The sequence below is a fragment of the Ruegeria sp. BG7 genome (genome assembly GCF_056535685.1).
On sequence record NZ_JBQFIU010000001.1, the window covers coordinates 1,530,172 to 1,753,143 of the forward strand.

A 222,972-nucleotide genomic window follows, 5' to 3' on the forward strand; every position below is an offset into this window, starting at 1 on the left:
TCAGCCTGCGCGCCCAATCGATGGGCAGGCCCAATCTGGCTGCCTTCACCGCCTCCGATCATGCCCCATCTCAACTTAGCCATGGTCATCGTCTCTCTTTAGAATTTCATAGATTGAGCGATCAGAAATCGCTGATGTCTTTCCATTGTCGCTGGTCTGACGACGCCAAGGCGGCGGCCAGCACGCGGTTGACCTCGTGCCCGACACGGAAGGTCGGCCAGATCGCTTCTCCGGTGTGTATGGCCTGCAGAAAGTCCTTGGCCTCGATGATGATCTGGTCCTGATAGCCGGTGCCGTGACCCGGGCCCTGACAGAAGGGTTCATAATCCGGGTGCGCGGGACCTGTCAGAATCTTGGTGAACCCACGCGCGGCTTCGGGCCCTTCCCGCTTATACAGCCACAGCGCGTTCTGATCCTCCTGATCGAACCGGATTGCGCCCTTTGTGCCTGATATTTCATACGCATAGCCCATTTTACGACCCGTCGCGACGCGGCTGAAATACAGGTTGCCCATAACGCCGTTTTCGAACCGGCACATCATCTGGGCATGGTCGTCATTCGTGACTTCACCTCCGGGCCGAGTTTTATGCACGGTTTCCACATCGGCCATCACCTGAGCAATCGGTCCAACCAGGGCCATCGCTCCGTTCACCATATGCGGGGCCAAGTCGCCGATTGTGCCATTGGCCATGCCCGTTGTGCGCCACGTGGCGGGGGCCTGCGGATCAGCGTAAAAGTCCTCGGTGTGCTCACCCCGGAACCACGTGATGTCGCCGATCTCTCCATCGGCGATCAGTTGGCGGGCAAACTGGCTGGCGGGCGTGCGAATATAGTTGAACCCAACCATGTTCACAGCGCCTGCGGCTTCGGCCGCCGCAACCATTGCCTGACTGTCTTCCAGCGATGCACCCAAGGGCTTTTCACACAACACGGGCTTGCCCAGACCAAAAGCTGCTTCGGCAATCTGACGATGCGTGGATTGCGGTGAGGCGATCACAATGGCTTCGACCATGGGGTCTTTAACCAGCACACGCCAATCGTCAGTCGCGCGTTCAAAACCATAGGCCAGGCGGTAACGTTCAGCGCTTTCGGGGCTGGACGCACAAATGACTTCAAGCCGGGGCCTTAATGCGGTGTTGAAAACCGCGCCAACGGCCGACATGGCAACGGAATGAGCCTTGCCCATATAGCCGCCACCCACAATTCCAATTCCGATTTCAGGCATCTGCAACGGCTCCGAACATATCATTTGCAACCGGTTGCAAAATCAGTATCGTGTGAATCGATTCAGCGCAAGGTCCAAACTTTGCACACCCCACTTTGCCGGAGGACATGACTTGAGCGCTTTGATAGACGGTATCAAAGGAAACCGCTTCGCCGTTTTCGGGCGTGCTGGCATGGATATGTATGCGGACCCGATCGGTGTCAAAAGCGAGGACGCCGACACCTTCCATGCTGATCTGGGTGGTTCTTCAGCAAATATTTGCGCCGGGTTGGTCAAATTGGGCAGTCAGGCCTCTCTGATCACGTCAGTCTCAGACGATGCGGTCGGTCGCTTCTGCCTGAACCGCTTGCGCCACTATGGCGTAGACACCACCTATATCCGCGTTTTGGGCGGTGAATACCGTATGTCGCTGGCCGTCTACGAAAGCCGGACCGAAAACTTTCAGAATGTCATCTACCGCAACGGTGCCGTCGATTTTCAGGTCACCGAAGAGGACATGGACAAGGTCGATTATTCGTCCTTTTCGGCAGTCATTTCGGCGGGCACGGTCTTTGCATCCGAACCATCACGCAGCGCCACATTCCGTGCGTTCGAAAACGCGCGAGCTGTTGGCCTGCCAATCATATTCGATATCGACTACCGCCCCTACAGCTGGCCTTCGCCCGAGGTAGCCGCCGAAGTCTTGTCGCGGGCCGGTGAAGCCAGCGACCTGATCGTCGGCAATGACGAAGAGTTCGGGTTCATGGCTGGCGGTATCGACAAGGGCTTTGCCAAGGCCAAGCAGCTGGCAGAAAAACCCGGTCGGATCGTCATCTACAAAATGGGCGAAAAAGGTGCCGTCACGCTGCTGGACGGGCAAGAGATCGAAACCGGCATCTATCCGGTCACGGCCGTCAAACCCAATGGGGCAGGAGACAGTTTCATGGCGGGTCTATTGGCCTCAATTGCTGCGGGCCATGACTTGAGGGATGCTGTCATGCGCGGCTCGGCCTGCGCATCGATCGTTGTATCCCAGCCAGGATGCGCGCCAGCCATGCCCACGACCTCGGAATTAGACGCGTTCCTCGCCTCACACTCCGGCCCGACCACATAGGAGACACCCATGCACATCGCGCCCTATGACAATCAGAACAAGCCCATCGTCGATGCCGATGACCCAACGGTTCCGCTGAATTATTTCAACATCGTTAAGCTGAAAAAGGGTGAGGCGTTCGAATACCAGGTTCCCGGCTATGAAACCTGCATCGTACCAGCCACCGGCAGTGTCGATGTGGACGTTGAAGGCGTTGCCTTCCCGAAACTGGGTAACCGGGGCGAAGATGTCTGGGATGGCGAACCCGAAGGCGTCTATGTGCCTGTCGGCGCGAAAGTGCAAATGGTTTGCGTGTCAGATGAAACCGAAGTGTTCATTGCCGGCGCCAAATACGACAAGGTGCTGGACCCGTTTGATGTGCGCCAGCACGACCTTGTTCAATACGGCAGCGACGACACCAAAACCCATCGAAAGATCAAGCATATCCTCGGGCAAAAACAGCACGACAAAGTCGGCCGCCTGTTGGTGAGCGAGCTGTTTACAGTTGGTCAGGGCGGCTGGTCGGGCTTTCCCAGCCACAAGCACGACACCAACCGCCTGCCGGACGAAACGCGCCACGACGAGACCTATAATTTCCGCTTCAAACCCAACTGGGGCTCGGGGCTACAGATGTTGCAACGCGATGATAACGAACCCGGTGACGCCTATCACATCGTCGATGGCTCAACGATCTGCATCGACAAGGGCTATCATCCATGCTGCGTTCTGCCGGGCTATGAGATGTATTATTTCACCATCCTCGGCGGGCTGAGCCAACGCTCGCTGGTGCAGTATTTCCAACCCACACATGCCTATCAGATCGAAACGATCCCGGGCATCAAAGACATGATCGCGAAGTTCAAATGACCCTCGTCACACTGAAAGACGTCCTGCAACCAGCCTATGAACAGGGTTACGCCGTTGGCGGGCTGGTTACCCTCGGTTGGGAAGACATGCGCGCTTATGTGGCCGCTGCAGAAGCCGAGAATGCGCCTGTGATTTTGCAGGCCGGACCCAGCTGTCGCGAACACACACCACTTCCCATTTTAGGCAAGATGTTCCGTTATCTGGCCGAAAATGCCTCAGTCCCGGTCGTGGCTCATCTGGATCACGGGTACACGTTCGAAGACTGCAAGATCGCGCTGGACAGCGGGTTTACCTCTTTGATGTTCGACGGGTCCCGCAAGCCATTGCAACAGAATATTGACGAGACCGCCGCAATTGCCGAAATGGCCCACGCAGCAGGGATTTCCTGCGAAGGCGAAATCGGCTTTGTCGGATATTCGGGCGGCGAAGGATCGAACGGAACGGACCCAGAGGAAGCCGCTAAATTCGCACGTGAAAGCGGGGTGGACGCGATGGCGATTTCGGTTGGCAATGTTCACTTGCAGCAGAACAAAGAAGGTGGCCTGGACGAGGCGCGCATCGCCGAGATTGATGCCTTGACCGAGGTGCCTTTGGTCATTCACGGCGGGTCAGGCGTGCCGGTAGAACAGCGCAGCAAACTGGCACGAGAGACCTCGATCTGCAAGTTCAACATCGGGACGGAACTGCGTATGGCGTTTGGTCACGCCATGCGAGACGCCGTCAATCGTGATCCTGAAAGGTTTGATCGGGTCACCATACTGAAGGAAACCCACGACCCGGTCGAGGCCGCTGCCCGCACCGTAATCCGTGCCTTTGGCGCGCCACCCCAACGATAACGTCCGCGAGCGCCTTTAAATCGTAAAAGCAACCCGGAAGGCCTCAAGCGCCGTTTCCGGGTTGTCTGCTGCGAAAGCCTCCAGACCGACAGGTCCATGATACCCCATGTCATCCAGCGCCCTTGCAACGGCGGCATAATTGATCTCACCGGTTCCGGGTTCACACCGGCCGGGATTGTCAGCAACCTGAACTTCTCCGATCCATGGCAGGCATTTCTTGCACCAACGGACCAGATCCCCTTCACCGATTTGCGTGTGATATAGATCCAGATTGATGCGCAGACGTGGATGATTGACAGACGAAACCAGAGCCAGAACGTCTTCGGTCGACCCAAAGGGACAGCCGGGATGGTCCAGCAGGTTTAGGTTTTCCAACGTGAAAACAACATCTTCCTGTTCCGCCAGATCACAGATACGTTGCAGCGTGTCGCGCGCTGTCAGCCACATGTCACCGGTCACGACGTCATGTTGCCAGATGGGAATTCCACCATCGCCCAAACCAGTACCGTGTAGGTTCAGACGATCCACACCCAAGCGCTTGCCAACCTGCGCTGTCTCGCGCGCAGATCGCAGCAACATTTCAGCCCCTTCATCATCCGCAAGACGCCCCTGAAGATACCCGTTCATGATCGTGTAGTTCGCGCCAACGCTTTCGAGCTTGCCCAGATCCCACGAAGGCCAGTTCCAAAGGCCCACACCAAACCCCATTTCGGTCAGCCGCGCGGCACGCCAGTCTATGGGTTTGTCTAGCCAAAGCATTTCAGCGCACGCCGCAAGCTGAAAGGGTCTAGGCATGTCAGCTCTCCAGATGTTTCGACGTTCTCAGATCGAACCACCTTCGACCATGAAGTTCCCGGCGCTGCACATAGCGGCGTCGTCCGAGGCTAAAAACAGCACCATTCGGGCGACATAAACCGGTTCAATCGGGTCCGGCAGGCATTGCCGGTCCACCTGCTTGGCCAGCGCTTCGGGCGTGACCCACAAGTCTTTCTGACGGTCGGTCATGATCCAGCCGGGCACGACCGCATTCACACGGATTCGATAATCGCCCAACTCGCGCGCCATCGTGCGGGTCAGGCCGTGGACTGCTGACTTGGCCGTAGCATAAGCCGGGAAACCCGCCCCAGCCTCCCACCATGAGTTTGACCCGATATTGACGATCGAGCCTGCACCCTTCGCGATCATGCCGGGAGCCACCGACTGAATGGCAAAAAACATGTGGCGAATATTGGTCGCCATACGCTCATCCCAATACTCAGGCGTCACATCGCGCCAGTCGTGGCGGTCATCATGGGCGGCATTGTTGACCAACACATCCGCTTCACCCAACTCTTCAACCAACTGCCCCATTGCGGCGTTCATCGCCTCAATGTCGCGCAAATCGCATTGGGCAAACGCGTGCTCGCCTTCCAAGTCCGACAGCAGCGCAAGCCCAGCCTCAGCATTGAGGTCTAGGAACCCGACCTTGGCCCCCTGATTGGCAAAGGCCCTTACAGTTTCCGCACCAATTCCTCCGGCCCCGCCTGTAATGAGAACCGTCTTGCCTGCAAGGCATGGGTAATTGGCGAAATCTTTGCTCATCCGTCTCGCTCCATGATCCATTCGACCTCAGGGGCCGGTACAAAACGCCATTTTCGCAAAGGTCCGGCCATGACGTTCAAGTAGTACATCTCAAACCCATAGGGTGCGCCGCAAGGGTGATGACCGCGCGGGACAGTCACAACATCGCCATCGGATACGGCCATCGTTTCATCCAGTTGACCGTCATCGGTATAGACACGCTGAATTCCAAACCCATTGGCAGGGTTGAGTCGATGGTAATATGTCTCTTCCAGGTAGGTGATCCGGGGGAAGTCATCCTCGTCATGGCGATGACTGGGGTATGAAGACCAATGCCCGTTTGGTGTGAAGACCTCTGTCACCATAAGGCTATCGGCATAGTCCTCGTTCTCCATCGCGATGTTATTGATGTATCGCGTGTTCACACCCTTGCCGCGTTCGGTGAGTGTGATGCCATCAGGCCCGATCCGGCGCGCTTCATGACCGCCTTTGCCCGGCGCCGAACACACGGCCATTACGCAATCGGTCTCGGCGACAGCTTCCCATTCGGTGCCGTTGGGCAGGTACAAGCAATGCGGCGGCGTCTTTTCGAACACGTTCATCCTGTCGCCCAACACGCCCCAATCCTGCCCGGCACCAGTGATTTTCGCCTTGCCTTCGACCATCACTAGAATGACTTCCCGGTCTCCTGTGACTTCAGCCGCCCGATCCCCGGCCTTTAGGTGATAAAGCCCAAACCCTACATAACGCCATCCGGCGCTGGCCGGGGTTATGTCATGCACCTTGCCACGGGTGCCAAAGGGTTTTTTGAGCAGGTGTGCCATAGTTCTTCTCCGATTGGGGCGGGCTCAACGACCCGCCCGATTGGGCCTTATGCGGCCTGTCTGTTACGCAAGGCTGACAAAGCATCGGCCAATTCCGACTCGCTCCATCCCTCTGACACAGCGCGGCGCAGGATATCGGCCTGGCTGTCCGGCGCATTGCCACCAACCGGCGGGTCGGTGTCGAGGTTGGTTGGAAAGGGATAGCCCTCGGCGGTTGCTCCGATCGTAGCTTCGATTTCCAAGGCACTCAGATCACCACGTTGTTTCAAGGCCGCAAGTGCAGGAAACACGGCTTGAGACATGGCGGCACGGTCGACGGCTTCCATCGCGCGCCCGAACGCTGACGACACCTGAAGCAGATTGGCCATCCTGTGAATGTCGCTGCTGCTGTTTTCCCCCGCTGCGTGGAAAAGCGCGGGGTTGAAGAACACCGCATCGCCCTTGTTCAGTGGCAACTGGATGTAGGCCTGCTCGAAATGGTCCCTGTGCGCGGGGTCGTGGAAGGCGAGGTATCCGGGCGCGTAAAGCTGCGAAAAAGGTAGCAGCTTGGTTGGCCCGCTTTCGACCGGCATATCGCAATGCGCCACTGCCCCTTGCAAGGTTAGCGCAGCCGTCAGGTGATGGGCATGCGCCGGATACCGCGCTGCGCTGTCCGCAGTCTGGAACCCAAGATGGTAATCCCGATGCGCTTGCTGTGCTTTGCCGCCCGGACGCACCTGATTGACCTGCGCGGTCATCTGGTAATTCGGCCCCAGCCACGCCTCACACGCCGCTGCAACTGCAGCATTGCCGAAATAGAGTGCGAACCCTTCCGGATCACGCAGGCACTGTTTTTGCAGCGCATTCCAGATCCGGTCATTGGCACCTGACGCAACAAAGTGATCGCCCTCGCCGCCAGCGCCCTCGCGCTCTTCTTCGATGATCTCGCGGAAGACGTCGCTTGCCCGGTCGATCACCGAAGTATCTGCATAGGCACCTTTCAGAACGATCACGCCAGCAGATTTGCCCAGAACCCTTGCCCATTCTGCCAGAAGGGACTTTCGCTGATCGGCATCTGTCAACGCAGTGCGCAACACGTCCATGTCATATACTGGCACGTTCTTTTCCACCGCTACGGCATAAGGAACCGCATCGGCTGTCAGGTTTTGCGAGGTCAACACCTTGAATTCATCCAGATCACAGGATTCCCGGTCGAAATACCCGACATACCCAAGTTCCTGTTGGACCATGACATACTCCTCTCTCATGGCTTCGGTGTTGCCCCGTGGGGCGGTGATTTAAGTGCTGATCTCCAAACCTGCCTTGCCGCAAACTTCGACGATGTGGTCGTAGCCCATTTTGGAGTACTCGTAGGGCGGCGCCTTGGCGGGGTCCTGTTCTGCCTCGACCACGATCCAACCGTTGTAATCCATCGCTTTCAATGCATTTGCGACGGCCTGAAAATCGATGCAGCCATCGCCAGGCACGGTGAAGGCTCCTGCGATCACTGCATCCAGGAAGCTGCGGTTGTTCTCACGCGTGTCTTGCACAACATCAGGGCGGATGTCCTTGAAGTGAACGTGATGTACGCGATCACCCCAGCGGTTCAGCGTGGCCATCACATCGCCACCACCGAACAGCAAATGGCCGGTATCGAAACACAGCTTCAGTTCGGGGCCTGACCCCTCCATCAGCCAGTTCACCTCATCCTCGCTTTCGATGATTGTGCCCATGTGATGGTGATACGCCATCGGCATACCTTGATCAGCCTTCCACTTGGCCAACTCGCTCAGCTTGGCGGCATAGGCCAGAACCTCGTCTTTGGACAATTTGGGGCGGGCATTGACCGGCGTGCCGATCTGCCCCTGAACGGTATTGGAGCATTCGGCATAAACGATGCACGGGCTGTTCAGCGCAACAAACTGCTCTACTTGCTCACGAACAGCAGCCACCTCGGCGTCAAAGTCGTTGACCAAGGTTGCTCCCGAACACCAACCGCCACAAAGCGCGATATCGTTGGCGTCCAGATAGGCACGCAAGCCTTCGGTGTCGCCGGGCATCCGCTGGCCACGCTCGACGCCGGTATAGCCAATCTCGCGCGCTTCTTTCAGCGCCTGTTCCATCGTATAGGCCGCAGTCAAATCCGGCAGGTCGTCATTCTGCCACGCAATCGGAGAGATACCGATCTTCACGCTCATTTCGTGTTTCTTTCCTTGATGGCGACTTCATAAGCCGCGCGTTTTTCATTCACTTCCGGACGGATGCTGACCTCGGGCACAGCCACTTCCCACCACGTTCCGCCATACTCGGTCGAGGGGTACGGGTCGGTGTCGATCACCACAACGTATGGGCCTTTGATGTCACCGCGTTTGGCCAGCGCGTCCTCAAGCTCGGCAATTGAGCTGACCTTGACAGAGGTGGCCCCCATCGCTGCCGCATGGGCCGCAAAGTCGATGGCAGAAGCCGTTTCGTGGACTGTGTGATCGAGAAGGTTGTTAAACTCGGCCCCGCCCGTGCCCATCTGCAAGCGGTTGATGCAGCCGAAACCGCGGTTGTCGGTGACAACAACGGTGAAGGATATCCCCATCATCGCTGCCGTCGCCATTTCGGAATTCGCCATCATGTAAGTGCCGTCACCGGTAAAGCAGATCACATCCCGGTCCGGCTGGGCCATTTTGATCCCCATCGCGCCCGCGATCTCATAGCCCATACAGCTGAAACCGTATTCCATGTGATAGGCCCCTGGGCGCGGTGCTTTCCACAGCTTGTGCAGCTCGCCCGGCATCGTGCCTGCGGCACACATCGCCACGGTGTTTTCATTGGCGGCCCGCTGCACCGCACCGATCACTTGCATATCCGTCGGCAGCGCATTGCTGTCTTTTGGCGCATCGGTCAGCGCATCAACCTTGCCAAACCAGTCGGACTTCAACGTCGCAGGCAGGTCCGGCGCACGATGGTTACCCAACGCTTCAGTGAGTTCTCCCAAACCAACGCGCGCGTCGGATTGCAACGGCATTGCGCCATGCTTTTCGGCATCATAAGCGGCGGTATTCAGGCTGATCAGTTTACGTTCGGGGTTGGCAAACAGACCCCAGGACCCGGTGGTGAAATCCTGAAATCGAGTGCCAACGCCCAGCACAAGATCAGCCTCGGCGCAGATGTCGTTGGCGGGTTCGCCACCAGTCACACCAATGGGCCCCAGGTTCAGCGGATGATCCCATGCCAATGCGGATTTCCCCGCCTGTGTTTCGGCCACCGGGATGTTGTGCGCCTCGGCAAAGCTTTGCAGCGCGGGGGTTGCGTCCGAATAATGCACGCCGCCACCCGCGACGATCACAGGGCGTTTGGCCGCCTTGATTGCCGCCACAGCCCGCGCCAGCTCACCCTCATCCGGGCGAATGCGACGCTGATACCAGACGCGAGGCTCAAAGAAGCTTTCGGGATAATCATATGCCTCGGCCTGTACATCCTGGCAAAAGGCCAAGGTGGCCGGACCGCAGTCCGCCGGGTCCGTCATGGTACGGAAGGCGCGCGGCAAAGCCGTCAGCAGGTGTTCCGGGCGCGTGATGCGGTCGAAATAGCGGCTGACCGGTCTGAAACAGTCATTTGCACTGATGGTTCCATCCGAGAACACTTCGGGTTGCTGCAAAACCGGATCAGGACCACGCGTTGCGAACACATCTCCGGGCAGTAGCAAAACAGGCAGGCGGTTCACATGGGCCAGAGCGGCAGCGGTAACCATATTGGTGGCCCCCGGCCCGATCGACGAGGTCACAGCCATCGCTCGCTTGCGGCCCAGTTGCTTGGCATAGGCAATCGCACAATGCGCCATGGTCTGTTCGTTATGGCCACGATAGGTGGGCAGGCTGTCTTTCACACCATGCAGCGCCTCACCCAAACCGGCAACGTTGCCATGGCCGAAAATGGCCCAGACACCTGCGATAAAGGGCTCTCCGGCCTCGTTCATCTGCGCCCCAAGATAACGCACCAGAGCCTGCGCCGCTGTCAGTCGGACTGTCTTGCTCATCATGATCCCTTTCAACTTGAAACCGCTGCCAGCGGCCCACAGGTTGCTTTTTTACGAAGATGTCAGGCCAATGCCTCAAGCCTGAATTGAGTGTGAGCTCAGGTGTCACCGCCCGTTCGGATGCCCTCGAAAGGGCATCCGGGTGTTCAAAGTTTAGACTGTACCGCCCAAAGACCCTTCCAGCTCGGCCATTTCCTGACCACCGGCCATCAGGTCCTGCAACTGTTCAGGGGTAATCTCACCACGGGTCGCCGTACCCAGCGTTTTGCCTCGATTAAGCACCGTAAACCGGTCACCCACTGCCAAAGCGTGGCGCACGTTATGGCTGATGAAGACCACGCCAACCCCCTGACTGCGTACCTTGTCGATAGTCGCCAGAACGTTCGAGGTTTGACGTACGCCAAGGGCCGAGGTCGGTTCGTCCAAGATCAGAATCTTGGCACCAAAATACACGGCACGAGCAATGGCGACGGTCTGCCGCTCGCCACCTGACAAGGTGCCCACGGCCTGATCCGGCCCGCGCAGGTTGATGCCCATTTTGCGCATCTCTTCCATGCAGACATCATTCGCCTGTTCGACATCGAAGCGCTTCATCAGGCCCTTACCTTTGGTCGGTTCGCGCCCCATGAAGAAATTGCGCGTGACGCTCATCAGCGGGATCATCGCCAGATCCTGGAACACGGTCGCAATGCCCGCCTCCATCGCATCCCGAGGCGTGTCGAAATGCAGCGGTTTGCCTTCGAAGAAGATCTCGCCCTTGGTGGGTTTGTGCACGCCCGACATGGTCTTGATAAAGGTCGATTTCCCTGCACCGTTGTCGCCCAGCAGGCAATGACATTCACCCGGTTTGACGTCAAAGCTGACGCCCGCCAAAGCGATGATGTTGCCAAAGTGCTTTTCGATGTTCTTCATTTCCACGATGGGCGCCACATCAGTCGCCGCATCGCCGTGGTGGAACTTGGTATCTTCGGTCATATCAACGCTCCCCGGTTACGCGTTTACGGATCGCGTTGTTGAACAGAACCGCAATCAACAGCATCGCGCCAAGGAAAACCTGGAACCAGTCCTGATCGAAGTCCGTATACGTCAGTCCGATGACAACCATACCGAAGATGATCGCACCAAAGAACGCGCCAATGGCCGAGCCATAACCACCGGTCAGCAGACAGCCGCCGATTACGGCTGCGATGATCGCCTCAAACTCTTTCTGGAACCCACGACGTGCGTCGGTCGAACCAGCGTCGATTACGGTAATGATGGCGACCAGTGCGGCACAGCAGGCGGTCAGCATGAACAGCGAAACTTTGACCCGGTTCACCGGCACACCAGAGTTTGACGCCGCCGTGCTGTCACCGCCCGACGCGAAAATCCAGTTCCCTGCCGGGGTACGCAACAGCACGTAAGTGGCTGCAAGCGCCAGCACGATGAACCACAGGATTTCGACCGGAATTCCGGGCACTTTAGGCGCACCGCTTTTGAAGGTTTCGATCATGCCTTTCTCGGCCAACCAGGTAAACAGGCCGCCGAAAGCCTCGCCTGAAAAGAACGGAGCCAGCCAGTCGTTCTCAACCACGTCACGAACGCCACGCAACTGCGTCGATCCTCCGGTGGCGGCCTTCAGGCCAACCAACGACAGACCGCGTAGAATGAACAGGAAAGCCAGGGTCACGATGAAGGATGGCAGACCTGACCGGATCACGATGTTTCCGTTTATCGCCCCGACAAATGCTGCGAAAACAAAAGTCATTGGGATCGCGACGATCAGAGGCAACTGCCAGGTGACCACACAGACGCCAAAGAACAGGCCCGCAAACGCCACCATCGAGCCGATGGACAGGTCAAACTCCCCCCCGATCATCAACAGCGCGGCACCGATGGCCAGAATTCCCAACTGTGCGGCAGGTGTCATGAAATTCATGATCCCGGCCAGGGTAAACATCGAGTCGTCTGCTGTGATGGCAAAAAAGATTACCACCAGCACGACACCGGCCATCGCACCGAGTTCGGGCCGCTTCATGAGTTTGGTCATGAAAGGCTCTTTTTTGACCCTTTCGTCCCCGGCGACTTGAGCTGAGTCACTCATCGTTTCCTCCCATTTGGGTTGGAACGGCGCTGCTGCGCCGTCCCAGTTTATTCAGGTTCCGGAATGGATCAGCGAATGCCCTGCGAGGACAGTTCGATCACCTGAGCGGCCTTCTCCTGAGTCACCAGGTTGGGACCTGAAGGAACATTACCACCGGGCATCAGGCCGTATTTGGCGTGCAGGCCCATAAAGTTCACCGACAAGTACCCTTGCAGATACTGTTGCTGATCAATGGCAAAGGCGGCGTCACCGTCCGCGATCGACTGCAGGAAGTTGGCCGACAGGTCAAAGGACGCAACATTCACATCCCGGCCCGAGCCCTTGACGGCAGCAACAGTCGGCTCACCGGCCGAGCTTGCACCCAATGCCATCACAGTATCGACCGCTTCGTTTGCAGCCAGAGCAGCGGCAACTTTCGACTCGATTTCCGACGGGTCATTCGAGGTCGGAAGAACTTCGACATCACCACCGAAACCTTCCGCAAAACCTGCACACCGCAGGTCCAGCGCAACGTTGCCCACTTCGTGGTTCACACAGATCGCCGTTTTGCCACCCATTGCTGCCAGTTCTTCACCAGCGGCCTTGCCGGCGTCAAATTCGTCCTGACCCACATGCAGCAGCGCACCCAGTTCTTTCGAGACGTCCGAACCCGAGTTGATCGAGATCACCGGGATTCCGGCAGCTACGGCACGTTCAATTGACGGGCCAAGCGCATCCGCATCCGGGATCGAGACGATCAGGCCGTCGGGCTCCTGGTTCACGGCAGCATCAATCAACTGCGACATCGCCACCATGTCAAAAGTTTCTGGTGCACGGTATTCGACGTTCACGCCGACATCCTTACCAGCCTGCTCGACGCCGTTTTTCACAACGTTCCAGAATGCGTCGTTGGCCTGGCCGTGCGATACGACCACGATTTCCTGTGCAAACGCAGGTGTCGCCAGGGCCAAAGCCCCTGCAGCTAGCGCGCCTTTCACAAATTTCTTCATTTCAGTTTCCTCCCATGATTTCAGTCTGATCTTAAGTCGAGGGACCAACCCCGATCATCCGGCTGTGCCGAATCTGATTGGCTGCGGCACAAAAACCGAGCTGACGTAAGTTTGAAGAATTTCGATCATTTTGCAACCGGTTTCAAAATTTCTTCCATCCGAACCGGTTGTCCGGATTGCATCGACAGTGTCGCGGCCTCGGCCATGGCAAGCGCGGCAACACCGTCTTTCAACGAAACAGGAACCTTTGAACCGTTCACAACAGCGTCGACAAACGCGGCCCATTCCACCTTGTAAGCGGGCATGTAACGTTCGAGAAAGAAATAGGTTGGCTTTGCCCCGACAACGCCCTCTGCCGTCGATTTGACCACCGTATTTTCCAGCATGTTCTGCGCTTGCAGCAATCCGCCTGAACCCAGCAACTCGACCCGCTGGTCATAACCATAGGCCGCACGGCGCGAGTTCTTGATAACAGCAATACGACCATCTGCATAAGTCATTGTCACCGCAGCGGTATCCACATCACCAGCCGCGCCAATCTCGGCATCTACAAGAGACGACCCGACGGCAGTAATGACAACCGGAACCTCGCCCATAAGATAGTTTGCCATGTCGAAATCGTGGATCATCATGTCCCGAAACAGCCCGCCCGACACTTTGACATAGCTGACTGGAGGCGGTGCCGGGTCAAACGAGGTGATCGACAGCAGCTCTGCTTTGCCGATTTCACCCGCCTCTAAACCTGCTTTCAATGCCGAAAAATTGGGGTCGAACCGGCGGTTAAACCCAATCATCACAGGCTTACTCCGCCCAGACACAGCATGAAGACATTGCGCAGCACGTTCCAAGCTCAGATCAACCGGCTTTTCACACAACACGGCTTTGCCTGCGGCTGTGGCAGCTTCAATCAAGTCAGAATGCGTATCGGTTGGCGTTGCGATCAGAACAGCATCAATTTGGGTGTCTGCAATGATCTCGTCCGACCCACGCGCCTGCGCCCCGTATTCGCCGGCAAGGCTTTCTGCCGCTTCTGGCACGGCGTCTGAAACAGCACAGAGCTTGCTGCTTGGGTGGGCCGAAATGGCCTGCGCATGTACCCGTCCGATGCGTCCGGCGCCCAGCAAACCAACCTTCAACATGCAGCTCTCCCGAATCTAGTTGTTGGACGTAACAATGATTCTGTTTGCAACCGGTTGCAATATCTTTTTTCAACGGATCAGTAATCTTTGCGACGCCCCCTGCGAAGGGGTCTCCAAACAAGGTCTACCGTGGTCTTCCGATGATACACCACGCGCCGAATTCCGCGCATTTGCGCGTCTACGGGAATCCCCCAATTTCCGAACGCGGTGAAACAGGGTAGGTTTCAATTAAGGAACACACACACTACCACTCTGTGACCCCTTAAAAGGGGCTGGCATGACCCCCTCGTCCAGCCCCTTAAACTTTCCGATACCTGTACTGATCAACCCGCCGCATGGTGGCTTCAGAAACATGTCCGCACCCAACGAAACAACGAGTCGTTTTGGCGACAGAGCAAAACGAGACTGCGCGCTTCATTGGTTTCAAGTGTTTCGTATGAAGATGGCGATCCCTGAAGGACTCGAACCCTCAACCTGCTGATTAGAAGTCAGCTGCTCTATCCAGTTGAGCTAAGGGACCGCTGCGCCCTTCTTGCGGTTTTTATTGTCCGGGTTCAAGGGCCAAGCGCATGAAGGCGCTGTTTGGGTCGTCCTGATAGCCAAAGATCGGGCCGCAATAGGAATATCCCAATGTCTCATAAAGCTTGCGGGCGGCTTCATATTCGGAAAGATGGGCTGCTCCGGTCTCCAGAACCAGGGCCTCAATCCCCTCGGCACGTGCCAAGTCTGCCAAGTGCTGCATCATCAGCCGCGCCAAACCACGGCCCCGCGCCTGCGCTAGAATATGCACTGACTTCACCTCGGCGGTTCCGTCGGGCAGCATCTTCATCGCGCCACACCCTAAAGGTTGCTGACCCTCATAAATCGCCCAGAACTGAATCCCCGGCCCGGCCAGCGACTCGGCGTCCATTGTATGGTTGCTTTCGGCAGGACCTGCCGTTTCGCTATGAGCAAAATGCGCGTCCACCACGGCGCGAAGTGCGTCCGAGGTTGGATCGGCCCTGCGAATCTCAATCATTCAGTGGGTCCAGGGGCCGCGCCGGTCGGTGGCGAAATTCTCGCCATAGCCACGGGCGCGCAGATTTGGTTTGCGCTTGTGCGGTTCGCTGACCTGCACTTCGATACCGTTGTCCTTGGCGTAGTCCAACGCCTCTTCCTTGGTGTCGAATTTCAGGCGCACCTGTGTCTGCGTGTCATTGGACGACGTCCAGCCCATCAGCGGATCGACCTCACGCGCCGAGGCCGGGGCGTATTCAAGAACCCATTTGCGGGTTTTGGCCATCCCCGAAGTCATCGCGTTTCGCGAAGGCTGGTAAATCCGTGCGCGCATGTCGCCTCTCCGTACTCACTTGGCTCAGCCGTTTATGCGTCAGAGAGCGTCCGGGGGCAAGATTGCAATTGTCGCGGCTGTTGCCCGCAAACTAATGTCAGAAATTGTCATTGGCCCGGGATAAATCAGAGACACATCAAACGTCGGGACATCACAATGATTCACCAACCGCATGGCATCCGACTGTGTTGAGCGCAATGAATCCGGATCAGCCCTTGCAGACGGACAAAATAAGAACAAATGTAGGGGCCTGACTGCGGAGCCTGCCGATGCCTTACGCCCATTCCGACAAGACCCAACTGACCGCCGACGACGTGCGCGCCCGCCTGAAACTGGAAGGCGGCAAGCAGTTTGTGATGCACACCGAGTTCAACCCGGCAGGTGACCAACCGACGGCCATCAGGGAACTGGCTGGCGGCGTATTGGACGGCGAGCGCGATCAGGTTCTGCTAGGTGCGACGGGGACGGGTAAAACATTCACCATGGCCAAGGTGATCGAGGAAACCCAGCGCCCAGCCATCATCCTTGCACCGAACAAAACACTGGCCGCGCAGCTTTACGGAGAGTTCAAAGGCTTCTTCCCCGAAAACTCAGTGGAATACTTCGTCTCGTATTACGACTACTACCAACCCGAAGCTTATGTGCCGCGCTCGGACACGTACATTGAGAAAGAATCCCAGATCAACGAACAGATCGACCGGATGCGCCACTCGGCCACGCGGGCGCTGCTGGAACGTGACGATGTGATCATCGTGGCGTCAGTATCTTGCATCTATGGTATCGGTTCGGTCGAGACCTATGGGGCGATGACGCAGGATCTGAAGGTCGGCAACGAATACGACCAGCGGCAAGTAATGGCCGATCTGGTCGCCCAGCAATACCGCCGAAACGATCAGGCATTTCAGCGTGGATCGTTCCGGGTGCGGGGCGATTCACTGGAAATCTGGCCCGCCCACCTTGAGGACCGCGCCTGGAAGCTGTCCTTCTTCGGCGAGGAACTGGAACAGATCACCGAGTTCGACCCTCTGACCGGGGAACGCGCCGCGACGATGGAGCAGGTGCGCGTTTATGCGAACTCGCACTACGTGACGCCTAAACCCACGATGCAGCAGGCGATCATCGGGATCAAAAAGGAACTACGCATCCGGCTGGACCAACTGGTGGGCGAAGGCAAATTGCTGGAGGCTCAACGGCTGGAACAGCGCACCAATTTCGATTTGGAAATGCTCGAGGCTACTGGCGTCTGCAACGGGATCGAGAACTATTCGCGCTACCTCACGGGCCGCGCTCCGGGTGAACCGCCCCCGACCCTGTTCGAATTCATTCCCGACAACGCCATTGTCTTTGCCGACGAATCCCACGTCAGCGTTCCGCAGATCGGCGGCATGTACCGGGGAGACTATCGGCGCAAATTCACGCTGGCCGAACACGGGTTCCGCCTGCCGTCCTGCATGGATAACCGACCCCTGAAGTTCGAAGAATGGGACGCCATGCGCCCGCAATCCGTCTTCGTCTCGGCCACGCCGGCCAAGTGGGAGATCGAACAGACCGGCGGCGTCTTCACCGAACAGGTGATCCGCCCCACCGGCCTGCTGGACCCCGAGGTCGAGATCCGCCCTGTCTCCATGCAGGTCGACGACCTGCTGGACGAGGTGCGCAAGGTCGCCGCCAACGGCTTCCGCACGCTGGTCACCACCCTGACCAAGCGCATGGCCGAGGATCTGACCGAATACCTGCACGAACAGGGCATCAAAGTCCGCTACATGCATTCCGACATCGACACGCTGGAACGCATCGAAATCCTGCGCGACCTGCGGTTGGGGGCATTCGATGTGCTGGTCGGCATCAACCTGCTGCGCGAGGGGCTCGACATCCCCGAATGCGGCCTGGTCGCCATTCTGGATGCGGATAAAGAGGGCTTTTTGCGGTCCGAGACCTCTCTGGTGCAAACCATCGGCCGCGCTGCGCGTAACGCTGATGGTCGGGTGATCATGTATGCCGACAAGATCACCGGTTCGATGGAGCGCGCGCTGAACGAGACCAACCGCCGCCGTGCCAAACAGCTCGCCTATAACGAGGAACACGGCATCACCCCCGAGACGGTGAAAAAGAATGTCGAGGACGTTCTGGCAGGTCTCTACGAAGGCGACGTCGACATGAACCGCGTCACCGCCACCATCGACAAACCGATGCACGGCGCGAATTTGGAAGCGCATCTGGACGGGTTGCGCGAGAAGATGCGCAAGGCCGCCGAGAACCTGGAATTCGAAGAGGCCGCCAATATCCGGGACGAGATCAAACGTCTGGAAGCGGTCGATCTGGCCGTCGCCGACGACCCCATGGCGCGGCAATGGGCGGTCGAGAAAGCCTCGGAAGACGCAGTGAAGTCGCGCGGACGGTCAACGGCTGGCAGGCCGGGGCAGCGGGGTGGGAATGTGAAGCGGCGGAAAAGGTAATCTTTTCAACTATTCTTTGGGTTGAATTACCGCAGCGATCATAACATCGTGCGGCAAGGTAAGTCTCGGAAAAATAATGAAGTACCTTTGGTTTCATCTTTTTATTGCTACAACCTTAGCGCTAACGGCGTGTGGTGAAATCCAGGATCACTCAAAAATTAGAACTACTTCTAAATCAATTAACGGCGAGTACATTGCTGGTGTCGGAGATACCGTACTCACCATAGAAAACACTGAAAGCCTACCGAATGCATTTGGGGCAGCCGATATTTTGGGACGAACGCGACCAACAGGGACTACCACTGTGTACTTCAATGGATACTCAAATGGGAAAGCTCAGTTTGTGCGCAGGGACGTTTTGATTCACAGCTCAAAAACTACGGTAAATAGCACGCCGCTAATTGTTAACCCAAGTAGTCAGAGTACTTTCTCAGGAAACATCGGCGGTATTCCTTATTATGGATCCATCAGTACGAGTACCTATCCTATTATTGTTCCTCCGAATACACCTCAGGACCAAGTTGCAGGTATTCGCGACATCAACATTGCGGCCCAAGTTGGTGATCAAATTTTCGTAGCTGGCAGGGATATAATAATCACGGCCGCATCTCCCAACCAGGTTAAGTACACAATTCAGTAATCCAAGAGCGCGTAATCCACCCCAACACCCTGCCCAGCAAGCATATGATCCAATGCACTATTCACCGTGCGCACAGCCCGCTATTCACCTGAACCCGATGGGCCTTTCACCCCACAACTTTGATCCCAATCAATACCGAAGAAAAAAATGTCGGCATGCTGGAGTGCATGAAAGTGCAAAACCCAACCGGCGTGGACGCCTATAAACCGGCCCAAATCGCCGAGCTGGTCGAAACCGCAGGCGTTGCCAAGGCGCATCTGTCAGTCGGCCAGACATTGACGCTGGCCATTCTTGCGGGCGTTTTCATCGGCTTTGGCGGCGCGGCCTATACCATGGTCATGACCGGTGTCGATCCGGGCTTCGGACCGGCCCGGTTTCTGGGTGGCGTCGTGTTCTCGCTGGGCCTGATCCTGGTGGTAGTCGGCGGGGCCGAGCTGTTCACTGGCAACGCTCTGATGACCATTGCGGCGGTGGACCGGAAAATTTCACTGCGTGACCTGCTGCGGAACTGGGGGCTCGTGTATCTCGGGAATTTGGTCGGAGCTATTGCACTGGCCCTGGCATTTGCTGCAACCGGATTGCTCGAAGGTCCCACGGGCGCCACAGCATCTGCGATCGCAAATGGCAAAATCGACCTCACTCAGACACAGGCCTTTGCGCGTGGCATTTTGTGCAACGCGTTGGTCTGCCTTGCCGTTTGGCTGAGCTTCGCCGCCAGATCGGTCGTGGGAAAGGTGATGGCAATACTCTGGCCGATTGCGGCGTTTGTTCTGATGGGGTTGGAACACTCGGTCGCCAATATGTACCTGTTGCCGCAAGGCGCACTTGCAGGTGCCGACCTTGGTTGGGGCGCCGTCTTTGGAAACCTGTTTTGGGTTACGATTGGCAATGTTGTCGGCGGTGCGGGTGGCGTTGCGCTTGCTTATCGCCTTGCCTATCTGCACAATACGTCCGGCTGAAAGCGCTGTTCTCGCAGATCAAAAGAAAGGGCGGGTCTGACCCCGCCCTAAGCTTTACCCCTTATCCCAATGTGCAATCACATCATATCCGACCGGTGAGGGCGGGCCTTCCATGAATTCGGCGAAATGGCCCCACAGCTCGGCCACTTTGGGCGCGTTTGCGTTCGAGGTCTCTTCGCTTTCCACCACCGAGATCACATAACCCGATCCGTCCTCGTTCATCACGTTGGTAAAGCAATGCATGCCGGGCATGCCCATGATCTCGGATTTCAATTCGTTCATTTTTGCCGTGGCGGCCTCTCGCGTGCCGGGCTTCATTTTGAATTGGGTAATACGTGCAAACATTACTTTCCTCCCTCACGTGACGGAACTGTCATGTGGCGCAGCCAGGACAGCCGCGCCGCGCGCATCTTAGCACAGGGGCTTGAAATCTCAGATTGATACGTGGGATTTTCGGCCATTTTCAACCACGCACCTCACTGCGCGCAAGCCTCTGACACTTCAGGGTTGCAACCCAGCGTTCCGGGGCCTTGTCTTGCCCTGTTCGGCGGCTACATCCCCTCTCATGCGTGCAATCCTGACTTCTCTGATCCTGGCCACCCCGGCTTTCGCGTGGGAGGCGACGGTGGGCGATATCTGCACGCTTTCGCATGACACAGGTGCCGCGACGATTTTCCTGACCTATGACCCGTCCGCGCCGCTCTATACGCTGACGGTTACTCGGAAAGATCAGGTCTGGGCTCAATCGCCGTGGTTTGCAATGCGGTTCGAAGGACGAAACCCCATCGAAATCGCCACCCCACGCCATGTCTTGTCCGACGGAGGATCTGCGTTGACGGTGACAGATACCGGCTTTGGGAACGTGCTGGATGGGTTGGAGTACAACCAGGCCGCCTATGCGTTCACGCAAGACGGGATTGCAGAGTTTCCCCTGATCGATGCAGCGCCGCAGGTGCGTATCTTTCGCACCTGTGCTGGCGCGCATTTGTCCTGAACGGGTTCCCTTTGCCCGCTATGGGCGCACGAATTTGGCGTTACCGACCGAACGTTGTTGGGGCTCTGCGCGGCTTTCTGATTGCGCGGCCCGCGGTACAGGCGTCTCGACAAACCCGCAGGCAACGCCGTCTCCATCAGGGTCATTGCGCGTGTGGTAACCCGGCTGACCTTCGCGGAACGGCCCGATTCCCATGGCTTGCGTCGCGTCACACCCTGCCAGCGCGATCAGGTGGATCACGGCCTCATCCCTATTATACTCGGACACCCGAATGAAAACGCCCACCGCGATCAGCACAGTCGTGAGGGGCAGTAACAGCACCATGACAAGAATACGCACCGGGGACAGTGCCTGTCGGCGCGTGGCCTCGGCCCGCTGGTGCCGACGGGTTGATCTTGGGTTCAGGTCAGGCGCGTCCTGCGTGGGTTTCTTGAACAGCATGACTGGGTCTTACGATGGATATGTGGCAAAGCCGAGGCAATCGGATCGAAAGGTTGGCGGGCCGCCTACTTACGCTCTAGTGTCACTGCGAAACCCTGATTGTGAGGTCTAGCCAAACCGTGACAAGTCCCTACCAAACCCCAGACGAAACGGTCCGCGCGCAAGCCGGAGAGCTTTTGGAGCAGGCCCGTTTCGCTGCGTTGGCTGTTTTGCACCCTCAAACGGGTTTGCCAACACTGTCCCGTATCGCATTGGCCACGGACACGGATGGCTGCACTGTCACGCTGATCTCGTCACTGGCCGAACACACCCAAGCCCTGAACGCCAACCCGAATTGCGCCCTTCTGGTCGGAGAGCCCGAAGACAAAGGCGACCCGCTGACCCATCCCCGTCTGACACTTCACGCTGTGGCGCATTGGGTATACCGGGACATGCCAGAGTATGCCCCGCTGCGCGAGCGGTATCTGAGCCTTAGGCCCAAGGCAAAACTGTATGTCGATTTCACCGATTTCAGTTTTGTCAGGTTTACGATCCGGGATGGGTTGCTGAACAGCGGATTTGGCAAAGCCTACCGCATGACAGCAGAAGATTTTTGACGGTCAGCGCACTACGTGCACAGCGCATCCAGCATGTCGCACGACGTGGGAAGCCGTCGAGCCCAGCAGCAGATCCTGCATTCCCGGTCGGTGCGACGCCATGATGATCAGGTCGGGCTTGTTGGCTTCGGCCCAATCCAGAATCGTGCGACCAGAGTGTCCTTCGATCACCAATCCACGCGCATTTGGCAACTGCGATGCCAATTCATCCAATTCCGTCTGAATCGCCTTGCGTGCTTCGGTCAGGTATTCGGGCGGCATATACGAAATCGCATAGTTCGGAATATGCTCGACCACATGCAGCAATGTCACCTGCGCGTCTGGTGTAGCCAACAGCTGAGCCAGCTTCAAAGGCCCGGAGGTGTCTCTTTCAGCATCGAATGAGATAGGAACAAGAATGTTGTGATACATAGCGTGAGCCTCCGTTTTGCAGGCTCACTTTGAAACATATTAATATTGCAGACTTTGATTCAGGTCAGGAATTTCAGAATGTCTCGGCCACGTCATACATGACCGGCTCAAAGCTTTTGCATAGTTCGTTGATCTTGCGGTTGCGGTCGCGCATCTCAGGCGTCCGCAACATGGCCAGAAAATCTTCGCGCCGTTCCCATTGCGAGTAGTTGGCGATTCGGGTTTGCGCGTCGTTCACATGCAGCCCTGCGGAAACAAAACCCGGCTGCTTGGAAATGAATTCGGCATAAGCGTCGGTCAAGGCTTCCAAAAGGTCCTGACAAGTGCCCGGCGTCATTTCGAAGGTTGTGATAACAGTTTGAACACTGGCGTCTTTGGCGATTTTCGGCATCGGGATTCTCCATTTGCTTTCCTCAGCCTAGCACACCCAACAAAAACGTCGCCTATTTCCTGTCAGCACCGCAAAGCAACTCGAGGTGTTCCTGGCATAACCCGAAGAATTGGCCGCCCTATTTAGAGCGGCCAGTGCTGCTATTATTTTTCCATCCGAATCAACGCAGATACTTCGCCCTTAACCTGCTCAGGCCATCTCAGGGTCAGGCTAGCACCCGGCGACCCCTGCTCGGGCAAAACGTGAGGTGCCGCAAAAACCTGGTTATTGAAGACCCCCGTAAGCCCTCCGAGCACGGTAACGCTATCGCAACTGCGCGCTTTACCATTGAACGGCAGTTCTCCATTCGACGAAATTGGCCAAAACTTGCGACTGAGTTCTGCTGACGCCGGACTCTCAGCGGATGCGCGGTCTTTATTGTGACGCCGTGGTAGGTGTTGTTCTGGAACGTCACATTCGTGTGCCTGTTGTTGTTGAGATCTGCAAAAGATGTGTTCACCCTTTCCACCCGATTTATCGAACCACTGGTGGCCCGAAACTTGTTTCCAGTCACAGCCAAACCATTCAGGAAATGCCCGGCCCCATAAGGACGAATAATGATAAAGCTGAACCAGGACGGCGCCTGACTTGAATAGAAGATATTGTCCGTGATGCTCATTACGCTGAACGAGAATCCGCTGGTGAAAGCGGGTGAGGCATCCCGTTCATTGGTCCATTCGATGAAACAATTGTCGACGTAGTTTTCGGCAATAGTGGAACTGTTATACGTGCCGATCATGATCAACCCAGCGGTGCGTACGCCTTGCGGAATGCCATCACCTTGGAAAAAATGATTGCCGAGAACCATGTTGTTGTCACCGCCCAGAACGGCAAAGTGTTTAAAGCGCACGGCCTGGTTGTGGCGCAGTTTCACGTCGTTCGAATTGGTGTTCAGCCCGATTGACGATCGATCCGCAACAGGCAAGGACTCTTCCGCCGACAGGAACTGACAATTGTCAATCAGCATCCCCTTGCACCCTGTCGCAATCGAGGTGATCCCCCGGTCTTTTGGGCGGCTGACAAAACAATCCTTCAACTGGAATGTGCCGCCCGACGTGGCCAGCCGAATGGCGCGGCACCTGCTGTTGCACTGAAATTCTATCTGCTCCATGCCGAACTTACGCAGTGTGTTGAAGCCGCTGAAGTCCAGAAGGTATTTGAACGCATGGAACGTGAAGGTTTGCGTACCCGACGCGTCATAGATTGGCGCGTTCAGGATGATCTCACCAGCACCAACGTTTTTTGACCGCACATAGATTTCGCGGCCCACACCACTGCCCTGCACCAACGAACCTACAGGAATATTCGCCACATTGGCCACATTGGTCAGTCGCGTTCTGTCCGAAGGATCATAGGTTGCCACCGATGTGAAGGTCTCGGTATCCCAGGCCGTGCTGCTCTTGACATCGAACTGACCGTTGCGGATCACGCGGCGGGTGGAAAAGCCTTGTTTGTTCGGAACCGCTGCGGCCATATCAATTCGGAGCCGTTACCGAGATTTTGCGACCGCCCAGGTCAAGCGATTCATGATCCGCGTTATTCAGCAACGCCTGAAACGCCTTTTTGAAAGCAAGCTCTTCATCACCGAAGGCCGCAATGTAACTTGGCAGATGGAAATCTTTGGTCAGCAACAGCATCTTGTCATCCGGCATCGTAACGGTGCCTTCAAACTCCATCTCCGAGGTCATGCTGGTGTTTTCCCCAAGATAGTAGTTTCCCTGCGGAACATAGACGCGACGCCCGCCAGCGGCCTGATCTGCGGCCTCAAACGCGGTGGAGTCGTCCGTAACACCATCACCGACCGCGCCATAATCCCGAACATCCACCAGACTGATCATTTCACGAAGGAAGACATTGGTGACGTCGGATATCTCAAGATCATCCACGCGCACCAGGGCACCGTTGGCCCCTTCGATGTCCAAGCCGAAATGGCCATACAACGCGGCAAGACCCCAAGGCATATCCACCCCCGGACGTTGGCCGGTGCCAACTATCGCCGTAATTTCATGCACTGAACCATAACCCGATAGCTGAGTTGCCGGACCCTGCTCCACAACGCCTGCAACATGTGCATCCACTGCACCCCCGGCCCAAGCGGCAATCCGCACCGAAGGCAATGGCCCGCTAATCGCTTTGACACGCGCTTTGATCTGCAGGTAACAACCGGGCAATATCGGCGTCTGCCCCATATAGCGCAGCTGCTGTGTTGTGTTCACTTTCAGAATCTCAAGACAGCCACCAAAATCCGCATCCGAAGGCGCAAAAACCCCTGTGCCGGACCCGCCATAGGTCGGCGAGCCCGGAGTCCCGTCCCCGGCAGACCAGACGGTCAGGCCATTCGCGAATTGAGGTGGCATGAACACGATGCCGTCAGTGATTGCCTTGTTCATTGAAATCCCTTTCTCAATCGCGTCGCGCAGGTCATGCGACGCGTCCAAACCCCGTGTTCAGGTCCACCCCGAACGCGAAAGTCTGGATACCGAAAGGGAATTAACTACGGCTCATCTCACCGTGACGGTGGTGTTGCCTCAAGCCGCAGGGTCAGCGTTACCCAACAATTGAACGCCATTTATTTTCCAACCACCTTCCAAAGGGATCATTTGGTAGTCCAAAATGTGAACGCGCCCATCGCCGTCGGTGATCATGACTTTCTGCCACAATGACCCGGCAATCTCGCGCAGTTCTAGAAAGCGTACATCAGCAGGTCGCCAAACCATGGGATACCCATTGCGGACCATTGCTCCAAAGTTGTCCGGATTTTGGAAGAGCCGCTGAATGTTTGGGCTGGCGAAAGTAAAGGCCGTCGCGAAATCATCGGCCTTGAAGGCTTGTATCTGCGCCGCGATGTTCGCTTCGATTTCAGAACTTTGGGCATACGCCCCCGACACCAGTCCGGCACTCAAGGAAAGAGCAAGCAATAATCGACGCATGGGGCCACCTCCTGCAGATAGGGTAGCCCCAGACCTGTTCAGGTCAAATCAGACCAGCTCTCCGGCCAGTGCTTTGTCGATCAGAGCAATTGTTTCCGGCACACCATACAGCGCGATGAACCCCCCGAAACGCGGGCCTTGCGACGCGCCAAGAAGCACTTCGTAAAGGGCTGTGAACCAGCCGCGCATCGGGTCAAACCGCTCGCGCCCGATCGAATAGACCACCGACTGCAGCGCCTCATCCTCGGTGGGGCCATCATAGGCTTCAAGCGCAGCCTTCAGTGCCTCCAGTGCCTCGCGTTCCTGATCCGTCGGTGCGCGGTGCTTGCGCGTCGGTTTGACGAAGTCGTTAAAATAACGCACAGCGAACCCAGCCGCCTGATCCAGGTCAGGGTGGCTCTCGGCCGTTGCGTTGGGCGCATAGCGGCGAATAAAGCCCCATAGCGTTTCTTTGTCCTCCGCCCCCGATACGGATGCGAGGTTCAGCAACATCGCAAAGGGCACGATCAGCGTCGATTCAGGAACGTCACCACCATGGATATGCCAGACCGGGTTGTTCAACTGCGCCTTCAGATCCTGCCCCGGATAGGCACGCAACTGCTGATGATACTCATCGTAAGCTTTCGGGATCACATCAAAATGCATCCGCTTGGCCGTTTTGGGCTTCTGATACATGAAGTACGCCAAGCTCTCGGTCGGCGCATAGGTCAGCCATTCGTCAATTGACACGCCGTTTCCGGACGACTTCGAGATTTTTTGACCGTTTTCATCCAGGAACAGCTCATAGCTGAAATGCTCGGGCGCACGGCCGCCAAGCGCACGGCAGATCGAGTCATAGATCTTTTCGTTCGTCGCGTGCTCTTTGCCGTACATCTCGAAATCGACACCCAGAGCGGCCCAGCGCGCGCCAAAGTCCGGCTTCCATTGCAGCTTCACATGGCCCCCGGTGACGGGAACGGTCCATTCCTTGCCTGTCTCATCGTCAAAGGTCACGGTGTATGTTTCAGCGCAGACCTTTTTCATCGGCACATACATGACCCGCCCGCTTTCAGGGTGCAGCGGCAGGAAAATCGAATAGGTCTGCTGGCGCTCTTCCCGCAAACTCTTGAGCATGATCGCCATGATTTCATCATAGCGTTCAACCGCACGTTTGAGGATTTCGTCAAACTGCCCGGACTCATAGAATTCTTTGGCCGAGTAGAATTCGTACTCAAACCCAAATGTGTCTAGGAAACGCCGCAGCATCGCGTTGTTATGCGCGCCAAAGCTGTCATATTCACCAAACGGATCCGGCACCGAGGTCAAAGGGCGCTGTAAATGCTGCTCCAGAATCTCCGGGTTCGGCACATTGCTGGGCACCTTCCGCATCCCGTCCAAATCATCCGAGAAACAGATCAGCTTGGTCGGAATGTCAGAAAGCGCTTCGAACGCACGCTTTACCATTGTGGTCCGCGCAACCTCACCGAAGGTACCGATGTGCGGCAGACCCGAAGGGCCATAGCCGGTTTCAAACAACACATACCCCTTTTCCGGAGCACCTTTCTGATAGCGTTTGAGCAACCGGCGCGCCTCTTCAAAAGGCCAGGCCTTGGACGACATCGCGGTTTCACGCAGTTCAGACATTTCAATGTGCTCCATCGGGAAAGGTGCCTTGGTTGCCCCATGCAACCGGACCGGCCCCTCCTATTGTGCCAGTGCAGCATGAGTCAATAAAGCACTGGCCCGTTTCCTGCCATAACTGACCAGAAACCGGTGTTTTCCCATGCTCAAAGGGCTAAAGTCTCCTGCACTACTCCGAATACCCGAACGCTGTCTTCAATAGGCCCGAGACACAGGTTTCACAGCTCAGCCTTACTGAAGCCACAATGCTGGGGCGATTGTACTCTCCGAAACAAAAAAGACACGGGCGGTACGCTCTGACTTGGCCCGCATATTTCACGGGCTTCTCGGGCCATGTATGACTGGGGCAAGATCAGGAACCTTACCGGACCACAGGACAAAAGATGCGACGCGAAACGACCAATCTGATCCGCTTTGTGCTTGAAGACATCGTACCGCCAATCTTACGCGACAGCGCCGCCTTTCACTGGCTTGCTCGTCGGGTCTGGGGTGAACATATCACCCGGCTGGCGGCGTTCCGCGAACGTGCACCGTTTCTGACAGATGAAGAATACGAAACCCTGTATCGCGACCATCCGCGCGTTCATGACGGAACCGACAATTCCGAAGCCTGCATAGATCGGATTGCCAAAGACATCGTGGGCGACAGCATCTGCGATGTCGGTTGCGGCACTGGTGTTCTTTTACAGCGTATCCGTGCCCAGCGCCCAGACATAGCCGCCATGACCGGCGTGGATTTTGTGGTCGACGACGCGGAAGCTCTGGACAACATTACCTATGTCGCCGCGCGGATCGAAGATCTGCCCTTTGACGACAACAGCTTCGACACCGTTATCTGCACTCATGTGATCGAGCACCTGCTGGATTATCGCCAAGCGATTGCGGAACTGCGGCGGGTCGCGCGCAAGCGCGTCATCATTGTGGTCCCGCGTGAGAGGGAATACCGCTACAGCTTCAATCCGCACTTTAACTTCTTCCCCTACACCCACAGCTTTTTGCGCGCTGTACATCCCAGCCCAAGCGTACATGTCTGCGAAGATATCGGGCGCGACATCTATTACTGCGAAGACCGCCCTGTGGATCAAAGCAACGAAAAGCCCGTAAAGGATCAGGCAGCATGAGCGCCACCGCGCCAACGGTATTGATCTGGACGGGCTTGCTGTTGACGCCTGTCATGATTTCCGCCGGTCAGGTGTTGTTCAAGCTCGCAGGTGGGCGGATCGACGGACGCGACGCCACAGGCTTAGTGGGCGTAGTACACACCCTTTTTGATCCTTTTTTGCTTGTCGCACTTGCGATCTACGGATCCGCAACGATCCTTTGGATTTATGTGCTTAGGCATGTGCCTCTGTCGCAAGCTTATCCGTTCATGGCGCTTAGTTTTGTGCTGGTTCCCCTCGCCTCTTGGCTGTTCTTCGGCGAAACACTGGGGCTGCGCTATTGGATCGGGGCCGGGCTTTTGCTGAGCGGAATGGCGGTGATGAATACCTGACCGGTTCAACCTGCCGCACAAACTCGGCAAAACAAGATGTTGAACCTGCCCTGCCCCCCTTCTATCCTGCGCTTTTGAAGAACCCCAAGCAGGATGCACCGAATGACCGAGCAAGTTCCCCACCCGATGTCCCCACAGGATTGCCTTGTGGCGATCATGGTTGCGATTTCGGCATCTGACGAAACGATCCGAACTGCTGAACTGGTCAAGATCGAAGTGGCGGTGAACATGCTGCCGGTCTTCGCCGGATATGACATAGATCGTATGCGCCACGTTTCACAGATCGTGTTTGATCTGTTCGAACAGGAAGACGGGCTGGATGCTCTGTTTGGCCTAATCCGCGACAACCTTCCCGAACGGCTGAACGAAACAGCTTATGCGCTGGCCTGTGATGTTGCCGCCGCAGATCGATCGCTGGCCGAGACCGAGCTGCGTTTGCTGGAAGAAATCCGGTACGAATTGAGTATCGACCGCCTGCACGCGGCCGCAATTGAACGCGGTGCCCGCGCGCGTCACGCCGTCTGACAACAGGCTTCGTCGGGTTTCACGGCTTAACTGCCATATAGCGAGCCCCAGCGTTCAAGCAGTGCGCGTTGCAGCTTTCGCGACCTTCGGTTCCAGCTGCGCGCACCATCCGGACGTTCACGCTGAGCACGTGGTATTTTCGCGCGTTTCGCCACGTCTGCCGTGAAGATAGCAAAGGCCAGGTCGACCCCGTCTGCTGTTGTCAGGAAACCGCCCAGCCCGGAAACAAAGTTCAGTGTCCCTGTCTTGGCGTCAACCTTAACTGGGTGGTTCTTGACGACCCGACCATTCCGATCGGTCAAAGCAAAAGGTTTCATCAACGGGCGCAGTTTCCCTGCCTTCTGTGCGACCACCAAGGCCGAAACCAGATCTGCGGGTACAATGCGCGAAGCATCACCAAGACCGGAATGATCGACCATGGCGATACCGTTCACACCAAAACTCTCCGAGGCCCACCGGTTCATCTCGGCCGCCGACTCTTCCAAATTCCCAGGAGAGACACCCCGTGCCTTTGTCGCCGCCATTCCGACCATCTCAGCCGTCAGATTGGTCGAATATTTCAACATCCCGCGTAGAATGCTCTCCAAGGGATTACTGCGATGCACCACAAGATCCACGCCCTGCGGGCTTTGTCGTGTTACTTGCACCCGCCCCAGCACAATCCCGTTTGATCGCGCCAATGTTCGAAACACATCGCCAGCGTAAAGCGCGGGTTTGCGCACCGGTAACCAGCGAGCTCCACCATTGCCCAGCGCACCCTTCGCCACGGTCCAGCGATCCTGCCGCGCGCTTGGTTGATAAGTATAAATCGGCAGGCTTCGGCTCTCGACGCGCATCGAGGCTACATCCACCGCAGGGACATAACGCGCACTGCGTGCGTCCATGCTGACGTCATATCCTTTGCCCGCGCGCTTCCACTCAAAGTGCACCCGGTTGAAATTCAACGAAATCCCGCTGATGGCAGGACTGTACCCCACATGATCCGGCTGTCCAGGGTCGATGCTGTACACAAATGGCAGCGCGCCGTCATAGACCTTGAACGCACCGCGCACCTCGGTAATGCCAGCCTCGCGCAGGTTGGCCGCCATCGTGGCCAGCGCATCTGTGTCCAGCAAGGGATCTCCACCGCCTACAAGGATTAAATCGCCCTGCAGAATGCCGTTTTCGATCCGACCATCTGCCACCAAACGGGTTTCAAACCGGTGATCCGCGCCCAGAACATCCAACGCGTAAAGTGCGGTCAACGCTTTGCCGACACTGGCGGGGGGCAAGGCGGCCCCATCACCAAACTCCTCCAGCTGCGCACCGGTCGCTACATCCGCAACCGCAAATACAACCTCGCCTTTTAACCCGGCCGCAGCCACCAGACGCTCGGCCCCGCTTAACGGCACCCCACGGATCTGCGGCCTGAGAGAAACCAGAGGTGCCTGCGCAAGACCTGCTGCCGGGATCAGAGATGCCCCCAATCCCCCCAGAAACACACGACGTGAAAATCGATCAGCCATAGCTGAATTAAAATCCCACAGAATAAAACCACACAACCTCTCGCTGAGATTATGCGCCCAAAGGGGCTATTCCGGCAACACTTGCGCGCGCCACTCGCCGCGCGTCCGGATTTCGGTCGAGCTGACATCGACCATAGGTACATTGACGAAACACCAGGCCGGGGCTTGCGCGCGACCCAGCAGATGCCGCGCCTGCCCGTCGATCCGGTACTTCGCATAAAGCCGCGCCGCCGGTGACATCCGGGCCGAGATCCGATCCCTCGGCCGCGCCGCCACACCAACAGGCACGGTATCCATGATCAGCCGCCAGTCTTTCCATTTGTGGAACTGCGCCAGATTGTCGGCCCCCATGAGCCAGACAAACCGAACCTGCGGATACAGCCGCCGAAGCGCTGCCAGAGTATCCGCCGTCGCCCGCGTACCCGTCAGCGCCTCGATATCCGTCACGTCAACCTTCGGGTGCTGCATCACAGCTTTCGCAGCTTGCAACCGCCGCGCCATCGGGGCTGGCCCATGCTCCTTCAACGGATTACCCGGCGATACCAGCCACCACACCCGATCCAGCCCAAACGCCTTCATCGCCTCACGAGTGACATGTACATGGCCTTTATGCGGAGGATCAAAAGACCCTCCGAACAGCCCGATCACCTGCCCGGGTCGCGCATATGGAATATGATAACGCTCCATCCCCTGCTGATGTTCAGAACTCAGGGGGGTTGTCAATCAACAGGTTGCACCGCATCACCCAGCTTGACACGCCCCGGGCGGAGGACTTCGGCACACCAGCCCCCATGCCCACGCACGGCAGAATACCCGCCTTTGCCCAGCGCTTCCTCCATCCGACTGCACGGCGCGCAGATCACGGTAAACCGCAAAATGGCTTCTCCTACCTGAACATCGCGCCCTTTGAGCGCAGCCAGATTGATCCCCGACACCACCAGATTCCGCCGTAGGATTTCAGGCGCAATCGGCCCCTGCCCCAGATACGACCCAATCGCCGTCAAATGTTCCTGCTGGATCAGAGTCACCGCCCGCTTGCCAGCGTGGCCACGGTCGCCGTCGAGCCCGTCAGTGGCGATCAATACGTCGTCCGCAATATTCATCACTGACCGCCTCTCAGACCGAAGGCCGATCCATTCGACACGCCCCGGCTGCGCCCAACCTTCAATCAACTTTGCCAATTCAGACAATCTATACCCCTTGTATGATCAAGCCTGTTTAGGTGAAACCGGCACTAATCGAAATTCACAAAACCACCAGCTTGCCCAGCACGCCCACCTCGGATATCCAACGTTTCAACTCAATTTCCCCGACCCAGAGGACGCGACATGGCCGCCTATCAATATGTCTACCACATGCAGGGTGTCTCCAAGACCTATCCCGGTGGCAAGAAGTGCTTTGAAAACATCCACCTGAGCTTTCTGCCCGGCGTGAAAATCGGTGTCGTCGGCGTCAACGGCGCGGGTAAATCGACGCTGATGAAGATCATGGCCGGCCTCGATACCGATTTCACTGGTGAGGCTTGGGCGGCTGAGGGTGCCAAGGTCGGCTATCTGCCGCAGGAACCGCAGTTGGATGAATCGCTGACCGTCCGCGAAAACGTCATGCTGGGCGTCGCCGCGAAAAAGGCCAAGGTCGACCGCTTCAACGAAATCGCCATGGAGATCGCCGAGAATTATTCGGACGAGCTGATGGAGGAGATGACCACCCTGCAGGACGCGATCGACGCGGAAAACCTGTGGGACCTCGACAGCCAGATCGACGTCTCGATGGAGGCACTGCGCTGCCCGCCGGACGATGCCAATATCGCCAACCTCTCGGGTGGTGAGAAACGCCGCGTGGCGCTCTGCAAACTGCTGCTCGAAGCGCCCGACATGCTGCTCTTGGACGAACCGACCAACCACCTGGACGCCGAGACTATCGCGTGGTTGCAACAGCACCTGATCGACTACAAGGGCACCATCCTGATCGTCACCCACGACAGGTATTTCCTGGATGACATCACCGGCTGGATTCTGGAACTCGACCGTGGCCGGGGTATTCCTTACGAGGGCAACTATTCCGCATGGCTGGAACAAAAAGCCAAACGGCTGGAGCAGGAAGCCCGCGAGGACAAGTCCAAGCAGAAGACCCTGCAGCGCGAACTGGAGTGGATGCGTCAGGGTCAAAAGGCCCGTCAGGCCAAATCCAAGGCCCGGATTAACGCCTATAACGAACTCGCCGAGCAGTCCGAACGCGAAAAGCTGACCCGCGCCCAGATCGTCATCCCCAACGGCCAGCGCCTTGGTGGCAAGGTGATCGAGGTCGAGGGTCTCTCGAAACACATGGGCGACAAGCAACTGATCGAAGGGCTGGATTTCGCCCTGCCCCCCGGCGGCATTGTCGGCGTCATCGGCCCCAACGGCGCGGGGAAATCGACGCTCTTCAAGATGCTCACCGGTCAGGAACAGCCCGACAGCGGCACCATCACACTGGGCGACACGGTCGAGCTGTCTTATGTCGACCAATCGCGCGACGACCTGAAAGACAACGACACTGTGTGGGAGGCGATCACCGGTGGCGCCGAGATCATTCAGCTGGGTGACGCGCAGGTCAACTCCCGCGCCTATTGCTCGTCCTTCAACTTCAAAGGCGGCGATCAGCAGAAAAAGGTCTCTCTGCTGTCAGGCGGTGAACGCAACCGCGTCCACATGGCCCGCCTGCTGAAAGAGGGCGGCAACGTCCTGCTGCTCGACGAACCGACCAACGATCTGGACGTCGAAACCCTGCGCGCGCTGGAAGACGCGCTGGTCGATTTCGCCGGCTGCGCCGTTGTGATTTCGCACGACCGCTTCTTCCTCGACCGGATTTGTACGCATATTCTGGCGTTTGAGGGTGACGCACATGTGGAATGGTTCGAGGGCAACTTCGAGGACTATGAAGAGGACAAAAAGCGCCGGTTGGGACCGGACGCGCTGGAGCCCAAGCGGTTGAAGCATAAGAAGTTTGCGCGGTAGGATGGCAAATGCCTGCCAAACTTGAGCATGATTGCTTTAGGCAACCTCCAAACCCACGTAGTCGGGTTTGGAGGTACATGGACCTGGCCAAGTTTGTGTCGCTTCTTACAACAAGAGCGATGTTCTTTACTCGCGCGGACAAACTTGGGGACAATTTTGAAGGATCTTTGACCAGCGCCACTATCGCTGCAATCGCGACTGTTTCGGAACAGATCATTTCTGAGGCAGAAGACAAGAGCTTTCCAAACGGAACACCCGAACAGCAAATTCGAAATGCATTCAAACAATTTCCAAAAGAGAATTTCGTTAGTTGCTGGCATTTGAATGACCATGAATCAGCCGCAATGTGGAGGCTGTACTCACTCTTAAATCAAGGCCTCGCCATCCAAACTACGTACGAAAAATTGGCTGCCGCTCTGCCTGAAGAGATTTTTTTGGGAGGTGTGATATATGCTGACTACGAAAATGTCGTCATCCCGTTTAACAACACACTATGGCCTGTGATGCACAAAAGGATGAGCTTTCGACACGAGAATGAGGTGAGGGTAGTTTTCCCGAGTTTTGGGAAAACCCCGAACAGCGACAGAATTAATGAGGTCGACTATGGTGTGCAAGTTACGGTTGATCTGAACGAGCTTGTAGAAAGCGTCTTGGTACATCCTGAAAGCCCTAAATGGTTCTTGGAAGTCGTTGCTTCACTCGTGAACCGAAACGGCATGAAAGCCGATGTTCAAAGGTCGAGACTGTCCGAAGCACCTATTTGGTAGCAAGCGTAGGATGGGTGCTTGCACCCATCGCGCCTCAATCCCAATCTACCTCATCAAATGATGGGTGAAATCACCCATCCTACGGTTCCCCGAACGCCCCTTCCGTCCCACAATCGCGCCACTCCGGATCAACTCTACTCGCGCGAATATCGCGATGTATCGACGAACAAGGCCAATCGGTTGGATGCCATCCAGCCAAATTTAAATGCATTAAGACCCCTCCGAGCAACCAAACTCCGGCGCCCCAGTCAAAACTCTAATGGATGATCGCAGTTGCAGCCCTTAAGCTGACCGGTTTCCGCGAAGTTTGCCCAGACCAAACAGCCCGGCCAAAGCGCCGACCAGCAGCAACCAACTGGCTGGTATCGGAACAGCCGAAAGGTTCGCCTGCGCCAAAGTGCCTTCCGTCATGCCACCCTCTTGATCTGTACGTTCCCCCAACAATTCCAGCTCTTCAAAATACCGATTTTCGTCATAGGGTTCAGAGATCAGGGGCAAACCGGGGTTTTCCCATTCCAACTCTTCTTGATGTCTTTCGCTGTCAAAGCCCGAGAGAAGCTCAGACCTAACTTCATCATCCACATTCACGCTTTCCGCCCCATCCAAGGTGGTCAATGCTTCTGATGCTCCGGCCCAGAACAGAACCGCCAATGTGCAAATAACTCTCATAAACGCCCCCACGGCCCTGTAATTATTATAGCATTTCAGCGTCATTTTTCAAATATCTCAATAATTGAATTGAAATGGAGACTTATAAGATAAAAGGATACCGTCCTAACAAGACGACTCTGATCCTGTGCCTCAAAGGGCCGCAAGCAAAGCTGCGATTCTCAATAGACTCGTTATGCGTTTATTCGGAAACGGGGATAACCACCGGTCGTATGAGCCGGGCACGGCAAGTCCAACCCTTTGATCAAAAACCCCTTGAAACACCGCAATAGGCTCTGGGGCCAAGGTTCAATCCAGGCGATCATCCCTTGCCACATGGCCACCTCAATGCCATATGAAAGGAGCTTACGTTTTTCTATTTCGACCCACTGTCTCCTTTTACGGCGCTCAGTCTATCGATCCAGACAACGACGCCAGGCTGCCGCATCCACGTGGGCAGCACCAAACAGGAGACAACGGATATGCCCGCAGGCACCGTAAAATGGTTCAACACCACCAAAGGCTACGGCTTTATCGCACCCGAAGATGGCGGCAAAGACATCTTCGTTCACATCTCGGCTGTCGAACGTTCGGGCCTGACCGGTCTGGCCGACAACCAGAAGGTCACGTATGAACTGCGCGCTGGTCGTGACGGTCGTGAAAGCGCCGACAACATCCAGCTGGCCTAAGCCAGTCTAAGGGTAAGGCATGGCCTTACCCTTTCCCTCCTGCTCGCCTGCGTGGCGGCCGGAACACATCACGACCACGTGATGTTTGCCCCAGAATTGACCAAGTATCATATCATACTGAAACTGTTCTTAAGTTTCATTGGTCATTCGATGAGGGTTTTCGATGTTTACACGCCGTGTTTTTCTGGCCGGAACAGCTGCCAGCCTGCTGCCGGGAATCGCCAGCGCCAAGAAAGCGGTCGAGTATGATCCGACGCCGCAATTCGTGCGCATCAAAAAGCAATTTGTGCCCGGGCAGCTTCTGGTCGCCCCCCGCTCGTTCTATCTTTACTACGTGACTGAGCCTCGCAAAGCGATCCGCTATGGCTGTGGGGTCGGCAAGGCGGGATTGGAGTTCACCGGGACAGCGACGATCGCCGTGAAGAAGGAATGGCCGACCTGGCGCCCGACCGACGAGATGATCGAACGCGACCCGGTGGCCTATGCAAAGTTCAAGGACAATGACTATGTCCAACCCGGTGGCGGAGATAACCCTTTGGGCGCGCGAGCGCTGTATCTATTCCAGAACGGCGTCGACACATATTTCCGCATCCATGGCACAACGCAGCCGCAAACCATTGGTCATGCAGTGTCAAACGGCTGCGTCCGTATGCTGAACGAACATGTCATTGACCTATACAATCGTGTCCCAATCGGAACAGTGGTCACGGTCGTCTGATCAAAGTCAGGGGGCCGCTGCCTGCCCTACAAGCTCCAGAACGGACGGGCCCAGCGCATCCACGATCCGGGCGACCCCGTCGGCATTTGGATGAATGCCGTCAGCCTGCATGAACTGCGACACTGCGCCGGGATCGCCGTCGGCTGTCAGCCCTTCAAAGAAACTGCTGACGAACAATGCTCCAAAGTCCTGGGCCAATTCGGGATACATGGCGTCAAAGTCCTGCTTGTACTCGGCCCCGTAGTTGCCGGGGGCCTGCATGCCGATAAGCAGAACGGCGACATCACCTGCCCGTGCAACCTCGAGGATTTTGCTCAAATTGGCCCTCGATACGGCAGGATCGATCCCGCGAAGCAGGTCATTTCCCCCCAAGGCAACGATCATTCCATCCACGTCCGGTGTCAGAGTCCATTCCACCCGCGCGGCCCCACCCGCCGTTGTGTCGCCCGAGACACCGGCGTTGATCACCTGCACATCCGCTCCTTGGCCCTCAAGCCAACGGTCAAGCTGAGGTACAAACCCGTCTTCTTCCACCAGCCCATAGCCTTGCGTCAACGAATCCCCCAAGGCGGCAATCACCACTTGCTCGGCTGTGGCCGTGAAACCGCAGAAGATAAACAGACCTGTCATCAAAGCCTTGCGCAATGTGGTGATCGCTCCATATCCCAAAAGACCGCTCCTTAATCGGGTAAACCTATGACATCTGCCGTTCTCACTCTCCAAAATGCTGCTTTGTCTCTGGATGGCAATGCCGGACGGGTCGATATTCTGCATGACATCACGTTGTCTGTGACCAAGGGTGAGACACTGGGCCTGATTGGGCCGTCCGGCTCGGGCAAATCTTCACTGCTGATGTTGATGGGTGGGTTGGAACAAGCGACCAGTGGGCAGATTACCGCGTTGGATCAGGACCTAACCAGCAAGGACGAAGATGCTCTGGCCCGCTTTCGCCGCAACAACATGGGCGTGGTGTTTCAGAATTTCCACCTGATCCCGACCATGACTGCGCTTGAGAACGTGGCTACACCGCTGGAGTTGGCGGGCCAAAAGGACGCGTTCGACCGTGCCGAGGCTGAGCTGGAAGCTGTTGGCCTGTCGCATCGGCGCAATCATTACCCGGCGCAATTGTCGGGTGGCGAACAGCAAAGGGTGGCACTTGCCCGTGCCTCAGCGCCGCGCCCCAAGATTTTGTTGGCGGACGAACCGACCGGGAATTTGGACGAAACAAACGGCTCCGCGATTGTTGATCTGCTGTTCGGACTGCGCCAAAAATACGAGGCCACGCTCGTTCTTGTCACCCACAGCCGTTCTCTGGCGGAACGCTGTGATCGTGTCGTCCGTTTACGCGATGGACGGATTGCAGAAGAAACCCTGCAGGAGGCCGCCGAATGAGCCTGCGACTGGCGGGGCGGCTCGCCCGTCGCGAGCTACGCGGCGGCTTGCAGGGATTTCGGATCTTTCTGGCCTGTCTGGCTCTCGGCGTCGCTGCCATCGCAGCCGTCGGGTCGGTACGGCAAGCCATTCAAACCGGATTGGCGCAGGAAGGTGCTTCGCTTTTGGGCGGCGACGCCCAGCTTGAATTCACCTATCGCTTTGCCGACGAGGCAGAGCGTGCCTGGATGCAGCAAGCATCCGAACAGGTGTCCGAAATCGTCGATTTCCGCTCGATGGTTGTTGTACCCCGTGACGACGGACCGGAGCGCGCACTTACCCAGGTCAAGTCCGTCGACACTGCGTACCCCTTGATTGGTTCGGTCAAACTGGATCCTGACATCACGCTGGATGATGCCCTAAACGGGACATCCGGCTTGCCCGGAGCAATTATGGAGCAAGTGCTGATCGACCGGCTTGGGCTGACTGTCGGTGATCGCTTCAAGCTTGGGACACAGGAATTTATCCTGACAGCCGCATTGGTGAACGAACCCGACAGCGCGGCAGATGGGTTTGGCCTTGGACCGCGCACATTGGTTCGAACCGAGGCGCTACAGACCTCCGGGTTGTTGGAACCCGGTACTTTGTTTTCGACCAAATACCGATTGAACCTGCCAGACACGATTGCTCTTCCCGAAATCGCCGCCGAAGCTGACAAAGCCTTCGACGGCACGGGAATGCGATGGAGCGATGCGCGTAACGGTGCCCCCGGTATTTCCGAGTTTGTCGGTCGCCTCAGCGCGTTTCTGGTTCTTGTTGGACTGTCGGGCCTTGCCGTAGGTGGTATCGGAGTTTCTGCCGCCGTGCGCGCGTACCTGAGCCAAAAAACGGAAACCGTCGCGACCCTGCGCACTTTGGGGGCTGATCGCGCGACGATTTTTCAAACCTACATGCTTCAGATCGGCGTGCTGTCTGTGATCGGAATTGCGCTCGGCCTGGCGCTGGGTGGGCTGGCTCCGCTGCTTCTGGCGCCTCTGTTGGAAAGCCAGTTACCGGTTCCGGCAGTATTCTCGCTCTATCCGCAACCACTGATTGAGGCCGCAATCTATGGGCTGCTCACCGCATTTCTGTTCACGCTTTGGCCATTGGCCAGAACCGAGGACGTGCGGGCCGCAACCCTGTTTCGCGATGCGCTGAGCACAGCCCGAGCGATCCCACGCCCGATCTTTGTCATCGCCACAGGAATTGGACTTGTGTTGCTTGTCACCGTTGCCGCCTGGTTCAGCGGATCCACCCGATTGACCCTTTGGACAAGCGGCGGGCTTGTGGGCGCGTTGGTTTTGCTGACCCTCTCAGCCTACGCCATTCGCAAACTGGCACGGGCCGGAGCGCCTCTGGCACGCGGCCGCCCCGCCCTGCGATGGGCCTTGTCCGCCATTTCAGACCCGCGTGAAGGCGCAGGCTCGGTTGTTCTGTCGCTCGGCCTGGGCTTGTCCGTTCTAGCCGCCGTTGGACAGATCGACGGCACGCTGCGCAACGCGATCTCTGGCAATTTACCGGACGTTGCGCCCTCATATTTCTTCGTCGACATCCAGAAGGACCAGATGCCCGGCTTTACCGATCGCCTGACTTCGGACCCTGCCGTCAGCCGCATCGAAAGCGCGCCAATGCTGCGCGGGATCATCACGCAGATCAACGGCCGCCCTGCCCGTGACGTGGCTGGTGATCATTGGGTGCTGGAAGGCGACCGTGGTGTTACCTACTCCGCCCAGCCCCCGGCAAACGCGAATGTAACCGACGGGGAGTGGTGGGCCGAGGATTATTCGGGCACGCCGCAGGTCAGCTTTGCCGCTGAAGAGGCCGCCGAAATGGGCCTGCAACTTGGCGATCAACTGACCGTCAATATCCTTGGTCGCGACATTACGGCAGAACTGACATCCCTGCGCGAAGTGGATTTTTCAACCGCAGGCATGGGATTCATCATGTCGATGAACCCCTCTGCACTGTCCGGTGCACCGCACAGTTTCATCGCCACTGTCTATGCAGAAGAGCAGGCCGAGGCTGCCATCCTCAAGGATCTCGCCGGCCAGTTCCCCAACATCACGGCCATTCGCGTACGCGATGCCATCGACCGTGTCTCGGGCCTGCTGGCCGGCATCGCCGCCGCTACTTCTTACGGCGCAGGTGTGTCCTTGCTAACCGGGTTTCTGGTCTTGATCGGAGCGGCAGCGGCAGGCGAACCTGCCCGCAGATACGAAGCGGCAATCCTGAAAACCCTCGGGGCCAATCGGGGCCGCATTCTGCGCAGTTTTGGCCTGCGCTCTGTCTTACTGGGGGCCGCCGCGGGCTGTGTTGCCTTGCTGGTCGGCATTCTGGGCGGCTGGGCCGTTGCCACCTACATATTCGAGACGGATTTTGCGGTCATCTGGTCTTCGGCCCTCGGCATTGTTCTGGCCGGGATCGGCGTCACACTTTGCGCAGGTCTTGCCTTTGCGCTGCGCCCGCTTTCGGCCCGACCGGCCCGCATTTTACGCGCCAGCGACTGAGTTCAGCGTACACAGGCCACGGGCTGCAGAAGCTTCAGCAACGGATCGTTGTCACAGACCAAAGCATCCAGCGATACATCATCAAGTGAAGCGTAAAATACCTCGGCCGCGTCTTGCAGCGCCAGCCGCAACCGGCAGGCATCCGTCAAGGGGCAGGTATTGTCCGCATCCGCAAAACACTCGGCAATGGGCAAGGCCCCTTCGACATGCCGAAAAACGGCACCGATCCGAATTTCTTCCGCCGGGCGCGCCAGGGACATGCCGCCATTGCGACCCCGTTGCGTGCTCAGATAGTTCAACTGGCTCAGTTGATTGATCACTTGTGCCAGATGGTTTTCCGAGATGTTGCACACTTCGGCGATCTCCGCCTTCGTGACCAACCTGTCCGGGTGCGCTGCGCAATACATCAACAGGCGCACAGCGATATTCGTCCGTTTGGTAATCCGCATGAGGGCCTCCCTGAATTCTAGATGCAGCCTTATTGCATGTCCGGGAAAAAAGCGGTTTGACATACATCAATCGATCAAAAGGACGCCTTATCCATGCCTGACCCCTATTTCTTTGGCTATGGCAGCCTTGTGAACCTCGCGACCCATGATTTTCCCGACCCGCGCCCCGCGAAGCTGAAAGGCTGGAAACGGGCGTGGCGCCATACCGATCTGCGTCCGGTCGCGTTCCTGACCGCAATTCCCGACCCCGAGTCCGAGATCGAAGGCATGATCGCCCATGTGCCTAAAAACGACTGGGCCGCACTGGATCAGCGGGAATGGGCCTATGACCGGGTTCCGGCAACGAATTCGATTTCACACCCCCTGACGCATGATGTCGAAATCGCGGTTTATGCGGTGCCCCATGACCGGCACACCGCGCCCAGCAATCACCATCCCTTGCTGCTAAGTTATATTGATGTCGTTGTGCAGGGATACCTGAGGGCGTTTGGACAAGATGGTGCGGACCGGTTCTTTGCCACAACCGACGGCTGGGACGCGCCTGTTGTGAATGACCGGGCCGAGCCGAAATATCCCCGCCATCAACAGCTCAAACCTGACGAAACAGCGTTTGTAGATAACCGCCTGGAACGCGCATCCGTGAAGATTATCCAACCACACCAACAAAAAGAGGCAGACGATTTGCCTGCCTCTTTCAAATTCTAAGCTCACATAGTTTCGGTACGGGGCGATCAGCCCCGTGCGCGGATCACTTGCAGCAAGGGCAGCAGAGCCGCCATTTCCGGCCCCCGCTCCATCCCAGTCAGGGCTTTGCGCAGCGGCATGAACAGGCCTTTGCCCTTGCGGCCTGTCGCCTCTTTCACCGCTTTGGTCCAAGTACCCCAGGTCTCGCCATCAAACGGGCCGTCGGGCAACAAAGCGATCGCCTCGGCAATAAATTCGCGATCTTCATCGGCAATCAAAGGCTCGGCCCCATCGCGGCACAGTTCCCACCAGCCTTTCAGATCGGCCAGAGTTGTGATGTTTTCGCGCGCCATGGCCCAAAAGGGTTCCGCCAATTCAGCCGGAACACCAGCATCCGTCACCGCATCAGCTACATCTGCCAGCGGCAGCGATTGCAGGTGCTTGGCGGTCAGCGGGAACAGGTCCTGTACGTCAAACTTGGTCGGTGCCGCACCAAACCGGTTCACATCAAACCCTTCGATCAATTCCGCCATGTCCGAGCGCAACTCAACCGGGTCAGATGACCCCAAACGCGCCATCAGGCTCAGCAATGCCATCGGCTGCACGCCCTGTTCGCGCAGGTCGCGCAGAGCCAAAGTTCCCAGACGTTTCGACAATGCCTCCCCCTGAGGGCCAGTCAGAAGCGAATGGTGTGCGAAACGCGGGCAGTTGCCACCAAGCGCTTCGATTATCTGGATCTGCGTTGCAGTGTTGGTCACATGGTCCGATCCCCGCACCACATCGGTTACACCCATTTCGGTATCGTCCACAACGGACGCAATTGTATAAAGCACCTGACCGTCACCGCGGATCAATACGGGGTCAGACACCGAAGCAGCATCAATCGAGATGTCGCCCAAAATGCCGTCATTCCAATCGATGCGCTCATGATCCAGCTTGAAGCGCCATACACCGTTGCCGCGTTCGGCGCGCAGGGCGTCTTTTTCGGCATCTGACAGGTTCAGCGCGGCCCGATCATAGACCGGTGGCTTGCCCATGTTCAGTTGCTTCTTGCGTTTCAAGTCCAGCTCGGTCGGCGTCTCAAACGCCTCATAGAACCGACCCATCTCACGCAGCTTGTCCGCAGCTTCGGCATAGCGATCCAAGCGGTCAGACTGGCGTTCAACCTTGTCCCAATGCAGACCCAGCCACTCCAGATCCTGCTTGATGGCATCGACATATTCTTCTTTCGAACGCTCGGGATCGGTATCGTCAATACGCAGGATGAATGTACCGCCAGCCTTGCGGGCGATTAGATAGTTCATCAGGGCGGTGCGCAGGTTGCCCACATGGATGTAACCGGTGGGCGACGGGGCGAAACGGGTGGTTGTCATGGATGTCTCCTGTTGGCGCGGCTCTTGTCACAGGATCGGCTATTTGTCCAGTCGGCAGACCTGTTCACAGCAACGTCAGGTGGCAAGTTCGCGCATAGGACCTATCTAAAGCATTGCTGGCACAGACAGGGAGACCCCAAAATGACTATCAAACTGACCCGCCGGGCTGCACTTGGTGCGGCAGCGGCTTTACCTTTTGCCTCTGCCGCTACGCCAATTCTGGCTGCGGGAACTGAAACCAAAGCGAAATCAACCATCGCCAGATCGTTTGCTCTGGGTGATTTCACTGTCACCACATTGCTGGACGGCAGCGTCCCTCGCGATGACGCCAAAGCGCTGTTTGGCCAGGACGTGTCAGATGAAGATTTCGCAAAGGTATCCGCCGAAAACTTCATCTCACCCGACGTGGCGCAGTTCTTCTTCACCCCGACGCTGGTCAATACAGGATCCGAACTTGTTCTGTTTGACACTGGTTTGGGACAAGGCGGTATTCAGACAGCTTTGGCCGATGCGGGCGTCACGCCCGATCAGATCGACGTGGTTGTTATCACTCATATGCACCCCGACCACATTGGCGGCATGACCACAAATGACGCGCCGACCTTCCCGAATGCACGCTATGTCACGGCATCGTCCGAATACGATTTCTGGTCCGGGATGGAAGCCGGAAACCGTGTCGGCGACATGGTCGCGGCCAAGGTCACGCCATTGGCCGAAAAGATGACCTTTGTCGAGGATGGCGGAGAAGTGTCATCTGGCATCACAGCCATCGCTGCTTATGGACATACGCCGGGTCACACGGTTTTCCATCTCGAAAGCAACGGTCAGCGGCTGGTTCTGACGGCCGATCTGGCCAACCACTATGTCTGGTCTTTTGCGCACCCGGAATGGGGCTTTAGCTTTGACGCCGACAAAGAGGCTGCGACCGCATCGCGGCGCAACGTTCTGGGCATGCTTGCCGCAGATAAGGTGCCGATGATCGGCTATCACATGCCGTTTCCAGCTGCTGGCTTTGTAGAGACACGTGGCGAAGGCTTCCGCTTTGTTCCGGTCAGCTATCAGATGATGGGCTAAGCCACTAATACCCCGGATCCGGTCGCACTTTCGAACCGTCGGTGAACCGCGACAGGCGAAACGTGGCCGGATCCACACAAGGCGTCGTTTCAGCGACAAGATCGGCGATCAATCGCCCGGCACCTGGACCAATGCCAAATCCATGGCCTGAGAATCCTGTGCCAATGAAAAGACCCGGCAACTCATCCACACCTGAGATCACCGGAATGGCGTCAGGCGTAACGTCGATCATTCCGGCCCAACTTTGCACAACTTCGCTGTTAACCAGCGCCGGGAACCCCTTACAGGCGCGGCCCCAAGCGTGCCGCAACGTTTTCTGCGATGGCTCAGGGTTCAAAATTCGGCACTGCTCGAACGGGGTCACATCGGTGGGCAGCCAGCGCCGATCGTGTCGCGCTTCGATCGTCCAGCGTTTGGACAAGCGAAAACGCAGAGATTTCCACTCTTGCGCAAAGGCAGGAAGGAACTGTTTCGCAAGCCGGAAACTGTCGGGCACGATGTCCACTGTGTTTTCGTGGCCAGACGCAATGGTATAGCCGCCGTCAGCGCGTTTGCGGATCGCAAAATCGTCGAACCACAACGCGGGTCCAGGACCATCGTGCACGGGGGATGTGCGAAGGACCGTGTTCAAAACCTTGAGTTGCGGCAGTGCGACACCTGCGTTGCCTGCAAACAACCGCGACCAGGCCCCACCAGCCAGGACAACCCGGTCACAGGCCACTTTTCCACGTTCTGTAAAGACACCCGCGACACGCCCCTCACGAGTGTCCAAACTTCGTACGGCGCATTGCGTCATGATCACTGCACCCCGGTTTCGTGCAGCCTCTGCAATGGCCGGAGCAGCCCATTGCGGCTCGGCCCGACCGTCCTGCGGCATGTAAAGCGCTGTTGTCAAACCCGTTTTATGCCCTTGCAGCAAATCGGAAAGCTCACCGCCGGACACTATCCTGGCCCCGGTTTGCAATCCATCAACATGGCGCATCCACTTTTGCAGGTTGGCTGCGTCTCTTGCGCCAGAGGCCCCAAACAGGATGCCGGATTGGGTATAGCCTGTTTCGCGCCCCAAACGCTCGTCCAGCGTTTGCCAGACGCGCAACGCCTCTTGCATCAGGGGAATTTCCCTTGGGTCTCGCATACCCAGACGCACCCAACCCCAATTGCGCGAACTCTGCTCTGCTGCAATCTGACCCTTTTCACACAAAAGAACAGAAGCGCCGCGTTCAGCCAGCTCTAATGCTGTTGAAACGCCAATGATACCTCCGCCAATGACGACAACATCCACACGTTTGGGCAGGGCCAGATCAGATTCGACGGGGGTTGGTTTGGGTGCGGTCATTAACAGGTCTTACATCAGTCGCTTGGACCAGTATGGAGACCTGCCTACCGTGGATAAGCAATGTGAATTCCGAGCGCTCTTGCAGTATTTTCGACACCTGTGGCCCAGGTGCCGAAATCAGTGTCAGCAAAGAGCGTATTAAGCCGCGCCGGACAACTCTGCCCATTTCTGGCGCAGGATCGCAGACAGCCCGCTTTGCTTACGCGCGGCCTGTGCAGTCACATCTTTCTGAGGCAGCAATCTTGGAAACTCTGTGCGGAAATGGGCGGCGGCTTGCTCGTCCAATTCCCGCTGCTCGTCCAGCATATCGGCTATTGCTGCATCCAACTTTTCTTCATTCAGCTCCTGAGGCGGAGATTCCATCGTCCGCATTCGCATAGGAGCATGAAGCGAATTGTCATATTCCTTGTACATTTTACCACCACACCGTTCACTCAGACATCCAACCCGGGATGCGTCGCTCGTACCGCGAACCAATTTTACGCGTTCCGAATAAATTGCGTCGCACCCGCCCCGCATCGGGCAACTTCTAAGCAAAAATGTGGCAGAAAAATGTCACCGAAACAAGTCTGAGGCAGCTGTAAGTGCCTTAAATCGCACCCGATTTCTCGCGATTTCGGAACAATTGACATCATTTGCGCACGACTGTTTCCGCGCAATCTGACCTTGCCGTGAAACTCAGGTCCGATCGCGCCAACGATTCACAATTGGATAGCGCCGATCCAGCCAGAAGGCCCGCTTGCTCAGGCGCGTACCAGGAGCAGACTGGAACCGTTTGTATTCACTGATGTAAATCAGATGTTCGACCCGCCGGGCCTCTGCTTCGTCATACCCGGCAGTGACGCAGTCGGCGATTGAGCCATCTTGATCGACCAAAATCTCAAGGATACCGTCCAGAACCGGGTAGTCGGGCAAACTGTCGCTGTCCTTCTGGTCTGCGCGCAACTCGGCACTTGGCGGTTTGTCGATAATGGACGGGCGGATCACCTCGCCCTCGGGACCCATCATCCAGTCACGATGATTGGCGTTGCGCCAACGGCAGGTTTCAAACACGCGGGTTTTGTAAAGGTCTTTGATCGGATTATAGCCGCCATTCATGTCGCCATAGATCGTGGCATAGCCCACCGCGACCTCGGACTTGTTGCCGGTGGTCAACAGCATTTCACCAAACTTGTTCGAGATCGCCATCAGCAGCAGCCCCCGCAGGCGGGACTGAATGTTTTCCTCGGTCAATCCTTCGTCCAGCCCCGCAAACAACGGCGCCAGAGTATTCGTTACCGCGGCCCGGCCCTCGGAAATCGGCACAAAATCATAGTGCACGCCCAATGCCTTGGCGACGGCCTCGGCATCATCCAGCGAAGCCTGGCTGGTATATTCCGACGGCAACATCACACAGCGCACGTTTTCGGCCCCGATGGCATCGACCGCGATGGCCGCCACCAACGCAGAATCGACGCCCCCGGACAAACCAAGAAGCGCCTTCTTGAAACCCGTCTTGCCCATATAGTCGCGCAACGACTGCACCATCGCGCGATAATCCTGCTCCCACACATCAGGCTGAGGAACGATTTCGGCAGGCGCGATCAGCCAGCCATCGTCACCACGCTCAAGATCCACGTGTGAGACAGTTTCGTCAAAAACAGGCATCCGAAAGGCCAGCTCTCCACCCGGATTCAAGCCAAAGCTGGCTCCGTCAAAGACCTGATCGTCCTGCCCACCCACCATATTCAGGTAAATCAGTGGCAAACCCGTTTCGACAACACGCGCCACCATATGGTTCAGGCGCACGTCATACTTGTCGCGGAAATAGGGCGATCCGTTGGGGATCAGCAAAAACTCGGCCCCGGTTTCTTCAAGGGTTTCTGCCACGTCCGGGTGCCACCCATCTTCGCAGATCGGGCTGCCAATTCGGAAGTTCCCAACCGAATACGGCCCACCCAGCGGACCGGCATCGTACAGGCGCACTTCGTCAAAAACGGTTTCGTTCGGCAAATGATGTTTCAAGACCTTGCTGGTGATCCGCCCGTTTTTGAGGATCAGGTAGGCGTTGAACAACTTGTCCTCTTCCGCCCAAGGCGCGCCAATGGCAATCGCTGGTCCGTCTGCGCATGTTTTGGCCAACGCCTCGACCGCCGCCATGGCCGCACGGTGGAACACTGGCTTCTGGATCAGATCCTGCGTGTTGTACCCGGTGATGAACATCTCGGGGAAGGCCACCAGATCGGCACCGGCTGCTTTGCCTTGCTCCCAAGCGGTAACCGCCTTGGCTGCATTGCCCTCAATGTCACCCACAGTGGGGTTCAGTTGCGCCAGAGTGATACGGAAACGGTCGGCCATGCTGCCCTCTTGCCTCGTCAGTCCTATTGCCATTTAGCAGATCACCGCGCGAGTAAAAGGCCAATGCGGCAAAAGCCGTTGCCCTGCCCTCGACGGTATCCTAGTTTTGCCTCCAAAGATGCAACCAGCGATGACCCGGCAGGCAGGACCGAAAATGAACGTGATCCGATATTCGATTTTGGCAGCGGGGCTCAGTCTGTCCGCAGTGACGGCGTTTGCACAGGACGGAACAGTCATCATCAAAGATGACGAAGTTGGCGGCGTCTATGAAGGCACCTATGAAAACGGGCTGCGCCACGGGACGGGAACCTACCGGCTGCCCAACGGGTTTGAATACACGGGCGAGTGGGTTGAAGGCGAGATTCAGGGCCAGGGCGTGACCCGCTATCCCGACGGGTCAATCTATGAAGGCAGTTTTTCTAAGGGCCAACCCGAAGGGCGCGGCAAGATCGTTTATGCCAATGGCAGCAGCTATGACGGTGAATGGTCCAACGGATCAATCAACGGCACAGGTGTTGCCGAATTCGCCAATGGCACCCGCTATGAAGGCGAGTTCAGGAATGCCCAGCGGCACGGCAAAGGCGTTCTGACTTTTCCCGACGGATACATCTATGATGGCGACTGGGTTGATGGACAGCGGCAAGGCAAGGCCAAGATCACTTATGCCGATGGCAGCGTGTATGAAGGCGACGTCAGCGCAGGATTGCGCGATGGCACGGGCAAGCAAACCATGCCCGACGGTATGATCTATTCCGGTGAATGGGCGCAGGACCAGATCACCGGCACCGGTCGTCTGACCTATGCCAATGGCGATGTCTATGAGGGCGAACTGGTAGAAGGGCGCCGTCAGGGCAAAGGCAAAGTGACCCACGCGCAAGGCGACGTGTACGAGGGCGATTTTGTCGATGATCGCCGCCAGGGCAAGGGCACGTTCACCGGCACGGACGGCTTTGTGTATACCGGCGACTGGAACCAGGGACAGATCGAAGGTCTGGGAGAGCTGACTTATCCCGATGGTTCGGTTTATGTCGGCGATTTTGTTGCCGATTTGGCTGAGGGGACGGGCCGCATCACCTATCCCGATGGGTCAACCTATGAAGGTGATTGGATCGCTGGCGTGATCGAGGGTCAGGGCACGGCCACTTATGCCAACGGTATGATATACAAGGGCCAGTTCAAGAACGCGCAAAGCCATGGCAAGGGCGTCGTGACGCGCGCGGACGGCTCGGTCTATGACGGCGACTGGGTTGATGGCGTTCGCCAAGGCAAGGGCAAAGCGACCTATTCCGACGGCACCGTCTATACTGGCGATTTTCTGAACGGAAAACGGCATGGCGCTGGGGAAATCGTGACCCCCGCTGGGTTCAAATACGTCGGCGACTGGTCCGAAGGCAAGATCGAAGGCGTGGGCGTTGCTACTTATTCGAACGGCGATGTGTACGAAGGTAATTTTGTCGATAACAAGCGCCAGGGCAGCGGAACGATGCGCTATGCCAACGGGCAGGAAGAAACCGGTATTTGGGAAAACGGAGTTTTGCCGGGCCGGGCCTCTGACCAGCAAAGCGAGTCAGACACCCAGGATCCACAGCCTGCACCGGATGATCAGGCCGAAACGCCCGAGGCCTCCGACGGGTAAACCCTCACCACGGAACGGGTTGCCCGGCCCAATCAAAAAAACCGCCGGTGTCCGCTGGTGTAAGTCCATTGATCACGGATACCAAGTTTTGGGCGGCATCCTCAGGCTCGACGGCTGGATGACGGTTCAAGTATTTCTGCGTGAACGCAGTTTTCACGGTTCCCGGATGCAAGGCGACACAAATCGCCTGTTTATGCGTCCGCGACAGTTCGATGGCCGAGGTATGGACAACTTGATTGACCGCAGCCTTGGCGGCCCGGTAGCTGATCCAGCCCCCCATCCGATTGTCCCCGATGGATCCCACACGCGCTGAAAGAACCGCAAAAACCGACCGCCTCTTGCGGGGCAAAAGCCTATGCGCCCGGCTCAGCACCAAAGCCGGACCTACCGCGTTGAGCGCAAACTGATCCATCATCGCCTTGGCTGAAACCGCGCGAATTGTCTTTTCCGGTGCAGCCCCCTCGATCTCCAACGCCCCGGACGCGACGAGAATCAAGTCAAACGGATCAGGCAACCCGTCCAGCAACAGCAATGCCCGGTCGGGATCAGTCAGATCAAACTCGTCCAATGACCGCGACAAGCCCGTTACCGAGACGCCCTGCGCCTCTAAGGCTCTACAAACCGCTGCGCCAATTCCGCCCGAGGCTCCGATGATCAATGCTGTTTTCATCTGCATCCAGCTAGCTGCGCAGAGGGCACAATCAAGTTGGTCTGGAATAAGAAAGCCAGCGCAGGACCTGTTGGACACAAATTGGTCTTTTCATTCCTGGCGGGCTCTGTATAACCTCAATCCCATGATCAACCGTGCAGATATCCTTTGTGCCGACACCGCCCTGCGCGGTGCGTCTCTGCGTGGCCTACTGATCCTAATCCGCCTCTGAGCGTGCCATCCGGCGCGCCCGCTCAGAGGAGGACGCCAGCGCGCCAAGAAGGCTTTAGGACAGACAAGAAAGAGATTCCCATGACCAACGTGACCGACCAAGACCGCGTCTTGATCTTCGATACCACTTTGCGCGACGGCGAGCAGAGCCCCGGCGCGACCATGACCCATGACGAAAAGCTGGAGATTGCCGAGCTGCTGGACGAGATGGGCGTCGACATCATCGAAGCCGGTTTCCCCATCGCATCCGAGGGCGACTTCAAGGCCGTTTCCGAGATCGCGCAACGTTCTAAAAACAGCCGCATCTGCGGTCTGGCCCGGGCAAACTTCGCCGACATTGACCGCTGCTGGGAGGCCGTGAAACACGCTGAACAGAACCGGATCCACACGTTTATCGGCACCTCTCCGCTGCATCGCGCCATTCCGAACCTGACCATGGATGAGATGGCCGACAAGATCCACGAAACGGTTAGCCATGCGCGTAATCTGTGCGAGAACGTTCAGTGGTCGCCTATGGATGCGACGCGGACCGAGTGGGACTACCTGTGCCGCGTAATCGAGATTGCGATCAAAGCCGGGGCCACAACGATCAATATCCCGGACACCGTGGGATACACCGCACCGGTCGAAAGCGCTGACCTGATCAAACGCCTGATCGAAACGGTTCCGGGCGCGGATGAGGTGATCTTTGCCACCCACTGCCACAACGACCTTGGCATGGCGACCGCGAACTCGCTGGCGGCCGTTGCGGGTGGTGCGCGCCAGATTGAATGCACAATCAACGGGTTGGGCGAACGTGCTGGCAACACAGCGCTGGAAGAAGTTGTCATGGCGCTGCGCACCCGCAATGACATCATGCCTTGGCGCACCGGCATCGACACCACCAAGATCATGCACATCTCACGCAGGGTGGCGACAGTGTCGGGGTTCAACGTGCAGTTCAACAAGGCCATTGTTGGCAAGAACGCCTTTGCCCATGAAAGCGGCATCCATCAGGACGGGATGCTCAAGAACCGCGAAAACTTCGAAATCATGCGCCCAGAGGACATTGGCCTGTCCGGTACTTCTCTGCCGTTGGGCAAACACTCGGGCCGAGCGGCTTTGCGCGACAAGCTTGAGACTTTGGGTTTTGAGGTCGGTGACAACCAGTTGCGCGACATTTTCGTGCGGTTCAAGGATCTGGCCGACCGCAAGAAAGAGGTTTTCGACGACGACCTCATCGCCTTGATGACCATGGATGAGCACGATGACTACCTGCAGCTTGTCTCGATGAAAGTGACCTGCGGCACAGGTGGTCAGGCAGAATCCACGGTCGAGTTGGAAATGGACGGCAAAGACGTTATCGCCACTGAACATGGTGACGGACCGGTGGACGCGACCTTTAAAGCGATCCGGGCAATCTATCCCAACACAGCCCGCCTTCAGTTGTATCAAGTTCACGCGGTCACCGAAGGCACCGATGCGCAGGCTACAGTGTCTGTTCGCCTGAGCGAGGACGGTATGATTGCAACCGGTCAGTCTGCGAACACGGATACGGTTGTGGCCTCTGCCAAAGCCTATATCCACGCGCTGAACCGCCTGATCGTACGGCGCGAAAAAGCAGGTCCCGGTGCTGATATGCGTGAGATCAGCTATAAAGACCTGACCTGAACGGCCCAAGGGCTCCTGCACCCGCGGCGCGCCGTCCCTTCTTGGGTTTTGGGCCCGGCAGCGCGCTTAGGGCGCTGCCGGGCCCAACTTGTTTGACGGCATCTTTAATGCGGGCAAACGAGGCGGGAGCATAGGCAGGTTTCACCCAACTCTGCTCAAAGCTGGTCAAACAAAGCGGACAGACGCTTCATTTCGTCTTCGATGCCAAACGGGGCATTGATGATGAACATACCGGAACCGACCATTCGATGCCCTTTACGAACCGGGGGGAACGTTACCTCGTGACAGACAGCTTTGGGCAAGTTCTGCGACTTCAAAGCACGTATCATGGCCTGGTGGCGCTTGTCCGACAGGATGGGATACCACAACGCTATGACCCCGACATTCCATTTTCGGTGCAGCTTGGCGATGATCCCGGGTAGACGATCATAATCGGTTTTCACCTCATAGCTCGGGTCGATCAGCAGCATCCCCCTGCGTGGTGTGGGCGGAAGCAAGGATTGCGCCAGCGCAAAACCGTCTTGCTGGTAAACCTTGGCCCCATAGGGCGACATGGCCAAGGCCAGAGCGGCATGTTCTTGTGGGTGAAGTTCCGCAAAATGCAAGCTGTCCTGATCCCGCAGCAGATTGGCCGCAACAAGGGGTGAGCCCGGATAGGCAGCATTGCCGTGACGATTTTGAACGCTTTCCAAAACTTGCGCCATCGGATGATCAGGTCCGAACCACCCTTCTTGCTGCGCCCGCTTAATCCCTGCTGCGGCCTCTCCGGTGCGCACGGCCTCCTCCGCATCCAGCTTGTACAACCCTCGACCGGAATGCGTTTCGACATAGCTGAGCGGCTTGTCCTTGCGTGTCAGATAATTCAGCACCCAGGCCAACAATGCGTGCTTTTGGACATCAGCCAGATTACCGGCGTGGTAAATGTGTTGATAAGAGAGCATTTTGCCTTCTAAAGTCCCAATCAATAAGGCGGAAAGGTGCTGATTGTCGCGGAATCAGCCCTTTTACCGGGCGTGATGGCACCCTATAAGTCATCCGTCCCGGAACCGTCGAGTCGCGGGCAGTAGAAAAACCGACATACAGGATCAGGGGAAACATGGGGATCTTTGGCAATCTGGGCGGCCTGTTCACAGCGGACATGGCTATCGACCTTGGAACAGCAAACACGCTGGTTTACGTCAAGGGGCGCGGTGTCATCCTGTCTGAACCCTCGGTGGTTGCCTATCACGTCAAGGACGGTGTGAAAAAGGTTCTCGCTGTCGGCGAAGACGCCAAGCTGATGCTGGGCCGAACCCCCGGTTCAATCGAAGCCATCCGCCCGATGCGCGAAGGTGTGATCGCGGATTTCGACACGGCGGAAGAGATGATCAAGCACTTCATCCGCAAGGTGCACAAGCGTTCGACCTTCTCGAAACCCAAGATCATCGTCTGTGTGCCCCATGGTGCGACCCCGGTCGAAAAACGCGCAATCCGTCAGTCGGTTCTATCCGCAGGCGCGCGCCGTGCGGGCCTGATCGCCGAACCAATTGCAGCCGCGATTGGCGCCGGGATGCCGATCACCGACCCGACCGGGAACATGGTCGTCGATATCGGCGGCGGCACAACCGAGGTCGCGGTTCTGTCGCTGGGTGACATTGTTTACGCCCGCTCGGTCCGCGTGGGTGGCGACCGTATGGACGAAGCCATCATCTCTTACTTGCGTCGCCAACAGAACCTGTTGGTCGGTGAATCCACGGCTGAGCGGATCAAGACCACCATCGGCACCGCCCGTATGCCCGATGATGGCCGTGGTCAGTCGATGCACATCCGGGGGCGCGACCTGCTGAATGGCGTTCCCAAGGAAATCGAGATCAGCCAGGCCCAGGTGGCCGAAGCGCTCTCGGAACCCGTACAGCAGATTTGTGAGGCGGTTATGACCGCTCTGGAAACCACTCCGCCCGATCTGGCGGCGGATATTGTGGACCGAGGCGTGATGCTGACCGGGGGCGGCGCGCTTCTGGGTGATCTGGATCTGGCCCTGCGCGAACAGACCGGTCTGGCCGTGTCGATTGCCGACGAAAGCCTGAATTGTGTGGCTTTGGGCACCGGCAAGGCGCTAGAATATGAAAAACAGCTGCGCCACGCGATTGACTACGAGAGCTGAGGCGCGCACCTTTTAGGGGCAGTCTGAATTCGGCACGAGCAGCACGGGAAGGTAACCTGTGGCAAAAGACCGATCACAGCGCGATGACTACACAACCCCCTTGCGTCGTTTGTTGCTGGGGATCGTGATCCTTTGTCTGTTGGGAACCTTCCTGATCTGGCGCATCGACAGCCCGCGCGTTGAACGGTTTCGCGCGCAAGTGGTGGATGCAGTTGTACCCTCGATGGAATGGGCCATGGTGCCTGTGACTGCGACAGTCAATCTTGTTCGTGACTTCCAAAGCTATCAGCGCCTGAGCGAGCAAAACCGCGAACTGCGCAGCGAACTGCGCCTGATGCGTGCCTGGAAAGAAGCGGCACTGCAACTGGAGCAGGAAAACGCGCGTTTGTTGGATCTCAACAATGTACGTCTTGATCCGCGCCTGACCTATATCACCGGTGTGGTTATGGCCGACAGCGGCTCACCTTTCCGGCAGTCAGTTCTGCTGAACGTAGGCGAGCGCGACGGCATCGTCGATGGGTGGGCCACGATGGACGGCATCGGCCTTGTCGGCCGGATCTCGGGCGTCGGTTCAGATACAGCCCGCGTCATTCTGGTGACAGATGCCACCAGCGCCATACCCGCTACCATCCAGCCTTCGGGACAGACCGCGTTGATCAAAGGGGACAACACGTCGGCACCGGTTGTCGAATTCCTCGAAAGCCGTGAACTGGTCCGCCCCGGCGACCGGGTTATTACATCAGGTGACGGTGGCGTTTTCCCAGCTGGTTTGCTGATTGGCCAGATCGCAACGGATCCGGGCGGCCGGTTGCGGGTGCGTCTGTCCGCTGATTTCGAACGGCTGGAGTTTCTGCGCGTTCTACGCTTCAACTCGGCCCCGATCATTCGGGACCCCGGCGGCATAGTCGGCCCAACCCGGCCTGAAGCCGCCCTGTCGCCTGAAGAACTTAGTGATGGATAAGTCTGCCTCGCATAACTGGGCGATGCGCGGTCTCTACGCAGCGCTGGCTTTTTGTGTGCTGTTCCTGCATTTGTTGCCGCTGGATGCGCAACCAGATCGCTGGCCTTTTCCCGACGTTCTGATTGCCCTAACTTTCGCCTGGGTGCTGCGCCGCCCCGACTATGTTCCAACCTTGCTTGTGGCTGTCGTGATGCTGATGGCCGACCTTCTTCTGCAACGCCCACCGGGCCTTTTGGCGGCACTGGTTGTCTTTGGATCAGCCTATCTGCGTTCGGCGGCACCGGGTATGAAAGATGCCGGTTTCGTCGGAGAATGGATGTCGGTTAGCGTGGTCATCGCGGGTGTGTTTTTCGCGAACAGGATCGTTCTTTCAATCTTGTCCGTGCAACAGGCCGCTTTGTTGCCTGTCATGATCCAGCTCGTGCTGACAATTGCCTGTTATCCGGTCATCGTTGCACTGAGCCAAAGCGTGTTCGGTGTCCGTCGCATGACCGTTTCTGATACCGGCGCGGAAGGAGGTCGGGCATGAAGCCGCGCAAGCCCAAATCACAGGGCCTGGCCTATAAACGCTTGCCACGGCGTGCGCTGTTGTTGGCCGGCCTGCAGGCAGCCTTCATTGGCGGGCTGGCGGCACGTATGCGGTTCATGCAGGTGGATCAGGCCGATGAGTATCGCCTGCTGGCCGAAGAAAACCGCATCAACATCCGTCTAATCCCCCCAAATCGCGGACGGATCTACGACCGCAACGGGCAGATCATTGGCCAGAACTCACCATCCTACCGAATCGTCATTGTGCGCGAAGACGCCGGCGATGTGGATCAGGTGATCGGAAAATTGTCAGAACTGATCCCGCTGAACGATGATGAGATCGAACGCGCCCGGACCGAGATGCGCCGCTCGGCCCCGTTCCTGCCGGTCACGCTGGCCGATCAGGTCACGTGGGAGGACATATCGAAAGTTGCCGTCAATGCCCCAGCCTTGCCGGGTGTCACACCCGAAGTTGGTCTGACGCGGCAATATCCACGCTATGAGGACTTTGCTCATATCGTCGGCTATGTCGGGCCGGTCAGTGACTACGACCTCAGCCAGATCGAAGACCCTGAACCCGTGCTGCGAATCCCGCGGTTTCAAATCGGCAAAGTGGGTCTTGAGGCGAAACAGGAAATCTCATTGCGCGGCAAGGCCGGTGCCAAGCGCGTCGAAGTCAACGCAACCGGTCGCGTCATGCGCGAGCTGGACCGACAGGAAGGCCAGCCCGGAGCCGACTTGCAACTGTCTGTTGATGCGGACCTGCAACAATACGCACAGGCCCGGTTGGCTGGCGAAAGCGCCGCTGCCGTAGTCATCGATTGTGAAACCGGTGATCTGCGCGCGATGGCCTCGGCCCCCAGTTTCGATCCCAACCTGTTTGTGCGTGGTATCTCGGTCGCAGATTACCGGATGCTGACGCAAGATAAGTACCGCCCGCTGGCAAATAAGACAGTTCAGGGTACTTACCCTCCGGGTTCGACCTTTAAAATGGTTACGGCGTTGGCAGCGCTTGAGGCCGGAGTCGTCGGCCCCGGAAACACCGTTTACTGCCCCGGCCATCTGAAAGTCGGCAGCCGTCGCTTCCACTGCTGGAAGCGTGGCGGCCATGGCATGGTGGACCTCAACACTTCGCTGAAACGCAGTTGCGACGTGTACTATTACGATGTGGCGATAAAGGTCGGCATCGACAGAATCTCTGAGATGGCCAACAAGCTTGGACTGGGCATCAAGCATGACATCCCCATGTCCGCTGTGCGCGCGGGGTTGGCACCCAACCAGGAATGGAAACAAAGGATCCACGGCGAAGAATGGCTTATCGGCGACACGGCCAACGCGTCCATCGGACAAGGCTTTATGTTGGCCTCGCCAATGCAATTGGCCGTTATGACCGCGCGGATCGCCACTGGTCGTGCGGTTTCGCCTCGTCTGGTGCGGTCGATCAACGGGGTTGAACAACCCAGCGGTGCGGGGGAACCGCTTGAGATCAGTCCCACCAATCTCAAACACATCCGCGAAGCAATGTGGGCCGTTTCCAACGATCGACGTGGCACGGCTTATCGCAGCCGTATTATCGCGGAGGATTTCCGCATGGCGGGTAAAACAGGCACCAGTCAGGTGCGAAACATTACTAAGGCCGAACGCGCAGCAGGCGTAATCCGAAACGAAGACTTACCTTGGGAACGTCGCGACCACGCGTTGTTTGTCAGTTTTGCCCCCTACGACAAACCCAAATACGCGATTGCCGTCGTGGTCGAGCATGGTGGCGGAGGGTCCAAGGCCGCAGCCCCAGTGGCGCGGGACATCATGCTACAGGCCCTTTATAACGGCACGCCACCGCTCGACGCATACCCTGCTGGCGACCGTGACCGTATTAAGGAGCAGCAAAAACAGCTCGAGGGCGACCGTCGCCCCAAAGCACGTCCTGACGAAAAGGACCGCGCATGAGCTATCTTGAGTACGCGGTCAAATCCACACCGTCTGGATTTCGAAAATTCCTGTACATGAACTGGCCGCTGACCTTGCTGCTGATCAGCACGGCCAGCGCTGGATTCCTGATGTTGTATTCGGTTGCGGGTGGTTCGTGGACGCCCTGGGCCGAGCCGCAGATGGAACGGTTCGGTCTTGGCCTGACTGCAATGTTCATCATTGCACTGGTGCCAATCTGGTTCTGGCGCAACATGTCCGTTCTGGCCTATCTGGGCTCGGTCGCGTTGCTGGTGTTTGTTGAACTGTTCGGCACCATCGGCATGGGCGCGCAGCGCTGGATAGACCTTGGCTTCATGCGCCTGCAACCCTCAGAGGTCATGAAGGTCGCGCTAGTCATGGTCCTGGCAGCCTACTACGACTGGCTGCCATCCCACAAGACGTCCCGACCGCTATGGGTCTTTATTCCGGTGGCCCTGATCGTATTGCCTACCCTACTGGTTCTGAAACAACCCGATCTGGGCACGTCGATCCTTCTTCTGGCCGCTGGTGGCGGGCTGATGTTTCTGGCGGGCGTCCATTGGGCGTATTTTGCAGCTGTTATCGCAGCAGTAGTGGGTTTGATCGCCGCTGTGTTCAACAGCCGCGGGACCGACTGGCAATTGCTCAAGGACTATCAGTTCCGCCGGATTGACACCTTTCTGGACCCTTCGACCGACCCACTTGGCGCCGGGTATCACATCACCCAGTCCAAGATCGCCTTGGGGTCGGGGGGCTGGAATGGGCGTGGGTTCATGCAAGGGACACAGTCCCGGTTGAACTTCCTGCCTGAAAAGCATACCGACTTTGTTTTTACGACCCTGGCGGAAGAGTTCGGCTTTGTCGGCGGCATCACCCTGTTGATCCTGTACGCGCTGATCCTTGTGTTCTGCATGGTTACAGCGCTTGCGACCAAGGATCGGTTTTCTTCGCTGGTCACTCTGGGCATTGCGCTGAACTTTTTCCTGTTCTTCGCCGTCAATATGTCGATGGTGATGGGCATGGCGCCGGTCGTTGGTGTGCCGCTGCCAATGGTCAGCTATGGCGGCTCGGCCATGTTGGTGCTGATGGCCGCGTTTGGCATCGTCCAAAGCGCACATATCCACCGTCCCCGCTGATCTGAAAGGCCCCCGATGCCCGCAAACGTTCTGTTTTCCGCGCGCCCTGCGCTTTGGCCCTTGTATGAACCGCTGCTGACCAATTTCCTGGCAGAGGCAAACGTCGACGCACGGCTGAGGACCGAGTTTGAGCCGGATCAAGTGGACTATGTCGTCTATGCTCCGAATGGCGGCTTGCAAGACTTCACCCCCTATACGCGATTGAAAGCGGTGTTGAGCCTTTGGGCAGGTGTCGAGAAGATCGCGGATAATGAAACGCTGACCGTCCCATTGGCACGGATGGTGGATCACGGGCTGACGCAGGGCATGACCGAATGGGTTGTGGGACACGTCCTGCGCTATCATCTGGGGATGGACCAGCACATTGCCGTGCAGGATGGCGTCTGGGCCCCCGTTGCACCGCCTTTGGCCCAAGAGCGTAACGTCTGTATTTTGGGATTGGGCACGTTGGGTGAGGCCGCAGCCCGAGCCCTGACAGCGCTAAACTTTCAAGTTACCGGTTGGAGCCGCACCGCCAAAGACATTCCCGGCATTGTTTGTCTGCATGGTCCAGAAGGATTGCGGCAAGCGCTTTCTCAGGCAGAGATCGTGGTGCTGTTGCTTCCTGATACACCTGCCACAGAAAACGCGCTGAACGCCGAAACGCTGGCCTTGCTGCCTAAGGGCGCGCGGATCATCAACCCGGGTCGTGGCCCGCTGATCGATGACGATGCGCTATTGGATGCCCTGAACACAGGTCACGTCGGCCACGCAACACTGGACGTGTTTCGTATCGAGCCCTTGCCTGCCGATCACCCCTATTGGGCGCACCCGAACGTCACTGTCACTCCGCATATCGCGTCTGAAACCCGCCCGATCACAGCCGCGCAGGTCATTTGCGAGAATATCCGGCGCGGTGAGGCCGGAGAGCCCTTTGTGCACCTCGTAGATCGCACTCTGGGCTACTGAACTCAGGCCGCGATCAAACCGCGGCCTTTCAACAGGGCGTTCACACCCGGCAATCGACCCCGGAACGCCAGATACAGGTCTTCTGCCTCTCGCGACCCGCCGGTGGACAGGATGTTGTCTTCCAGCGCCTTGGCGCGTTCGGGATCAAAGGCACTGCCTGCCTCTTCAAAGGCGGCGAAGGCGTCGGCATCCATCACCTCGGACCACATGTAACTGTAATAGCCCGAGCTATAGCCATCACCGGCAAAGACATGGGCAAAATGGGGCGTGGCGTGGCGCATTCCGATAGCATGTGGCATTCCCAGATCCGCCAGAACTTCGGCCTGTTTTGCCATCGGATCTGCCGGGGCGTCGCCGTCATGGAAGGCCAGATCAACGAGCGCCGAGGCAACATATTCCACCGTCTGGAACCCTTGATCGAAATTGGCGGCGTTTAACACCTTCTGCAGCATCTCTTGCGGCATTGGCTCGCCCGTTTCGGCATGGGTAGCAAATTCGGCCAGAACTTCGGGCACTTCCAACCAGTGTTCGTAAAGCTGGCTGGGCAGTTCTACGAAATCACGCGCAACCGAGGTGCCAGAAATGCTTTCATAGGTCACATTCGACAGCATCTGGTGCAGGGCATGGCCGAATTCGTGGAACAATGTCCGCGCGTCGTCATAAGACAGTAGCGCCGGATCACCTTTGGCAAAATTGCAGACATTGATCACAATAGGTGCCTGAACCTGCGGGAATTTCGCCTGCGCCCGCATCGCGCTGCACCACGCACCAGACCGCTTCGATCCCCGCGCAAAGTAGTCACCGATGAAAACGGCAATGTGTTGCCCGTCACGTGTGACTTCCCAAGCCCGGCAATCCGGGTGATAGAGCGGAACGTCCAGCGGCGCGAATTCCAGCCCGAACAGACGGTTTGCGCAGGCAAAAGACGCCTCGATCATACGATCCAGTTGCAGATAGGGTTTCAGGGCCGCCTCATCCAGATCGTGTTCCGCCTTGCGCCGCTTTTCGGCGTAGTAGCGCCAATCCCAGGCTTCCAGCGGGCCGTTGATGCCGTCTTCCTGCATCATCTGTGTCAGGATCTCGGCGTCAGCATCGGCACGGGATTTTGCCGGTTCCCACACCTGCATCAACAGTTCACGCACACGGTCCGGTGTGCGGGCCATTTCGGTTTCCAGCTTGTAGTCGGCGAAACTGTCATAGCCCAGCAGCTTGGCGCGTTCCTCACGCAGCGCCAAAATCTCGGCAGCGATGTCGCGGTTGTCGGTGTCGCCGCCATTGGCACCACGCGCGGCCCAGGCGCGATATGCCTTTTCGCGCAGGTCCCGACGAGGTGAGAATTGCAGGAACGGTACAATCAGCGACCGCGACAGGGTTACAACTGGCCCTTGTGCCTCTTTCTCTTGCCCCGCAGCGCGGGCCGCGTCCACGACGAAATCCGGCAGGCCCTGCAGATCCTCTTCGGTCAGGTCCATGAACCAGTCCCGCTCATCTGCCAACAGGTTTTGAGTAAAGGACGTCCCCAAAGAGGCGAGGCGCGACTTGATCTCTTGCATCCGGGTATCGTCTTCCCCTGCCAGTGCTGCGCCAGCACGCACGAAACCGCGATGGGTCAACATCAGCACACGCGCCTGTTCTTCTGTCAAGTTCAGATCATCGCGCCGCGCCCATAGATCGGCCACGCGTTTGAACAGCGCCTTGTTCGAGGAAATGCCGGAAAAATGTGCCGACAGCTTGGGGGAGAACTCTCGCTGCAACTCTTCCCGTCTGGGATTGCTGTCTGCCCCTGCAACCGTGAAAAAGACCGACAGAACCTTGTCCAACTGCTCGCCCGCAGCCTCCAAAGCCTCAATCGTATTGGCAAAGGTCGGAGCGTCAGAATTCTCGGCAATCGCCGCGATCTGATCGTTATGCGCCGTCATTGCCTGATCCAGCGCCGGGGCGAAATCATCGTCCGAGATTTCGGCAAAGGGGGCAATTTCAAACGGGGTGGTCCAGCTGGACAGGATCGGGTTGGTCATTCGGATCTCCTTTGACCCTATAGCTAAGTCGCCAAGGCCGGGTGTTCCAGAACCCAAAGCCTGCGTAAAGAAAGGTTAATCGTTCGCGGTGCCGCAGACTGGGCAATCGGCGCGACGGGTCAGCGTTATCTTGCGGCTTTCGCCGTACAGAGCGTCATAGATCAGCATCTCGCCACGCAAAGCCATGCCTGCGCCCGTGATCACCTTGATCGCCTCAACCGCCATCATCGACCCAACAACGCCGGGCAAGGGGCCGATCACCCCGGCTTCGGAACAGGACGGGGCCAGACCGGGGGCTGGCGCCTCGGGGAAAATGCACTGATAGCACGGGGTGCCATAGGCCGGGTCGAACACACTCAGCTGCCCTTCCCACTGCGACAAAGCCCCCGAGATCAGAGGTTTGCCCAGCGCGACGGCCGTGCGGTTGGCCAGATAGCGCGTGTCAAAATTATCGGTCCCGTCAAGGATCAGGTCGAAATCGGCAAACAGATCGGCCGCAATCTCATCGCCCAACCGGCGATGATAGGGCAGAACCACCACGTTCGGGTTCTGCGCCTCCATCGCCTGCTGTGCCGAGAAAACCTTGGGCATGCCGATATCTGTGTCCCGGTGAATGACCTGCCGCTGCAGGTTGGCGTTCTCGACAACGTCATCATCTATGACACCGATTGTGCCCACACCCGCTGCAGCCAGATATTGCAAAGCCGGGGCACCCAAACCACCCGCGCCAATCACAAGAACCCGTGCTTTTTTCAGCTTTTTCTGCCCCGGACCGCCCAATTCGCGCAAAACAATATGGCGGGCATAGCGGTCCAACTCGGTCTCGGTAAATCGGTCGATGGGCATGGCAGGTTCCTGATCTGAAACGGGCTTTGCGCGATTGCGCAAAGCCTTCAGCCCCCTGCCATACACCAAAACAATCGCGCCGAAACCCACAAGGATCAGCCACATTGCCGCCGAGCCGCCTGTCGCCTGACGCAGCGGATGCCCGTCTGGCAAGATCAGATGAGACAGGATCACTCCGGCTAACAGCACACTGACCGAAACCACACGCGCTGTTTTTGACGTGCCGGCGATATAGCCAACACCCCAAAGTCCCGCGGCCAGAACAAAAACCAGCAGCATCAACCGCGCCCGGTTGAGCCAAAGCCGCCGGACCCGCGACCGGTTTCACCCAATTCATCAGCCAGTTCGAATGTGGCTTGCACGACCGGAGCGACTACCAGTTGCGCGATGCGCTCGCCATGAACAATCTCGAACCGGTCCTGGCCCGCGTTCATCACGATCACCCCCAAGGGTCCGCGATAGTCACTGTCGATGGTGCCTGGCGTGTTGGGCAGTGTAATCCCGTGTTTCAGTGCAAGGCCCGAGCGAGGACGGACCTGAACCTCGTACCCCTGAGGTATTTCGATGCGCAGGCCGGTTGGCACGAGAGCGCGTTGGCCGGGTTCCAACACGACAGGGGTGCCACCTGGCAAGTTGGCGCGCACATCCGCACCGGCGGCACCAGCCGTTTCGTAAGACGGAAGCGCGATAGCCGGGTCTGCGCCGTCTTCGCGGATCACTCGAATTGCAACCATGCCCTTGCCTTTCCTTCAGTCTGCCAATGCGTCCGCGATCTTTGCCGCCAGACGCCGGGCAACTTCGTCCTTGCCCAAGCGCGGCCATTCTTCGGCGCCACTGCCCGAGATCAGAATGACCGCATTCTCGGACCCACCCATGATGCCGGTTGCCGGGCTGACATCGTTCGCAACGATCCAATCGCAGCCTTTGCGAAGGCGCTTGGCGGTGGCGTGTTCAACCACATCGTCCGTTTCCGCCGCAAAGCCCACCACCAGCGGCGGGCGGCCCACATCCATCTGGGATACACGTTTCAGAATGTCCGGGTTTTCGGCAAATTCCAGAACCGGCAGGCCATCCCGGCTTTTCTTCAGTTTCTTGTCCGATGCGCTTGCCACACGCCAATCGGCGACCGCCGCCGCGAACACGCCCGCATCGACGGGCAGAGCGGCATCGACCGCGTCAGACATCTGTTGCGCCGTCTCGACCGGTACGACCTGTACACCTGCCGGAGGGGGCACATCTGCGGGACCGGTAACAAAGATCACCTCGGCCCCCAAATCCGCCAGCGCTTGTGCCACAGCGGAGCCTTGCGCACCGGACGACCGGTTCGCGATATAGCGCACAGGATCAATCGGTTCGTGCGTGGGGCCGGAGGTCACGAGCACACGTTTTCCAGCCAAAGGTCCCGCTGTCAGTTGAGCCTCAATCGCCGCAACGATTTCCAACGGCTCGGACATGCGGCCCGGACCGTATTCGCCGCAGGCCATGTCGCCTTCATTTGGCCCAACAAAACGCACCCCATCCGCCTGCAGCTGCTTTAGGTTGCGTTGCGTTGCCGGGTGATCCCACATCCGTACATTCATCGCGGGCGCGCAAAGAACAGGCGTGTCAGTCGCCATCAGAACGGTCGATGCCAGATCGTTGGCCAGCCCAGAGGCCATCTTGCCCATCAGATCCGCCGTTGCAGGGGCCACGACGATCAAATCGGCCGAGCGTGAGAGCTGAATATGCCCCATCTCAGCCTCATCGGTCAGATCGAACAGATCGCGATAGACTTTTTCGCCTGCAAGTGCGGACACGGACAAGGGGGTTACAAACTCTTCCGCTGCGCGGGTCAGAACGGGTGTCACAGCCGCTCCACGCTCGCGCAGCCTGCGGATCAGATCCAGCGACTTATAGGCCGCAATCCCCCCGCCAATGATCAGCAAAATGCGTTTGGATGACAGCATGTTCAGCCCTTCCCGTCCCGGTCGGCCCCGACATTAGGCAAGGCCAGCAGGTAGTTCCAGAGATTAATTTTGCACCTGGAACGCAGCGCAGGGGTCTTCGCGCTCTATCGATGGGCTGTCGATTACCACGTCAAAATCACCATCGATAATCCCGTCCTCGGATTGTCCTATTGCAACAACCTTCCAACCCGGCTGAAGACGCGCAAGATAGGTCGGGATCCCACGATCCTTGCGCGCGTGACCATTGCCGGTGATCACTGCAACCGGTCCGCCGGTTTCTTCCATCGCACGCACCACTGCGCGGGCAAGCACCGCGTCACGCAAGCGTTGAATTGCAACCATCTGAGGCAGCATTTCAGCAGGCAACGCGTCGCAATGAGCGGCCATTTGATCCGCCTCTCGCGCTGCCTGTTCATCGGGTGGCAAAGGGACCGTCAAACCAAATCGCGCCGCATCCGCGCCCAAAGCGGTGGCCGCCCCGCGTTCCATCGCAGCGCGTGCGGCAGTCCTTGGCACCATTGCACCGTACACAGGCGCCGTTGAGGCTTGGAAAACAGGGTAATACATGCTGAGCGGAGGCCATCCGCTTTCAGCCCATTTCAGGATACGACCCAACTCTTCCGGGTCCGACATTGCCTTTTGCGCCAACCGCTGAGCGCCTTCTTCAGTGACCATTTCCCACACAACTGCCGAAGGAGAAAAAGCGGTCAGTGCTGCAGCCTGAATGTGGTGATGGGTGGGGTTGTCGTGCACCTCACCAAGTATCAAGACATCGGCGCCCTGCATCGCAGTCAGCGCGGTGTCAGGTATTAAAGCCTGAGCTCCGCCAGGTCGCACTGCGGCGACCATAAGACCCAGAACACACACAAGAATCGCAAGATGTTTCATGCAATGAAGTGTTGCACCTCGCGCGACTGACCTTCAAGGTTCTTACGCATTTTTGAAAAAGCCGCGGCCTCTAGCTGGCGAACACGTTCCTTTGATAGACCCAGCTCATCTCCAAGGCTTTCCAACGTCCTTGCAGGCTCTCGCAGCTTGCGCTCGCGCACAATGAAACGTTCGCGGTCATTCAGCGCGTTCATCGCGATCAGCAACCACTCGCGCAGTTGCGCCGTATCATGGCTGTGTTCAACAGATTCCGCAGCCTGTTCGCGATCGTCCTCTAACGCATCGATCCACTCGCGCCCATCTTCGTCCGCAGACTGCACCGCATTCAGCGAGAAATCTGAACCGGAAAGACGCCCTTCCATCATTTCGACATCACGCAGGGGAACACCAATTTCGGTGGCAATCATCTGATGCAGCTGGTGACGATCTAACTCCAAACCTTCGGTAGCTGCCTCGCGTTCCAACCGGGCCTGAACCCGCCGCATATTGAAAAACAACGACTTTTGGGCAGATGTGGACCCGGTCCGAACCATTGACCAATTGCGCATCACATAGTCCTGAATGCTCGCTTTGATCCACCACACGGCATAGGTCGAGAAGCGCACACCGCGATCAGGGTCGAACTTGTCTGCCGCCTTCATCAGACCCAGCCCGGCCTCTTGAATAAGGTCGTTCATCGGCGCGCCATAGCGTTTAAATTTAGCTGCCATCGAAATCGCCAGCCGCATATATGCGGTGATCAACCGATGCAGAGCTTGTTCATCACGCTCATCGCGCCACGCGTAAGCCAGCTTTAGTTCGGTTTCCGCATCCAGCAACTCAGCCTTCATCGCTTGCCGGGACATCGAAAAGTCTGTCGCGTTATCCAGTGCCATCAACCTCTCCCCTGTTTTGCAGGCGCTGGCCGGGCTTGCTTTGCCGACCTATGACCGATACGCAAAACAACACTAAGTGGATCATCCAAAGGTAAGAATTGTGTCGTCAGATTTAACCTTGGTTCTTGGGGGGGCTGCCTCGGGCAAGTCGGCTTTTGCTGAAGAACTTATTGTTTCCACAGGGAAAAGCAGGAATTATCTTGCGACATCACAAGTGTTTGATGACGAGATGCGCCAAAAGGTTAAGCGCCATCTGACACAGCGTGGCGACGGCTGGACCACGTTTGAGGAACCTCTTGATCTGGGACCGGTGCTGGCCCGCTTGCCGCACGATCAGATTTGTCTGATCGACTGTGCCACCATGTGGTTAAGCAACCATCTTCTGGCGGAATCCGATCTGGAAGTGGCACAGACCAATCTGCTGGACGCCCTGAACGACTGCCCGGCCCAGGTTGTGATTGTCTCGAACGAGGTAGGTCACGGGATCGTCCCGGACAACGCCCTCGCTCGCCAATTTCGCGAGGCGCAGGGGCGACTGAACATAGCCTTGGCGGCGCAGGCGGATCTGGTCGTACAGGTGACAGCCGGATTACCATCTGTTCTGAAAGGCCAATTGCCATGACGCGCCTGCATCTTGTCCGTCACGGGCCGACACATGCAAAAACCATGGTCGGTTGGTCGGATCTGCCTGCGGACCTGAGCGATACAGCAGCCTTGAGACGCCTGCATGATCATCTGCCGTCCGAGGCAATTGTGATCTCTTCCGACTTGTCGCGCGCTGTAGACACAGCGTCAGCAATTCAGGGGCCGCGCCTTCGCTTGCCTCACAATCCGGACCTTCGGGAAATCCACTTTGGAAGCTGGGAATTGCGCGGCTTCGCCGATATCGAAGCAGAAGACCCTGAACTGGCCTTTGCCTATTGGGATAACCCCGGCGACGTCCGCCCACCGAAGGGCGAAAGCTGGAACGACGTCCGCAATCGGGTCGATACCGCAATCGACGCGCTTGTGGCTCAGCACACGGGGCGCGATCTGGTGATCGTCGCGCATTTCGGCGTGATCCTCACGCAAGTACAACGCGCTTTGGATCTAGATGGGCAGCAAACCTTTTCGCACAGGATCGATAATCTGTCTGTCACAGACATTACCTTAGGTGCCAACTCATGGACGGTCGGCAAGATCAATCACCTTCCGTGAACTGACCCCGCACAAATCACTGTTTTACTGGGCCACCGGCCTGCGGCATCGTTCATGCATGACTTATGATCTGTATATCGGTGACCGCCTCTTCTCCAGTTGGTCCATGCGCGGGTGGTTGATGCTTGAGAAATTCAATCTGCCTTACCGCAGCCACATGATCGGCCTGTACTCGGGCAGCATGAAACAAGACATGGAACCGCTGGCCCCAGCCCGTCTGGTTCCCGCGCTGCGCCTGCCCGAGGGAACGGTTTTGGGCGAAAGCCTGGCCATGGCCGAAACGCTGGCCGAGCGTCACCCAGACGCGCAATTGTGGCCTGAAGATCCCGCCGCACGAGCAACCGCCCGCTGGCTTTGCGCTGAGATGGTTGCAGGGTTCAGCGCCCTGCGCGGCCAATGCGCAATGCAGTTGCGGCACGTTTGGAAAGGATTTGTTCCGTCTTCTGGAACGCTGGCAGATCTTGAACGGATTGAGACACTCTGGGCACACGCGCGGCGTATCTCGGGTGCGCAAGACGGTCCGTTGTTCGGCACCTATTCGCTGGCAGATGTGTTCTACACGCCCGTCGCAGCACGGATCATCGGCTATGGGCTGCCCGTGTCCGAGGCGAACCGGGCCTATTGTTTAGACCTCCTGTCGGACCCAGCCGTCAGACAATGGCGCGCAATGGGTATGACAGTTCAGTATGACCCATTCCCCTATCCGCAAGAGTTGTCATCGATGCCCTGGCCGGTCGGAGGGGACTCGAACGCCAAACCGGTATCAGGCGGCCCTTCCCTCAACGAGGCTTGTCCGTTTTCCGGCAGACCGGTTGCGGATTTTCTGGAATTGGATGGCCAATGCTGGGGGTTCTGCAATCCATTCTGCCGCGACAAAACTGTGGCTGACCCCGGCGCGTGGCCCAAATTCACCGCCTTGCGCGCATCCGTTAACGACTCTTAAACCACAACCATGGCAGCAACGTCCCGTTAACCAAGAACAGGACTGCCATGGTCGCTCGTGCACATACCGTTGCCTTCCAAGGGGTAGATGCCCGCCCTGTCGAAGTGCAGTGCGCCGTATCCCCCGGCCTGCCCGCCTTTTCCATCGTGGGCCTGCCAGACAAGGCGGTATCCGAAGCCCGTGATCGCGTGCGCAGCGCGCTGAGCGCGATGGCAATCGCCTTGCCCTCAAAGCGGATCACCATCAACCTGTCCCCCGCCGACCTACCCAAAGAAGGCAGCCATTTCGACCTACCCATAGCCGTCGCGCTGCTGTCGGCCCTAGAGATCATTCCAGCCGACGCCGCTGAAAACACCGTAGCTTTGGGAGAGCTTTCACTCGACGGTTCTCTGGTCCCGGTGGTCGGTGCCCTGCCCGCGGCGATGACGGCGGCGTCTGATGATCGTATGTTGCTCTGCCCCCGCGCCTCCAGCGCCGAGGCGGCATGGGTTGACGCAACGCAGGTGATCGGCGCGGGGTCTCTGGGCGATGTTGTGCGCCATTTCTCGGGCCAATCCCCCCTACCAGCCGCCCAGCCCGGCGAGGTGAACCTGACGCCCAGCGCGCGGGATCTGCGCGATGTAAAAGGGCAGGAACGCGCCAAACGCGCCCTGGAGATCGCTGCCGCAGGACGTCATCACCTGATCATGATCGGAACGCCGGGATCGGGTAAATCCATGCTGGCCGCGCGGCTGCCCGGAATCTTGCCCCCCCTGACCGCAGTTGAGGCTTTAGAGACCTCGATGATCCAGTCCTTGTGCGGTTTGCTGGACGAAGGCGGCATCAATCGCACGCGCCCTTTTCGCGAGCCCCATCATACGGCATCCATGGCCGCAATCGTCGGGGGCGGCAAAGGCGCAAAACCCGGTGAGATTTCGCTGGCTCATAACGGCGTGCTGTTCATGGATGAATTTCCTGAGTTTCCACGCACTGTTCTGGAAACCTTGCGCCAGCCCATCGAAACCGGCGAGGTTATGGTGGCGCGCGCAAATGCGCATGTGAAGTATCCCTGCCGGTTCATGCTGGTGGCCGCAGCCAACCCTTGCAAATGCGGCTATCTGACGGACCCCTCTCGTGCCTGCTCACGCGCGCCGGGCTGTGGTGAGGACTATTTGAACCGCATATCAGGGCCGTTGATGGACAGGTTCGACCTGAGGATTGAAGTACCGCCGGTGGAATTCACTGATCTTGATTTGCCGCCATCCGGCGACAGCTCCGCTACAGTTGCTGTACGGGTCCAAAACGCCCGCGCCATTCAGGCGAACCGATTTCAAGACACCCCACATATGCGCCAAAACGCGGATGCAGAAGGGAAGGTTCTGGAAGAGATCGCAACACCCGATGCCGAAGGTAAAGAGCTGTTGCTGAAAGCGGCAGACCGGTTTGGCCTGTCCGCCCGCGCGTTTCATCGCATTCTTCGCGTGGCGCGCACAATTGCCGATTTGGAAGCATCCGCAAACGTGCGCAGAGCGCACGTAGCCGAGGCGCTGAGCTTTCGCATCAGCGCCCGGGTCATGGCTTAGATCTTGGCTTCGATGGCCTGCCAGATTTTTTCGGCGATGTTGACGCCATCAAAGCGCTCAAGCTCTTGAATGCCGGTGGGGGAGGTCACGTTGATCTCGGTCAGATAGTCTCCAATGACGTCGATCCCGACAAAGATCTGACCTTTTTCTTTAAGCAGCGGGCCAATTGCTGCGCAAATCTTAAGATCACGCTCTGACAGACCAATCTTTTCCGGACGCCCGCCCACATGCATGTTGGATCGCGTTTCGCCAGCAGCAGGAACCCGGTTGATCGCGCCAACGGGCTCACCATCAACTAAAATCACCCGCTTATCGCCATTGCTGACGTCGGGCAGAAATTTCTGCACGATCAGAGGCTCACGCGAGAAGCCGGTGAACAGCTCGTGCAGAGATGTTAGGTTGCGGTCATTGGCGTCCAGTCGGAACACGCCTGCGCCGCCATTGCCGTAGAGCGGCTTAAGGATGATATCGCCGTGCTTTTCCTTGAACGCTTTGATCGTTTGCAGATCACGCGCAATCGTTGTTGGCGGTGTCAGGTCAGGGAAATCCAGCACCAGCAGCTTTTCTGGATAATTGCGCACCCAGAACGGATCGTTGACCACCAGCGTCTGACCCTTGAGACGATCCAGCAAATGCGTGGACGTGATGTAGTGCATGTCAAACGGAGGGTCCTGTCGCAACCAGACCACATCGAAATCAGCCAGATCAACCTCGCGTTCGGGTCCCAAGACGGCCGGATCACCTGCGACCCGCTGCACTGTCATGTCGTGGCCACGCGCCGTGATGCGGCCCTCCTGATAAGCCAGTTGATCCGGCCCGTAGAAAAACAACGAATGCCCGCGCGTCTGCGCCTCTTCCGCCAGTCGGAATGAGCTGTCGGCGTTGATGTCCACGGCCCCAATCGGGTCCATTTGAAAGGCGATTTTCATGGCGTGTCCCTCAGTTTCACGTCAGATACATGGCCCAGCAGGCCCTGGGGTTCAATGGGGCTTAGTTGTGACCAAAGGCGTTTTCGATGATTTGAACTGCGCCAGACCCATCCACCAGAGCTGCGTCAAAGCGCACTTCGGTGAGTTGCCCGTTTGGCTCTTTCTCTAGAAACTGAGCAGCTGAGGCGTAGATTCGATCAATCTGCTTGGCGCTGATCCGAGCCGCCGCCTTTTCAAAACTACTGCTTTTCTTGACTTCGATGAACACAAGCCCAGCCCCGTTGCGCGCGATCAGATCGATTTCACCACCCGCGCCGCGCCAGCGTCTATGCAGAATGGCCATGCCACGGCGCTCATAATCCTCAGCAACCCGAAGCTCTGCCGCCTGCCCGGCGTGGTAGGAAACAGAGCCCTGATTTGTCCGCCGACCCATGTCATCATTTTCCCAGCTTCAGAGCTTTCTGGTAAATCGGTCGGCGCGGCAGGTCATACATTTTTGAAACAAGATCCGCCGCATCCCGAACCGAGTGGCTTTCCAACGCTCGCTTCAGTGCCTCTTCTACATCGGATTCATTAACGCTTTGCGAATGGCCGCGATCGACCAGCACAACGATTTCACCTTTGACTGACTTGCCTTTATAATCTTCGGCCAATTCCGCGAGGGTGCCACGGCGGATCTCTTCGAACTTCTTGGTCAATTCGCGACATAGCGCTGCCTGTCGATCCGCCCCCAGAACCATGGCCAGATCTGACAAGCTGGTGGAGACACGTTTTGGGGATTCGTAGAACACAAGCGTGCCGGGAATGTCCTTCAATGCCTCAATCCGGGCGCGGCGTGCCCCGGATGCATTGGGCAAAAACCCTGCGAAAAAGAAAGCGTCTGTCGGAAGACCTGCCAAGGTCAGCGCTGTCAAGGCAGCCGACGCACCGGGGGCGCAGGTCACCATGTGCCCGGCCTCAGCCGCCTGCTTGCCCAGATCATAGCCCGGATCCGCAATCAGCGGCATTCCCGCCTCGGACGCATAGGCAACCGATTGCCCCTGCGCCAATGCCTGCATGAGTTTATCGCGCGCACCTGCGCCGCTGTGGTCATGATAGGCTTGAATCCGGCGCCCCTCGAGTGGGATGCCGTGAATCTCCATCAAACGCCGCAAACTGCGGGTGTCTTCCGCTGCGATCACGTCGGCTGATGCCAGAACATCCAAGGCCCTGAGCGTAATGTCGCGCGCGGTTCCAATCGGAGTGGCAACAAAATACAGGCCCGCAGCCAATCTGATCTTTTGGAAATTCAAAGCTGGACCCTCACAGCGTGACGTTTATTATCGCGGCTCGACAGAACAGAGGCATTCATAGCCGTCGGATCAGGGAGTTTTCATTTAGATGTTCACCGTTTGCAAGCCCGTTAGCAAGTTGGCGAAAGCCGCCGCTGCCCTGACAACCGCAGCGTTTCTGGCCGCCTGTGAACCGGGCGGCCTTGGAGGTGGACCGTCGATCAATACTTCTGCTCCGGTTCCGGTGGCCTTGCTTGTGCCCAGCGGATCTGGCCAGTCAGGCGATGCGGCATTGGCGCAAAGCCTGGAAAATGCAGCGCGTCTGGCAATGTCTGATCTGCCCAACGTGACAATTGACTTGCGCGTTTATGACACTGCCGGAAACCCGAACACGGCAACCGCCGTGGCCCAGCAAGCCGTTGCGGATGGTGCCAAGATCATTATCGGCCCGGTCTATGCGCAAGCTGCAAATGCCGCCGGATTGGCGGTATTGAGTAACAACGTCAACGTTCTTTCGTTTTCGAATAATACCAGCATCGCAGGCGGCAACGTCTTTGTTCTGGGCCCGACCTTCGACAACACAGCGAACCGGCTGGTGAGCTTTGCAGGCAGCCAGGGCAAGGCCAATACGGTGATCGTGCACAGCAACGACGCGGCCGGTCAGTTGGGCCAGGCTGCGATTGCCAACGCGCTGGCCAGCAGCCGGGTCAACAACGCCGGTACTGTTGGCTACGACCGCTCGCAGCAGGGTGTTATCAACTCGGTGCCAACGATCAAAGCCACGGTTGATTCGACAGGAGCCGATTCGATTTTCCTGACGGCCACAACGGCCGGTGCATTGCCATTGTTTTCGCAATTGCTGCCTGAGGCAGGTGTTTCGCCCGCAACCACGCAATTTATCGGCTTGACGCGCTGGGATATTCCGCCACAGACGTTGGAACTGCCGGGCGTACAAGGGGGATGGTTCGCTCTGCCTGATCCATCCAAGGCTCAGGCATATCGTCAACGTTACAACGCGACATACGGCGAAGCGCCCCATCCGATCAGCGGGTTGGCCTATGACGGTATCGCAGCCATCGGCGCGTTGGTCAGCCAGGGCAAATCCGATGCTCTGACCTCTGCAGCCCTGACTCAGAACGCCGGTTTCCAGGGCGTTGGCGGCATATTCCGCCTGCGTCCGAACGGCACCAACGAACGCGGTCTGGCCGTGGCCACGATCCAGAACAAACAGGTGGTTGTGATTGACCCTGCCCCACAAAGCTTCTCTGGCGCCGGCTTCTGATCTGCCGGGCGCCAGCCCTGTGCCTGAAACCTCGTTAATCTGCCCCGCTGAAGACATCTTCGACAGTGCCAGCGTCAATGACGCGCTGGCGCTGGCGTTTGAGTCATGCACAGACAACAGCAAAATGCGGGCTGAAACGGTGCGTATTCTGCGCGACGCGCAAAAGGCCGGGCGCGCTGCTATTGCCGAAGCCTTTGGCAAACAACCCTTTGCGGCGCGCGCACTGACGCGGTCCTACACCTATCTAACGGATCAGCTGGTTGGTACGGCGATGCTGGTGTCCAGCACACGCCTACATCCGCTTGCGACGCCCACCCAAGGCGAAAAGATTGCGGTTTTGGCCGTTGGCGGATACGGGCGCGGGGAAATGGCGCCATCTTCGGACGTCGACCTGCTGTTCCTAACCCCCTACAAAATCACAGCCTGGGCCGAGAGCGTCATCGAATCGATGCTCTACATTCTGTGGGACTTGCGGCTGAAAGTCGGCCATTCCTCTCGTACGATCAAAGACTGCTTGCGGCTGGGCGCCGAGGATTTCACGATCCGCACCGCCATGTTGGAACAACGCTATCTGGCCGGTGACAAGGCGTTGGCGGACGAGCTGGACCAACGTCTGAAAAGCGATTTGTTCAAAGGAACCGAACGCGAATTCATCGAAGCCAAGCTGAAAGAACGCGACGAACGCCACCTGAAACAAGGTGAGCGCTACATGGTCGAACCCAATGTGAAAGAAGGCAAAGGCGGTCTGCGTGACCTTCAATCGCTCTATTGGATCGCAAAATATGTCTATGGCGTGCAGGACGTGGCAGAACTCGTTCCTCTGGGTCTGTTCACCCCGGAAGAGTTCGAGACCTTTGTTCAGGCCGAAGAGTTCCTGTGGGCCGTGCGATCGCATCTGCATCTGGTGACGGGCCGCGCCACCGAGCAACTGACGTTTGACATGCAGGTCGAAGTGGCCGCGCGCATGGGTTACGAGGATCGCGCCGGGCGACGGGCGGTCGAGGTCTTCATGCAGCGCTACTTCCGCGAGGCAACTCGGGTCGGTGAACTGACACGGATCTTCCTGACCAAGCTCGAAGCGCTCCACATGAAAAGCGCGCCGTTGTTGGAGCGTATTTTCCGCAGAAGCCCAAGAGTAAAGGCCGGGTACAAAGTGATCCACGGACGTCTGGACGTGGCGGACCCGGAAACATTCCTGCTGGACAAACTGAACCTTCTGCGTTTGTTCGAAGAAGGGCTGCGCACCGGCATGTTGATCCATCCCGACGCGATGCGGCTGGTTAGCGCCAACCTGCATCTGATCGACGATGAAATGCGCAACGACAAAGAAGCCAAGCGCATTTTTCTGGATCTTTTGCTGAAACACGGCAACCCGGAACGTGCTTTGCGACGGATGAACGAATTGGGTGTCCTGTCGGCCTTTTTGCCCGAGTTCGAACACATCGTGGCGATGATGCAGTTCAACATGTATCACAGCTATACGGTGGACGAGCATACCATCCAGTGCATCATCAACCTTGCCCAGATCGAACGCGGAGAACTGGTGGAGTCCCTGCCGCTTGCCTCTTCGATCCTTGAGCGCGGGGTCAATCGAAAAGTGCTGTATGTCGCGTTACTCCTGCACGACATTGCCAAAGGTCGGCCCGAGGATCATTCGATCCTGGGTGCACAGATCGCGCGCAAAGTGGCCCCGCGATTGGGGCTGAGCAAATCAGAGTCGGAAACGGTTGAATGGCTGGTCCGGTATCACCTGCTGATGTCAGACATGGCGCAAAAACGCGATATTTCGGACCCGCGAACTGTTCGTGATTTTGCCAAGGCCGTTCAAACGGTCAAACGGCTGGATCTGCTGACCGTTCTCACCGTCTGTGACATTCGCGGCGTCGGCCCCAACACCTGGAACAATTGGAAAGCCACCTTGCTGCGCGCCTTGCACGCAGAAACCAAGCGTGCGCTGGAAACTGGTATGGAAGACCTCAACCGCGCCAATCGCGGGGCTGAGGCTAAGAAAGCACTTCGCACGGAATTGGCGGGCTGGTCCAAGTCAGACCTCAAAACTGAAACAGCGCGTCACTACGATCCGTATTGGCAGGGCCTCAATCTGGCGACGCATGTCGAGTTTGCTGAGATGCTGCACGCACTGGACCAAAGTGGTGATCCGGGCGCGATGGAGATCAGGCTTGAACCTGACGAAGATCGCGACGCAACGCGGGCTTGCTTTGCAATGGGCGACCATCCAGGGATTTTTGCCCGCATTGCCGGGGCATTGGCCCTTGTCGGCGCAAACGTCGTGGATGCCCGCAGTTACACAACCAAAGACGGTTACGTCACGGATGCGTTTTGGATTCAGGACGCTGAAGGACGTCCTTTCGAAGCCGCGCGCCTGCCCCGCCTGACGCAGATGATCCACAAGACACTGCGCGGCGAAGTGGTTGCCAAGGAAGCCCTGAAATCGCGTGACAAGATCAAGAAACGCGAACGGGCCTTCAACGTGCCGACCCATATCACTTTCGACAATGAAGGGTCCGAAATCTACACGATCATCGAAGTTGATACGCGCGACCGCCCTGGTCTGCTTTATGACCTGACCCGGACGTTGGCGGCGGCGAATGTGTATATTGCGAATGCCGTAATTGCGACCTACGGAGAACAGGTAGTGGACGCCTTTTACGTCAAGGACATGTTCGGACTGAAATACCATTCGGAAAGCAAACAGCGCGGCCTTGAGGCGAAGTTGCGCAAGGCGATCACCGAGGGTGCCGAGCGTGCAGCCTCATGAAGCAAATCCGGTTGATTTCGGGCTTTTTCACGGTTGGCTTCTGGACACTCGCCAGCCGCATTCTGGGATTTCTGCGGGAAATTCTGCTGACCGCGCTAATCGGCCCCGGGCCGGTGATGGACGCGTTTGTCGCGGCCTTCCGCCTGCCGAACATGTTCCGCCGCTTTTTTGCCGAGGGTGCCTTTAACGCGGCCTTCGTGCCCATGTTCTCAAAGCGGCTGGAAGCAGACGAGAATCCGCAGGGCTTTGCGCAGGATGCGTTCAACCTGTTGGCGCTGGCCGTTTTGGCACTGGTTGGGCTGGCGCTGGTGTTCATGCCCGGTCTGGTTTGGCTGACAGCCGAAGGTTTCTATGGTGATGAGCGGTTCGATTTGGCGGTGGACTATGGCTATGTCGTCTTTCCTTACATCCTGTTCATGTCTCTGGCCGCGCTATTCTCCGGTGTCCTGAATGCGACGGGGCGGTTCGCGGCCGCAGCTGCCGCACCGGTTTTGTTGAACATCTTTGCCTGTACGGCGCTGATCGCCGGAGCCCTTTCAGGCGGCGAGGTCATTCGGTGGCTGATCTCGGTTATTCCGGCTGCAGGTATCGCTCAATTGGCGCTGGTCTGGGTTGCAACGGAACGGGCAGGTATCCGCATTCGGCCCGGCCTGCCTAAACTCACGCCCGAGATGCGTAGGATGGTCCGCATCGCGGTCCCCGCAGCTCTGGCGATGGGGGTCACGCAGGTCAATCTGGTGGTCGGCCAATTGGTGGCGTCGAAAACCGAAAAGGCCGTGAGCTGGCTGTTTGCGGCAGATCGACTGTACCAACTGCCGCTTGGCGTGGTTGGTATCGCCATCGGTATTGTTCTGCTGCCCGACCTGTCACGCCGTCTGCGCGCCGAAGACAAAGAAGGTGCGCGCAACGCGTTTTCCCGTGCCGGAGAGTTCATGTTGCTGCTGACCCTGCCTTCGACCGTGGCGTTTCTGGTCATCCCGAACCCGCTGGTCTCGGTTCTGTTCGAACGGGGGCAATTCACCTCTGAAGATACCACAGCCACAGCGCTGGCCGTTGCCATCTATGGCATCGGACTACCTGCCTTCATGCTGCAAAAACTGCTGCAGCCTCTGTATTTCGCACGCGAGAATACGCGTTCTCCGTTTCACTATGCTGTTGTGGCAATGATTGTGAATGCGGCTTTGGCGTTTGGCCTCTTCCCGCTTGTGGGCTGGATCGCCCCCGCCATTGCTGCATCAACAGCGGGTTGGGCCATGGTCGTTCTGTTGGCCATAGGCGCGCGCAACATGGGAGGCGAAGCCCGGTTCGATGACCGGTTCAAACAGCGCGCGGGTCGGATCGTGCTGGCCTCAATTGGCATGGGCGTGGTCTTGTATGCGGCGCTTCTGGCGTTTGGTTGGACGTTGAGTGTTCCCGGTTGGAGATATCTGGCGCTGCTTGTCCTGATTATGGTCGCTGCGGCTTCTTACTTCGGCCTGGGCCACCTCTTGGGCGCATTCAAACTTTCCGAGTTCAAACGCGCCCTGCGCCGCTCCTGATCAGTCGCGGCGTATGCGCCCAACGATTCGATCCCAGGCGCCGGGTGCGACAAGGAAAGAGACGCCGAAACCGGTGGCAAACCCGCCCAGATCGGCGACCCATTCCCAATTGCCGCCAAAGATCAGGCCAAACAGGAATTGAATGCCCATCAGGACGGCAATGAGCTGAAATGCCCGCGCCTGATTTGCGCCAACCAAGGATAGTTTGCGCCACAACAACCAGGTAAATGCGCCGATCAGGCCGTAAACCGGTGGAAACCCTCCGATCAGAGGATAGCGCGGGTCCAGCAGAACGGCATAGGCCAACGCCCCCCCGATACCAGAGACGACAAAGATCAGCAGCATGGGGAAGCCGCCAAACACTTCACCGACCATCTTGCCCATGGCCAGAACGAAAACGCAGACAAACACCGCCTGCGTGAAATTGGCCGAGACAAACGGATAGGTCACGAACCGGATCACATGTTCAAACGGCCAGCGCCCGTTCAGCACCATCCAGTCGAAGATATCCGCCGAAAACGCATAGTGTTGTATCGCGTCCAGCCGCCAGCCGACCGCTGTTGGCCCTCCGACCAAACCGCGCGATCCCAGCGTAAAAGCGAGTTCAATGCCGATGATGAACAGAACCAGCGCCACAACAACGGGCGGCAAAGGGTTCACGGCGGGTGTGTAATGCTCACTGCTCATTGGGCGGGCCTTTCGCGGCTGTTGACGTCCCTGTGCCTCATGGGTAAGCGACGGGGGCTGATTTTTCCAGACGGGAGTTCCCTTCGATGACCGAGACCCAGTTCACGCCGCGCGTGTTTTCCGGCATCCAGCCTTCGGGCGGGCTGACCCTGGGCAACTATCTGGGCGCAATGAAGCGCTTTGTGGATATGCAGGGTGCAGATTTCGAGACCATCTATTGCATGGTCGATCTGCACGCGATCACCACATGGCAGGACCCCGCAGCGCTGTCCCACAACACCCGTGAACTGTGCGCAGGTTTTATCGCGGCGGGCATCGACCCCGAACAGTCGATTTTGTTCAACCAAAGCCAGGTGCCCGAACATGCACAACTGGGCTGGATCTTTAACTGCGTCGCCCGGATGGGGTGGATGCAACGGATGACCCAGTGGAAGGACAAGGCAGGCAAGAACCAGCAGAACGCTTCGCTGGGGCTTTTTGCCTACCCGTCGCTGATGGCGGCTGACATTCTGATCTATCACGCGACCCATGTGCCGGTCGGTGAGGATCAGAAACAGCATCTGGAGTTGACCCGTGATATCGCCATCAAGTTCAACAACGACTTTGGCGTCGACTTCTTCCCAATCACCGAGCCGGTGATCGAAGGCGCGGCCACACGCGTCATGAGCTTGCGGGACGGGTCCAAGAAGATGTCAAAATCCGATCCGTCGGACATGAGCCGGATCAACCTGACCGATGATGCCGACGCGATTGCCAAGAAAATCCGTAAGGCCAAGACCGACCCGGACGCGCTGCCGTCGGATGTTGACGGGCTGGAGGATCGCCCCGAGGCGCGCAATCTGGTCAATATCTACGCGGCGCTGAACGATCAAAGTGTCGAACAGGTTCTGGCCGAGGTCGGCGGCAAGCAGTTTGGTGACTTTAAACCGATGCTTGCCGATCTGGCGGTGGCGAAACTGGCGCCGATCTCGACCGAAATGTCTCGTTTGATGGCAGATCAGGGCGAAATTGATCGAATTCTGGCCCGCGGGGCCGAGCGTGCGCGTGAGATCGCTGCTCCGATCCTGCAAAAGACCTACGAAATCGTAGGCATGGTTGGGTCAGCATCACGCTGATTGCACTGGACCTTTTTCTGACGCCCTCCTAGGTTTGCCCAAAGCTTGGGAGGGCATCATGGCAACAGGCAAGAATATCCGCACATATTTCGAAGGCCAGTGGCATGAAGGGGATGCACCCATCATGCGCGCCGCCGATCACGGGGCCTGGTTGGGGTCTTCTGTCTTTGATGGCGCTCGATATTTCGAGGGCCTTGCACCCGACTTGCATGCGCATTGTGCGCGGGTAAACCGATCTGCAGAAGCTTTGATGCTGACCCCGACTGTAACAGCTGAACATATGGTGGAGTTGGTGCGCGAAGGGTTGCAATCCTACGACGCAGATACCGCCGTCTATATTCGGCCGATGTATTGGGGGATCGACGGCGACCAGACCGCCATTGTCCCACAGGAAAACAGCACGGGCTTTGCCATTTGTCTGGAAGAGATCCCGATGGCACCGGACACCGCCTCGGTCACTTTGACAACCACAAGGTTTCGCCGCCCTGTTTTGGAAAGTGCAGTTGTAAACGCCAAGGCCGGTTGCCTGTACCCCAACAACGCACGCATGTTGCAAGAGGCCCGGTCAAAGGGGTTCTCGAACGCTCTGGTCGCTGACGCGATGGGGAACGTGGCTGAAACCGCAACGGCCAACATCTTTATGGTCAAAGATGGTGAGGTCTTCACCCCGGCCCCCAACGGCACGTTTCTGGCGGGGATCACGCGCGCGCGACATATCAAGAACTTGCGCGACGACGGTGTTGCGGTCCACGAAACGGTTTTGAGTTTCGAGGATTTTCACGGGGCAGACGAAGTGTTCATGTCAGGCAACATGAACAAGGTGACACCTGTTACAGCTCTGGACGATACGCAATTTCAAGTTGGCCCTATTGCCCGCCGCGCCCGTGGACTTTACTGGGATTGGGCTGCAAGCGAACGCTAGCATGTCACTTTGAACGTGTCCGAGTTGCCACAGCGCAACCGCTGGGGCATGATCCCTGAAACTTGAAGAGGACACCCATGCGTAAGTTTCTAGTTGTTCTGGATGACAGCCGCGAATGCCTGAACGCCATGCGCTTTGCCGCGATGCGTGCCGCGCATACCGGTGGCGGAGTGACGATACTGTCGGTGATCCCGCCAGACGAGTTCAACCACTGGATCGGAGTCGCCGAAACCATGCGCGAAGAAGCGCGTGAACGTATCCATGCGCATTATGAGGTTTTTGCAAAATGGATGCGTGACAAACAGAATGTGGAACCGGAACTGGCCATCCGCGAAGGCGATCCGGTGCCACAGATCATAGAACATGTTCAGTCCGATCCCGAGATTGGTGTGCTTGTACTTGGGGCGGGCACGGACAAAAAGGGGCCAGGCCCGCTGGTGACTCAGTTGACAAAAAACTCGGGCAGCCTTCCGATCCCGATCACCATTGTTCCCGGCGATCTAAGCAAAGAAAAGCTGGAAGAAATCACCTGAGGACCGACGATGGCGAAGACGATACAGTTCTGGTTCGAATTCGCCTCGACCTATTCCTATCTCAGCGCAATGCGAATCGAAGCCGCGGCGCAAGCCAAGGGTGTTTCGGTCGAATGGCACCCTTTTCTGCTTGGTCCCATTTTTGCAGCTCAGGGATGGCAAACGTCTCCGTTTAATCTCTACCCTGCCAAGGGGCGGTACATGTGGCGTGACATGGAACGCCTGTGTGCGGCGCGGGGGTTGCCATTAGTACGACCTGATCCTTTTCCGCAGAATTCTCTTTCGGCAGCACGTCTCTCGCTGGCTATTGAAGGTCAAAATGGGCGGGCCGCTTTTGTCAGGGCGGTCTACAGCGCAGAGTTTGGGATGGGGCGCGATATCTCGGATCAGAATGTGCTGATGGATTGTCTGGAAACGGCAGGCTTGCCAACTGACACCTTGGGCCGCGTGCAGGACCCGGACATCAAGGCTGCGCTGTTTGCGCAATCCAACCGCGCTAAAGACCTTGATCTGTTCGGAACGCCTAGTTTTCTGGTCGAAGCAGAGCTGTATTGGGGCGATGACCGTCTGGATGAGGCGCTGGAACACGCGGCTTCAATTTAGAACCGTTCCAAATCTTGACTTCCCGCGCCCCTGCGCGCATATCAGAGGCACATCAGACGGAGCTGCCTCATGTTCATCCAGACCGAATCCACCCCAAACCCGGCCACGTTGAAATTTCTGCCCGGCCAAACGGTGCTTGAGGCTGGAACTGCAGATTTCCCAACTCCAGACGCGGGCGAGAAATCCCCTCTGGCCAAGCGAATCTTTGGTGTTAACGGTGTGACCGGCGTGTTCTTTGGCAACGATTTTGTCACTGTCACCAAATCTGATGACGTTCAGTGGGATCACATAAAACCGGCGATCCTGGGTGCGGTGATGGAACATTACCAATCCGGCCAGCCTGTTATGGGTGCAGATGCAACTGCCGCATCTGGCCATGCGGAGCACACCGGCGAAGACGCTGAAATCGTCAACCAGATCAAAGATCTGCTGGACAGCCGCGTGCGTCCAGCGGTGGCTCAGGACGGTGGTGACATCACCTTCCACGGGTTTGATCGCGGCATTGTTTACCTGCACATGCAGGGGGCCTGCGCAGGCTGCCCGTCTTCGACGCTGACACTGAAAATGGGTATCGAAAACCTGCTGCGTCACTACATCCCCGAAGTGACCGAGGTCCGCCCTGTTGCCGTCTGACCCGACGATCCTGGCATTTGATACATCGGCCGCGCATTGCGCGGCCGCTTTGTTGCGCGGTCGTGAAATCATAACTTCTCGGGCCGAAGTTATGTCGCGCGGGCAGGCCGAACGCCTGATGCCGATGCTCGAAGACATACTTGCTCAGGGTGGTTGCGCTTGGTCCGATCTTGACGCCATAGGCGTGGGTGTCGGTCCGGGTAATTTCACTGGCATTCGAATCTCGGTATCTGCCGCACGCGGACTTGCCTTGGGCCTCGGCGTCCCTGCCGTTGGTGTTTCAGGCTTCGATGCCTTGATGGAGTTAGGCGGTGCGGACCCGATTCCATGTATACAAGCCCCGCGCGATCAGGTTTATGTTCAGGCCGTCGGCGATGATCCACGCCTGATGCCCAGGGTAGATGCCGAGGCACTTGGACCGCTGTTTTCCTGCAATGACCCGGACCAACACGCCCAAGCCATTGCACGTCTAACGGCTGAACGTTGGCGCGATGTCAGCGCATCACCGGCACCGCTGTATGTCCGGCCAGCAGATGCGGCCCCGTCGCGTGATGTGCCTCCGGTCTTGTTAGACGAATGACGCCGCGCGATATGGCAACGACTCATGCCGCTGCGTTCACGCAGTCGCGCCCCTGGTCCGCCAGCGAATTTGAAAGCCTTCTGGACAACCCGTTTACGCATTACGTTGGTGATCCGCGCTGCTTTGCGTTGTTTCAGGTGATTGCGGGCGAGGCCGAGCTGCTGACAATTGCGACTCACCCTTCGGTACAACGTCAGGGGCTGGCCTTGGGAACGATGCGTGAATGCCACCGTCAGGCCGCGGCCATGGAGGCAAACCGGGCCTTCCTGGACGTCGCAGCCGACAATGTGGCGGCAATCGCCCTATATGAACACTGCGGGTATCATCGCTGCGGTGTGCGGCGTGCGTATTATTCGCGCGAAACGGGTACAAAAACCGACGCTCTGGTGATGGAATGCCGCCTGCCCTAAGGGCAAGTGAACATTTTTTGGACCATTTGGTCAGGAATCAATTGACCATGACGGTTGCAAACCCCCTTAATACCCGCCATCACAACAGTTATGCTCGCTAAACGTGGGTAAACGGGACTAATCTGATCCCGTGCCAACATAAAACTGGGAGACCGAAATGACCCTGATGAAATCCTTGATGAGCGCTGCCGCTGCCGTCGCTCTGACTGCAGGTGCCGCTCTGGCTGAACCGGCGCTGATCTTTGATCTGGGCGGCAAATTTGACAAATCGTTCAACGAAGCCGCCTATAACGGCGCGCAGCGTTGGGCAAATGAGACCGGTGGAAAGTACCGTGAGATCGAAATTCAGTCGGAAGCACAGCGTGAGCAGGCCCTGCGCCGCTTTGCCGAATCCGGTGCAAACCCGATCATCACCATGGGCTTTGGCATGGCTGATCCGCTGTCAGCAGTCGCGGGCGACTATCCGGATACCAAGTTCGTCGCCGTTGACGTGAACTGGTTGGACATTCCAAACATCCGTCAGATTGGCTTTGCCGAGCATGAAGGTTCGTACCTGGTTGGCATGATGGCCGCGATGGCGTCGGAATCGGGCACTGTTGGTTTCATCGGCGGTATGGATATTCCGCTGATCCGTCACTTTGGCTGTGGATACGCGCAGGGTGCCAAGGCTGTGAACCCTGACATCAACGTCGTGGCCAACATGACCGGCACCACTCCGGCAGCATGGAACGATCCTGTGAAAGGATCTGAACTGACCAAGGCACAGATCAGCCAAGGCGCAGACGTGATCTACGCAGCCGCCGGTGGCACCGGCGTTGGCGTTCTGCAAACCGCTGCCGACGAAGGCATCCTGTCAATCGGCGTGGACAGCAACCAGAACCACCTGCACCCGGGCAAAGTTCTGACCTCGATGCTCAAGCGCGTGGATGTTGCCGTTTATGAAGCGATGAAAGCAGGCGACGACGTAGAAACCGGTATCTTCACCATGGGTCTGGCCGAAGACGGTGTTGGCGTTGCGATGGATGAAAACAACGAAGCCCTCGTGTCCGTCCGCATGGCAGACGCTGTGGACGATGCGCGTAGCGCCATCATCAACGGCGACATCAACGTTGTCAGCTATTACGAGAACGACAGCTGCCCGGCACTGCAGTTCTAAAAATACATACGGGGTGGGGGTTTCCTCCGCCCCGTTTTCCACTCTGCCGCGCCGTCCGTGCGGCCCTTTCGGCAATTGAGGACAAGACATGACCGTCCCCGCCATTGAGCTCAAAGGGATTTCCAAAGCCTTTGGGCCGGTTCAGGCCAACAAAGACATCTCCATCAGTGTCGCCCCCGGTACAATACACGGGATCATCGGTGAAAACGGCGCGGGCAAATCCACGCTGATGAGCATCCTCTACGGCTTCTACAAAGCCGACAAAGGCGAAATCTGGATCAACGGATCCAAGACAGATATCCCTGACAGCCAGGCCGCAATCGCTGCTGGCATCGGGATGGTATTCCAGCATTTCAAGCTGGTTGAAAACTTTACCGTTCTGGAAAATATCGTGCTGGGTGCCGAAGATGGCAGGCTGCTCGCCCCGTCTCTGGCAAAGGCGCGTAAAGAGTTGAAAGACCTGGAAGAAGAGTACGAACTGTTCGTCGACCCAGACAAACGCATCGACGAGATCGGCGTCGGTATGCAACAGCGCGTCGAAATTCTGAAGGCGTTGTATCGCAAGGCTGAGATTCTGATTCTGGACGAACCAACAGGCGTACTGACCCCGGCTGAAGCAGATCAGTTGTTCCGCATTCTCGACCGCCTGCGGGCCGAGGGGAAAACGATCATCGTGATTACGCACAAACTGCGTGAGATCATGGAGAATACCGACACCGTCTCGGTCATGCGACGGGGACAGATGACGGCAACTGTCAAAACGTCCGAAACCAGCCCCGAAGAGTTGGCCGAACTGATGGTAGGCCGCAAGGTTCTGCTTCAGGTCGACAAAGTGCCTGCCAAACCCGGTAAACCCATTCTTGAGATTGAAAAACTGAGCGTTTTCGATTCGACCGGAGTGGAACGGGTCAAAGGCATTGATCTGACCGTCCGCGCAGGTGAAATCGTCGGCATCGCCGGGGTGGCTGGCAACGGACAATCCGAGTTGCTTGAGGTTCTGGGCGGTATGCGACCGGGCCAAGGTTCGATCAAATTGAATGGTCAGCCTTTGGCACTGAGTGGCGCAGGATCGGACGGTCAGGCCCGCCGCGCCCAGCATATCGCACATGTGCCGGAAGACCGGCAGCGCGAAGGTTTGATTATGGATTTCCACGCGTGGGAAAACGTCGCCTTCGGCTATCATCGTGACCCGGCATACAAACGCGGCATCTTCATGGACAATGCCGCCTTGCGCGCCGATACCGAAGCCAAGATCGAAAAATTCGACGTCCGCCCGCCCGATCCATGGTTGGCGGCCAAGAGCTTTTCGGGCGGCAACCAGCAAAAGATCGTTGTCGCACGCGAGATCGAGCGCAACCCGGATCTGCTGCTGGTCGGACAACCCACACGCGGCGTAGACATCGGTGCGATCGAGTTCATTCACAAGCAGATCGTCGCTCTGCGTGATCAGGGCAAGGCCATTCTGTTGGTCTCGGTCGAACTGGAAGAGATCTTTTCGCTTTCCGACCGGATTGCGGTGATGTTTGACGGACACATCATGGGTGAACGACTGCCCCATGAGACGGATGAAAAAGAACTGGGCCTGTTGATGGCCGGTGTTGCGGGAGAGGCCGCGTAACATGGAAAAAATGCCCAAATGGGCCGATGTCATCCTGATCCCGCTGATCAGTCTGATACTGGCCGCAATCCTGTCGGCGCTGGTCATCCTCGCCATCGGAGAAAACCCAATCGAAGCGGTTCAGCTTATGGTGACCGGCGCGCTGGGGTCGACCTATGGCTGGGGCTACACGCTCTACTATGCGACAAATTTCATGTTCACCGGGCTTGCGGTTGCCGTGGCGTTTCATGCGCGCCTCTTTAACATCGGCGGCGAAGGTCAGGCGATGCTGGGCGGGCTTGGCGTCGCCATGGTCTGCCTTTATGTCGACTGGCCCCATTGGAGCGTTGCCTTGCTTGCGGCCTGCGCCGCATCAATGCTGTTCGGCGCATTTTGGGCCGCCATTCCGGCCTATTTGCAAGCCAAACGCGGCAGCCACATCGTGATCACCACGATCATGTTCAACTTTATCGCAGCCGCGTTCCTGAACTACATGCTGGTCAACATCATGCGCCCGCAAGGATCGCAGGACCCAGCCACCGCACGATTCCCCGAAACCGTTCACCTGCCGACCTTCCAGTCGATGTTCTCAACCGCTGAGAATGTGGTGTTCCGCGGGGCTCCGGCGAACATCACGTTCTTCATCGCGCTGCTGGCCTGTGTCGTTGTCTGGGCACTGATCTGGCGGACCCGCCTGGGGTACGAAATCCGCGCCTATGGCCACTCGGAAACCGGGGCGGTTTACGCTGGTATTTCACCCGTGCGGATCACCATCATAGCCATGCTCATTTCGGGCGCGCTGGCAGGTTTGATGGCCATCAACAACGTGATGGGCGAGGCCGAGCGGCTGGTTCTGAACTCGACCGAAGGCGCGGGCTTTATCGGAATCGCCGTCGCGCTGATGGGCCGATCCCACCCGTTTGGCGTTTTTCTAGCCGCCTTACTGTTTGGCTTCCTCTATCAGGGCGGGGCAGAACTGGCTTTGTGGGCCTCGATCCCACGTGAGCTGATCGTTGTTATTCAAGCGTTGGTCATTCTGTTCACCGGGGCGTTGGACAACATGGTGCGAATGCCGCTTGAAAAACTGTTCCTTGGTATGCGGAAGAGGGCTGAGTGATGGAATTCTTCGTTACCCTCATCCAGGTCCTGGATTCGACCATCCGCCTGTCCACCCCGCTGCTGCTGGCCTGTCTGGCCGGTCTCTATTCGGAACGTGCGGGTATCTTTGACATTGGCCTCGAAGGCAAAATGCTGATAGCGGCGTTCTTTTCCGCAGCCATTGCGGCTGTTACCGGTTCAGTTTGGTTGGGCTTGCTGGCGGGCATTGCAGCTTCATTGTTGCTGTCGGGGCTCCACGGGCTGGCGTCAATTACATTCCGAGGTAATCAGCTTATCTCGGGCGTGGCGATCAACTTTCTCGCTTCGGGTTTGACCGTACTGGTCGCCCAAAGCTGGTTCCAGCAAGGCGGGCGGACACCGTCCCTGTTTGGAGGTGGGCGATTTGAGCCCATCAATTTCCCATTTGCGGAAGCAATCAGCGGTGTGCCGATTATCGGCCCGATTTATTCCGAATTGCTCTCGGGTCACTCGATCCTGGTCTATGTGGCGTTTCTGATGGTTCCGGCGACATGGTGGGTTCTGTATCGCACCCGCTTTGGCCTGCGATTGCGGGCAGTGGGTGAAAACCCGGCGGCGGTTGATACAGCGGGCGTATCCGTCGTTGGCCTGCGCTTCGCGGCAGTCGCGATCTGTGGCGTTTTGTGCGGCATTGCAGGTGCTTATCTGGCCACCGCATTGCAGGCCGGGTTCGTCAAGGAAATGACAGCCGGGCGCGGGTTCATCGCACTGGCGGCGCTCATCTTTGCGAAATGGCGCCCCTGGCATGCCATGTGGGCCTGTCTGCTGTTTGGCCTGTTGCAAGCCGTTGCCCTGCGATTCCAGAATATCGACCTGGGCGGAATTGTGATCCCGGTACAGGTGATGGACGCCCTGCCCTACATCCTGACAGTTGTGATTCTGGCCGGGTTTGTCGGCAAAGCCGTTCCCCCACGTGCCGGTGGCGAACCGTACGTAAAGGAACGCTGATAAGTCCAGTTCAGGATCAATTCTGGGTCCTGTTCGCTGCAGAGCGGCATGCAGAGTTGATTTTGCATGCCGCACCCGCTCTAAGGGGGTATGCAAGTCTATCTGCCCATAGCCAAAGTTTCTGTCAGCGCTTCCCTAACGTTGGGCGGTGCCTTCAAAATCGAAGCTGATCTCGTTTTGCAATCAGAAGACATCTTTGGGCTCATCGAGCCGGGAGGCATGTGACAATGATATACATGCAAAAAACTGCATCAATGGCTTACCAATGGACTGCATGCGGCAGCGCAGCGACGCAAAACACAAAGTGACGGTATTATGTACATTTACCTGCCCATAGCCGAAGTATCGGTGAATGCATTCCTCCTGCTTGGTTTGGGTGGAATGGTTGGCGTTTTGTCCGGAATGTTCGGGGTCGGCGGCGGTTTTCTTATGACGCCGCTGCTGTTCTTCATCGGCATTCCACCAGCGGTGGCCGTTGCGACCGAGGCCAATCAGATTGTTGCTTCGTCCTTTTCCGGCGTGTTGGCCCATTTCCGACGAAAAACCGTAGACCTAAAGATGGGGACTGTGTTGCTTGTCGGGGGCCTGATCGGAGCCGCTTTGGGTGTGGTTGTCTTCAACTATCTCAAAAGCCTGGGTCAGGTCGATCTGCTGGTCAAACTGTGTTACGTCGTTTTCCTTGGCGTCATCGGCAGCCTGATGTTCGTCGAAAGCCTCAGGGCGCTGCGAAAGGCAAAAAGAGGCGGAGCTGTTGCCGCGAAACGCCGTCAACGGGGCTGGATTCATGCCCTGCCCTTCAAAATGCGATTCCGCACATCTGGTCTTTATATCTCGGTCATTCCACCCGTTTTGGTTGGGCTTTGCGTCGGGGTTTTGTCTGCAATCATGGGTGTCGGCGGCGGCTTTATCATGGTTCCCGCCATGATTTACCTGTTGGGCATGCCCACAAAGGTTGTTGTCGGCACATCGCTGTTTCAAATCATCTTTGTGACGGCCTTCACCACGATGCTGCACGCCACCACGAACTATACGGTGGACATTGTTCTGGCGGTTCTGCTGCTGGTTGGCGGTGTGATTGGCGCGCAGATCGGTACTGTGATTGGCGCGCGTATGCCGGCAGAGCAACTGCGCGTTTTGCTGGCTGCTTTGGTTCTGGCGGTGTGCGGCAAGCTTGCGCTTGATCTGCTTCTTGAACCTGCCGAGCTTTATTCGCTTGGAACTGGCGGAGGACACTGAAGATGCTGCGATCACTCATTGCCGTCTTTTGTCTTTTGTGCCTGCCCGCGTTTGCTGCGGAAGAACAGGTTGTCCTTGGTCTTAGCCAGGATCGCGTTGCGATTACAGCGACCTTTGACGGCTCAGAGCTTCTCATTTTCGGGGCCATCAAACGGGAAACCCCGATTCCATCCGGCCCACCGGTCGAGGTCATCGTTGCGGTCGCTGGTCCGTCCGAGCCTGTCACGGTACGCCGCAAAGAACGGAAGCTGGGGATCTGGGTCAACACCGACAGTGTTCTCGTCGATCTTGCGCCCAGCTTTTACGCGGTCGCAACCAGCGGGCCGTTGGATGACATTCTGACTGACACCGAAGATCTTCGTTATCGTATTTCGATAGAACGTGCGATCCGGTCCGTTGGTGCCGCGATGCATATCCGCGGCGCGCAGGATTTCGCAGACGCGGTAGTTCGCATTCGCGAGGAAGAAGACTTGTATTCCATCCGCGAAGACACGGTCGCCGTGGACGAACAAACACTGTTCCGCACCTCAATCGACATGCCTGCCGACCTGACAGAGGGGGATTATGCCGCCCGTATCTTCCTGACGCGCGGTGGCGAGGTGGTTTCGCAGTACGAAACAACCATCGATGTCCGCAAAGTTGGCCTGGAACGGTTCCTGTACAACATGTCGCGTCAGCAACCTGTTTGGTACGGTCTGATGTCTCTGGTCATCGCAATTGCTGCTGGCTGGGGTGCTTCGACGGCATTCCGTCTGTTGCGCGACAAGTGACGGTTATCCCCTGCCGATATAGGGCATGGTCGTCGCCATGACGGTCATGAACTGAACATTCGCCTCAGGCGGCAGGGTTGCCATATGCAGAACAGATCGCGCCGCGTCTTCAACGGCCATGGTCGGGTCAGGCGTTTCCCCCGCTGCCTGCGCCGCGTCCACCAGCCCCTGAACCATCTGTGTCCGGGCGTTCCCGATATCGATCTGCCCGCAGGCTATTCCAAAGCACCGCCCATCCAGAGACAGGCTGCGGGTCAGCCCGGTAATTGCATGTTTGGTCGCCGAATAATGCACAGAGTTCGGACGTGGAACATGTGCAGCAATCGAGCCGTTATTGATGATGCGTCCGCCCTGAGGGTCCTGATGCCGCATGATCCCAAAGGCTTCGCGTGCGCACAGGAACATGCCGTTCAGGTTGACGTTGACGCTTTGATACCAATCCTCCAGCGCAATTTCGTCGATAGTACCGCCCGGTGCAAAGATGCCTGCGTTGTTGAACAAGACATCCAGACGCCCAACCTCGTCCGTAAACTTTCGGAACGCAGTCTTCACTGCCTCAGGGTCTGTTACGTCCGCAGGCAGCGCAACGGAGTTGCCGTGCTTTTGTGCCAGGGCATTCAGCTTATCCGCACTGCGTGCCAACACACCGACGGTCCACCCCTGGGCCAGGAACAGTTCCGCTGTGGCCAGTCCTATACCAGAGCTTGCGCCGGTAACAATAATGGATGTCATGTCTCTTCCGCCTCCAATGTCAGTGACGCCGCCGGGACAGCCCGCAGGTCGTCCACTCGCAGCGGATAAGTTGGCTTCGACAATCGGTTGCGGACGACCCAGATCAGACGTTCTTGCGCACGCGTAATCGCCACATAAGCCAAACGTTTCCACAAAGGTTGTCCTGCCTCGGTCCGGCCCATCCGGGCTGCGGCATAAATGTCCGGTGCAAAAACCTGAACCGTGTCCCACTGAGAACCTTGCGCCTTATGTATCGTCACTGCCGCACCGTGCAGGAACGTTGCGCCCATACGCGCCGCAAAGGGAATGAACGGTTCTTCCTCATCCGGCTTCTCGATCTGCACAATCGATGCCGCGCTGACCTGAGGGTCTTCGGCACCCATCACATGCAGCCGCGAGAATCCCGGCTTTCGCCCCGGCCCCAGGTACACCACCTGAGCCCCCTTGATCAGCCCACGCGCTTCAAGATCCAGACGTTTTTTGCGATGTTTCAAAGGCAGCTCAATCCCGTCGCAAATCAGCGGTTCCCCTTCCAGAAGCTCGGTCTCTGGTGCGCCATGGACGTTCCTGAACGCCTGAATAAGTCGAATGCGTGTCGCGTTGCGCCAAACCAAAACCGGGCTGCGCGCCATCAGGTCGACCTCGACCCGCTGCCCCCAGACCACCCTGTCGTCACGGCGCGCCGTCTCTTCGACCAAACGCTCGAAGTCTTCAAACCCCATCGCCGGGTCAGCCAGAGCATGGGCCAGATCGAGGATTGGGTTGTCTGCATCCTGTCTGTGAACGCGTTGAAGCGTCAGTTTTCTGGGTTCGGGCAAGGACTCAAAAACCATGCTGCCCGATTGATTTACCGGTGCCAGCTGTGCCGGATCACCGAATAACAAAAGGGTTGGAAAAATCTCTTTCAGATCCTCGAATTGACGGTCGTCCAGCATCGACGCTTCATCGACAAACCCGATGTCCAAAGGTTCGTCGCGCCGTTTCCACCCCGTGATGAAATCCGATCCCCGCAATCCGGCAGCAGCCAGTGCCCCAGGCATGGACTTGTTGTTTTCGTAAAACGCCGCAGCCCGATCCAGGGCTTCATCAGTCAGTCCTTCAATCTCGGGTCGTTCATCGTTGCCCGCCAGCCATTCAGCGATGCGCTCGTATTCCGGGTCGTACACAGGCGTGTAGAGAATGCGGTGAATTGTGGTGGCGGGCACGCCGCGCAGACGCAGAACACTTGCGGCCTTGTTGGTGGGGGCCAGGATAGCAAGGCTACGCTTGTCCCTGGACTTGCGACTTTCATAGTCGCCGGACACGACCTGTACCCCGGTCTCTGCCAGCGCCTTATACAGTTCAGCCAACAGCAGGGTTTTACCAGAGCCAGCCTTGCCGATCACGGCCATTACGCCCGATTTCCCCGCCCCCGGCAGTTTGAGAAGGGCGTCATCTTCCAGATCGACACCTGCTGATCTCAGCATCTCGGCGATGCTGTCAAATGCGGCGGCCTGATCATCCGAGAAGGTTACATATTGCAAAGACATGGCGCGACCCTACAGGGCCGCGCCGACCATCACCAGATGCGGAATGGCGTTTTCAACTGCTTATGCGGACAAGGCAAACCGGTGCTGTTTTTTGGGTCCAAAGCGCTGTGTTGAACCACAGGCGCGACAGTTCGCGCGGGACGCCAGCACGTTTCGCGACGCGGTTGCAATCATCCGCAGAATAAGGCCACAACCCGACCGAGATCCGATCCTGCCCACTGCCCTGAGTGCCCAGAACCTCGGGCGATGAGCCGATCAGACGATAGATACGGATCATACGCGCATCAAACACACCGGCGATGTGAGTCAGGCCAAACCCTTCCATCATTTCGCCGCCGCTCAGCATAATGGCCCCGACCGTATGCGGGCCTGCGTTGCGTGACAGGCAGAACCGTGTCACTTCCCAGATCAACGGGCTGCAAATGGGTTTGCCGCCGTTGAGATCCCCGAAAACCTCGTTGATCATCACCCGACCCGTTGTGGGCAACACCCGCATCGACCCGCCATGACTGCCGTCTGGCTCTTCCCAGATGACATAAAGCGGGTTGAGTGCGTCATACTCATCCCGCTCTTCCCCTGTTCATTGACATGGACATCCCACCCCAGCCGGGTTTTGAACTGATCCGCTCGATCCTTGAACATCCCCTCTGCCAGAGTTGGAAATCTGTGCAACTCATCGGCATATAAATAACGCAACATGACTTGTTCCCCTTGTCGTCCTGTGCGGGAACGAAGGGGGTACAGAGTCGTGGTTAATATTGCGTGTGGGGTGTGCGCTGGTCTTAAACCACTATTAATCCTCGGCTGAGCGCGGTTGCGATTGCATGCGTGGTGTTATGTGCTCCCAATTTCGATCGGGCGCTTTCGATATAGACCCGCAGCGTATGCTCTGAAATCGACAGCGAATGCGCCACTTGGGCACGGCTGTAGCCCAAAGCCAAAAGGGTAATAGCGTCTATTTCCCGTGGTGACAGATTACGTGTGGAATCCGGTTGCCTGTCTTTTTCGAACTCAAGCGCTTTGCGGTTGATGAAATGCGCAACCAAAATCAAATCCCGCCCGTAGGTCGAAATAAAGCGTTGCCAGGTCTGATCATCGCAACTGTGGTTTACGGTGAATAGGGCAAACTGTCCGTTCGGACCTCGGATCGGAATGGAATAGCCTTGATTGCCAACACCGTGGTTACGGGCGTCTTGAAGAAAGGATTTTGCGATCCTGCTTGACCAGTCCAGAGATTTCCAGTCGACCGGATGAAATCTTTGGAAACACCCAAGAATAACCGGATCAATCCGATGGTAGTTCTTATCTCGGTAGCGTTCGTCCCAGGTATCTGAATACGTGGTGTAACCGTACTGATCGCCAGCTCCATCAACCCAGTGATAGGTTAGATGTTCAACCTGAAGAATACTCCGCAATCGCTCGGCGACGTTGCTGAGCTCTTCAAGCGTGTTGGTGTTTTCCAAGTCCAGTAGGATTTGACCTAATTCGACTTCCGTTCCCATCCGCGGGCGCTCGTGCCTCGTTCTTCAGGGACGCAATCTCGGCCGCAGCGATCAGCCTTGTGTCATCCAGCTGCTCGGCAAGCGCGCTCAACCCGTTCGCAACGGCGAAAGCATTGAGGTCCGACAATACGTCCAATATCCACTCATTCTGCGCCATTAGGGTCTCTCTGAAACAGTTAACGAAGCGTTAACACAACCATAACATGTATAGTTTTTTTCGACCTATTCACCGGTTTCTACTCCCCAAAAATAGCGGGGGAAGAAAATGTAAGTGTTTGAAAGTCCGCAAGGCTCTGTCAAAACGCAAATCACCCGCGAACCGGCCAAGCGATTCGCGGGTGTTTTTTGTCTACGTTCCCAAAGAGGGATCAATCTGCGTCGAGAACTTCTTCCAGGGTGCGCAAGCCAGTGCGGGGTGCCTGCACAAGGACAGACATGTTGCCCGGCTTATGTTCGTTCCGCAGCATCTTCATGTGCGCCTCGGGCAGATCGTTCCAGGTGAACACTTCTGACATGCAGGGATCCAGGCGACGTTCTACCATCAGCTTGTTTGCGGCAGCCGCCTGTTTGAGATGCGCAAAGTGCGACCCTTGCAGGCGCTTTTGATGCATCCACATATAGCGCACGTCGAAGGTACAGTTGAAGCCGGTAGTGCCGGCGCAGATCACGACCATACCGCCCTTTTTGACAACAAAGGTCGAAACCGGGAACGTGCTTTCACCGGGGTGTTCAAACACCATATCCACATTGTTGCCTTTGCCGGTGATGTCCCAGATCGCCTTGCCAAACTTGCGGGCCTCTTTGAACCATTCGGCATATTCCGGCGTGTTCACCGTAGGCAATTGACCCCAGCAGTTGAAGTCCTTGCGGTTCAGAACACCCTTGGCACCCAAGCCCATGACGAAGTCGCGCTTGCTTTCGTCCGAAATCACGCCAATCGCATTTGCACCGGCCGTGTTGATCAGCTGGATCGCATAGGACCCCAAACCACCCGACGCACCCCAAACCAGAACGTTCTGGCCCGGTTTCAGATCATGCGGCTCATGGCCAAAAAGCATCCGGTAAGCGGTCGCCAGAGTCAGGGTGTAGCATGCTGCTTCTTCCCAGGTCAGGTGCTTGGGGCGCGGCATCAACTGCTGCGCCTGAACGCGAGTGAACTGGCTGAACGACCCGTCCGGCGTCTCATAGCCCCAGATTCGCTGGCTGGGAGAGTACATCGGATCACCACCGTTGCATTCCTCGTCGTCGCCATCGTCCTGGTTGCAGTGGATAACGACTTCATCACCCACTTTCCACCGCTTCACCTTGTCGCCGACGGCCCAGACAATGCCTGACGCATCCGAACCGGCGATATGATAAGGGGCTTTGTGGCCATCAAATGGGCTGATCGGCTGCCCCAGAGCGGCCCAGACGCCGTTGTAGTTGACGCCTGCCGCCATCACCAGAACCAGCACCTCGTTGCTGTCCAGTTCGGGCACGTCGACCACTTCCTGCTGCATTGCAGTATTCGGCTCGCCGTGGCGTTCCTTGCGGATGGCCCAGGCATACATCTGCTTGGGGACAAATCCCATCGGAGGGATCTCACCCATTTCATAGAGGTCCTTTTCGGGTGCCTCGTACGACGCGATACCGCTTTCGGTGTCCAAAGCCATGCTGGCCTCCTTTTTCTCAATACTATTGCCGCAACGCAGAATCGCGCGCTTCACAGACTGGAATATTGGCCGCCAAGTAATATTGCAACCGTTTTCGGCCTTGATTTGTAATTTTATGACCCAGCGGATGCAGAAAGTTATTTTGCAGCCGCAGTATTATCGGATTTCCTGTTGATTGGCACAGAAGCTGCATAATAGCCCAACAGATCCTCACGTTGACCTGAAAGGGTCAGATTGTCCCCCTGGCGGCTTAAGATCCTGCGCTCGACCAACTGATTCACGGCGTTATCCACAGCCGCTCCGTCTTGATCCGACGTGTGGCCGTCTTCGGCCAACATAGACAGTATTTGGGATCGAACGGCCTCTTCAGGCAAAGATCCGTTCTGTTGCAACAACCGGCAAGCCGCAGGGGCTGGAACCAGCGGGATCGCCTGCCCGATGCGTTGCATCAGTTCTCGGGCCAAATCCGTCATGACATCGTCATCGCTGACAGCGCGGAATTCCTTCAGCGAAATCGGAACTCCATATCGCACAGAGGCGACGCCAAATCGCTTGTACCGCCCGATCAGACGCCGCCAGAGCTGCTTGAGTATCCAGCGCGAGATCACGCCGATCCGAGCGCGAAACCGGCGCTCTGACCCCAAGGCAGCGCGGGTCAGGATGGTATCTTCAAGCACCCGGTCATAGTTCAGTGCGACGGGGACAAAAACCACATCACGCCCGTCAGGCGAGGTTCCATCCATAATGTATTTCAGCAAACCCAACTTTGGGCGACCCAGTGCGCCGGTCAGGCTTAAGCCGCCTTCCGGAAACATGGCTTGCGTCACACCAGCTTCGGTCGCATGGCGCACATAGCAGGACAGCACTTGCCGATAGAGCTCGCTGCCTGATTTGCGCCGAATAAAGTACGCCCCCATCGCGCGAATCAAACGGCTTAGCGGCCAAACGCGCGCCCATTCTCCAACCGCATACGACAAGGCCGATTGCTGTGCCGCCAGATAGGTCACAAGCACATAGTCCATATTGCTGCGATGGTTCATCACAAAAACCACGGTTGCGTCCGGATCAATGTTCTTTATCGCAGCCTCGTCTTGATGGCTGAGTCGGACTTCGTAAAACGTATTGCTCAACAGACGGGCGAGACGAATGGCAAAGCTGAAATAGGCAAAAGCGGAAAACGACGGAACAATCTCGCGCGCGTAGCGACGGGCTTTTTCAAAAGCGACGGCCTCGGGAATGCCTTCGTCCTGCGCATGTTGTTGAACCGCACGCCCGACCTGAGGGTCGTAAATCAACTGCTGAATCATGTCGTGTCGCCGCGCCAGCTTAAACGGCTGGATAGGACGTTGAAGCCTTTGATTCAGGCGCGAAACGGCACGTTCCAACCTGCGGCGGAAGAACCAGCGCACCGAAGGGAACAGGAAATGCGAAGCAAAAGTGACCATGGCAAAGACCACGATCAGCAGGAAAAGCCAAAGCGGAAGTTCCACGGTTTGCGTCATGGCGGCACATTGCCACCAATCGCAACTGCCCACAATCTGAACAATTGAAGGATGCCGCAACGCAGCGAATTGACATATCCCGAAAATTGCGCTTTAGAACCTCAAGACGTAATTTTATTGCCCACCGAAGCACGAGGCCCCGCTATGACGCAGACGCAGAAAGATCGCCCCTGGCTCATCCGAACCTATGCCGGTCATTCCACGGCCAAAGCCTCGAACGCGCTTTACCGGGGGAACCTGGCGAAAGGGCAAACCGGTCTGTCCGTGGCCTTCGATCTGCCGACGCAAACGGGCTATGACAGCGACCACACCTTGGCGCGCGGTGAAGTCGGCAAGGTTGGTGTGCCGGTTTGTCATCTGGGCGACATGCGGGTTCTGTTCGACCAAATCCCGCTTGAGCAGATGAACACCTCGATGACGATCAACGCCACTGCCCCATGGCTTTTGGCGCTTTATATCGCTGTCGCGGAAGAGCAAGGCGCAGACGTGTCGAAATTGCAGGGCACGGTTCAGAATGACCTGATCAAGGAATATCTGAGCCGAGGCACCTATGTTTGCCCGCCCAAACCGTCGCTCAAGATGATCGCGGACGTGGCCGAGTATTGCTATACCAACGTTCCCAAGTGGAACCCGATGAACGTGTGCTCGTACCACCTGCAGGAAGCTGGCGCGACACCGGAACAGGAACTGGCCTATGCGTTGGCCACTGCCATCGCCGTGTTGGACGAACTGCGCCCGCGCGTACCGGCAGAAGATTTTCCAGCGCTGTGCGGTCGGATTTCGTTTTTCGTAAACGCGGGTATCCGTTTTGTTACCGAAATGTGCAAGATGCGCGCCTTTGTGGATCTTTGGGACGAGATTCTGCAACAACGCTATGGTGTCGAGAACCCCAAATTCCGCCGATTCCGCTATGGCGTGCAGGTGAACTCGTTGGGTCTGACGGAACAGCAGCCAGAAAACAACGTCTATCGCATCCTGATCGAGATGCTGGCCGTGACGCTGTCGAAAAACGCGCGCGCCCGTGCGGTGCAGTTGCCCGCGTGGAACGAGGCTCTTGGCCTGCCGCGCCCCTGGGATCAGCAATGGTCGATGCGGATGCAGCAGATTCTGGCATATGAGACCGACTTGCTGGAATTCGACGATTTGTTCGATGGCAACCCCGCCGTCGATGCCAAAGTTGAAGACCTGAAAACAGGTGCGCGGGCCGAGTTGGCAAACCTGGACTCGATGGGTGGAGCGGTAGCTTCCATCGAGTACATGAAATCCCGCCTCGTAGACTCGAACGCAGACCGGTTGAACCGGATCGAACGGAACGAAACCGTTGTTGTTGGTGTGAACAAATGGATTGAAGGTGAGGCCTCACCTTTGCAGACCGAAGATGGCGGCATCATGGTTGTCGATCCTGCGGTTGAACAAGAACAGATCGACCGCCTGAGCCAATGGCGTGAAGAACGCGACGACGCAGCAGTCACGGCAGCCTTGGCAGCCTTGCGCGAAGCAGCGCAGACCGGAGCCAACGTGATGGAACCTTCGATCGCTGCGGCCAAAGCAGGTGTCACCACAGGCGAATGGGCGGAAGAGATGCGCAAGGTCTATGGCACCTATCGCGGTCCAACGGGCGTTTCAGGCTCGGTTTCAAACAAAACCGAAGGGTTGGACGATCTGCGCGCTGCGGTCGACGCGGTCAGTGACAAACTGGGTCGTCGTCTCAAGTTCCTGGTCGGCAAACCCGGATTGGATGGCCATTCCAACGGGGCCGAACAGATCGCCTTCCGTGCGCGAGATTGCGGTATGGACATCAGCTATGAGGGCATCCGCCTGACCCCGGAGGAAATCGTGGACGCCGCGCGCGAAGACGACGCGCATGTGATCGGCCTGTCCATCCTGTCCGGCAGCCACCTGCCGCTGGTCGAAGAGGTATTGTCACGCCTGCAAAAAGAAGGGCTGTCCCATATTCCGGTTGTTGTCGGCGGGATTATTCCCGACGAAGATGCCGAAAAATTGAAAGCCATGGGGGTAGCCAAGGTTTACACCCCTAAGAACTTTGAATTGAACGCAATTATGGGCGATATTGTTGTTTTGGCAGACCCCAAGACGCTTGCCGCTGAATAATTGAGGCGTTTACTTCTTTTTTCCCCGTTTCTGTCCTTTAAATCTTTGGGATGGAATAATCCTGTTTTTGGAAATACGGTGCACGCCAATACGCACCGTATTTTAATTCAATCGGAGAGGACTGATGGGGATCAATCTGGAACAAATGTCGCGAAAAGAACTGTTATCTTTACGTGATGAAATAGAAAAAGCGCTTGTCAGCGCCGAAAAACGCGAACGGCAAGAGGCTTTGAAAGCGGCAGAAAAAGCCGCAGCAGAGTTCGGTTTTTCGTTGTCTGAATTGTCCAGCGATGCGCCACGTGGCGGAAAAACGCCTAAAACCAAAGCAAAGTATCGCAACCCGTCGAACCCGGAACAGACCTGGACGGGGCGCGGCCGCAAACCTCAATGGGTGCATGACGCCTTAAAAGCTGGTGCGGATATTTCCGAACTGGAAATTTGATCAAGGTAAATTGAACAAATGACCATTCACATTGGCGCTGAAAAAGGCGAAATCGCAGAAACGGTTCTTTTGCCCGGAGATCCTTATCGGGCCAAATGGGCTGCTGAAACGTTTTTGACAGATATAAAGCAGGTCAATGACGTTCGTGGAATGCTTGGCTTTACCGGAAAATGGAAAGGAAACCCTGTTACTATTCAGGGCAGTGGTATGGGGATGCCCTCTCTTTCCATTTACGTGAATGAACTGATCCGCGATTACGATGCTAAAACTCTGATCCGTATCGGCTCATGTGGCGGCATGCAGGACAGCGTTAAAGTGCGTGATGTCATTCTGGCAATGACATCAACTACGCTCAGCACCCCTTCGCGGGGCATCATGAAAGAGCTGAACTTTGCGCCCTGCGCCGACTGGGGTTTGTTGCAGGCGGCGGCAGCAGCGGCAGCGGCCAAAGGAACACCGACGCATGTTGGCGGGATATACTCCTCCGACGTCTTTTATGACGAGCGCCCGGATCTGAACGAGCAGATGGTGCGTCACGGCATTCTGGGCGTCGAAATGGAAGCTGCAGAGCTGTACATTCTGGCGGCACGCCACAAATGCCGGGCATTGGCCGTACTCACTGTTTCCGATCACCTTTTGACCGGAGAAGCTCTGCCGTCGTCTGAACGCGAGCGCAGCTTTGGTGACATGGTGGAAATCGCCCTTCAGGCGGCTTTCCCGAACACCTGACAATAGGCAGGCACCACTCGGTGCCTGACAGTTTTATCGCCCGTGCGTGCCATCATATTCATTGCGCGCCGGGCTTTGCCATCCCTTCAAATCACCTTCAGCCGGCGCGAATGTTTCGACCAGCAGCGGGAAACAAGCAGCTGTGTCCGAGGAATGCTCGGACGAACAATCCCCGCCCGGGCAAGCACTCAGATTGCCGAGCAGATCAATCTCGGCAAAGAACTCAAGATAATCACCCGGGCGCACGGGTGAGGCTTTCATAAAGTACTGACCTGTATCGCGCGTAAACCCGGTGCACATAAAGACGTTCAGTACGTCATGCACTGCAAGTTCGGCCTCGGCCAGCGGAAGATCCAGATGGTCTGCAAGCGCGCGGGTCAGGTTTGAATGGCAGCAGTGGTGGTATTGCGCACCCGACAACAGATTGCCCGTATACGGATCGCACCGCGTACCGATAACGTCATGGACCGACCCGCCGAAGGCATCGATCCCGTACCATTCCAGCGTGTCCTCAATGATCGTGGCCATGGGGCGCAGATGGGGAAAACTGGACCACATCTGTTCTCCGGTGGTCAGATGCGTTCCATGCAAGGCGCGGGTTTTACCTGAATAGAAACGCTCGGACAGGTCATTGCGATTCCATATGTTCAAATCACCGACCTGTGGGCCTTCGACGGACGTAATTCGAAAAAAGTGCCCTGCCGGCACCTCAAAACAGCGCGCATCGCGCGGGGGAACCAGAACCTCATCCGTTTTGACTGCGTCTTGGCGCAGGGTTCGCATCCACGACACATCAGGTCGCGGTAACGCGTCGTTCGGGTAACAGATTACGGGGGCCAGCGCGCGACGCGCCTCAGCATCTTCGGGAACAGGGATAGGGCGTTCAGAACGTGTCATGCGATGCAGACTGGCGCATAACTCTGCCTGCGAAAAGCAGATAATTAATTGTCGCGCGCCCTCAAACACTGCAAAGGCTGGTCCTGAGAAGTGATTTCAGCGCCGCAGAAGCTGCACCGCCAGACGCCATGGCTTTTGTCCTGGCGCCACCGACAATTACGCGTCAGCGTAGAATGACGTGCGCGCCAGACAAAATAGCCGAATACACCGGCCGCCAGCAGAAGCAGAAGAACAGGCATTGCCTTGCTTTGCCGATTAGCCGTCGTAATTCAAGTCTTTCGGCCCGTATCAGGCTGCGTTTGCGTATTCGAACAACTCAGGCTCTTTGTCAGCTTTCACGGGTTCTGGCACGTAATACGCCCATGCCTGCTCAAGCAGTTCCAACGCTTCTTTCGCGTCGGTTTTTTGTTTGGAAGTGTCTTTGCTCATTGGAGTGATCCTGACTTAATCTCATCACTCCTCCCTGCTCAAAAAAATAAGGCAACGCAGCCGGGGCTGCATCGCCTAAATTTGCAAGTTTGACATGCGCTTAACGCAAAACGCAACGTCGCTTATACAGCGCGTTCCACCATCATCTTTTTGATTTCGGCAATCGCTTTGGCCGGGTTCAGACCTTTGGGACAGGTCTTGGCGCAATTCATGATGGTGTGACAACGATAGAGCTTGAACGGATCTTCCAGCTCATCCAGACGCTCACCCGTGGCCTCATCGCGGCTGTCAATGATCCAGCGATAAGCGTGTAGAAGCGCTGCGGGACCAAGATACCGGTCACCGTTCCACCAGTAACTGGGGCACGAGGTCGAGCAGCTTGCGCACATTACGCATTCATAGAGACCATCCAGCTTCTTGCGGTCCTCGATCGACTGTTTCCATTCTTTCGCAGGGCGGTTGGTCTTGGTTTCCAGCCACGGCATGATCGACGCGTGTTGCGCGTAGAAGTGGGTCAGATCAGGGATCAGGTCCTTGACCACCGGCATATGCGGCAGCGGATAAATTTTCACGTCGCCCTTGATCTCGTCCATGCCGTAAATGCAGGCCAACGTGTTGATCCCGTCGATGTTCATCGCACAAGAGCCACAGATGCCTTCGCGGCAGGACCGGCGGAAGGTCAAAGTTGGGTCGATCTCGTTCTTGATCTTGATCAGCGCGTCCAGAACCATCGGGCCGCAGGTATCCATGTCGACGAAATAGGTATCAACCCGCGGGTTCTGACCGTCATCGGGATTCCAGCGATAGATCTGGAACTTGCGCACATTCTTCGCGCCATCCGGCTTGGGCCAGGTCTTGCCGGTAGTAATCCGGGAATTCTTGGGCAGGGTCAGTTGAACCATGTCAATTCTCCATTCAGCACAAGGCCGCCTTTCAGCCTGTCCGGGCGCGATCAGACGCCCCTCGGTTATAATGGCCCCAATGGGCAATGTTTACGTCGAAATCCGGTGAGAGCCAGTCCGCAACGCGTTGTGGGTCATCTTTGTCGATATCATAGCGCAGGAAGCGAGGATTTCCGTCGAAATAGGTTTCGACTTCGGCATGGTGCACATCGTACATATGCCTCCAGCCCTGTTTCACCTCATCCGCCGTTTGGCCATTTGCCTTGCAGCACCGCTCCAGATAGCCACCGCTGGAATGGCTGGCCCGTGACGTAATCCAGTCCTCGCAATTGCGCGTGTTCAGCACGAAGTAAGCATCCGGGTAAGCCGCGTGCAGTTCACGAAAGAGCCGAGCGCCGTCCAGCATGAAGCGTGAATTGACAAAGGCAATGTCAGTGAATGCCCGGACTGCACCGAACCCGTCCAAGGGCCTGCGCCCCATGGCAATGTTGGTCATCATACGATGCGCTAGGTTTTGTCCCTGTTCATCTTCCCAATGCGCGGACGGAATTCCGCTGTTCAGAAACAGCTTGTGAAACGAAGTCGTCGCACAACGGTTCAACCCGATCAGGATGATTTTGGGGCCACTCGACCCGGACTTCAAAACTTCGACCTTCATGACAAGCACCAAGTACGCGCCATCCGCAGGCTAATTGCCTGCTTCAGGATCGCGGATATTTGGCGCTTGTGCAGCATTGCCTGCTTTCCCTGCCCTTAGAACGTCCGCGCTTTGGGCGCGATTTTCTGAAGGCTGATACCGCCCTGTTCCTCGGTCGTCAGCGGATCAACGATGACCGGGCGATAGCTCAGCTCAACTGCGTTGCCCTCAACCCGGCTGACTGTATGTACGCGCCAGTTTTCATCGTCACGCTCGCTGAAATCCTCGTGCGCGTGGGCGCCACGGGATTCTTTACGCGCCTCAGCACCGACGATGGTCGCCAGCGCATTGGGCATAAGGTTGGTCAGCTCTAACGTTTCCATCAGGTCGCTGTTCCAGACCAACGAACGGTCTGTGACTTTCAGATCGTCCATTTTGGCAGCAATCGCGGTCATCTTTTCGACGCCTTCAGCCATTGTTTTGGCCGTACGGAACACGGCTGCGTCCGCCTGCATGGTTTTCTGCATCTCAAGCCGCAATTCCGCGGTCGCGACCGAACCGTTGGCGTTGCGGACCGCGTCAAACCGATCAAAGGCTTTGTCGACCGACGCCTGGTTCAAAACCGGGTTCGGCGCTTCGGCATCAACGACTTTACCAGCGCGGATCGCAGCCGCGCGGCCAAACACCACGAGGTCGATCAGCGAGTTAGATCCCAGACGGTTCGCACCGTGGACCGAGGCACAACCCGCTTCACCCACAGCCATCAAACCGGGGACAACGGCGGTCGGGTCTTCGGCGGTGGGGTTCAGAACCTCACCCCAATAGTTGGTCGGAATGCCACCCATGTTGTAGTGAACGGTCGGCAGAACAGGGATTGGTTCCTTGGTCACGTCGACACCCGCAAAAATCTTCGCGCTTTCCGAGATACCCGGCAAACGCTCGGCCAAAGCTTCGGCAGGCAGGTGCGACAGATTCAGGTGGATGTGATCCCCTTCCGCGCCGACACCACGACCTTCTCGGATCTCCATCGTCATCGAGCGCGAGACATAGTCACGTGGCGCGAGGTCCTTGTACTGGGGCGCATAACGCTCCATGAACCGCTCGCCTTCCGAGTTTGTCAGATAGCCACCCTCGCCCCGCGCACCTTCGGTGATCAGACAGCCCGAGCCATAGATGCCGGTCGGGTGGAACTGCACAAACTCCATGTCCTGCAATGCCAGACCTGCGCGGGCCACCATACCGCCACCGTCACCAGTGCAGGTATGGGCCGAGGTCGCGCTGAAATAGGCGCGGCCATAGCCGCCGGTCGCGAGAACAACCATTTTGGCGTTGAAGACATGCATCGTGCCGTCGTCCAGCTTCCAGCAGACGACGCCCTGACATTGCCCATCCTCGGACATGATCAAATCGATGGCGAAATATTCGATGTAGAACTCGGCGTTGTTCTTCAGCGACTGACCGTACAGCGTATGCAGGATCGCGTGGCCAGTCCGGTCGGCGGCAGCGCAAGTCCGCTGCACGGCGGGGCCTTCACCGAATTCGGTTGTGTGACCACCGAACGGGCGCTGATAGATCTTGCCTTCTTCGGTGCGGCTGAACGGAACGCCGTAATGCTCCAACTCGTACACAGCCTTGGGTGCTTCCCGCGCGAGGTATTCCATCGCATCGGTATCACCCAGCCAGTCAGACCCTTTGACGGTGTCATACATGTGCCACTGCCAATGGTCAGGACCCATGTTCGACAAGGACGCCGCGATACCACCCTGAGCCGCCACAGTGTGCGAACGGGTTGGGAAAACCTTGGTCACACACGCGGTGCGCAGTCCCTGTTCCGCCATGCCCAAAGTCGCCCGCAGACCGGCCCCACCGGCGCCGACAACGACCACGTCATAATCATGCGTTTCGTATTCGTATGCAGCCATTTCTTTCAGCTCCGGGAATTAAAGGGCAATGCGTGCGATGGCGAAGATGCCAGCCGCTGCTGCGCCGTAGGACAGGCAGGTCACCAGAATGATCAGGACCTTTTCAAGCGTGCCGTGAACATAGTCTTCCAACATCACCTGCGCGCCATCTGCGAAGTGTTTGAAGCCAACCGCCAGCGTCAGCGCTGCAACAATCGCAGGGAAGGGCCGTGAATAGTAGTCCAGAACCACATCAAACGGCTGACCCAGAACCGGGCCAAACGTGAAGACAAACAAAGGCACGAGGATCAGCAGCGCCACCGAGCTGACTTTCATGGCCCAGAAATGGGCGGTGCCGGATTTCGCCGAGCCAAGGCCAGCGGCGCGTTTGCGGTCGGTCAGATAACGCATCTCAGTCCTCCAATCACGCGACGATGACAAGGGTCAGAAGGGTCAACACAACCGACCCGATGACAACGGCCCAACCCAGTTTGGTCGCTGTTGGAAGGTCCAAGCCAAGCGCATTGTCCCAGATCAGGTGCCGCACACCGGCCAGCGTGTGATACCACAGGCCCCAAACGGAAAGAGCCATCACCAGATCCCCGATCATCGAGGTGATTACCCCGTTCGCTATGGCAAACGCTTCGGGCGATGTGGCAGCGGCCAGGAACCACCAAACGATCAGCAGGCCCGCGACTAATAAGGCGTTTCCTGTGATACGGGTCAGGATAGATGTGACCGACGTCAGCTGTGGACGATAGATCGACAGATGCGGCGAAAGTGGGCGATTGCCCCGATTTACATCGGCCATGGCGGCTCCTTTTCGGTTGGCTACCGAACGTTTTACTGTTTTTTGCGACACTGTCACGTGCTGCGGCTGCAAAATACAGCAAATTCGGCTCAAACCGGCGGATATTCCCAATATGTGATCACACAAAATAATGTCGTGATCACATATGACATTCCCCTTCATCAATGTTAGCGATTTCAAAGGCAAAAGGATGTGATCACGAATCTTTTGACGCGTCACTTAAGCCCTGCGGTTTGCTGCGTCACTTCGCGCAACAGTTTTCTGCGAATTCGTTCCGGGTAATCGGCAAATCCGGCCGCTGAAACTACGAATGCACCTTCACCCACAATGACATTCTCAAAGAAATATGCTGTCAGGTCCGGCTCACTCTCCTCAATCGCCAGGGCGTTGACGACAACGCCTCTGTCCCGCAGGGCGGCGTGAACTTGCGTCGGCTCGACGCCTTCATTGGATACCCCGTCGCCGGATAAATCGATCAGATGTCGGGTGCAGTGGGACACAGGCTCGAAGGAGTCGAGCGTTGTCTGAAGCGCTTCCCCAATCGCGGTTGAAAAGTTCCGCCAGATGCGCGGATCCTCAGAAACCTGTTCCGCAAAGCGATCCAAAGCTGCGAAACTGTCGATACGGGTCCAGGGGATCGTGATCCGCTGACGCGACGACCCGGTCCATTGCACCAGCATCAACTGTGCCTGACCGCGGACCAATGCCTCGGATACGATCGGGTCGCGCAGTCCAGCGGCCAGACCGTCCATCTGGATGCGGTACTCGCTGCCGTCGACCGAACCAGACACATCTACGGCCAAGGCCAAAGCCAGATCACAGGCTTGGGCTGCGGGTGCCAGAAACAGACTGGCCACTATCGCGCGAAGGGTATGCATGGTGCAAACCTAGCACGGCTTGCACGCATTGCATTCACATAACTGTCAGTTCGCCTATTGCGGCATCAGCGCCCAATAATCGAGGTCCAGAAGTACGTCCGACACGTACCGACCCTCGTCATTTTTTAACGCGAATGGTGCGCCTCCTTTGGTGGCGACCAGACGTAACCGGATCGCCCCCACGCCGGGTACGCCAGTCTCGGCCTTGTCCAGAACCTCGGACCACGCTTTGATGGTATCACCTGCAAAACAAGGGTTGGCATGCGCGCCACCGTTCAGGCCAACGATCATCTGTGCATTTGCCAAGCCATTGAACGACAGGGTGCGCGCCATCGAAATGACATGACCCCCATAGATCAGGCGGCCCTCAGGTCGAAACGTCAGGTCGAAATGCACTTTGGCGGTATTCTGCCACAGGCGCGTGGCCAACATATGCTCGGCCTCTTCCACGGTCACACCGTCCACGTGGTCGATGGTCTCACCTATTTCATAATCGCCCCAGCGATGCGGCTCACCAGCCAATGCAAAATCGTAGTTCGAGAAATCAAGGCCCTCGGGCACGATAAGGTCCTGAGGATCAAGAACCTTCTTCAACTCGGGAACAACTGTCTCAGGCGCAGGTGCATCGACATTCGCTTTGCGCACCATAACCCAACGAACATATTCGATGACCACCTCGTCCAACTGGTTCAGCCCGCGGGTACGTACCCAGACAACACCGGTTTTCCCGTTCGAGTTCTGCTTGACCCCGATCACCTCGGACACCGAACGCAACGTGTCGCCTGCATAGACGGGCTTTAGCCAACGGCCTTCGGCATAACCAAGATTGGCAACTGCATTCAACGAAACATCGGGCACCGTTTTGCCAAACACCAAATGGAAGGCCGCCAGATCATCAATCGGGCTTTCCGGCAATCCACAATCCCGAGCAAATTCATCCGATGAATACAGCGCATGACGCGCGGGATAGAGCGCGTGATACAAACCACGCTCTCCTTCGGTCACCGTGCGCGGTACGGCATGTTGCAGCACCTGACCGACGGCATAGTCCTCGAAAAAACGTCCCGGATTTGTCTTTGCCATCACTGCTGTCCCAGTTTCATTTCAGGGGAATAGTCGGCCTCGACCTCTTTGGTCACAGCCTGCGCACAACGCATCACGTTGTTTGCTGTGTCGAAGGCATAGGACGGGTCGCCATACAGCTCCCACCCTTTGGCCAGCGCGTCAGACACTTTGTGACAGAAGGCCGATGTGTCTTCCTCGGTCAACAAACGATAGAGTTTTGCCATTGCCTGAGGTCCTTATGAGCCGAACGGAGACGGGCCGACCAGCCCATGGATATAGCCGATGATCCCCAACAGTACGATCGAGGCCACAAAGAACATCGCGTCCTTACCGTAAGTTCCGGGCTCAGCCGGGCTCCATTCGGGTTCGGACTTGTTGATCACGATCACCTCGACCACGGCCCATGCCAAAAGCCCGCCAAACAGGATGATCGAAGCCAGATCGCCGTTCACCAGCAAATGCGCAAAGGCCCACAGCTTGAAGCCGCCCAGCATCGGATGGCGCAGCTTGTTCAGCAAACGGCCTTTTGTGCCAGCAGGGCTCATCATGTAGATCGCGATCAGCACCAACAGGTTGTTGACGTGGATCAGAAAGGTCGGCGGTGCCCAGACAAAGATGAAATCGGTCATACGATAGCCGAAGATCATCAACAGAATCGACGCGACCAGAGCCAAGGCTACTGCGCCCTTGCCACCGTTGCCCATCGCGGCCCGGCGTTCAGGCGCCACGCGTTTGAACAGGTGCGCCGCCCACCACAGCGCCACACCAAGAATTAGAAGAACAAAGCCCATGCTGGCTTACCCCGCTTGCAAAGCTGAAATCGCCTCTGCTTTTGCCAGAATTTCGCGGGCCGTTGCAACGTGCAGGTTTTCAACAATTTTGCCGTCAACAACAGCAACACCCTGGCCTTGTGCTTCGACTTCTTCAAAAGCCGTGATCTGACGGCGGGCCAAATCGATCTCGTCGTCAGACGGCGCGTAGGCGGCATTTGTGATTTCCACCTGAGCCGGATGAATCAGTGTCTTGCCGTCGAAGCCCATATCGCGGCCTTGTGCGCATTCAGCGGCAAGACCTTCGCCATCCTTGAACGCGTTGTATACGCCATCAACGATGATCAGACCTTCGGCCTTGGCAGCCAGCAGACACAGACCCAATGACGTCATAAGCGGCAGACGGTCCGGGCGGAAACGGGTTTGCAGCTCTTTCGCCAGATCATTGGTGCCCATGACAAAGCCAGTCATCAGAGGATGAGCGGCAATCTCTGCCGCGTTGAGCATCCCGCGCGGCGTTTCCATCATGGCCCAAATCGGCAGATCTCCGGTGATCGCTGCAAGTGCATCCACGTCGGCTGCCGAGTTTACCTTGGGCAACAGAACAACGTCAACATCCATATCTCGCACCGCCTCGGCGTCGGCACGACCCCATTTGGTGTCCAATCCGTTGATCCGCACGATCTTGACCCGCGCCCCGTAACCACCAGTGGCCAAGGCTGCCTTGAGCGTTTCGCGCGCGTTGTCCTTCTCATCTGCTGCGACGGCATCCTCCAGATCAAAGATGATCGCATCCACAGGAAGGGTCCGTGCCTTGTCCAGAGCCCGGTCTCTTGAACCTGGGATGTAAAGAACCGAACGATAGGGGCGCTGACGAGGATCCATGGACCACTCCCATTGAAATAAAGTTGCGCGGAATGGGGCATTTTTTGCCGGAAAGTTCAAGGAGAAATTTGCCGCAGCGCAGCAAAAGCGACGCAACGTGCTTTGCCTTAACCGAATTTCGCCACCTCGGCCCCACCCTGAGCAACAGATGGAATCGAAGGGGTACGGGATGGACAAGACACTGTTCAAGTTGACAATGGGTCTGGGGATCATGGTTCTGGCGGCACAACAGGTACAGGCTGCGGGCCAGAACTGCGCGCCGCGAGAGGACGTGTTGACACGGCTTCATGAAACTTATGGCGAAACGCGCCGGGGCCTTGGGCTGGCCCGGCAAGGCGCGGTTATGGAGCTGTTCGCTTCAAGCGAAAGCGGCAGTTGGACGATCACGGTGACTTTGCCGAACGGGATCACGTGCTTGGTGACCTCCGGTCAGGCTTATGAGGAAGTCGCGGACGCCTTGCCACCGAATGCCTGATTACGTAAGCGCGTCCCAGATCAGTTTGCTGCCCGTTAAGGTCAACAACACGTAGGCAATTCCAAAGAACAGGCGTTCGGACATCATGAAATGCGCCCGAACGCCAATCCATGCCCCAAGAATAGCAAAAGGTGTCAGCAGCAAATCCGCCAGTGCCGTATGCCATGTGAACAAACCCAAAAAGGCGTAAGGCACAAACTTTGTGATGTTGATGACCCAAAAAACCAGCACAGTGCTGGCCTGAAACTCGGTTTTCGACAGTTTTTGTGACAACAGGTATACAGCAGCCGGCGGACCCCCGGCGTGGCTGACAAAGCTGGTAAAACCGGCTACCAGCCCCGCAAACAAACCGGCCGAAGGGGGTAGACGGTTGGCAAAACCGCGCACCCACCCTTTGGTCTGCGCGACGTGCCAGATGACGAAACCAACCGAGATGCCGCCGATCAGTAACCGCAGCAGATCGTCGTCCGTTGCCCGGTAGAGCCATGCACCCAGCGCAACACCCGGTACACCCCCTAAAATCAGCAGCCACGAATCTGCCCAACTCCACCTCTTCCAATAGGGCCCCAAAGTGGCCACATCGATGACCATCAGAATCGGCAGCATCAGCGCCAAAGCCTGCCCCGGCTCCAGTATCAGCGCCAGAATCGACGAAGACGCAAAGGCCACGCCCGAGCCGAAACCGCCCTTTGAGATACCTGCAAATATCACCGCAGGGATCGCCACAGCAAAAAACATCAGGTTCAATTCGAACATGCACCGATCCCGGTTTTGGCTTGTCTCAAAGGCCCTTTAGCGCAATCACACATGGATCCGCAAACGGTATGCGGTTGTATGCCACGTCGCAGAACCCTTGCCTATTGCCGTTTTAGCGACTAGCACGACCGCGATTTCAAAACCGACCGGAGATATTCCAAATGGCCAGACCCAAGATTGCGCTGATCGGCGCGGGGAACATCGGCGGCACGCTTGCGCATCTTGCAGCTGTCAAAGAACTGGGTGACGTAGTCCTGTTTGACATCGCTGACGGACTGCCGCAGGGCAAGGCGCTCGACATTGCCGAGTCCGGCCCATCCGAAGGCTTTGACGCCTTGATGAAGGGCACAAGCGACTATGCCGATATTGCTGGTGCGGATGTATGCATCGTGACCGCTGGCGTGGCTCGCAAGCCGGGCATGAGCCGCGATGACCTGCTGGGCATCAACCTGAAAGTCATGAAGTCGGTGGGTGAAGGCATCGCCGCGCACGCACCCGATGCCTTCGTGATCTGTATCACCAACCCGCTGGACGCGATGGTGTGGGCTCTGCGCGAATTCTCGGGTTTGCCGCACAACAAGGTTTGCGGCATGGCTGGTGTTCTGGACTCGGCGCGCTTCGCACACTTCCTGTCGGAAGAATTCAACGTCTCGATGCGTGACGTCACCGCATTTGTGCTGGGTGGTCACGGCGACACCATGGTGCCTTCGGTACGCTATTCGACAGTTGCCGGCATCCCGCTGCCCGATCTGGTCGAAATGGGCTGGACCACGCAGGAAAAGCTGGACGCCATCGTTCAGCGCACCCGTGACGGTGGCGCGGAAATCGTTGGCCTGCTGAAAACAGGTTCCGCTTATTACGCGCCTGCCACTTCGGCAATCGAAATGGCCGAAGCTTATCTGAAAGACCAGAAACGCGTTCTGCCTTGCGCTGCCTATTGCAGTGGTGAGCTGGGTGTTGATGGTCTGTACGTTGGCGTCCCAACTGTGATCGGTGCAGGCGGTGTTGAACGTATCGTCGACATCAAGCTGAACGAAGACGAGCAGGCCGGTTTCGACAACTCGGTCAACGCCGTGAAAGGCCTGATCGACGCGTGCAAAGGCATCGACAGCTCGCTGGCGTAAAACTGCGTTCAGATTGGAACTCAAGACCGGCCCATTTCTGGGCCGGTTTTCTTTTGCCCAGATTAATCAGGGTCGCGAATGTTGGCGCAAACGTCGCAAATCCCTTTTTTGAATGTGATTTTCGGTCCTCGTTCAGATTTTTCGAATCAATTCATCCGCTGGCTATTTTTGTGATCACACGCTAAAAACCCGTGATCACAAATAGCGAAAATCTTCGCTAAAAACCCATTGGACATCAAAAAACCCTTTAAACTTGACCGCTAGACACCCCTATAACGGTTAAACGCAGTCAGACGGGACAATTTCGATGAACATTCACGAATATCAGGCCAAAGCTCTTCTTCGCAGCTATGGCGCTCCGGTCTCCGATGGTCGCGCCGTGCTGCGCGCCGAGGAAGCCAAAACCGCAGCCGGTGAACTGGACGGCCCGCTTTGGGTAGTCAAAGCGCAAATCCACGCAGGCGGACGCGGCAAGGGTTCCTTCAAAGAAGCCGACGCCGGTGAAAAAGGCGGCGTGCGTCTGACCAAATCGGTCGAAGAAGCCGCCGAGGAAGCCAAGAAGATGCTGGGCCGCACGCTGGTCACGCATCAGACCGGCCCCGCAGGCAAGCAGGTCAACCGCATCTATATCGAAGCTGGTTCGGGCATCGAACGTGAACTGTACCTGGCCCTTCTGGTAGACCGCCAGACCAGCCGCATTTCGTTTGTCTGCTCGACCGAAGGCGGCATGGACATCGAAGAAGTGGCCGCTGCGACGCCCGAGAAAATCCTGTCCTTCTCGGTTGACCCTGCGACGGGGTATCAGCCCTATCACGGTCGCCGCATCGCGTTCTCGCTGGGCCTGCAAGGCGCTCAGGTCAAGCAATGCGTCAAACTGATGAACCAGCTGTATAATGCCTTCGTCGAGAAGGACATGGAGATGCTGGAGATCAACCCGCTGATCGTCTCGGACAGCGGCGACCTGAAAGTGCTGGATGCCAAGGTCGGGTTTGACGGCAACGCCGTTTACCGCCACCCGGATATTGCAGAACTGCGCGACACGACCGAGGAAGACCCCAAGGAACTGGAAGCTTCCAAGTACGACCTTAACTATATCGCGCTGGATGGTGAGATCGGTTGCATGGTCAACGGCGCGGGTCTGGCGATGGCCACCATGGACATCATCAAGCTGTACGGGGCTGAGCCTGCCAACTTCCTCGACGTGGGTGGCGGTGCCACCAAAGAGAAAGTGACCGAGGCGTTCAAGATCATCACCTCGGACCCGCAGGTCAAAGGCATTCTGGTTAACATCTTCGGCGGCATCATGCGCTGTGACGTCATCGCCGAGGGCGTTGTCGCCGCGGTGAAAGAGGTCGGTCTGCAGGTTCCGCTGGTCGTGCGTCTGGAAGGCACGAATGTCGAGAAAGGCAAAGAGATCATCAACACCTCTGGCCTGGACGTGATCGCGGCAGACAACCTGAAAGACGGTGCCGAGAAGATCGTGAAGGCCGTTAAGGGTTAAGCTGCTTGCGGTGGGGTTGGCTTAAAGCCCGCCCCACAGCGCGAACAACTCAGCAAGTGTTTTTTGTTGAGAGGAATCGAAAGAAGCAATCGATCTGATGACCATCCCCATCTTCCTCATAGGTCTAGAACGCGCCACAGGGCGGGCGCGTTTGATGGAGCAGGAACTGCAAAAGGCAGGCCTGTCGGCGACGCGCGTTAATGCTGTTGATTGCGACGCCGCCACCCGTGAGGATTTCCTGCGCGAATGCAAGGCCGAGGGGCCGTGGGGTTATTTCCATACCAAGGATATGGCATGCACCCTCAGCCATGCCAAAGCGTGGGAAGCATTGATCGCCTCGGGCGCGGAGCAGGCGTTGATCCTTGAGGATGACGTGTTTCTGTCACCGGAACTGGCCGATTGGCTGAATGACCCGTCCTGGTGGCCCGCAGATGCCGATATCGTTCGGTTTGAACGCTGGCGCAGCACCAAGCTTTATGTCGCGCTCGGGCGCAAGCGGTTGATCCATCTGGGGCGGGAGCTGCGCCTGATGCGGTCTCGCCATCCCGGAGGCGCTGCATACGCGCTGACACGGCAAGCGGCACAGCATTTTCTGGCACAGAAACCCTATGATATCACGTTGGACGGGCTATTGTTTAACCCGTCAGCCTCACCAGCGGCGCGTCAGATCAATATCTATCAGGTGATCCCGGCCATGGTCGAACAGGGCAACGAAGCGCCCGGGGAATACAATATGGGGGCACCGCGCAGTCGGCCCACAGGCTGGCCATTGGTCCGGCAAAAGATACGGCGCGGCATTGTTGAAATCAGCAGCGGGCTGCGCACCACGGCCAATCTGGCCTTGGGTCGTGCCACGCTCGAAAAAATACCTTATGCGCCGCAGGTTCTGCCGGCGACTGAACCCAATCAATCCAACACCGCCTAGAGAAAGGGACAAAATGGCAGTCCTCATCGACGAAAACACTAAAGTGATCTGTCAGGGCTTTACCGGCTCGCAGGGCACATTCCACAGCGAACAGGCCATTGCCTATGGCACCAAGATGGTCGGCGGCGTAACCCCCGGCAAAGGCGGGATGGAGCATCTGGGCCTGCCCGTGTTCAACTCGGTCCACGAGGCCAAGCATGTGACCGAAGCCAACGCCTCGGTAATCTACGTGCCGCCGCCTTTTGCGGCTGACTCGATACTCGAAGCGATTGATGCCGAGATGGAGGTGATCGTTTGCATCACCGAAGGTATCCCGGTTCTGGACATGATGAAGGTGAAGCGCGCGCTGGAAGGCAGCAAGTCACGCCTGATCGGCCCGAACTGCCCCGGTGTCATCACGCCCGACGCCTGCAAGATCGGCATCATGCCCGGCCACATCCACAAGCGCGGCTCGGTCGGCGTTGTGTCCCGTTCGGGTACCCTGACCTATGAGGCCGTCAAACAGACCACCGATGTGGGTCTGGGCCAGTCCACCTGCGTGGGCATCGGCGGCGACCCGATCAAAGGCACCGAGCATATCGACGTGCTGGAATGGTTCCTGGCCGATGACGAAACCACATCGATCATCATGATCGGTGAGATCGGTGGCTCGGCCGAAGAAGAAGCGGCGCAGTTCCTGGCGGATGAGGCCAAGAAGGGCCGCAAAAAGCCGACCGCCGGTTTCATCGCAGGCCGCACGGCTCCTCCGGGCCGCCGCATGGGTCACGCCGGCGCGATTGTCGCCGGTGGCAAAGGCGGTGCCGAGGACAAGATCGAAGCCATGCGCTCGGCCGGTATTGTCGTAGCCGAAAGCCCGGCGCAGCTGGGTGAAGCTGTGCTGGAAGCGATTGGCTGATATAGCAGCTTCGGCTGTCTAATCGGGGAGGAACGGAACACATGACCTTTAGTGAGGCTGTCAGAACGTGTTTCTCCAAATTCTTCACTTTTTCGGGCCGTGCATCGCGGCCCGAATACTGGTTCTTTTTCCTGTTCGTCGTGATCTGGGGCTTCATCGCCGGGATCATCGACTGGCAGTTCTTCACGCAGGTCTCGGTCACCGAAAGCGATGAGGTGAAATCCGTCACCGCCACGTCCAGCCAACCGGTCCAGAGCATTGTCGGCCTGATCGTCTTTTTCCCCCATCTGGCCGTCGCATGGCGGCGGATGCATGACACCGGGCGCAGCGGGCTTTACGCCTTACTGCCGGTCCTTTTGATCCTTGGCGCCTTTGCGGTTCTGATCTTTGGCATTGGTATTGCCAGCCAGTTCCATGGCGGAACGCTCGACATATTGTTTACCCGCGCAACATTGCTGATCGTCATTCCGACACTTATCGTTCTTTTTGTGTCGCCCCTCCTGGTTCTGTGGTGGCTGACCCGCCCCAGCCAACCAGGCACCAACCAATACGGTCCCAACCCATATGAGGTAGCCCAATGACCGAACACTCGCCCAACTCTGCCTTTCATGCCTCAAGCTTCATGCAGGGGCACAATGCCGAATATCTGGAGCAGCTTTACGCCCAATACACCAAGAACCCTGGTGCCGTAGACGCGGCCTGGGTTGAGTTTTTCAAGGCTATGGGTGACGCCGCGCCGGATGTGCAGCGCGAGGCCGAAGGGCCTTCTTGGGCGCGGACCGACTGGCCGCCCATGCCTGCCGATGATCTGACAGGCGCGCTGACCGGGGAATGGGCCGAGATTGACGCCAAAGCGGCGGGCAAGAAGATCAAGGACAAGGCGGCTGACAAGGGTGTTGAGGTCAGCGATGACCAGATCAAACGCGCCGTGCTGGACAGCCTGCGCGCCCTGATGCTGATCCGGGCCTATCGGATCCGGGGCCATCTGGCCGCAGATCTGGACCCGCTGGGGATGCGCGCGGCATCCAATCACCCAGAGCTGGATCCAAAGACCTACGGCTTTACCGACGCCGACATGGACCGGCCGATCTTTATCGACAACGTTCTGGGGCTTCAGGTGGCCTCGATGCGGCAGATCGTCGAGATTGTGAAGCGGACCTATTGCGGCACCTTTGCGCTGCAATACATGCATATCTCGAACCCCGAAGAAGCCGCTTGGCTGAAAGAGCGGATCGAAGGTTACGGCAAGGAAATCGCGTTCACCAAGGAAGGCCGCAAGGCGATCCTGAACAAGATGGTTGAGGCCGAGGGTTTTGAGAAATTCCTGCACGTCAAATACATGGGCACCAAACGCTTTGGTCTGGACGGCGGTGAAGCGCTGATCCCTGCAATGGAGCAGATCATCAAGCGCGGTGGTGCGCTTGGCCTCAGCGACATCGTCATCGGGATGCCGCACCGGGGGCGTCTGAACATTCTGGCCAACGTGATGGGCAAACCATACCGCGCCATCTTCAACGAATTCCAGGGTGGCAGCTTCAAGCCCGAGGATGTGGATGGTTCAGGCGACGTGAAATACCACCTCGGCGCATCCAGCGACCGTGAGTTTGACGGCAATTCTGTGCACCTGTCACTGACCGCCAACCCCTCGCACCTTGAGGCGGTGAACCCGGTGGTTCTGGGCAAGGTTCGCGCCAAACAGGATCAGCTTGGTGACACGGATCGCACCAAGGTCATGGCCATCCTGCTGCATGGCGACGCGGCCTTTGCCGGTCAGGGTGTCGTGGCCGAAGGGTTTGGTCTGTCTGGTCTGCGCGGTCATAAGACCGGCGGCACTATGCATATCGTGGTAAACAACCAGATCGGCTTTACCACTGCGCCGCACTTCTCGCGCTCGAGCCCCTATCCGACGGATATCGCGTTGATGGTTGAAGCGCCGATTTTCCACGTGAACGGGGATGACCCCGAAGCCGTGGTACATGCCGCCAAGGTGGCAACTGAGTTCCGTCAGAAGTTCCACAAAGATGTGGTTCTGGATATCTTCTGCTACCGCCGGTTTGGTCACAACGAGGGCGATGAGCCCATGTTCACCAACCCAATCATGTACAAAAAGATCAAAACGCACAAAACCACGCTGTCCCTGTACACCGAGCGTTTGGTCAAAGACGGCCTGATCCCCGAGGGTGAGATCGAGGACATGAAGGCCGCCTTCCAGGCACACCTGAACGACGAGTTCGAAGCCGGAAAAGACTATAAGCCCAACAAGGCTGACTGGCTGGACGGGCGTTGGTCACATCTGGACAAGAACAAAGACGAATACATGCGCGGCGAGACAGCGATCACGCCCGAGACTCTGGCCGAGGTTGGCGGCGCGCTAACCCGCGCCCCGGCTGGGTTTGCATTGCATAAGACAGTCGGTCGTCTGCTGGACCACAAGAAGCAGATGTTTGAATCCGGCACGGGCTTTGACTGGGCCACCGGTGAGGCGCTGGCCTTCGGATCGCTGTTGACCGAAGGATACCCGGTGCGTCTGGCTGGGCAGGACGCCACGCGCGGCACGTTCAGCCAGCGCCATTCGGGATTCATCCACCAAGAAACCGAAGAGCGGTATTACCCGTTAAACAACATTCGCGCAGGGCAGTCGCACTACGAAGTGATTGACTCGATGCTGTCCGAATATGCGGTGCTTGGGTTTGAATACGGCTATTCGCTGGCCGAACCCAATGCGCTGGTCCTTTGGGAAGCCCAGTTCGGCGATTTCGCCAACGGCGCGCAGATCATGTTTGACCAGTTCATCAGTTCAGGTGAATCGAAATGGCTGCGGATGTCCGGTCTGGTCACGCTGCTGCCGCACGGGTTCGAAGGCCAAGGCCCCGAACACTCATCCGCACGTCTGGAACGGTTCCTGCAAATGTGCGGTCAGGACAACTGGATCGTCGCGAACTGTACGACGCCCGCAAACTATTTCCACATCCTGCGCCGACAGCTGCACCGCACCTTCCGCAAGCCGCTGATCCTTGTGACACCCAAATCGCTGCTGCGCCACAAACTCGCGGTTAGCACCGCCGAGGATTTCACAACCGGTTCCAGCTTCCACCGGGTGCTGTGGGATGACGCGCAAAAAGGTAATTCGGACACCAAGCTGGTGGCGGATGACAAGATCAAGCGGGTCGTCATGTGCTCGGGCAAGGTCTATTTCGATCTGCTGGAGGAACGTGACGCGCGCGGCATCAACGACATCTACCTGATGCGTATCGAGCAATATTACCCCTTCCCTGCGCATTCGCTGATCAACGAGCTTGAGCGTTTCAAAGGGGCCGAGATGGTCTGGTGTCAGGAAGAACCCAAGAACCAGGGTGCCTGGTCGTTCATTGAACCCAATATCGAATGGGTCCTGACCCGGATCGGCGCAAAACACAAACGTCCGGTCTATGCCGGTCGCGCAACATCGGCCTCGCCCGCGACGGGTCTGGCCAGCCAACACAAAGCCCAACAAGAAGCGCTGGTGAACGAAGCGCTGAGCATCAAAGGAAAGTAAGCGATGACGATTGAAGTTCGTGTTCCCACGCTTGGCGAGTCGGTCACCGAAGCCACTGTTGCCACATGGTTCAAGAAGCCCGGCGATGCGGTCGCCGTGGATGAGATGCTGTGTGAGTTGGAAACTGACAAGGTCACAGTGGAAGTGCCTTCTCCCTCTGCGGGTGTGATGGCAGAGATTGTAGCCGCCGAAGGCGACACCGTTGGCGTTGATGCTCTGCTTGCCACCATCACGGCTGGCGAAGGCGCGGCTGCTGCCCCGGCTGCAGCGCCGGCAGCAGCGGCCACTGCTGCCGCGCCAGCTGCTGCGGGTGGGTCTGTTGATGTCATGGTTCCTACACTTGGAGAATCCGTCACGGAAGCCACCGTTTCAACCTGGTTCAAACAGGTTGGCGACAGCGTCGCGCAGGACGAAATGTTGTGTGAATTAGAAACCGATAAAGTCTCGGTCGAGGTTCCGGCTCCGGCTGCGGGTGTTCTTGCTGAAATCGTTGCGCCGGAGGGTGCAACTGTGGATGCAACCGCCAAGCTGGCGGTAATCTCTGGCGCTGCCGCGGGCGCGGCATCTGTACCTGCTCAGGCGGCAGCAGCGGCCCCGGCAACCGCAAGCACCGGCAAGGACGTGGCGAATGCACCCTCTGCTGAAAAAGCGATGGCCGAGGCCGGATTGTCAGCAGATCAGGTCACTGGCACCGGTCGCGATGGTCGCATCATGAAGGAAGACGTGGCAAAGGCAGTCGCTACGGCTGCGGCTCCGGCGCCAGCACCGGCGGCACCGGCCCCGGCCGCTCAGGCTCCGCGTGCGCCGGTTGCGGCTGAAGACGAGGCCCGCGAAGAACGCGTGCGCATGACCCGTCTGCGTCAGACCATCGCCAAGCGTCTTAAGGATGCGCAAAACACGGCCGCGATCCTGACCACCTATAACGAGGTGGACATGACCGAGGTGATGGCCCTTCGGAACCAATACAAGGACCAGTTCGAGAAGAAACATGGCGTGCGTCTTGGTTTCATGTCGTTCTTCACCAAGGCCTGTTGCCATGCGTTGAAAGAAGTGCCCGAGGTGAATGCCGAGATTGACGGCAATGACATCGTCTACAAGAACTTCGTCCACATGGGCGTCGCCGCTGGCACACCGCAAGGTCTGGTGGTGCCGGTCATCCGCGATGCGGACAGCATGTCCTTTGCCGCGATCGAAAAAGCCATTGCCGAAAAGGGCAAGCGCGCCCGCGACGGTAAACTGTCCATGGCTGAAATGCAGGGCGGCACGTTCACCATTTCGAACGGTGGTGTTTATGGCTCGCTGATGTCATCGCCAATCCTGAACCCCCCGCAGTCGGGTATTCTGGGGATGCACAAGATTCAGGATCGTCCGATGGTCATCAATGGTGAGATTAAGATCCGCCCGATGATGTATCTGGCGCTGTCCTATGACCACCGGATCGTTGACGGCAAAGGCGCGGTGACCTTCCTTGTTCGCGTGAAAGAGGCGCTGGAAGACCCACGCCGCCTGCTGATGGATCTGTAACCATGGCGACACATGTACTCTGGCAGGCCGATGTGGCCGATTTCGACGTCTGGCTGAAAGTCTTCAAGGAAGATCGAAAGATGCGTGAGGCCGCGGGTATCCGCGACCTCCACATCTGGCGCGACCCTGAGCAGAAAGATCATGCGGTGGCATTGTTCGAAATCACCGATTTGGAGCGCGCGCAGAACTTTATCGAGTCAGAAGAACTCGCCATGCACCATGAACGTGGCGGCGTGGCCCATATTCACACAAAAGTTCTGACACCCGTCTGAACACGATGGCGGAGCATCAGGGGTGACACACCTTTTGCACACGCTCCGCCACAGAACTCATACGTACTCAACACGGCGTCTTGCAATGAACGCAGAACTGACAGCACTGACCATGGCCGCCCTTCTACAGGTTCTGCAGTTTGTTCTTATGGCAGTCCCTGCAAATCTGGAATTGGGTCCGGGCAAAACCATGTCACCCCGTGACAGGGCCAGATTGGGCGGGGCCTTGGAAGATCAGCTCTCGGATGGGACAGCGCGGCTCTACCGTGCCCTCAACAACCATTTCGAAGGCTTGATCCTGTTTGCCATAGCTTGTGTCGTCGTCACCGTTTCAGGCAAGGAAAACGCACTGACGGCCACCTGCGCCTGGACCTATCTGGCCGCGCGGGTGCTGTATGTTCCGGCATACTATTTCGGTTGGAAACCGTGGCGCAGCGTCATTTGGTTCTTCGGGTTTCTGGCCACAACCCTCATGCTTTTGGTGGTTTTGCTATGAGACCGCCACCCCATATCCTGTTCAGAGGTTCCCGCCCTGCAACAGCCCGAATTCTCAAGGAGATCTTCCATGGCAAACTATGACGTTATCGTAATCGGCGCCGGTCCCGGCGGCTATGTCTGCGCCATCCGCTGCGCCCAGCTCGGTCTGAAAACCGCCGTCGTCGAAGGGCGCGACACGCTGGGTGGAACCTGCTTGAACGTAGGTTGCATTCCGTCCAAGGCGCTGCTGCATGCCAGCCATCAGTTGCACGAAGCCGAGCATAACTTTGCCAAGATGGGCCTGAAGGGCAAAAGCCCTTCGGTCGACTGGAAACAGATGCAGGCCTACAAGGACGAGGTGATCGAAGGCAACACCAAGGGCATCGAATTCCTGTTCAAGAAGAACAAGATCGACTGGCTGAAAGGCTGGGGATCGATCCCTGCCGCTGGTCAGGTCAAGGTTGGCGATGAGGTTCACGAAACTAAGAACATCATCATTGCGTCTGGGTCCGAACCCTCTTCGCTGCCTGGTGTCGAAGTAGACGAGAAAGTCGTTGTGACCTCAACCGGCGCACTATCGCTAGGCAAGATCCCGAAGAAAATGGTCGTCATCGGCGCAGGCGTGATCGGACTGGAACTGGGTTCGGTCTACAGCCGTCTGGGGGCTGAGGTGACTGTGATCGAGTTCCTCAAGGAAATCACACCAGGCATGGACCCCGAAGTGCAAAAGACGTTCCAGCGCATCTTGAAGAAGCAGGGCCTGAACTTTGTGATGGGTGCTGCGGTGCAAAAGACCGAGGCGACCAAGACCAAGGCCAAGGTCACCTACAAACTGCTCAAGGATGACAGCGAGCACGTGATCGACGCCGATACCGTTCTGGTCGCCACTGGGCGCAAGCCGTATTCCGACGGTTTGGGACTGGACGCCTTGGGTGTTGAGATGACCCAACGCGGCCAGATCAAGGTGGGTTCCGACTGGCAAACCAACGTGCCGGGCATCTATGCCATCGGCGACGTCACCGAAGGCCCGATGTTGGCGCACAAAGCTGAAGACGAAGGCATGGCCGCAGCCGAACAGGTTGCGGGCAAACATGGGCATGTGAACTATGGCGTTATTCCCGGCGTGATCTACACATGGCCCGAAGTCGCAAATGTGGGTGAGACCGAAGCAACCCTGAAGGAACAAGGGCGCGCCTATAAAGTCGGCAAGTTCATGTTCATGGGCAATGGGCGCGCCAAGGCGAACTTTGCCTCGGACGGGTTCGTGAAAATCCTCGCCGACAAGGAAACAGATCGCATTCTTGGGGCTCACATCATTGGCCCGGCTGCGGGTGATCTGATTCATGAGGTCTGCGTTGCGATGGAGTTCGGCGCTTCGGCAGAAGATCTGGCCCTGACCTGCCACGCGCACCCAACCTATTCAGAGGCTGTGCGCGAAGCCGCGCTGGCCTGCGGTGACGGGCCAATCCACTCCTGATCCGATACTTGTGAAACCGGAGTTTTGCGAGGCTCTGCCTCGCGCTCCGAGGTATTTTGAGCCAGATGAAGCGGGGGATCCCGACTTTGTCTGGTTCATAGTTATCCAGGGCAGGTGTGGCAGGGCAGAACCGCTGTTACCATATGGTTTTCCGGGCGCGCCCGTGCCATTCCGCATCATAATGTGCGCCACCTTCGTCGCCGCCGGATGCCTCGGCAAGCAGCTCGCCCACGGTTGGAAGCTGCGCGCTTTCATCCTCGCTGGTCCAGGTTCGAGCCCGCATCAAAGCGCGCGCGCATTGGCTGAAAATTTCGCTGATCTCAATCAGAATAACGGTCGCCGGGCGTTTGCCGTGTTTTTCAAACCGGGCGCGTAGCTCTTCGTCAGCCGTGAGTTTTGCGGTTCCGTTCAATCGAATGACTGTGTTCGATCCGGGCACGAAAAACATCAATGAAACACGTGGGTCGCGCACGATGTTCCGCAGGGAATCCAAACGGTTGTTGCCACGCCAATCTGGCATGGCCAGTGTTCGCGGGTCCAATTCCAGCACAACCGGGCCATTATCGCCACGCGGGCTGCCGTCCACGCCTTCTGGACCGACGGTACTGAGCACACAAAGGCGCGATGCCATAATCCATTTGCGATACAATGGTGTCAGATGACGAACGACCTTACGCAAAGATGGTGCGCCGGGTTTCCCATAGTGGGTTTCCAGCGTTGCAATGTCGTCAATGGTGTCCATCAGGATCAAACCCCACTTCGCGCATCAGTTCATTCGAGCGTGTTTCAATCACATCTTCCAATCGACCAAGAAAATCGTCGCGCTCAACCCCGGGTTCAATTGGCTCAAGAAAATCCACGATCGCGAGGCCGGGTTTGCGCATGACCCCGGTCCGGGGCCAAAACACTCCGGCATTTGTAGCCACTGGCACACAGGGAACTCCGAGACCTTCATAAAGAACGGCTGTACCGATCTTGTACGGTTTCTTAACCCCTGGTGCGACGCGCGTGCCTTGAGGGTAGATCACCAGTTGCCCAGGTTCTGAAAACTCTTTCGCCACGTCCTTTACCATCTTCGCAACCGCTGCGCCGCGCTTGCCGCGATTGACCGGAATACAGCCAAGCCGACGGGCATACATTCCGATGACCGGTGTAAACAGGAGTTCACGCTTCATGATGAACTTCCCATGGGGAATAGCGCTGAAGATCATGATGATATCAAGGAACGACTGATGCTTGGCACCCACGACCACTTCATTGGTTGGCGCGGTACCCCGAACCTCACACCGAATACCCACCATCCAACGGGCCAGCCACATAGTGCTGTGTGCGTACGTTTTACACGCCCTCAGAGCCCCGCGTTTCGAGAACAGGGCGTAAGGCAGAAATACAATGCCAAGGATCAGCATCCAGGCGTAGATCACGATCATGAAGACCAAAGAGCGCACCCACTGAACGGCTTTGAACATCAGGAAAGTTCCTTCAACTTGCGTCGGGCCGCAGCCCAGGTGGCGAAAAAGGCGACAGCCGCGCCAAGAATGGGGATGAGAATGGGCAGCACCCAATCGGTGCCCTGAAAGCCCACCCCGCTCAGAAAGCCGCCGGCATCCGAGGCTTCGGGCAGCAACAAAACGCCCGTCATACCCAGCAAGGTCCCAACAAAGGCACCGAAAAAGGCGCGATAGGTAAAGCGCCGGACAAAAGCCCCGGCGATAAATCTGTCGCGCGCGCCAACCAGACGCAACACCTCGATGATCTGCGCATTGGCCGCCAGAGACGCATTTGCCGCAAGCGTGATCATGGCAGCGGTCGCCCCCCCGATCAGCAGGATCGAGATCCACCCCAAACGCCGTAGCGACATAGCCGCCTCGACAAGAGGTTCACGCCATCGCGTATGATCATCCAGCACCGCGCCCGGCACTTCGGCTCCCAGACGCAAACGCAGCCCCATAACATCCATTCCCGGTTCACCTTCGGTGATTTCGATGAGCTGCGGGATGGGCAAACTGTCCAAAGGCAGGTCCGGTCCGAACCACGGCGACAAAAGCGCGGCCTGTTCCTCGGCACTTAAGGCGCGAGCAGACGCGACGCCAGGTGTCTGGCTGAGCACCGACAAGGCTGCTTCAGTCTGCGCAGCAAGCTGCTCTGCGGGGGCATTGATCCTCAAGGTGGCCGCTCCCGCCAGTTCCGAGGCCCAACGGTCGGCGATCCGGCCAGACGCAAGCGCCAACGCCAGTGCAAACACCACCAGAAATGCCATCGCCCCGGCAACAAACAAAGTCAGATGAGCGGTGTATCCGGTTGGCGGAACGACACGGTTCGCCCGCGAATCGCCACGCAGCAGGGTGTTTACCTCAGCTCTGGTCATAGGTCGGCCCCCGCCAGATGCAGCTTGCGCTGAGAGATGCGCAATACGCGTGCCTGAACCTGGCTTTTGGCCGCGCGGATCAGGCTCATGTCATGGGTTGCAATCAAGACCGTCTTGCCCATGCGGTTCAACTCGATCAGCAGGCGTAGCAGACGTTGGGACATTTCCCAATCCACATTGCCCGTGGGCTCGTCCGCCAAGACAACATCAGGCGACAGGATGACAGCGCGGGCCAAGGCAGCGCGCTGACGTTCGCCTCCGGACAATTCAGGCGGGTGTGCTTCGAGCCGCGCGCCAAGCCCCACCCAACTGAGCAATTCGTTCAGATTGTCCTGTTCTGACGTTTCAGATCGCCCGGACACCATCAGCGGCAAAGCCACGTTTTCCGCAAGCGTCATATGGTCCAAGAACTGACAATCCTGATGTACGACACCGACACGACGACGCAGCACAGCCAGTTGATCCCGGTCAAGTGAGGAAATGTCCTGATCAAATACGCTCAGACGCCCCGAGGTTGGCAGCAGGGCCCCATAACACAGTTTCAGCAGCGTTGTTTTGCCCGCCCCGGACGGGCCGGTCAGAAAGTGAAACGATCCCGGCTGCAATTGAACCGAGACGTCGCTCAGCAATTCGCCGCCACCGTAGGTGTAGCTGACATTTTCCAGCTCGATCACACGTGCCCCCTTTATTTGCCGCTCTTCTTGCCCGAGCAGGGTGGCGGATTCAATGGCTCTACCGAGTCCAATTGGTGACACTTGGCCCATGAAACCGAAAACGCCCTTTGCTGACGGGTCTTAACGGAATATCATCCCTGAAAAAACTATTATCGGCCCATCGCCCGGCCGGGGAGGCAGCATGCGTCTTACATGTCCGAATTGCGGTGCGCAGTACGAAGTTCCTGACGAGGTTATCCCCGAGGAAGGTCGTGACGTGCAGTGTTCCAACTGCGATCAGACCTGGTTTCAGCCGAAGCACCCTGAAGGATCTGTAACCGCGCCAGTCGAAGACGCCGAAGCGCCGGAACAGGAACAGGAACAGGTTGAAGCGGCGGATCAGCCGACAGAAGAGCCTGAGACCACAGAAGCGGTCACCTCTGACGTTGCGGACACTTCGGCATCTACGGGCAACGTCGATCCGTCAGTCGCCAATATCCTTAAAGAAGAAGCCGAGCGCGAGGCAGAGTTGCGTGCGCAGGAAGGCAGCAACCTGGAAAGCCAGCCCGATTTGGGATTGGATCAACCGCCAGAGCCCAAGGTCAAGCCCAAGCGACCAGCCGCCTCGGAAACCGCTGTTGACGCTGGTCAAAAAGATGCGCTTCCGGATGTCGAGGCGATCAATTCCAGTATGCGCAAAGATGAAACAGAAGACGCAGGACCCGCCCCGCGCAAATCAGGCGGATTCCTGCGCGGATTTGCGCTGATGCTGATCATCGGTGTGGTTCTGTATCTGATCTACGGCAACGCGCAGCAGATCGGTGAAGCCGTGCCACAGGCGGACCCACTGCTCAGCTCGTATGTGTCGCTGGTTGATCAGGCACGTATCTGGCTTGAGGCTCAGGCCGGCGCTCAGAACTGAAGTTAAAACCGCTCCAACAAACGCTTGAGGTATTCCAGCTCAATCTCGGGGCGGTCCGTTTCTCCGGTCCGGCGGCGGATTTCATCCAGCAACTCGCGCGCCCGGCGATAAACGTCTTCGCCCTGCAGCAGGTTTTCGTCGGTTGAGATCGAACCACCGGCCCCAGGATTACGGCCCAGAGGATCGCGATTGTTGGCTTGCGCCTCGCCTTCCTGTGTACCCTGACCCGGCTGGTTTTGCTGGTTCTGGGCCATAGCCTCTCCCAGTGAACGCATCCCCTCGCGCAGCGCTTCCATGGCTTCGGACTGCCTATCAATGGCTTCCGCCAGATCGTCCCCGCGCAGGGCCTGTTCCGCCTCGTCCATGGCGCGACCGGCGCGGCCAAGTGCATCCCGGGCCGCGTCACCTTCAGGTGTACCAGCACCCGGCAGATTCTGTTGCTGGCGATTCAACTCGTTGCGCAGGGCCTGCTGACGGTCCGCAAGTGAACCCTGCCCCTGCTCGCCCTCTCCGGCCTGATCCGAGCCTTGGCCCTGACCACCCTGGCCTTCGTGGCTTTGCCCCCGGCCAAGCCCGCCATTGCGGCCTTCGTTGCCCTGACTTTCACCGGATTGCGCACCGGGGTTGAACTGTTCCTGCAAGTCGCGGAACGCCTGATCGCTCAGACCTTGCTGTTCGCGCAGGGTTTCAGCCAGACCTTCCATCGCCTGCTGCCCTTCGGATTGTTGGCCTTGCCCCTGACCCTGGGTCACGCGCATGTTTTCCATCATCTGCTGGAACTCTTCCAGCGCCTGCTGGGCCTCGGCCATCCGACCTTGCTCCATCAGCTCCTGAATGCGGTCCATCATGCGCTGCAGGTCATCCTGCGTCATCTGTAGGGATTCACCGCTCTGTCCGGGCTGGTTTTCGCCTTCCTGACCATTCTGCTGAGCAAGACGTTGTAGCTGCTGCAGGTAATCCTGCGTCGCTTCGCGCAACTCTTGCATAAGCTCGGCGATTTCTTCGTCGCTGGCCCCGTTTTGCATCGCTTCGGTCAAACGCTCTTGTGCGCGCCGCATACGTTCCAATGCGTCCGCCAAGGTGCCATCCTCGATCAACACGGCAAGCTCCCACAGGGCTTGCGCGATCTCTTCCTGTTGCTCCGGGTTCAGCGCTCCGTAGGTCTGGAAGGCTTCCAGCCGCCGTAAGGCCACCCGCAAGCGCAGGTAAGCAGTGTCCGACCGGAACAGATCCTCTGGCAGATGAGAGACAGCCCGCAAAAGCTGCGCCACGCGCGGTGCGTTGGAACGCGACCAGAGCAGATCACGCCGCTGTTCGATCACCGCTGCCGCCAGCGGGTCAAAGAATCGACGGGCTGGCAAGGCAGTCATAAAAGGCTCGGACGCAGACTGCTGATCTGCCGCATCCACGGCCATCAACGTGATCTTCACTGGCAGATGGGCCCAGGGGTGCTGTGAAAAATCTTCGATCAGATCTTCGCTGAAATCCGCACGGTCACCGGTGATCGGCATTGGCAATTCGATCTCAATCACCTCTCGCGGCTCAGGCTTGATCGTCAGGCCATGACGGCGATCCACCGCCGCCAGATCCAATTCGATCCGGGCTGATCCCGAGACTACGCCATAATCGTCGCTGGCGACATAGGGCAGCTTCATTTGCCCGCCCGCCTCGGCTTTGGCAGATCCGGCAACGGCGATCTTTGGTGTTGCATCGTCGATGACTTGCACGGCCCATTCGCGGCCTGCAGGGCCATCAATGCGCATTTGGCCTGAACGTTCAGCCACGAACTCCTGTTCGGGATCGATTGCAGCCTCAGTCCCCAAGGTCGAACTGTTCTCGGTCAGGCTATGTGCGCCGACCTCACCATACATCCGCAAGGTAATGCGGCTGCCTTTCGGGACTGACAGCTCTGTATCGGCTTGATCCGCAAGATACAGCGTTGGCAGGCCGGTGTATCTTGGGGGTTCAACCCAACCTTCCCATGTCGGGCCTTGCCCCGCATTTGCGGTTCCGGGCGCCATATCGGCCACCGAACCTACGCGCCACAAAGAACCAAACAGAACCGCCACCACAAACGCCAACAGCGCTGCATAGCGCAGCGCGTAAGGATCACGCGACGCCAACCGCAGGTCAGGTTTGGCGGGTGCAGCAGTTGCGGCGCGCTGCGCCATCCGGTGTTTGTGGGCCTGCCACAGTGCGACCGAGTCCTGATCTGTGGACCCAATCGCCTGATCATCCATCAAGGCCTGGATCGGACGACCGGGCAGCGTCTCATCCAACCGCATGAGCGCATCCGCACGAGACGGTAGGCTAACTCTTCTCAACCCCCAAACACCCGCCAAAACGATCGCAATCAACGACAGCGCGCCCGCGCCCCAAACGACCTCAACGGCAAATTGGTCTTGCAGACCCAGCATAAGCGCCGCAAGCAGGGCCATCAGGATCGAGAACAGCGGCCAGAACGCACGCAATACCTGTTCAGCCACCATGCCCATGTGGGTCAACCACAAGGTCAGGCGCGGAATGGGCAGGTTTGATCTGTTGGTCACGGCGGGCCTCCGGGGTTGGGCCCGCGCGGTTATCGCATCAGAGCCACGAAGGTATGGTATCGCGGTTTATGATTTCGTCAAAGCTTGGCCGTTCACGAATGACTGCAAATTGATCACCATTGACCAAAACTTCGGGGATCAGGGGGCGGGTGTTGTATTCGCTGGCCATAACCGCTCCATAAGCGCCTGCGCTGCGGAAGGCGATCAGATCCCCTGATTTCAAAGGCGGCATATTGCGCTGCTTGGCAAAGGTATCCCCCGATTCGCACACGGGGCCCACGATGTCATAGGGTTGCTGTTCAACCCCGGCCGCCGGTTCCTGTACCGCAACGATGTCGTGATGCGCCTCGTACATCGCCGGGCGGATCAGATCGTTCATGGCCCCGTCCAGGATCAGGAAATCGCGACCTTCGCCAGACTTCACGTAAATCACCTTGCTGACCATCAACCCAGCATTGCCCGCGATCAGGCGGCCCGGCTCGATCTCGATCTCGCAGCCCAGATGGCCGAGTGTTTTCTTGATCAGGGCGCCATATTCCACCGGCAACGGCGGCGCGTCATTCGAGCGGGTGTAGGGGATGCCCAACCCGCCCCCAAGATCGAGGCGGCGGATGTTGTGACCTTCAGCGCGCAACTGTTCGGTTAGCTCTGCTACCTTGGAATAGGCCAACTCGAACGGCTCAAGTTCGGTCAATTGCGAGCCGATATGGACGTCGATGCCGATCACCTCCAGCCCCGGCAGGTTGGCAGCATGTGCATAAACCTCGGACGCGCGTGCAATCGGAATGCCAAACTTGTTCTCGGACTTGCCGGTCGCGATCTTGGCGTGGGTCTTGGCATCCACGTCAGGGTTCACCCGAACAGTGATCGGCGCAACAACGCCCAGCTCTAGTGCGACCGCGTTGATCACGTCCATCTCTGGCTCGGATTCGACGTTGAACTGGCGGATTCCACCTGTCAGCGCGGTGCGAATCTCGTCGGCCGTTTTGCCAACACCCGAAAAGACGATCTTGTCGCCTGGAACGCCTGCGGCTTTGGCGCGCAAATACTCCCCGCCCGAGACCACATCCATACCTGCACCGGCTTGCGCCAGGGTCTTCAAAATGGCCTGGTTGCTGGCCGCTTTCATCGCGTAGCAGACCAGATGATCAGTGCCGTCCAGCGCGTCATCAAACAGCTTGAAGTGCCGCTGTAGTGTCGCCGTCGAATAGACGTAAAAAGGGGTTCCGACCGCTGCAGCGATTTCGGAAACAGGGACATCCTCGGCGAAAAGCGCGCCGTCGCGGTAGAGAAAATGATCCATACCCGCGCGCTTAGACCAGAAGGCAACTGCGGATCAATGGATTCCGCACTCAGCGTCCTTGTTAATTTGAGGTGGAAACACCCACACGGCCATAGCCAGAGATTGAAATGCTGCTGCCAGATTGCTTGGGTTCTGCCGAAGGTTCGGGGCGTCGCGCGGATGAGGGTTCACATGCCGCCAGCGCCGCAAATGCCAAAATCAGTCCAACTGTTCTCATGTCAGTGTCTTTTCGTTGAGAGGATCAGCGCGTTTTTGCACGCGCCCTAATTGGGGTATTGGACCCGAGTGTACAACGCAAAAGGGTTCAGAACCCCAGATAAATACCCAACGGCCCACGGCTAAGGCCAACACCCCCTGCAACATAGGTCCCGCTGGTACCAACCCCAATCGTCGCGCTGGCCGTTGGTTGAACTGCTGTGGGCTGCGACGGCTCACCATCGGCCCCGCATCCGGCCAGTATCAGGCCGGATACCACGATCGCCACCACACGAACAGCTGTCATCACACCATCGCCTTCCATCGTTCGATCTGGGCACGCACCTGATCAGGGGCCGTGCCGCCGTAAGACTGGCGCGAGTTTACCGAGTTTTGCACGGTAAGAACAGAATAGACGTCATCGGTGATATCTGCGTGAACCGATTGCATATCCTCCAGCGTCAGATCAGGCAGATCGCAGCCTTTGCTTTCGGCCATGGCCACCAGCGACCCGGTTACATGGTGCGCATCTCGGAATGGCAGGCCCAGAACCCTTACCAACCAGTCAGCCAGATCGGTGGCGGTCGAGAAACCGGACCCCGCAGCCGCTGCCAGGCTGTCCCTGTTGGCGGTCAAATCCTTCACCATGCCTTCCATCGCAGCCAGCGCCAGCATCCAGTTATCGGCAGCGTCAAAGACCTGTTCTTTGTCTTCCTGCATGTCCTTGGAATAGGCCAGCGGCAGGCCCTTCATTACCATCATCAGCGCCGTGTTGGCCCCAAAGATACGCCCGACCTTGGCGCGGATCAGCTCGGCCGCGTCAGGGTTCTTCTTCTGCGGCATGATCGACGAGCCAGTCGAGAAGCGGTCGGATAGCGTCACAAAACGAAACTGAGCAGACGACCAGATCACAAGCTCCTCGGCAAAACGAGACAGGTGGACGGCGCAGATCGACGCGGTCGAAAGGAACTCCAAGGCAAAGTCGCGGTCGCTGACAGCATCCAACGAGTTTGCGGCAGGGCGGTCGAAGCCCAGCGCCTCGGCCGTCATGTGGCGGTCAATGGGGAACGACGTTCCGGCCAGTGCCGCAGCACCCAGCGGAGATTCATTCATGCGCGCACGGGCGTCGCGAACGCGGGACAAGTCACGGCCAAACATCTCGACATAGGCCATCATATGGTGGCCCCATGTCACCGGCTGCGCGGTTTGCAGGTGCGTGAAACCGGGCATCACCCAATCGGCCCCGGCCTGGGCCTGCGCCAAAAGCGCGCGGATCAGGGCCGAAAGGCCCGATTCGGCCGCGTCAAATTGATCCCGTACCCAAAGTTTGAAATCGGTCGCCACCTGGTCATTGCGCGAACGGCCTGTGTGCAAACGGCCAGCGGGCTCACCAATCACCTCTTTCAGGCGCGCCTCGACATTCATGTGAATGTCTTCCAGTGCGGTCGAAAACTGAAATTCACCGTTCTGGATTTCTGACAAAACGGTGAGCAGCCCTTCCCGAATAGCCTCGGCGTCACTATCACTTATGACGCCTGTGGCAGCCAGCATGGCGGCATGGGCGCGCGAGCCTGCGATGTCCTGGGCTGCCATCCGCTGATCGAACCCGATCGAGGCATTGATTGCCTCCATGATCGCGTCTGGACCGGCGGCAAAGCGGCCGCCCCACATCTGGTTCGAGGATTGATCGGTCATGTAAGAAAACCCGGAGTTGATATGCGCCTATTTCGTCTGATCCCCCTTTATATGGCCCTTGCGCTGGGTGCAAACGCCGCTTTGGCGACCGATGCGGAAACGCTTGCCCCCCTGCGGGAAAACAGCCTGAAACGCCTGATCCTGCACAAGGAACCGAAACCCGCCAAATCCATCGAATTCCAGTTGGAAGATGATGGCGGTGTCGGTACGCTTGCGGACTACGAGGGCAAGTATGTGCTGCTGAACTTCTGGGCCACATGGTGCGCGCCGTGCCGCAAGGAAATGCCTCAGATCGCGGAGCTTCAGGAAGAGTTCGGAGGCGACAAGTTTCAGGTCCTGACACTGGCCACCGGTCGCAACTCTCCTGCCGGGATCACCAAGTTCTTTGAAGAAAATGGCATCGAAAACCTCCCGCGTCATCAGGACCCAAGCTCGGCTGCTGCACGGGAATTCGGCGTGATCGCGCTGCCCATTACAGTCATCCTGGACCCTGAAGGTCAGGAAATTGCCCGCCTGATTGGCGATGCTGAATGGAATTCGGACAGCGCCAAAGCAATTATTTCGACGCTTGTGGAAGCCAATAGCTGACGCCTGCGCAGCTTTCCCCTGTTTGTGCTACACTTAAACCGGCCCAAATGGGTCGGTTTTCGTTTGTAACCTTGTGGGAAGGAGGCTGCGATGAAACCGGTGGTTCTTTTGATTGGGAAGCTGCCAAACGTGATCGGCGATGTGGCCAGACAACTGGATCACTTGCCGATTCAATGGCTGGGCGCGCATGACACCGACGAAGTTCGAAAGCAGTTGGATGCCGAACCTCGGATCACCTGCGCCATTTTGGGGGCAGGTCTGGATGACACGATTCGCGGAGAGATGGTTGGCATCATTGCCGCCCGTCGTCCGGATATCTGCATTCACCTCAAGGATCGGGCATCAGGCCCTGATGGGCTGGTGCCCTTTGTCCAACGTGTTGTTCAGTACGAAGTTCTGGAACGTCTGGAACGTACCTGACGCAACGCCACCTTTGACAGCCCCAACGCGTCTTTGCAGGGTGTCCGCAGGAGGATGGGATGCCGTTGGAAATACTATTGGTTCTGGTGGTCGGAGGAATCGCCGGAATCACTTTGCTTTTGCATCTGACGGGCCGCTCAGAACCTTTTGTGCTGACACCCGAAACCGCACGCGCGCAATGGCTGCGGCATGCACCCGACGACACCATCATTGATGTCACGATCTCGAATGACCGCCACGCGGCACTGGTGCGTACCGAATCCGGCGCAGGGCTGCTGTGGTCCTTCGGTGCCGACACTGTGGCCCGGCACTTGCTGGATTTCGATTGGATCGAACACCCCGAAGGCTTTGAAATCCAGTTTCACGACTTCGGCACCCCCGGCACTCTTATCCACCTGGACGAAATAGAGCGCGCCCACTGGCGTCACCTGATGGAGCCCGAATGACCGACCAGATCAGTTTCCCCGATGCCGTTCAGTGGGCGGTTCCCTTTTTTGTGGCCGCGATTTTGGCGGAATTTTTGTGGATCGCCGTCAAAGGCAAAGGCGGGAGATACGAAACGCGTGATGCAGTAACCTCGCTCATCATGGGCGCAGGTAATATCGCGTCCGGGTTTCTGCTGGGCTTCATTGCGTATGGCTTTTTCATGTGGCTGTGGCAGATCACACCGCTGGATCTCGGCACGTCGATCCCGGTGATCATTCTGTGCTTTGTGCTGGACGATTTCCGTTATTACTGGGTGCACCGTTTTGGCCACCGCATCCGCTGGGTTTGGGCAAACCACGTCAATCACCACAGCTCACAGCATTACAACCTGACCACCGCTTTGCGGCAGCCGTGGACTTATACTTTCACGCTGATGATGGTCGTGCGCGCGCCATTGATCCTGATCGGGTTCCATCCGGCCATGGTTCTGTTTGTCGGTGGATTGAACCTGATCTATCAGTTCTGGATTCACACCGAGGCCATCGGAAAGATGCCCCGCTGGTTCGAGGCCGTTATGAACACCCCCAGTCACCACCGCGCCCATCACGGCCGGAATGCACGCTATCTGGATTGCAATTATGCAGGCGTCTTCATCATCTGGGACAAGATGTTCGGGACCTTTGTCCCAGAGCAGGAAAACGACCGTGTCGATTTCGGACTGGTTCACAATATCGGCACATTCAACCCGCTGCGCGTGGCCTTTCACGAATGGGTCGGCATCTGGCGTGACGCGACCCAGCCCGGTCTGACACTACGTCAACGGCTTGGGTATTGCTTTGCCCCGCCGGGATACAGCCACGATGGCAGCCGCGACAGCTCGGAACAGATCAAAGCCAAACACCTGGTCCGTCATCCGGAAGATCGCGGAACGCCCGGGTTTGAGCGTTTCGACGAAAAACTGCCCACTGGACAGGCAGAGCAGGTCTGACACCAGCGAGCGCACACCCTTCGCTCTTGAAATTCAGGCTTTGGGGGCCATATCGAAACTCATCTGTAATCAAAGAGTGAACGAGGGTCGGAATGAACCGTTTGGCAGTCCTTTCAACCTATGTCGGTTTGTCCGGCCTTTTGCTCGCGATGATTACAGCGTTGAACAGCACTGCACCGGCATGGATCGCTTTGGGCTTTGCTTTGATGGTTACAGGCGTAGTAGGAGCGGTGCTGAGTGCGGCTTCGTCCCTTGCCCGCGCCTGGAGCATCTCTCGATAAATCCTGAATCTACTGGCTCCTTAACCGCAGATTCATCTGTTTACCTCGAAACTGTGTCGAAACACCTGCCCCGGACATACCGTCTGTCACGGGCTGATGGGAATCGGCGCTATGGGAAACAAGAAACACGCGAATTTGCCCGATGGGTCAGAAAGCCCGCTGAACGCTGCGGTGTCGACACGTGATCGTTCGATTGTTCAGATGGCAACCGAAGCGGTGAAGCACAAACAGTGCAAGCTGGCATTTCAACCGGTCGTGCAAGCAAACGCCCCCAATAGTGTTGCGTTTTATGAAGGGTTCATTCGTGTGCTGGACGAAACAGGGCGGGTTATTCCCGCACGCGAGTTCATGCCGCAACTCGAAAACACCCCGATTGGCCGGGATCTGGATTGCGTTGCGCTGGAATTTGGGTTGCGCACACTGGTGAGAAACCCCGGGATTAGGCTTTCGATCAACATGTCCGCCCGCTCGATCGGGTATTCCAGGTGGTCGGCGACCCTGGATCGGTTCTTAAAGCGTGACGCCGCACTGGGCGAACGGCTAATCCTTGAAATTTCGGAAAGTTCGGCCATGCAAGTGCCGGAACTGGTCATCGATTTCATGGACCGCTTGCAGGATCGCGGCATTGCCTTTGCATTAGACGATTTCGGTGCCAGTAATTTTTGCTTTCGCCATTTTCGCGAGTTCTTGTTCGATGCCGCCAAGATTGATGGGCAGTTTGTCAGGGGGATCAGCAACAATCCCGACAATCAGACACTGGTGCGCGCTCTGATCGCTGTCGCCCGTGAATTTGAAATTCTGATCACCGCCGAATCGGTTGAAACACAGGACGACGCCGCGTTTTTGACGTCCAGCGGCGTGGATTGCCTGCAAGGCTACCTGTTTGGCGCGCCAAGTGTCGCTGCCCCCTGGAGACAGGAAAGCGTTTCAAAAACAGGAAGTTGACCTTTGGTCAGTCGGCAAAAATCGTGCATTTTCAACGCTGAGACAAGCTGTCCGTTGCTGCAAGTGCAGCATTACGCTATTGCATGAGTACTTGAGCGGGGAACACGGGGCGCTCTTGTTTCGGGGGGCTCCTCTCGACCTGCGCCGTCAGAACTTCCGCTGGCCCATGACGGTAAAGGACTGATCATATGACCAACGTAGTAATCGCATCCGCCGCACGTACAGGTGTCGGCAGCTTCAGTGGTTCGTTTGCGAACACCCCAGCACATGATCTGGGCGCCGCCGTCCTGGAAGCTGTTGTCGAACGTGCCGGCGTGGACAAAGGCGAGGTTAGCGAAACCATCATGGGTCAGGTTCTGACAGCCGCCCAAGGACAGAACCCTGCACGCCAGGCGCACATCAATGCCGGTTTGCCGCAGGAAAGCGCAGCCTGGGGCATCAACCAAGTGTGTGGATCGGGTCTGCGCGCTGTCGCGCTGGGTGCCCAGCATATCCAGTTGGGTGACGCTGAGATCGTTGCCGCAGGTGGCCAGGAAAACATGACCCTTTCACCCCACGCCGCCGCTTTGCGTGCAGGCCACAAGATGGGTGACATGAAGTACATCGACACCATGATCCGCGACGGTCTGTGGGACGCCTTCAACGGCTATCACATGGGTCAAACGGCCGAGAACGTTGCCGAAAAATGGCAGATCAGCCGCGACATGCAGGATGAATTTGCTGTTGCTTCACAGAATAAGGCCGAAGCCGCCCAGAAGGCAGGCAAGTTCGCGGATGAGATCGTGCCCTTCACCATCAAGACCCGCAAGGGCGATATCGTGATGGACAAGGACGAATACATCCGCCACGGCGCAACCATGGAAGCCATGGCCAAACTGCGCCCAGCCTTCACCAAGGATGGTTCGGTTACTGCGGCGAACGCTTCCGGCCTGAATGACGGCGCGGCGGCGACCCTGCTGATGTCCGCTGAAAATGCCGAGAAACGTGGGATTGAGCCTTTGGCCCGCATCGCGTCCTACGCAACCGCCGGTCTGGACCCGTCGATCATGGGTGTCGGTCCGATCTACGCCTCGCGCAAGGCGCTGGAAAAGGCGGGCTGGTCGGTTGACGATCTGGATTTGGTTGAGGCCAACGAAGCCTTTGCTGCGCAAGCCTGCGCCGTGAACAAGGACATGGGCTGGGATCCGTCGATCGTAAACGTCAACGGCGGCGCTATCGCCATTGGCCACCCGATCGGCGCGTCGGGCTGCCGTGTCCTGAACACGCTTCTGTTCGAAATGAAGCGCCGGGATGCCAAGAAGGGTCTGGCGACCCTCTGCATCGGTGGCGGCATGGGTGTCGCGCTGTGTGTGGAGCGCGACTAAGTGCACTGAAACCCAAATATCAAAGGGCGTCCGTCGGACGCCCTTTTTTGTTACAAAAGGCTCATACCCCTTGGATGCGACGATATTGCCACCCGAAAAAATCAGATCCACGACGAAACAATATTGCGCACGATCACCTCTCAGAGTAACAGCATTACCAAGACGACTAAAATTGAAGGAGTCATAAATGGCACGTACAGCACTCGTCACCGGCGGTTCCCGCGGCATTGGCGCAGCAATTTCCAAGGCGCTCAAAGCCGAAGGATACAATGTTGCCGCCACCTATGCAGGCAATGACGAAGCCGCCGCGAAATTCACCGAAGAAACAGGTATCAAGACCTATAAGTGGAACGTCGCTGATTATGACGAATCCAAAGCAGGCATCGAAAAAGTCGAAGCCGAGGTTGGCCCCATCGACATCGTTGTCGCCAACGCGGGTATCACGCGTGACGCACCGTTTCACAAAATGACGCCCGATCAGTGGAAAGACGTGATCGACACCAACCTGACCGGCGTGTTCAACACCGTGCACCCCGTCTGGCCTGGCATGCGCGAGCGCAAGTTTGGTCGCGTGATCGTCATCAGCTCGATCAACGGCCAGAAGGGTCAGTTCGCACAAGTGAACTATGCTGCAACAAAAGCAGGTGATCTGGGCATCGTGAAATCGTTGGCGCAAGAAGGTGCGCGGGCTGGCATCACAGCAAACGCGATCTGCCCCGGCTACATTGCAACCGAAATGGTTATGGCGGTGCCCGAGAAAGTGCGCGAATCCATCATCGGCCAGATCCCGGCCGGTCGCCTGGGTGAACCCGAGGAAATCGCACGTTGCGTGGCGTTCCTGGCCTCGGACGATTCGCAGTTCATCAATGGCTCGACCATCTCGGCCAACGGTGCGCAGTTCTTCGTCTGATCCATTGATCAGAAGAAAAAAAGGGCCGGTCCTTTTGGACCGGCCCTTTTTTATCCCGTAAGATCGCGCGCGCTGCGATCAGCGGGAACCGAAAATACGTTTCCAAAACTGCCAAACCACACGGCTGCGTTCTTGGTGAGCGCGCAGGATCGCCATCTGGGCGGCGGGATTTGTCGTCATCTCGATCATGGCCGTCTCCTATTCAAATCAGTTTTGTTTGACCTGAGATGAATATGAGGGTTACGTGGTAAAGCTACAAACGAGCTTTCTTGGGTGTTCAGTTAAGATTTACTTCACTATGAGTGACTATCTTCCCCCGCTTACCGCGCTCCGTGCGTTTGACGCCGCGGCCCGGCATATGTCTTTCGCAAAAGCCGCGGCGGAGCTGCATGTGACGCCAGCGGCCCTGTCCTTTCAGATCAAGTCGCTTGAGGAACATCTGGGCCGACCGTTGTTTCGCCGCCTGAATCGGGCCGTAGAGCTGACAGAGGCCGGGCGCGCTCTGGCACCTGGTGCTGCCGAAGGCTTTGCTACATTGCAAGCCGCTTGGCGCGCCGTGCGCAGGCAGGAAGATGACACCAGCCTGACTGTGACCGCCGGTCCCGCACTAACAGCCAAATGGCTGGCACCGCGGCTTTACGAGTTTGCCCGCGCACACCCTGAGATCGATCTGAAGTTCTCGGCCACTCTGCGCAATATGGACCTTGAGCGGGACGATGTGGATGTCGCCATCCGCTTTGGCAATTCCGCTGACGAAGGGCTGTATTCCGTCCCTGTGCGAAAGGAATGGCTGACCCCGGTCATGACACCGGAACTGGCAGAACAATTCGACACTCCGGAAAGCTTGCGGCACGCCCCGTTGATCCATGACGATTCGATCAATTTCCTGACCCCGCCCTGCGACTGGCCCGCTTGGTTCCGTGCAGTAGGGATCGATTTCACCCCGACCCATGGCGCGCATTTTTCAAATGCCGATCACGCGATTGATGCCGCCGTCGCAGGAGTTGGCGTGGCGCTTGGACGACGCGCCATGATTCTCAAGGACTTGACCGAAGGCCGTTTGGTCGCCCCGTTCAAGGTGGCTTTGGAAACACAGGGGCGTTTCCGGTTTCTTTGTCTTCCAGGGGCCGAGAAGAAACCTCAGATCGCGGCGTTTCGCGATTGGTTCCTGACCGAGATTGAAAAAACCGCGCATATATCGGATGAGTTCAAGATCATACCGATTGAAGAGGTTTCCAACCGATGACCAAAATGCGCGCAACGGCCATCGGTTTTGTGGCCGTCTTGCTTTGGGCTTTGCTGGCTTTGTTCACGGTCGGCTCTGCTCCCACGCCGCCCCTATTGCTGAACACAATCTGTTTTACGATTGGTGGCACGCTTGGATTGATCTGGGCCGCTGCCACGGGCGGGTTGAGCAGTTTGAAACGCGTTCCCTGGACCACCTACTTGTTTGGAGCCTTGGGTCTGTTCGGGTATCACGCCCTTTACTTTTCCGCCCTGCGCATGGCCCCAGCTGCCGAGGCTGGGCTGATCGCCTATCTCTGGCCTTTGCTCATCGTGCTCATGTCGGGATTGCTGCCGGGCGAACATCTACGTGTTGGGCATATGATCGGGGCCTGTCTTGGATTTGCAGGGGCCGCCGTAATTATCGCGGGTGGCGGCGGTGCAGGCTTTCAGGCCCAACACTTGCCCGGATATGCACTTGCGTTGCTCTGCGCTCTGACATGGTCAGGCTATTCCGTTCTGTCCCGCAAGCTGGGCGACACGCCCACCAGTTCGGTCGCAGTGTTTTGCCTAGCAGCCGCGCTGGCATCTGGCCTGCTGCATGTGGCTTTGGAAGACACAGTGTTTCCGGTAACGCCCCTTGGCTGGGCCTCGGTTCTGGCGCTTGGCCTTGGGCCTGTCGGGCTTGCATTCTATGTGTGGGACATCGGGGTCAAGCAAGGCGACATTCAAATGCTGGGAACCTCGTCTTACGCGGCCCCTTTGTTGTCAACGCTGGCTTTGGTTGTGGCCGGGATCGCCGCCCCATCCTGGGGGCTTGCGATCGCGGCCTTGTTGATCACCGGCGGGGCCCTGATCGCGGCCCGCGCCAGCCTGAAATCTTAGGCAGACAGGCGTTCGATCTCTTCCTTCAGTTTAAGCTTTTGTTTCTTCAACTGAGCAATATGGAGATCATCAATGCCCGGCGAGCGTTGGGCTTGTTCCACTTCGAGACCGAGAGATTCGTGCTTTTTCTTCAGTTCCGTCAGATGTGCGCTCACGCTCATTGCGATCCTCCTTGTTTACGTGTCTGTAGTTCACGTAAGAAGTTGACCACATCGTTTCCACCCTGTCACGCTGCACAAGCACAGAATCTGTAATAAATCCGACAAAATCGGCTGGTCATTGCCGATTGACGTCAGAACCGGGGCAATGGGGCGGCTTGCCGAAGCACCGCAGAAACCTGCTCGGTATAGCTTTCACCATCCATTTCATGGCGTTCACCCTTGTGCAGAATCAAAGGTGCGTGGAGGCGAAATGCCGCACGACCGCCTTTGCGCGCCCGTAAAATCACCAGTTCGGCCTCACGACCTGTACGTGCACTAAGAGGCAACACTTCAACCGACCCCAGCCTGCCCGTGCAGGCCACTATCATATCCGGCAGGCGATCTGCCTTTTGGATCATATGCAGATACCCTTGCGGAGCCAGACGTTTGGCCGCCACTGAAATCCAGTCCTGCAAAGGTGTGTCTTCTCCCAACGCGATGCTGCGGCCGGTGTCGTTGGCGCGACTATGTGCTCCGGCGCGGTAATAGGGGGGATTGGCAATGACGTGATCGAACTGACGCTGCCGAATGGCTGTTGGCAAAGCTGTCAGGTCTGCTTCGACCAAATCCAGATCTACACCGTTCATTTCTGCGTTCCGACGCGCCAAATCTGCATAGGCGGGCTGTAACTCGACCCCGGTCAGCTTCAGACCCGGCACCCGAGCGGACAGGCACAGAATAGCGGCCCCCGCGCCACAGCCCAGCTCTAACACCGACTGGCCGGTCCGGGCAGGCACTGACGCGGCCAGAAAAACGGGGTCTACGCCAGCGCGATAACCGGCTTCGGGTTGCAGCAGTCGAACCCGGCCACCCAGGAAATTGTTACGGGTCAGTTCTTTGTCTTCAAAGCGGGTCATCGGCCCAGCGGAATCTCGTTATCGCGCATCACACGTTCGGCGCGAGTCAGATCTTCGGACCGCACCATCAGGCGGCGCGGAAAGATTCCGATACCACCTTCGAGGATGCTCATATTTACGTCCATCTGAAAGCAGTCTATATCCTCGCCTTCAAGAAGAGCGGATGCAAAGGCCAGGATTGTCGGATCGGTACTGCGCAATAGTTCTTTCATGGGGATGGATGTAAGGGCAAGGCGAGGCGGAAGTCGAGCCTTGTATCAGGAGTGTGATGACCGTCGACATGATTTCAAAACCGCATGAGCGCCTCGCCGAATTGTTGGCGGGCGAGATGGAGGCCGTGAACGGCCTGATCCGCACGCGGATGGCGTCGGACCATGCGCCACGAATCCCAGAGGTGACACAACATCTTGTGGAAGCGGGCGGAAAGCGACTGCGTCCGATGCTGACATTGGCGACGGCGCGCTTGTTTGGGTATACCGGTGATCACCATGTGCGGCTTGCGGCCACGGTCGAATTTATCCATACCGCGACGCTGCTGCATGACGATGTGGTAGACGAAAGCGCCCAACGGCGCGGTCGTCCCACTGCAAATTTGCTGTGGGACAACAAATCCAGCGTTCTGGTCGGCGATTACCTGTTTTCACGCAGCTTCCAGCTGATGGTCGAAACCGGCTCGCTGCGGGTGCTGGACATTCTGGCCAACGCCTCGGCCACGATTGCCGAAGGCGAAGTGCTGCAGATGACAGCAGCTACCGATCTGCGTACGGATGAGAGCGTCTATCTGCAGGTCGTTCGCGGCAAGACAGCCGCCCTGTTTTCCGCCGCAACCGAAGTGGGTGGTGTGATCGCTGGCGCTTCGGAAGAACAAGTTAAAGCTCTGTTCGATTACGGCGATTCATTGGGGATTGCCTTCCAGATCGCAGACGACCTGCTGGACTATCAGGGCGACAGCAAAGCAACCGGAAAGAACGTGGGCGATGATTTCCGCGAGCGCAAGCTGACCCTACCGGTGATCAAAGCCGTGGCCCAAGCAACACCGGACGAGCGCGCATTCTGGGAGCGGACGATTGAAAAAGGCCGTCAACAGGAGGGCGATCTGGATCATGCGCTGCGCTTGATGGGCAAATACGCCACGCTGGAAGAGACCCGGCAGGACGCCTTGGGTTGGGCGAACAAGGCCAAGGCGTCGCTGGATGTGTTGCCGGATCACGAAATTCGCAGCCTGCTGCGTGAACTGGCAGACTACGTGGTCTCGCGTCTCAATTAAGCTGAGTGGCGCGGCACCACCAATCAGGATACGCTGCGCCGATCTCATAGGCTGCGAAATGCGCGTCTTTCATCGTCGGATACAGCGCAAAGCAGGTTGACCCTGACCCCGACATACGCGCGATGAGGGCGCGATTTGTCGTTTGCAGTGTGTCCAGAACCTGTTCAATCTTGTGCGCAGCGCCCGTGGCGGGCACTTCCAAATCGTTACGCTGATCGCTTAGCCACAAGGCGCAGTCGGTGGCGTTTTGAAACTCAGGGATATGCTCAGGCATCCGCGGATTGTCTCTGCTGGCCAGTGCCTTGAAAACGGCCCCAGTTGGCACATGCACATTCGGGTTGACCAACAACGCGGGCAAGGGCGGAAGGTTTACAGCACCCAGTTGATCACCAATGCCCTGCATTCTGATCGCTCGGCCTTCCTGACAGACGGGCACATCTGCCCCAAGTGACAGGGGCAGGTCCGGCGGAGCGTCATAACCCTGCCCAGCCAAAGCCCCAAGCGTGGCCGCAGCATCTGACGAGCCGCCCCCAATGCCCGCTCCGTGGGGCAAGGACTTGCTGAGATCGATATGCCCGGTCCAACCCACACCTTCGGCAGCTTTCCACACCAGATTGCGGCTGTCCGCGGGGACGCCATCGGCAAACTCGCCGCGTACATCCATGGACAATGCGGGGCCGGGTTTGAACGTCAGTTGATCGCCCAAATCAGCAAAAACCACCAATGAATCCAACAGGTGATAGCCATCTGTCCGGCGGCCGGTCACATGTAGGGTCAGGTTGATCTTGGCTGGCGCAAACGCCTTAATTTCCATTAGCGACCTTCAAAGGCTCTGCACCTTCTTCGGCCAAAACGGCATCCAGCCCAACTTCGATCTTGCGGCGAATGCGCTCTGGGTCGGCTTCACCATCCATATCCTCGGGATCAATGAAGGACAGCGCCCGTTTCCACTGGAATTCAGCCTCGCGCGCACGGCCTACGGCCCAGTAGACATCGCCAAGATGGTCGTTCACCACCGGATCGACAGGCATCAGCTCAACAGCGCGCTCCATCTGTTCGACCGCTTCGTCATAACGACCCAGACGGAACAGGACCCAGCCCAAGCTGTCGACGATGTAGCCACTGTCCGGGCGGGCCGCGACGGCACGCTGGATCATGTCCAGCGCCTCGTCCAATTTCTCTTTACGCTCGACAAGCGAATAGCCCAGATAGTTCAGAACCTGCGGCTGATCAGGGTTCAGCTCAAGTGCTCGTCGGAAGTCAGCTTCGGCCTGATCCCACTGTTTCAGCCGCTCATGGCTGATGCCACGGGCATAGTGCAAGAACCAGTTGCCGCCTGCTGCGTTGTCCGTCAGCCCGATTGCCGTGTCATAAGACGTCACTGCCGCCTGATAGTTTTCCTGACGTCGCTGCAGATCGGCCAAAGCCACGTGCACACCCGGAAGGTCAGGGTCTTGTGCTGCAAGGTTTTGCAAAACCTCAACGGCGGCATCGGTTTTGCCTGAGCGGTCCAGAACCTCGGCCCGACCCAACTCGGCCGCGTGATGATCGTTGCTGTCCGCAGGGACCATACGATAGGCCGCAACCGCCAGATCATATTGCTCCAGTTGATCCAGAAGATCGGCGCTCAACAGAATGGCATCCACGTGGTCAGGGCGTAGAAAACTGGCCAATCGTGTATAGAGCAGAACGTAGTCCGGCGACGCCTCAGAGTTCAGCGCGGCACCAACGGTAAAGAAAATCTCGGCCATGCCATCCCGCGCCGAGCGGGCATGGGTGAAGGGGAGTGTTTCACCCGCCTCCAGCTGGCTGGTGTAGGTTTCGATGGTCGGGTCGCTACCAGCAACAAATACGTCCTCAAGAAACTGAAGGGCGTCTTCGTTCTGATCCAGCTGGGACAGCACTTCGGCTCGCGCCAAAGCCGCCCGACGCGTAAAACGCGCCACCGCACCGTCATTGTCTGCAAAGATGGCCTCGGCCCCTTCAAAATCGCCGATCGAGGCCAATGCCATGGCCTTGTGATACAACGCAAACTCTTTCAGGCCGTCTTGCGTGGCTACCGTATCGAACTGCTGCATCGCCTTGGTCATTTCACCCTGGCCCAAATGGGCCCAGGCGACCATCAACCCGTCCACCAGCGGTCCAACGCCCTGAGTTTCCGGATTGCGCGTTAAAAGGACGTCATACTTGCCATCTGCAACCAAATTGGCCGCAATCGCCATGCGCGCGGCCTGGCTGGGCAGGTTCGCTTCTTCGATCTGCTCAGCAACAGGTAAGGCACGTTCAATCTCGCCAAGCGCAAGGCGTGCCACCACAACGCTTTCCAAAAGCAACGGGTTCTGTGAATCGAACTTCAGCGCCTGTGCATAGTACCGCTCGGCAGCGGTATAATCACTTTCGTAAATTGCCTGCCGCCCGGCCAGATACGACCCTGCGCCCGAGTCTGAGAATGCCGGGACTGCGACCGACGACATGAGCAGCACGGACAGAGCCGCGCGACGAACCAGGGAAACCACCGAAATCCTGCCTTGCTATCGTTGACTGACAAACAAGCTAGGGCTTTGGCTGGCAAGAGGCAATGGCAGAGCCTTCACGACCCTGCCAGTGCCCAGTTTTTTGCTTACATGTTGGGATAGTTCGGACCGTCCCCACCCTGCGGCGTGGTCCAAGTGATGTTTTGGCTTGGGTCCTTGATGTCGCAGGTTTTGCAGTGCACGCAGTTTTGGAAGTTGATGACGAATCGCGGGCCCGCCGTTTCATCCTCGACCACCTCGTAAACGCCAGCCGGGCAATAGCGCTGCGCTGGTTCGTCAAACTTGGGCAGGTTGACCTTGACCGGCACTTCGGGGTCGGCCAGGCGCAGGTGGCAAGGCTGGCTTTCCTCGTGATTGGTCGCGGCGAAGGACACGTTGGTCAGGCGATCAAACGACAGCACACCGTCGGGCTTCGGGTAGTCGATGGGCTGGTGCTTGCTTGCATCTTCGGTCGAGTCTGCATCGTTTTTGCCGTGTCCGACCGTCCCGAACAGCGAGAAGCCCAGCGTGTTGGTCCACATGTCCAGACCGCCCAGCATCAGCGATGCGGTCAGACCCCATTTCGACCAGATTGGTTTTACGTTGCGGACCTTCTTCAAGTCGCTGCCGATGGGACCATCGCGCACTTCGGTCTCGTATGCGGCCAGCTCATCACCCGAACGCTCGGCCTTGATGGCGTCGAACGCGGCCTCTGCCGCAGCCTTACCTGACAGCATCGCGTTGTGGTTACCCTTGATGCGCGGCACGTTGACCATGCCCGCCGAGCAACCCAGAAGCGCCACACCCGGTGCCACCAGCTTAGGCATCGACTGATAGCCGCCCTCGGTGATCGCACGCGCACCATAGGCCACGCGCTTGCCGCCTTTCAGCAGGTCGGCCACCATTGGATGGTGCTTGAAGCGCTGGAATTCCATGTAGGGATACAGGTGCGGGTTCTTGTAGTTCAGGTGAACCACGAAACCGACATAGACCTGATTGTTTTCAAGATGATAGATGAACGACCCACCACCCGCATTGCTGCCCAGCGGCCAACCCATTGTGTGCGTGACCGAACCTTCTTTGTGCTTGGCCGGGTCGATCTCCCAGATCTCTTTCATGCCAACGCCGTATTTCTGCACTTCTTTGCCAGCTTGCAGATCGTATTTGGCAATAACTTCTTTGGACAGCGAGCCGCGCACGCCTTCCGACAGGAAGACATATTTACCATGCAGCTCCATGCCCGGCTCAGTGTTAGGCCCGTACGAGCCGTCAGCTTCCAGACCAAAGACACCGGCGACAACGCCTTTGACTTCGCCATTTTCGCCATAGACCAGTTCCGAACACGCCATGCCCGGGAAAATCTCAACGCCAAGCTCTTCTGCCTGTTCCGCCATCCAGCGGCAGACATTGCCCATCGAGACAATGTAGTTGCCGTGGTTGTTCATCAGCGGCGGCATCGGGAAGTTGGGGATACGCAGCTTGCCGGCTTCGCCCAGCATGTAAAAGTTATCTTCGTGCACAGGCACGTTCAGCGGCGCGCCCTTTTCTTTCCAATCGGGGATCAGAGCGTCCAGACCGCAGGGATCAAGCACCGCACCCGACAAGATATGCGCGCCAACTTCCGAGCCTTTTTCCAGAACAACAACGTTCAGGTCGGCATCCAGCTGTTTCAGACGGATGGCCGCCGACAGGCCCGCGGGGCCTGCACCCACGATCACCACGTCGTATTCCATCGCTTCGCGTTCAATCTCGGCCATCGCGGGCTCCTTAGCTAACTTTCCGAATTGGCGCTTTCTACATGCGGTCGGCGCAATTTTGTTTCACGGCTGATTACATGGTTGCAAAGACCTTGGTCAATCGAAACACGGCGTAACAATGCCGCTATTCGACACTTCAAGCCTCTGGTGTGTCCCCCATCAGATACCTGGGACCGCTACCATTGGATTTTACCCGGTCATCGGGGTTGTAAAGCGCACATTTTGGCAGGCTGAGACACCCACACCCGATGCACCCATCCAAATTGTCGCGCAACCGCGTCAGCGTATCGATTCGCTGATCCAGATGAGCGCGCAACTGCACGCTTATGGCCTTCCAATCCTGCGGCGTTGGGGTGCGGTTTCCAGGCAGACCCGACAGCACCTCGCGGATTTCGGGCAGGGTCAGACCAAATTGCTGCGCAATCATCACAAAGCTCAACCGTCGGATATCTGCGCGCTGATAGCGCCGCTGTCCGCCCGAGTTGCGCCATGGCGAGATCAAGCCCTGCGCCTCATAGTAACGGATAGCTGACACCGCCAGCCCGGTACGCCGGGCCAGTGCACCGATTGCCAGCCCTTCTGAAACAGCCATCACATCCTCAAAAAAATACCTTGACCTAAAGTTAGGTTTAGAAATTAGCTTGAGTCGGGACAAGCCTAAAAACAGGAGATCCCATGATGGCAACGCTTGAACACACCAACTTCACTGTCCGCGACCCGCAGGCTTCAGCCGCATGGATGGAGCAGGTCTTTGACTGGAAAACCCGCTGGGAAGGGCCGGCAACCTTGGGTGGCTACACTGTCCATGTGGGCAGTACGCATACATATCTGGCGCTGTATGCGCCGCAAGACCCCAAACCCCTGGCCAACAGCAGCTATGACGTTGTTGGCGGCCTCAATCATGTGGGCGTGTTGGTGGAAGATATCGATGCGACCGAAGCCAAAGTTCGAAAAGCAGGGTTTGAGCCTCATAACCACGCGGATTACGAACCGGGGCGCAGGTTTTACTTCCGTGACGATAACGGTATCGAATTCGAGGTTGTACAATATGATTGAGATGATGTGGCTTTGCACCCCTTCGCAGCGATGGCACAGATCCCGGCACCCTGATCATCGCCACAGACCGCAGCCAAAATCCACACGACGGCGCGAAGTCGCGAATTGATCGCTGCAACTGCTGTCCCCTCTTGCAATTCACGCAGTATTTGGGTCAGGTAACTGCCAACCCTACATTCGCCCCGACGCTTCCGTGCGGCGGGGCGACTCAATTTATACGTGGACGTAGAGAGTATGGAAAAGATCCCGATGACGCCTACGGGCAATGCCGCGCTTGCGGCTGAGCTGAAGAACCTCAAATCCGTTGAACGCCCGGCGATCATCGAAGCGATTGCTTCGGCACGCGAGTTGGGCGACCTGAAGGAAAACGCCGAGTATCACTCGGCCCGTGAAAAGCAGGGTTTCATCGAAGGTCGCATCAAAGAGCTGGAAGGCATTCTGTCGCTGGCCGACGTCATTGATCCGGCAAAGCTGTCTGGGGCAGTCAAGTTCGGCGCAAAGGTGACCCTGGTCGATGAAGACACTGATGAAGAGAAAACCTGGCAGATCGTTGGCGAGTACGAGGCCAATATTGAAGCCGGTCTGCTGAACATCAAATCCCCCATCGCCCGTGCCCTGATTGGCAAGGACGAAGGCGACAGTGTTGAAGTGCGCACCCCCGGCGGCGTGCGTTCTTATGAAATTCTGAGTATCGAGTACGCCTGACCGGAGCGCATGTAATGTCGGGGCCCAAACCTGACCCGGAAACTGAAAAACCGACCTCGCTGGGCATCTATGATCGCCCAAAGACACCGGCTTTGACTGAAATTGAGATTGCCGCACTGGTGCTCAGCTTGATCTGGCTGGTGGTGTCGGTTGTCTTTCTGGTGCTTCCGGAACAGGGTCAAAACGGTGGGTTCATCGTTACCTTTCTGGCGGTGTTTATGCCCGTGGCCATGATCTGGGTCGCAGCTACGGCAATGCGTGCCAGCCGGGTCATGCGCGAAGAAAGCGCACGGCTGCAAACGGCGATTGATGCCATCCGGCAGGCCTATGTGGCGCAGCAGCAGCGGGCCTCGAGCACCTATGAACCTGCTGTGAGCAAAAAGCTGGACGAGATCGCTGCGGCCACCCGGAAAACGGAAAACGCGCTGGCGACGTTTTCAACCAAGCGCACCAGTCCGACCGCCAGTGCGACGCAGGCCTCTGCCCCTGGCGACCAAACCTCGCTGGAGCTGGGAACGCCTGCGGAAGACATCGCGCCGCCGCTCAGCACAGCCATTTTCATCCGGGCTCTGAACTTCCCGGAAACGCAGGATGATACCGAAGGGTTCAACGCCCTGCGCGTCGCGCTGAAAGACCGCAAGACAGCGCAGCTTGTGCAAGCCTCGCAGGACGTTCTGACGCTGCTCAGCCAGGAAGGCATCTATATGGATGACCTGCGTCCCGACATGGCCCGGCCAGAAATCTGGCGCCAATTCGCCCAAGGCACACGCGGTCGCGCTGTGGCCGCGTTAGGAGGCGTCCGCGACAGGTCCTCACTGGCGCTGACAGCAGCACGGATGAAACAGGACCCGATTTTCCGCGACGCTGCCCATCATTTTCTTCGCCGTTTTGACAAGATGATGGCCGAGTTCGAACCCAACGCAAGCGACGCGGAACTCAGCGCGCTGGGTGAAACGCGTACTGCAAGGGCCTTTATGTTGCTGGGTCGCGTGGCAGGAACCTTCGACTAGGAATGTGCCACCGGCCAAGACATCTTGGTCGCGCTGCTAAAGCCGAAGAGGTATTTGAGCGGCCCGGTTTTTTCCTCACCCACTGGCCGGAACCCTTCGCGCTCGTACAAGGCCCGGGCGCGCGGGTTGGTATCGATCACATCCAGCTGAACCTCGGACATGCCCTGATCGCGGGCCTCTTGTTTAATGGCATTCAAAAGGGCCGTACCCACACCTCTGCCTCGGGCATCAGCAGCGACAAATATTCCGTCCATCTGAAAGACCTCCGGTTTCAGTTCACGTTCCAGCAGGCTTAATATGCAGGCGCGCCACACGGCCCCGAACCAGCCATAGGTTCCGGCAAGATCAGACATACTGCCACCAGCCAAACCGCCGTCGCGCGTTTTGAACCCCGCCAGCCCCAACATATGACCCGCGTCATCGCGCGCGACGAGCGCGAAATTCGGGTTCAAAGCGATTTCAATGAAGGCCAAACCCTTTTCATCTGGCCCCATGACCTTATGCAGCTTGGCCGAAAACGCCTGCCAGAACAGCGCCGCTGCCTGCGCGCGTTCGTTATCAGCGAAGCCGGATGAAATCGCGATGCTCAAATACCAAAGCTCCCATACGGTATGAAACGCACGGTATCGCCCGGTTTGATCTGCCGCGCGCCATCTTCGATTTCGACCAGCCCTTCGGCCCAGCTGAGGCCACTGATCCGGCCCGAGCCTTCCGAATGAAACACTTCGGCCCGTCCATCGCGCATCCGGGCGCGCAAGTATTCACGGCGGCCCGGTTTTTTGCGTTTCTCGAACGCGGCAGGAACGTCAAACCCTTGCGGTTCCGTCCAGCCTCCGCCTGACATCAAGCCCAGCGCAGGACGCGCAAAGATCAACGTGCAGACCATGGCAGCAACCGGGTTGCCCGGCAGGCCAAACACCGGCACGCCTGACCACAAACCCAAAGCCAGTGGGCGCCCCGGCTTTAACGCGATCCGCCAGTGCTGCATCGCCCCCGCCCCTTGCAACAAGGCGGACACATGATCTTCATCGCCTGCTGATGCGCCTCCGCTGGTCAGGATCACATCAGCCTGTGCTGAGGCTTGATCCAACCGGTCCCTCAAAGCATTCCGATCATCTGCAACACGCCCCATGTCAACTGGCACAAATCCCATGCGTTCGATCAACGAAAGCAGCATCGGGCGGTTGGCATCGAAAATCTGTCCCGGACCTGCGCTTTCTCCGGGTTCGATCAACTCATCACCGGTCGAGACCACTGCCACACGCAACGGCTGACGCACATTCACCTGCGCGATACCCACAGCAGACAGCAACGCGAGATCGGCAGGAGTTAACCGACGCCCGGCGGGCAAAGCCACATCACCTGCCACCACATCTTCGCCCGCGCGCCGCGTGTTCGCGCCTTTTTTCAGCGGGCCGCGGAAGGCAATATGGCCGTCTTGGACCGTGACATCCTCTTCCAGAATAACCGTGTCCACACCATCAGGCAGTGCTGCGCCCGTCAGGACACGCAAAGCCAGGCCGTCGGGCACGTGACCATCAAACGGTATTCCCGCCGCCGCGCGCCCATCAATCAACGGCATGACCTGAGCGCCTTCCGGGACGGGACCCGCAAACCCGAACCCGTCCACTGCCGTGTTAGGCTGGGGCGGATTTGAGCGTTGGGCGATCACATCCTCGGCCAGAATGCGGCCACTTGCCTTGGACAGCTCAAGCGTTTCCACTGACGTGATCGGATGCAATCTGTCGCGCAGATAGGCCAACGCCTCGTCTACAGGTGTCCACTCCACCCCGGCAGGCAACGCGAAACAATCGTTTCGCAATGGCGGCGGGGCTATGTTCGGCTTGTCCTGAGCTACACCCAATATCCAACCTTCCTCTGCCGCTGAGACATTCAATTGCGCATCCAACTCCTGCTCTGTCAAACGTGACAGAGTCAAGGCGACCTGTTCGACCTGCCAGGCATCCTTGATCCTTCCCTGAGGAGGTTTGCCTAAGTTGAGCGAGGGCCAGATTTCTACAAAAGCAACTTGCTTATCCAGTGTTTCAAACGGCCAGACCGCGATCTTTCCCGCGAAAAGGTGGCGGAGGCGGTTCAGAACCGGAAGCCCCATCATCACCTGCCCGCCAACAGCCCCCGCACCTGCCATCTGCCAGCAGGTAAAGCTGCCCCTGGCCAAGGTTTCTACATCGCGGCGGTCCGGGAAAGGATTAGAATAGTCCGTTTTTCTGCGTGGCAGACCGTCGATGTCACGACGCAAACCGTTCATCCAGAACGGGCCTTTTCCGCCAAATTTCAAGTTGATCCGGCCTGCCAGATCAAATCGGTTATTCGCCTTGGGCGTATCCTCAATATGCCGTTCGAACCAGTCCCACAAAACCAGAGGGTCGTCCGAACCCGTCACCGCCCGGGCAAACCCTGCCGGATAGCCAAACGGGAAATCGAACCCCAGAAACAGGCGGCGACCGGCCTCAAGCTCGGTACGGATCAGGGCCTCAAGCCACTGTTCTGCGACCATCCTGTTGCGTAGGTATTCGAGTTGCAAAACGTGCCCTTCGCGCACAATGCTGGCCCAAATCGCATCTTTGCGCGGGATCGGCCCGGTGTCGTTTCCGCCAGACCAATCCACCATGGCAAAGGTCTGGAACAGGCTCACAAACCGACCTCTTTGAGGATGAAGTCGGCAATTCCGGCAGTGTCGTCCAAGTCGAAAACCGGGCGGTCCAGATCTAGCGGAGTGTCGCTGGCCACGGCCCGAATAGTCTTGTTCTTTGGGGCCATCAGCGCATGGCCCGCCTCAGCGCGGAAAGCTTCAACTTTTGGATGGTCTTCGCGCTTGAAACCTTCAATCAGCACCAGATCAACCGGTGAAAGCCGGGCCAAAAGATCGGCCAAAGGGGGCTCTGGCGTGCCGCGCAGCTCTTGCATCACGGCAATGCGCTGACCTGAGGCAAGCAGAACTTCACTGGCCCCTGCGACGCGGTGGCGGTGACTGTCGGTGCCGGGTTGATCCACATCGACACTGTGATGCGCATGTTTGACAGTCGACACAGTAACGCCCCGGCCTGTGATCTCGGCCACCAGCCGTTCCATCAGTCCGGTTTTGCCAGCATTCTTCCAGCCGGTGACGCCAAAGACCCTCATGCCTGCTCCAACAATGTTCGGGCGCGATCCAGATCTGCCGGCGTGTTGACGTTGAAGAACGGGTCAAACGGGTCGGCGTCGAACAAAGCCTCTCGCCCATCATGTTTATCGGTCCACAGCACCACCTTGCGCAGCCCGTCCGTCAGCGCCACCCGCAGATCGTCGCGCAGCGCGACAGGCCAGAGGCCAAAGGTTGGATGCCGGTTAACCCGCTTGCCACCGCCGGATTTCAGCGCCTCGTCCCCGGTGCGCGGGGTTGTGGCCAGAACCAGAGGGTGTACTTGCCCCGCTGCTGCATCTTGCAGCCGCACCACTAAATCGCGTGGGAAGAACGGCGTGTCAGAAGCAGCGGTCACAATGCTGTCCGCGCCTTGCTCTGCCGCCCAGTCGAGCCCGGCCAAAACCCCGGCCAAAGGCCCCGCAAACCCTTCGATTGTGTCAGGAAGCACAGGCAGGTTCAGATCGGAAAACCGCTCGGGGTCGCCGTTGGCGTTCAGAGCCAGCCCACTGACCTGTGGGGACAAACGGTCAATCACATGTGAGAGCAAGCTTTGCCCATTGATCTGCAACAGGCCCTTGTCACCGCCGCCCATCCGGGTCGCCAGCCCGCCTGCGAGGATGACGCCCAAAGGCTTTTCTTCCACGTCACTCATTGGCACTCTTCCGACGATGCTTCTTGTCTTCGACCGCAACGGTTGACGGATCCACGTCGCGCAGCAGGCGGTCCTCGCCCGACAGGCAGACAAAGCGCTGTCCGCGCATCCGGCCAATCAGGGTCAGCCCAACCTCGCGCGCGATCTCGACGCCCCAAGCGGTGAAACCCGAACGAGACGCTAATACAGGGATACCCATCATAGCTGTTTTGATCACCATCTCGGATGTCAGGCGACCTGTAGTGTAAAGGATCTTGTCCGCCGCACCCTCGCCTTCGGACAACATCCAACCCGCGATCTTGTCGACGGCGTTGTGGCGGCCCACATCCTCCATGTAGACCAGCGGGCGGTTTTCATTACACAGGACCGTGCCGTGAATTGCCCCCGCCTCAAGATACAGCGACGGCGTGCGGTTGATTTTAGAGGCCAGATCGTAGAGCCATGAGGTTCGCACCTGAACCTGCGGTAACTGCACGTCCTCAAGCCCCTCCATCATGTCGCCAAACACCGTTCCGACGGCGCAGCCGCTGGTCCGGGTCTTTTTCTTCAGCTTGTCTTCGTATGATGTCTCGCGCGCTGTTCGCACAACAACGGTCTCAAGCTCGTCGTCATACTCCACACGGGTAATCTGATCATCCGTAAGCAGCATCCCCTGATTGCGCAGGAAGCCCAGCGCCAGATATTCGGGATAGTCACCAATCGTCATAGCCGTCACGATTTCCTGAGAATTGAGGAAGATCGTCAACGGGCGTTCCTCGACCACCGAGATCTGGCTGACCTCGCCGTTCTGGTCCACACCCACAACCGCACGGGTCAGGCGAGCGGCGCCGGGATCGGGCGCGATAAGATAGTCTGACAGGTCGAGTTCCGTGGCCAATTGCAACCCCTTCTCAAGACAGTTACTGCTGCATGCGTCACCATAGGATTTAGCCATGGCCACTGCCACATCCAAGTCGTACTTCTGGAAAGGTTTTCGAGACGGGACGCCCTTTGTCTTTGTCGCCGTCCCCTTTGGTCTGTTGTTCGGCGTTTTCGCGGCCGAAGCCGGGTTGGATATTGTTCAAACCATCGCCTTTTCGGCGACGGTGTTTGCCGGAGCCGCCCAGTTCACGGCGCTGCAACTTTTACAGGATCAAACTCCAACAATAATCGTGTTGATCTCGGCGCTGGCCGTGAACCTGAGGGTCGCGATGTATTCCGCGTCGCTCACGCCCTATCTGGGTGCGACCCCCCTGTGGCAGCGCGCCTGTGCCGCCTATCTGATCGTTGATCAGTCTTATGCCTGTTCGATTGTGCGGTTCGAGAAAGAGCCTGACCTGACAATCCCCCAGCGCATGGCATATTTTTTCGGCTCGGTTACACCGATCACGCCGCTTTGGATCTTGGCGACCATCATCGGCGCTGTCCTTGGCGCGCAAATCCCGGAAAGTTGGGCGCTGGATTTTGCTCTGCCGATTACTTTTCTGGCCATGGTCGGTCCGATGATGCGCACCCTGGCACATGTAATTGCGGCCCTGGTCGCCATAGTCGTCGCGCTGCTGACAGTGGGTGTGCCGTACAATCTGGGTCTGTTGATTGCCGGGATGGCCGGGATGATGGCCGGTGCACAAGCCGAACTGATGCTGGAACGGAGGTCGCCGTCATGACCCAGATCGACCCGACCACCATGTGGATCATTATTGTGGGCCTGGCGGTGGGCAGTTACGCGCTGCGATTTACCTTTATCGGGCTTGTGGGCGATCGCCCGATGCCGCCCTGGCTGCTGCGTCACCTGCGCTATACGGCCGTCGCCATTCTTCCCGCCCTGATAGCGCCTCTGGTCGTTTGGCCCTCGGCCACCGAAGGTCAACCGGACCTGCCCCGCATGTCAGCGGCAGCCGTTGCATTGGTTGTGGGGGTGATCAGCAAAAACGTTCTGGCGGCCATCTTTTCGGGGGCCGCCACGCTGTATGGATTGCTGTATCTACTGACTTGAATCCGCGTCTATCTGGTTGAGAAGCGCATTGTTCGCAGCCAACCCTTTTTGCAGATCGGCATCGTCATTTTCACGGTACTCTTGCGTTACGACACCTGGAATTTGACCGAACTGATCCGACAGTTTCACAGGGTAGAAGGTGACTTCGATCTGTTCGAACCCCGGCACCTGCTTCAACAACTGCGCGGTTGAATTGGTACAAAACGCCCCGGCAACCGGGCCGGATTGTTTGGCCAGTTGCAGGGCAATTTCAGCCTGCTGCGGGGTCACCTGAATTGTCTGAATGCGGGCATAGTGCGTCTCGCGGGCGTGTGAGCTGCGATAAGCTCGCTCGACCGCCGGGGTAATGCCATAAAGAACGTCGTCCTTTATCGGAACCACGTCCGCACGAAACGAACCGGCTGGATCAAAGATCACCCGTTCGCTGCCCGAAATCATCAAGGATGTATGCGCACCCGAACCAGTGCGCGTGTTGATCATCGTGTACAGTGTCAGCGTCGATGGACCCTGCGCGCTGTAGGATCGCGCAACAATTTCTGCTCGATCCGCTTGCGGGCGATTCGAGCTTGCGCAGCCAGCCACAGTTGCTGCCAGAAGGCAGGCGATCAAAACCCTGAACAACGTTGCCACCCGAAATGCTTAGGAGGCGAAAACCGCCAGGAACAGACACAGGAAAGCAATCGCAACCACACACCATGTGGTGGCCTTGATGAAACCGTTGAAAGTTTTGGTTTGGACGGTGATGTCCATTTCGCCGTGCTTGTGTTCAGCCATGAGTCTCAGAATCCCAGTTCGCGTGTTTGATCTGTTGGATAATAGAAAACCAAACGCCTGTCACCACGTCATTCGCGCGCAGGGTATGCTTACCTGAGGATCGAACACCCCGGATACCCAAACCCCCACCGCCACGGCAGGCCACTGCATGGCCCACCGCCAAATCGCACGGCACCATACATCGCATCCGCTGTAATCGCGTGCACGTCGCGAATCTGCTTGGGCGTCATGTCGTAACGGTCGGCGTAATCTTCAGCATAGCGATTTCCGTGTTCCACCACACAAGCATGCAAGGCATCATCCGCTGCAAGACGCGCATCATAGCTTTCCTGTGCCGTCACCGCGCCGCCCGCGTTGTGGTAGGCTTGGTCATGGGTCACGCAACAGTATTCCCACGGTGGGTGCTCTTCATACAGTTCACCAACTTGCGGAAATTGCTTGGCTACCCAGCGCCAACTGGCCGACAGTCCGCCCGAACAGCCATCTGTTTCAAAAGCAATCAATGCGGCGTCCAAGCTTTGATCCACCAGCGCGCGGTGCGACGGCATCTCAAAACTGCGCATCAAATCCTGAGACAAGGCAGGCAGAGGCAGCAATGATACGAACAATGCTAAATTAAGGGCTTTCATCGCGCATTGCCTCAGTATCGACCTGCAATCCAAACGTTGTTGCTAGCCACAGCAACAACCGCTCACCCGGCCCCATTTCAGCGCGCACGCGCAAGACCTCGTTGGCCATTGCAGGGCGGTCGGTGATTAACCCGTCCACACCCATCGAGGCCATTTTGGACATCTGCAACGGATCATTCACCGTCCAGACGTAAATATCCTTGCCCGCATCCTGCACCTTGCGGATCAAACCCGGTGTCACCATCCCTGCATTGACCGCGACGAATTCGCCTTCCAGGCCCGACAGGTCCCCAACGGCAGTGGCCGCCAACACGCCGGACCGCCAGTCGGGGCGCAACTTTTTCATCTTTTGCACCGCCGGATACTTCAGGGACATGGTGGCAATGTCGTCCTGCATCCCCAGTTCTTCCACCAGATTGATCACCCGATTTTCCAGATCGACATCGTGACCATAGTATTTCAGCTCAATCAGGACCTTGGACTTGCCCTTGGCCGCTTCCAAAACCTCGCGCAGGGTCGGCGTGCGTTCCGAGGCATATTCCGGCCCGAACCAGCTGCCAATATCGATGTCGGCCACGTCCTCCATAGTGGCGTCCCAGACCTTCAGGTTGACGCCTGCCAGCTTCATGAAATCGCTGTCATGGGCCACGATGACCACATCATCGGCCGTTTCCTGCACGTCAATCTCGACCCAATCCGCGCCATCCTCGATCGCCTTCAACACCGCAGCCATGGTGTTTTCAGGCCGAATTGCCGCCGCACCCCGGTGGCCGATCACCTCGGCGTGATCCGGAGCCTGCACACGTGCCAGCAGGCCCTGCCCGAACCAAAGGCCAATACCCAATGCGGCCAGCGCCGCTGCGACGGTTAAAAATACGGGCGCGCGGATTTTCCTGGGTTCAGGGTGAGCAACTTCCTTGGCCTCTGAGTCAAAAAAACCATCCAGCAAAACGGCAAGTGCGCCCAACGCAGTCGCCGCCAGAACCAACCCCGCCAAAGACCAAAGCCCTGCGATGATGAGACTGAAGATCAGCGCAAGCCTTAGGCTGCCGCCTTCCTGTATCGGCACCAGCGCAAACAAAAGGCTGGCCACCCCTGCGATCAAAGCCGCAATGACAAGCCGCGTCGCCAGCCACAGGGCAAGTTCGATCTTTAATCGCCCACGCTGGCCTTCCATCCTCTGCTCGCTTTGCGAGAAAGCCACTCGTGGCGACGCATCTTCAAACAGCACCAGATGCAGGGCCAGTGCCCAACCGGATAGACGTCGGATCAAAACCCAAGCCAGCGCCAGAACCACCAATCCAATCAGGACCACCGCCACCTGAAAGGCGGGCGGATGGAAAGTCAGGTAGTAGTTGATGTCATATTCCGTCAGCGTCCACCACGCGATCAGCCCCGCGGCGGCCACAAATGGCAGGGCAAGCAACAGCACGCGCAAAATAAACCGAACCGCAAACCCAAACAGCGCCGGAAAGCGGGACAGGTTCAGCGCCAGCGCCGCGCTGCCCGCGCGCCAAGGGTCGCTTTCGCCCATGCGCAAAGACCCGGCCATGACCGAGAACACAAAGACTTCGGCCAGCAAAAACAGGCTGAGAACCGCGATGCCCGCGATAAACCCTGCCGGAGACAACAGGAACATTGCAATGTCTTGATCCGTCAGCGCCGTCTGATCCGACAGCGAAACCGCCAAGTTGACCGCCACCGCGACACCTGGCGCGATCAGCGCCACCAGCAGCAGACGCACAGCAATATAAATCGGGACAAAGACCATACGCCGGGCCCAGGCCCCGGCATAGGCATGTGAAACGGCTTGAAAAAATCTGCTCACGCGGCGGCCTCCGAAATGATGCACTCATTCAAAGGCGCGCAAGCGTGAATTGCAAGTCAGCTGTCTTCCAGATCAGCAGCCAGACGGAATCCGATACGGTTGGCGGGCTTATCTTCGACCGATTTGGGCAACGCGCGCAGCATCACGTTCAACTGGCTGACATGCTGCACCAATTGCGTGCGGGCCCCTGCCCCGTCCGAGCCATAGAACGTGATCATATCGGGGTCGAAATATCCCATACCTTCGATCCGCATCACGCCAGCATCCCCACCGGTAAAGCCCATTGCGACCTCGTGGTCGCCATCCAGTGTTTTTTCAAAGTTCTGGATATACATGATCAGTCGCTCATAAGCCCATTGCGCGGGGCTTTTGTTTTCCACCGGCTTGTTCAAAGGCTCAGGAAGGGTTTTGGTACCGGATTCGGCTTTTGGATCGGCATGAACCTCGTGGCAGCGCGGCAAAGCGGCGGCTTCGGCAGCCTCGGCCGAGGTTTCAATCTGGTCCTGCATTCTTTTCTACCCTTTGCGCTGATACAGCCAAGCCCCGTCAGCACGCTGCGTTCGGGTCACAGCGTCAATGTGATAGAGATGGTTCATATGTGCAACCGCCTCGACCAGCGCGAGCCCATATTCACCGTCGCGGATTGTGCGTTTGAATAGCGGCAGAAAACAATCGGCGGCGGATTTCGGTTCGTCCAGATGGTCCAGCAAACGCTCCAACGCGCTGTGGTGGTTGTCGATCAGCTGTTTCATGCGCAACGGCAGACCGGTAAAGGGCAGTTTGTGACCCCCCAGAACAAGATGATCCGGCCGGGCCAGCGTCTGAAGTCGCTCGCACGCCTCCATCCAAGCTGAAACCGGGTCGGCCATGGGCTCGGTTGCATAGACACCCAGATTGGGGCTGATCGAGCTGAGGATCTGATCGCCACTAAGAACCAGATTGTCATCGCGACTCCAGAACGTGGCATGTTCCGGGGCGTGGCCATTGCCCATATGCACATCCCAATCGCGCCCGCCCATGCGGATCACGTCGCCCTGCTGTATGCGCGTAAAGCCCAGCGGCATGGGATAGACGGTGTCGGCAAAATTGAATGGGCGATCCTGCATTCTTGCGTTCAGCACTTCGGGTGACATGCCAGCACTGCGATAGAAATCAAGCGTCTCCTGCGGCCATGTCTCTTGCACATCCAACGTCAGCATCCGAGCAAACAACCATGACGTTCTGCTGGTCACCAGCTCAGCCCCGTGTTCCGACTGAAGCCACCCGGCGTTGCCCACGTGATCGGGGTGATGATGCGTGACAACCACGCGTTTTATCGGTTTGCCCGACAACGGGCCATCCATCAGGGTCTGCCAGATGCGCCGTGTCTTGTTCGATGACAGGCCAGTGTCAATTACCGTCCAGCCATCACCATCGTCCAGAGCATAGATATTGACGTGATCCAGAGCCATTGGCAGCGGCAAGCGCATCCAAAGAACCCCCTCGGCAATCTGGATAGCCTCGCCCGGTGCGGGCGGTTCGGCCCACGGATTTCTGATTCCCAATACGCGATCCCCGTCCATCAGGCTGCCAACTCGTCCACGCTCAGCGCAAAAAGATCATCCGCCCCACCCTGAGCACGGGCCAAAAGACCAGAATGCTCGGGAAGCAAAGCGTTGATATAGTATCGCGCCAACTTGGCCCGTGGTCCATCAGGGTCAGCCAGAGCTGCGGTCAGGTGGTAATGCCCGCCCAGCACGCGGGCAAAAGCCTGCAAATACGCCGCCGCACCTGCAAAGCGGTCGTTCATATTGTTCTGCGCCACAAGCCATTCGGTCGCCTCGCGCAGTGTTTCAGTGGCCTCCCAGACCGGACCGGCCAAATCGGGCATAGTGGCGCGGGCGCGCTCGGCCTGATCCTCAATCTCGTCCAGAAGGTTCGACGCCGCCTCGCCCCCATCCATCATCTTGCGTGCGACAAGATCCATCGCCTGAATTCCGTTTGTACCTTCGTAAATCGCAGTCACCCGGACATCGCGATAGAACTGCGCGGCCCCGGTTTCTTCGATATACCCCATGCCGCCATGCACCTGAACACCGGTTTCGGCCACGCGTATGCCTGTTTGCGTTCCAAACGCTTTGCCAATCGGCGTCAACAGGGCCGCGCGCGCAACCCAGTCTGCGTCTCCGGTGGCCTCGGCCATGTCTATCGCGGCAGCATTGGACACCAAAATGGCACGCGCCGCGAAAACATCAGCCCGCATGTCCATCAGCATGCGACGCACATCCGCATGGTCGGTGATTGCACCTGAAGGCGTTTTGCCCTGCTTGCGATCCTGCGCATAAGCCAGCGCATGTTGATAAGCGCCTTCCGCAACGCCGACGCCCTGTCCGCCCACGCCCAGACGCGCGTTGTTCATCATGGTGAACATTGCGGCCATGCCACCATGCTCTTGTCCAACAAGCCAGCCTTTGGCTCCATCATACTGCATCACACAGGTGGGTGAGCCGTGCAGGCCCATTTTGTGCTCCAGAGATACCACATGCAGGTCATTGGCTGCGCCAGGGTTCCCGTTTGCATCCGGCAGGTGCTTTGGCACCAAGAACAGGGATATTCCTTTTGTGCCGGGCACACCATCCGGCAAACGGGCCAGCACCAGGTGGCAGATATTCCCGGCAAAGTCGTTGTCACCCCACGAGATGTAAATCTTTTGTCCTGTGATCGCATACGTCCCATCACCGTTCGGCTCAGCCTTGGTGGTCAATGCGCCCACATCCGAACCAGCCTGTGGTTCGGTCAAGTTCATTGTTCCCGACCACTCACCCGACATCAATTTGGGCAAATAAAGGGCCTTAAGGTCTTCACTGGCGTGATGTTCCAGCGCCTCAATCTGGCCCTGGCTCATCAACGGCGCGACCTGCAAGGACAGGCACGCTGCGCTCATCATCTCGTTCACCGCTGTTGCGATCGTTATCGGCAAGCCCATTCCACCGTGTTCGGGATCACCGCTCATGCCAATCCACCCCCCCTCGGCGATCGCCTTCCAGCCCGCTGCAAATCCCTCGGGGCTTTTGACCACGCCGTTTTCAAGACGCGCAGGATCCAGATCACCAGTGCGCTGCAACGGGGCCATAACCTCTTCACACATCTTTCCGGCTTCGGTCAGGATTGCGCTCACCACATCGACGCTGGCCTCGGCGAATTTTTCGGTCGCAGCGATCTGGTCGAACCCGACCACATGGTCCAGCAGAAACTGATAGTCTGAGATTGGGGCGCGATAGGGCATGACAACTCTCGAACGTCTAGAGGATCAGAATACTTCGACGGGCTTGGAATCAGGGACAAGCGCCGGTAAGCGTATGGGTCTTGATCGATTACCTACTGTTCCTCATGTTTCAGGCAACCAAAACGCGGCGTCACCAGATATGATCTCATCCGGCACTCAGGAACTGACGGCTGATCCCGACGGCATCGCGCGGGCGGCAGATTTGTTGCGTCAGGGCCTTCTTGTCGCCCTGCCCACCGAAACGGTTTATGGGCTAGGCGGAGACGCCAGAAACGGAGAGGCCGTCGCGTCGATTTACGAAGCCAAGGGGCGGCCCAGCTTCAACCCGCTGATCGCCCATGTCGCCTCGGCCAGCGCGGCGCAAAGGTTTGTGCAATGGTCCGATCAGGCCGAACAACTGGCGCGCGCCTTCTGGCCCGGTCCGCTTACTCTGGTTTTACCGCTGCGCGACGGGCACGGAATATCCTCGCTTGTGACGGCCGGTTTGGACACGATGGCGGTTCGGGTGCCTGCGCATCCCACCGCGCGCGCCTTGTTGACAGCATTCGACGGGCCGATTGCGGCACCTTCGGCAAACCCGTCAGGGCAGATCAGCCCCACAACAGCAGATCACGTGTGGTCGGGTCTGGGCGGCAGGATCGCCGCAATTCTGGACGCCGGGCCGTGCGGCGTTGGCGTGGAATCCACAATCGTCGGCCTGGCCGGACAGCCCACATTACTACGACCCGGCGGCGTCGCGCTGGAACAGATCGAACAGGAACTGGGGGTACATCTGCACCTGCATCAATCCGGTGATCTGCTCACCGCTCCGGGACAGCTGCAATCACATTACGCGCCGGACGTGCCAGTCCGCCTGAATGCCGGATCGCGTCAGGGGGATGAGGTCTTGCTGGGTTTTGGCCCGGTGGATTGTGATTTGAACCTGTCCGTGGACGGCAACCTGACTGAGGCCGCCGCAAACCTTTTTGCCTGCTTGCATGAATTGAACAAGACTGGCCGACCAATCGCCGTTTCTCTGATCCCTGATAGTGGATTGGGCGCAGCTATCAACGACCGGCTGCGACGCGCGGCAGCGCCACGCGACAGTTGATCAAGCGCGGCCAGCGCTGGCGGACAACGTTAAAGGATCCACGCCCAAGGTTGCCAGCGCGGCCTCCCATTTTTCATCATCCGGCACGTCGAAGACCAGCTTGGAAGCGGCTTCAGTGGTCAGCCAGCCATTCATCGCGATTTCATCTTCAAGCTGACCTGGACCCCAGCCGGAATAACCCAGTGCCAACATCGAATTCAGCGGCCCGACGCCATAGGCAAGGTCTTCCAGCACATCCAGCGTCGCGGTCATGCTGAACTCTTCCGAGATCTGCATCGAATGCAAGTTTGCTTCATAGTCCGCGCTGTGCAGAACAAAGCCGCGCGACATCTCGACAGGGCCGCCAAAATGAACCAGCCGTTCGCCAACAACCGGAATACGGCACGCAATGTTCAATTGGCCCAGCAAGGTCTTGATGCGCAGGTCCGAGGGTTTGTTGATGATCAGCCCCATGGCACCGTCATCGCCGTGGCTGCACATGTAAACAACCGAATGTTCGAATCGCGGGTCGCCCATACCGGGCATCGCAATCAACAGTTTTCCGGTCAGATCCATGGGACGTCATCTCTTTCTCGACTCTGTCAACAATGGCCCCGCCACCCCTGTGTTTGCAAGAGAACAACGGGTAATTCGACAGATTTCATTGCAGTGACCGGATCGTGACTTGGAATCCGGCCCCAGCCCGCGCATGTATGAGGGATGAAGATGTCGATCAAATCCACAGCCGCCGTTGCGTTTGCTTGCCTGACCCTGTCCTCTGCTGCCACCGCACAGAGTTTGGGCGGTGTGGTGAAACTGGATATTCTGGACGGCGGTCGAACCTCAAACGGCACGTATCTGAGCGCCCTGAGGCTAACCCTCAAAGACGGCTGGAAAACCTATTGGCGGGCGCCCGGTGATGCTGGCATCCCGCCCCAGTTCGACTGGAAACGCTCAAGCAACGTTGGACATGTGGACATCACCTGGCCCGCGCCCGAGATTTTTGACCAGAATGGCTTGCAGTCGATCGGCTATGAAAACCAGCTGATCCTGCCGATTGAAATTACACCGCGAAACCCTGCCAAACCCGTCCGCCTGCAAGGTGAGATGGATCTGGGCGTTTGCAAGGATGTGTGTATCCCGGAACGTTTGGGCTTTGACCACACACTGGACTCAGAAGCAGGCCGCAATCCGGCCATTACTGCGGCTCTGGCGCAACGTCCCTACTCGGCGCAGGAAGCCCGTGTCAGCAAGGCCACGTGTAATCTCACGCCAACTCAAGACGGAATACAAATCGAAGCTCGGGTGACGATGCCGTCTGCGGGGGGCCGCGAAGTCGCCGTGATCGAGCCCGGGAACCCGGTTCTCTGGGCATCGCAACCGGTCTCGCAGCGCGAGGGCGATACGCTGGTGGCGCAGGCTGAAATCATCAACGCGTCTGGTGCACCTTTCGCGCTGGACCGGTCTGAAATCCGGATCACCGTTCTGGGCACCAAGCACGCGGTCGACATTCTGGGCTGCAGCGCGGGCTGACCTTGTGATCCAAACTCCAAAAATCGGCGCTTTGGCGGTTGTTCTGCATCAGGATCAGGTGCTTCTGGTACAGCGCAGCAAACAGCCGGATGCCGGGTTGTGGGGCTTTCCGGGTGGGCATGTGGAATGGGGTGAGACCGTTCTGCAAGCAGCACAGCGCGAGCTGCGCGAGGAAACCTCGGTGATTGCAGAGCCGTCACACTATCTCAAGAATCTGGATCTTCTGCGGCACGATCCCAATGGACAGGTCCTGTCCCACTACCTTCTGGTTGGTGTCGCCTGCACGTACCTCTCTGGCGCGCCCGAAGCCGGCGACGACGCACTGGATGCACGTTGGTTTCCGATCGAACAAATACGCGAAGGCGACCTGCCGATGAGCGCGCGGGTTGCCGATCTGATGGAAATCGCTCTGCGTGAAGGTTAGGTTCCCGCTGAACGGGTGAACCGACCATAGAACAACGCAGACATTACCATGCTCAGCACCAGAATAGGCAGGGCTCCGGCAAGGAACGCGCCCAGCCCCATCTGCAAAACCGGGATACCGTCTGCGTCAGCATAAAGGCTCTGGAAAATACCTATCGGCGCACCGGTAACTGTTGGCCAGATCATCGTCAGAAAAAACCAAACCGCCAAAGCGGCTCCTGTCGCCATCAAAGCGCCCCGAACCACCCGGTCTGGCGCGCGAAACGCGCGGCGCATGGCGGTCATCGGGCGTGCAACATCGTTGAGGATCGCCAGCAGGGCAGGCACGAGGATCAGAACCAGAAGCATTCCAAACCCAAGCCCATAGACCAAGGTGATCACGGTCGGCTTCAGGAATTGCGCCTGTTGCGAGCCCTCATAGAGCAGCGGCGCAAGCCCAAGAACCGTTGTCAGTGTGGTCAACATAACGGGTCTCAGCCTGTCGGCCGTGCCCTCGACAATCGACGGCACCAGACCGCGATCCTGCTGATACCCATCTATCGTGGTCACAAGCACAATCGAGTCGTTGATAATGATCCCGGTCATTCCCAGCAATCCGACCACCGTGAACATACTGAGCGGAACATCCCAGATGTAATGCCCCCAGATCGCCCCAACGAGGCCAAAGGGGATAATCGCCATAACCACCAACGGCCTCGACCAGCTTGCAAACACCCAGGCCAGCACAAGGTAGATCCCGGTCAGACACAGGATCAACCCGGTGCGCGCTTCGGCAAGGAATTCGTTCTCCTGCTCGCTCAGACCCGACATACGCCATTCGACCTGACGTTCTGCGGCGATGTTTGGTAGTATCTCATCCTGCATCATGCGTTCTATTTCAGCCGCACGCGCCGGGTCGTCCTCGGAAATATCTCCCGTAACCGAAACGACCCGAATGCCGTTTTCGCGCCGCACAATCGAAAAACTTGAATTTCGCTCAACGGAAACGATGTCGGCCAGCGGCACATAAACCCCATCCGGTGAACGCATCAGAGTACGTTCAAGGAAATCTGCCGTCAGCTCGCCCTCGGGCAATTCAACCCGAATTTCGGTGCTGCGCGGGCCATCGGGGAATGTGGCGGCCTCGACCCCAGTCAGGCGGTTGCGCAATGCGCGGCCCAGTGTTTCGATCCTAAAGCCCAGGGCCTGCCCCTGTGCCGTCAGGTCCAGAAGGAACTCTTCCTTGTCATAGGCCAGAGTGTCTTCCAGCGCCGAAACCTCGGAGAACTTCGACAATGCGGTCTTCAGATCTTCTGACGCCGCCTTCAGGACATTCACATCCGATCCATAAAATTGCACATCAATGGCATCGCCGCCGGGGCCGGACCTCCAGCCCCGGAAAGTCAACACTTCGACATTCGGGTGCCGTGGCACGAAGTCCTGCAATTCGCCCACAAATTCAAAACTGGAGTAGGGCCGCAGGTCTGCATCAATCAATTCGATCGAAATGCCACCCAGCACGCTGCCGTCTTTTCCGTCTGCCGCCGCAAGACCACGGCCAGCGGTGCCCCCGACCTCGGCCAGAACAAATTCAATCGGATTCTGGCCATAGCGCTCTTCATAAATCTGGCCCAGCTCGTCGGTGGCGTCCTGCAGAATGCGCATCATTTCCAGCGTATCCGACCGGGTCGAGCCTTCGCGCATGATGAACCCGCCACTGACTGAGCTACGTTCAGGCGCGTTGAAGAAACGCCAGTTCACATCGCCACGGATGAACAGGGCAACCTGACTGGCCAAAATCGCGATCATCAAAGCCACAACAACGTATCGCGCCCAGATTACCCAGGCGATCAACGGACGGAACAGGTGGTCCCGCACCCAGCGGAAGCCCCGGTTCACAACACGGTTCGGTAGATCGTACCAGTGTTCCTTGGCGGAATGCGCAATCGCGTGCGCCATATGGTTGGGCAGAATAAGAAAGCATTCAATCAGCGACGCGATCAGAACCGCAATCACCGTGAACGGAATATCGCGGATCAGCTCTCCGAACCGACCACCCACCAGAGTCAGACCAAAGAACGCAATCACTGTCGTGACGGTCGCTGCCAGAACAGGCATCGCCATGCGCCGGGCTGCGCGTTCAGCGGCCACCACAGGCGGCTCGCCCAGACGACGGGCCCGGAAATCGGCGTGTTCGCCCACCACAATGGCGTCATCCACCACGATACCAAGGGTAATGATCAGGCCAAACAATGACACCATGTTCAGCGACAACCCGCCAAGATACATCAGCGCAATGGCAGCCGACATGGCCACCGGGATACCCGCTGCAACCCAGAAAGCGATGCGTGCATTCAGGAACAGGAACAACAGGCAAACCACAAGGCCCAAACCCATCAGCCCATTGTCGACAAGGATGTTCAGCCGGTCGGTGATGGCCTGAGCACGGGTGCGGATCAACTCGATCTTTACGCCTTCGGGCACACTGGCCTGCATCTCGCGGGCGACATCTTCAACCGTGTGCTGGATTTCGATGGCATCGCCCTGGTTTGACCGGTCAACCCGGATCGACATGGCAGGGTGATCACCGACAAAATAGCTGCGGTCGCGCGTTACCCCCTCGACCCTAACGCGAGCTATGTCGCCAACCCGCAGCTTCGACCCATCGTCATTGGTCCGCAGTGCAATGGCTTCGATCTGCTCAGGTTTTCGCTTTTCGGTCCCGGCCCGAATGCGCGCACCAGCGCGTTCCACTTCCCCTGCAGGGTCCGTATTAACTTCGGCCCCGATGGCCGAGGCGATTTCGGCCATTGTGATGTCATTTGCAATCAACTGCGCCGTTGTCACCTCGACAATAATCTGCGGTGCAGCAATACCTCGGATGCTGGTGCGGGTGACACCGGCCGCGAACAGGCGGTTGATCAGCTCATCGGTCAGTTTGGCAAGTTGCGTCGTGTCAGTTGGGCCACTGATGATCAGATCCGTCACCCTGTCACGCCAGACACCACGCTGGATTTTAGGTTCTTCGGCGTCTTCAGGCAGGTCCGAGACGCCGTCCACCGCAGTTCTGACATCTTCGACCGCGCGGGATACATCCCAGTTTGGTTCAAACTCAAGTCTGATCCGCGTCCAACCGGGGTAAGAGTTGGCCTCCGTACTTGTTACGCCTTCCACTGCCAAAAGCGCAGGTTCCAGAAGCTGGACAATCCCCGCATCCATATCTTCGGGTCCACCATCCTCCCACGAGACGGTGACATCGACGCGTTCCAAGACCACGTCGGGAAAGAACTGCGCCCGCATGTTGGGAATGGCCGCCGCACCCAGAACCAGCATGACCAGCAACAGAAGATTGGCAACGGTCCGATGGCGGGTGAAGTAACTGAGAATGCCGCCCGCTGCCCCGGGTATCTCGCGCATCATGGCGCTCAGCCTCCGGCCTTGGTTTCAAGACGACGTATCAGAGCGGCCGGCACGCGCGCTTCCTGCAATTGGCCCAGAAGCTGCGATTTCTCGTCCTGCGGCATTGTCTCGCTGGCCTCGATTTGCGCCACAAGCGCGGCCCGTTTCGAAGGGCTTAACTCAACCATGTCCGGGTCTGCACCGGCCTCAACACGCAACGGTCGCACCCGCACGCCGGAGCCCAGCAGAGGCGTGCGTCCAATGACAACTTCGCGCCCCTCAAGCCCATCGCCGCGCAGCAGGACTTCATCCGCTTGCCTGCGGACCAACTGCACCGGCAGGCTTTCCAACCGGTCATCCGCGCCCAAGACCAGAACCGTGCCCGACGCATCCAGCGCTGACGACGGCAGACGATAGACATTTGAAACCGGCTGCTCTTGGACCGAAACAGTAACAAAGTCGCCAGGCTTGAAACCCGACGCCTCTTGCAGACGGGCATAGATCAAGCGCCCGGTCTGGCCTTCTCCGGCGGAACCGCTGTCGCGACTGACCTGACCCGCAGCAGTCAGATCAGCGCCGGTGACTTCCAGCGACACTGTAACAGGGGCGTTGATCAGTCTGTCGTTTTCATCCAACAGACGAACGTATTGTGCCGTCGACACCCGGAACGCCACTTCTAGGGCGTTGGGATCAACCAGTTCTGCCAGCTTTTCATTGGCCGACACCAGCCGTCCTTCTACCAGTGTCACGTCGGTCAGTGTGCCGCCAAAGCCCGCCCGAATGGTCATGTCTTCCAGGTCGCGCTCTGCCGCTTCCAACGCGATCACCGCGCGGGCTTGCAAAGTCGTAGCCTGATCAACACGGGATTCTGCCTGCGCCAGCGCGATGCGGCGGGCCAGAACCGCCTGCTGCGCTGAAGTCGCTGCCAGCTCAGCCTCTTCCACACTCGCTGCGGCACCGACACCGCGGGATTGCAGGTCGCGTTGACGTTGCAACGCCCGTTCACGCAGGTCCGCCTGCGCCTCGGCTGACTTCAACTCGTCCTGCGCCAGTAGCAACGAGCGTTCGGCATCGCGTTCTTCAAACTGAGCATCCAAAAGATCGGATTTGGCCCGATCCAGTGCTGATTGCGCATCCGCCGGGTCAAGTTCAACCAGAACCTCGCCCGCCGAAACCGAACCGCCATCCTCAAAATCTTCGGCCAGCGCAACTACGCGTCCGCCCAGCGCCGCACGCAATTCCAACCTGCGACGGCTTTGGACTTCTCCGAAAGCTTCAAGATAGGGGGTGACGGTTTCCGCCTCGGCTCGAAGAACCGACACCGCAAAAACCCTTTCGCGCGCGGGTGGCGCGGCGTCGTCACGTGTCAGAACATCCTGCACCGCGCCTACAATGATCTGCGCGGCAACAAACAGCAAAGCCAGCGTCAGAAACGCCAGAAAAATACCGACAAGACTTTGCCGCAAAAATCGCATCAGTCAGTTACCCCGGTTGCACCACGCTGCCGTCCCCAACATGTAGCTGGATCACGAATTATGCCAAGCCACAAAGCGGTTACACGGATTTGAACGTATGACCAGTCTACTTCCGTCGCAGGTGTTCGTCCAATCTGGGCATTATTTCCACAAAATTGCAGGGGCGATGCCGATAATCGAACTGTTTTTCGAGTATCCCGTCCCACGCATCCTTGCAGGCGCCGGGGCTGCCGGGCAGTGCGAACAGATACGTGCCACCGGCAACCCCACCCGTTGCACGGGACTGCACCGCCGAGGTGCCGATTTTCTCCATCGAGATAATGGTGAACACGGTGCCGAACGCGTCGATCTCTTTCTCATAGACGTCACGATGCGCCTCGACGGTCAGGTCGCGCCCGGTCAGACCTGTGCCCCCGGTCGAGATCACGACGTCAATCTGATCGTCCGCCACCCAGGCACGCAGTTGATCGGCAATCTGATCACGTTCGTCGCGAATGATCTTGCGATCAGCCACCACGTGGCCCGCTTTTTCGATCCGGTCCACCAGAGTCTGACCCGAGCGATCTTCGTCCATCGACCGTGTATCCGACACGGTCAGGACAGCAATTTTGACCGGAATGAACTCTTTGTTGTCGTCAATGCGTGACATCTTGGGTCAGACCCTTTCCATAATGGCAAGCCGGATGGCAAGCGCGGCAAAAATACCACCTGTAATCCAGCCAATAATGCGAGAGGCGCGTGGGTTGCCGACCAGCACCCGACCCGCGCCGCCTGCGAATATGCCCACCAGCCCGTTCACCACAAACCCTCCGACCGCCATGATCACACCAAAGGTCAGAAACTGAAGCAGAACAGAGCCTGTGGCGGGGTCCACAAACTGCGGGATGAAGGCCAGCACAAACAGGATGACCTTAGGGTTGGTCAAGTTGACCAGCATCCCATCCCGAAATGCCAGATGCGTTGGACGGACCGGCGCGTCTTCGGTGATCGCACCGTTACGGATCGCGCCCCATGCCAGATAGAGCAGATATGTCACGCCAATCCAACGGATGACGTCGAACAGCCACGGCATCGCCGCGACCGCAGCGCCCAGACCAAGACCAGCAAACAGGACATGAACCATGGACCCTACAGACACCCCGGCACTTGCCGAGACTGAAGGCCATGCGCCCGACCGAAGACCCTGGCCGAAGCAGAACATCATATCGGAACCGGGCGTCAGGTTCAGTGCCAAGGCGGCTGGAATAAAAACCAGTAAAGTCTGAAGTTCGATCACACAGACACCTCAAACCAATTCGGCTTTGGACCCAGATTGGCCAATTGCGTTCGGCCCAGCGTTCCGCGATAGCCCCAACTTTCGTGTACATGTCCAAAGACCGTATGACCTGGCTGAAGCCGCTCTATGGCATCGCGCACTGCCGTCGACCCAACCGACAGACCTTGCGACGTCTGATCCCCATAACCTTTGGGCGGAGAATGCACGATCAGGACATCAGCCGCATCGCACCGGTCGAGCATCTCAGTCGCCGCACCTTCAGTCAGGTCGCAGGACCAGTCGCCAAACGGTGTCGGCGGCACGCCATATCCCAATCCAAACAGACGAAGCCCGTCGAGTGTCATACCTGTCCCGTGCAAAACATGAACGCCTTCCGGCGCGGCATCGCCTAGTTCTTCTGCACTTTCTGCATTTCCTGGAATCAACACCAGCGGGGCAGAAATACCCGCAAGCATCTGCATCGCCTCATCCAGACCCTGACGCATGTTGCAATAATCACCCGCGCCAATGACCAAATCCGCGTCAACACTCGCCGCTACCAGATCCGCGGCGCGATTGCGCGCCATATGCAAATCGGAAAAGGCCAGAACCTTCATGTTGCGCCTCGCAGCCGCGCTTTCAATTCCAGCAGATCAGCCCAAGCCTGCCGTTTCATCTGCGGCTGACGCAACAGATAGGCCGGGTGGAACATCGGGATCACCGGCAAATCCATCGCCTGATCCCAATTGCCGCGCAAACGAGTGATACCCCGTTTTCCCAGCACTGCCTGACAGCTGATATTGCCCATCACCACCAGAACTTCGGGCTTGGCCAACGCAACGTGACGCTCAAGGAAAGGCTTCATCATCCCGATTTCTTCGGGCTTGGGATCGCGGTTCTGCGGAGGCCGCCACGGCAGTACGTTGGTGATGTAGACGTTCTCGCGGCGATCCAGATCGATTGCCGCCAGCATCCGGTCCAGCAACTGACCGGCGCGACCGACAAAGGGCTTGCCTTCACGGTCTTCATCGCGGCCGGGGGCTTCGCCGATGATCATCACCTTTGCGCCGGGCGTGCCGTCGGCAAAAACCAACTGCCGCGCCCCTCGCTTAAGTTCGCAATGATCAAAAGCCTCCATCACTGTCCGCAACTGATCCAGAGACCCTGCCCCCTGCGCTGCAGCCTGCGCTACGGCAACCGGATCAGCCTGTTTAGGTTTCGCCTGGGGCGTGGAGGTTGCTTCAGCCTTCTTAGGCTTGGGCGACGTATCCGGCAACGCATACCGATCAACCGGCACATCCCCGATTGCCTCGGTCGCGCCCAGTTCAATCTGCCATTCCAGCAGCGCCCGTGCAGAGTAGTAGTCCAAGCCCGATTCCATACGGATAATTTACCTGCCTAAACGCTGAGGGAAAGCGAATAGGGCTTGATCGGTCGCTCTGTCGCGCCGACCATCAGGGCGCGATGCTCAGAATTCTGCGATTCCTCCTGCTCGGTCTTGTGGTGGCCCTTACCGGCGATCCGGCTCTGGCAACGTTCCACAACACCCAAGGACAGTGCCGCGCAGGGCAATTCAAATGCGGTAGCACCTGCTGTTCGGGCGGGCAAAGATGCAGCTTTGATGGTCATTGTATTCCGCTGGGCGGCACCTATTGCGGCGGTGGTCGCACCTGCGGCCCGTTCGAACGTTGCGTGGCCGGTGGAACCAGATGTGCACCCGCGGGCCTAAACAAGTGCACATCTCGTCTGGATTGCCCGGGCGACAGTTTTTGCAACGGGCGTGGCGAATGCGAACGCATCACACCTGACCTGGACACGACACCGCCTAAAACTTGCGACGATGGCCGCACCTGCGCGCGTGGCTCGTCCTGCCTGCCCGGCGGAGGCTGTTCCCGTCCGGGTTGGTTCTTGTGCGAAGAAACTGGGTCGCAATGCCGCCCTGGCTTCAAGTGTTCGGCCCATCAGGGCTGCGTGCCGATCAAGGCCATCGACTGCGGTTATGGCAAATGGTGCAAGCCGGGTGAACAATGCCTGCCCGAGGGCGGCTGCGAAAAACTGCCAGAGGGTACCGAACCTTAGGTTGCCTTGCGCCGCCCAGCTTTCTATAAGCGGCCCGATTGTCAGACAGGAGCCCGCCCATGCGTTTCGCCCATCGTCACCTTCTTGGCATCGAGCATCTGTCGCAATCCGATATCACCGAAATTCTGGATCTGGCCGAGACCTATGTCGACATGAACCGCCAGTCGACCAAGCATTCAGACGTGCTGTCGGGGCTGACCCAGATCAACATGTTCTTTGAAAACTCGACCCGCACGCAAGCCAGTTTCGAACTGGCGGGCAAGCGTCTGGGTGCAGATGTGATGAACATGGCAATGCAGGCCAGTTCGATCAAAAAGGGTGAAACCCTGATCGACACTGCGATGACATTGAACGCAATGCACCCGGATCTGCTGGTGGTCCGGCATCCGCATTCGGGCGCGGTCGATTTGCTGGCGCAAAAGGTCAATTGCGCTGTTCTGAACGCGGGCGACGGCAAACATGAACACCCTACGCAGGCCCTGTTGGACGCGTTGACGATCCGACGTGCTAAGGGACGCCTGCACCGGCTGAACATCGCGATTTGCGGCGACGTGGCCCATTCCCGCGTCGCACGATCAAACCTGATCCTGCTGGGCAAAATGGAAAACCGTATTCGACTGATCGGCCCACCGACACTGGTACCCAGCCAGTTTGCCGAGTTCGGGGCCGAGATCTACGACGACATGAACGAGGGTCTGAAGGACGTTGATGTCGTCATGATGCTACGCCTTCAGAAAGAGCGGATGGATGGCGGGTTCATCCCCTCGGAACGCGAATACTATCACCGCTATGGGCTGGATGCCGCAAAGCTTGCGCAAGCCAAGCCTGATGCCATTGTCATGCACCCCGGCCCAATGAACCGCGGGGTTGAGATCGACGGCACGCTGGCCGATGACATCAACCGGTCCGTCATTCAGGAACAGGTGGAAATGGGCGTCGCCGTCCGCATGGCCGCGATGGATCTGCTGGCCCGCAACCTGCGCGAGGCCGCATGAGCGATCTGACCGTCGCCCCCCACGAACGCGGCGTCTTGCGCCTGTTCACGCTGGACATGCGCCCGGAAGAGGCGAAGTTTCTGCGCGAGCCCGGCGCTGCCGACCAAGTACTTGGGGTCGATGGGTTGGATCCTGAGCAGATCGATATCTTTCCGGTGTCCGACCTCGAAGACCTTGGGCTGTATGGCTATCTGACCGAAGGTTGCGGCGTGTCTTCAGATCAGTTGGAACAGGACGCTCTGGCCGCGATAGACGGCTGGGTTATGGTCTTGCGCAGCGCTGCGTTCCAAGGACGCCCGGCGACGTTGAAACCTGATCCGCGCTTGCGCCTGATCGGTCTTTTCACGGAAGAGGCCACGAACTGGACCGGTGGGGTCATTGAAACCGAAAGCGCAAAGCCTTTTTCGGCACCGCAAGCCGCTCCAACGGATGACCACCCCCGCCGCGTCGGGTCAGCTGTTCTGGCGCTGGCCGCGCTTTTGGTCATTGGAGGCGTCATATGGCTGATCCTGTGATCTTCGCCCCGGACAAAGGGGCCTATATCCGCACCAACGCCTGGTTGGCCGCCGTCGCGATGGGTGGTGCAATGCTCGTTTTGTGGCTGATCGGAAATCCGTACATCTGGACCGGAGCACCCGCAGGTCTGGCCGCCATTGGCATCCGCGCCTGGTATCTGGCCTCGGAAGAACTGGTCGCCAAGTGGGAAATGTCGGACACGACCCTGACCGGCCCCGGCCCGCGCAAGGTGCCTCTGAATCAGATCCAAACGGTCAACACCATGGGCAGCTTTGTTCAGATCGTCACCAAGAGTGGTGACAAACACCTGATCAAGTATCAATCCGACCCCGCCGCAACCAAAGCCGCCATCGAAAGGGCCATGCCATGAGCACCGTTCTCTTCATCAACGCCCGCCTGATCGACCCGGAGGCTAGAATGGATACGACAGGGTGGCTACAGGTGGCCGATGGCCGGATTGTCGCCCGAGGGGAAGGAAACGCGCCGGGTTCTGACGGGCAGATCATCGATTGCAACGGAAAATGCCTTGCCCCCGGTATCGTCGATATCGGCGTCAAGGTGTGTGAACCGGGCGAGCGGCACAAGGAAAGCTACAAATCTGCAGGTCTGGCCGCCGCTGCCGGAGGTGTGACCACCATCGTCACCCGTCCCGATACGCTGCCAGCAGTGGATACGCCGGAAACGTTGGAATTCGCGACCCGGCGCGCGCAGGCGGATACACCGGTCAATATGCTGCCAATGGCCGCCCTGACCAAGGGGCGCGAAGGGCGTGAGATGACCGAGATCGGGTTTTTGCAGGACGCAGGCGCTGTGGCCTTTACCGATTGCGATCATGTCATCACCAATACCAAGGTGTTTTCCCGCGCGCTGACCTACGCAAAATCCTGTGGCGCGTTGGTGATCGCCCACCCTCAGGAACCCGGCCTCAGCGCCTGGGCGGCGGCGACCAGCGGCAAGTTCGCAGCGTTGCGCGGCCTGCCTGCCGTATCGCCGATGGCGGAACGCATGGGCCTGGATCGTGATATCGCCCTGCTTGAGATGACCGGAGCGGCCTACCACGCCGATCAGATCACCACCGCCCGCGCCCTGCCCGCGCTGGAACGGGCCAAGCGCAATGGGCTGAACATCACTGCCGGCACATCGATCCACCATCTGACTCTGAACGAGTTGGACGTGGCCGACTATCGCACCTTCTTTAAGGTCAAGCCGCCGCTACGGTCCGAGGACGACCGGCAAGCGGTGATCGAGGCTGTGCGGACAGGGCTGATCGACACCATCAGTTCGATGCACACCCCACAGGACGAAGAAAGCAAGCGCCTGCCGTTTGAAGAGGCTGCCTCGGGTGCGGTTGCTTTGGAAACGCTGCTGCCTGCTGCACTCCGCCTGTATCACGCAGATCAACTGGACCTGCCGACCCTTTTTAGGGCCATGGCGCTCAACCCCGCAAAACGGTTGGGACTGGAGAGCGGCCGATTGGCAGAAGACGCCCCGGCTGATCTGGTTCTCTTCGACCCGGATGTGCCCTTTTTGCTTGATCGGTTTGCCTTAAAATCCAAATCGCAAAACACGCCATTTGACGGCCAGCGGATGCAAGGTAAGGTCCTTGCAACTTATGTTGCAGGCCAAGAAGTGTTCCGGAGACCTTAATGCCCATTATCGGAAATTCGGCAGAGGATTTGCTCTTGTGGGCTTTGATTGGATACCTGTTGGGATCCATCCCCTTTGGGTTGATCCTGGCCAAGGTCATGGGGCTGGGAAACCTGCGCGAAATAGGGTCGGGCAATATCGGGGCCACAAACGTTCTGCGCACTGGAAACAAGGCCGCTGCAGCCCTGACGTTGCTGTTTGACGCCGCCAAGGGGGCTGTGGCCGTTCTTGTTGCGCGCGCCTATGCGGGCGAAGATGCCGCCCAAATCGCAGCGCTTATGGCATTTGTGGGCCATTGCTTCCCGATTTGGCTTGGCTTCCAAGGCGGGAAAGGCGTGGCAACCTTTCTGGGGCTGTGGCTGGCGCTGGACTGGCGCGTCGGTGTGGCCTGCTGCCTGAGCTGGCTGGTCGCGGCCGCAATCTGGCGGATTTCGTCGGTCGGCGCACTGGCTGCGGCAGCGCTGTCGACAACCTGGGTATTGGTGCTTACAAACGGATCCACCTTTATTCTGGGGATCATCCTGACGCTTCTGATCTATTGGCGTCATGGCTCGAATGTGGCACGGATCAAGGCCGGGACAGAACCGAAAATCGGGAAGCCGTGACGGCACCCGACGCGTTCTTGTCCGCGTTTCTGGCGCTGCTGGAAGGCAGCTTTACCGGCACTTCGAATGGGCGCAGCTATGTTGTCGTGCGGCAGCGGATGGCTGGTGGCAAGTCGCACAAACTGGTCGCCCATGAGCGGGGCGGCGCGGACTATATCAGCCTGAACCTGTACCAGACGCGCGCCAGCGGGGCTTTGCTGCGGCCCTGTGAAATGCCCGCCAGCAAAGTCATCACTTTTGTACTGGGCCTTGTGCCTGACCAAATCTGCTAAGCTCTGCATTTTTGAACACGACATCTTTGCTGCTGCACAATCACAATTCATTGCTTTGAACGTGATCACCCCGCTTCCCAGATCGCTGTCGTGACGGTCAATTACGGGCCGCACAGGACAACAACCGGGGCCTGCGTTTGCACCAAGACAAGGCTCCTTTCACGAAAGGTGAAGCAATGAACACTTTTAAATCTCTGATCAGCGGCGTCGCTCTGTCCGTCGCGCTGGCAACTTCGACTTTGGCTGCAGGCGTGGAAATCAACGCAAGCTCGACCGGCCTGGCGATGCAGGGCTATGACCCGGTTGCCTACTTCACCGCCGGTGAAGCAACCAAGGGCGATTACCGCATCACCACGCTGCATGATGAAGCGCTGTACCGTTTCTCGTCGGAAGAAAACAAAGCCGCTTTTGAAGCCAACCCGGAGGCATACCTGCCCGCATACGGTGGCTACTGTGCATTTGGCGCGGCCATGGGCTTCAAGTTCGACGGCGACCCGAACCACTGGAAAATCGTTGACAACAAGCTGTACCTGAACCTGTCGCAAGATATCCAGGAACGTTGGGAAGGCGACATCCCGGGCTTCATCGAAAGCGCAAGCGCAAACTGGGAAACCATCGCTGACAAGACCCCTGCGGAGCTGCAAGCGCAATAATCCGCTGAAAATGTCAGGCGTGTCGGCGGCGGAGCGTTCCGTCGCCGCATGTCGTTTGAAGACCTCAGATCCTTTCCTATCTTTTCAGTATACCAAGTGCCCGGCTGAACAGGGCACAGGCGCTTGCCTGTATCTTTAAGCGCCGGATTTCGGGCTGGAATACGTAGAAATCAATGATCCGGTGACCAAGCTGGATCGTATCGGTTTGCATAGGTGAGCAGAGGCTCGCTCGTGCAGAGTTTCGAACGAAAGGAAATGAGATGACTTTGAAATTGGCTCTCATCGCAACGGCCGCGACACTGACGGCCGGATCAGCGCTGGCGCAATCTTCGGGCAATTGGACCGGCTTCTACGGTGGTCTGCAGTTGGGTTACATCGACGTGGACACCAACGTATCTGGCGTCGACGGAGACGGCGCAATCGGTGGTATTGTACTGGGTTACGACTATGATCTGGGAACCTGGGTTGTCGGCGGCGGCTTTGATTACGACTGGACCGATGTGGATCTGGCCGGAGCCGCTACCGTCGAAGACGTATGGCGCCTGAAAGCGCGCGCAGGGTACAAAGTTAACCCACAAGGTCTTCTATACGGCACGGTCGGGTATGCCGAAGCCGGGACAGACACCCTCGGCAGCGATGACGGCTGGTTCATCGGCGCAGGCTATGAGCAGATCGTGGCACCCAATGTGAGCATCGGTGGGGAACTGCTGTACCACGAATTCGACAATTTCAACGCAACTGGTGTGGATGTAGACGCAACCACATTGCAGATCCGGGCGACGTATCGGTTTTGATAACTGTTGTCTGAAAACTTATGACCCGGCTTTTTCAGCCGGGTCGCGTCTCACACATCCAAAATTGTACTGCCGGTTGTTTGCCGCGCCTCAAGCGCGCGATGCGCATCAGCGACCTGATCAAGCGCAAAGCGTTGATCCACATGGATCTTGACCTCACCGCCTTCAACTTTGCCAAATAGTCGTCGGGCCATTGCCTGACACACCGCATGATCCGAGATATGCGTAAACAGCGTGGGCCGGGTGATCTTAAGTGAACCCTTTTGACCCAGAACACCGATATTGAAGGGCGGCACCGGGCCCGAAGCATTTCCGAAAGAAATCATCATGCCCAGCGGCTTGAGGGAATCCAAAGATCCCTCGAACGTGTCCGCCCCAACGGAATCCATCACCACATCCACACCCTGCCCCTTGGTGATCTCGGCCACGCGCTCGGCGAAATTTTCAGTCCGGTAGTTGATGCAATGCGCAGCCCCGTTGAAACGGGCCAGGCTGCATTTTTCATCACTTCCAGCCGTCCCGATCAATGTGATCCCCTCGGATTTTGCCCATTGACAGGCGATCAGCCCAACACCACCGGCGGCGGCATGGAACAGGACAGTATCGCCGCGTTTCAACGGAGTCGTTCGATGAAACAGGTATTCCACCGTTAAACCTTTAAGCATCATCGCCGCAGCAGTCTGAAATGTAATGTCATCTGGCAAGGGGCAAACCTGCGCTGCTGGCATCACACGGGCCTCGCAATAGGCCCCCGACGGTGCCGCAGCATATGCAGCCCGCTGTCCCGGTGCCAGATGCGTTACCCCTTCGCCAACAGCCTCGACAACACCTGCGGCCTCCATGCCCAGCGCGTTCGGAAGGTCCAGAGGATACAAGCCAGTCCGTTGATATACATCGATAAAATTCAGACCACAGGCTTCGTGACGAATTCGGATTTCCCCCGGTCCGGGGTCACCGAGCGGTCTGTCTTCGATCCGCAGAACGTCGGGGCCGCCAAACTCATGAATCATAACTGTTTTTGCTGTATTCTGCATCCTGACCTCCTCTTGCCTGCCCTCAAGCTAACATGACTTCGACGCAGGGCAATCCGTGCGATGCCAGACTATTGATCTGGATTTCGCAAAACTGTGCTATACTGCAATCAGGCGTTGCCGGCTGGTCCGGCCACGGGCAACGTGATGCCGGATCCGCCCCGCGGCGCAGTTTTCGCCAGGGAAGGGGAGGAAAATGGCCAAAACAATCGGAAACCCGATCAGCTGGACCGCCCGAAATCTCGGGGCGGCAGGTGATCATGTCTCGGAAAGCGTCTCGCGCCTGGGCAGCGCGGACACCAAAGAGCTGCCAATGGTGCAAACCTTGACGCTGCAAGACCTGCGCGCCTGTCTGCGCGCGGGCTATGACGACTTTCTCGAAACACGGGCGGATGCCGTGTTCATCGTGTTGATCTACCCGATCGCAGGGCTCTTGATGTTCGGCTTTGCTTTGAACATGAATCTGGTGCCGCTTCTGGCTCCGCTTGTCGCCGGCTTTGCCTTGATCGGGCCAGTCGCCGCCGTGGGGCTTTATGAGATTAGCCGCAAGCGTGAACAGGGCAGCGCAGTGCATTGGTTGGATGCGTTCGGTGTCTTCAGATCACCGTCCTTCGGTGCAATTCTGGTGCTTGGCTTCTACCTCGTCATGCTGCTTTTGGTCTGGCTGATGGTCGCACAAGCCATTCATACTAATACAATGGGCCCTGAAGTACCCGCATCCCTTAGTGCATTTGCCACACAGGTTCTCACCACTTCTGCGGGATGGACGATGATTGTCGCGGGAACCGCTGTTGGTTTTGTGTTCGCCCTGTGCGCATTGGCAGTCAGCGTTGTAAGCTTTCCATTGCTGCTGGACCGCAAGGTGGGGCTGCCGGTGGCGGTTGTGACATCGTTTCGTGTCTTGCGCGAGAACCCCGGCGTCATCCTGACATGGGGCTTCATCGTGGCGGCGCTGCTTTTTCTGGGCGCCTTGCCGATGCTGTTGGGTCTGATCGTGGTAGTACCCGTTCTGGGCCACGCCACATGGCATCTATACCGCCGCGCGGTTGCGTGAAGGCGCGGGACAAGCCCGCGCATTTGACACTTAGTCCGAAACCTTGAGGACAATCTTGCCGATATGGCCAGAGCTTTCCATGCGCGCATGGGCCGCTGCCGCGTCGGCCAGTTCAAATACGCTGTCCATAACGGGGGCAACTTTGCCAGCGTCGAGCAGAGGCCAAACGGCTTCGCGCAAGTCCTGCGCAATTTGTGCCTTGGCCAAATCGCTCTGCGGGCGCAGGGTGCTGCCGGTCAGGGTCAAACGTTTGACCATCATCATCGCAAAGTTCAGCTCGACCTTCGGACCTTGCAGGAACGCGATCTGTACCAAACGCCCATCCTCGGCCAATGCTTTGACGTTGCGTGGGATGTAATCCCCACCCACCATATCAAGGATCAGGTTCGCCCCGCCCTCGGCCCGCATGGTGGCCACAAAATCTTCATCGCGATAGTTGATTGCCTTTTCCGCACCCAGCTTGACGCAAGCCTCACATTTCTCATCGGACCCAGCGGTCGCAAAGACACGTGCACCAAAAGCATTGGCCAGTTGGATTGCCGTTGTCCCGATCCCGCTGGAGCCGCCATGGACCAGAAACCGCTCACCCGCTTTCAGACCACCACGTGTGAACACGTTGGACCAGACGGTGAAAAAGGTTTCCGGCAGGCAAGCGGCTTCTTTCATTCCCATCCCCGCAGGGACCGGAAGGCAATGCGCCGCAGACGTGGCGACGTATTCGGCATAGCCCCCACCCGGCAACAACGCACAAACCTTGTCGCCGACTGACAACCCCTCGACCCCTGCACCGACCGAGACCACTTCGCCCGACGCCTCAAGCCCCGGCAGGTCGCTGGCACCTGGAGGCGGATCATAGGCCCCTGCCCGCTGCAACGCATCAGGACGGTTCACACCGGCATAAGCTACTTTCAGCACAACCTGTCCGTTACCCGGCTCGGGAACAGGACGTTCAGTCAGTTGCAAAACATCAGGACCACCCGGTTTGGTGATCTCAACAGCGCGCATCATCTGGGTCATAGGCACCTCCTTTGCGCAATGCCTAGCAGGCATACGGGCCGGGGCCTAGCGCCAAGATGCCCTACTTTCGAGGGTTCAACATGCCCGGAAGATCGGCCCGCATTCTCATGGGCGCTTTCACCTGCCCGGCCAGCCAGTTCGGAACCGCCAGAAACGGCTTCAGCACCGGATTGTCGCGTACCTGCGCCTTGAGCTTTTCAAACTCCATGACATTTGCGATCCGGCGGTCCAGGAATTCCCACGTGCGCTGATGGTCGGGGCTGTCATCGCCCAGCCAAAACAGCAACGTCGACGAGTAAACCCCCGACAGAGTGGCCCGTTTGGTGTACCAATTCACATCGTCCGACGTGTCGCCCAGCGCATCCCAGATCAGATCGCAGGTTTGCCAGACCGCCTTGGCCCCATCCGCCGCATGGGTCGGCAGGGAAAACAGGGTCATGCCACGGCGCACCAACTCTTTGTCTTCGACCGCCTGCAACCGGAACCGAACCGCAGCTGCAATCTTGTCGCGGAATTTCAACTCGCTCAGATCTTCGGATTTGATGCGATCCAGCATCGCCTGATCGCCGCGTGCGTGGTAAGCCAGCGCCAGATCAACCGCCCCGCGTGGACAGATCGCACGAGCCAGACCATCATCCAGATCACAATCGGAAATAGAGGCACGAAAACTGGTTTCCGACCAGCCGTCGAAGGGAACATGGATCAGCATCGCATCCAAAAGCTGCTGTTTTGCATCTTCATATGTGGTCGTCATGGCGGTTCTCCGGTTGTCGGGCCCAGTACTAGACAAGTTAGGGCGGCTTTGCTATACGGCCAACTCCTGCAATTTCCTTGCAACTCTATCTAGAAAGGTGGTGACAACCACATGCAGGTTAGTGTTCGCGACAATAACGTCGATCAGGCGCTTCGTGCCCTGAAGAAAAAGCTGCAGCGCGAAGGCGTGTTCCGTGAAATGAAGCTGAAGCAACATTTCGAGAAACCGTCCGAGAAAAAAGCGCGTGAGAAAGCTGAAGCGATTCGTCGTGCCCGTAAACTGGCACGCAAGAAAGCCCAGCGCGAAGGTCTGCTCTAAGACTTTCCTCATCCAGCTTTAGATGACACTATTTGACGACCCCCGAGGCCCCGCCCGGGGGTTTGTCGTTTCAGGGGTGGGTTTTATTCCGCCGACTCGTGCTTCAGGGTGTGCGACAAGCCGCCATTTCCCCACCAGCAACATTTTGCCCGGCATTTTGCAGCGCAGCGAATCCCGCTCTGGTAGCATTGCCCCGCCAGAATTCGCCTAATATTTCTGCGCCCCTATCTGACCTCAGCAAGCCGCTTGTAACTGGCGACGTCCAATCGGACGACACTTACAAACGGAGGCTACCATGTCGACTGCAAGTCAAATCGAGCAAGAAATGCTGGCGCTGATCAACGCCGAGCGCACATCACGCGGGCTTACCCCACTGCAACTGGAAACACAGCTGAACGACTCATCCGAAGATCACAGCAGCTGGATGCTGGATACGGACACGTTCAGCCATACAGGCCAGGGCGGCTCCAGCGCGACACAGCGAATGCAGGATGCAGGTTTTGATCTGTCCGGCAGCTGGCGCACTGGCGAGAATATCGCCTGGCAATCAGAACGCGGCGAGCCCGGCATTAGCGATGACGTCGCGCAGTTGCACGAAAACCTGATGAACAGCCCGGGACACCGAGCAAACATTCTGAACCCTGATTTCGAATATATTGGCATCGGCATTGAAACCGGTGACATGCAAGGATTCGACGCGGTGATGGTCACTCAGAATTTCGCGGCCACTGACAGCGCTGTGATGCTGGACAACGGGAACGCTCCGGTTCCACCTGTGGACGATGTGGCGGACCCCCAAGACCCGGGCGCCGAGACGCCCGACACCGATGTGGCCGAGCCTGAGGACCCGGATGCCGAAACGCCCGACACTGATGTGGTCGAACCCGAGGATCCGGATACTGAAACGCCCGATACCGATGTGGCCGAACCCGAGGAGCCGGATGCCGAAACGCCTGACACCGACGTGGCCGAGCCCGAGGAGCCGGATGCCGAAACACCCGACACGGATGTGGCCGAGCCAGCCCCCGAGACACCTGTCGGTGAAGAACCTGACGGATGTTTTGACGTGGCAGCCTTTCTGGCCGAACTGGAAGCTTTCCTGGATAACGTTCTGGCGCAGATTGATCAGTTCCACTGGGAGACAGACGACATGACACCGTCGGACATGGCCGAGGATGACATGCAGGATACAGACACCGACGACATGGACATTGTTGAGGTCGATGACATGGACCCGGTCGAAGCCCCCGTTGACGACTATGCTGGCTCGGACGGAACAGATGACGCAGACATCTATGTGTTCAATTTCTGGGGCACGGGCTGCATGATCGAAGCAGCCTGATAGCAGCTGAGGTGCGGGGCGGCTGGCTCGCCCCGCATGGCGCCATCAGTAAATCTTTGGCACGTACAATTCATCCGGCAAAACGCGACGCTCATATTCCGGGTTATATCGGCGGTCAGGCAGATTGACTTTTTCCTGTGGCACATCCGTGTATGGAACTTTGGTCAAAAGATGCTCGATACAGTTCAACCGCTCGCGTTTTTTGTCATTGCCTTCGACAATGTACCAAGGGGCTTCGGGAATATTGGTCCGGAAGAGCATATCCTCTTTCGCCTTGGTATAAGATTCCCAACGGATGCGGGATTCCAGATCCATCGGTGACAGCTTCCACTGTTTCATCGGGTCGTGAATCCGCATGAGGAATCGCAACTGCTGTTCTTCATCCGTGATCGAGAACCAGTATTTCAGCAGAATAATCCCTGATCGCACCAACATCCGTTCGAATTCGGGAACGTCCTGAAAAAACTGTTCAACCTGATCCTCGGACGCAAAACCCATAACTCGTTCGACGCCTGCGCGGTTGTACCATGACCGGTCGAACAACACGATCTCGCCGGCCGCAGGCAAATGCGGCACATAACGCTGGAAATACCACTGGCTCTGCTCGCGACGGCTGGGCGCGGGCAGGGCGACCACACGCGCGACACGTGGATTCAAGCGCTGGGTGATCCGTTTGATCACGCCCCCCTTGCCCGCGCTGTCGCGACCTTCGAACAGAATACAAACCTTGGCACCGGTGTGCTGAACCCAATCCTGCACTTTGATCAGCTCAGCTTGCAGGCGCAGCAGGTTGCGGAAATAGACCTTGCGATCCAGCATATCCGGGTGTTGTTCCCGATAGATCTTCCGCACTTCCATCGACAGCATCGGTTCGCTGAACTCGATCTCAAAATCTTCGTCCAACGTGTCTTCCAATTCGGCCTCAAGCCAATCTTTGGGTCCACCGTTGTTTTCGTAAGCCAAGGTTAGCTCCTTTTTTGTTATCGGGTTCGAACCATATCGGGCCCGTGTAACCGCCTGATGTCATCAGATAAATTGATGTAAGGCGACGACGCCCAATGCTGCCGAAATCTCCGAAAATCCAGTCGGCGCGGGCATATGGTCTTTCCCCCAAATGTGAACGCCCAAACCAGAGGTTACAAGCGTCAGAATTGACGCAAGGCAGAACACAGGAACGCGCAGCGTGCTGAATGCTTGCATTGCCTCGATTTTGTGCGGCAAGACTGTCTGGACTTACAGGATGCAAAGCGCGTGACGTTCTTTCTTTCTCTATTACCGGCGATTTGGCCTTGGTTGATTCTGATCGCCGCGCAGGTAACTGCGCTTGTGGGGCACTGGGCGGTCGCGCTGTCACTGCTGGTTCTGTTTGCAAGCATCGCCTCAGCAACGGGGCTGATGTCACTTCTGGCTATTGCGGCTGTGGTCGGTGGGCTGGCCGGAGCCGCCTTGCTGCCGCACCTCAAAGGGCGGCTTGCGGTCGCAGGACACGCGCTTTTGATCCTGTGGTGTCTGGCCATGGGTGCGCATCTTCTGCCCGGATTTCAGAACCTGAAAGTGTTGGATCAGGTGCAGACCGGGGCCGCCAGTACAGGGTTCACAATGCACCTGAATCTGGACAAACCGATGGTCTTCTTCGCCGTTCTTCTAGCCTGTCCCGGAATGCTTCAAAGCACCATTCAGACCAAATTCGGCCCGCTGGTGGCAGGGCTCCTGCTGTTGCCGGGGCTGTTTCTATTGGGTCTTGCCGTCGGCGCGATACAGCCAGAATTTTCGGTCCCACGGTGGTGGCTGGTCTTTGTCCTGTCCAACTTGTTTTTGACCTGCCTGACGGAAGAAGCCTTCTTTCGTGGCTACCTGCAATCCGCCGTCATCTCACGTCTTGGCGCCGTCGGAGGAGTTATTGCGGCTAGCCTGCTGTTCGGGTTGGCTCACTTTGGCGGCGGACCGGCACTAGTGGTCTTTGCCTCAATTCTCGGGTTGGCCTGTGGTTTGGGGTATTATGCAACACAGCGTCTTTGGGTGCCCGTTGCGATGCATTTCGGGTTCAATCTGGTGCACCTGCTGCTGTTCACCTATCCCGGCCCCGCCTGAAATTCAGACTGGCAGAGCGGTGGTCTTGAACACTGTGCGCAAAGCAAACGAGCTTTGCATCTGCGCCACCCCGGGCAATCGCGACAGATATTGCCGGTGAATGCGCGCAAAATCCTCGGTGTTTTCGGCCACCACTTTCAGGATATAGTCCGCCGTTCCCGCCATCAGGTGGCACTCCAATACGTCGGGAATACGCGCCACTGCCTTTTCAAAAGAATCCAAAACCTCTTCGGCCTGTCCTTGCAAGGTAATCTCGACAAAGACGGTTGTAGGCACGTTCATCTTGCGCGCATCCAGCAACGCCACATAGTTGCGGATGAACCCCTCAACCTCGAGACGCTGAACACGCCGATGGCAGGCAGACGGCGACAGGTTGACCTGCTCGGACAGCTCCGAATTCGACATCCGGCCGTTTTTCTGGAGGGCCGCCAGAATCTTTCTATCAGTCGTATCTAAGGCCATTCGTGCAATTCCTTTGCGGGATTTACACCTTATACAGGAGATTCTTCCAAAGAAAATTCCCACGGCACGTTTTCTTTCACAGAAATTGCGCGCCGAACTGCACATAATTTAAGCAGTTTATGAACGGAGACCTCCATGAAAATCGGTTGCCCCAAGGAAATCAAACCTCAGGAATTCCGCGTCGGCATGACACCCAACGCCGCTCAGGAAGCGGTTGCCCGCGGCCACGAAGTACTGATCGAAACCGGCGCAGGCATTGGCGCTGGTTTTGACAATGACGCCTATGTTGCAGCAGGCGCACGCATCATCGACACCGCAGAAGAAGTGTTCGCCACCGCTGACATGATCGTCAAGGTCAAAGAACCGCAAGCTGTCGAACGCAAGATGCTGCGTGAAGGTCAGTTGCTGTTCACATACCTGCATCTGGCACCCGACCCAGAGCAAACCCATGACCTGCTGGAATCGGGCTGTACAGCAATCGCCTATGAAACCGTAACCGATGCCAATGGCGGTCTTCCTCTGCTGGCGCCGATGTCCGAAGTCGCTGGTCGTCTGGCGCCTCAGGTCGGCTCGTGGACCCTGCAAAAGGCAAATGGTGGACGCGGTGTTCTGATGGGCGGCGTTCCCGGTGTTGGCCCGGCCAAAGTCGTCGTGATTGGTGGCGGCGTCGTGGGTACGCACGCAGCAAAGATCGCCGCTGGCATGGGCGCAGACGTCACCGTTCTGGATCGCTCTTTGCCACGCCTGCGTTATTTGGATGACGTCTTTGGTGGGACATTCAAGAACCAATATTCAACGGCGGGCGCCACGGCCGAGCTGATCCGGGATGCCGATATGGTGATCGGTGCCGTACTGATCCCTGGCGCTGCGGCTCCTAAACTTGTATCGCGCGCTCAATTGTCGACGATGAAGCCGGGCGCAGTTCTGGTTGACGTCGCCATCGATCAGGGCGGGTGCTTTGAGACTTCGAAAGCCACCACCCATGCCGACCCAATCTACGACGTCGATGGCATCATGCATTACTGCGTGGCAAACATGCCCGGTGCTGTGGCGCGTACTTCGACCATCGCATTGGGCAACGCCACGATGCCCTTCATGCTGTCTCTGGCAGACAAAGGCTGGAAACAGGCATGTCAGGACGATCCGCACCTTCTGGAAGGTCTGAACGTTCATGCAGGGCAGCTGACTTACTATGCCGTCGGCAAAGCCCTGGGTATTGACGTGGTTTCGCCCAACGTGGTCGTCAAATCATAAGCAAAGATGGTTCTGAACCACAGTTTACAAACCAAAAAAGCACCGCGCTTTCGCGCGGTGCCCAGCCCAACAGGATAAGGGCAAATTTTATGCCCGGTTGACAGGCAGGAGCCGTCACCCCTGTTTCTGAATTTCCACTGCGTGTGGGTAAGGGATCGAGATACCCTTGTCGTCAAAGGCTTCTTTCACAGCCTTGGTCAGTTCGAATTTGGCATCCCAATAATCCGCCGCATCACACCAGAGCCGCGCCGTCAGGTCCACTGAACTGTCCCCAAGATTGGTGACCTTGACCCAGGGCTCGGGATCGCTGTGAATGCGGTCGTCCGCTTTGGCCACGTCCAAGATGATTTGCATCGCCTTGTCCGCACTGTCACCATAATCAATACCGAACACCAGATCGACGCGACGCGTGTCATGTGCCGAAAAGTTGGTGATGATCGATCCCCAGGACTGACCGTTCGGGACAATGATCTGAACGTTGTCAGGGGTTACCAGTTCGGTGGTGAACAGGTTCAAATCCTTCACGGTTCCTGCTGTGCCGCCAATATCCACATACTGACCCAGTTTGTAGGGTCGGAAGACGACCAGCATGACACCGGCAGCCAAATCGCTGAGCGTGCCTTGAAGTGCCAGACCAATGGCCAGAGAAGCGGCGCCGAGAATGGCAACGATGCTTGTGGCTTCGATCCCAAAGATGCCAAGAACGGCAACCAGAACCATGGCCAGTATGGCCCATTTGACAAGGCTCGCCATAAAGTTCCCGAGTGTGGGATCGATATGTGGCGTCGAGTTGATCCGGCGGCGCACCATGCCACCGATTGCGCCGGCTACAATCCAGCCCAGGATCAGAACGACAAGCGCCTTGACTGCATTCATGATCAGCGGGGCGTATGCGCCCACCTGTGTTACGACCTCATCCACGCGCATCTCCTTTCAACAGCAAGAAACCCGCGAGGTTTTCGCGGGGGTCACCGGATTGTGAGCTAAGATTGCGTTTCGGTCTAGGTGCGACTTTCGCCGGATTTCCCCGTTGTTCGTCAAAAAACACGGCCTGACCGGAAATGCACAGGGCAAAGGGCTTACATGATCACAGTTTGATCCCTAGCTTTGACGAGATATCCAATCAGGAGCCCCCAATGCTGGACAACAAACCTCATCCGATCATGGCCCGCTGGCCTGCCCAATCCCCGGACAAGATCCAACTGTACTCCTATCCAACCCCAAACGGCGTCAAAGCGTCGATCATGCTTGAGGAAACCGGCCTGCCATACGAGGCTCATCTGGTGACGCTTGCAGATGCGGATGTCAAAAGCCCCGAGTTTCTATCGCTGAACCCGAACAACAAAATCCCTGCCATCATCGATCCCAACGGGCCTGATGGTGAACCGCTTGCCCTGTTCGAAAGCGGCGCCATCCTACTGTACCTTGCAGAGAAGTCGGGCAAGTTATTGGGTGAAAGCGCCGCCGACAAACACCGCATCACCCAGTGGCTGATGTTTCAGATGGGCGGGGTCGGTCCGATGTTCGGCCAGCTGGGCTTTTTCCACAAATTTGCGGGCAGCGAGATCGAAGACCCCCGCCCGCGCGAACGCTATGTCAAAGAGGCGAAACGCCTGTTGAACGTGGTCAACACCCAGCTTGAAGGGCAAGATTGGATCGCAGGCGACTATTCAATCGCCGACATTGCCCTTGCGCCATGGCTGAACGCGTTGGATTTCTACGGCACGAAGGACGTTGTCGGCTGGGACGGCTACGCCAATGCCGTCGCCTATGTCGACCGTTTCATGCAACGTCCGGCGGTTCAGCGCGGCAAGGTCATACCTGCGCGCGGCTAAACGATTGAATTTTGGAAGGGTGCCTTTGGCGGCACCCTTTTTGCATGTCTCAGCCGGGCAGCGCGCCAGTCAACACATAGCGCAGAATTTCCACAACCTGAGCAGGCTCTTCAGCCACGGCAAGCGCGGCTGCGTCAACTTCTTTCAACGCGTGCTGATGATCCGGGCCGTGCAGAACAATGATCGACTTGCCAAGTGCCGCAGCATAACCCGCGTCAAAGGCTGCGTTCCACTGTTTGTACTTGTCTCCAAACCGAACAACCACGACGTCCGCATCCGCAATCCCCTTGCGCGTGCGGATCGCGTTGACCATCGCGCCCTTATGGTCGTGCCAATATTTGTTCGGCTCGGCCCCTAGAATGGCGACACCGCAATCATCGCTGGCAGCATGATCGGTCACAGGGCTGTTGAATGTCACATCCAACCCTTGCGCACCCTCAATGATCTGTTCCCGCCAGTCGGTGTGAATTTCGCCCGAGAGGTAAACGTTCAGCATATTCAGTCCTCCGCAAATACAGAAAGGGCGCCGCCGCCCCTTCATCTTTTCAAAAATACTCTCGCCGAAGGCGATCCTGAGTTACCCGCGCAGGACGCCGCCGGTCGCCTTGGTAACTTTCGAGATGATCTTTTCGGCCACCGCTTCGATATCTTTTTCCTTCAGCGTCGTGTCCGTCGGCTGCAGGCGCACGGTGATGGCCAGAGATTTCTTACCTTCACCCAGGCTTCCGCCGATGAATTCGTCAAAGACGCGTACATCCTCGATCAGCGCCTTGTCAGCACCCGCTGCAGCATTCACCACCGTCAGCGCCTCGACACCTTCATCGACGACAAAGGCAAAATCACGTTCGACCGCCTGAAGATCTCGCAGCTCCAACGCGGCGCGGGTTGCACCGGATTTGCGGGGCAGAGGCACCTCGTCCGGCCAGATCGTAAACGCCATCGCCGGACCCTTGATGTCCATCGCCTGCAAGACACGCGGATGTAGTTCGCCGAACACGCCCAGTACCTTTTTCGGACCCAGGCAAATCTTGCCATGACGTCCCGGATGCCACCAGGCGTCCCCGTCACGAAGGATCTGCACCTTCGCCGGTGCACCAATGGCAGCCAGTACAGCTTCAGCATCTGCCTTGGCGTCAAACACATCCACCGCTCGCGCGGCCCCGTGTACATCTTTCGGTCCGTCACGACCGACCAGCAAGCCGGTGATCTGGGTTTTCTGATCGCCGGGCTCTCCGTCATGGAACACCGGGCCAACCTCGAACAAAGCCACATCCGCAAAGCCTCGCGCCTGATTGCGCGCCGCCGCTTGTAACAGGCCGGGCAGCAAGTCGGGGCGCATGTGGCTCATCTCGGACGAGATCGGGTTTTCCAGTTGGGTCGCCTCATCACCTCCGCCGAACAGCGCTGCGGACGCCTGATCAATGAAGGTGTAGGACACACATTCATTATAGCCCAACGCGGCACAGGTCCGACGCGCCATGGACTGACGGCGCTGCGTTGGCGTCATCACTGCCTTGGGGATACCATCCGTCACGCGCGGCAACGGTTTGCCCTGCAACTTGGTCAGGGACGCAATCCGCGCGACCTCTTCCACCAGATCGGCCTCACCCATGATATCGGGACGCCAGCTGGGCACATGAGCCATCTCACCCTCAAGGCGGAAACCCAGGCGGGTCAGGGTCTGACGCTGTTCGCTTTCAGGAATGTCCATTCCGACCAGAGACTGCACCCGTGCCGCGTCCAGCTTGTAAGCCCGCCCATGGTTCGGGGCCTTGCCCGCTTCGACCACGTTGGACGCTTCGCCGCCACAGATATCCAGGATCATCTGAGTTGCGTGTTCCAACCCTTCGCGGGTGTAATCTGGATCAACACCGCGCTCGAACCGGTACCGCGCGTCCGAATTGATTTTGAGCGCACGACCGGTCAGCGCGATCTGCACGTGGTCCCAGAACGCACTCTCCAGGAAGACATTAACCGTCTCTTCGGCGCAGCCGGTTTCCTCACCGCCCATGATCCCGGCAATCGATTCCGGGCCGTTGTCGTCCGAAATCACCATCATGCCTGGCTGCAGAGTATATTCTTTCTCATCCAGCGCCACCAGTGTCTCGCCACCTTTGGCGCGATGCACCCGCAGGTTGCCTTGCACTTTATCCGCATCAAACACGTGCAGCGGGCGGTTGTGGTCGAAGGTCATATAGTTGGTGATGTCCACCAAGGCCGAGATCGGACGCAGGCCAATAGCCTTCAGCTGATCCTGCAGCCACTGTGGGCTGGGGCCGTTCTTGACGCCGCGGATCAGGCGCCCAGTGAAATGCGGCGCACCGTCCAAAGTGTCTTCGTCAATGCTGACCTTGATCGGGCACTCGAAATCCCCGGGAACCGGCGCATAGTCACGCTGTTTCAGCGTACCGATACCGCGCGCGGCCAGATCACGCGCGATCCCCTCAACGCCCAGCGCATCGGGCCGGTTCGGCGTGATCGCGATCTCGATCATCGGATCGACCTTCGACGGATCGTTCTCGGCCAGCCAGTCGACAAATTTGTCACCAACTTCACCGGAAGGCAGCTCGATGATGCCGTCATGCTCCTCCGACAGCTCCAGCTCGCGTTCCGAGGCCATCATGCCAAAGCTTTCGACGCCCCGGATCTTGCCGACGCTGATGGTGATATCCAGACCGGGGATGTACATGCCCGGCTTGCAAACCACGACGGTGATGCCTTCACGCGCGTTCGGGGCCCCGCAGATGATCTGCAGATCACCCTCATCTGTTTCAACCGTGCAGACCCGCAGCTTGTCAGCGTCCGGGTGTTTCTCGGCATGTTTGACATGGCCCAACGTAAAGCCTGCCAACCGGTCCGCCGGGTTCACGATCTCTTCGACCTCCAGGCCAAGGTCGGTCAGCGCCTCGGCGATCTCATCAACCGAAGCGTCAGTGTCGAGGTGGTCTTTCAGCCAGGACAGAGTGAATTTCATTGCACGGGGCCTTTTTTGGCAGATATCCAGTCGGCACAGGCAATGGCAAAGAATGGACCAAGGTGCAAGCGCTGTGCGTCACGGATAGGTGGGGGTGCGGCCCAAAAGCTCGTCCAATTGTCGCCCGATCCAGCCATGCGGGATGAAATGCCCGCCCGGATGGGTGTCCAGCACCACCTGCCCCTGCGCGCAATCTGTCCATTCCACCCGGCTGAGCGTCAGGATCGGCACCACGCTCCAATCGCCGCGCGGGGTCGCTCCGTTACAGTTGTACTTTTCCCGCCACAGGGCCACCGGATAGGTCGTGTCGCCATTCGCGCCATAGGGAAAATCCATCACCGTATCGCTGAGGCCATGCACATGGCGCGCCTCGCGCGGGCCTTCGGGACAGTTTTCGGTCTGGCGAATGCTGCCCGCAACGGCCAGTAAGGCGGCAACGTCATTGCCCGACTGGCACACATAACGCCACGCCATCGCGCCACCAAAGGAATAGCCCGAGACATAGATGCGGTCAGGGTCAATCGGATAGCGCTTGGCCACATCTTCCAGCACCCGGTCGGCAAAAGGCACATCGTCGGTGCCCGAGGTCCAGAAATCCCAGCTTTTGCCCAGCCCGTTCGGGGCCACTAGTAACACGCCCCGCAGCTTGGTCGCCCCGGCAATGCGCTCATGGTTCACGACAACGGTTCCCTGCCGCGCCCAGCCGTGGAAATGCAGCAACACGGGCAGAGGCGTTTCGCCGTCCCAGCCCTCAGGCTCCAACACATGATACGAGCGGTCGCCGACCTCACAGGCGGTATCGCCGTGGCAGTCGGTGTTCCACGGCCCCATGGCAAAGGCCGGTGAGGCGGTCAGCAACAGAAGGCAAAGCAGTCGATAGATCATGCGCCTGACCCTAGCCAACCAGAGCGCCAAGTCACGTCACAACCCCGTGGGAACCTGTAACAAGCCGTGGTGTCGCCAGACCGCGGGATGGCGATCCTTGATTGGTGCTGGGCAGTTTATGGGGGTCAAATCCGCGCGCTGTTCGAGCGTTGCGCTGGCGGAGACAAATCGCCAGCCCGTACGGGCGGTGTCGTCCATTGGGCTTGAACCAATGGCGCCGCAATGAACGACCGATAGCGCGGCGGCCTATCGGCCTTTGCTCCGCGCTTGCTACAAGCCAACCGTGTTGTTTGGCTAATGCGACTCAGCTGGAACCAAAATGTCGGATGAAGGGCAGGAGCTTAGTTTCAATTGCATTCAATGCCCCAGACAACCTCTCGGTTATTGACCCAGATGTCCGATCATAACCGTCCCAAATAACGTCTTCGTATGTCTCTATTCGTTGAAGATCTTTTTCAGAAAGCTCTCTGCCAAAGCGAGTGCTATCGCGCTTGGCTTCCCTGATCTTTGCTCTGAGAGCCACAATCAACTTTACACGCGCATCAAAGATAACGTCGATAGCATCTCTGACTTCTTGATCTCCAATTAGCGCTTTTTGGCGAACTCCAAGTCGCCTCAACTCCGCGAAATCGTCGTCAAGTTCAGCCAGCTCTTTGAGTCTGCGGCGAAAGTCATAAGCCCCGTCATCTTCTTCGCCTTCGGGCGCTCCAAAACCCAACGGGCTTCGAATAGTCTGAAACTTGCCGATCAATTCGGACGCGTGCGAAATCAATTCCTCACCAAGCTCTGCCCGCTTGGAGGATAACTTTTCACCCTTCCAAGAATGGAGTTGGCGATAGGCAACCCAAACACCTGCAGCGACCGAAACCGCAATAACCACTTGGCTCAATGCGGAAATTCCTTCGAAAATTCCACTTGAAGTGATTGTCACCGAGACAAACCACCATGCAGATTCGGCATATCCAACGCCGCAAACCCATAGTGGCGCAACCAGCGCAGGTCAGAATCAAAGAACGCCCGCAGGTCCGGAATACCGTATTTCAGCATCGCCAGACGGTCGATCCCAATGCCAAACGCAAAGCCTTGATACACCTCAGGATCAATCCCACCGGCGGCGATCACCTTGGGGTGAACCATGCCGGAGCCGAGGATCTCCATCCAGTCATCGCCCTCGCCGATCTTCAGCTGACCGTTGTCCCAGGAACAGCGGATATCGACCTCGGCCGACGGCTCGGTGAACGGGAAGTGCGAGGCGCGGAAGCGCAGCTCGACGTCGTCAACCTCGAAGAACGCCTTCACGAACTCTTCCAGAACCCATTTCAGGTTCGCCATCGAGATGTCTTTGTCGATGGCCAGTCCCTCGACCTGATGGAACATCGGCGTGTGGGTTTGGTCATAGTCGGCGCGATAGACACCGCCCGGACAGATCACGCGGATCGGTGCGCCCTGTTTCTCCATCGACCGGATCTGCACAGGGGACGTGTGCGTCCGCAGCACATGCGGCGGGCGATTGTCGCCCTCGGCGCGGTGCATATAGAACGTGTCCATCTCGGCCCGCGCGGGGTGGTGGCCGGGAATGTTCAGTGCGTCGAAATTGTACCAGTCGGTTTCAATCCGCGGCCCTTCGGCCACCGAGAAGCCCAGTTCGGCAAAGATCGCGGTCAGTTCCTCGGTCGCCTGGCTGATCGGGTGGATCGAGCCCTGACGGCGCGCGCGGGTCGGCAGGGTGACGTCCAGCCATTCGGTGCGCAGACGTTCATCCAGCGCGGCATCGGCCAGCGCGGCCTTTTTGGCAGACAGAGCCGAGTTGATCTCATCCTTCAGGGCGTTCAGCGCGGGACCTGCGACCTGACGTTCCTCGGGCGTCATCTTGCCCAGCTCGCGCATCTTCAGCGCAACCTCGCCTTTTTTGCCCACGGCAGCGACGCGGATCGCCTCTAGCGCGTTTTCGTCGCCTGCTTCGGCGATTTGGCCCAGATATTTTGCCTTAAGATCGTCCATCACGGCCCTCTGAATTTGGTCGAGAACCTGCTATCGGCCCCGCCCCGCGAATGCAAGCGGGACGGTGCGGATCAATAGCTGTATTCCGGGAAAATCCGGGTCAGGTCGCCATTCCAGTCGCCATTGTAGTGATCCAGCAACTCATCTGCCGGAACCTTGCCGGTGTCGATGCTTTCCTTGAGCGCATTCAGGAAATGCGTCTCATCCGGGACCAGCCCCCCTGCACCGGGGCGTGCGCGGGCCTTCAACCCGGCCTCAGAGATCGCAACAACCTCACGCGCCAGATCATGCATGTTGATGTCACCGACCTGCGCCTGAAGGCCATTGACCGCAGCTTGCACGCGAAGCTCTTCGCGTGTTTCCGCGTCCCAGCCCTTGACCAGATCCCACGCCGCATCCAGCGCGCCCTGATCGTAAGTCAAACCAACCCAGAAGGCGGGCAGCGCACACAGTCGACGCCACGGGCCACCATCGGCCCCACGCATCTCCATATATTTCTTGATCCGTGCTTCGGGGAAGGCCGTGGTCAGATGATCGGCCCAATCGCTGAGGGTCGGTGTCTCACCGGGCAGCGCAGGCAATTCCCCTTTGAGGAAGTCGCGGAACGACATGCCCAGCGCGTTGATATACTGGCCGTCGCGATAAACAAAATACATCGGCACATCGAGCGCGTATTGCACGTAACGTTCGAACCCGAAGCCGTCTTCGAATACAAAGGGCAGCATCCCGGTGCGTGCATCATCCAGATGCCGCCAGATATGGCTGCGCCAGCTTTTCTGACCGTTGGGCTTGCCTTCAAAAAAGGGCGAATTGGCAAACAAGGCGGTCGCCACCGGTTGCAGCGCAAGTGCAACGCGCAGTTTCTGCACCATGTCGGCCTCGGACCCGAAGTCGATATTGACCTGAACCGTGCAAGTGCGCCGCATCATGGCGCGGCCCATAGTGCCGACCTTTTCCATATAGTCGTTCATCAACCGATAACGCCCTTTCGGCATCAAGGGCATTTCCTCGTGAGTCCATATCGGGGCCGCGCCCAGACCAATGAAACCTACGCCGATCTCGTCCGCGATGTCCTTCACCTCACGCAGGTGGGTGTTTACCTCATCGCAGGTCTCGTGGATCGTCTCAAGCGGGGCACCGGAAAGCTCCAGCGCGCCACCGGGTTCCAGGCTGACATTTGCACCGTCTTTTTCAAGACCGATAAGCTTGTCGCCTTCGCGCACTTCGCCCCAGCCATGGCGATCCCGCAGACCTTCCAGAACGGCCACAATCGAGCGTTTGCCTTCAAACGGCAGCGGCTTCAGCGTGTCTTTGCAATAGCCGAACTTTTCGTGCTCGGTGCCGATGCGCCAGTCTTCTTTGGGTTTACAGCCTGATTCCAGATATTCGGCCAGTTGCTCATGGCGTTCGATCGGACCGCCGCCGGACTGAGGGATGGACATGAACCGTGCTCCGATCCTGATGTGTCTGTCTTGAAGGTCAGTCGTGGTCGTAAATGACGCCAGTGTCAATGCAACCGCAAATGTGCCGGGCGCGATGGGGTGCGTTCCCAGATGACGACGGGATGTCGTGATTTACCGTTGAGTTCCGACAGCATCTGTTCGGTTTTCAACCCAGGCAGGCTAGAGAACACATCAAACAAAGCCTCTGCCCCTTCTGCATTCACAGGAATGTGAAGCGCCGGCTGTCCCGACTGATCCAAAACCCAATGCGCCGGGCTTGAGGTCGGGTCGAGCGCAAGCCGTTCAATTTCGCGCGTCGCCACGATGCCGCCGTCCAAAGGACCCAGATAGGTGATCTGACCTTCATCCACGGTCACCACGCCCTGCCCGCCTGCGCCGGTTCTGAACCGGGCGCGCTGTATGCCAATGACCGCCAATGCCACAGACACCAAGATCAGGAACCAGCCCAACCATGCCAACAACCCACCCGGCCCGCTGACCCAGCTGAGGCCGAGGATCAGGACAAAAACCGCAACCACCACTTCGCGCCAGCGCCACAGCGCCAGTTTTGCCTCGGGTCGGATGAAACTCATGGCACTACCTTTTGCGGTTTCTGCAGAAGCGCTACACGGTACCAACCGACTTGCCGGAACCCAATCGCCTCATAAGCACGAGCTGCAGGCGAATTGTTCGCGAACAGGATAGCCGACGTCGCACCTTCGGATTTTGCTTTTTGCATCAATGCGGTCGTGACCCGGCGACCCAGACCACGATTCCTGTTTTCGCGCGGCACGAAAACGCCTCCCACCTGTATCTGGTCGTGAATCTTGGCATTCACGGCCGCCATTGCAACAGGAGACGCATCTTCCAATAGAACAATCGCCCTATCTGCGGTCAGTTCCGCATCGACACGCTCAGCAGCAAGTTCGCGTGCCTCTTTACCAACGGCCTGCCCTGTATCTTCAATGTTATCCGCGAACCAAGATCGCAGCCAAGTCCGATCCGAACCTTGCATGCCGCGACACGGGATCAGTGCTTCGGGCAAGTCCTTCAGATCTCGTCGGTACAACGGTTCATCATGGTGCAAACGGTACTTGGCCTGCGCCATATCCAGAGCTTTTAAAGTTAACTCGACCTGAAGCGCATCACCGGTCATACCAAGAACCGTTTCGCCTTCGATCATCCGAGCAAAACTCTCTGCCGCTTCAGTCGCACGATCTGGCAATTGAACCATTAGGTAGCCCTTTTTGCTCAACCCAAAGACGCCCTGAATTCGATCCTTACCCCAAATGAAGTAGCGACTGGAATGGTCATATGCGTTCAATCCCACTCCGTGTACCGCCAGATTGCTACGCAGAAACATTGAGCTGTCCGGGTAGTTTGCCAGGAACGCCTCGAGCGCAGGAGCATCCGACGAAACCGCCTCTCGAATCACGCCCAATCCCCCAGCGCCTGTTGCCACATGGTTAGCGCTGCAACGGCTGCCGTATCCGCCCGCAGGATACGCGGGCCCAGACTGACCACATGCGCATACGGTAATGCCGTCAGTCGCGCGCGTTCTTTGTCGGAAAAGCCACCTTCCGGGCCGATCAGAATCGCCCAAGGCCGTCCTTTTTCATTAGCGGCCAATCGCAGGGCCGAGCCGACCTCGGCCTCGTTGCAGAACATCAACTGACGGTCTTCGGGCCATGTATCCAGTACACGATCCAGCCGCTGCAGGTCGGTGACTTCGGGCACGAATGTGCCGCCACACTGTTCTGCAGCCTCGACCGCATGGGCCTGCAAGCGGTCCTGACGGATGCGTTCGGAATTGGTGAATTCGGTCTGCACAGGCAGGATGCGGGCCGCGCCCATTTCGGCCGCTTTTTCGACGATGAAATCGGTGCGAGCCTTTTTGATCGGCGCAAACAGGAACCACAGATCGGGCGGTAATTGCAAAGGTTTGGTCTGTTCAAGGCAGGTCAATACTCCACCCCGCTTGCCCGCTTCTGTCACTTTGGCCAACCATTCGCCATCCCGGCTGTTGAACAGGGCCACAAACCCGCCAACCGACAGGCGCATCACGCCAAACAGATAATGCGCCTGGTCGCGCGTCAAAGGAACCGATTGCCCCTGACCCAAGGGCTGCTCTACATACAGTCTGATCTTCGCACTCATGAGACCTTACATATGCAAGGCAATGCCCCAACACCAGACGGTCAAGTCGCCGATGCCGTAACCGGCAATTGGGTCGACACTTATGCACCGGCCTTTGCCCGCCCTTATCTGCGCCTCAGCCGCGCGGACCGGCCCATTGGAACGTGGCTGTTGCTGATTCCATGCTGGTGGGGATTAGCGTTGGCCATTCTGCATGATGGCCAGCCCCGTTGGGAAGATCTGTGGATTGCCATTGGCTGCGCGCTGGGCGCGTTTCTGATGCGAGGGGCCGGATGCACCTGGAACGACATCACGGATCGGGACTTCGACGGGCAGGTTGAGCGCACACGTTCACGCCCGATACCTTCGGGACAGGTCAGCGTCCGGCAGGCTGCGGTGTGGATGATCCTGCAATGCCTGCTGGCGCTTGGCATCCTGCTCAGCTTCAATCAGGCCGCGATTGCCATGGGCGTTCTGTCCCTGCTGCCGGTGACAATCTACCCTTACGCGAAGCGGTTCACTTGGTGGCCGCAGGTGTTCCTTGGACTGGCCTTCAACTGGGGCGCGCTATTGGCTTGGGCCGCGCATAGCGGCTCTGTGGGCTGGCCTGCCATCACGCTTTACCTGGCGGGCATCGCATGGACCCTGTTCTACGATACGATCTACGCCCATCAGGACGCCGAAGATGACGAGTTGGTAGGCATCAAGTCCACGGCGCGCTTGTTCGGCAAAGATACGGCGAAGTGGCTGAAGTACTTTCTGGTGGCAACGGTATCGCTGATGGGGCTGGCCATCATCGATGCGGGCGTGCCGGATGCTTCGATTCTGGCGCTTGTTGTTGCACTTAGCGGACCTTGGGCCATGGGTTGGCACATGGCGTGGCAGTTGCGCGGTCTGGATCTGGAAGACAATGCCAAGCTGCTGCAATTGTTCCGGGTCAACCGCGACACCGGCTTGATTCCGCTGATCTTCCTTTGCGTCGCTTTGCTGCTCTGATTGCACCTGCCGAATGGGGACTGTAAAGATCGGCCCAATCGCCTGAGGAGTGTCGAACACAAGCATGCGTCTGCCGTATTTTATCGCTGTTTTGCTGATTTTTCTGGTTTCGGCCGGATTGTCCCTCGTGGCCGCCAGCTACGCTGTTACGAAGATCGAAGAGACATCCGAATTCGCTGTGCGTCGATCATTGGACCTTAAAGGACATGACTGGGCCGAGGTCGAATCCGACGGGCTTCGTGTGGTTCTGACAGGCACCGCGCCGGATGAAGCCACCCGATTCAACGCGCTGACCGCTGCTGGAACCGAGGTCGAAACATCCCGTGTGATCGACGAAATGGAGGTCGAGGCCACCTCGGCGCTGGCCCCACCCCGCTTTTCAGCAGAGATTCTGCGCAATGACAGCGGCATCTCGATCATCGGTCTGATCCCCGCCAGCGAGGACAGGGAAGAGCTGATTGACCGGCTGCGCAACCTGGATCGGAGCGTTGCAGTATCGGACTTGATGGAAACGGCAGATTACCCCAAGCCCGACGGCTGGGACGCCGCAATATCTTACGCCATCGAAGCATTGGCGCGCTTGCCTCGTGCAAAAGTTTCCGCCAGCTCTGGCTTGGTCAAGATCACCGCGATTGCTGATAGCCAAGAAGAAAAACAGCGACTTGAACAGGATCTGACGCGCACCGCGCCGCCAAGCTTGCGCATCGGTCTGGCAATCTCGGCCCCGCGCCCTGTAATTACGCCCTTTACGCTGCGCTACCTGATCAATGATGAGGGCGGGCAGTTTGACGCCTGTTCCGCGCAGGACGAAAAGGCGCGCGACCGCATCGTAGCCGCCGCACGCGATGCCAGCTTGCAAGGCACTTATTCTTGCACCATCGGTCTGGGGGAACCCTCACCGCGTTGGCCCGAAGCCGCTGAACTGAGCATTCAGGCCCTGTCAAAAATCGGCAATGGCACTGTCACACTTTCAGATGCCGACATTACACTGGTCGCAGCCCAAGGAACGGACCCTGCCCTCTTTGACCGGGTGGTGGGTGAGCTTGAAACCGCCCTGCCCCCCGTCTTTGCACTACACGCCGTGTTGCCAGAGCCCGAAGACACGGATTCGTCCGGCCCGGTTGAGTTCTCGGCCACCCGCAGCCCCGAAGGCCTGGTGCAGCTGCGCGGTCGTCTGGGCGATGAAACCCTGCGTGACATGGTCGACAGCTATGCCCGGGCCGCATTTGGCTCTGATCAAGTTTACACGGCCACCCGCATCGTGACCGATCTGCCCTCAGACTGGCCTGTCCGTGTTCTGGCCGGGTTGGAAGCATTGGCGCAGCTGCACAACGGGGCCGTGACCGTGACGCCTGATACCGTAGAGTTGACCGGCCTCAGCCACGAAGAAGACGCAAAGGCCCGTATTGCCGGTCAGCTGTCGGATAAGTTGGGCGAAGGTCAGGAATTCACTCTGATGATCACCTATCAGCCTCCGCCGGAACCCGAAGACGCCCTGCCCGATCCGGAAGTCTGTGAACAACAGATCGCTGAAGTCCAGGCTGCCAGCAAAATCGCCTTCGAACCCGGATCGACCACGATTGCGTCGGATTCGCGCGATACCGTGAACCAGATCGCAGACATCCTGCGGGACTGCGGCCCCATTCGACTGGAGATTCAGGGTCACACAGACAGTCAGGGGCGCGAAGAGATGAACCAGCAGCTCAGTCAAGCACGCGCGCAGTCGATCCTGAACGAGTTGCGCGGGCGTCGCATTCCCACCAGCAGCTACACGGCCGTCGGATATGGCGAAACGCAACCCATTGCGGACAACGACACTGAAGAAGGTCGGGAAGAAAACCGTCGTATTGAATTCCGCCTGATCCGCCCCGAGCCTGTTGAGGCCAATGAAACAGGTCTCGAAGCGCTTGAGACTGAGACTGACACGTCAGAAGCAGACCAGACCGACACGACCGCATCAGATGCGGATGCAGAGGACCAGTAAGTTGAACAGAATAGAATTCATCATCGCCACGGCCATCATTCTGTTTGCCGCATTCTGCATGGGCTGGTTTGCCAACTGGCTGGCTCACCGCCTGTCCCGCGTACGCCAAAGCGACGTGGCCGATCTGGACCGGATGAGTCAGGAGCTGCACGAGGCCGAAGAAACCCGCGACCAGGCCATCACCTATCTGCAGCAGCGTGAAGCCGAGCTGACCAATCAGTTGACCCAGACCGAGGCTGAGCTGGCCGCCGCCATGGACGGTCTGCGCGCCGCGCGGCAAGAGGCCGAAGAATTGCGCGGGCGGATCAACAACGCCGACTGACGCGCCCACGACCTGATCGGGTCACAAAACCTGCTCAAGATCCGCGATCAGGTCTTCGGGATCTTCAAGACCAACCGACAGCCGGAACACGCCGTCCCCTGCATAGTCCCGATAGCTTTCCAGTTGCGCCCCTTCCAGACGGAATGAGGTCTGCATCAAAGCCTCCGTTCCCATCCAGAAAATCAGGCTGCGATGATGGCCAAGTGACACGGCGTAATGGACGATCTTCAGTTTGTCGATCATCTGCTGGGCCAGTGCTTCTCCGGTGGCATTGTCGCCCACCTGAAAGGTGATCATGCCGGACGAATTCCGCATCTGCCGCTGTGCCAGTTCGTATTGTGGGTGTGATTTCAGGCCCGGATACACGACTTTGGTGACGGCCCCACGTGTTTCAAGCCAATTGGTCAACGCCATGGCCCCCGCCTGATGCGCCTTCATCCGAAGCGGCAAAGTGGCCATACCCCGGGCGATCATCCACGCGTTGAACGGTGACATGATGCTGCCGTGATGAATGGCCGACTCGTTGCGAATCTTCTCGATCAACTCTTTGCGGCCCGCTACCGCTCCGCCAATGGCATCACCATGACCGCCTATGAACTTGGTGACGGAGTGCATGATCAGATCGACGCCCAAATCTTTGCTGGGTTGACCCAGCGGAGAGGCAAAGGTGGCATCGCAAGACAATAACGCCTCGGCATTTTGCGCAATGGCTGAGACCGCAGCCAGATCGGTCAGTCGCCCGATTGGGTTTACCGGTGTTTCCGTATGTATCAGCCGTGTGTTCGGCCTGATCGCCGCTGACACCGCCGCCAGATCAGACATGTTGACCGTGCTGACTTCGATCCCCAAGCGCGGCAACGTGTCCCGCGCCAGCTCGGCCACGCCCGCATAAGACACGTCAGAGACGATCACGTGATCTCCGGCAGACAGGAACGTCAGGAAAATCGCAGTTGCAGCCGCCATGCCTGACGCCAGACAAATACAATCCTCGGTGCCTTCCAAGGCGCTGATCTTGGTTTCAAGCGTTCGCACGTTGGGGTTGGCCCAGCGCCCATAAAGGTAAGGGGCCTCTTCCTCGAGATCATGGGCCGAGAACCCGGCAACCTGACCGGTGACAAAAGTCGAGGACATATGCAAAGCCGGTGCAGATGCACCATTGGTCGGGTCCGGTTCTTCGCCCGCATGAATAGCGCGCGTCGCAAGACCCTTGTTTCTCAAATCGTTTTGCATGGGGTTGTCCTCTTGATCCGGTTGATCGGATTTAGCGTGAGCTCTGTTGCTGACGTCTAGAGGAAAATTGAACCTGATCAGGGTCAAAAACGACCACCGCATTGTTGCGGTGGCGGGCCCATCTCACCACCGGGTTAGTGCGTCTTCGTCTTCGTCCTTGGCGGCAACCCATTCCGCACCGACCCCAGTGATTTCTTTCTTCCAGAACGGGGCGCGGGATTTCAGGTAATCCATCAAGTATTCAGCCGCCTCGAATGCATCTTTGCGATGCGGCGCTGCGGTTGCGACCATCATAATCCGGTCGCCCGGGGCCAAGCGGCCATGGCGGTGGATCACCAATACATCCCCCAGTGACCAGCGATCCTTGGCTTCCTGGGCAATCTTTGTCAGGGCACGTTCGGTCATGCCCGGATAATGTTCGATCTCCATGACATCCAGATCACCGCTTGCAAGATCGCGTACGACGCCGGTGAAGGTAACGATGGCACCGTTGGCATCATCCCCGGCGGCAAAGGCGTTGACCTCAGCGCCCAGATCGAAAGCTTCTTCCTGAACAGCGATTCTCATCACTTAACCACCTGTCATCGGCGGGAAAAACGCAACCTCACGCACACCGGTCAGCGAGGCGTCAAAATCTGAAAGCTCTTGATCCAATGCCACGCGCAGGGCTGACAAATCGGCGAAAGCCGCTGCGTAACGTTCTTCCCTTGCGCTTAACTCGGCCACCAGATCGCTGACCGTGGCAGCACTGGTTTCGACTTTTTCCTTTGGCAAACCGATGCGTTCGCGCACCCATGCAAAGTACAGCACATCCATCGCTTAGCTCTCCTTCAGATGCGGCATGGCTTTACGTAAGTAGTCATAACCGGTGATCAATGTCAGCGTTGCAGCAATCCACAGCAGCCACAGCCCAATCTGACCAGCCCAATACATGCCTTCGACATTCCAGCGCAGGTGGTTTACATCTTCAACCTGACCCGCAATGATCTGCTCGACCAGATCAGCATCCATTCCGAAGCTCGCCATAACGGCATAGTGTTCAAAGATGCCTTGCGAAAACAGAACCGCAATGGCGATCATCTGCGCAGTGGTCTTCCACTTGGCCAGTTTCGTAACCTTTAGCGTCCCAGCCACATCACCCAGATATTCACGCAGACCCGAGACAAAAACCTCGCGGAACAGGATCACTGTGGCAGGCAGCACCAGCCACGGGGTCCAGTGTTCGGTCGAGTAGCCGACAAGGATCATAAGTGCGATCACAACCATCGCCTTATCTGCAATCGGGTCCAGCATCGCACCGATTTTGGTTTCCTGCTTCCAGGCGCGGGCCAGATACCCATCGAACCAATCCGTAATCGCTGCCGACAGGAACAGGATCAAAGCGAACCAATCCGCGTATGGCCGGGTAAAGTACAAAAACATGACGGCCAGACCGGGTGCCGCCAACAGGCGCAGGACGGTCAGAATATTGGGCAAGTTCCACTTCATGGCTTGGACCCTATATCGACGCCGCAAGACAGAAAAGCCAAACAGGCTAAAAAACTGCGCCACACCGAAACGCTTGGTCAAAGCGCCGCAGGCCTGACGTCTCAGAGTTGTACCTCTTGGCCTTTTCCTGCTTTGCGGTCAGATTGCCGCGCAAGTCCAATCAGAAAGAAACAGATGACAGCGCATATTCAAACCGACGCCCGGTCGAACATGATCGGCAGCCTTTGGATGATCGCCGCGATGGCGGGCTTCGCGCTTGAGGACGCTTTGCTGAAAGCAGCCTCGGCCGTATTTCCGATCTGGCAGGTGCTGGTGCTGTTTGGCGCGGGCGGCTCGGTGATCTTTGCGGCGGTGGCATTGGCCCGGGGGCAAAACTTGCTGCATCCCGATGTCTTGTCCCGCCCGATGAAAGTTCGGGTGCTGTTCGAGGTCTTTGGTCGGTTGTTCTATGTTCTGGCGATCGCGTTGACCCCTTTGTCTTCGGCCACGGTGATCCTGCAAGCCACGCCACTGGTCGTGGTTGCGGGTGCTGCGATGTTCTTCGGGGAATCCGTCGGCTGGCGGCGGTGGAGCGCCATTTTCGTCGGTATGATCGGGGTTGTCGTGATCCTGCAACCCACCGGCGACAGCTTTTCACTGCTGTCGATATTGGCCGTGCTGGGGATGCTGGGATTTGCCGGGCGCGATCTGGCCAGCCGCGCAGCACCTGCCACATTGGGAACCGAGGTCTTGGGGTTCTACGGATTTCTCAGCATCATCGTTGCTGGGCTCGCCTATCGGTTTTGGGAAGGCGTGCCGATGGTTTCGCTTGATCTGCATACCGGCCTGCATCTGACCGGCGCGGTGCTGATGGGCGTTCTGGCCTATTCCTCGCTGATGAAGGCAATGCGCACGGGCGAAGTGTCCGCTGTGACCCCGTTCCGCTATACCCGCCTTTTGTTCGGCATCGGCTTGGGCGTGGTCATGTTCGGTGAAAGCCTCGATCCGACCATGTGGATCGGCAGCGCGCTCATTGTGGCTTCGGGGCTGTACATCCTGTGGCGTGGACGACGCGCCTAGCCCTTGTCGTGGAAGAAATCGTAAACCTTCTGCGCCAGCCCGGCCGAGATCCCCTCGACCGCTTTCAGATCGGCAAGATTGGCCCTGCTGACCGCCTTGGCGCTACCGAAATGCGTCAACAAGGCACGTTTGCGCGCGGCCCCTACACCGGGAATTTCGTCCAACGGCGTGGCCCCGACGGCCTTTGCCCGTTTCGCGCGATGGGTACCGATGGCGAACCGATGCGCCTCGTCCCTTAAACGTTGAATGAAATACAGCACCGGGTCGTTGCGCTTCAGGGCAAAGGGGCGCTGACCGGTCCGATGGAATTCTTCCTTGCCGTGATCGCGGTCGACCCCTTTGGCAACGCCAACCATGGGAATGTCTTCAACCCCATGGGCCTGCATGATTTCGTGCACGGCGCTCACCTGCCCTGCACCGCCATCAATCAGCAGCAGGTCTGGCCAGAGCCCTTTATCCCGATCCGGATCTTCCTTTTGCAACCGGGTGAAGCGACGGTTCAGCACCTCTTTCATCATGCCGAAATCATCGCCAGGTGTCAGGTCATCGCCTCGAATGTTGAACTTGCGATAGGCGTTCTTCATGAAGCCTTCGGGCCCTGCCACGATCATGCCGCCTACGGCGTTGGTGCCTTGAATGTGCGAGTTGTCGTAAACCTCGATCCGTTCAGGCGGCGCATCCAGATCAAACGCTTCGGCCACCCCGCGCAGCAGTTTGGCCTGCGTCGCGCTTTCTGACATGCGGCGAGCCAATGACTCGCGCGCATTTCGCAGGGCTCCTGCCACCAGTTCCTGCTTCTCACCGCGTTGCGGCACCAGGATTTCCACCTTGCGGCCTGCTTTCTCGGTCAGGGCCTCCTGCATCAGATCGGCGTTTTCAATGCCGTCCGACAGGATCAATTGCCGGGGCGGTTCCTTGTTGTCGTAGAACTGGCCAAGGAACGCCTCCATCACCTCAGCGGGCGAAACATCGGGGCCGACCCGCGGATAGAAATCCTTGTTGCCCCAGTTCTGGTTGGCACGGATGAAGAACACCTGCACACAAGCCTGACCGCTATCCATGTACAGGCCGATCACATCTGCCTCGGCCACGCCGCGTGGGTTGATGCCTTGGGACGTCTGTACTTGCGTCAGCGCCCGGATGCGATCCCGTAGACCGGCGGCGCGTTCGAACTCCATCGCCTCGGACGCAGCCATCATCTGCTCGGCCAGATCCTCCTGCACTTTGGTGGACCGGCCAGACAGGAAACGTTCAGCGTCCTTGACGCTTTCGCGGTATGCCTCTTCCGAGATCAAACCGACACATGGCCCTGAACAGCGTTTGATCTGATAGAGCAGACAAGGCCGCGTTCGACTGTCAAACATGGAATCCGAGCAGTTGCGCAGCAGGAACGCCTTTTGCAATTGGTTCAGTGTCCGATTCACCGCACCGGCACTGGCGAACGGGCCGAAATAGGCACCTTTCTCTTTCTTCGCCCCGCGATGCTTTTTGATCTGCGGAAAGGCGTGGCTTTTTGAGACCAGAATATTGGGGAAGCTTTTATCGTCGCGCAGAAGCACGTTGTACTTCGGCTTGAGCTGCTTGATCAGGTTCTGCTCCAGCAGCAGCGCCTCGGTCTCGGTCCGAGTGGTCAGAAACATCATCGAGGCGGTCGAAGCGATCATCTTTTCGATCCGGCCGGAATGCCCGGGGCGTGTGTAATTCGACACCCGCGCCTTCAGGTTGCGTGCCTTGCCCACATAGAGAACCCGACTATCCGCATCCAGCATCCGATATACACCGGGCGAACTGTCCAGCGTTTTCACATAACGCTGAATACAGGCGTAACCGGTCTGAGAGGAGTCGCTGTGGGTGGTCATGGGCTTTTGATATGATTCTCTTGGACTGGCTGCAATCTCAGGCCTCTCAAATCAAGAGGAAACAAATCCACGACTTCTGTGGATAAGTGTGAAGATAAGTTTCTGCTGGATCGGAAATCCCCTTGTTTCATTGCCCCTTCCTTGATTTGCACAAAAAATGGGCAATATTGCAAGCATATGTAAATAAAAGATATTTTTTCCATCACTTAGCAAGTGTATGAAAAAAAAGACATTTTTGTAACGCGCAGGTAACAGGATTGAGAGCGGTGCAAAACTTGCAGCAAAATTGCTTATTCTACGCCCAGCACGTCAGGCGTTTTCCATCCCAGATGCTGGCCCCCATCAACGCAGAGCAATTGCCCTGTGACTGCATGTGCATCCAAAAAATACCCCAGCGCAGCGGTTATGTCCGACGGGTTGGAACCCCGCTCAAGCACCGTGTTCGATCGCTGTGCCTGAAAATGCTGTTCGCTTTGACGATGCCCCTGAACAGTTGGACCCGGACCAATCGCGTTGACTCGAATGTCAGGTGACAGGGCCTGAGCAGCCGTTCGGGTCAGGGCCCACAACCCCATTTTCGCGATGGTGTAGGACATGAATTCGGGCGTCAGCTTTCGGACCCGCATATCGACCATGTTGACGATCAAGCCTGCGGCCAGAGGCTCGTTGTTTTCGTCCATGCCAGCGGCCAGTCCCTGTTCAGACATAGCCTGCGTCAGTACGAATGGCGCGCGTAGATTGCTGTCGAGATGGCGGTCCCAGCTTTGGCGGGTTGCAGTATGGATATTGTCGTATTCAAAGATCGAGGCGTTGTTCACCAGACAAGTGATCGGTCCACCCAGCGCCTCAGCCGCTTTGGGCAACAACGCCTGAACCTGAACTTCGTCCAGCAGATCGGCCTGCAATGCCACCGCGTGCCGCCCAAGGGCCTGCACTTTTTCTACAGTTTCCTGCGCCGGTTGTTCTGATGTGGCGTAATGCACCGCCACATCGTAACCACGACCCGCCAGATACAGCGCCATGGCCCGGCCCAGACGAATACCGGCACCGGTCACTAAAGCTCGGGTCATGCTTCACCTCGTTTTGTCAGATCACACCAGCAATACGGTGACATAAAGCACATAAAGGAAAGTCAACACCAACCCCCAGATGCGTGAGATATCTTGTTTGAAGAACACAAACGGGATCAGCAGCAGCGATGCGCCCAGCATGACCCAAAGGTCGAATTGCAGGAACTCGGGATCAACCGGGATACGACCAAACCAGGTTGCGATCCCGATGATGGCCAAAAGGTTGAACATGTTCGAACCGATCACGTTACCCAGTGCCACGTCGGCCTGTCTGCGCAACGCGGCCATAACTGTTGTCGCCAATTCAGGCAAAGACGTTCCAACTGCAATCAACGTCAAACCAATGACCGTTTCGCTGACACCATAGTTACGTGCGATGACCGTTGCATTATCCACCAACAGATGCGCGCCCATCGGCAGACCAATCAGCCCTAGGATCAAGAAAACAGATACCTTCCAATACGGCATGTCAGGATCTGCTTCTTCCAGCCCCTCAAGCTCTTCATCCACACAGGCCTCACCGCAGGCTTTGCGATGGGCTTTTGCCTCGCGAAAGGCGTTCATAAGAACAAGACCCAACGCTGCCAACAAGATCAGGCCGCTGAAGAATGTGAACGTTCCCAAAAACGCCAAGCCAATAAACAGAACCGTCGCCATCAGCATGAAGACATAGTTCCTGCGGCTGTTGCACTCACTGGTGTGTAACGTCGCCAACAGCGCGGGCAAGCCCAGAACCAGCAGGATATTCGCCGTGTTTGATCCGACCACGTTACCCAGCGCGATGCCAGGCGCGTCCTCTTCCAAAGCGCTGATTGCAATCAAAAGCTCAGGCGCGGATGTACCAAAGGCCACAATCGTCAGGCTGACGATCAGCGCCGGAACGCCAAGGCGCAGGCTCAGGTTTACGGCACCACGCACAAGGGCGTCGCCTGCCAGCAACAGAATCAACAGGCCCAGACCGGACAACAGCCATGTGGTAATCAAGTCCGGCCTCCCTTTTCGCAGGCGCAGGGGCCTTTGCCGATACGATACCGGCCGCAGCGCGGACATTTCACCGAACTCAATTTCTTTTGCCCGGGAAAGCGAAGCTTACCGAACATTGCCAATACGCCCATGGCAATCAGGAAAAGGGTGACGGCCTTGATGATCACGTTACAAACCGAAACGCGCATAGGCTGCACGCTCCTCTAATCCGGCGATGGCATCCTGTGCCAAGCTGGCCCCAAAGCGCGTCCAGATCGGTTTACGTACACCGTAACGGCGGAACTTGACTTTGTCGCCAAAGCGTTCCTGCATCTTGGGTTTGAGGTGGGCAATGCCATCAATCAGGCCCAATTCCTGCGCGCGGCGCGCCAGCCAAACCTCACCGGTGAACAGATCAGCACTGCTATCCAGCTTGTCACCGCGGCGCGCTTTGACATGGTCAATGAAGTTTTCATGGATGTCCCCCAACAAACCTTGCAGGCGGGCCACATCCTCTTTCTTTTCCGGCGCAAACGGATCCAGCATGGATTTCGACTGGCCTGCCGTGTGCACGCGCCGCTCGAACCCTTGCCGTGCCAGAAAGACATGCGCGCCAAACCCGGCCGAGATCACTCCGATCGAGCCCAGAACCGAACTGTCATCTGCCCAGATCTCGTCCGCGGCGGCGGCCAGCCAGTACCCGCCCGAGGCAGCAACATCCTCGACAAAGGCAATCACGGGCACGTCCAGCTCTTCCGACAAACGCCGGATCCGGGCACCGATCAGTGAACTTTGCACAGGGGACCCGCCCGGAGAATTGAGCTCAATCGCCACGGCGGCGGGTTTTCCCTTGCGAAACGCTTTTTCCAGAACCGGGGCCAGGGTTGTATCGTTCAACGCCCCACGCCCCGCCATTCCAATGGCGCCGGACAGGCGGACAACGGCCACGCAGGGGTGCTTTTTGACAAACGGCAGGCTGAGTTTCATGGGTGCCGATGTAGAGTGCCCCCAACCCGTAAACAAGGGACTCATCCGGCCTTAAACGCGACGTGAACCAAATTCCCACACTCGGTGGGCAAAAATGCAACGCCCAAGGACAGTCAGCTGCGTATGCGCCAACCGGTTTTGAAAATCCAGCCAATGACCGCCAGACAAACACCTGTAAAAGCCAGAATGGCCAGCAGACTAAAGACAATCGGCACATCGGCCAGCCCGTAAAAAGACCAACGGAACCCCGAAATCAGATAAACGACCGGATTGAACAATGTGATGGTCTGCCACAGCGGTGGCAGCATCGAGATCGAATAAAACGTACCCCCCAGAAATATCAGGGGCGTCACAACAAGCTGAGGCACCAACGACATCTGTTCGAAATTGCTGGCCCAGATTCCAATGATGAAGCCCAATAAAGAAAAACTGAGACAGGACAGGATCAGGAACGCAGCCATGGCAAAGGGATGTTCAATCCGAATATCCACAAAAAAGGTAGCGGTTGCCAATATCACCAAACCCACAAACAGCGCTTTGGTGGCTGCGGCACCTACATATCCGATCACGATCTCGATGAAATTGACCGGCGCGGACAGAAGCTCGTAGATGGTGCCCAGAAACTTCGGGAAATATATCCCGAAAGACGCGTTCGAAATCGACAGCATCACCACCGACAGCATGATCAGCCCCGGCACGATAAACGCACCATATGAGACGCCTTCAACCTCTTGAATGCGACTGCCGATAGCCGTGCCAAAGACCACGAAGTACAAAGACGTGGACAGAACCGGCGAGAAAAAGCTTTGCGCGAGGGTGCGGAAGAACCGGGTCATTTCGAACCGGTAGATGGCGGCAATTGCAGTCCAGTTCATGCCATTTCTCCGGATACAAGGTTGACGAATATCTCTTCCAGACTCGATTGCCGTGTCTGCACGTCCCGCAGGATCAACCCGGCTTGTGAAACGTCATTCAGCAAAGTTGTGATACCCGTCCGATCCGCGTGGGTGTCATAGGTGTAAATCAAGACATCCCCCGCGCCATTCAGCGTCAAATTATGCAGCGCAAGACTGTCAGGAATCTGCGCGATTGGCTCTGTCAGCATGACCTCGATTTGCTTTTTACCCATCTGCGCCATCAGCGCGTCCTTGTCCTGCACCAACAGCAGCTCACCCTTGTCGATAACCCCCACACGATCTGCGATGGCTTCGGCCTCTTCGATGTAGTGGGTGGTCAGAATGATGGTGACCCCGTCCTGTTTAAGCTCGGCCACGATTTCCCACATGTCTTTTCGCAGCTCGACATCCACACCGGCAGTGGGTTCATCCAGAAACAGAACGCGGGGCTCATGAGCCAATGCTTTGGCGATAAGCACCCGGCGTTTCATGCCGCCAGACAACTCCTTGATCGCGTTGTCGCGTTTGTCCCAGAGGGATAGTTTCCGCAGAATCTCTTCGATCCGCGCATTGTTTTTGCCAAGCCCGAACAGTCCCCGCGACAGGCGCACCGTGTTCCAGACCTTCTCAAACGGTTCCAGCGCAATTTCCTGCGGCACAAGACCGATCATCCTGCGCGCAGCGCGGTAATCGGCCTGAATATCATGCCCTCCCACCGTGACCTCACCGGAACTCGGGGTGGTGATCCCGCAGATGGTCGAGATCAAGGTTGTCTTTCCGGCACCGTTTGGTCCCAGCAGGGCAAGAATCTCACCCTCTTCAATGTCCAAAGACACACCTTTCAGCGCCTCAAACCCATCGGCGTAAGACTTGCGCAGATCTCTGATGGACAAAATTGTCGTCATATCCGTTCCCCGTTCTGGCGTGGACCCTATCGCGCCAAACCTGGGTATAACAGGTCAATTCAACATCGTTTGATACACATCTGCCTTACAGGCGACGATCTGCGCCATCAAACATCCGCCTTGCAATCCGCAGCCGGCTCGCAAACTCTGCCCGAAACGGAGGGTGCAGATGCTAAAAGGAATTCGTGTCGTCGAAATTGAGGGGCTGGGTCCCGGCCCGTTTGCCGCCATGCAATTGGCCGATTTGGGCGCTGATGTGATAACCATTCATCGCAAAAGCGGTGCCGTCACACCCGGAATGCCAGAACGCTCACTTCTGGATCGCGGCAAGCGGTCCATCGCGCTTGACCTGAAAGACCCTGATGACCTGGAAACCGCCCTGTGTCTGATCGCCACCGCAGATGCCTTGATCGAAGGCTTCCGCCCCGGCGTGATGGAAAAACTGGGCCTTGGCCCCGACGCTTGCCTGACCCGCAACCCAAAACTGGTCTATGGTCGTATGACCGGCTGGGGTCAGGATGGCCCGCTGTCTGACACTGCCGGGCATGATCTCAACTATATCGCCCTGTCCGGCGCGCTTTGGTATGCCTCTCAACCCGGCCAACCCCCGCAGACACCTGCAACTCTGGTGGGCGATATTGGCGGTGGTTCCATGTATCTGGTCGCAGGTATTCTGGCCGGTCTGATCCATGCGCAACGCACTGGTGAAGGCACAGTTGTCGATGCCGCAATCTACGACGGTTCAGCCCATATGATGAACCTTCTGATGACCATGCGCCAAACAGGCAATCTGTCCGACACGCGCGGCGAAAGCCTGCTGGACGGCCCACACTGGAGCCGAACTTACACCTGCGCCGATGGTGGCTTCATCACCGTCCAATGCCTTGAACCCAAGTTTTACGCCCAGTTCTTGCAGATCCTGGGTCTCGCTCAAGATACCGCTTTCCAGAACCAATATGATCGCACACTCTGGCCTGATCTGACCCAAAGCCTTGCCGATATTTTCGCCAGTCAACCCCGCGACCATTGGGAAGCCTTATTCCGTGGCACGGATGCCTGCGTCGCCCCTGTGCTCAGCCCGCAAGAGGCGCTGGACCACCCTATGAACACTCACCGCAACAGCTGGCAAGACGTCGACGGTACCCTGCAATCCGCAGCCGCGCCGCGATTTTCTAATCACCAATGGAACCCCAGCCCCAGCCCCGCACGCGGTGAGCACACAAAGGAAATTCTCGAGCAGCTCAAAGAGCCACGCTGATCCGCTCTTCATCTGGCCAAAAATACCTCGGGGGATGAATTGGCCGCAGGCCAAGAAGGGGGCTGGCCCCCTTTCGCCGGTTTACCGCCCACGCACCGTGTCGATCATCAGCTGCACGTTCTCAGGATCCGCATCCGGTGTGATGCCATGCCCCAGGTTGAAGATGTGTGGCCCTTTCGAGAACGCCTCGACAATGCGTCGCGTCTCGTCCACCAGCGCCTGCCCGCCCGTCACCATATGAGACGAGGCCAGATTGCCCTGCACACAGCCATCAGCTTGCACATGCTCGGCCGCCCATTCCGGCGACACCGAATTGTCCAGCGCAACACAGTCCACACCGGTTGCTTTGGCAAACCCGATATACCCATCGCCCGCCTCACGCGGGAATCCAATGACCGGAATGCCTGGATGGCGTTTCTTAATGGCCTGAGTAATCACCCGGCACGGTTCGACCGCGTATTTCTGGAACGCCTCGCCTTTCAATGACCCCGCCCAACTGTCAAAGATCTTGACCACCTCGGCCCCGGCTTCGATTTGCGCGGACAGGTACTCGATCGTTGCGGCGGTGATGCGATCCAACAAAGCCTCAAACAGCGCGGTGTTCCCTTCCCGCAACGCGTGCGCGGGACCCTGATCTGGCGTGCCGCGCCCCGCGATCATGTAGGTGGCCACCGTCCACGGCGCGCCAGCAAACCCGATCAAAGTGGTTTCCGACGGTAATTCCTGTGACAGAATGCGCACCGTTTCATAAACCGGTGTCAGTGTTTCATGAATCGCGTCAACCGGCTTCAACACGTCAAACTCGGATTGCTGCGTGATCGTCGACAGGCGCGGGCCTTCACCGGTCACAAACCACAGATCCGCGCCCAGCGCCTGCGGTACCAACAGGATATCAGCAAACAGGATCGCGGCATCAAACCCATATCGCCGGATCGGTTGCAATGTGACTTCGGCGGCCAGCTCAGGGTTATAGCACAAGGACAGGAAATCACCGGCCTGCGCGCGGGTGGCGCGATATTCGGGCAAATACCGACCCGCCTGGCGCATCATCCAGATCGGCGGCACGTCCTGAACCTCACCCGCCAGAGCCCGCAGCAGTTTCTTTGTCTCGGCCATTTTTGCCCCCAGTCATCCGGTTTTCGCAACGGGTCGTCCTTCGGCGGCAATTTGTCAAGCGCAGCCCCCATTGTCAGGGCAATGTGACGCGACTAAAGCTGTGAGCATGACTGTGAATTTGCCCACACCCGCATCGCCCCTCAGAATCGGCACCCGTGGTTCTCCGCTTGCGCTGGCGCAGGCCCATGAAACACGCCAACGCCTGAGTGATGCCTTCGACCTGCCCGAAGACGCATTCGAGATCGTTGTGATCAAAACCACGGGTGACAATCGCGCCATGATCGATGCTGATCGACCGCTGAAAGAGATCGGCAACAAGGGCCTGTTCACCAAAGAAATCGAAGAAGCGATGCTGCGCACCGAAATCGACATCGCCGTGCATTCGACCAAAGACATGCCAGTCGCACAGCCCGACGGTTTGGTGCTGGATACATTCCTGCCACGTGAAGACGTAAGGGATGCATTTATCTCACCGCGCCTGGGTTCCATCCACGACCTGCCCGAGGGGGCCGTTGTCGGCACTTCCTCGCTGCGCCGTCGGGCACAATTGCTGAGTCGCCGCTCTGATCTGAAGGTGGTCGAGTTTCGCGGAAACGTGCAGACGCGGCTGAAAAAGCTGGAAGATGGCGTGGCAGATTGCACCTTTTTGGCGATGGCCGGTATTCGCCGCTTGGGTATGGATGATGTCCCGGCCAGCGCCATTTCCCCTGACGATATGCTGCCCGCCATCGCGCAAGGCACCATCGGCATTGAACGGCGCAGCGACGACATGCGCGCAGCAGAAATGCTTGAGGCGATACATCACGCGGAAACCGGCCAACGGCTGGCGGCCGAACGTACGTTGCTGGATGCGCTGGACGGGTCATGCGAAACACCGATCGCGGGTCTGGCCGAGCTGGATGGCGGCACTCTCAGGTTGCGAGGCGAGGTTCTGCGACCAGATGGAACTGAAACCGCCAACCGGGATATGACAGCCCCAATAGAAGACGGTCCGGAAATGGCCCGCGCGATGGCCGCCGAACTGCTTGCGCAAGCAGGCCCGGATTTATTCGATTGGAAAAAATCAAAATAAATTCGCCTAATGTGAACTGGGTCACTGTAGAAGGTGATTTAATCAGGCATTAAGGTGACATACCAACCAGGAAGTCGGGTCAGTCTCGAAAGTATCGAAAAGTTTTCAGATTGCGGTGATTTAATCAGTATTCGAGGGGGCGAGGCTGGCCCCCGACTTCCAAAGGTGACGGGTCGCAGTTTTAACCAACGGCGACCCGTTTTTTGTTAAAGCAACACTCAGGAAATTGCCGCAACCGCGTGACGCACGGCCTCTCGGGTCTGGTTCAGATCGACGTCGGTCACCGCCAGAGACGGGTACAGCTTGCCCGGGGCTTTGAATATCCCATGCGACCTCAAAGCCGCGTTATATGATGTGTTGCGCGCAGGGTCATCATGACTGGCGCTGCGGTAATCCCTGCATTCGGCCTTGGTAAAATAGATGTCGAACAAAGTCTCGTCACCGCAAATCCGATGCGGAACACCCGCTTCGTTGAGCGCCTCGGTCTGCATATCTTGCAGCTGTCGGCCGATGCTGCGCAGACGGTCATAAGCCCCGTCTCGACGCAGAATCTCCATTGTCTTCAAACCTGCAGCCGCAGCGATAGGATTGCCTGACAAAGTGCCCAATTGCATCAACCAGCCGTCTTCACCGACTTTCGATTTGTCAAAATGCTTCATGATCTCGGCGCTGGCGCCCAAAGCGGCCAAAGGAAACCCGCCACCCGTGATCTTGCCCAACGTGCAGATATCCGGGGTCACGCCATAACGTTCCTGCGCCCCGCCATATGCCAGACGGAACCCTGTGACGATCTCATCGAAGATCAGCAGCACATCGTGTTTGTCGCACAAATCCCTCAGCCCTTGCAGGTACCCGGGCAAGGGCGGAATGATCCGCTGCAACGGCTCGACCATGATCGCCGCCACATCGTCATGTTCATCCAACAAGGCCGCGACAGCCTCAAGATCATTGAACGGCGCGATCAGCATCTGTTCGGCGACGCTGTCTGGGATCCCGGCACTGTCGGGCACGGCCTGAGGGAAATTGACCCGACGGCTGGGCGCCAGACTCATCTGCGCTTCGGCGCTCATCCCGTGGTACCCGCCCTCGAACTTGAGGATCTTGTTGCGACCCGTATAGGCCCGTGCCAGCCGAATGGCATACATGTCAGCTTCGCCACCTGACGCAACAAACCGCACCTGTTCACAGCAGGGAACGGCCTCGATGATGGCTTCGGCCAGTTCGATACCCTTTCTGTTATTGGCAAAGAAGGTCATGCCTTGCGGAAGCTGTTCCAGCACGGCCTCCATCACCTCGGGGTGGCCATGCCCCAGCAGCATGGGGCCGGACCCGATCAGGTAGTCGACATATTCGTTTCCGTCTTCGTCCCAGACACGACTGCCTTCGCCCCGGGCGATGACGATGCCCGGGTCGAAATTGCCGAACCCGCCCGCTGGCAATACCGCCCTTGCACGGTCGATCCATTCGGATTGAGTGTGGATCTTCAACATGTCACGTGATCTCCGTCATCTCAGAACGTTGGTGCGAGTCCTATTTGTACACGGCTTCAGGATCTCCCAGCGTGTTTTCATCAGGGTGCACACCCAGCCCCGGAGTTTCAGGCAAGTGCAGGTGACCGTCAATATTGCGCGGCCCACGCCCGCCCGCAATGTCGACGGTGATCATGTCCTGACAGGACCATACCGCATGGCAATTGTCATCCGTGATCGTGGCCGCCAAATGCAGTGCTTCGGTATCGGCCAGAACCGTGCCGCCGGTTGCCATTACAAACATATCGATGCCATGGGCCAGCGCGATATCCCGCATCCGGGCAGCCTTGGTCAATCCACCAACCCGGTTAAGTTTGATCCCAAAGATCTCGGCAATACCCTCGCGGGCAATCCGGGCGGCATCCTGCAAGGTCACGAGGCTTTCATCCACAGAGACAGGCGAGGCATGCAACCCCGAGATCGCAGCAATATCATCCAACGTCTCACCCGGCTGTTCGAACATAACGTTCAGGTCTTCGCAGGCGCTCATCACCCGCAGGGCCTGTTGCCGCGTCCAACCGCGATTCACGTCATACAGGACAATCTCTCCCGGTCGCCGGATGCTCTCTACATCGCGAACACGTGCGATGTCGCGTTCCACGTTGCCGCCGATCTTTACCGAATGGGCGATGTAACCCCGGCTGCGATAGCGTTCCATCACCTCTCGGGTTTCTTCGACAGTCTTTGCCCCTACCGACGAAGCAATCGGGCGCGGTGTGCGCGATCCGCCGCCCATCAGATCAGCAATGGGCAGTTCCGCCGCCTGACCGGCAATGTCCCAACAGGCCATGTCGATCGGGCTTTTGGCGTAAAGATGCCCGGGCAAGGCCAGATCCATCGCCCGTTCCACATCCAAAACCTTGCGCGGATCGAGACCCAGAATGAACGGGGCCATCGTCTGGATACCGGCGCGAATGCCTGGTCCGTGGGCAGGAACATAGGTGTGCCCCCATGGGGTACCCTCACCCCAGCCTACCAGTCCGGCGTCGGTTTCGATTTTCACAATCGTCGCGTCGAGGGTTTCGAACTTCAACCGACCGCCAGACAGCCAATAGGGATGCTCTAACGGCAGGTCCACCTGATAAACGGTAATGGACTTGATCTTCATAGTGTGTACTCCGCTACAGGCGCGCCGAGGCTTTCAAAATCAGGGGCAACGCCCAGTCCGGGCGTGTCCGATGCAAAGAGCTTGCCATCCTTAGCCGTTGGTCCGCCGATGCCGGTTGATCTGGTGTTGTAGTTCATCAGATCCGTTGTGTTCTGCAGGTATTCAGGTGGTGTCGAGGCCGCAAAATGCGCTACCACTGACGTCGTGATCTCGCCGCCCCAGGTATCTTCGCTGACCACCGGGATACGGTTGTCGACCAGATAGTCCCGCACGCGCCGCGCTTTGCTGATGCCACCGAGGTTCGAAATCTTCAGACAGCAGATCTCGGCCCCACGATCCGCAACGATCCGCTGCGCCATGTGGATGCCTGTTACACATTCATCCAGTTTCATCGGTTGCTCGGCCACGCGGCGCACCTGTTGGCATTCCTCGTAGGTGCGGCAGGGTTGTTCGAGGATGAAATCCAGATCGCGTGTCGCCCGCGCCACTCGGATCGCATTGTCAACGCGCCATCCTTGATTGGCATCGGCCATCGCCTTCTCACCCGATTGCAACAGAGGGACCGTAGTGCGGATCCGATCAATATCGGTAGCCCAGTCGCCTCCGACCTTGACCTGAAACTGGCGGTATCCCTGATCGCGATAGACATTCATTTCTGCCACAGTCTCATCCACCGCCTTTTGCGGCGCGACCCGGTACATCGGCGCACCGTCCGTCAGCTTGCCGCCCAGCAGCATCCAGACCGGCTGATCAGACGCCTTACCCAGAATATCCCAGCACGCCGCATCGAATGGGGCTTTGGCATAGCCGTGGCCTTGCACAAGATGATCCATCAACTGTTCGATCCGCGCCACCTGTCGGGGGTCCTCACCCAGCAGCTTCGGCCCAATAAGCCGCGCCAATGCCGGGACGCCTTCGGAATGGGCGATCATGTAGTTTTCCCCGCAAGGAGAGAACTCGCCACACCCTTGCAAGCCCGCGTCAGTATCGATGACCACAACCGATGCAATGGCCGTTTCGATAGCGTTCCCTGCCCCCCAAACATAGACACCACCGACGTACGGCAACCCGGTTTGAAAAACCCGAATTCGTGTGATTTTCATTTGGCGTCCATTCTTGGTAAGTCGCCCATCCCGTCACCACGCCACAGCACAAAGGTCAGGATCGGTTGATCGGTTGTGATCATGGCATGGCTTTGCCGACTGGAATGCAGCCGTGTCTGGTTGGGGCCAACAAAAGTCTCATCCCCTTCGACCTTGAACAGGGCACCACCCGCCAGCGTCAAATAGATTTCTTCTGCCTGATGGCTGTGCCAGTCATAGTTCAGGCCAGCCCCCCAATACCCGATGTAGCCGCGCAATTGCGCCGAGTGGAAATGTCCGGTCGGACCAAACAGCTCATAATAGCCGTAACGGTTGAGAAAATCCGCCCCAACCTCTTCCTCGGTGTAGGTCTGTTTCCAATGGGCCAGATGGGTGGTTGCCTTGACGGCGTCGATGAGCGGTTGCGTCAGTTCACTCCCCCGCAGACCGAAACCCTGCACCAGATCTGCGGCTGGGACGTGAACTGGTTCTGTCACTGCGGCCGACAGATCAGATGGCCAAGCGCCAAAGGCGGACAGCTCAGGGTGTGCCTGATGTAGCTGCCGCGCCGCCTCCAAAACGTCGTCAAGCGTCATGGTATCACCACGATATTTCCGGTGTGCTGTTTGGCAATGAACGCGGCTTGCGCCTCACGCAATTCCTCCAAAGGATATGTGGCGGCCAAGGCGGGCTTGATTTCCCCTGCTTCAATGTAGTCGACAAGGTTTCGCATCACCTGTGGGTCAATCACGGTCGAGCCCGTAAAAGTTAGATCCCGCAGATAGAAAGTGCGCAGATCAAACTCGACCATTGGTCCGGCGATCGCGCCAGAACAGGTATAGCGACCGCCGCGTTCCAGAATGTCGATCAGGTTCGGCCAGTACGACCCACCAACCACATCCGCGACCACTGTAATCTTTTCGTCACCCAATGCATCACGCAGATCCTTTGGCCCGCGCGGTAAAATGACATCTGGGCCAAGCCTGGCAACATCTGCGTGTTTAGCCTCGGATGCCATCGCGATGACACGCGCGCCACGCCGTTTTGCCAACTGGACAAGGGCACCGCCAACGCCGCCCGATGCTCCGGGCACAAGAACCGTGTCCCGGCCCGTTACGTTGGCGCGGGTCAGCATGCCTTCGGCCGTGGAATAGGAACATGAAAAAGTGGCCAGTTCAGCGTCCGACAGGTCTGACGTGATCGGCACGGCATTGACCGCAAGCGTCGTCGCGTATTCCGCGAACCCGCCATCTCGTTCTGACCCATAATAGCCGGTCTTATCCATATTTTCGGGATCGTTTGGATCGCGTAGCCAGCCATCGGTTATGACACGCTCACCTATGCGCCGGGGGTCGACACCTTCACCCACAGCCACGATGTGTCCACAAATGTCAGCCCCCTGAATCCGTGGGAAGGTGATCGGATTCCCGCCCCAGGTAGGGTCGTCTTCTCCAACCTCTTCAAACGCACCACCGGTCGTTGCGTCGGTCACGGTCTTTGAATACCAGCCTGAGCGCGTGTTGACGTCGGTATTGTTCAGCCCACAGGCCGCGACCTTAATCAACACTTCCCCAATCTGTGGTTCGGGGCGCGGCCAGTTGCCATGTAGAACCATCTGTTCCAGGCCACCGTGGCCCATTGTCACCATAGCTTTCATTGTTTCAGGCAAGCTCATTGAGCGGTCTCCACTGTTGCGTCAGTGCGGGGCGTATTTGTCGGTGCAATGCCCCCAATCAGAAACGTCCTGCCAGCGCGCGCAATGCGCTGTTCGTCGGCTGGCGCGGTGGTCTTTTCGCAAGCATAGTTGCACCTGTGCGCAATACGCTTCACGTTCATGGCAAATTAGTCATAGTCAGCGATCACCGCATGCAAGAGTGATGGCAATTCATTCGCGGACATGATCGTTCCTTATCGCGAGTCGCGTTTCTGCTCGACACGCTAATTTCACATTTGTACCATCGTCAACCATGAATGACACAAACGTATCCCAAGCTGTCCTGAACCGCCTGACTGACGAGTGGGACGCCCTCACACCCGAAGCGCAAAAAGCCGCACGGTATGTTTTGGAAAACCCAACGGATGTTGGGGTTTCGACCGTGCGCGAAATTGCCGAGGCTGCAAAGGTTAAGCCCAACACCTTTGTACGCATGGCACGGCAAGTTGGCTTTGACGGGTATGACGATTTCCGCGAACCGTTTCGCGACGCGATCCGCAAGGGTCAAATCTCGTTCCCGGACCGCGCCCGTTGGCTGCAAGACATCGGTAAGTCCGGAGAGCTGGGTACACTTTACGCCGACATGATCGGTGCAGCGATACGGAACATCGAAGAAACCTTTGCCGGTATTGACGCTGAGCGCTTGAAATCGGCTGCAGAAGACATCTGGAATTGTCGGCAGATTTTCACTTTGGGCGTGGGCGTCAACAACTCAAACGCGCGCAATTTCACCTACCTGGCCTCCACAGGAATGAAGCAGTTCCATGCCATTCCACGCCCCGGATCCACGCCGGTCGATGATCTGGCATGGGCTGACGAACAAGATGTGTTGATCGCAATCACATGTCACCCTTACCGCACTGAAGTGATCGAGGCGATCAAACTGGCACGCCAACAGGGCCTGACAGTTGTGGGGATATCGGACAGCCCGGCCAGCCCTGTCATCCTGAACGCCCATCACGGATTCGTTGTATCTGCAGATACGCCCCAATTTTTCCCATCGTCCGTTTCAACCATAGCATTGCTTGAAACCCTGCTGTCCTTTGTGATCGCCGTTTCCAGCGACGAGATCGTCGAACGGGTCGAGCGGTTCCACCGCCGCCGCCATCAACTTGGCATCTACGCGGCTGAACCCGAATGGCCCCGTTGAACCGGTTCAGTTGACACCGGTTGTGATCGGCAGATTTCACGAGACTCAGGTTACGCGCCCT

At 57.8% G+C, this 222,972-nt stretch carries 230 protein-coding genes, 1 tRNA gene and 2 pseudogenes (1 of these 233 only partly in view); 102 read left to right on the forward strand and 131 right to left on the reverse strand.

Annotated elements, in window-relative coordinates:
* A protein-coding gene (locus ACR3EH_RS07635; protein ID WP_171184142.1) for a Gfo/Idh/MocA family protein crosses the window boundary here: on the reverse strand, positions 1 to 83 show its beginning. The gene continues 1,051 nt to the left of window position 1, outside the view; only the first 83 of its 1,134 coding nucleotides appear in the window; it begins with the start codon at positions 81 to 83; its stop codon lies beyond the left edge, outside the window.
* Between the two features lie 38 nt (positions 84 to 121).
* Positions 122 to 1,225 (reverse strand): Gfo/Idh/MocA family protein, encoded by a 1,104-nt coding sequence (locus ACR3EH_RS07640; protein WP_171093464.1) that lies wholly within the window; start codon positions 1,223 to 1,225, stop codon positions 122 to 124.
* Between the two features lie 112 nt (positions 1,226 to 1,337).
* On the opposite strand from ACR3EH_RS07640, the gene iolC reads away from it, so the two are divergent.
* The 3 genes from iolC to ACR3EH_RS07655 are packed head-to-tail and all read left to right on the forward strand — an operon-like array spanning position 1,338 to position 4,000.
* Positions 1,338 to 2,318: a 5-dehydro-2-deoxygluconokinase gene (iolC, locus tag ACR3EH_RS07645; protein ID WP_171184140.1), complete on the forward strand. Its 981-nt coding sequence runs from the start codon at positions 1,338 to 1,340 to the stop codon at positions 2,316 to 2,318.
* A 9-nt stretch (positions 2,319 to 2,327) separates the two neighbouring features.
* Positions 2,328 to 3,164, forward strand: a complete 837-nt coding sequence (locus ACR3EH_RS07650) for a 5-deoxy-glucuronate isomerase (RefSeq protein ID WP_171184139.1) — start codon at positions 2,328 to 2,330, stop codon at positions 3,162 to 3,164.
* Complete coding sequence (locus ACR3EH_RS07655; RefSeq protein WP_171184137.1) at positions 3,161 to 4,000, forward strand: class II fructose-bisphosphate aldolase; 840 nt, start codon at positions 3,161 to 3,163, stop codon at positions 3,998 to 4,000. The genes ACR3EH_RS07650 and ACR3EH_RS07655 overlap by 4 nt, the downstream gene beginning before the upstream one ends.
* A gap of 15 nt (positions 4,001 to 4,015) precedes the next feature.
* Here the strand turns inward: ACR3EH_RS07655 and ACR3EH_RS07660 are convergent, their stop codons facing one another.
* The 13 genes from ACR3EH_RS07660 to ACR3EH_RS07720 form a co-directional block, all read right to left on the reverse strand.
* Positions 4,016 to 4,795, reverse strand: a complete 780-nt coding sequence (locus ACR3EH_RS07660; RefSeq protein WP_171184135.1) for a TIM barrel protein — start codon at positions 4,793 to 4,795, stop codon at positions 4,016 to 4,018.
* Between the two features lie 27 nt (positions 4,796 to 4,822).
* Entirely contained in the window at positions 4,823 to 5,581 is a 759-nt protein-coding gene (locus ACR3EH_RS07665) for an SDR family NAD(P)-dependent oxidoreductase (RefSeq protein ID WP_171184133.1), read from the reverse strand.
* Complete coding sequence (gene iolB / locus ACR3EH_RS07670) at positions 5,578 to 6,384, reverse strand: 5-deoxy-glucuronate isomerase (protein WP_171184131.1); 807 nt, start codon at positions 6,382 to 6,384, stop codon at positions 5,578 to 5,580. The genes ACR3EH_RS07665 and iolB overlap by 4 nt, the downstream gene beginning before the upstream one ends.
* Positions 6,385 to 6,431: 47 nt before the next feature.
* Complete coding sequence (locus ACR3EH_RS07675) at positions 6,432 to 7,613, reverse strand: phytanoyl-CoA dioxygenase family protein (RefSeq protein ID WP_171675918.1); 1,182 nt, start codon at positions 7,611 to 7,613, stop codon at positions 6,432 to 6,434.
* 48 nt (positions 7,614 to 7,661) lie between these two features.
* Complete coding sequence (iolE, locus tag ACR3EH_RS07680; RefSeq protein WP_171093480.1) at positions 7,662 to 8,561, reverse strand: myo-inosose-2 dehydratase; 900 nt, start codon at positions 8,559 to 8,561, stop codon at positions 7,662 to 7,664.
* On the reverse strand, positions 8,558 to 10,390 hold the full coding sequence (gene iolD, locus ACR3EH_RS07685) for a 3D-(3,5/4)-trihydroxycyclohexane-1,2-dione acylhydrolase (decyclizing) (RefSeq protein WP_171647340.1): 1,833 nt from the start codon (positions 10,388 to 10,390) through the stop codon (positions 8,558 to 8,560). Before iolD ends, iolE begins: the two co-directional genes overlap by 4 nt.
* A gap of 153 nt (positions 10,391 to 10,543) precedes the next feature.
* Complete coding sequence (locus ACR3EH_RS07690) at positions 10,544 to 11,365, reverse strand: ATP-binding cassette domain-containing protein (protein WP_171093484.1); 822 nt, start codon at positions 11,363 to 11,365, stop codon at positions 10,544 to 10,546.
* A gap of 1 nt (position 11,366) precedes the next feature.
* Entirely contained in the window at positions 11,367 to 12,473 is a 1,107-nt protein-coding gene (locus ACR3EH_RS07695) for an ABC transporter permease (protein ID WP_171093486.1), read from the reverse strand.
* A 68-nt stretch (positions 12,474 to 12,541) separates the two neighbouring features.
* On the reverse strand, positions 12,542 to 13,462 hold the full coding sequence (locus ACR3EH_RS07700; RefSeq protein WP_171184126.1) for a sugar ABC transporter substrate-binding protein: 921 nt from the start codon (positions 13,460 to 13,462) through the stop codon (positions 12,542 to 12,544).
* A 125-nt stretch (positions 13,463 to 13,587) separates the two neighbouring features.
* On the reverse strand, positions 13,588 to 14,601 hold the full coding sequence (iolG, locus tag ACR3EH_RS07705; RefSeq protein ID WP_171184123.1) for an inositol 2-dehydrogenase: 1,014 nt from the start codon (positions 14,599 to 14,601) through the stop codon (positions 13,588 to 13,590).
* A gap of 443 nt (positions 14,602 to 15,044) precedes the next feature.
* Positions 15,045 to 15,121, reverse strand: a tRNA-Arg gene (locus ACR3EH_RS07710).
* 21 nt (positions 15,122 to 15,142) lie between these two features.
* Positions 15,143 to 15,619, reverse strand: a complete 477-nt coding sequence (locus ACR3EH_RS07715; protein WP_171184092.1) for a GNAT family N-acetyltransferase — start codon at positions 15,617 to 15,619, stop codon at positions 15,143 to 15,145.
* Entirely contained in the window at positions 15,620 to 15,931 is a 312-nt protein-coding gene (locus ACR3EH_RS07720; protein WP_171105518.1) for an ETC complex I subunit, read from the reverse strand.
* 269 nt (positions 15,932 to 16,200) lie between these two features.
* On the opposite strand from ACR3EH_RS07720, the gene uvrB reads away from it, so the two are divergent.
* The 3 genes from uvrB (at position 16,201) to ACR3EH_RS07735 (ending at position 19,986) form a co-directional block, all read left to right on the forward strand.
* Complete coding sequence (gene uvrB / locus ACR3EH_RS07725; protein WP_171184090.1) at positions 16,201 to 18,387, forward strand: excinuclease ABC subunit UvrB; 2,187 nt, start codon at positions 16,201 to 16,203, stop codon at positions 18,385 to 18,387.
* A 76-nt stretch (positions 18,388 to 18,463) separates the two neighbouring features.
* Positions 18,464 to 19,027, forward strand: coding sequence for a hypothetical protein (locus tag ACR3EH_RS07730; RefSeq protein WP_171184088.1), 564 nt, complete (start codon positions 18,464 to 18,466; stop codon positions 19,025 to 19,027).
* 167 nt (positions 19,028 to 19,194) lie between these two features.
* Positions 19,195 to 19,986: a formate/nitrite transporter family protein gene (locus ACR3EH_RS07735; protein ID WP_171184086.1), complete on the forward strand. Its 792-nt coding sequence runs from the start codon at positions 19,195 to 19,197 to the stop codon at positions 19,984 to 19,986.
* Positions 19,987 to 20,040: 54 nt separating this feature from the next.
* Here the strand turns inward: ACR3EH_RS07735 and ACR3EH_RS07740 are convergent, their stop codons facing one another.
* The gene (locus ACR3EH_RS07740; RefSeq protein ID WP_171093500.1) at positions 20,041 to 20,331 is read right to left on the reverse strand and encodes an antibiotic biosynthesis monooxygenase family protein; all 291 of its coding nucleotides are present in this window, start codon (positions 20,329 to 20,331) and stop codon (positions 20,041 to 20,043) included.
* Between the two features lie 220 nt (positions 20,332 to 20,551).
* Between ACR3EH_RS07740 and ACR3EH_RS07745 the strand changes: the two genes are divergently transcribed.
* The gene (locus tag ACR3EH_RS07745; protein ID WP_171675916.1) at positions 20,552 to 20,980 is read left to right on the forward strand and encodes an excinuclease ABC subunit B; all 429 of its coding nucleotides are present in this window, start codon (positions 20,552 to 20,554) and stop codon (positions 20,978 to 20,980) included.
* 18 nt (positions 20,981 to 20,998) lie between these two features.
* Here ACR3EH_RS07745 and ACR3EH_RS07750 read toward each other — a convergent pair whose 3' ends face one another.
* Positions 20,999 to 21,421, reverse strand: coding sequence for an excalibur calcium-binding domain-containing protein (locus tag ACR3EH_RS07750; protein ID WP_171184082.1), 423 nt, complete (start codon positions 21,419 to 21,421; stop codon positions 20,999 to 21,001).
* A 119-nt stretch (positions 21,422 to 21,540) separates the two neighbouring features.
* On the opposite strand from ACR3EH_RS07750, the gene ACR3EH_RS07755 reads away from it, so the two are divergent.
* On the forward strand, positions 21,541 to 22,017 hold the full coding sequence (locus tag ACR3EH_RS07755; RefSeq protein WP_171184080.1) for a HugZ family pyridoxamine 5'-phosphate oxidase: 477 nt from the start codon (positions 21,541 to 21,543) through the stop codon (positions 22,015 to 22,017).
* A 3-nt stretch (positions 22,018 to 22,020) separates the two neighbouring features.
* On the opposite strand, the gene ACR3EH_RS07760 is transcribed toward ACR3EH_RS07755, so the two are convergent.
* The 5 genes and pseudogenes from ACR3EH_RS07760 to ACR3EH_RS07780 form a co-directional block, all read right to left on the reverse strand.
* Entirely contained in the window at positions 22,021 to 22,428 is a 408-nt protein-coding gene (locus ACR3EH_RS07760) for a universal stress protein (protein ID WP_171184077.1), read from the reverse strand.
* Between the two features lie 73 nt (positions 22,429 to 22,501).
* The gene (locus ACR3EH_RS07765) at positions 22,502 to 22,819 is read right to left on the reverse strand and encodes an antibiotic biosynthesis monooxygenase family protein (protein ID WP_171093509.1); all 318 of its coding nucleotides are present in this window, start codon (positions 22,817 to 22,819) and stop codon (positions 22,502 to 22,504) included.
* 143 nt (positions 22,820 to 22,962) lie between these two features.
* Positions 22,963 to 25,248: pseudogene (locus tag ACR3EH_RS07770) on the reverse strand (glycosyl hydrolase family 28-related protein).
* 138 nt (positions 25,249 to 25,386) lie between these two features.
* Positions 25,387 to 25,788, reverse strand: a complete 402-nt coding sequence (locus ACR3EH_RS07775) for a DUF4864 domain-containing protein (protein ID WP_171184075.1) — start codon at positions 25,786 to 25,788, stop codon at positions 25,387 to 25,389.
* 48 nt (positions 25,789 to 25,836) lie between these two features.
* Positions 25,837 to 27,411: a lysine--tRNA ligase gene (locus ACR3EH_RS07780; protein ID WP_171647344.1), complete on the reverse strand. Its 1,575-nt coding sequence runs from the start codon at positions 27,409 to 27,411 to the stop codon at positions 25,837 to 25,839.
* A 380-nt stretch (positions 27,412 to 27,791) separates the two neighbouring features.
* On the opposite strand from ACR3EH_RS07780, the gene ACR3EH_RS07785 reads away from it, so the two are divergent.
* The 3 genes from ACR3EH_RS07785 to ACR3EH_RS07795 all read left to right on the forward strand — a co-directional run bounded on the left by ACR3EH_RS07785 (position 27,792) and on the right by ACR3EH_RS07795 (position 29,425).
* Positions 27,792 to 28,529: a class I SAM-dependent methyltransferase gene (locus ACR3EH_RS07785; RefSeq protein ID WP_171184072.1), complete on the forward strand. Its 738-nt coding sequence runs from the start codon at positions 27,792 to 27,794 to the stop codon at positions 28,527 to 28,529.
* Entirely contained in the window at positions 28,526 to 28,900 is a 375-nt protein-coding gene (locus ACR3EH_RS07790) for an EamA family transporter (RefSeq protein ID WP_171093518.1), read from the forward strand. Before ACR3EH_RS07785 ends, ACR3EH_RS07790 begins: the two co-directional genes overlap by 4 nt.
* Positions 28,901 to 29,002: 102 nt before the next feature.
* Positions 29,003 to 29,425: a tellurite resistance TerB family protein gene (locus ACR3EH_RS07795; RefSeq protein ID WP_171184070.1), complete on the forward strand. Its 423-nt coding sequence runs from the start codon at positions 29,003 to 29,005 to the stop codon at positions 29,423 to 29,425.
* Positions 29,426 to 29,451: 26 nt separating this feature from the next.
* On the opposite strand, the gene dacB is transcribed toward ACR3EH_RS07795, so the two are convergent.
* From dacB to ACR3EH_RS07810, 3 genes are all read right to left on the reverse strand, one after another.
* Positions 29,452 to 30,930, reverse strand: a complete 1,479-nt coding sequence (gene dacB / locus ACR3EH_RS07800; RefSeq protein ID WP_171647346.1) for a D-alanyl-D-alanine carboxypeptidase/D-alanyl-D-alanine endopeptidase — start codon at positions 30,928 to 30,930, stop codon at positions 29,452 to 29,454.
* A gap of 66 nt (positions 30,931 to 30,996) precedes the next feature.
* On the reverse strand, positions 30,997 to 31,617 hold the full coding sequence (locus ACR3EH_RS07805) for a nicotinate-nucleotide adenylyltransferase (RefSeq protein WP_171184251.1): 621 nt from the start codon (positions 31,615 to 31,617) through the stop codon (positions 30,997 to 30,999).
* A 32-nt stretch (positions 31,618 to 31,649) separates the two neighbouring features.
* A complete protein-coding gene (locus ACR3EH_RS07810; RefSeq protein ID WP_171184066.1) occupies positions 31,650 to 32,120 on the reverse strand; it encodes an MOSC domain-containing protein in 471 nt (156 codons plus the stop codon).
* A 138-nt stretch (positions 32,121 to 32,258) separates the two neighbouring features.
* Here ACR3EH_RS07810 and ettA point away from each other — a divergent pair, with 138 nt between their 5' ends.
* Positions 32,259 to 33,926 (forward strand): energy-dependent translational throttle protein EttA, encoded by a 1,668-nt coding sequence (gene ettA, locus ACR3EH_RS07815; RefSeq protein ID WP_010442471.1) that lies wholly within the window; start codon positions 32,259 to 32,261, stop codon positions 33,924 to 33,926.
* Between the two features lie 77 nt (positions 33,927 to 34,003).
* Entirely contained in the window at positions 34,004 to 34,693 is a 690-nt protein-coding gene (locus tag ACR3EH_RS07820) for a DUF2971 domain-containing protein (protein WP_171184065.1), read from the forward strand.
* A gap of 282 nt (positions 34,694 to 34,975) precedes the next feature.
* Here the strand turns inward: ACR3EH_RS07820 and ACR3EH_RS07825 are convergent, their stop codons facing one another.
* On the reverse strand, positions 34,976 to 35,362 hold the full coding sequence (locus ACR3EH_RS07825) for a hypothetical protein (protein ID WP_171184062.1): 387 nt from the start codon (positions 35,360 to 35,362) through the stop codon (positions 34,976 to 34,978).
* A 461-nt stretch (positions 35,363 to 35,823) separates the two neighbouring features.
* Between ACR3EH_RS07825 and ACR3EH_RS07830 the strand changes: the two genes are divergently transcribed.
* Complete coding sequence (locus ACR3EH_RS07830; RefSeq protein ID WP_171093536.1) at positions 35,824 to 36,030, forward strand: cold-shock protein; 207 nt, start codon at positions 35,824 to 35,826, stop codon at positions 36,028 to 36,030.
* 163 nt (positions 36,031 to 36,193) lie between these two features.
* Positions 36,194 to 36,748, forward strand: coding sequence for a L,D-transpeptidase (locus ACR3EH_RS07835; RefSeq protein WP_171647348.1), 555 nt, complete (start codon positions 36,194 to 36,196; stop codon positions 36,746 to 36,748).
* Positions 36,749 to 36,754: 6 nt separating this feature from the next.
* Here the strand turns inward: ACR3EH_RS07835 and ACR3EH_RS07840 are convergent, their stop codons facing one another.
* Positions 36,755 to 37,417, reverse strand: a complete 663-nt coding sequence (locus ACR3EH_RS07840) for an arylesterase (RefSeq protein ID WP_371732011.1) — start codon at positions 37,415 to 37,417, stop codon at positions 36,755 to 36,757.
* Positions 37,418 to 37,444: 27 nt separating this feature from the next.
* On the opposite strand from ACR3EH_RS07840, the gene ACR3EH_RS07845 reads away from it, so the two are divergent.
* Positions 37,445 to 38,140: an ABC transporter ATP-binding protein gene (locus tag ACR3EH_RS07845; protein ID WP_171184058.1), complete on the forward strand. Its 696-nt coding sequence runs from the start codon at positions 37,445 to 37,447 to the stop codon at positions 38,138 to 38,140.
* Positions 38,137 to 40,665 carry an ABC transporter permease gene (locus ACR3EH_RS07850; RefSeq protein ID WP_171675914.1) on the forward strand — a complete coding sequence of 843 codons (2,529 nt, stop codon included), beginning with the start codon at positions 38,137 to 38,139 and terminating at the stop codon, positions 40,663 to 40,665. The genes ACR3EH_RS07845 and ACR3EH_RS07850 overlap by 4 nt, the downstream gene beginning before the upstream one ends.
* 2 nt (positions 40,666 to 40,667) lie before the next feature.
* Here the strand turns inward: ACR3EH_RS07850 and ACR3EH_RS07855 are convergent, their stop codons facing one another.
* The gene (locus tag ACR3EH_RS07855) at positions 40,668 to 41,114 is read right to left on the reverse strand and encodes an RrF2 family transcriptional regulator (RefSeq protein WP_171184054.1); all 447 of its coding nucleotides are present in this window, start codon (positions 41,112 to 41,114) and stop codon (positions 40,668 to 40,670) included.
* A gap of 93 nt (positions 41,115 to 41,207) precedes the next feature.
* Between ACR3EH_RS07855 and ACR3EH_RS07860 the strand changes: the two genes are divergently transcribed.
* Complete coding sequence (locus ACR3EH_RS07860; protein ID WP_171184052.1) at positions 41,208 to 41,819, forward strand: gamma-glutamylcyclotransferase family protein; 612 nt, start codon at positions 41,208 to 41,210, stop codon at positions 41,817 to 41,819.
* A gap of 26 nt (positions 41,820 to 41,845) precedes the next feature.
* Here the strand turns inward: ACR3EH_RS07860 and gltX are convergent, their stop codons facing one another.
* Positions 41,846 to 43,171: a glutamate--tRNA ligase gene (gene gltX, locus ACR3EH_RS07865; protein ID WP_171647352.1), complete on the reverse strand. Its 1,326-nt coding sequence runs from the start codon at positions 43,169 to 43,171 to the stop codon at positions 41,846 to 41,848.
* Between the two features lie 141 nt (positions 43,172 to 43,312).
* On the opposite strand from gltX, the gene ACR3EH_RS07870 reads away from it, so the two are divergent.
* Positions 43,313 to 44,245: an MBL fold metallo-hydrolase gene (locus tag ACR3EH_RS07870; RefSeq protein ID WP_171647354.1), complete on the forward strand. Its 933-nt coding sequence runs from the start codon at positions 43,313 to 43,315 to the stop codon at positions 44,243 to 44,245.
* Positions 44,246 to 44,249: 4 nt separating this feature from the next.
* On the opposite strand, the gene ACR3EH_RS07875 is transcribed toward ACR3EH_RS07870, so the two are convergent.
* From ACR3EH_RS07875 to ACR3EH_RS07885, 3 genes are all read right to left on the reverse strand, one after another.
* Complete coding sequence (locus ACR3EH_RS07875) at positions 44,250 to 45,581, reverse strand: NAD(P)/FAD-dependent oxidoreductase (protein WP_171647356.1); 1,332 nt, start codon at positions 45,579 to 45,581, stop codon at positions 44,250 to 44,252.
* A gap of 138 nt (positions 45,582 to 45,719) precedes the next feature.
* Entirely contained in the window at positions 45,720 to 45,944 is a 225-nt protein-coding gene (locus tag ACR3EH_RS07880; protein WP_171093553.1) for a hypothetical protein, read from the reverse strand.
* Positions 45,945 to 46,259: 315 nt separating this feature from the next.
* Positions 46,260 to 47,918 carry an NAD+ synthase gene (locus tag ACR3EH_RS07885; protein ID WP_171184044.1) on the reverse strand — a complete coding sequence of 553 codons (1,659 nt, stop codon included), beginning with the start codon at positions 47,916 to 47,918 and terminating at the stop codon, positions 46,260 to 46,262.
* Between the two features lie 154 nt (positions 47,919 to 48,072).
* On the opposite strand from ACR3EH_RS07885, the gene ACR3EH_RS07890 reads away from it, so the two are divergent.
* On the forward strand, positions 48,073 to 49,554 hold the full coding sequence (locus ACR3EH_RS07890) for an MORN repeat-containing protein (protein WP_171184042.1): 1,482 nt from the start codon (positions 48,073 to 48,075) through the stop codon (positions 49,552 to 49,554).
* A 4-nt stretch (positions 49,555 to 49,558) separates the two neighbouring features.
* On the opposite strand, the gene ACR3EH_RS07895 is transcribed toward ACR3EH_RS07890, so the two are convergent.
* Positions 49,559 to 50,224, reverse strand: a complete 666-nt coding sequence (locus tag ACR3EH_RS07895) for an SDR family NAD(P)-dependent oxidoreductase (RefSeq protein ID WP_171184040.1) — start codon at positions 50,222 to 50,224, stop codon at positions 49,559 to 49,561.
* Positions 50,225 to 50,515: 291 nt separating this feature from the next.
* On the opposite strand from ACR3EH_RS07895, the gene ACR3EH_RS07900 reads away from it, so the two are divergent.
* Positions 50,516 to 52,084, forward strand: a complete 1,569-nt coding sequence (locus ACR3EH_RS07900; RefSeq protein ID WP_171184038.1) for a 2-isopropylmalate synthase — start codon at positions 50,516 to 50,518, stop codon at positions 52,082 to 52,084.
* A 155-nt stretch (positions 52,085 to 52,239) separates the two neighbouring features.
* On the opposite strand, the gene ACR3EH_RS07905 is transcribed toward ACR3EH_RS07900, so the two are convergent.
* Positions 52,240 to 53,025, reverse strand: coding sequence for a 23S rRNA (adenine(2030)-N(6))-methyltransferase RlmJ (locus tag ACR3EH_RS07905; RefSeq protein WP_171184036.1), 786 nt, complete (start codon positions 53,023 to 53,025; stop codon positions 52,240 to 52,242).
* 155 nt (positions 53,026 to 53,180) lie between these two features.
* Between ACR3EH_RS07905 and ACR3EH_RS07910 the strand changes: the two genes are divergently transcribed.
* The 6 genes from ACR3EH_RS07910 to ACR3EH_RS07935 are packed head-to-tail and all read left to right on the forward strand — an operon-like array spanning position 53,181 to position 59,747.
* Positions 53,181 to 54,227: a rod shape-determining protein gene (locus ACR3EH_RS07910; RefSeq protein ID WP_039523195.1), complete on the forward strand. Its 1,047-nt coding sequence runs from the start codon at positions 53,181 to 53,183 to the stop codon at positions 54,225 to 54,227.
* 58 nt (positions 54,228 to 54,285) lie between these two features.
* Positions 54,286 to 55,188 (forward strand): rod shape-determining protein MreC, encoded by a 903-nt coding sequence (gene mreC, locus ACR3EH_RS07915; RefSeq protein ID WP_171184035.1) that lies wholly within the window; start codon positions 54,286 to 54,288, stop codon positions 55,186 to 55,188.
* Complete coding sequence (locus ACR3EH_RS07920) at positions 55,181 to 55,717, forward strand: rod shape-determining protein MreD (RefSeq protein WP_171184032.1); 537 nt, start codon at positions 55,181 to 55,183, stop codon at positions 55,715 to 55,717. Before mreC ends, ACR3EH_RS07920 begins: the two co-directional genes overlap by 8 nt.
* The gene (gene mrdA / locus ACR3EH_RS07925; protein WP_171184030.1) at positions 55,714 to 57,663 is read left to right on the forward strand and encodes a penicillin-binding protein 2; all 1,950 of its coding nucleotides are present in this window, start codon (positions 55,714 to 55,716) and stop codon (positions 57,661 to 57,663) included. The genes ACR3EH_RS07920 and mrdA overlap by 4 nt, the downstream gene beginning before the upstream one ends.
* Complete coding sequence (gene rodA, locus ACR3EH_RS07930; protein ID WP_171184028.1) at positions 57,660 to 58,799, forward strand: rod shape-determining protein RodA; 1,140 nt, start codon at positions 57,660 to 57,662, stop codon at positions 58,797 to 58,799. The genes mrdA and rodA overlap by 4 nt, the downstream gene beginning before the upstream one ends.
* Positions 58,800 to 58,814: 15 nt before the next feature.
* A complete protein-coding gene (locus tag ACR3EH_RS07935) occupies positions 58,815 to 59,747 on the forward strand; it encodes a 2-hydroxyacid dehydrogenase (protein ID WP_171184026.1) in 933 nt (310 codons plus the stop codon).
* Positions 59,748 to 59,749: 2 nt separating this feature from the next.
* Here the strand turns inward: ACR3EH_RS07935 and ACR3EH_RS07940 are convergent, their stop codons facing one another.
* The 6 genes from ACR3EH_RS07940 to ACR3EH_RS07965 all read right to left on the reverse strand — a co-directional run bounded on the left by ACR3EH_RS07940 (position 59,750) and on the right by ACR3EH_RS07965 (position 66,320).
* The gene (locus tag ACR3EH_RS07940) at positions 59,750 to 61,765 is read right to left on the reverse strand and encodes a M3 family metallopeptidase (protein WP_171184024.1); all 2,016 of its coding nucleotides are present in this window, start codon (positions 61,763 to 61,765) and stop codon (positions 59,750 to 59,752) included.
* Between the two features lie 75 nt (positions 61,766 to 61,840).
* Entirely contained in the window at positions 61,841 to 62,890 is a 1,050-nt protein-coding gene (locus tag ACR3EH_RS07945; RefSeq protein ID WP_171184022.1) for a HesA/MoeB/ThiF family protein, read from the reverse strand.
* Positions 62,890 to 63,345 (reverse strand): dUTP diphosphatase, encoded by a 456-nt coding sequence (gene dut / locus ACR3EH_RS07950; protein ID WP_171184020.1) that lies wholly within the window; start codon positions 63,343 to 63,345, stop codon positions 62,890 to 62,892. Before dut ends, ACR3EH_RS07945 begins: the two co-directional genes overlap by 1 nt.
* Before the next feature lie 15 nt (positions 63,346 to 63,360).
* Positions 63,361 to 64,557 (reverse strand): bifunctional phosphopantothenoylcysteine decarboxylase/phosphopantothenate--cysteine ligase CoaBC, encoded by a 1,197-nt coding sequence (gene coaBC, locus ACR3EH_RS07955; protein ID WP_171184019.1) that lies wholly within the window; start codon positions 64,555 to 64,557, stop codon positions 63,361 to 63,363.
* Positions 64,558 to 64,620: 63 nt separating this feature from the next.
* Positions 64,621 to 65,445: a ChaN family lipoprotein gene (locus ACR3EH_RS07960; protein WP_171184017.1), complete on the reverse strand. Its 825-nt coding sequence runs from the start codon at positions 65,443 to 65,445 to the stop codon at positions 64,621 to 64,623.
* Positions 65,442 to 66,320 carry an RNA polymerase factor sigma-32 gene (locus ACR3EH_RS07965; protein WP_171093586.1) on the reverse strand — a complete coding sequence of 293 codons (879 nt, stop codon included), beginning with the start codon at positions 66,318 to 66,320 and terminating at the stop codon, positions 65,442 to 65,444. The genes ACR3EH_RS07960 and ACR3EH_RS07965 overlap by 4 nt, the downstream gene beginning before the upstream one ends.
* Before the next feature lie 100 nt (positions 66,321 to 66,420).
* Between ACR3EH_RS07965 and cobU the strand changes: the two genes are divergently transcribed.
* Genes cobU through ACR3EH_RS07985 form a run of 4 tightly spaced genes read left to right on the forward strand, consistent with a single transcriptional unit; the run spans position 66,421 to position 70,022 of the window.
* On the forward strand, positions 66,421 to 66,942 hold the full coding sequence (gene cobU / locus ACR3EH_RS07970) for a bifunctional adenosylcobinamide kinase/adenosylcobinamide-phosphate guanylyltransferase (RefSeq protein WP_171184015.1): 522 nt from the start codon (positions 66,421 to 66,423) through the stop codon (positions 66,940 to 66,942).
* Entirely contained in the window at positions 66,939 to 67,517 is a 579-nt protein-coding gene (locus ACR3EH_RS07975) for a histidine phosphatase family protein (RefSeq protein ID WP_171184013.1), read from the forward strand. Before cobU ends, ACR3EH_RS07975 begins: the two co-directional genes overlap by 4 nt.
* A 58-nt stretch (positions 67,518 to 67,575) precedes the next feature.
* A complete protein-coding gene (locus ACR3EH_RS07980) occupies positions 67,576 to 68,460 on the forward strand; it encodes a glutathione S-transferase (protein ID WP_171675912.1) in 885 nt (294 codons plus the stop codon).
* Between the two features lie 47 nt (positions 68,461 to 68,507).
* Complete coding sequence (locus tag ACR3EH_RS07985; RefSeq protein WP_171675910.1) at positions 68,508 to 70,022, forward strand: YifB family Mg chelatase-like AAA ATPase; 1,515 nt, start codon at positions 68,508 to 68,510, stop codon at positions 70,020 to 70,022.
* Here the strand turns inward: ACR3EH_RS07985 and gshB are convergent.
* From gshB to rsmI, 3 genes are all read right to left on the reverse strand, one after another.
* Positions 70,019 to 70,951 carry a glutathione synthase gene (gene gshB / locus ACR3EH_RS07990; RefSeq protein WP_171184007.1) on the reverse strand — a complete coding sequence of 311 codons (933 nt, stop codon included), beginning with the start codon at positions 70,949 to 70,951 and terminating at the stop codon, positions 70,019 to 70,021. The two genes, ACR3EH_RS07985 and gshB, sit on opposite strands and share 4 nt — an antisense overlap.
* A 61-nt stretch (positions 70,952 to 71,012) precedes the next feature.
* Positions 71,013 to 71,384, reverse strand: a complete 372-nt coding sequence (locus ACR3EH_RS07995; protein ID WP_171184005.1) for a YraN family protein — start codon at positions 71,382 to 71,384, stop codon at positions 71,013 to 71,015.
* Positions 71,385 to 71,388: 4 nt separating this feature from the next.
* Entirely contained in the window at positions 71,389 to 72,243 is an 855-nt protein-coding gene (rsmI, locus tag ACR3EH_RS08000) for a 16S rRNA (cytidine(1402)-2'-O)-methyltransferase (protein ID WP_171184003.1), read from the reverse strand.
* An 88-nt stretch (positions 72,244 to 72,331) separates the two neighbouring features.
* Here rsmI and ACR3EH_RS08005 point away from each other — a divergent pair, with 88 nt between their 5' ends.
* From ACR3EH_RS08005 to murJ, 3 genes are read left to right on the forward strand one after another with little or no spacing between them, the layout of a single operon-like run.
* The gene (locus ACR3EH_RS08005; RefSeq protein WP_171184000.1) at positions 72,332 to 73,504 is read left to right on the forward strand and encodes a penicillin-binding protein activator; all 1,173 of its coding nucleotides are present in this window, start codon (positions 72,332 to 72,334) and stop codon (positions 73,502 to 73,504) included.
* The gene (locus ACR3EH_RS08010; protein WP_171183998.1) at positions 73,464 to 76,283 is read left to right on the forward strand and encodes a [protein-PII] uridylyltransferase; all 2,820 of its coding nucleotides are present in this window, start codon (positions 73,464 to 73,466) and stop codon (positions 76,281 to 76,283) included. Before ACR3EH_RS08005 ends, ACR3EH_RS08010 begins: the two co-directional genes overlap by 41 nt.
* On the forward strand, positions 76,280 to 77,821 hold the full coding sequence (gene murJ, locus ACR3EH_RS08015; protein ID WP_171105503.1) for a murein biosynthesis integral membrane protein MurJ: 1,542 nt from the start codon (positions 76,280 to 76,282) through the stop codon (positions 77,819 to 77,821). Before ACR3EH_RS08010 ends, murJ begins: the two co-directional genes overlap by 4 nt.
* Here murJ and ACR3EH_RS08020 read toward each other — a convergent pair whose 3' ends face one another.
* Positions 77,822 to 78,508 (reverse strand): rhomboid family intramembrane serine protease, encoded by a 687-nt coding sequence (locus ACR3EH_RS08020; protein WP_171093608.1) that lies wholly within the window; start codon positions 78,506 to 78,508, stop codon positions 77,822 to 77,824.
* 86 nt (positions 78,509 to 78,594) lie between these two features.
* On the opposite strand from ACR3EH_RS08020, the gene trpS reads away from it, so the two are divergent.
* From trpS to ACR3EH_RS08085, 13 genes are all read left to right on the forward strand, one after another.
* Positions 78,595 to 79,623 carry a tryptophan--tRNA ligase gene (gene trpS, locus ACR3EH_RS08025; RefSeq protein WP_171093610.1) on the forward strand — a complete coding sequence of 343 codons (1,029 nt, stop codon included), beginning with the start codon at positions 78,595 to 78,597 and terminating at the stop codon, positions 79,621 to 79,623.
* Positions 79,624 to 79,681: 58 nt separating this feature from the next.
* Positions 79,682 to 80,545 (forward strand): branched-chain amino acid aminotransferase, encoded by an 864-nt coding sequence (locus ACR3EH_RS08030; RefSeq protein WP_171093612.1) that lies wholly within the window; start codon positions 79,682 to 79,684, stop codon positions 80,543 to 80,545.
* Positions 80,546 to 80,622: 77 nt separating this feature from the next.
* On the forward strand, positions 80,623 to 81,078 hold the full coding sequence (locus ACR3EH_RS08035) for a universal stress protein (protein WP_171093614.1): 456 nt from the start codon (positions 80,623 to 80,625) through the stop codon (positions 81,076 to 81,078).
* Between the two features lie 9 nt (positions 81,079 to 81,087).
* Positions 81,088 to 81,681 carry a 2-hydroxychromene-2-carboxylate isomerase gene (locus tag ACR3EH_RS08040; RefSeq protein ID WP_171183996.1) on the forward strand — a complete coding sequence of 198 codons (594 nt, stop codon included), beginning with the start codon at positions 81,088 to 81,090 and terminating at the stop codon, positions 81,679 to 81,681.
* 69 nt (positions 81,682 to 81,750) lie between these two features.
* Positions 81,751 to 82,314 carry a NifU family protein gene (locus ACR3EH_RS08045; RefSeq protein WP_171183993.1) on the forward strand — a complete coding sequence of 188 codons (564 nt, stop codon included), beginning with the start codon at positions 81,751 to 81,753 and terminating at the stop codon, positions 82,312 to 82,314.
* The gene (gene tsaB / locus ACR3EH_RS08050) at positions 82,304 to 82,894 is read left to right on the forward strand and encodes a tRNA (adenosine(37)-N6)-threonylcarbamoyltransferase complex dimerization subunit type 1 TsaB (RefSeq protein ID WP_171183990.1); all 591 of its coding nucleotides are present in this window, start codon (positions 82,304 to 82,306) and stop codon (positions 82,892 to 82,894) included. Before ACR3EH_RS08045 ends, tsaB begins: the two co-directional genes overlap by 11 nt.
* A gap of 11 nt (positions 82,895 to 82,905) precedes the next feature.
* Complete coding sequence (locus ACR3EH_RS08055) at positions 82,906 to 83,304, forward strand: GNAT family N-acetyltransferase (RefSeq protein WP_253762069.1); 399 nt, start codon at positions 82,906 to 82,908, stop codon at positions 83,302 to 83,304.
* 157 nt (positions 83,305 to 83,461) lie between these two features.
* Complete coding sequence (locus tag ACR3EH_RS08060; RefSeq protein ID WP_171093623.1) at positions 83,462 to 84,460, forward strand: BMP family lipoprotein; 999 nt, start codon at positions 83,462 to 83,464, stop codon at positions 84,458 to 84,460.
* Between the two features lie 88 nt (positions 84,461 to 84,548).
* The gene (locus ACR3EH_RS08065; RefSeq protein WP_171183986.1) at positions 84,549 to 86,078 is read left to right on the forward strand and encodes an ABC transporter ATP-binding protein; all 1,530 of its coding nucleotides are present in this window, start codon (positions 84,549 to 84,551) and stop codon (positions 86,076 to 86,078) included.
* A gap of 1 nt (position 86,079) precedes the next feature.
* On the forward strand, positions 86,080 to 87,174 hold the full coding sequence (locus ACR3EH_RS08070) for an ABC transporter permease (RefSeq protein WP_171647385.1): 1,095 nt from the start codon (positions 86,080 to 86,082) through the stop codon (positions 87,172 to 87,174).
* On the forward strand, positions 87,174 to 88,142 hold the full coding sequence (locus ACR3EH_RS08075; protein ID WP_171093630.1) for an ABC transporter permease: 969 nt from the start codon (positions 87,174 to 87,176) through the stop codon (positions 88,140 to 88,142). Before ACR3EH_RS08070 ends, ACR3EH_RS08075 begins: the two co-directional genes overlap by 1 nt.
* Positions 88,143 to 88,457: 315 nt before the next feature.
* Positions 88,458 to 89,378, forward strand: coding sequence for a sulfite exporter TauE/SafE family protein (locus ACR3EH_RS08080; protein ID WP_171093632.1), 921 nt, complete (start codon positions 88,458 to 88,460; stop codon positions 89,376 to 89,378).
* A 2-nt stretch (positions 89,379 to 89,380) separates the two neighbouring features.
* Positions 89,381 to 90,148 (forward strand): TIGR02186 family protein, encoded by a 768-nt coding sequence (locus tag ACR3EH_RS08085; protein WP_171183984.1) that lies wholly within the window; start codon positions 89,381 to 89,383, stop codon positions 90,146 to 90,148.
* A gap of 3 nt (positions 90,149 to 90,151) precedes the next feature.
* Here the strand turns inward: ACR3EH_RS08085 and ACR3EH_RS08090 are convergent, their stop codons facing one another.
* The 6 genes and pseudogenes from ACR3EH_RS08090 to ACR3EH_RS08115 form a co-directional block, all read right to left on the reverse strand.
* Positions 90,152 to 90,880 carry an SDR family oxidoreductase gene (locus ACR3EH_RS08090; RefSeq protein WP_171183982.1) on the reverse strand — a complete coding sequence of 243 codons (729 nt, stop codon included), beginning with the start codon at positions 90,878 to 90,880 and terminating at the stop codon, positions 90,152 to 90,154.
* The gene (locus ACR3EH_RS08095) at positions 90,877 to 92,409 is read right to left on the reverse strand and encodes an ATP-dependent DNA helicase (RefSeq protein WP_171183981.1); all 1,533 of its coding nucleotides are present in this window, start codon (positions 92,407 to 92,409) and stop codon (positions 90,877 to 90,879) included. Before ACR3EH_RS08095 ends, ACR3EH_RS08090 begins: the two co-directional genes overlap by 4 nt.
* Positions 92,410 to 92,469: 60 nt before the next feature.
* Positions 92,470 to 93,108: pseudogene (locus ACR3EH_RS08100) on the reverse strand (acyl-homoserine-lactone synthase).
* An 83-nt stretch (positions 93,109 to 93,191) separates the two neighbouring features.
* Positions 93,192 to 93,911 (reverse strand): helix-turn-helix transcriptional regulator, encoded by a 720-nt coding sequence (locus ACR3EH_RS08105; protein ID WP_171183979.1) that lies wholly within the window; start codon positions 93,909 to 93,911, stop codon positions 93,192 to 93,194.
* Between the two features lie 368 nt (positions 93,912 to 94,279).
* On the reverse strand, positions 94,280 to 95,563 hold the full coding sequence (gene ccrA / locus ACR3EH_RS08110) for a crotonyl-CoA carboxylase/reductase (protein ID WP_171093644.1): 1,284 nt from the start codon (positions 95,561 to 95,563) through the stop codon (positions 94,280 to 94,282).
* 137 nt (positions 95,564 to 95,700) lie between these two features.
* Positions 95,701 to 97,065 carry a 1-acyl-sn-glycerol-3-phosphate acyltransferase gene (locus ACR3EH_RS08115; RefSeq protein ID WP_171183977.1) on the reverse strand — a complete coding sequence of 455 codons (1,365 nt, stop codon included), beginning with the start codon at positions 97,063 to 97,065 and terminating at the stop codon, positions 95,701 to 95,703.
* 144 nt (positions 97,066 to 97,209) lie between these two features.
* On the opposite strand from ACR3EH_RS08115, the gene ACR3EH_RS08120 reads away from it, so the two are divergent.
* The 3 genes from ACR3EH_RS08120 (at position 97,210) to deoD (ending at position 100,348) form a co-directional block, all read left to right on the forward strand.
* A complete protein-coding gene (locus ACR3EH_RS08120; protein WP_171183975.1) occupies positions 97,210 to 99,177 on the forward strand; it encodes a protein meaA in 1,968 nt (655 codons plus the stop codon).
* Positions 99,178 to 99,301: 124 nt separating this feature from the next.
* A complete protein-coding gene (locus tag ACR3EH_RS08125) occupies positions 99,302 to 99,619 on the forward strand; it encodes an H-NS histone family protein (protein ID WP_171093651.1) in 318 nt (105 codons plus the stop codon).
* Between the two features lie 18 nt (positions 99,620 to 99,637).
* Positions 99,638 to 100,348 (forward strand): purine-nucleoside phosphorylase, encoded by a 711-nt coding sequence (deoD, locus tag ACR3EH_RS08130; RefSeq protein ID WP_171183973.1) that lies wholly within the window; start codon positions 99,638 to 99,640, stop codon positions 100,346 to 100,348.
* A 33-nt stretch (positions 100,349 to 100,381) separates the two neighbouring features.
* Here deoD and ACR3EH_RS08135 read toward each other — a convergent pair whose 3' ends face one another.
* The 12 genes from ACR3EH_RS08135 to ACR3EH_RS08190 form a co-directional block, all read right to left on the reverse strand.
* Positions 100,382 to 101,245, reverse strand: coding sequence for an urea carboxylase-associated family protein (locus ACR3EH_RS08135; protein WP_171647387.1), 864 nt, complete (start codon positions 101,243 to 101,245; stop codon positions 100,382 to 100,384).
* A 288-nt stretch (positions 101,246 to 101,533) separates the two neighbouring features.
* Positions 101,534 to 101,674 (reverse strand): hypothetical protein, encoded by a 141-nt coding sequence (locus ACR3EH_RS08140; RefSeq protein WP_171093657.1) that lies wholly within the window; start codon positions 101,672 to 101,674, stop codon positions 101,534 to 101,536.
* 122 nt (positions 101,675 to 101,796) lie between these two features.
* Entirely contained in the window at positions 101,797 to 102,576 is a 780-nt protein-coding gene (locus tag ACR3EH_RS08145; protein ID WP_050604073.1) for a succinate dehydrogenase iron-sulfur subunit, read from the reverse strand.
* Between the two features lie 31 nt (positions 102,577 to 102,607).
* Positions 102,608 to 103,234 carry a sulfotransferase gene (locus tag ACR3EH_RS08150; RefSeq protein ID WP_171183970.1) on the reverse strand — a complete coding sequence of 209 codons (627 nt, stop codon included), beginning with the start codon at positions 103,232 to 103,234 and terminating at the stop codon, positions 102,608 to 102,610.
* Between the two features lie 95 nt (positions 103,235 to 103,329).
* Positions 103,330 to 105,135 carry a succinate dehydrogenase flavoprotein subunit gene (sdhA, locus tag ACR3EH_RS08155; protein ID WP_171647390.1) on the reverse strand — a complete coding sequence of 602 codons (1,806 nt, stop codon included), beginning with the start codon at positions 105,133 to 105,135 and terminating at the stop codon, positions 103,330 to 103,332.
* A gap of 18 nt (positions 105,136 to 105,153) precedes the next feature.
* The gene (gene sdhD, locus ACR3EH_RS08160; protein ID WP_050604070.1) at positions 105,154 to 105,525 is read right to left on the reverse strand and encodes a succinate dehydrogenase, hydrophobic membrane anchor protein; all 372 of its coding nucleotides are present in this window, start codon (positions 105,523 to 105,525) and stop codon (positions 105,154 to 105,156) included.
* Positions 105,526 to 105,538: 13 nt separating this feature from the next.
* Positions 105,539 to 105,925 carry a succinate dehydrogenase, cytochrome b556 subunit gene (sdhC, locus tag ACR3EH_RS08165; RefSeq protein WP_171093663.1) on the reverse strand — a complete coding sequence of 129 codons (387 nt, stop codon included), beginning with the start codon at positions 105,923 to 105,925 and terminating at the stop codon, positions 105,539 to 105,541.
* Positions 105,926 to 106,140: 215 nt separating this feature from the next.
* A complete protein-coding gene (locus ACR3EH_RS08170) occupies positions 106,141 to 106,803 on the reverse strand; it encodes a DUF1194 domain-containing protein (RefSeq protein WP_171093665.1) in 663 nt (220 codons plus the stop codon).
* A gap of 54 nt (positions 106,804 to 106,857) precedes the next feature.
* Positions 106,858 to 107,886, reverse strand: coding sequence for a MaoC family dehydratase (locus tag ACR3EH_RS08175; protein ID WP_171183965.1), 1,029 nt, complete (start codon positions 107,884 to 107,886; stop codon positions 106,858 to 106,860).
* A complete protein-coding gene (locus ACR3EH_RS08180; protein WP_171093669.1) occupies positions 107,886 to 108,092 on the reverse strand; it encodes a DUF1737 domain-containing protein in 207 nt (68 codons plus the stop codon). Before ACR3EH_RS08180 ends, ACR3EH_RS08175 begins: the two co-directional genes overlap by 1 nt.
* A gap of 12 nt (positions 108,093 to 108,104) precedes the next feature.
* Positions 108,105 to 108,659 (reverse strand): NnrU family protein, encoded by a 555-nt coding sequence (locus ACR3EH_RS08185; protein ID WP_171183963.1) that lies wholly within the window; start codon positions 108,657 to 108,659, stop codon positions 108,105 to 108,107.
* A 6-nt stretch (positions 108,660 to 108,665) separates the two neighbouring features.
* Positions 108,666 to 109,523 (reverse strand): HpcH/HpaI aldolase/citrate lyase family protein, encoded by an 858-nt coding sequence (locus tag ACR3EH_RS08190; protein ID WP_171183961.1) that lies wholly within the window; start codon positions 109,521 to 109,523, stop codon positions 108,666 to 108,668.
* 169 nt (positions 109,524 to 109,692) lie between these two features.
* Here ACR3EH_RS08190 and ACR3EH_RS08195 point away from each other — a divergent pair, with 169 nt between their 5' ends.
* Positions 109,693 to 109,998: a hypothetical protein gene (locus ACR3EH_RS08195; protein WP_171183959.1), complete on the forward strand. Its 306-nt coding sequence runs from the start codon at positions 109,693 to 109,695 to the stop codon at positions 109,996 to 109,998.
* On the opposite strand, the gene ACR3EH_RS08200 is transcribed toward ACR3EH_RS08195, so the two are convergent.
* The gene (locus tag ACR3EH_RS08200) at positions 109,999 to 110,754 is read right to left on the reverse strand and encodes a sulfite exporter TauE/SafE family protein (protein WP_171093677.1); all 756 of its coding nucleotides are present in this window, start codon (positions 110,752 to 110,754) and stop codon (positions 109,999 to 110,001) included.
* A gap of 161 nt (positions 110,755 to 110,915) precedes the next feature.
* On the opposite strand from ACR3EH_RS08200, the gene mdh reads away from it, so the two are divergent.
* The 10 genes from mdh to lpdA all read left to right on the forward strand — a co-directional run bounded on the left by mdh (position 110,916) and on the right by lpdA (position 122,484).
* Complete coding sequence (gene mdh, locus ACR3EH_RS08205; protein ID WP_171183957.1) at positions 110,916 to 111,878, forward strand: malate dehydrogenase; 963 nt, start codon at positions 110,916 to 110,918, stop codon at positions 111,876 to 111,878.
* Between the two features lie 307 nt (positions 111,879 to 112,185).
* Positions 112,186 to 113,379 (forward strand): ADP-forming succinate--CoA ligase subunit beta, encoded by a 1,194-nt coding sequence (gene sucC / locus ACR3EH_RS08210; protein ID WP_171183956.1) that lies wholly within the window; start codon positions 112,186 to 112,188, stop codon positions 113,377 to 113,379.
* 97 nt (positions 113,380 to 113,476) lie between these two features.
* A complete protein-coding gene (locus tag ACR3EH_RS08215) occupies positions 113,477 to 114,304 on the forward strand; it encodes a glycosyltransferase family 25 protein (RefSeq protein ID WP_171183954.1) in 828 nt (275 codons plus the stop codon).
* 13 nt (positions 114,305 to 114,317) lie between these two features.
* Entirely contained in the window at positions 114,318 to 115,199 is an 882-nt protein-coding gene (sucD, locus tag ACR3EH_RS08220; protein WP_171093685.1) for a succinate--CoA ligase subunit alpha, read from the forward strand.
* Positions 115,200 to 115,240: 41 nt separating this feature from the next.
* Positions 115,241 to 115,780 carry a DUF805 domain-containing protein gene (locus ACR3EH_RS08225; RefSeq protein ID WP_171183952.1) on the forward strand — a complete coding sequence of 180 codons (540 nt, stop codon included), beginning with the start codon at positions 115,241 to 115,243 and terminating at the stop codon, positions 115,778 to 115,780.
* Positions 115,777 to 118,734, forward strand: a complete 2,958-nt coding sequence (locus tag ACR3EH_RS08230) for a 2-oxoglutarate dehydrogenase E1 component (RefSeq protein WP_171183950.1) — start codon at positions 115,777 to 115,779, stop codon at positions 118,732 to 118,734. Before ACR3EH_RS08225 ends, ACR3EH_RS08230 begins: the two co-directional genes overlap by 4 nt.
* A 3-nt stretch (positions 118,735 to 118,737) precedes the next feature.
* Positions 118,738 to 120,258, forward strand: coding sequence for a 2-oxoglutarate dehydrogenase complex dihydrolipoyllysine-residue succinyltransferase (gene odhB, locus ACR3EH_RS08235; protein ID WP_171183949.1), 1,521 nt, complete (start codon positions 118,738 to 118,740; stop codon positions 120,256 to 120,258).
* Positions 120,259 to 120,260: 2 nt separating this feature from the next.
* Positions 120,261 to 120,530 carry a hypothetical protein gene (locus tag ACR3EH_RS08240; protein WP_171093694.1) on the forward strand — a complete coding sequence of 90 codons (270 nt, stop codon included), beginning with the start codon at positions 120,261 to 120,263 and terminating at the stop codon, positions 120,528 to 120,530.
* A gap of 85 nt (positions 120,531 to 120,615) precedes the next feature.
* Positions 120,616 to 121,026 carry an MAPEG family protein gene (locus tag ACR3EH_RS08245; RefSeq protein WP_171183947.1) on the forward strand — a complete coding sequence of 137 codons (411 nt, stop codon included), beginning with the start codon at positions 120,616 to 120,618 and terminating at the stop codon, positions 121,024 to 121,026.
* 69 nt (positions 121,027 to 121,095) lie between these two features.
* Positions 121,096 to 122,484, forward strand: a complete 1,389-nt coding sequence (gene lpdA / locus ACR3EH_RS08250) for a dihydrolipoyl dehydrogenase (protein ID WP_171179119.1) — start codon at positions 121,096 to 121,098, stop codon at positions 122,482 to 122,484.
* A gap of 136 nt (positions 122,485 to 122,620) precedes the next feature.
* Here the strand turns inward: lpdA and ACR3EH_RS08255 are convergent, their stop codons facing one another.
* Genes ACR3EH_RS08255 through ACR3EH_RS08270 form a run of 4 tightly spaced genes read right to left on the reverse strand, consistent with a single transcriptional unit; the run spans position 122,621 to position 125,526 of the window.
* Complete coding sequence (locus tag ACR3EH_RS08255; protein WP_171675908.1) at positions 122,621 to 123,226, reverse strand: pyridoxamine 5'-phosphate oxidase family protein; 606 nt, start codon at positions 123,224 to 123,226, stop codon at positions 122,621 to 122,623.
* Positions 123,213 to 123,953 carry a lysophospholipid acyltransferase family protein gene (locus tag ACR3EH_RS08260; protein WP_171183943.1) on the reverse strand — a complete coding sequence of 247 codons (741 nt, stop codon included), beginning with the start codon at positions 123,951 to 123,953 and terminating at the stop codon, positions 123,213 to 123,215. Before ACR3EH_RS08260 ends, ACR3EH_RS08255 begins: the two co-directional genes overlap by 14 nt.
* Entirely contained in the window at positions 123,953 to 124,852 is a 900-nt protein-coding gene (locus ACR3EH_RS08265) for a cell division protein FtsX (RefSeq protein WP_171183941.1), read from the reverse strand. The genes ACR3EH_RS08260 and ACR3EH_RS08265 overlap by 1 nt, the downstream gene beginning before the upstream one ends.
* The gene (locus tag ACR3EH_RS08270) at positions 124,849 to 125,526 is read right to left on the reverse strand and encodes a cell division ATP-binding protein FtsE (RefSeq protein ID WP_171093705.1); all 678 of its coding nucleotides are present in this window, start codon (positions 125,524 to 125,526) and stop codon (positions 124,849 to 124,851) included. The genes ACR3EH_RS08265 and ACR3EH_RS08270 overlap by 4 nt, the downstream gene beginning before the upstream one ends.
* A gap of 181 nt (positions 125,527 to 125,707) precedes the next feature.
* On the opposite strand from ACR3EH_RS08270, the gene ACR3EH_RS08275 reads away from it, so the two are divergent.
* Positions 125,708 to 126,427 carry a zinc-ribbon domain-containing protein gene (locus ACR3EH_RS08275; RefSeq protein ID WP_171675906.1) on the forward strand — a complete coding sequence of 240 codons (720 nt, stop codon included), beginning with the start codon at positions 125,708 to 125,710 and terminating at the stop codon, positions 126,425 to 126,427.
* 2 nt (positions 126,428 to 126,429) lie between these two features.
* Here the strand turns inward: ACR3EH_RS08275 and ACR3EH_RS08280 are convergent, their stop codons facing one another.
* The 5 genes from ACR3EH_RS08280 to argH all read right to left on the reverse strand — a co-directional run bounded on the left by ACR3EH_RS08280 (position 126,430) and on the right by argH (position 132,169).
* The gene (locus ACR3EH_RS08280; protein WP_171184247.1) at positions 126,430 to 128,922 is read right to left on the reverse strand and encodes a TIGR02302 family protein; all 2,493 of its coding nucleotides are present in this window, start codon (positions 128,920 to 128,922) and stop codon (positions 126,430 to 126,432) included.
* 91 nt (positions 128,923 to 129,013) lie between these two features.
* On the reverse strand, positions 129,014 to 130,279 hold the full coding sequence (gene lysA, locus ACR3EH_RS08285) for a diaminopimelate decarboxylase (RefSeq protein ID WP_171675903.1): 1,266 nt from the start codon (positions 130,277 to 130,279) through the stop codon (positions 129,014 to 129,016).
* Positions 130,280 to 130,340: 61 nt separating this feature from the next.
* Entirely contained in the window at positions 130,341 to 130,496 is a 156-nt protein-coding gene (locus tag ACR3EH_RS08290) for a hypothetical protein (RefSeq protein WP_171675901.1), read from the reverse strand.
* Between the two features lie 87 nt (positions 130,497 to 130,583).
* Positions 130,584 to 130,781, reverse strand: coding sequence for an argininosuccinate lyase (locus ACR3EH_RS08295; protein ID WP_171093711.1), 198 nt, complete (start codon positions 130,779 to 130,781; stop codon positions 130,584 to 130,586).
* Positions 130,781 to 132,169, reverse strand: coding sequence for an argininosuccinate lyase (gene argH, locus ACR3EH_RS08300; protein ID WP_171183934.1), 1,389 nt, complete (start codon positions 132,167 to 132,169; stop codon positions 130,781 to 130,783). Before argH ends, ACR3EH_RS08295 begins: the two co-directional genes overlap by 1 nt.
* Before the next feature lie 21 nt (positions 132,170 to 132,190).
* Between argH and ACR3EH_RS08305 the strand changes: the two genes are divergently transcribed.
* From ACR3EH_RS08305 to yddG, 10 genes are all read left to right on the forward strand, one after another.
* Positions 132,191 to 132,757, forward strand: a complete 567-nt coding sequence (locus ACR3EH_RS08305; protein WP_171093715.1) for a TlpA disulfide reductase family protein — start codon at positions 132,191 to 132,193, stop codon at positions 132,755 to 132,757.
* Positions 132,758 to 132,847: 90 nt separating this feature from the next.
* On the forward strand, positions 132,848 to 133,177 hold the full coding sequence (locus ACR3EH_RS08310) for a hypothetical protein (protein ID WP_171183931.1): 330 nt from the start codon (positions 132,848 to 132,850) through the stop codon (positions 133,175 to 133,177).
* 59 nt (positions 133,178 to 133,236) lie between these two features.
* Positions 133,237 to 133,623 carry a hypothetical protein gene (locus ACR3EH_RS08315; protein WP_171675899.1) on the forward strand — a complete coding sequence of 129 codons (387 nt, stop codon included), beginning with the start codon at positions 133,237 to 133,239 and terminating at the stop codon, positions 133,621 to 133,623.
* Positions 133,620 to 134,591 (forward strand): sterol desaturase family protein, encoded by a 972-nt coding sequence (locus tag ACR3EH_RS08320; RefSeq protein ID WP_171183929.1) that lies wholly within the window; start codon positions 133,620 to 133,622, stop codon positions 134,589 to 134,591. Before ACR3EH_RS08315 ends, ACR3EH_RS08320 begins: the two co-directional genes overlap by 4 nt.
* A gap of 92 nt (positions 134,592 to 134,683) precedes the next feature.
* The gene (locus tag ACR3EH_RS08325; RefSeq protein ID WP_171183927.1) at positions 134,684 to 134,872 is read left to right on the forward strand and encodes a hypothetical protein; all 189 of its coding nucleotides are present in this window, start codon (positions 134,684 to 134,686) and stop codon (positions 134,870 to 134,872) included.
* Positions 134,873 to 134,983: 111 nt separating this feature from the next.
* Positions 134,984 to 135,817, forward strand: coding sequence for an EAL domain-containing protein (locus tag ACR3EH_RS08330; RefSeq protein WP_171183925.1), 834 nt, complete (start codon positions 134,984 to 134,986; stop codon positions 135,815 to 135,817).
* Between the two features lie 188 nt (positions 135,818 to 136,005).
* Entirely contained in the window at positions 136,006 to 137,181 is a 1,176-nt protein-coding gene (locus tag ACR3EH_RS08335; RefSeq protein WP_171093726.1) for an acetyl-CoA C-acetyltransferase, read from the forward strand.
* Between the two features lie 187 nt (positions 137,182 to 137,368).
* Positions 137,369 to 138,091: an acetoacetyl-CoA reductase gene (gene phbB, locus ACR3EH_RS08340; protein WP_171093728.1), complete on the forward strand. Its 723-nt coding sequence runs from the start codon at positions 137,369 to 137,371 to the stop codon at positions 138,089 to 138,091.
* Between the two features lie 298 nt (positions 138,092 to 138,389).
* The gene (locus ACR3EH_RS08345; RefSeq protein ID WP_171183922.1) at positions 138,390 to 139,337 is read left to right on the forward strand and encodes a transcriptional regulator GcvA; all 948 of its coding nucleotides are present in this window, start codon (positions 138,390 to 138,392) and stop codon (positions 139,335 to 139,337) included.
* Positions 139,334 to 140,200, forward strand: coding sequence for an aromatic amino acid exporter YddG (gene yddG, locus ACR3EH_RS08350; RefSeq protein WP_171183920.1), 867 nt, complete (start codon positions 139,334 to 139,336; stop codon positions 140,198 to 140,200). The genes ACR3EH_RS08345 and yddG overlap by 4 nt, the downstream gene beginning before the upstream one ends.
* On the opposite strand, the gene ACR3EH_RS08355 is transcribed toward yddG, so the two are convergent.
* From ACR3EH_RS08355 to ACR3EH_RS08365, 3 genes are all read right to left on the reverse strand, one after another.
* Positions 140,197 to 140,361, reverse strand: a complete 165-nt coding sequence (locus ACR3EH_RS08355) for a YdcH family protein (RefSeq protein ID WP_083445267.1) — start codon at positions 140,359 to 140,361, stop codon at positions 140,197 to 140,199. The two genes, yddG and ACR3EH_RS08355, sit on opposite strands and share 4 nt — an antisense overlap.
* A 131-nt stretch (positions 140,362 to 140,492) precedes the next feature.
* The gene (locus tag ACR3EH_RS08360; RefSeq protein ID WP_171647398.1) at positions 140,493 to 141,257 is read right to left on the reverse strand and encodes a tRNA1(Val) (adenine(37)-N6)-methyltransferase; all 765 of its coding nucleotides are present in this window, start codon (positions 141,255 to 141,257) and stop codon (positions 140,493 to 140,495) included.
* The gene (locus ACR3EH_RS08365) at positions 141,254 to 141,469 is read right to left on the reverse strand and encodes a putative signal transducing protein (protein WP_152456800.1); all 216 of its coding nucleotides are present in this window, start codon (positions 141,467 to 141,469) and stop codon (positions 141,254 to 141,256) included. Before ACR3EH_RS08365 ends, ACR3EH_RS08360 begins: the two co-directional genes overlap by 4 nt.
* Before the next feature lie 56 nt (positions 141,470 to 141,525).
* Here ACR3EH_RS08365 and ACR3EH_RS08370 point away from each other — a divergent pair, with 56 nt between their 5' ends.
* Entirely contained in the window at positions 141,526 to 142,524 is a 999-nt protein-coding gene (locus tag ACR3EH_RS08370; RefSeq protein ID WP_171675897.1) for a polyprenyl synthetase family protein, read from the forward strand.
* On the opposite strand, the gene ACR3EH_RS08375 is transcribed toward ACR3EH_RS08370, so the two are convergent.
* The 4 genes from ACR3EH_RS08375 to soxR form a co-directional block, all read right to left on the reverse strand.
* Positions 142,517 to 143,338, reverse strand: a complete 822-nt coding sequence (locus tag ACR3EH_RS08375; RefSeq protein ID WP_171675895.1) for a 4-(cytidine 5'-diphospho)-2-C-methyl-D-erythritol kinase — start codon at positions 143,336 to 143,338, stop codon at positions 142,517 to 142,519. The genes ACR3EH_RS08370 and ACR3EH_RS08375 overlap by 8 nt on opposite strands.
* On the reverse strand, positions 143,328 to 144,998 hold the full coding sequence (locus tag ACR3EH_RS08380) for a tetratricopeptide repeat protein (protein WP_171184245.1): 1,671 nt from the start codon (positions 144,996 to 144,998) through the stop codon (positions 143,328 to 143,330). The genes ACR3EH_RS08375 and ACR3EH_RS08380 overlap by 11 nt, the downstream gene beginning before the upstream one ends.
* Before the next feature lie 146 nt (positions 144,999 to 145,144).
* Positions 145,145 to 146,794, reverse strand: coding sequence for an electron transfer flavoprotein-ubiquinone oxidoreductase (locus tag ACR3EH_RS08385; RefSeq protein WP_171105493.1), 1,650 nt, complete (start codon positions 146,792 to 146,794; stop codon positions 145,145 to 145,147).
* A 136-nt stretch (positions 146,795 to 146,930) separates the two neighbouring features.
* Positions 146,931 to 147,386 (reverse strand): redox-sensitive transcriptional activator SoxR, encoded by a 456-nt coding sequence (gene soxR, locus ACR3EH_RS08390; protein WP_171647400.1) that lies wholly within the window; start codon positions 147,384 to 147,386, stop codon positions 146,931 to 146,933.
* A gap of 83 nt (positions 147,387 to 147,469) precedes the next feature.
* Here soxR and ACR3EH_RS08395 point away from each other — a divergent pair, with 83 nt between their 5' ends.
* The 3 genes from ACR3EH_RS08395 to ACR3EH_RS08405 all read left to right on the forward strand — a co-directional run bounded on the left by ACR3EH_RS08395 (position 147,470) and on the right by ACR3EH_RS08405 (position 149,565).
* On the forward strand, positions 147,470 to 147,850 hold the full coding sequence (locus tag ACR3EH_RS08395) for a VOC family protein (protein WP_171183909.1): 381 nt from the start codon (positions 147,470 to 147,472) through the stop codon (positions 147,848 to 147,850).
* Between the two features lie 234 nt (positions 147,851 to 148,084).
* Positions 148,085 to 148,555, forward strand: coding sequence for a transcription elongation factor GreA (gene greA / locus ACR3EH_RS08400; protein WP_171093746.1), 471 nt, complete (start codon positions 148,085 to 148,087; stop codon positions 148,553 to 148,555).
* Between the two features lie 14 nt (positions 148,556 to 148,569).
* On the forward strand, positions 148,570 to 149,565 hold the full coding sequence (locus tag ACR3EH_RS08405; RefSeq protein ID WP_171183907.1) for a hypothetical protein: 996 nt from the start codon (positions 148,570 to 148,572) through the stop codon (positions 149,563 to 149,565).
* On the opposite strand, the gene ACR3EH_RS08410 is transcribed toward ACR3EH_RS08405, so the two are convergent.
* Genes ACR3EH_RS08410 through ACR3EH_RS08430 form a run of 5 tightly spaced genes read right to left on the reverse strand, consistent with a single transcriptional unit; the run spans position 149,562 to position 154,245 of the window.
* Positions 149,562 to 150,155 carry a GNAT family N-acetyltransferase gene (locus ACR3EH_RS08410; protein WP_253746494.1) on the reverse strand — a complete coding sequence of 198 codons (594 nt, stop codon included), beginning with the start codon at positions 150,153 to 150,155 and terminating at the stop codon, positions 149,562 to 149,564. The genes ACR3EH_RS08405 and ACR3EH_RS08410 overlap by 4 nt on opposite strands.
* Positions 150,152 to 152,197: a molybdopterin-binding protein gene (locus tag ACR3EH_RS08415; protein ID WP_171184241.1), complete on the reverse strand. Its 2,046-nt coding sequence runs from the start codon at positions 152,195 to 152,197 to the stop codon at positions 150,152 to 150,154. Before ACR3EH_RS08415 ends, ACR3EH_RS08410 begins: the two co-directional genes overlap by 4 nt.
* Before the next feature lie 20 nt (positions 152,198 to 152,217).
* Positions 152,218 to 152,709, reverse strand: a complete 492-nt coding sequence (mobB, locus tag ACR3EH_RS08420; RefSeq protein WP_171183905.1) for a molybdopterin-guanine dinucleotide biosynthesis protein B — start codon at positions 152,707 to 152,709, stop codon at positions 152,218 to 152,220.
* The gene (gene mobA / locus ACR3EH_RS08425; protein ID WP_171675893.1) at positions 152,706 to 153,362 is read right to left on the reverse strand and encodes a molybdenum cofactor guanylyltransferase MobA; all 657 of its coding nucleotides are present in this window, start codon (positions 153,360 to 153,362) and stop codon (positions 152,706 to 152,708) included. Before mobA ends, mobB begins: the two co-directional genes overlap by 4 nt.
* Positions 153,355 to 154,245 carry a formate dehydrogenase accessory sulfurtransferase FdhD gene (locus ACR3EH_RS08430; RefSeq protein WP_171184239.1) on the reverse strand — a complete coding sequence of 297 codons (891 nt, stop codon included), beginning with the start codon at positions 154,243 to 154,245 and terminating at the stop codon, positions 153,355 to 153,357. Before ACR3EH_RS08430 ends, mobA begins: the two co-directional genes overlap by 8 nt.
* Before the next feature lie 49 nt (positions 154,246 to 154,294).
* Between ACR3EH_RS08430 and ACR3EH_RS08435 the strand changes: the two genes are divergently transcribed.
* Positions 154,295 to 155,008 carry an AzlC family ABC transporter permease gene (locus tag ACR3EH_RS08435; RefSeq protein ID WP_171675891.1) on the forward strand — a complete coding sequence of 238 codons (714 nt, stop codon included), beginning with the start codon at positions 154,295 to 154,297 and terminating at the stop codon, positions 155,006 to 155,008.
* Positions 155,005 to 155,337 carry an AzlD domain-containing protein gene (locus ACR3EH_RS08440; RefSeq protein ID WP_171183899.1) on the forward strand — a complete coding sequence of 111 codons (333 nt, stop codon included), beginning with the start codon at positions 155,005 to 155,007 and terminating at the stop codon, positions 155,335 to 155,337. The genes ACR3EH_RS08435 and ACR3EH_RS08440 overlap by 4 nt, the downstream gene beginning before the upstream one ends.
* On the opposite strand, the gene ACR3EH_RS08445 is transcribed toward ACR3EH_RS08440, so the two are convergent.
* The 7 genes from ACR3EH_RS08445 to ACR3EH_RS08475 form a co-directional block, all read right to left on the reverse strand.
* A complete protein-coding gene (locus ACR3EH_RS08445) occupies positions 155,326 to 155,958 on the reverse strand; it encodes a hypothetical protein (RefSeq protein WP_171183897.1) in 633 nt (210 codons plus the stop codon). The two genes, ACR3EH_RS08440 and ACR3EH_RS08445, sit on opposite strands and share 12 nt — an antisense overlap.
* A gap of 18 nt (positions 155,959 to 155,976) precedes the next feature.
* Complete coding sequence (locus tag ACR3EH_RS08450) at positions 155,977 to 156,111, reverse strand: aa3-type cytochrome c oxidase subunit IV (RefSeq protein WP_050604020.1); 135 nt, start codon at positions 156,109 to 156,111, stop codon at positions 155,977 to 155,979.
* Positions 156,112 to 156,200: 89 nt separating this feature from the next.
* Entirely contained in the window at positions 156,201 to 156,740 is a 540-nt protein-coding gene (locus ACR3EH_RS08455) for a hypothetical protein (protein WP_171183895.1), read from the reverse strand.
* Entirely contained in the window at positions 156,727 to 158,511 is a 1,785-nt protein-coding gene (locus tag ACR3EH_RS08460) for a glycerophosphodiester phosphodiesterase (protein ID WP_171184238.1), read from the reverse strand. Before ACR3EH_RS08460 ends, ACR3EH_RS08455 begins: the two co-directional genes overlap by 14 nt.
* A 113-nt stretch (positions 158,512 to 158,624) precedes the next feature.
* Complete coding sequence (locus tag ACR3EH_RS08465) at positions 158,625 to 159,077, reverse strand: DUF6173 family protein (protein WP_171093764.1); 453 nt, start codon at positions 159,075 to 159,077, stop codon at positions 158,625 to 158,627.
* A gap of 6 nt (positions 159,078 to 159,083) precedes the next feature.
* A complete protein-coding gene (locus ACR3EH_RS08470) occupies positions 159,084 to 160,130 on the reverse strand; it encodes an MBL fold metallo-hydrolase (RefSeq protein WP_171183893.1) in 1,047 nt (348 codons plus the stop codon).
* Complete coding sequence (locus tag ACR3EH_RS08475) at positions 160,130 to 161,833, reverse strand: acyl-CoA dehydrogenase (protein WP_171183890.1); 1,704 nt, start codon at positions 161,831 to 161,833, stop codon at positions 160,130 to 160,132. Before ACR3EH_RS08475 ends, ACR3EH_RS08470 begins: the two co-directional genes overlap by 1 nt.
* A 139-nt stretch (positions 161,834 to 161,972) precedes the next feature.
* Here ACR3EH_RS08475 and ACR3EH_RS08480 point away from each other — a divergent pair, with 139 nt between their 5' ends.
* Complete coding sequence (locus ACR3EH_RS08480) at positions 161,973 to 162,923, forward strand: L-threonylcarbamoyladenylate synthase (RefSeq protein WP_171647485.1); 951 nt, start codon at positions 161,973 to 161,975, stop codon at positions 162,921 to 162,923.
* Here the strand turns inward: ACR3EH_RS08480 and ACR3EH_RS08485 are convergent, their stop codons facing one another.
* Entirely contained in the window at positions 162,924 to 163,478 is a 555-nt protein-coding gene (locus ACR3EH_RS08485; protein ID WP_171675889.1) for a YqgE/AlgH family protein, read from the reverse strand.
* A 150-nt stretch (positions 163,479 to 163,628) separates the two neighbouring features.
* Here ACR3EH_RS08485 and ACR3EH_RS08490 point away from each other — a divergent pair, with 150 nt between their 5' ends.
* Positions 163,629 to 164,435: a protein-disulfide reductase DsbD domain-containing protein gene (locus ACR3EH_RS08490; RefSeq protein ID WP_371732007.1), complete on the forward strand. Its 807-nt coding sequence runs from the start codon at positions 163,629 to 163,631 to the stop codon at positions 164,433 to 164,435.
* Positions 164,436 to 164,439: 4 nt separating this feature from the next.
* A complete protein-coding gene (locus ACR3EH_RS08495) occupies positions 164,440 to 164,859 on the forward strand; it encodes an NUDIX hydrolase (protein ID WP_171647409.1) in 420 nt (139 codons plus the stop codon).
* Here the strand turns inward: ACR3EH_RS08495 and ACR3EH_RS08500 are convergent.
* From ACR3EH_RS08500 to ACR3EH_RS08530, 7 genes are all read right to left on the reverse strand, one after another.
* Complete coding sequence (locus tag ACR3EH_RS08500; protein ID WP_171647411.1) at positions 164,856 to 168,257, reverse strand: efflux RND transporter permease subunit; 3,402 nt, start codon at positions 168,255 to 168,257, stop codon at positions 164,856 to 164,858. The two genes, ACR3EH_RS08495 and ACR3EH_RS08500, sit on opposite strands and share 4 nt — an antisense overlap.
* A 5-nt stretch (positions 168,258 to 168,262) precedes the next feature.
* Positions 168,263 to 169,711, reverse strand: a complete 1,449-nt coding sequence (locus ACR3EH_RS08505) for an efflux RND transporter periplasmic adaptor subunit (protein WP_171183883.1) — start codon at positions 169,709 to 169,711, stop codon at positions 168,263 to 168,265.
* A 106-nt stretch (positions 169,712 to 169,817) separates the two neighbouring features.
* On the reverse strand, positions 169,818 to 170,360 hold the full coding sequence (moaB, locus tag ACR3EH_RS08510; RefSeq protein ID WP_171183881.1) for a molybdenum cofactor biosynthesis protein B: 543 nt from the start codon (positions 170,358 to 170,360) through the stop codon (positions 169,818 to 169,820).
* 6 nt (positions 170,361 to 170,366) lie between these two features.
* Positions 170,367 to 170,987 (reverse strand): LysE family translocator, encoded by a 621-nt coding sequence (locus ACR3EH_RS08515; RefSeq protein WP_171183879.1) that lies wholly within the window; start codon positions 170,985 to 170,987, stop codon positions 170,367 to 170,369.
* Positions 170,984 to 171,583: a metallophosphoesterase family protein gene (locus ACR3EH_RS08520; protein WP_171183877.1), complete on the reverse strand. Its 600-nt coding sequence runs from the start codon at positions 171,581 to 171,583 to the stop codon at positions 170,984 to 170,986. The genes ACR3EH_RS08515 and ACR3EH_RS08520 overlap by 4 nt, the downstream gene beginning before the upstream one ends.
* Positions 171,580 to 172,347, reverse strand: coding sequence for a uracil-DNA glycosylase (locus ACR3EH_RS08525; RefSeq protein ID WP_171183876.1), 768 nt, complete (start codon positions 172,345 to 172,347; stop codon positions 171,580 to 171,582). The genes ACR3EH_RS08520 and ACR3EH_RS08525 overlap by 4 nt, the downstream gene beginning before the upstream one ends.
* 17 nt (positions 172,348 to 172,364) lie before the next feature.
* A complete protein-coding gene (locus tag ACR3EH_RS08530; protein WP_171183874.1) occupies positions 172,365 to 172,595 on the reverse strand; it encodes a hypothetical protein in 231 nt (76 codons plus the stop codon).
* A 509-nt stretch (positions 172,596 to 173,104) separates the two neighbouring features.
* Between ACR3EH_RS08530 and ACR3EH_RS08535 the strand changes: the two genes are divergently transcribed.
* The 8 genes from ACR3EH_RS08535 to ACR3EH_RS08570 all read left to right on the forward strand — a co-directional run bounded on the left by ACR3EH_RS08535 (position 173,105) and on the right by ACR3EH_RS08570 (position 178,527).
* Positions 173,105 to 174,040: an aspartate carbamoyltransferase catalytic subunit gene (locus ACR3EH_RS08535; protein WP_171093790.1), complete on the forward strand. Its 936-nt coding sequence runs from the start codon at positions 173,105 to 173,107 to the stop codon at positions 174,038 to 174,040.
* On the forward strand, positions 174,037 to 174,555 hold the full coding sequence (locus ACR3EH_RS08540; RefSeq protein WP_171183872.1) for a hypothetical protein: 519 nt from the start codon (positions 174,037 to 174,039) through the stop codon (positions 174,553 to 174,555). The genes ACR3EH_RS08535 and ACR3EH_RS08540 overlap by 4 nt, the downstream gene beginning before the upstream one ends.
* Positions 174,540 to 174,926, forward strand: a complete 387-nt coding sequence (locus ACR3EH_RS08545; protein WP_171647417.1) for a hypothetical protein — start codon at positions 174,540 to 174,542, stop codon at positions 174,924 to 174,926. Before ACR3EH_RS08540 ends, ACR3EH_RS08545 begins: the two co-directional genes overlap by 16 nt.
* Positions 174,923 to 176,203 carry a dihydroorotase gene (pyrC, locus tag ACR3EH_RS08550; protein ID WP_171183868.1) on the forward strand — a complete coding sequence of 427 codons (1,281 nt, stop codon included), beginning with the start codon at positions 174,923 to 174,925 and terminating at the stop codon, positions 176,201 to 176,203. The genes ACR3EH_RS08545 and pyrC overlap by 4 nt, the downstream gene beginning before the upstream one ends.
* Positions 176,203 to 176,808 (forward strand): glycerol-3-phosphate 1-O-acyltransferase PlsY, encoded by a 606-nt coding sequence (gene plsY, locus ACR3EH_RS08555; RefSeq protein ID WP_171183852.1) that lies wholly within the window; start codon positions 176,203 to 176,205, stop codon positions 176,806 to 176,808. The genes pyrC and plsY overlap by 1 nt, the downstream gene beginning before the upstream one ends.
* Positions 176,805 to 177,080 carry a hypothetical protein gene (locus ACR3EH_RS08560; protein WP_171183849.1) on the forward strand — a complete coding sequence of 92 codons (276 nt, stop codon included), beginning with the start codon at positions 176,805 to 176,807 and terminating at the stop codon, positions 177,078 to 177,080. Before plsY ends, ACR3EH_RS08560 begins: the two co-directional genes overlap by 4 nt.
* A 176-nt stretch (positions 177,081 to 177,256) precedes the next feature.
* Positions 177,257 to 177,733, forward strand: coding sequence for a YHS domain-containing (seleno)protein (locus tag ACR3EH_RS08565; RefSeq protein ID WP_171183847.1), 477 nt, complete (start codon positions 177,257 to 177,259; stop codon positions 177,731 to 177,733).
* A 260-nt stretch (positions 177,734 to 177,993) separates the two neighbouring features.
* Positions 177,994 to 178,527 carry an outer membrane protein gene (locus ACR3EH_RS08570; protein WP_171093803.1) on the forward strand — a complete coding sequence of 178 codons (534 nt, stop codon included), beginning with the start codon at positions 177,994 to 177,996 and terminating at the stop codon, positions 178,525 to 178,527.
* Between the two features lie 50 nt (positions 178,528 to 178,577).
* Here the strand turns inward: ACR3EH_RS08570 and ACR3EH_RS08575 are convergent, their stop codons facing one another.
* Complete coding sequence (locus ACR3EH_RS08575) at positions 178,578 to 179,561, reverse strand: quinone oxidoreductase family protein (protein WP_171675888.1); 984 nt, start codon at positions 179,559 to 179,561, stop codon at positions 178,578 to 178,580.
* Positions 179,562 to 179,754: 193 nt separating this feature from the next.
* Here ACR3EH_RS08575 and ACR3EH_RS08580 point away from each other — a divergent pair, with 193 nt between their 5' ends.
* The gene (locus ACR3EH_RS08580; RefSeq protein ID WP_171183843.1) at positions 179,755 to 180,612 is read left to right on the forward strand and encodes a DUF2189 domain-containing protein; all 858 of its coding nucleotides are present in this window, start codon (positions 179,755 to 179,757) and stop codon (positions 180,610 to 180,612) included.
* Positions 180,613 to 180,642: 30 nt separating this feature from the next.
* On the opposite strand, the gene ACR3EH_RS08585 is transcribed toward ACR3EH_RS08580, so the two are convergent.
* Positions 180,643 to 181,629, reverse strand: a complete 987-nt coding sequence (locus tag ACR3EH_RS08585) for an NAD(P)H-quinone oxidoreductase (RefSeq protein WP_171183841.1) — start codon at positions 181,627 to 181,629, stop codon at positions 180,643 to 180,645.
* A gap of 61 nt (positions 181,630 to 181,690) precedes the next feature.
* Positions 181,691 to 182,383: a COQ9 family protein gene (locus tag ACR3EH_RS08590; protein WP_171183840.1), complete on the reverse strand. Its 693-nt coding sequence runs from the start codon at positions 182,381 to 182,383 to the stop codon at positions 181,691 to 181,693.
* Between the two features lie 111 nt (positions 182,384 to 182,494).
* On the opposite strand from ACR3EH_RS08590, the gene rpsU reads away from it, so the two are divergent.
* Both rpsU and ACR3EH_RS08600 read left to right on the forward strand, forming a co-directional pair.
* Positions 182,495 to 182,701 carry a 30S ribosomal protein S21 gene (gene rpsU, locus ACR3EH_RS08595; RefSeq protein WP_005614280.1) on the forward strand — a complete coding sequence of 69 codons (207 nt, stop codon included), beginning with the start codon at positions 182,495 to 182,497 and terminating at the stop codon, positions 182,699 to 182,701.
* Positions 182,702 to 182,996: 295 nt separating this feature from the next.
* Positions 182,997 to 184,043, forward strand: a complete 1,047-nt coding sequence (locus tag ACR3EH_RS08600) for a CAP domain-containing protein (RefSeq protein WP_171183838.1) — start codon at positions 182,997 to 182,999, stop codon at positions 184,041 to 184,043.
* Between the two features lie 45 nt (positions 184,044 to 184,088).
* Here the strand turns inward: ACR3EH_RS08600 and ppk2 are convergent, their stop codons facing one another.
* Positions 184,089 to 185,006, reverse strand: a complete 918-nt coding sequence (gene ppk2 / locus ACR3EH_RS08605; protein ID WP_171183836.1) for a polyphosphate kinase 2 — start codon at positions 185,004 to 185,006, stop codon at positions 184,089 to 184,091.
* 288 nt (positions 185,007 to 185,294) lie between these two features.
* Here ppk2 and ACR3EH_RS08610 point away from each other — a divergent pair, with 288 nt between their 5' ends.
* Positions 185,295 to 186,134 carry a CPBP family intramembrane glutamic endopeptidase gene (locus ACR3EH_RS08610; protein WP_171675886.1) on the forward strand — a complete coding sequence of 280 codons (840 nt, stop codon included), beginning with the start codon at positions 185,295 to 185,297 and terminating at the stop codon, positions 186,132 to 186,134.
* Between the two features lie 3 nt (positions 186,135 to 186,137).
* Here the strand turns inward: ACR3EH_RS08610 and ACR3EH_RS08615 are convergent, their stop codons facing one another.
* Complete coding sequence (locus ACR3EH_RS08615; RefSeq protein ID WP_171093819.1) at positions 186,138 to 186,596, reverse strand: Lrp/AsnC family transcriptional regulator; 459 nt, start codon at positions 186,594 to 186,596, stop codon at positions 186,138 to 186,140.
* A 135-nt stretch (positions 186,597 to 186,731) separates the two neighbouring features.
* On the opposite strand from ACR3EH_RS08615, the gene ald reads away from it, so the two are divergent.
* The gene (ald, locus tag ACR3EH_RS08620; RefSeq protein ID WP_171093821.1) at positions 186,732 to 187,850 is read left to right on the forward strand and encodes an alanine dehydrogenase; all 1,119 of its coding nucleotides are present in this window, start codon (positions 186,732 to 186,734) and stop codon (positions 187,848 to 187,850) included.
* A 114-nt stretch (positions 187,851 to 187,964) separates the two neighbouring features.
* On the opposite strand, the gene ACR3EH_RS08625 is transcribed toward ald, so the two are convergent.
* Complete coding sequence (locus ACR3EH_RS08625; RefSeq protein WP_171647421.1) at positions 187,965 to 188,771, reverse strand: mechanosensitive ion channel family protein; 807 nt, start codon at positions 188,769 to 188,771, stop codon at positions 187,965 to 187,967.
* 215 nt (positions 188,772 to 188,986) lie between these two features.
* Between ACR3EH_RS08625 and ACR3EH_RS08630 the strand changes: the two genes are divergently transcribed.
* Entirely contained in the window at positions 188,987 to 189,685 is a 699-nt protein-coding gene (locus ACR3EH_RS08630; protein WP_171183830.1) for a glutathione S-transferase family protein, read from the forward strand.
* Between the two features lie 49 nt (positions 189,686 to 189,734).
* On the opposite strand, the gene ACR3EH_RS08635 is transcribed toward ACR3EH_RS08630, so the two are convergent.
* From ACR3EH_RS08635 to ACR3EH_RS08675, 9 genes are all read right to left on the reverse strand, one after another.
* The gene (locus ACR3EH_RS08635; RefSeq protein WP_171183828.1) at positions 189,735 to 190,181 is read right to left on the reverse strand and encodes a YtoQ family protein; all 447 of its coding nucleotides are present in this window, start codon (positions 190,179 to 190,181) and stop codon (positions 189,735 to 189,737) included.
* A gap of 81 nt (positions 190,182 to 190,262) precedes the next feature.
* Complete coding sequence (gene pheT, locus ACR3EH_RS08640) at positions 190,263 to 192,659, reverse strand: phenylalanine--tRNA ligase subunit beta (protein ID WP_171647423.1); 2,397 nt, start codon at positions 192,657 to 192,659, stop codon at positions 190,263 to 190,265.
* Between the two features lie 78 nt (positions 192,660 to 192,737).
* Positions 192,738 to 193,544, reverse strand: coding sequence for a CE1 family esterase (locus ACR3EH_RS08645; RefSeq protein ID WP_171183824.1), 807 nt, complete (start codon positions 193,542 to 193,544; stop codon positions 192,738 to 192,740).
* A gap of 304 nt (positions 193,545 to 193,848) precedes the next feature.
* Positions 193,849 to 194,433 carry a hypothetical protein gene (locus ACR3EH_RS08650; RefSeq protein WP_171183822.1) on the reverse strand — a complete coding sequence of 195 codons (585 nt, stop codon included), beginning with the start codon at positions 194,431 to 194,433 and terminating at the stop codon, positions 193,849 to 193,851.
* Between the two features lie 38 nt (positions 194,434 to 194,471).
* Positions 194,472 to 195,545 carry a phenylalanine--tRNA ligase subunit alpha gene (gene pheS / locus ACR3EH_RS08655; protein ID WP_171179000.1) on the reverse strand — a complete coding sequence of 358 codons (1,074 nt, stop codon included), beginning with the start codon at positions 195,543 to 195,545 and terminating at the stop codon, positions 194,472 to 194,474.
* Between the two features lie 71 nt (positions 195,546 to 195,616).
* The gene (locus ACR3EH_RS08660) at positions 195,617 to 196,987 is read right to left on the reverse strand and encodes a glutamate--cysteine ligase (protein WP_171183819.1); all 1,371 of its coding nucleotides are present in this window, start codon (positions 196,985 to 196,987) and stop codon (positions 195,617 to 195,619) included.
* Positions 196,988 to 197,052: 65 nt separating this feature from the next.
* Positions 197,053 to 197,580 (reverse strand): hypothetical protein, encoded by a 528-nt coding sequence (locus tag ACR3EH_RS08665; protein WP_171183817.1) that lies wholly within the window; start codon positions 197,578 to 197,580, stop codon positions 197,053 to 197,055.
* A complete protein-coding gene (locus ACR3EH_RS08670; RefSeq protein WP_171675884.1) occupies positions 197,577 to 198,350 on the reverse strand; it encodes a GNAT family N-acetyltransferase in 774 nt (257 codons plus the stop codon). The genes ACR3EH_RS08665 and ACR3EH_RS08670 overlap by 4 nt, the downstream gene beginning before the upstream one ends.
* A 68-nt stretch (positions 198,351 to 198,418) precedes the next feature.
* The gene (locus ACR3EH_RS08675; RefSeq protein ID WP_171183813.1) at positions 198,419 to 199,144 is read right to left on the reverse strand and encodes a 16S rRNA (uracil(1498)-N(3))-methyltransferase; all 726 of its coding nucleotides are present in this window, start codon (positions 199,142 to 199,144) and stop codon (positions 198,419 to 198,421) included.
* Positions 199,145 to 199,156: 12 nt separating this feature from the next.
* Here ACR3EH_RS08675 and ubiA point away from each other — a divergent pair, with 12 nt between their 5' ends.
* The 3 genes from ubiA to ACR3EH_RS08690 all read left to right on the forward strand — a co-directional run bounded on the left by ubiA (position 199,157) and on the right by ACR3EH_RS08690 (position 202,425).
* Positions 199,157 to 200,119 carry a 4-hydroxybenzoate octaprenyltransferase gene (gene ubiA / locus ACR3EH_RS08680; RefSeq protein ID WP_171183810.1) on the forward strand — a complete coding sequence of 321 codons (963 nt, stop codon included), beginning with the start codon at positions 199,157 to 199,159 and terminating at the stop codon, positions 200,117 to 200,119.
* 64 nt (positions 200,120 to 200,183) lie between these two features.
* Positions 200,184 to 202,103: an OmpA family protein gene (locus ACR3EH_RS08685; protein WP_171183808.1), complete on the forward strand. Its 1,920-nt coding sequence runs from the start codon at positions 200,184 to 200,186 to the stop codon at positions 202,101 to 202,103.
* A 1-nt stretch (position 202,104) separates the two neighbouring features.
* Complete coding sequence (locus tag ACR3EH_RS08690; protein ID WP_170446384.1) at positions 202,105 to 202,425, forward strand: hypothetical protein; 321 nt, start codon at positions 202,105 to 202,107, stop codon at positions 202,423 to 202,425.
* A 21-nt stretch (positions 202,426 to 202,446) separates the two neighbouring features.
* Here the strand turns inward: ACR3EH_RS08690 and ACR3EH_RS08695 are convergent, their stop codons facing one another.
* From ACR3EH_RS08695 to pgsA, 4 genes are all read right to left on the reverse strand, one after another.
* A complete protein-coding gene (locus ACR3EH_RS08695; protein WP_171183806.1) occupies positions 202,447 to 203,655 on the reverse strand; it encodes a trans-sulfuration enzyme family protein in 1,209 nt (402 codons plus the stop codon).
* 123 nt (positions 203,656 to 203,778) lie between these two features.
* Positions 203,779 to 204,222: a molybdenum cofactor biosynthesis protein MoaE gene (locus tag ACR3EH_RS08700; protein WP_171675882.1), complete on the reverse strand. Its 444-nt coding sequence runs from the start codon at positions 204,220 to 204,222 to the stop codon at positions 203,779 to 203,781.
* Between the two features lie 3 nt (positions 204,223 to 204,225).
* Complete coding sequence (moaD, locus tag ACR3EH_RS08705) at positions 204,226 to 204,471, reverse strand: molybdopterin converting factor subunit 1 (protein ID WP_171093853.1); 246 nt, start codon at positions 204,469 to 204,471, stop codon at positions 204,226 to 204,228.
* Positions 204,472 to 204,474: 3 nt separating this feature from the next.
* Positions 204,475 to 205,143, reverse strand: a complete 669-nt coding sequence (pgsA, locus tag ACR3EH_RS08710) for a CDP-diacylglycerol--glycerol-3-phosphate 3-phosphatidyltransferase (protein ID WP_171183804.1) — start codon at positions 205,141 to 205,143, stop codon at positions 204,475 to 204,477.
* A gap of 174 nt (positions 205,144 to 205,317) precedes the next feature.
* Between pgsA and ACR3EH_RS08715 the strand changes: the two genes are divergently transcribed.
* On the forward strand, positions 205,318 to 206,202 hold the full coding sequence (locus ACR3EH_RS08715) for a DMT family transporter (protein ID WP_171183802.1): 885 nt from the start codon (positions 205,318 to 205,320) through the stop codon (positions 206,200 to 206,202).
* Here the strand turns inward: ACR3EH_RS08715 and uvrC are convergent.
* The 7 genes from uvrC to ACR3EH_RS08750 form a co-directional block, all read right to left on the reverse strand.
* Positions 206,199 to 208,061: an excinuclease ABC subunit UvrC gene (uvrC, locus tag ACR3EH_RS08720; RefSeq protein WP_171183799.1), complete on the reverse strand. Its 1,863-nt coding sequence runs from the start codon at positions 208,059 to 208,061 to the stop codon at positions 206,199 to 206,201. The genes ACR3EH_RS08715 and uvrC overlap by 4 nt on opposite strands.
* A 290-nt stretch (positions 208,062 to 208,351) precedes the next feature.
* Positions 208,352 to 209,131, reverse strand: coding sequence for an SDR family oxidoreductase (locus ACR3EH_RS08725; RefSeq protein ID WP_171183798.1), 780 nt, complete (start codon positions 209,129 to 209,131; stop codon positions 208,352 to 208,354).
* 21 nt (positions 209,132 to 209,152) lie between these two features.
* Positions 209,153 to 210,112: a calcium/sodium antiporter gene (locus ACR3EH_RS08730; RefSeq protein WP_171184234.1), complete on the reverse strand. Its 960-nt coding sequence runs from the start codon at positions 210,110 to 210,112 to the stop codon at positions 209,153 to 209,155.
* Positions 210,112 to 210,303 (reverse strand): hypothetical protein, encoded by a 192-nt coding sequence (locus ACR3EH_RS08735; protein ID WP_253746499.1) that lies wholly within the window; start codon positions 210,301 to 210,303, stop codon positions 210,112 to 210,114. The genes ACR3EH_RS08730 and ACR3EH_RS08735 overlap by 1 nt, the downstream gene beginning before the upstream one ends.
* Entirely contained in the window at positions 210,284 to 211,081 is a 798-nt protein-coding gene (locus ACR3EH_RS08740; RefSeq protein WP_171093863.1) for a S49 family peptidase, read from the reverse strand. Before ACR3EH_RS08740 ends, ACR3EH_RS08735 begins: the two co-directional genes overlap by 20 nt.
* A gap of 113 nt (positions 211,082 to 211,194) precedes the next feature.
* Positions 211,195 to 211,956, reverse strand: a complete 762-nt coding sequence (locus tag ACR3EH_RS08745; RefSeq protein ID WP_171183797.1) for an ABC transporter permease — start codon at positions 211,954 to 211,956, stop codon at positions 211,195 to 211,197.
* Positions 211,953 to 212,882, reverse strand: coding sequence for an ABC transporter ATP-binding protein (locus tag ACR3EH_RS08750; protein ID WP_171093867.1), 930 nt, complete (start codon positions 212,880 to 212,882; stop codon positions 211,953 to 211,955). The genes ACR3EH_RS08745 and ACR3EH_RS08750 overlap by 4 nt, the downstream gene beginning before the upstream one ends.
* 169 nt (positions 212,883 to 213,051) lie before the next feature.
* Here ACR3EH_RS08750 and ACR3EH_RS08755 point away from each other — a divergent pair, with 169 nt between their 5' ends.
* Positions 213,052 to 214,140 carry a CaiB/BaiF CoA transferase family protein gene (locus tag ACR3EH_RS08755; protein WP_171183796.1) on the forward strand — a complete coding sequence of 363 codons (1,089 nt, stop codon included), beginning with the start codon at positions 213,052 to 213,054 and terminating at the stop codon, positions 214,138 to 214,140.
* Between the two features lie 81 nt (positions 214,141 to 214,221).
* Here the strand turns inward: ACR3EH_RS08755 and hemE are convergent, their stop codons facing one another.
* Positions 214,222 to 215,256 (reverse strand): uroporphyrinogen decarboxylase, encoded by a 1,035-nt coding sequence (hemE, locus tag ACR3EH_RS08760; protein WP_171183795.1) that lies wholly within the window; start codon positions 215,254 to 215,256, stop codon positions 214,222 to 214,224.
* Positions 215,257 to 215,362: 106 nt separating this feature from the next.
* Here hemE and hemC point away from each other — a divergent pair, with 106 nt between their 5' ends.
* Positions 215,363 to 216,328: a hydroxymethylbilane synthase gene (gene hemC, locus ACR3EH_RS08765; protein ID WP_171675880.1), complete on the forward strand. Its 966-nt coding sequence runs from the start codon at positions 215,363 to 215,365 to the stop codon at positions 216,326 to 216,328.
* Positions 216,329 to 216,546: 218 nt separating this feature from the next.
* On the opposite strand, the gene ACR3EH_RS08770 is transcribed toward hemC, so the two are convergent.
* Genes ACR3EH_RS08770 through ACR3EH_RS08790 form a run of 5 tightly spaced genes read right to left on the reverse strand, consistent with a single transcriptional unit; the run spans position 216,547 to position 221,722 of the window.
* Entirely contained in the window at positions 216,547 to 217,818 is a 1,272-nt protein-coding gene (locus ACR3EH_RS08770; protein WP_171183792.1) for an aspartate aminotransferase family protein, read from the reverse strand.
* 40 nt (positions 217,819 to 217,858) lie between these two features.
* Positions 217,859 to 218,965 (reverse strand): mandelate racemase/muconate lactonizing enzyme family protein, encoded by a 1,107-nt coding sequence (locus tag ACR3EH_RS08775; RefSeq protein ID WP_171183791.1) that lies wholly within the window; start codon positions 218,963 to 218,965, stop codon positions 217,859 to 217,861.
* Positions 218,962 to 220,068, reverse strand: a complete 1,107-nt coding sequence (locus ACR3EH_RS08780; protein WP_171675878.1) for a mandelate racemase/muconate lactonizing enzyme family protein — start codon at positions 220,066 to 220,068, stop codon at positions 218,962 to 218,964. Before ACR3EH_RS08780 ends, ACR3EH_RS08775 begins: the two co-directional genes overlap by 4 nt.
* A complete protein-coding gene (locus ACR3EH_RS08785; protein WP_171183788.1) occupies positions 220,065 to 220,643 on the reverse strand; it encodes a dimethylsulfonioproprionate lyase family protein in 579 nt (192 codons plus the stop codon). Before ACR3EH_RS08785 ends, ACR3EH_RS08780 begins: the two co-directional genes overlap by 4 nt.
* Positions 220,640 to 221,722: an alcohol dehydrogenase family protein gene (locus ACR3EH_RS08790; RefSeq protein WP_253746501.1), complete on the reverse strand. Its 1,083-nt coding sequence runs from the start codon at positions 221,720 to 221,722 to the stop codon at positions 220,640 to 220,642. The genes ACR3EH_RS08785 and ACR3EH_RS08790 overlap by 4 nt, the downstream gene beginning before the upstream one ends.
* 292 nt (positions 221,723 to 222,014) lie before the next feature.
* Here ACR3EH_RS08790 and ACR3EH_RS08795 point away from each other — a divergent pair, with 292 nt between their 5' ends.
* Positions 222,015 to 222,911 carry a MurR/RpiR family transcriptional regulator gene (locus tag ACR3EH_RS08795; RefSeq protein WP_171183787.1) on the forward strand — a complete coding sequence of 299 codons (897 nt, stop codon included), beginning with the start codon at positions 222,015 to 222,017 and terminating at the stop codon, positions 222,909 to 222,911.
* Positions 222,912 to 222,972: the final 61 nt, after the last annotated feature.

Excerpts from the sequence above, each read along its gene's own strand:
- greA (WP_171093746.1), top strand. The coding sequence starts at position 148,085 with ATGGAAAAGATCCCGATGACGCCTACGGGCAATGCCGCGCTTGCGGCT.
- sdhA (WP_171647390.1), bottom strand. The coding sequence starts at position 105,135 with ATGGCTGCATACGAATACGAAACGCATGATTATGACGTGGTCGTTGTC.
- ACR3EH_RS08440 (WP_171183899.1), top strand. The coding sequence starts at position 155,005 with ATGACCCAGATCGACCCGACCACCATGTGGATCATTATTGTGGGCCTG.
- ACR3EH_RS08310 (WP_171183931.1), top strand. The coding sequence starts at position 132,848 with ATGAAACCGGTGGTTCTTTTGATTGGGAAGCTGCCAAACGTGATCGGC.
- odhB (WP_171183949.1), top strand. The coding sequence starts at position 118,738 with ATGACGATTGAAGTTCGTGTTCCCACGCTTGGCGAGTCGGTCACCGAA.
- ACR3EH_RS08715 (WP_171183802.1), top strand. The coding sequence starts at position 205,318 with ATGACAGCGCATATTCAAACCGACGCCCGGTCGAACATGATCGGCAGC.
- ubiA (WP_171183810.1), top strand. The coding sequence starts at position 199,157 with ATGCAAGGCAATGCCCCAACACCAGACGGTCAAGTCGCCGATGCCGTA.
- ACR3EH_RS07835 (WP_171647348.1), top strand. The coding sequence starts at position 36,194 with ATGTTTACACGCCGTGTTTTTCTGGCCGGAACAGCTGCCAGCCTGCTG.
- ACR3EH_RS08345 (WP_171183922.1), top strand. The coding sequence starts at position 138,390 with ATGAGTGACTATCTTCCCCCGCTTACCGCGCTCCGTGCGTTTGACGCC.
- hemE (WP_171183795.1), bottom strand. The coding sequence starts at position 215,256 with ATGGCCGAGACAAAGAAACTGCTGCGGGCTCTGGCGGGTGAGGTTCAG.
- ACR3EH_RS08580 (WP_171183843.1), top strand. The coding sequence starts at position 179,755 with ATGGCCAAAACAATCGGAAACCCGATCAGCTGGACCGCCCGAAATCTC.
- ACR3EH_RS08545 (WP_171647417.1), top strand. The coding sequence starts at position 174,540 with ATGGCTGATCCTGTGATCTTCGCCCCGGACAAAGGGGCCTATATCCGC.
- ACR3EH_RS08460 (WP_171184238.1), bottom strand. The coding sequence starts at position 158,511 with ATGGTCTTTGTCCCGATTTATATTGCTGTGCGTCTGCTGCTGGTGGCG.
- ACR3EH_RS08735 (WP_253746499.1), bottom strand. The coding sequence starts at position 210,303 with ATGCGCGTTTCGGTTTGTAACGTGATCATCAAGGCCGTCACCCTTTTC.
- ACR3EH_RS08590 (WP_171183840.1), bottom strand. The coding sequence starts at position 182,383 with ATGACGACCACATATGAAGATGCAAAACAGCAGCTTTTGGATGCGATG.
- mobB (WP_171183905.1), bottom strand. The coding sequence starts at position 152,709 with ATGAGGGTCTTTGGCGTCACCGGCTGGAAGAATGCTGGCAAAACCGGA.
- ACR3EH_RS08500 (WP_171647411.1), bottom strand. The coding sequence starts at position 168,257 with ATGATGCGCGAGATACCCGGGGCAGCGGGCGGCATTCTCAGTTACTTC.
- ACR3EH_RS08040 (WP_171183996.1), top strand. The coding sequence starts at position 81,088 with ATGGCGAAGACGATACAGTTCTGGTTCGAATTCGCCTCGACCTATTCC.
- ACR3EH_RS08395 (WP_171183909.1), top strand. The coding sequence starts at position 147,470 with ATGATGGCAACGCTTGAACACACCAACTTCACTGTCCGCGACCCGCAG.
- ACR3EH_RS08075 (WP_171093630.1), top strand. The coding sequence starts at position 87,174 with ATGGAATTCTTCGTTACCCTCATCCAGGTCCTGGATTCGACCATCCGC.
- ACR3EH_RS08665 (WP_171183817.1), bottom strand. The coding sequence starts at position 197,580 with ATGAGTTTCATCCGACCCGAGGCAAAACTGGCGCTGTGGCGCTGGCGC.
- ACR3EH_RS08475 (WP_171183890.1), bottom strand. The coding sequence starts at position 161,833 with ATGCCCTATCGCGCCCCAATCTCAGACTATCAGTTTCTGCTGGACCAT.
- ACR3EH_RS08505 (WP_171183883.1), bottom strand. The coding sequence starts at position 169,711 with ATGCGATTTTTGCGGCAAAGTCTTGTCGGTATTTTTCTGGCGTTTCTG.
- ACR3EH_RS07895 (WP_171184040.1), bottom strand. The coding sequence starts at position 50,224 with ATGAAAACAGCATTGATCATCGGAGCCTCGGGCGGAATTGGCGCAGCG.
- ACR3EH_RS08315 (WP_171675899.1), top strand. The coding sequence starts at position 133,237 with ATGCCGTTGGAAATACTATTGGTTCTGGTGGTCGGAGGAATCGCCGGA.
- ACR3EH_RS08200 (WP_171093677.1), bottom strand. The coding sequence starts at position 110,754 with ATGTTCGAATTGAACCTGATGTTTTTTGCTGTGGCGATCCCTGCGGTG.
- ACR3EH_RS08785 (WP_171183788.1), bottom strand. The coding sequence starts at position 220,643 with ATGACGCTTGACGACGTTTTGGAGGCGGCGCGGCAGCTACATCAGGCA.
- ACR3EH_RS08490 (WP_371732007.1), top strand. The coding sequence starts at position 163,629 with ATGTCGATCAAATCCACAGCCGCCGTTGCGTTTGCTTGCCTGACCCTG.
- dacB (WP_171647346.1), bottom strand. The coding sequence starts at position 30,930 with ATGGCTGATCGATTTTCACGTCGTGTGTTTCTGGGGGGATTGGGGGCA.
- ACR3EH_RS07715 (WP_171184092.1), bottom strand. The coding sequence starts at position 15,619 with ATGATTGAGATTCGCAGGGCCGATCCAACCTCGGACGCACTTCGCGCC.
- ACR3EH_RS08045 (WP_171183993.1), top strand. The coding sequence starts at position 81,751 with ATGTTCATCCAGACCGAATCCACCCCAAACCCGGCCACGTTGAAATTT.
- ACR3EH_RS07650 (WP_171184139.1), top strand. The coding sequence starts at position 2,328 with ATGCACATCGCGCCCTATGACAATCAGAACAAGCCCATCGTCGATGCC.
- ACR3EH_RS07945 (WP_171184022.1), bottom strand. The coding sequence starts at position 62,890 with ATGCTGCTGGTTTTTGTTCTGGCCGCGGGACTTTGGGGTGTTGGCTAT.
- ACR3EH_RS08575 (WP_171675888.1), bottom strand. The coding sequence starts at position 179,561 with ATGCAGAATACAGCAAAAACAGTTATGATTCATGAGTTTGGCGGCCCC.
- ACR3EH_RS08535 (WP_171093790.1), top strand. The coding sequence starts at position 173,105 with ATGCGTTTCGCCCATCGTCACCTTCTTGGCATCGAGCATCTGTCGCAA.
- ACR3EH_RS08465 (WP_171093764.1), bottom strand. The coding sequence starts at position 159,077 with ATGCAGGACCAGATTGAAACCTCGGCCGAGGCTGCCGAAGCCGCCGCT.
- ACR3EH_RS07730 (WP_171184088.1), top strand. The coding sequence starts at position 18,464 with ATGAAGTACCTTTGGTTTCATCTTTTTATTGCTACAACCTTAGCGCTA.
- ACR3EH_RS08055 (WP_253762069.1), top strand. The coding sequence starts at position 82,906 with ATGGCAACGACTCATGCCGCTGCGTTCACGCAGTCGCGCCCCTGGTCC.
- ACR3EH_RS08415 (WP_171184241.1), bottom strand. The coding sequence starts at position 152,197 with ATGGTGGATTGGTCTGGCGGAAACGACACCGGGCCGATCCCGCGCAAA.
- soxR (WP_171647400.1), bottom strand. The coding sequence starts at position 147,386 with ATGGCTGTTTCAGAAGGGCTGGCAATCGGTGCACTGGCCCGGCGTACC.
- ACR3EH_RS07940 (WP_171184024.1), bottom strand. The coding sequence starts at position 61,765 with ATGACCAACCCGATCCTGTCCAGCTGGACCACCCCGTTTGAAATTGCC.
- ACR3EH_RS08750 (WP_171093867.1), bottom strand. The coding sequence starts at position 212,882 with ATGACGACAATTTTGTCCATCAGAGATCTGCGCAAGTCTTACGCCGAT.
- ACR3EH_RS08660 (WP_171183819.1), bottom strand. The coding sequence starts at position 196,987 with ATGTCCATCCCTCAGTCCGGCGGCGGTCCGATCGAACGCCATGAGCAA.
- ACR3EH_RS08290 (WP_171675901.1), bottom strand. The coding sequence starts at position 130,496 with ATGAGAACAGTTGGACTGATTTTGGCATTTGCGGCGCTGGCGGCATGT.
- ACR3EH_RS07660 (WP_171184135.1), bottom strand. The coding sequence starts at position 4,795 with ATGCCTAGACCCTTTCAGCTTGCGGCGTGCGCTGAAATGCTTTGGCTA.
- ACR3EH_RS07775 (WP_171184075.1), bottom strand. The coding sequence starts at position 25,788 with ATGCGTCGATTATTGCTTGCTCTTTCCTTGAGTGCCGGACTGGTGTCG.
- ACR3EH_RS08525 (WP_171183876.1), bottom strand. The coding sequence starts at position 172,347 with ATGGAATCGGGCTTGGACTACTACTCTGCACGGGCGCTGCTGGAATGG.
- ACR3EH_RS08570 (WP_171093803.1), top strand. The coding sequence starts at position 177,994 with ATGACTTTGAAATTGGCTCTCATCGCAACGGCCGCGACACTGACGGCC.
- mrdA (WP_171184030.1), top strand. The coding sequence starts at position 55,714 with ATGAAGCCGCGCAAGCCCAAATCACAGGGCCTGGCCTATAAACGCTTG.
- pyrC (WP_171183868.1), top strand. The coding sequence starts at position 174,923 with ATGAGCACCGTTCTCTTCATCAACGCCCGCCTGATCGACCCGGAGGCT.
- ACR3EH_RS08225 (WP_171183952.1), top strand. The coding sequence starts at position 115,241 with ATGACCTTTAGTGAGGCTGTCAGAACGTGTTTCTCCAAATTCTTCACT.
- ACR3EH_RS08150 (WP_171183970.1), bottom strand. The coding sequence starts at position 103,234 with ATGAAGGTCGAAGTTTTGAAGTCCGGGTCGAGTGGCCCCAAAATCATC.
- ACR3EH_RS08770 (WP_171183792.1), bottom strand. The coding sequence starts at position 217,818 with ATGTTGAAGATCCACACTCAATCCGAATGGATCGACCGTGCAAGGGCG.
- ACR3EH_RS08630 (WP_171183830.1), top strand. The coding sequence starts at position 188,987 with ATGCTGGACAACAAACCTCATCCGATCATGGCCCGCTGGCCTGCCCAA.
- mdh (WP_171183957.1), top strand. The coding sequence starts at position 110,916 with ATGGCCAGACCCAAGATTGCGCTGATCGGCGCGGGGAACATCGGCGGC.
- sucD (WP_171093685.1), top strand. The coding sequence starts at position 114,318 with ATGGCAGTCCTCATCGACGAAAACACTAAAGTGATCTGTCAGGGCTTT.
- ACR3EH_RS07640 (WP_171093464.1), bottom strand. The coding sequence starts at position 1,225 with ATGCCTGAAATCGGAATTGGAATTGTGGGTGGCGGCTATATGGGCAAG.
- ACR3EH_RS07920 (WP_171184032.1), top strand. The coding sequence starts at position 55,181 with ATGGATAAGTCTGCCTCGCATAACTGGGCGATGCGCGGTCTCTACGCA.
- iolG (WP_171184123.1), bottom strand. The coding sequence starts at position 14,601 with ATGTTGAAGGTTGGTTTGCTGGGCGCCGGACGCATCGGACGGGTACAT.
- ACR3EH_RS08005 (WP_171184000.1), top strand. The coding sequence starts at position 72,332 with ATGTTCACCGTTTGCAAGCCCGTTAGCAAGTTGGCGAAAGCCGCCGCT.
- ACR3EH_RS08115 (WP_171183977.1), bottom strand. The coding sequence starts at position 97,065 with ATGACGCAAACCGTGGAACTTCCGCTTTGGCTTTTCCTGCTGATCGTG.
- ACR3EH_RS07695 (WP_171093486.1), bottom strand. The coding sequence starts at position 12,473 with ATGAGTGACTCAGCTCAAGTCGCCGGGGACGAAAGGGTCAAAAAAGAG.
- ACR3EH_RS08740 (WP_171093863.1), bottom strand. The coding sequence starts at position 211,081 with ATGAAACTCAGCCTGCCGTTTGTCAAAAAGCACCCCTGCGTGGCCGTT.
- ACR3EH_RS08120 (WP_171183975.1), top strand. The coding sequence starts at position 97,210 with ATGACGCAGACGCAGAAAGATCGCCCCTGGCTCATCCGAACCTATGCC.
- sucC (WP_171183956.1), top strand. The coding sequence starts at position 112,186 with ATGAACATTCACGAATATCAGGCCAAAGCTCTTCTTCGCAGCTATGGC.
- ACR3EH_RS08600 (WP_171183838.1), top strand. The coding sequence starts at position 182,997 with ATGTCGACTGCAAGTCAAATCGAGCAAGAAATGCTGGCGCTGATCAAC.
- dut (WP_171184020.1), bottom strand. The coding sequence starts at position 63,345 with ATGGTTGCAATTCGAGTGATCCGCGAAGACGGCGCAGACCCGGCTATC.
- ACR3EH_RS07880 (WP_171093553.1), bottom strand. The coding sequence starts at position 45,944 with ATGGAATCTCCGCCTCAGGAGCTGAATGAAGAAAAGTTGGATGCAGCA.
- ACR3EH_RS08195 (WP_171183959.1), top strand. The coding sequence starts at position 109,693 with ATGGACAAGACACTGTTCAAGTTGACAATGGGTCTGGGGATCATGGTT.
- ACR3EH_RS08695 (WP_171183806.1), bottom strand. The coding sequence starts at position 203,655 with ATGCAAAACGATTTGAGAAACAAGGGTCTTGCGACGCGCGCTATTCAT.
- ACR3EH_RS08745 (WP_171183797.1), bottom strand. The coding sequence starts at position 211,956 with ATGAACTGGACTGCAATTGCCGCCATCTACCGGTTCGAAATGACCCGG.
- ACR3EH_RS07845 (WP_171184058.1), top strand. The coding sequence starts at position 37,445 with ATGACATCTGCCGTTCTCACTCTCCAAAATGCTGCTTTGTCTCTGGAT.
- ACR3EH_RS08435 (WP_171675891.1), top strand. The coding sequence starts at position 154,295 with ATGGCCACTGCCACATCCAAGTCGTACTTCTGGAAAGGTTTTCGAGAC.
- ACR3EH_RS08675 (WP_171183813.1), bottom strand. The coding sequence starts at position 199,144 with ATGAGTGCGAAGATCAGACTGTATGTAGAGCAGCCCTTGGGTCAGGGG.
- ACR3EH_RS07860 (WP_171184052.1), top strand. The coding sequence starts at position 41,208 with ATGCCTGACCCCTATTTCTTTGGCTATGGCAGCCTTGTGAACCTCGCG.
- ACR3EH_RS08670 (WP_171675884.1), bottom strand. The coding sequence starts at position 198,350 with ATGTTTCTGCGTAGCAATCTGGCGGTACACGGAGTGGGATTGAACGCA.
- uvrB (WP_171184090.1), top strand. The coding sequence starts at position 16,201 with ATGCCTTACGCCCATTCCGACAAGACCCAACTGACCGCCGACGACGTG.
- ACR3EH_RS08265 (WP_171183941.1), bottom strand. The coding sequence starts at position 124,852 with ATGACCAGAGCTGAGGTAAACACCCTGCTGCGTGGCGATTCGCGGGCG.
- ACR3EH_RS08685 (WP_171183808.1), top strand. The coding sequence starts at position 200,184 with ATGCGTCTGCCGTATTTTATCGCTGTTTTGCTGATTTTTCTGGTTTCG.
- ACR3EH_RS08375 (WP_171675895.1), bottom strand. The coding sequence starts at position 143,338 with ATGGAAATTAAGGCGTTTGCGCCAGCCAAGATCAACCTGACCCTACAT.
- ACR3EH_RS08230 (WP_171183950.1), top strand. The coding sequence starts at position 115,777 with ATGACCGAACACTCGCCCAACTCTGCCTTTCATGCCTCAAGCTTCATG.
- ACR3EH_RS08360 (WP_171647398.1), bottom strand. The coding sequence starts at position 141,257 with ATGACCCGCTTTGAAGACAAAGAACTGACCCGTAACAATTTCCTGGGT.
- ACR3EH_RS07735 (WP_171184086.1), top strand. The coding sequence starts at position 19,195 with ATGAAAGTGCAAAACCCAACCGGCGTGGACGCCTATAAACCGGCCCAA.
- lpdA (WP_171179119.1), top strand. The coding sequence starts at position 121,096 with ATGGCAAACTATGACGTTATCGTAATCGGCGCCGGTCCCGGCGGCTAT.
- ACR3EH_RS07935 (WP_171184026.1), top strand. The coding sequence starts at position 58,815 with ATGCCCGCAAACGTTCTGTTTTCCGCGCGCCCTGCGCTTTGGCCCTTG.
- ACR3EH_RS07885 (WP_171184044.1), bottom strand. The coding sequence starts at position 47,918 with ATGGCCGACCGTTTCCGTATCACTCTGGCGCAACTGAACCCCACTGTG.
- ACR3EH_RS07765 (WP_171093509.1), bottom strand. The coding sequence starts at position 22,819 with ATGCCGAAAATCGCCAAAGACGCCAGTGTTCAAACTGTTATCACAACC.
- ACR3EH_RS08295 (WP_171093711.1), bottom strand. The coding sequence starts at position 130,781 with ATGACAGCTGTTCGTGTGGTGGCGATCGTGGTATCCGGCCTGATACTG.
- ACR3EH_RS07960 (WP_171184017.1), bottom strand. The coding sequence starts at position 65,445 with ATGAAACATCTTGCGATTCTTGTGTGTGTTCTGGGTCTTATGGTCGCC.
- ACR3EH_RS08125 (WP_171093651.1), top strand. The coding sequence starts at position 99,302 with ATGGGGATCAATCTGGAACAAATGTCGCGAAAAGAACTGTTATCTTTA.
- ACR3EH_RS08080 (WP_171093632.1), top strand. The coding sequence starts at position 88,458 with ATGTACATTTACCTGCCCATAGCCGAAGTATCGGTGAATGCATTCCTC.
- iolB (WP_171184131.1), bottom strand. The coding sequence starts at position 6,384 with ATGGCACACCTGCTCAAAAAACCCTTTGGCACCCGTGGCAAGGTGCAT.
- ACR3EH_RS07905 (WP_171184036.1), bottom strand. The coding sequence starts at position 53,025 with ATGCTCTCTTATCAACACATTTACCACGCCGGTAATCTGGCTGATGTC.
- hemC (WP_171675880.1), top strand. The coding sequence starts at position 215,363 with ATGACTGTGAATTTGCCCACACCCGCATCGCCCCTCAGAATCGGCACC.
- coaBC (WP_171184019.1), bottom strand. The coding sequence starts at position 64,557 with ATGCTGTCATCCAAACGCATTTTGCTGATCATTGGCGGGGGGATTGCG.
- ACR3EH_RS08540 (WP_171183872.1), top strand. The coding sequence starts at position 174,037 with ATGAGCGATCTGACCGTCGCCCCCCACGAACGCGGCGTCTTGCGCCTG.
- ACR3EH_RS07780 (WP_171647344.1), bottom strand. The coding sequence starts at position 27,411 with ATGTCTGAACTGCGTGAAACCGCGATGTCGTCCAAGGCCTGGCCTTTT.
- ACR3EH_RS08380 (WP_171184245.1), bottom strand. The coding sequence starts at position 144,998 with ATGTCGTCGGTCGCAGTCCCGGCATTCTCAGACTCGGGCGCAGGGTCG.
- uvrC (WP_171183799.1), bottom strand. The coding sequence starts at position 208,061 with ATGACCACCCACAGCGACTCCTCTCAGACCGGTTACGCCTGTATTCAG.
- ald (WP_171093821.1), top strand. The coding sequence starts at position 186,732 with ATGAAAATCGGTTGCCCCAAGGAAATCAAACCTCAGGAATTCCGCGTC.
- ACR3EH_RS07720 (WP_171105518.1), bottom strand. The coding sequence starts at position 15,931 with ATGCGCGCACGGATTTACCAGCCTTCGCGAAACGCGATGACTTCGGGG.
- ACR3EH_RS08085 (WP_171183984.1), top strand. The coding sequence starts at position 89,381 with ATGCTGCGATCACTCATTGCCGTCTTTTGTCTTTTGTGCCTGCCCGCG.
- ACR3EH_RS07785 (WP_171184072.1), top strand. The coding sequence starts at position 27,792 with ATGCGACGCGAAACGACCAATCTGATCCGCTTTGTGCTTGAAGACATC.
- ACR3EH_RS07890 (WP_171184042.1), top strand. The coding sequence starts at position 48,073 with ATGAACGTGATCCGATATTCGATTTTGGCAGCGGGGCTCAGTCTGTCC.
- ACR3EH_RS07760 (WP_171184077.1), bottom strand. The coding sequence starts at position 22,428 with ATGTATCACAACATTCTTGTTCCTATCTCATTCGATGCTGAAAGAGAC.
- ACR3EH_RS08365 (WP_152456800.1), bottom strand. The coding sequence starts at position 141,469 with ATGAAAGAACTATTGCGCAGTACCGATCCGACAATCCTGGCCTTTGCA.
- ACR3EH_RS08755 (WP_171183796.1), top strand. The coding sequence starts at position 213,052 with ATGCTAAAAGGAATTCGTGTCGTCGAAATTGAGGGGCTGGGTCCCGGC.
- moaD (WP_171093853.1), bottom strand. The coding sequence starts at position 204,471 with ATGGATGTGCTGTACTTTGCATGGGTGCGCGAACGCATCGGTTTGCCA.
- ACR3EH_RS07795 (WP_171184070.1), top strand. The coding sequence starts at position 29,003 with ATGACCGAGCAAGTTCCCCACCCGATGTCCCCACAGGATTGCCTTGTG.
- ACR3EH_RS07825 (WP_171184062.1), bottom strand. The coding sequence starts at position 35,362 with ATGAGAGTTATTTGCACATTGGCGGTTCTGTTCTGGGCCGGAGCATCA.
- ACR3EH_RS08795 (WP_171183787.1), top strand. The coding sequence starts at position 222,015 with ATGAATGACACAAACGTATCCCAAGCTGTCCTGAACCGCCTGACTGAC.
- ACR3EH_RS08790 (WP_253746501.1), bottom strand. The coding sequence starts at position 221,722 with ATGAGCTTGCCTGAAACAATGAAAGCTATGGTGACAATGGGCCACGGT.
- ACR3EH_RS07875 (WP_171647356.1), bottom strand. The coding sequence starts at position 45,581 with ATGACCGCACCCAAACCAACCCCCGTCGAATCTGATCTGGCCCTGCCC.
- ACR3EH_RS07975 (WP_171184013.1), top strand. The coding sequence starts at position 66,939 with ATGACGCGCCTGCATCTTGTCCGTCACGGGCCGACACATGCAAAAACC.
- ACR3EH_RS07910 (WP_039523195.1), top strand. The coding sequence starts at position 53,181 with ATGGGGATCTTTGGCAATCTGGGCGGCCTGTTCACAGCGGACATGGCT.
- ACR3EH_RS08335 (WP_171093726.1), top strand. The coding sequence starts at position 136,006 with ATGACCAACGTAGTAATCGCATCCGCCGCACGTACAGGTGTCGGCAGC.
- ACR3EH_RS07740 (WP_171093500.1), bottom strand. The coding sequence starts at position 20,331 with ATGTTTGCACGTATTACCCAATTCAAAATGAAGCCCGGCACGCGAGAG.
- ACR3EH_RS08385 (WP_171105493.1), bottom strand. The coding sequence starts at position 146,794 with ATGGCCGAGATTGAACGCGAAGCGATGGAATACGACGTGGTGATCGTG.
- plsY (WP_171183852.1), top strand. The coding sequence starts at position 176,203 with ATGCCCATTATCGGAAATTCGGCAGAGGATTTGCTCTTGTGGGCTTTG.
- ACR3EH_RS08140 (WP_171093657.1), bottom strand. The coding sequence starts at position 101,674 with ATGAGCAAAGACACTTCCAAACAAAAAACCGACGCGAAAGAAGCGTTG.
- ACR3EH_RS08775 (WP_171183791.1), bottom strand. The coding sequence starts at position 218,965 with ATGAAGATCAAGTCCATTACCGTTTATCAGGTGGACCTGCCGTTAGAG.
- ACR3EH_RS08565 (WP_171183847.1), top strand. The coding sequence starts at position 177,257 with ATGAACACTTTTAAATCTCTGATCAGCGGCGTCGCTCTGTCCGTCGCG.
- ACR3EH_RS07985 (WP_171675910.1), top strand. The coding sequence starts at position 68,508 with ATGGTCGCTCGTGCACATACCGTTGCCTTCCAAGGGGTAGATGCCCGC.
- mobA (WP_171675893.1), bottom strand. The coding sequence starts at position 153,362 with ATGAGTGACGTGGAAGAAAAGCCTTTGGGCGTCATCCTCGCAGGCGGG.
- ACR3EH_RS07675 (WP_171675918.1), bottom strand. The coding sequence starts at position 7,613 with ATGGTCCAACAGGAACTTGGGTATGTCGGGTATTTCGACCGGGAATCC.
- ACR3EH_RS08635 (WP_171183828.1), bottom strand. The coding sequence starts at position 190,181 with ATGCTGAACGTTTACCTCTCGGGCGAAATTCACACCGACTGGCGGGAA.
- ACR3EH_RS08070 (WP_171647385.1), top strand. The coding sequence starts at position 86,080 with ATGGAAAAAATGCCCAAATGGGCCGATGTCATCCTGATCCCGCTGATC.
- ACR3EH_RS07690 (WP_171093484.1), bottom strand. The coding sequence starts at position 11,365 with ATGACCGAAGATACCAAGTTCCACCACGGCGATGCGGCGACTGATGTG.
- ACR3EH_RS08370 (WP_171675897.1), top strand. The coding sequence starts at position 141,526 with ATGACCGTCGACATGATTTCAAAACCGCATGAGCGCCTCGCCGAATTG.
- ACR3EH_RS08780 (WP_171675878.1), bottom strand. The coding sequence starts at position 220,068 with ATGAAAATCACACGAATTCGGGTTTTTCAAACCGGGTTGCCGTACGTC.
- moaB (WP_171183881.1), bottom strand. The coding sequence starts at position 170,360 with ATGTCACGCATTGACGACAACAAAGAGTTCATTCCGGTCAAAATTGCT.
- ACR3EH_RS08280 (WP_171184247.1), bottom strand. The coding sequence starts at position 128,922 with ATGGGCATGGTGGCTGAACAGGTATTGCGTGCGTTCTGGCCGCTGTTC.
- ACR3EH_RS07750 (WP_171184082.1), bottom strand. The coding sequence starts at position 21,421 with ATGCTGTTCAAGAAACCCACGCAGGACGCGCCTGACCTGAACCCAAGA.
- ACR3EH_RS08030 (WP_171093612.1), top strand. The coding sequence starts at position 79,682 with ATGGCAACAGGCAAGAATATCCGCACATATTTCGAAGGCCAGTGGCAT.
- rodA (WP_171184028.1), top strand. The coding sequence starts at position 57,660 with ATGAGCTATCTTGAGTACGCGGTCAAATCCACACCGTCTGGATTTCGA.
- argH (WP_171183934.1), bottom strand. The coding sequence starts at position 132,169 with ATGACCGATCAATCCTCGAACCAGATGTGGGGCGGCCGCTTTGCCGCC.
- pgsA (WP_171183804.1), bottom strand. The coding sequence starts at position 205,143 with ATGAAGTGGAACTTGCCCAATATTCTGACCGTCCTGCGCCTGTTGGCG.
- ACR3EH_RS08320 (WP_171183929.1), top strand. The coding sequence starts at position 133,620 with ATGACCGACCAGATCAGTTTCCCCGATGCCGTTCAGTGGGCGGTTCCC.
- sdhC (WP_171093663.1), bottom strand. The coding sequence starts at position 105,925 with ATGGCCGATGTAAATCGGGGCAATCGCCCACTTTCGCCGCATCTGTCG.
- ettA (WP_010442471.1), top strand. The coding sequence starts at position 32,259 with ATGGCCGCCTATCAATATGTCTACCACATGCAGGGTGTCTCCAAGACC.
- ccrA (WP_171093644.1), bottom strand. The coding sequence starts at position 95,563 with ATGGCTTTGGACACCGAAAGCGGTATCGCGTCGTACGAGGCACCCGAA.
- sdhD (WP_050604070.1), bottom strand. The coding sequence starts at position 105,525 with ATGCGTTATCTGACCGACCGCAAACGCGCCGCTGGCCTTGGCTCGGCG.
- ACR3EH_RS08480 (WP_171647485.1), top strand. The coding sequence starts at position 161,973 with ATGATCTCATCCGGCACTCAGGAACTGACGGCTGATCCCGACGGCATC.
- ACR3EH_RS08305 (WP_171093715.1), top strand. The coding sequence starts at position 132,191 with ATGCGCCTATTTCGTCTGATCCCCCTTTATATGGCCCTTGCGCTGGGT.
- ACR3EH_RS07850 (WP_171675914.1), top strand. The coding sequence starts at position 38,137 with ATGAGCCTGCGACTGGCGGGGCGGCTCGCCCGTCGCGAGCTACGCGGC.
- ACR3EH_RS07700 (WP_171184126.1), bottom strand. The coding sequence starts at position 13,462 with ATGAAGAAATTTGTGAAAGGCGCGCTAGCTGCAGGGGCTTTGGCCCTG.
- ACR3EH_RS07745 (WP_171675916.1), top strand. The coding sequence starts at position 20,552 with ATGCGTGCAATCCTGACTTCTCTGATCCTGGCCACCCCGGCTTTCGCG.
- ACR3EH_RS08135 (WP_171647387.1), bottom strand. The coding sequence starts at position 101,245 with ATGACACGTTCTGAACGCCCTATCCCTGTTCCCGAAGATGCTGAGGCG.
- ACR3EH_RS08585 (WP_171183841.1), bottom strand. The coding sequence starts at position 181,629 with ATGACCCAGATGATGCGCGCTGTTGAGATCACCAAACCGGGTGGTCCT.
- ACR3EH_RS08245 (WP_171183947.1), top strand. The coding sequence starts at position 120,616 with ATGAACGCAGAACTGACAGCACTGACCATGGCCGCCCTTCTACAGGTT.
- ACR3EH_RS07980 (WP_171675912.1), top strand. The coding sequence starts at position 67,576 with ATGACTTATGATCTGTATATCGGTGACCGCCTCTTCTCCAGTTGGTCC.
- ACR3EH_RS08090 (WP_171183982.1), bottom strand. The coding sequence starts at position 90,880 with ATGACATCCATTATTGTTACCGGCGCAAGCTCTGGTATAGGACTGGCC.
- ACR3EH_RS08190 (WP_171183961.1), bottom strand. The coding sequence starts at position 109,523 with ATGGATCCTCGTCAGCGCCCCTATCGTTCGGTTCTTTACATCCCAGGT.
- ACR3EH_RS07820 (WP_171184065.1), top strand. The coding sequence starts at position 34,004 with ATGGACCTGGCCAAGTTTGTGTCGCTTCTTACAACAAGAGCGATGTTC.
- ACR3EH_RS07870 (WP_171647354.1), top strand. The coding sequence starts at position 43,313 with ATGACTATCAAACTGACCCGCCGGGCTGCACTTGGTGCGGCAGCGGCT.
- ACR3EH_RS08645 (WP_171183824.1), bottom strand. The coding sequence starts at position 193,544 with ATGATCTATCGACTGCTTTGCCTTCTGTTGCTGACCGCCTCACCGGCC.
- ACR3EH_RS08405 (WP_171183907.1), top strand. The coding sequence starts at position 148,570 with ATGTCGGGGCCCAAACCTGACCCGGAAACTGAAAAACCGACCTCGCTG.
- murJ (WP_171105503.1), top strand. The coding sequence starts at position 76,280 with ATGAAGCAAATCCGGTTGATTTCGGGCTTTTTCACGGTTGGCTTCTGG.
- ACR3EH_RS08175 (WP_171183965.1), bottom strand. The coding sequence starts at position 107,886 with ATGGCAAAGACAAATCCGGGACGTTTTTTCGAGGACTATGCCGTCGGT.
- ACR3EH_RS08060 (WP_171093623.1), top strand. The coding sequence starts at position 83,462 with ATGACCCTGATGAAATCCTTGATGAGCGCTGCCGCTGCCGTCGCTCTG.
- ACR3EH_RS08170 (WP_171093665.1), bottom strand. The coding sequence starts at position 106,803 with ATGCATACCCTTCGCGCGATAGTGGCCAGTCTGTTTCTGGCACCCGCA.
- pheS (WP_171179000.1), bottom strand. The coding sequence starts at position 195,545 with ATGGACGATCTTAAGGCAAAATATCTGGGCCAAATCGCCGAAGCAGGC.
- phbB (WP_171093728.1), top strand. The coding sequence starts at position 137,369 with ATGGCACGTACAGCACTCGTCACCGGCGGTTCCCGCGGCATTGGCGCA.
- ACR3EH_RS08450 (WP_050604020.1), bottom strand. The coding sequence starts at position 156,111 with ATGGCTGAACACAAGCACGGCGAAATGGACATCACCGTCCAAACCAAA.
- ACR3EH_RS08530 (WP_171183874.1), bottom strand. The coding sequence starts at position 172,595 with ATGACCATCAAAGCTGCATCTTTGCCCGCCCGAACAGCAGGTGCTACC.
- iolE (WP_171093480.1), bottom strand. The coding sequence starts at position 8,561 with ATGAGCGTGAAGATCGGTATCTCTCCGATTGCGTGGCAGAATGACGAC.
- iolD (WP_171647340.1), bottom strand. The coding sequence starts at position 10,390 with ATGAGCAAGACAGTCCGACTGACAGCGGCGCAGGCTCTGGTGCGTTAT.
- ACR3EH_RS08180 (WP_171093669.1), bottom strand. The coding sequence starts at position 108,092 with ATGGCAAAACTCTATCGTTTGTTGACCGAGGAAGACACATCGGCCTTC.
- ACR3EH_RS07655 (WP_171184137.1), top strand. The coding sequence starts at position 3,161 with ATGACCCTCGTCACACTGAAAGACGTCCTGCAACCAGCCTATGAACAG.
- ACR3EH_RS08485 (WP_171675889.1), bottom strand. The coding sequence starts at position 163,478 with ATGGATCTGACCGGAAAACTGTTGATTGCGATGCCCGGTATGGGCGAC.
- ACR3EH_RS07855 (WP_171184054.1), bottom strand. The coding sequence starts at position 41,114 with ATGCGGATTACCAAACGGACGAATATCGCTGTGCGCCTGTTGATGTAT.
- pheT (WP_171647423.1), bottom strand. The coding sequence starts at position 192,659 with ATGAAATTCACTCTGTCCTGGCTGAAAGACCACCTCGACACTGACGCT.
- ACR3EH_RS08240 (WP_171093694.1), top strand. The coding sequence starts at position 120,261 with ATGGCGACACATGTACTCTGGCAGGCCGATGTGGCCGATTTCGACGTC.
- ACR3EH_RS08520 (WP_171183877.1), bottom strand. The coding sequence starts at position 171,583 with ATGAAGGTTCTGGCCTTTTCCGATTTGCATATGGCGCGCAATCGCGCC.
- gltX (WP_171647352.1), bottom strand. The coding sequence starts at position 43,171 with ATGACAACCACCCGTTTCGCCCCGTCGCCCACCGGTTACATCCATGTG.
- ACR3EH_RS08095 (WP_171183981.1), bottom strand. The coding sequence starts at position 92,409 with ATGTCTTTGCAATATGTAACCTTCTCGGATGATCAGGCCGCCGCATTT.
- ACR3EH_RS08355 (WP_083445267.1), bottom strand. The coding sequence starts at position 140,361 with ATGAGCGTGAGCGCACATCTGACGGAACTGAAGAAAAAGCACGAATCT.
- ACR3EH_RS08455 (WP_171183895.1), bottom strand. The coding sequence starts at position 156,740 with ATGAAAGCCCTTAATTTAGCATTGTTCGTATCATTGCTGCCTCTGCCT.
- ACR3EH_RS08215 (WP_171183954.1), top strand. The coding sequence starts at position 113,477 with ATGACCATCCCCATCTTCCTCATAGGTCTAGAACGCGCCACAGGGCGG.
- ACR3EH_RS08035 (WP_171093614.1), top strand. The coding sequence starts at position 80,623 with ATGCGTAAGTTTCTAGTTGTTCTGGATGACAGCCGCGAATGCCTGAAC.
- ACR3EH_RS08145 (WP_050604073.1), bottom strand. The coding sequence starts at position 102,576 with ATGGTTCAACTGACCCTGCCCAAGAATTCCCGGATTACTACCGGCAAG.
- ACR3EH_RS08065 (WP_171183986.1), top strand. The coding sequence starts at position 84,549 with ATGACCGTCCCCGCCATTGAGCTCAAAGGGATTTCCAAAGCCTTTGGG.
- deoD (WP_171183973.1), top strand. The coding sequence starts at position 99,638 with ATGACCATTCACATTGGCGCTGAAAAAGGCGAAATCGCAGAAACGGTT.
- ACR3EH_RS07900 (WP_171184038.1), top strand. The coding sequence starts at position 50,516 with ATGACCAACGTGACCGACCAAGACCGCGTCTTGATCTTCGATACCACT.
- ACR3EH_RS07790 (WP_171093518.1), top strand. The coding sequence starts at position 28,526 with ATGAGCGCCACCGCGCCAACGGTATTGATCTGGACGGGCTTGCTGTTG.
- ACR3EH_RS08020 (WP_171093608.1), bottom strand. The coding sequence starts at position 78,508 with ATGAGCAGTGAGCATTACACACCCGCCGTGAACCCTTTGCCGCCCGTT.
- ACR3EH_RS08615 (WP_171093819.1), bottom strand. The coding sequence starts at position 186,596 with ATGGCCTTAGATACGACTGATAGAAAGATTCTGGCGGCCCTCCAGAAA.
- rpsU (WP_005614280.1), top strand. The coding sequence starts at position 182,495 with ATGCAGGTTAGTGTTCGCGACAATAACGTCGATCAGGCGCTTCGTGCC.
- ACR3EH_RS07665 (WP_171184133.1), bottom strand. The coding sequence starts at position 5,581 with ATGAGCAAAGATTTCGCCAATTACCCATGCCTTGCAGGCAAGACGGTT.
- yddG (WP_171183920.1), top strand. The coding sequence starts at position 139,334 with ATGACCAAAATGCGCGCAACGGCCATCGGTTTTGTGGCCGTCTTGCTT.
- ACR3EH_RS08700 (WP_171675882.1), bottom strand. The coding sequence starts at position 204,222 with ATGAGAATCGCTGTTCAGGAAGAAGCTTTCGATCTGGGCGCTGAGGTC.
- ACR3EH_RS07965 (WP_171093586.1), bottom strand. The coding sequence starts at position 66,320 with ATGGCACTGGATAACGCGACAGACTTTTCGATGTCCCGGCAAGCGATG.
- ACR3EH_RS08470 (WP_171183893.1), bottom strand. The coding sequence starts at position 160,130 with ATGGACGGGGATCGCGTATTGGGAATCAGAAATCCGTGGGCCGAACCG.
- ACR3EH_RS08255 (WP_171675908.1), bottom strand. The coding sequence starts at position 123,226 with ATGGACACCATTGACGACATTGCAACGCTGGAAACCCACTATGGGAAA.
- ACR3EH_RS08105 (WP_171183979.1), bottom strand. The coding sequence starts at position 93,911 with ATGGGAACGGAAGTCGAATTAGGTCAAATCCTACTGGACTTGGAAAAC.
- ACR3EH_RS07830 (WP_171093536.1), top strand. The coding sequence starts at position 35,824 with ATGCCCGCAGGCACCGTAAAATGGTTCAACACCACCAAAGGCTACGGC.
- ACR3EH_RS08325 (WP_171183927.1), top strand. The coding sequence starts at position 134,684 with ATGAACCGTTTGGCAGTCCTTTCAACCTATGTCGGTTTGTCCGGCCTT.
- lysA (WP_171675903.1), bottom strand. The coding sequence starts at position 130,279 with ATGGATCATTTTCTCTACCGCGACGGCGCGCTTTTCGCCGAGGATGTC.
- ACR3EH_RS08725 (WP_171183798.1), bottom strand. The coding sequence starts at position 209,131 with ATGACCCGAGCTTTAGTGACCGGTGCCGGTATTCGTCTGGGCCGGGCC.
- ACR3EH_RS07805 (WP_171184251.1), bottom strand. The coding sequence starts at position 31,617 with ATGGAGCGTTATCATATTCCATATGCGCGACCCGGGCAGGTGATCGGG.
- ACR3EH_RS08185 (WP_171183963.1), bottom strand. The coding sequence starts at position 108,659 with ATGGGCTTTGTTCTTCTAATTCTTGGTGTGGCGCTGTGGTGGGCGGCG.
- trpS (WP_171093610.1), top strand. The coding sequence starts at position 78,595 with ATGACCGAGACCCAGTTCACGCCGCGCGTGTTTTCCGGCATCCAGCCT.
- ACR3EH_RS08260 (WP_171183943.1), bottom strand. The coding sequence starts at position 123,953 with ATGTTCAAAGCCGTTCAGTGGGTGCGCTCTTTGGTCTTCATGATCGTG.
- ACR3EH_RS07995 (WP_171184005.1), bottom strand. The coding sequence starts at position 71,384 with ATGGGTCGGCGGACAAATCAGGGCTCTGTTTCCTACCACGCCGGGCAG.
- ACR3EH_RS08330 (WP_171183925.1), top strand. The coding sequence starts at position 134,984 with ATGGGAAACAAGAAACACGCGAATTTGCCCGATGGGTCAGAAAGCCCG.
- ACR3EH_RS08275 (WP_171675906.1), top strand. The coding sequence starts at position 125,708 with ATGCGTCTTACATGTCCGAATTGCGGTGCGCAGTACGAAGTTCCTGAC.
- gshB (WP_171184007.1), bottom strand. The coding sequence starts at position 70,951 with ATGAAAATCGCCTTTCAAATGGACCCGATTGGGGCCGTGGACATCAAC.